General features: G+C 63.8%; 242 protein-coding genes, 2 tRNA genes and 1 other RNA gene (1 of these 245 only partly in view). 107 read left to right on the top strand and 138 right to left on the bottom strand.

What is annotated here, in order from left to right; genetic code table 11:
- The 4 genes from EO094_RS09560 to EO094_RS09545 form a co-directional block, all read right to left on the bottom strand.
- Positions 1-10, bottom strand: the 5' end (the start) of a protein-coding gene (locus EO094_RS09560) for an efflux RND transporter periplasmic adaptor subunit (RefSeq protein WP_128292096.1). It extends 1,256 nt beyond the left edge of the window; only the first 10 of its 1,266 coding nucleotides appear in the window; it begins with the start codon at positions 8-10; its stop codon lies off the left edge, out of view.
- Between the two features lie 289 nt (positions 11-299).
- Positions 300-1,298, bottom strand: coding sequence for an Hsp33 family molecular chaperone (locus tag EO094_RS09555; RefSeq protein WP_128292095.1), 999 nt, complete (start codon positions 1,296-1,298; stop codon positions 300-302).
- Positions 1,295-2,215, bottom strand: a complete 921-nt coding sequence (gene argF, locus EO094_RS09550; RefSeq protein WP_128292094.1) for an ornithine carbamoyltransferase — start codon at positions 2,213-2,215, stop codon at positions 1,295-1,297. The genes EO094_RS09555 and argF overlap by 4 nt, the downstream gene beginning before the upstream one ends.
- A gap of 12 nt (positions 2,216-2,227) precedes the next feature.
- Entirely contained in the window at positions 2,228-3,430 is a 1,203-nt protein-coding gene (locus tag EO094_RS09545; protein ID WP_128292093.1) for an aspartate aminotransferase family protein, read from the bottom strand.
- Positions 3,431-3,788: 358 nt separating this feature from the next.
- On the opposite strand from EO094_RS09545, the gene EO094_RS09540 reads away from it, so the two are divergent.
- On the top strand, positions 3,789-4,301 hold the full coding sequence (locus tag EO094_RS09540) for a GcrA family cell cycle regulator (protein WP_128292092.1): 513 nt from the start codon (positions 3,789-3,791) through the stop codon (positions 4,299-4,301).
- Between the two features lie 114 nt (positions 4,302-4,415).
- Here the strand turns inward: EO094_RS09540 and EO094_RS09535 are convergent, their stop codons facing one another.
- Positions 4,416-5,753: an ATP-binding protein gene (locus EO094_RS09535; protein ID WP_246008452.1), complete on the bottom strand. Its 1,338-nt coding sequence runs from the start codon at positions 5,751-5,753 to the stop codon at positions 4,416-4,418.
- A gap of 79 nt (positions 5,754-5,832) precedes the next feature.
- Here EO094_RS09535 and ppk2 point away from each other — a divergent pair, with 79 nt between their 5' ends.
- On the top strand, positions 5,833-6,702 hold the full coding sequence (ppk2, locus tag EO094_RS09530) for a polyphosphate kinase 2 (RefSeq protein ID WP_128292091.1): 870 nt from the start codon (positions 5,833-5,835) through the stop codon (positions 6,700-6,702).
- Positions 6,703-6,739: 37 nt separating this feature from the next.
- Here ppk2 and EO094_RS09525 read toward each other — a convergent pair whose 3' ends face one another.
- Positions 6,740-7,924 (bottom strand): glycosyltransferase family 4 protein, encoded by a 1,185-nt coding sequence (locus tag EO094_RS09525; protein ID WP_164879614.1) that lies wholly within the window; start codon positions 7,922-7,924, stop codon positions 6,740-6,742.
- 153 nt (positions 7,925-8,077) lie between these two features.
- Here EO094_RS09525 and folK point away from each other — a divergent pair, with 153 nt between their 5' ends.
- On the top strand, positions 8,078-8,617 hold the full coding sequence (gene folK, locus EO094_RS09520) for a 2-amino-4-hydroxy-6-hydroxymethyldihydropteridine diphosphokinase (protein WP_128292089.1): 540 nt from the start codon (positions 8,078-8,080) through the stop codon (positions 8,615-8,617).
- 153 nt (positions 8,618-8,770) lie between these two features.
- On the opposite strand, the gene EO094_RS09515 is transcribed toward folK, so the two are convergent.
- From EO094_RS09515 to EO094_RS09505, 3 genes are read right to left on the bottom strand one after another with little or no spacing between them, the layout of a single operon-like run.
- Positions 8,771-10,228: an NAD-dependent succinate-semialdehyde dehydrogenase gene (locus EO094_RS09515; RefSeq protein WP_128292088.1), complete on the bottom strand. Its 1,458-nt coding sequence runs from the start codon at positions 10,226-10,228 to the stop codon at positions 8,771-8,773.
- A gap of 18 nt (positions 10,229-10,246) precedes the next feature.
- Positions 10,247-11,239, bottom strand: coding sequence for an Ldh family oxidoreductase (locus tag EO094_RS09510; RefSeq protein WP_128292087.1), 993 nt, complete (start codon positions 11,237-11,239; stop codon positions 10,247-10,249).
- A gap of 5 nt (positions 11,240-11,244) precedes the next feature.
- Entirely contained in the window at positions 11,245-12,180 is a 936-nt protein-coding gene (locus EO094_RS09505; RefSeq protein WP_128292086.1) for a hydroxyacid dehydrogenase, read from the bottom strand.
- 331 nt (positions 12,181-12,511) lie between these two features.
- On the opposite strand from EO094_RS09505, the gene hemN reads away from it, so the two are divergent.
- A complete protein-coding gene (hemN, locus tag EO094_RS09500) occupies positions 12,512-13,858 on the top strand; it encodes an oxygen-independent coproporphyrinogen III oxidase (protein ID WP_128292085.1) in 1,347 nt (448 codons plus the stop codon).
- Positions 13,859-14,179: 321 nt separating this feature from the next.
- On the opposite strand, the gene EO094_RS09495 is transcribed toward hemN, so the two are convergent.
- The 6 genes from EO094_RS09495 to EO094_RS09475 form a co-directional block, all read right to left on the bottom strand.
- Complete coding sequence (locus EO094_RS09495; protein ID WP_128292084.1) at positions 14,180-14,581, bottom strand: hypothetical protein; 402 nt, start codon at positions 14,579-14,581, stop codon at positions 14,180-14,182.
- Positions 14,582-14,586: 5 nt separating this feature from the next.
- On the bottom strand, positions 14,587-14,835 hold the full coding sequence (locus tag EO094_RS09490; RefSeq protein WP_128292083.1) for a hypothetical protein: 249 nt from the start codon (positions 14,833-14,835) through the stop codon (positions 14,587-14,589).
- Positions 14,836-14,916: 81 nt separating this feature from the next.
- On the bottom strand, positions 14,917-15,156 hold the full coding sequence (locus EO094_RS09485) for a hypothetical protein (protein WP_092808879.1): 240 nt from the start codon (positions 15,154-15,156) through the stop codon (positions 14,917-14,919).
- 3 nt (positions 15,157-15,159) lie between these two features.
- Positions 15,160-15,312: a hypothetical protein gene (locus tag EO094_RS18450; RefSeq protein ID WP_164879594.1), complete on the bottom strand. Its 153-nt coding sequence runs from the start codon at positions 15,310-15,312 to the stop codon at positions 15,160-15,162.
- 123 nt (positions 15,313-15,435) lie between these two features.
- On the bottom strand, positions 15,436-15,627 hold the full coding sequence (locus tag EO094_RS09480) for a hypothetical protein (protein ID WP_128292082.1): 192 nt from the start codon (positions 15,625-15,627) through the stop codon (positions 15,436-15,438).
- 61 nt (positions 15,628-15,688) lie between these two features.
- Entirely contained in the window at positions 15,689-15,898 is a 210-nt protein-coding gene (locus EO094_RS09475; protein WP_092808877.1) for a cold-shock protein, read from the bottom strand.
- A gap of 304 nt (positions 15,899-16,202) precedes the next feature.
- On the opposite strand from EO094_RS09475, the gene EO094_RS09470 reads away from it, so the two are divergent.
- Both EO094_RS09470 and EO094_RS09465 read left to right on the top strand, forming a co-directional pair.
- Positions 16,203-16,517: a hypothetical protein gene (locus EO094_RS09470; protein ID WP_128292081.1), complete on the top strand. Its 315-nt coding sequence runs from the start codon at positions 16,203-16,205 to the stop codon at positions 16,515-16,517.
- Positions 16,518-16,520: 3 nt separating this feature from the next.
- Positions 16,521-17,078, top strand: a complete 558-nt coding sequence (locus EO094_RS09465; protein ID WP_128292080.1) for a DUF421 domain-containing protein — start codon at positions 16,521-16,523, stop codon at positions 17,076-17,078.
- Here EO094_RS09465 and EO094_RS09460 read toward each other — a convergent pair.
- Positions 17,070-17,417: a winged helix-turn-helix transcriptional regulator gene (locus tag EO094_RS09460; RefSeq protein ID WP_425455867.1), complete on the bottom strand. Its 348-nt coding sequence runs from the start codon at positions 17,415-17,417 to the stop codon at positions 17,070-17,072. The genes EO094_RS09465 and EO094_RS09460 overlap by 9 nt on opposite strands.
- A gap of 115 nt (positions 17,418-17,532) precedes the next feature.
- Here EO094_RS09460 and EO094_RS09455 point away from each other — a divergent pair, with 115 nt between their 5' ends.
- From EO094_RS09455 to EO094_RS09440, 4 genes are all read left to right on the top strand, one after another.
- Complete coding sequence (locus EO094_RS09455) at positions 17,533-18,087, top strand: NADPH-dependent FMN reductase (protein WP_128292078.1); 555 nt, start codon at positions 17,533-17,535, stop codon at positions 18,085-18,087.
- A gap of 268 nt (positions 18,088-18,355) precedes the next feature.
- Entirely contained in the window at positions 18,356-19,519 is a 1,164-nt protein-coding gene (locus tag EO094_RS09450; RefSeq protein ID WP_128292077.1) for an MFS transporter, read from the top strand.
- A gap of 73 nt (positions 19,520-19,592) precedes the next feature.
- On the top strand, positions 19,593-20,558 hold the full coding sequence (locus tag EO094_RS09445) for a diacylglycerol/lipid kinase family protein (RefSeq protein WP_128292076.1): 966 nt from the start codon (positions 19,593-19,595) through the stop codon (positions 20,556-20,558).
- Entirely contained in the window at positions 20,555-21,439 is an 885-nt protein-coding gene (locus tag EO094_RS09440) for a metallophosphoesterase family protein (RefSeq protein WP_128292075.1), read from the top strand. The genes EO094_RS09445 and EO094_RS09440 overlap by 4 nt, the downstream gene beginning before the upstream one ends.
- On the opposite strand, the gene EO094_RS09435 is transcribed toward EO094_RS09440, so the two are convergent.
- Complete coding sequence (locus EO094_RS09435; RefSeq protein ID WP_128292074.1) at positions 21,418-21,972, bottom strand: AAA family ATPase; 555 nt, start codon at positions 21,970-21,972, stop codon at positions 21,418-21,420. The genes EO094_RS09440 and EO094_RS09435 overlap by 22 nt on opposite strands.
- Before the next feature lie 477 nt (positions 21,973-22,449).
- On the opposite strand from EO094_RS09435, the gene EO094_RS09430 reads away from it, so the two are divergent.
- The 9 genes from EO094_RS09430 to EO094_RS09390 all read left to right on the top strand — a co-directional run bounded on the left by EO094_RS09430 (position 22,450) and on the right by EO094_RS09390 (position 30,554).
- Positions 22,450-23,151: a GntR family transcriptional regulator gene (locus tag EO094_RS09430; RefSeq protein ID WP_128292073.1), complete on the top strand. Its 702-nt coding sequence runs from the start codon at positions 22,450-22,452 to the stop codon at positions 23,149-23,151.
- Between the two features lie 266 nt (positions 23,152-23,417).
- Positions 23,418-24,326, top strand: a complete 909-nt coding sequence (locus tag EO094_RS09425; protein WP_128293224.1) for an NAD(P)-dependent oxidoreductase — start codon at positions 23,418-23,420, stop codon at positions 24,324-24,326.
- A 228-nt stretch (positions 24,327-24,554) separates the two neighbouring features.
- Positions 24,555-25,553 (top strand): DctP family TRAP transporter solute-binding subunit, encoded by a 999-nt coding sequence (locus EO094_RS09420; protein ID WP_128292072.1) that lies wholly within the window; start codon positions 24,555-24,557, stop codon positions 25,551-25,553.
- 153 nt (positions 25,554-25,706) lie between these two features.
- A complete protein-coding gene (locus tag EO094_RS09415) occupies positions 25,707-26,402 on the top strand; it encodes a TRAP transporter small permease (RefSeq protein WP_128292071.1) in 696 nt (231 codons plus the stop codon).
- A 3-nt stretch (positions 26,403-26,405) separates the two neighbouring features.
- Complete coding sequence (locus tag EO094_RS09410; RefSeq protein ID WP_128292070.1) at positions 26,406-27,821, top strand: TRAP transporter large permease; 1,416 nt, start codon at positions 26,406-26,408, stop codon at positions 27,819-27,821.
- 87 nt (positions 27,822-27,908) lie between these two features.
- Positions 27,909-28,304: a (R)-mandelonitrile lyase gene (locus EO094_RS09405; protein WP_092808865.1), complete on the top strand. Its 396-nt coding sequence runs from the start codon at positions 27,909-27,911 to the stop codon at positions 28,302-28,304.
- Positions 28,305-28,415: 111 nt separating this feature from the next.
- Positions 28,416-28,814 (top strand): hypothetical protein, encoded by a 399-nt coding sequence (locus tag EO094_RS09400; RefSeq protein ID WP_128292069.1) that lies wholly within the window; start codon positions 28,416-28,418, stop codon positions 28,812-28,814.
- A complete protein-coding gene (locus tag EO094_RS09395; RefSeq protein WP_128292068.1) occupies positions 28,807-29,649 on the top strand; it encodes an alpha/beta fold hydrolase in 843 nt (280 codons plus the stop codon). The genes EO094_RS09400 and EO094_RS09395 overlap by 8 nt, the downstream gene beginning before the upstream one ends.
- Before the next feature lie 95 nt (positions 29,650-29,744).
- Positions 29,745-30,554 (top strand): N-acyl homoserine lactonase family protein, encoded by an 810-nt coding sequence (locus EO094_RS09390; RefSeq protein WP_128292067.1) that lies wholly within the window; start codon positions 29,745-29,747, stop codon positions 30,552-30,554.
- Positions 30,555-30,629: 75 nt separating this feature from the next.
- Here EO094_RS09390 and EO094_RS09385 read toward each other — a convergent pair whose 3' ends face one another.
- The 5 genes from EO094_RS09385 to EO094_RS09365 are packed head-to-tail and all read right to left on the bottom strand — an operon-like array spanning position 30,630 to position 35,281.
- Positions 30,630-31,355 (bottom strand): ABC transporter ATP-binding protein, encoded by a 726-nt coding sequence (locus EO094_RS09385; protein ID WP_128292066.1) that lies wholly within the window; start codon positions 31,353-31,355, stop codon positions 30,630-30,632.
- Positions 31,356-31,365: 10 nt separating this feature from the next.
- Positions 31,366-32,088 (bottom strand): ABC transporter ATP-binding protein, encoded by a 723-nt coding sequence (locus tag EO094_RS09380; RefSeq protein WP_128292065.1) that lies wholly within the window; start codon positions 32,086-32,088, stop codon positions 31,366-31,368.
- Positions 32,085-33,056 (bottom strand): branched-chain amino acid ABC transporter permease, encoded by a 972-nt coding sequence (locus EO094_RS09375; protein WP_128292064.1) that lies wholly within the window; start codon positions 33,054-33,056, stop codon positions 32,085-32,087. Before EO094_RS09375 ends, EO094_RS09380 begins: the two co-directional genes overlap by 4 nt.
- Positions 33,053-33,913: a branched-chain amino acid ABC transporter permease gene (locus EO094_RS09370; RefSeq protein ID WP_128292063.1), complete on the bottom strand. Its 861-nt coding sequence runs from the start codon at positions 33,911-33,913 to the stop codon at positions 33,053-33,055. The genes EO094_RS09375 and EO094_RS09370 overlap by 4 nt, the downstream gene beginning before the upstream one ends.
- 42 nt (positions 33,914-33,955) lie before the next feature.
- Entirely contained in the window at positions 33,956-35,281 is a 1,326-nt protein-coding gene (locus tag EO094_RS09365) for an ABC transporter substrate-binding protein (protein WP_128292062.1), read from the bottom strand.
- A gap of 153 nt (positions 35,282-35,434) precedes the next feature.
- Between EO094_RS09365 and EO094_RS09360 the strand changes: the two genes are divergently transcribed.
- Positions 35,435-36,901 carry an aldehyde dehydrogenase gene (locus EO094_RS09360; protein WP_128292061.1) on the top strand — a complete coding sequence of 489 codons (1,467 nt, stop codon included), beginning with the start codon at positions 35,435-35,437 and terminating at the stop codon, positions 36,899-36,901.
- A gap of 371 nt (positions 36,902-37,272) precedes the next feature.
- Positions 37,273-37,653, top strand: coding sequence for a carboxymuconolactone decarboxylase family protein (locus tag EO094_RS09355; RefSeq protein ID WP_128292060.1), 381 nt, complete (start codon positions 37,273-37,275; stop codon positions 37,651-37,653).
- Positions 37,654-37,789: 136 nt separating this feature from the next.
- Here the strand turns inward: EO094_RS09355 and EO094_RS09350 are convergent, their stop codons facing one another.
- The gene (locus EO094_RS09350; RefSeq protein WP_128292059.1) at positions 37,790-38,827 is read right to left on the bottom strand and encodes an aldo/keto reductase; all 1,038 of its coding nucleotides are present in this window, start codon (positions 38,825-38,827) and stop codon (positions 37,790-37,792) included.
- Between the two features lie 11 nt (positions 38,828-38,838).
- A complete protein-coding gene (locus EO094_RS09345; RefSeq protein WP_128292058.1) occupies positions 38,839-40,020 on the bottom strand; it encodes an MFS transporter in 1,182 nt (393 codons plus the stop codon).
- A gap of 105 nt (positions 40,021-40,125) precedes the next feature.
- Here EO094_RS09345 and EO094_RS09340 point away from each other — a divergent pair, with 105 nt between their 5' ends.
- Both EO094_RS09340 and EO094_RS09335 read left to right on the top strand, forming a co-directional pair.
- The gene (locus tag EO094_RS09340; RefSeq protein WP_128292057.1) at positions 40,126-41,031 is read left to right on the top strand and encodes a LysR family transcriptional regulator; all 906 of its coding nucleotides are present in this window, start codon (positions 40,126-40,128) and stop codon (positions 41,029-41,031) included.
- Positions 41,032-41,053: 22 nt separating this feature from the next.
- Positions 41,054-41,191, top strand: a complete 138-nt coding sequence (locus EO094_RS09335) for a hypothetical protein (protein ID WP_205649881.1) — start codon at positions 41,054-41,056, stop codon at positions 41,189-41,191.
- Positions 41,192-41,283: 92 nt separating this feature from the next.
- Here EO094_RS09335 and EO094_RS09330 read toward each other — a convergent pair whose 3' ends face one another.
- On the bottom strand, positions 41,284-42,030 hold the full coding sequence (locus tag EO094_RS09330) for an SDR family oxidoreductase (RefSeq protein WP_128292056.1): 747 nt from the start codon (positions 42,028-42,030) through the stop codon (positions 41,284-41,286).
- A 106-nt stretch (positions 42,031-42,136) separates the two neighbouring features.
- Positions 42,137-42,532, bottom strand: coding sequence for a (R)-mandelonitrile lyase (locus tag EO094_RS09325; RefSeq protein ID WP_128292055.1), 396 nt, complete (start codon positions 42,530-42,532; stop codon positions 42,137-42,139).
- Positions 42,533-42,657: 125 nt separating this feature from the next.
- On the opposite strand from EO094_RS09325, the gene EO094_RS09320 reads away from it, so the two are divergent.
- A complete protein-coding gene (locus tag EO094_RS09320; RefSeq protein ID WP_128292054.1) occupies positions 42,658-43,554 on the top strand; it encodes a LysR family transcriptional regulator in 897 nt (298 codons plus the stop codon).
- Positions 43,555-43,730: 176 nt separating this feature from the next.
- On the opposite strand, the gene EO094_RS09315 is transcribed toward EO094_RS09320, so the two are convergent.
- Complete coding sequence (locus EO094_RS09315; protein ID WP_128292053.1) at positions 43,731-44,735, bottom strand: MBL fold metallo-hydrolase; 1,005 nt, start codon at positions 44,733-44,735, stop codon at positions 43,731-43,733.
- An 87-nt stretch (positions 44,736-44,822) separates the two neighbouring features.
- Between EO094_RS09315 and EO094_RS09310 the strand changes: the two genes are divergently transcribed.
- Positions 44,823-45,167: a winged helix-turn-helix transcriptional regulator gene (locus EO094_RS09310; protein WP_128292052.1), complete on the top strand. Its 345-nt coding sequence runs from the start codon at positions 44,823-44,825 to the stop codon at positions 45,165-45,167.
- A 328-nt stretch (positions 45,168-45,495) separates the two neighbouring features.
- Here the strand turns inward: EO094_RS09310 and EO094_RS09305 are convergent, their stop codons facing one another.
- From EO094_RS09305 to EO094_RS09235, 15 genes are all read right to left on the bottom strand, one after another.
- Positions 45,496-46,053 carry a hypothetical protein gene (locus tag EO094_RS09305; protein WP_128292051.1) on the bottom strand — a complete coding sequence of 186 codons (558 nt, stop codon included), beginning with the start codon at positions 46,051-46,053 and terminating at the stop codon, positions 45,496-45,498.
- Between the two features lie 54 nt (positions 46,054-46,107).
- On the bottom strand, positions 46,108-46,890 hold the full coding sequence (locus EO094_RS09300; protein WP_128292050.1) for a deazapurine DNA modification protein DpdA family protein: 783 nt from the start codon (positions 46,888-46,890) through the stop codon (positions 46,108-46,110).
- Between the two features lie 12 nt (positions 46,891-46,902).
- Positions 46,903-47,361, bottom strand: a complete 459-nt coding sequence (locus EO094_RS09295) for a hypothetical protein (protein ID WP_128292049.1) — start codon at positions 47,359-47,361, stop codon at positions 46,903-46,905.
- Positions 47,362-47,647: 286 nt separating this feature from the next.
- A complete protein-coding gene (locus tag EO094_RS09290; RefSeq protein ID WP_128292048.1) occupies positions 47,648-48,043 on the bottom strand; it encodes a hypothetical protein in 396 nt (131 codons plus the stop codon).
- Complete coding sequence (locus tag EO094_RS09285; protein ID WP_128292047.1) at positions 48,021-48,326, bottom strand: hypothetical protein; 306 nt, start codon at positions 48,324-48,326, stop codon at positions 48,021-48,023. The genes EO094_RS09290 and EO094_RS09285 overlap by 23 nt, the downstream gene beginning before the upstream one ends.
- Entirely contained in the window at positions 48,323-48,682 is a 360-nt protein-coding gene (locus tag EO094_RS09280) for a hypothetical protein (protein ID WP_128292046.1), read from the bottom strand. The genes EO094_RS09285 and EO094_RS09280 overlap by 4 nt, the downstream gene beginning before the upstream one ends.
- Before the next feature lie 15 nt (positions 48,683-48,697).
- Positions 48,698-48,931: a hypothetical protein gene (locus EO094_RS09275; RefSeq protein WP_128292045.1), complete on the bottom strand. Its 234-nt coding sequence runs from the start codon at positions 48,929-48,931 to the stop codon at positions 48,698-48,700.
- The gene (locus tag EO094_RS09270; protein WP_246008450.1) at positions 48,928-49,875 is read right to left on the bottom strand and encodes a DNA adenine methylase; all 948 of its coding nucleotides are present in this window, start codon (positions 49,873-49,875) and stop codon (positions 48,928-48,930) included. The genes EO094_RS09275 and EO094_RS09270 overlap by 4 nt, the downstream gene beginning before the upstream one ends.
- 178 nt (positions 49,876-50,053) lie before the next feature.
- Positions 50,054-50,971, bottom strand: a complete 918-nt coding sequence (locus EO094_RS09265; RefSeq protein WP_128292043.1) for a phage Gp37/Gp68 family protein — start codon at positions 50,969-50,971, stop codon at positions 50,054-50,056.
- Positions 50,971-51,372, bottom strand: a complete 402-nt coding sequence (locus EO094_RS18445) for a hypothetical protein (protein WP_164879613.1) — start codon at positions 51,370-51,372, stop codon at positions 50,971-50,973. The genes EO094_RS09265 and EO094_RS18445 overlap by 1 nt, the downstream gene beginning before the upstream one ends.
- On the bottom strand, positions 51,369-51,653 hold the full coding sequence (locus EO094_RS09255; RefSeq protein ID WP_128292041.1) for a DUF2312 domain-containing protein: 285 nt from the start codon (positions 51,651-51,653) through the stop codon (positions 51,369-51,371). The genes EO094_RS18445 and EO094_RS09255 overlap by 4 nt, the downstream gene beginning before the upstream one ends.
- Positions 51,653-52,090 carry a hypothetical protein gene (locus tag EO094_RS09250; protein ID WP_128292040.1) on the bottom strand — a complete coding sequence of 146 codons (438 nt, stop codon included), beginning with the start codon at positions 52,088-52,090 and terminating at the stop codon, positions 51,653-51,655. The genes EO094_RS09255 and EO094_RS09250 overlap by 1 nt, the downstream gene beginning before the upstream one ends.
- Before the next feature lie 320 nt (positions 52,091-52,410).
- Positions 52,411-52,752: a hypothetical protein gene (locus EO094_RS09245; protein ID WP_128292039.1), complete on the bottom strand. Its 342-nt coding sequence runs from the start codon at positions 52,750-52,752 to the stop codon at positions 52,411-52,413.
- Complete coding sequence (locus tag EO094_RS09240; RefSeq protein ID WP_128292038.1) at positions 52,749-52,988, bottom strand: hypothetical protein; 240 nt, start codon at positions 52,986-52,988, stop codon at positions 52,749-52,751. The genes EO094_RS09245 and EO094_RS09240 overlap by 4 nt, the downstream gene beginning before the upstream one ends.
- Entirely contained in the window at positions 52,985-53,371 is a 387-nt protein-coding gene (locus tag EO094_RS09235; RefSeq protein WP_128292037.1) for a hypothetical protein, read from the bottom strand. The genes EO094_RS09240 and EO094_RS09235 overlap by 4 nt, the downstream gene beginning before the upstream one ends.
- Positions 53,372-53,561: 190 nt before the next feature.
- Here EO094_RS09235 and EO094_RS09230 point away from each other — a divergent pair, with 190 nt between their 5' ends.
- Complete coding sequence (locus EO094_RS09230; RefSeq protein WP_128292036.1) at positions 53,562-54,413, top strand: WYL domain-containing protein; 852 nt, start codon at positions 53,562-53,564, stop codon at positions 54,411-54,413.
- A 69-nt stretch (positions 54,414-54,482) separates the two neighbouring features.
- Here the strand turns inward: EO094_RS09230 and EO094_RS09225 are convergent, their stop codons facing one another.
- Positions 54,483-55,136: a LexA family transcriptional regulator gene (locus EO094_RS09225; protein ID WP_128292035.1), complete on the bottom strand. Its 654-nt coding sequence runs from the start codon at positions 55,134-55,136 to the stop codon at positions 54,483-54,485.
- Positions 55,137-55,177: 41 nt separating this feature from the next.
- Here EO094_RS09225 and EO094_RS09220 point away from each other — a divergent pair, with 41 nt between their 5' ends.
- The 7 genes from EO094_RS09220 (at position 55,178) to EO094_RS18435 (ending at position 59,770) form a co-directional block, all read left to right on the top strand.
- On the top strand, positions 55,178-55,456 hold the full coding sequence (locus EO094_RS09220) for a carph-isopro domain-containing protein (RefSeq protein ID WP_128292034.1): 279 nt from the start codon (positions 55,178-55,180) through the stop codon (positions 55,454-55,456).
- A gap of 192 nt (positions 55,457-55,648) precedes the next feature.
- Positions 55,649-56,140 carry a phage regulatory CII family protein gene (locus EO094_RS09215; RefSeq protein WP_128292033.1) on the top strand — a complete coding sequence of 164 codons (492 nt, stop codon included), beginning with the start codon at positions 55,649-55,651 and terminating at the stop codon, positions 56,138-56,140.
- Between the two features lie 35 nt (positions 56,141-56,175).
- Positions 56,176-56,742, top strand: a complete 567-nt coding sequence (locus tag EO094_RS09210) for a hypothetical protein (RefSeq protein ID WP_128292032.1) — start codon at positions 56,176-56,178, stop codon at positions 56,740-56,742.
- A complete protein-coding gene (locus tag EO094_RS09205) occupies positions 56,739-57,146 on the top strand; it encodes a hypothetical protein (protein WP_128292031.1) in 408 nt (135 codons plus the stop codon). The genes EO094_RS09210 and EO094_RS09205 overlap by 4 nt, the downstream gene beginning before the upstream one ends.
- The gene (locus EO094_RS18440; RefSeq protein ID WP_164879612.1) at positions 57,143-57,910 is read left to right on the top strand and encodes a TRM11 family methyltransferase; all 768 of its coding nucleotides are present in this window, start codon (positions 57,143-57,145) and stop codon (positions 57,908-57,910) included. Before EO094_RS09205 ends, EO094_RS18440 begins: the two co-directional genes overlap by 4 nt.
- Entirely contained in the window at positions 57,907-59,100 is a 1,194-nt protein-coding gene (locus EO094_RS09200; RefSeq protein WP_164879611.1) for a helix-turn-helix domain-containing protein, read from the top strand. The genes EO094_RS18440 and EO094_RS09200 overlap by 4 nt, the downstream gene beginning before the upstream one ends.
- Positions 59,087-59,770 (top strand): hypothetical protein, encoded by a 684-nt coding sequence (locus EO094_RS18435; RefSeq protein ID WP_164879610.1) that lies wholly within the window; start codon positions 59,087-59,089, stop codon positions 59,768-59,770. Before EO094_RS09200 ends, EO094_RS18435 begins: the two co-directional genes overlap by 14 nt.
- A 320-nt stretch (positions 59,771-60,090) precedes the next feature.
- Here EO094_RS18435 and EO094_RS09195 read toward each other — a convergent pair whose 3' ends face one another.
- The 3 genes from EO094_RS09195 to EO094_RS09185 all read right to left on the bottom strand — a co-directional run bounded on the left by EO094_RS09195 (position 60,091) and on the right by EO094_RS09185 (position 62,029).
- Complete coding sequence (locus tag EO094_RS09195; protein ID WP_128292029.1) at positions 60,091-60,477, bottom strand: hypothetical protein; 387 nt, start codon at positions 60,475-60,477, stop codon at positions 60,091-60,093.
- A gap of 35 nt (positions 60,478-60,512) precedes the next feature.
- Positions 60,513-61,331 carry a DNA adenine methylase gene (locus EO094_RS09190; protein ID WP_128292028.1) on the bottom strand — a complete coding sequence of 273 codons (819 nt, stop codon included), beginning with the start codon at positions 61,329-61,331 and terminating at the stop codon, positions 60,513-60,515.
- 167 nt (positions 61,332-61,498) lie between these two features.
- Positions 61,499-62,029: a host-nuclease inhibitor Gam family protein gene (locus tag EO094_RS09185; RefSeq protein WP_128292027.1), complete on the bottom strand. Its 531-nt coding sequence runs from the start codon at positions 62,027-62,029 to the stop codon at positions 61,499-61,501.
- 32 nt (positions 62,030-62,061) lie between these two features.
- Between EO094_RS09185 and EO094_RS09180 the strand changes: the two genes are divergently transcribed.
- Positions 62,062-62,601, top strand: a complete 540-nt coding sequence (locus EO094_RS09180; RefSeq protein ID WP_128292026.1) for a thermonuclease family protein — start codon at positions 62,062-62,064, stop codon at positions 62,599-62,601.
- Here the strand turns inward: EO094_RS09180 and EO094_RS18430 are convergent.
- The 6 genes from EO094_RS18430 to EO094_RS09155 all read right to left on the bottom strand — a co-directional run bounded on the left by EO094_RS18430 (position 62,598) and on the right by EO094_RS09155 (position 64,628).
- A complete protein-coding gene (locus EO094_RS18430; RefSeq protein WP_164879609.1) occupies positions 62,598-62,771 on the bottom strand; it encodes a hypothetical protein in 174 nt (57 codons plus the stop codon). The two genes, EO094_RS09180 and EO094_RS18430, sit on opposite strands and share 4 nt — an antisense overlap.
- Before the next feature lie 121 nt (positions 62,772-62,892).
- Positions 62,893-63,348, bottom strand: a complete 456-nt coding sequence (locus tag EO094_RS09175; protein ID WP_128292025.1) for a hypothetical protein — start codon at positions 63,346-63,348, stop codon at positions 62,893-62,895.
- Positions 63,349-63,355: 7 nt separating this feature from the next.
- Complete coding sequence (locus EO094_RS09170; protein ID WP_128292024.1) at positions 63,356-63,610, bottom strand: hypothetical protein; 255 nt, start codon at positions 63,608-63,610, stop codon at positions 63,356-63,358.
- A complete protein-coding gene (locus EO094_RS09165) occupies positions 63,564-63,938 on the bottom strand; it encodes a hypothetical protein (protein ID WP_128292023.1) in 375 nt (124 codons plus the stop codon). Before EO094_RS09165 ends, EO094_RS09170 begins: the two co-directional genes overlap by 47 nt.
- Positions 63,935-64,417, bottom strand: coding sequence for a lysozyme (locus EO094_RS09160; RefSeq protein ID WP_205649931.1), 483 nt, complete (start codon positions 64,415-64,417; stop codon positions 63,935-63,937). The genes EO094_RS09165 and EO094_RS09160 overlap by 4 nt, the downstream gene beginning before the upstream one ends.
- Complete coding sequence (locus EO094_RS09155; protein ID WP_128292021.1) at positions 64,407-64,628, bottom strand: DUF7940 domain-containing protein; 222 nt, start codon at positions 64,626-64,628, stop codon at positions 64,407-64,409. The genes EO094_RS09160 and EO094_RS09155 overlap by 11 nt, the downstream gene beginning before the upstream one ends.
- Positions 64,629-64,868: 240 nt before the next feature.
- Between EO094_RS09155 and EO094_RS09150 the strand changes: the two genes are divergently transcribed.
- Positions 64,869-65,099 (top strand): hypothetical protein, encoded by a 231-nt coding sequence (locus tag EO094_RS09150; RefSeq protein ID WP_128292020.1) that lies wholly within the window; start codon positions 64,869-64,871, stop codon positions 65,097-65,099.
- Between the two features lie 11 nt (positions 65,100-65,110).
- Here EO094_RS09150 and EO094_RS09145 read toward each other — a convergent pair whose 3' ends face one another.
- The 14 genes from EO094_RS09145 to EO094_RS09085 are packed head-to-tail and all read right to left on the bottom strand — an operon-like array spanning position 65,111 to position 77,634.
- Positions 65,111-65,830: a hypothetical protein gene (locus EO094_RS09145; RefSeq protein ID WP_128292019.1), complete on the bottom strand. Its 720-nt coding sequence runs from the start codon at positions 65,828-65,830 to the stop codon at positions 65,111-65,113.
- Entirely contained in the window at positions 65,830-66,402 is a 573-nt protein-coding gene (locus tag EO094_RS09140; RefSeq protein WP_164879608.1) for a DUF4376 domain-containing protein, read from the bottom strand. The genes EO094_RS09145 and EO094_RS09140 overlap by 1 nt, the downstream gene beginning before the upstream one ends.
- Before the next feature lie 17 nt (positions 66,403-66,419).
- Complete coding sequence (locus EO094_RS18705; protein WP_128292017.1) at positions 66,420-68,324, bottom strand: NHL repeat-containing protein; 1,905 nt, start codon at positions 68,322-68,324, stop codon at positions 66,420-66,422.
- A 52-nt stretch (positions 68,325-68,376) separates the two neighbouring features.
- Positions 68,377-68,766 carry a hypothetical protein gene (locus tag EO094_RS09130; protein ID WP_128292016.1) on the bottom strand — a complete coding sequence of 130 codons (390 nt, stop codon included), beginning with the start codon at positions 68,764-68,766 and terminating at the stop codon, positions 68,377-68,379.
- A 4-nt stretch (positions 68,767-68,770) separates the two neighbouring features.
- A complete protein-coding gene (locus tag EO094_RS09125) occupies positions 68,771-69,391 on the bottom strand; it encodes a hypothetical protein (RefSeq protein ID WP_128292015.1) in 621 nt (206 codons plus the stop codon).
- 5 nt (positions 69,392-69,396) lie between these two features.
- On the bottom strand, positions 69,397-70,269 hold the full coding sequence (locus EO094_RS18425; protein ID WP_164879593.1) for a glycine-rich domain-containing protein: 873 nt from the start codon (positions 70,267-70,269) through the stop codon (positions 69,397-69,399).
- Positions 70,270-70,302: 33 nt separating this feature from the next.
- Complete coding sequence (locus tag EO094_RS09120) at positions 70,303-71,058, bottom strand: putative phage tail protein (RefSeq protein ID WP_164879607.1); 756 nt, start codon at positions 71,056-71,058, stop codon at positions 70,303-70,305.
- Positions 71,055-72,131: a baseplate J/gp47 family protein gene (locus EO094_RS09115; protein WP_128292013.1), complete on the bottom strand. Its 1,077-nt coding sequence runs from the start codon at positions 72,129-72,131 to the stop codon at positions 71,055-71,057. Before EO094_RS09115 ends, EO094_RS09120 begins: the two co-directional genes overlap by 4 nt.
- Entirely contained in the window at positions 72,103-72,654 is a 552-nt protein-coding gene (locus tag EO094_RS09110; RefSeq protein WP_246008449.1) for a phage GP46 family protein, read from the bottom strand. The genes EO094_RS09115 and EO094_RS09110 overlap by 29 nt, the downstream gene beginning before the upstream one ends.
- Before the next feature lie 18 nt (positions 72,655-72,672).
- Complete coding sequence (locus EO094_RS09105; RefSeq protein WP_128292012.1) at positions 72,673-73,155, bottom strand: phage baseplate assembly protein domain-containing protein; 483 nt, start codon at positions 73,153-73,155, stop codon at positions 72,673-72,675.
- On the bottom strand, positions 73,152-74,249 hold the full coding sequence (locus EO094_RS09100; RefSeq protein WP_128292011.1) for a phage baseplate assembly protein: 1,098 nt from the start codon (positions 74,247-74,249) through the stop codon (positions 73,152-73,154). The genes EO094_RS09105 and EO094_RS09100 overlap by 4 nt, the downstream gene beginning before the upstream one ends.
- 7 nt (positions 74,250-74,256) lie before the next feature.
- The gene (locus EO094_RS09095; protein ID WP_128292010.1) at positions 74,257-74,919 is read right to left on the bottom strand and encodes a hypothetical protein; all 663 of its coding nucleotides are present in this window, start codon (positions 74,917-74,919) and stop codon (positions 74,257-74,259) included.
- Between the two features lies 1 nt (position 74,920).
- Positions 74,921-75,391, bottom strand: a complete 471-nt coding sequence (locus EO094_RS09090) for a DNA circularization N-terminal domain-containing protein (protein ID WP_128292009.1) — start codon at positions 75,389-75,391, stop codon at positions 74,921-74,923.
- Positions 75,388-77,634, bottom strand: coding sequence for a phage tail tape measure protein (locus EO094_RS09085; protein WP_128292008.1), 2,247 nt, complete (start codon positions 77,632-77,634; stop codon positions 75,388-75,390). The genes EO094_RS09090 and EO094_RS09085 overlap by 4 nt, the downstream gene beginning before the upstream one ends.
- 36 nt (positions 77,635-77,670) lie before the next feature.
- On the opposite strand from EO094_RS09085, the gene EO094_RS09080 reads away from it, so the two are divergent.
- Positions 77,671-77,880 (top strand): hypothetical protein, encoded by a 210-nt coding sequence (locus EO094_RS09080; RefSeq protein WP_128292007.1) that lies wholly within the window; start codon positions 77,671-77,673, stop codon positions 77,878-77,880.
- A gap of 64 nt (positions 77,881-77,944) precedes the next feature.
- On the opposite strand, the gene EO094_RS09075 is transcribed toward EO094_RS09080, so the two are convergent.
- The 23 genes from EO094_RS09075 to EO094_RS08975 form a co-directional block, all read right to left on the bottom strand.
- Complete coding sequence (locus EO094_RS09075; RefSeq protein ID WP_128292006.1) at positions 77,945-78,304, bottom strand: phage tail assembly protein; 360 nt, start codon at positions 78,302-78,304, stop codon at positions 77,945-77,947.
- Positions 78,304-78,669, bottom strand: coding sequence for a phage tail tube protein (locus EO094_RS09070; RefSeq protein ID WP_128292005.1), 366 nt, complete (start codon positions 78,667-78,669; stop codon positions 78,304-78,306). The genes EO094_RS09075 and EO094_RS09070 overlap by 1 nt, the downstream gene beginning before the upstream one ends.
- A 29-nt stretch (positions 78,670-78,698) precedes the next feature.
- On the bottom strand, positions 78,699-80,219 hold the full coding sequence (locus EO094_RS09065; RefSeq protein ID WP_128292004.1) for a phage tail sheath subtilisin-like domain-containing protein: 1,521 nt from the start codon (positions 80,217-80,219) through the stop codon (positions 78,699-78,701).
- Positions 80,220-80,222: 3 nt separating this feature from the next.
- The gene (locus tag EO094_RS09060) at positions 80,223-80,507 is read right to left on the bottom strand and encodes a hypothetical protein (protein WP_128292003.1); all 285 of its coding nucleotides are present in this window, start codon (positions 80,505-80,507) and stop codon (positions 80,223-80,225) included.
- Positions 80,507-81,259, bottom strand: a complete 753-nt coding sequence (locus EO094_RS09055; protein ID WP_128292002.1) for a hypothetical protein — start codon at positions 81,257-81,259, stop codon at positions 80,507-80,509. The genes EO094_RS09060 and EO094_RS09055 overlap by 1 nt, the downstream gene beginning before the upstream one ends.
- A complete protein-coding gene (locus EO094_RS09050; protein WP_128292001.1) occupies positions 81,259-81,633 on the bottom strand; it encodes a head-tail joining protein in 375 nt (124 codons plus the stop codon). Before EO094_RS09050 ends, EO094_RS09055 begins: the two co-directional genes overlap by 1 nt.
- Positions 81,633-81,971: a DUF2190 family protein gene (locus tag EO094_RS09045; protein WP_128292000.1), complete on the bottom strand. Its 339-nt coding sequence runs from the start codon at positions 81,969-81,971 to the stop codon at positions 81,633-81,635. Before EO094_RS09045 ends, EO094_RS09050 begins: the two co-directional genes overlap by 1 nt.
- Before the next feature lie 72 nt (positions 81,972-82,043).
- Positions 82,044-83,789 (bottom strand): prohead protease/major capsid protein fusion protein, encoded by a 1,746-nt coding sequence (locus tag EO094_RS09040; RefSeq protein ID WP_128291999.1) that lies wholly within the window; start codon positions 83,787-83,789, stop codon positions 82,044-82,046.
- Positions 83,790-83,864: 75 nt separating this feature from the next.
- Entirely contained in the window at positions 83,865-84,488 is a 624-nt protein-coding gene (locus tag EO094_RS09035) for an HK97 family phage prohead protease (RefSeq protein WP_128291998.1), read from the bottom strand.
- On the bottom strand, positions 84,478-86,136 hold the full coding sequence (locus tag EO094_RS09030) for a phage portal protein (protein ID WP_128291997.1): 1,659 nt from the start codon (positions 86,134-86,136) through the stop codon (positions 84,478-84,480). The genes EO094_RS09035 and EO094_RS09030 overlap by 11 nt, the downstream gene beginning before the upstream one ends.
- A 1-nt stretch (position 86,137) precedes the next feature.
- Positions 86,138-86,335, bottom strand: coding sequence for a phage head-tail joining protein (locus EO094_RS09025; protein ID WP_128291996.1), 198 nt, complete (start codon positions 86,333-86,335; stop codon positions 86,138-86,140).
- A complete protein-coding gene (locus tag EO094_RS09020) occupies positions 86,332-88,284 on the bottom strand; it encodes a terminase gpA endonuclease subunit (RefSeq protein WP_425455891.1) in 1,953 nt (650 codons plus the stop codon). The genes EO094_RS09025 and EO094_RS09020 overlap by 4 nt, the downstream gene beginning before the upstream one ends.
- Positions 88,232-88,690: a hypothetical protein gene (locus EO094_RS18700; RefSeq protein ID WP_246008448.1), complete on the bottom strand. Its 459-nt coding sequence runs from the start codon at positions 88,688-88,690 to the stop codon at positions 88,232-88,234. Before EO094_RS18700 ends, EO094_RS09020 begins: the two co-directional genes overlap by 53 nt.
- Positions 88,691-88,972: 282 nt before the next feature.
- On the bottom strand, positions 88,973-89,542 hold the full coding sequence (locus EO094_RS09015) for a hypothetical protein (RefSeq protein ID WP_128291994.1): 570 nt from the start codon (positions 89,540-89,542) through the stop codon (positions 88,973-88,975).
- A 1-nt stretch (position 89,543) separates the two neighbouring features.
- Positions 89,544-89,846, bottom strand: a complete 303-nt coding sequence (locus EO094_RS09010) for a hypothetical protein (RefSeq protein ID WP_128291993.1) — start codon at positions 89,844-89,846, stop codon at positions 89,544-89,546.
- Positions 89,847-90,361: 515 nt separating this feature from the next.
- Complete coding sequence (locus tag EO094_RS09005) at positions 90,362-91,174, bottom strand: hypothetical protein (protein ID WP_128291992.1); 813 nt, start codon at positions 91,172-91,174, stop codon at positions 90,362-90,364.
- A gap of 165 nt (positions 91,175-91,339) precedes the next feature.
- A complete protein-coding gene (locus tag EO094_RS18865; protein ID WP_281275246.1) occupies positions 91,340-91,468 on the bottom strand; it encodes a hypothetical protein in 129 nt (42 codons plus the stop codon).
- Between the two features lie 80 nt (positions 91,469-91,548).
- Positions 91,549-91,809: a hypothetical protein gene (locus EO094_RS09000; protein ID WP_128291991.1), complete on the bottom strand. Its 261-nt coding sequence runs from the start codon at positions 91,807-91,809 to the stop codon at positions 91,549-91,551.
- On the bottom strand, positions 91,806-93,161 hold the full coding sequence (locus tag EO094_RS08995; RefSeq protein WP_128291990.1) for a DUF6538 domain-containing protein: 1,356 nt from the start codon (positions 93,159-93,161) through the stop codon (positions 91,806-91,808). Before EO094_RS08995 ends, EO094_RS09000 begins: the two co-directional genes overlap by 4 nt.
- 136 nt (positions 93,162-93,297) lie before the next feature.
- Positions 93,298-93,374: transfer RNA gene (locus EO094_RS08990), tRNA-Arg, on the bottom strand.
- A gap of 102 nt (positions 93,375-93,476) precedes the next feature.
- Positions 93,477-94,934 carry a sensor histidine kinase gene (locus EO094_RS08985; protein WP_128291989.1) on the bottom strand — a complete coding sequence of 486 codons (1,458 nt, stop codon included), beginning with the start codon at positions 94,932-94,934 and terminating at the stop codon, positions 93,477-93,479.
- A 102-nt stretch (positions 94,935-95,036) separates the two neighbouring features.
- Positions 95,037-96,461 carry a dihydrolipoyl dehydrogenase family protein gene (locus tag EO094_RS08980; RefSeq protein WP_128291988.1) on the bottom strand — a complete coding sequence of 475 codons (1,425 nt, stop codon included), beginning with the start codon at positions 96,459-96,461 and terminating at the stop codon, positions 95,037-95,039.
- Positions 96,462-96,470: 9 nt separating this feature from the next.
- Complete coding sequence (locus EO094_RS08975) at positions 96,471-97,208, bottom strand: TVP38/TMEM64 family protein (RefSeq protein ID WP_128291987.1); 738 nt, start codon at positions 97,206-97,208, stop codon at positions 96,471-96,473.
- Positions 97,209-97,629: 421 nt separating this feature from the next.
- Between EO094_RS08975 and rpmH the strand changes: the two genes are divergently transcribed.
- From rpmH to EO094_RS08920, 11 genes are all read left to right on the top strand, one after another.
- Positions 97,630-97,764 (top strand): 50S ribosomal protein L34, encoded by a 135-nt coding sequence (gene rpmH, locus EO094_RS08970; protein WP_092811498.1) that lies wholly within the window; start codon positions 97,630-97,632, stop codon positions 97,762-97,764.
- 11 nt (positions 97,765-97,775) lie between these two features.
- On the top strand, positions 97,776-98,204 hold the full coding sequence (rnpA, locus tag EO094_RS08965; protein WP_128291986.1) for a ribonuclease P protein component: 429 nt from the start codon (positions 97,776-97,778) through the stop codon (positions 98,202-98,204).
- Positions 98,188-100,023 carry a membrane protein insertase YidC gene (yidC, locus tag EO094_RS08960; RefSeq protein WP_128291985.1) on the top strand — a complete coding sequence of 612 codons (1,836 nt, stop codon included), beginning with the start codon at positions 98,188-98,190 and terminating at the stop codon, positions 100,021-100,023. Before rnpA ends, yidC begins: the two co-directional genes overlap by 17 nt.
- 53 nt (positions 100,024-100,076) lie before the next feature.
- Positions 100,077-100,787 carry a ribosome biogenesis GTP-binding protein YihA/YsxC gene (gene yihA / locus EO094_RS08955; protein WP_128291984.1) on the top strand — a complete coding sequence of 237 codons (711 nt, stop codon included), beginning with the start codon at positions 100,077-100,079 and terminating at the stop codon, positions 100,785-100,787.
- Between the two features lie 85 nt (positions 100,788-100,872).
- Positions 100,873-101,793 carry an acetylglutamate kinase gene (argB, locus tag EO094_RS08950; protein ID WP_128291983.1) on the top strand — a complete coding sequence of 307 codons (921 nt, stop codon included), beginning with the start codon at positions 100,873-100,875 and terminating at the stop codon, positions 101,791-101,793.
- Positions 101,794-101,946: 153 nt separating this feature from the next.
- A complete protein-coding gene (locus tag EO094_RS08945) occupies positions 101,947-102,690 on the top strand; it encodes a pyrimidine 5'-nucleotidase (protein WP_128291982.1) in 744 nt (247 codons plus the stop codon).
- Positions 102,691-102,789: 99 nt separating this feature from the next.
- Positions 102,790-102,885, top strand: an RNA gene (gene ffs, locus EO094_RS08940) — signal recognition particle sRNA small type.
- A gap of 120 nt (positions 102,886-103,005) precedes the next feature.
- Complete coding sequence (locus EO094_RS08935) at positions 103,006-104,757, top strand: DNA polymerase III subunit gamma/tau (protein ID WP_128291981.1); 1,752 nt, start codon at positions 103,006-103,008, stop codon at positions 104,755-104,757.
- Positions 104,758-104,761: 4 nt separating this feature from the next.
- Positions 104,762-105,085, top strand: a complete 324-nt coding sequence (locus tag EO094_RS08930; RefSeq protein WP_128293219.1) for a YbaB/EbfC family nucleoid-associated protein — start codon at positions 104,762-104,764, stop codon at positions 105,083-105,085.
- Positions 105,086-105,103: 18 nt separating this feature from the next.
- Positions 105,104-105,709, top strand: coding sequence for a recombination mediator RecR (gene recR / locus EO094_RS08925; RefSeq protein WP_128291980.1), 606 nt, complete (start codon positions 105,104-105,106; stop codon positions 105,707-105,709).
- Between the two features lie 33 nt (positions 105,710-105,742).
- Positions 105,743-106,813 carry a D-alanine--D-alanine ligase family protein gene (locus EO094_RS08920; RefSeq protein ID WP_128291979.1) on the top strand — a complete coding sequence of 357 codons (1,071 nt, stop codon included), beginning with the start codon at positions 105,743-105,745 and terminating at the stop codon, positions 106,811-106,813.
- 112 nt (positions 106,814-106,925) lie between these two features.
- Here EO094_RS08920 and EO094_RS08915 read toward each other — a convergent pair whose 3' ends face one another.
- Together EO094_RS08915 and EO094_RS08905 are read right to left on the bottom strand one after the other, a co-directional pair.
- Positions 106,926-107,492: a hypothetical protein gene (locus EO094_RS08915; RefSeq protein ID WP_128291978.1), complete on the bottom strand. Its 567-nt coding sequence runs from the start codon at positions 107,490-107,492 to the stop codon at positions 106,926-106,928.
- 401 nt (positions 107,493-107,893) lie between these two features.
- Positions 107,894-109,066, bottom strand: a complete 1,173-nt coding sequence (locus EO094_RS08905; RefSeq protein WP_128291977.1) for a DNA recombination protein RmuC — start codon at positions 109,064-109,066, stop codon at positions 107,894-107,896.
- Positions 109,067-109,152: 86 nt separating this feature from the next.
- Here EO094_RS08905 and def point away from each other — a divergent pair, with 86 nt between their 5' ends.
- From def to truA, 3 genes are read left to right on the top strand one after another with little or no spacing between them, the layout of a single operon-like run.
- Entirely contained in the window at positions 109,153-109,686 is a 534-nt protein-coding gene (def, locus tag EO094_RS08900; RefSeq protein ID WP_128291976.1) for a peptide deformylase, read from the top strand.
- 30 nt (positions 109,687-109,716) lie between these two features.
- The gene (fmt, locus tag EO094_RS08895) at positions 109,717-110,646 is read left to right on the top strand and encodes a methionyl-tRNA formyltransferase (RefSeq protein WP_128291975.1); all 930 of its coding nucleotides are present in this window, start codon (positions 109,717-109,719) and stop codon (positions 110,644-110,646) included.
- A gap of 37 nt (positions 110,647-110,683) precedes the next feature.
- Positions 110,684-111,436 carry a tRNA pseudouridine(38-40) synthase TruA gene (gene truA / locus EO094_RS08890; protein ID WP_128291974.1) on the top strand — a complete coding sequence of 251 codons (753 nt, stop codon included), beginning with the start codon at positions 110,684-110,686 and terminating at the stop codon, positions 111,434-111,436.
- A gap of 10 nt (positions 111,437-111,446) precedes the next feature.
- Here truA and EO094_RS08885 read toward each other — a convergent pair whose 3' ends face one another.
- Genes EO094_RS08885 through dapD form a run of 5 tightly spaced genes read right to left on the bottom strand, consistent with a single transcriptional unit; the run spans position 111,447 to position 114,789 of the window.
- A complete protein-coding gene (locus EO094_RS08885; protein WP_128291973.1) occupies positions 111,447-111,989 on the bottom strand; it encodes a hypothetical protein in 543 nt (180 codons plus the stop codon).
- Between the two features lie 44 nt (positions 111,990-112,033).
- Positions 112,034-113,200 (bottom strand): succinyl-diaminopimelate desuccinylase, encoded by a 1,167-nt coding sequence (gene dapE, locus EO094_RS08880; protein ID WP_128291972.1) that lies wholly within the window; start codon positions 113,198-113,200, stop codon positions 112,034-112,036.
- Positions 113,197-113,535 (bottom strand): DUF805 domain-containing protein, encoded by a 339-nt coding sequence (locus EO094_RS08875; RefSeq protein ID WP_128291971.1) that lies wholly within the window; start codon positions 113,533-113,535, stop codon positions 113,197-113,199. The genes dapE and EO094_RS08875 overlap by 4 nt, the downstream gene beginning before the upstream one ends.
- 12 nt (positions 113,536-113,547) lie before the next feature.
- Positions 113,548-113,913: a DUF805 domain-containing protein gene (locus EO094_RS08870; RefSeq protein WP_128291970.1), complete on the bottom strand. Its 366-nt coding sequence runs from the start codon at positions 113,911-113,913 to the stop codon at positions 113,548-113,550.
- Positions 113,914-113,940: 27 nt separating this feature from the next.
- Positions 113,941-114,789: a 2,3,4,5-tetrahydropyridine-2,6-dicarboxylate N-succinyltransferase gene (gene dapD / locus EO094_RS08865; protein ID WP_128291969.1), complete on the bottom strand. Its 849-nt coding sequence runs from the start codon at positions 114,787-114,789 to the stop codon at positions 113,941-113,943.
- A 162-nt stretch (positions 114,790-114,951) separates the two neighbouring features.
- On the opposite strand from dapD, the gene EO094_RS08860 reads away from it, so the two are divergent.
- Together EO094_RS08860 and nudC are read left to right on the top strand one after the other, a co-directional pair.
- Complete coding sequence (locus EO094_RS08860) at positions 114,952-115,371, top strand: HIT domain-containing protein (RefSeq protein ID WP_128291968.1); 420 nt, start codon at positions 114,952-114,954, stop codon at positions 115,369-115,371.
- Between the two features lie 7 nt (positions 115,372-115,378).
- Entirely contained in the window at positions 115,379-116,335 is a 957-nt protein-coding gene (gene nudC, locus EO094_RS08855; RefSeq protein WP_128291967.1) for an NAD(+) diphosphatase, read from the top strand.
- Positions 116,336-116,375: 40 nt separating this feature from the next.
- On the opposite strand, the gene EO094_RS08850 is transcribed toward nudC, so the two are convergent.
- Both EO094_RS08850 and EO094_RS08845 read right to left on the bottom strand, forming a co-directional pair.
- Entirely contained in the window at positions 116,376-117,266 is an 891-nt protein-coding gene (locus EO094_RS08850) for a prephenate dehydratase (protein WP_128293213.1), read from the bottom strand.
- A 2-nt stretch (positions 117,267-117,268) separates the two neighbouring features.
- Positions 117,269-118,006, bottom strand: a complete 738-nt coding sequence (locus EO094_RS08845) for a 3-deoxy-manno-octulosonate cytidylyltransferase (RefSeq protein WP_128291966.1) — start codon at positions 118,004-118,006, stop codon at positions 117,269-117,271.
- 159 nt (positions 118,007-118,165) lie between these two features.
- Between EO094_RS08845 and EO094_RS08840 the strand changes: the two genes are divergently transcribed.
- The 9 genes from EO094_RS08840 (at position 118,166) to EO094_RS08800 (ending at position 129,092) form a co-directional block, all read left to right on the top strand.
- Positions 118,166-119,686 carry a c-type cytochrome gene (locus EO094_RS08840; protein WP_128291965.1) on the top strand — a complete coding sequence of 507 codons (1,521 nt, stop codon included), beginning with the start codon at positions 118,166-118,168 and terminating at the stop codon, positions 119,684-119,686.
- A 170-nt stretch (positions 119,687-119,856) separates the two neighbouring features.
- Positions 119,857-121,752, top strand: a complete 1,896-nt coding sequence (locus EO094_RS08835) for an extracellular solute-binding protein (protein WP_128291964.1) — start codon at positions 119,857-119,859, stop codon at positions 121,750-121,752.
- Positions 121,749-123,635, top strand: a complete 1,887-nt coding sequence (locus EO094_RS08830) for an extracellular solute-binding protein (RefSeq protein ID WP_205649880.1) — start codon at positions 121,749-121,751, stop codon at positions 123,633-123,635. Before EO094_RS08835 ends, EO094_RS08830 begins: the two co-directional genes overlap by 4 nt.
- Positions 123,636-123,664: 29 nt before the next feature.
- On the top strand, positions 123,665-124,798 hold the full coding sequence (locus EO094_RS08825; protein WP_128291963.1) for a microcin C ABC transporter permease YejB: 1,134 nt from the start codon (positions 123,665-123,667) through the stop codon (positions 124,796-124,798).
- 144 nt (positions 124,799-124,942) lie between these two features.
- On the top strand, positions 124,943-126,058 hold the full coding sequence (locus tag EO094_RS08820) for an ABC transporter permease (RefSeq protein WP_128293208.1): 1,116 nt from the start codon (positions 124,943-124,945) through the stop codon (positions 126,056-126,058).
- A gap of 10 nt (positions 126,059-126,068) precedes the next feature.
- Complete coding sequence (locus tag EO094_RS08815) at positions 126,069-126,311, top strand: hypothetical protein (RefSeq protein ID WP_128291962.1); 243 nt, start codon at positions 126,069-126,071, stop codon at positions 126,309-126,311.
- Positions 126,311-126,505, top strand: a complete 195-nt coding sequence (locus EO094_RS08810) for a hypothetical protein (RefSeq protein WP_128291961.1) — start codon at positions 126,311-126,313, stop codon at positions 126,503-126,505. The genes EO094_RS08815 and EO094_RS08810 overlap by 1 nt, the downstream gene beginning before the upstream one ends.
- Positions 126,502-128,130 carry an ABC transporter ATP-binding protein gene (locus EO094_RS08805; RefSeq protein WP_128291960.1) on the top strand — a complete coding sequence of 543 codons (1,629 nt, stop codon included), beginning with the start codon at positions 126,502-126,504 and terminating at the stop codon, positions 128,128-128,130. Before EO094_RS08810 ends, EO094_RS08805 begins: the two co-directional genes overlap by 4 nt.
- Positions 128,127-129,092 carry a 2-hydroxyacid dehydrogenase gene (locus EO094_RS08800; protein WP_128291959.1) on the top strand — a complete coding sequence of 322 codons (966 nt, stop codon included), beginning with the start codon at positions 128,127-128,129 and terminating at the stop codon, positions 129,090-129,092. The genes EO094_RS08805 and EO094_RS08800 overlap by 4 nt, the downstream gene beginning before the upstream one ends.
- Here EO094_RS08800 and EO094_RS08795 read toward each other — a convergent pair.
- From EO094_RS08795 to EO094_RS08780, 4 genes are read right to left on the bottom strand one after another with little or no spacing between them, the layout of a single operon-like run.
- Positions 129,059-129,940, bottom strand: coding sequence for an FkbM family methyltransferase (locus EO094_RS08795; RefSeq protein WP_128291958.1), 882 nt, complete (start codon positions 129,938-129,940; stop codon positions 129,059-129,061). The genes EO094_RS08800 and EO094_RS08795 overlap by 34 nt on opposite strands.
- A gap of 45 nt (positions 129,941-129,985) precedes the next feature.
- Positions 129,986-130,855, bottom strand: coding sequence for a C40 family peptidase (locus EO094_RS08790; RefSeq protein ID WP_128291957.1), 870 nt, complete (start codon positions 130,853-130,855; stop codon positions 129,986-129,988).
- A complete protein-coding gene (locus tag EO094_RS08785; RefSeq protein ID WP_128291956.1) occupies positions 130,852-131,199 on the bottom strand; it encodes a MarR family transcriptional regulator in 348 nt (115 codons plus the stop codon). The genes EO094_RS08790 and EO094_RS08785 overlap by 4 nt, the downstream gene beginning before the upstream one ends.
- A gap of 21 nt (positions 131,200-131,220) precedes the next feature.
- Positions 131,221-132,576: a leucyl aminopeptidase family protein gene (locus EO094_RS08780; protein WP_128293205.1), complete on the bottom strand. Its 1,356-nt coding sequence runs from the start codon at positions 132,574-132,576 to the stop codon at positions 131,221-131,223.
- 205 nt (positions 132,577-132,781) lie between these two features.
- On the opposite strand from EO094_RS08780, the gene EO094_RS08775 reads away from it, so the two are divergent.
- Positions 132,782-133,591, top strand: coding sequence for a tetratricopeptide repeat protein (locus EO094_RS08775; protein WP_128291955.1), 810 nt, complete (start codon positions 132,782-132,784; stop codon positions 133,589-133,591).
- A gap of 85 nt (positions 133,592-133,676) precedes the next feature.
- On the opposite strand, the gene EO094_RS08770 is transcribed toward EO094_RS08775, so the two are convergent.
- The 9 genes from EO094_RS08770 to EO094_RS08730 form a co-directional block, all read right to left on the bottom strand.
- Positions 133,677-134,642 carry a type II secretion system F family protein gene (locus tag EO094_RS08770; protein WP_128291954.1) on the bottom strand — a complete coding sequence of 322 codons (966 nt, stop codon included), beginning with the start codon at positions 134,640-134,642 and terminating at the stop codon, positions 133,677-133,679.
- A 9-nt stretch (positions 134,643-134,651) separates the two neighbouring features.
- Entirely contained in the window at positions 134,652-135,650 is a 999-nt protein-coding gene (locus tag EO094_RS08765; RefSeq protein WP_425455863.1) for a type II secretion system F family protein, read from the bottom strand.
- A 40-nt stretch (positions 135,651-135,690) separates the two neighbouring features.
- A complete protein-coding gene (locus EO094_RS08760) occupies positions 135,691-137,166 on the bottom strand; it encodes a TadA family conjugal transfer-associated ATPase (protein WP_128291953.1) in 1,476 nt (491 codons plus the stop codon).
- A 15-nt stretch (positions 137,167-137,181) separates the two neighbouring features.
- On the bottom strand, positions 137,182-138,483 hold the full coding sequence (locus tag EO094_RS08755; RefSeq protein WP_128291952.1) for a CpaE/TadZ family protein: 1,302 nt from the start codon (positions 138,481-138,483) through the stop codon (positions 137,182-137,184).
- Between the two features lie 7 nt (positions 138,484-138,490).
- Positions 138,491-139,195, bottom strand: coding sequence for a CpaD family pilus assembly protein (locus EO094_RS08750; RefSeq protein WP_128291951.1), 705 nt, complete (start codon positions 139,193-139,195; stop codon positions 138,491-138,493).
- Between the two features lie 21 nt (positions 139,196-139,216).
- Positions 139,217-140,728 (bottom strand): type II and III secretion system protein family protein, encoded by a 1,512-nt coding sequence (locus EO094_RS08745; protein WP_164879606.1) that lies wholly within the window; start codon positions 140,726-140,728, stop codon positions 139,217-139,219.
- Positions 140,729-140,760: 32 nt separating this feature from the next.
- Positions 140,761-141,540, bottom strand: coding sequence for a Flp pilus assembly protein CpaB (gene cpaB / locus EO094_RS08740; protein ID WP_128291949.1), 780 nt, complete (start codon positions 141,538-141,540; stop codon positions 140,761-140,763).
- Between the two features lie 175 nt (positions 141,541-141,715).
- A complete protein-coding gene (locus EO094_RS08735) occupies positions 141,716-142,231 on the bottom strand; it encodes an A24 family peptidase (protein ID WP_128291948.1) in 516 nt (171 codons plus the stop codon).
- A 109-nt stretch (positions 142,232-142,340) separates the two neighbouring features.
- Positions 142,341-142,517: a Flp family type IVb pilin gene (locus EO094_RS08730; protein WP_128291947.1), complete on the bottom strand. Its 177-nt coding sequence runs from the start codon at positions 142,515-142,517 to the stop codon at positions 142,341-142,343.
- 377 nt (positions 142,518-142,894) lie between these two features.
- On the opposite strand from EO094_RS08730, the gene EO094_RS08725 reads away from it, so the two are divergent.
- The 4 genes from EO094_RS08725 (at position 142,895) to EO094_RS08710 (ending at position 146,422) form a co-directional block, all read left to right on the top strand.
- A complete protein-coding gene (locus EO094_RS08725; protein ID WP_128291946.1) occupies positions 142,895-143,374 on the top strand; it encodes a pilus assembly protein N-terminal domain-containing protein in 480 nt (159 codons plus the stop codon).
- Positions 143,375-143,589: 215 nt separating this feature from the next.
- A complete protein-coding gene (gene mscL / locus EO094_RS08720; RefSeq protein ID WP_128291945.1) occupies positions 143,590-144,042 on the top strand; it encodes a large conductance mechanosensitive channel protein MscL in 453 nt (150 codons plus the stop codon).
- 50 nt (positions 144,043-144,092) lie between these two features.
- Entirely contained in the window at positions 144,093-145,295 is a 1,203-nt protein-coding gene (locus EO094_RS08715; RefSeq protein ID WP_128291944.1) for a pyridoxal phosphate-dependent aminotransferase, read from the top strand.
- On the top strand, positions 145,292-146,422 hold the full coding sequence (locus tag EO094_RS08710) for an AbrB family transcriptional regulator (protein ID WP_164879605.1): 1,131 nt from the start codon (positions 145,292-145,294) through the stop codon (positions 146,420-146,422). The genes EO094_RS08715 and EO094_RS08710 overlap by 4 nt, the downstream gene beginning before the upstream one ends.
- A 156-nt stretch (positions 146,423-146,578) precedes the next feature.
- On the opposite strand, the gene hemA is transcribed toward EO094_RS08710, so the two are convergent.
- Together hemA and aptA are read right to left on the bottom strand one after the other, a co-directional pair.
- Complete coding sequence (gene hemA, locus EO094_RS08705; RefSeq protein ID WP_128291942.1) at positions 146,579-147,850, bottom strand: 5-aminolevulinate synthase; 1,272 nt, start codon at positions 147,848-147,850, stop codon at positions 146,579-146,581.
- Between the two features lie 205 nt (positions 147,851-148,055).
- Entirely contained in the window at positions 148,056-149,393 is a 1,338-nt protein-coding gene (aptA, locus tag EO094_RS08700; protein WP_128291941.1) for an omega-aminotransferase AptA, read from the bottom strand.
- 287 nt (positions 149,394-149,680) lie between these two features.
- On the opposite strand from aptA, the gene EO094_RS08695 reads away from it, so the two are divergent.
- The 19 genes from EO094_RS08695 to EO094_RS08605 all read left to right on the top strand — a co-directional run bounded on the left by EO094_RS08695 (position 149,681) and on the right by EO094_RS08605 (position 174,274).
- A complete protein-coding gene (locus tag EO094_RS08695; protein ID WP_128291940.1) occupies positions 149,681-149,824 on the top strand; it encodes a DUF3096 domain-containing protein in 144 nt (47 codons plus the stop codon).
- A gap of 230 nt (positions 149,825-150,054) precedes the next feature.
- Positions 150,055-150,933: a glucose-1-phosphate thymidylyltransferase RfbA gene (gene rfbA, locus EO094_RS08690; RefSeq protein ID WP_128291939.1), complete on the top strand. Its 879-nt coding sequence runs from the start codon at positions 150,055-150,057 to the stop codon at positions 150,931-150,933.
- Complete coding sequence (rfbC, locus tag EO094_RS08685; protein ID WP_164879604.1) at positions 150,930-151,484, top strand: dTDP-4-dehydrorhamnose 3,5-epimerase; 555 nt, start codon at positions 150,930-150,932, stop codon at positions 151,482-151,484. Before rfbA ends, rfbC begins: the two co-directional genes overlap by 4 nt.
- A 19-nt stretch (positions 151,485-151,503) precedes the next feature.
- Positions 151,504-152,580, top strand: a complete 1,077-nt coding sequence (rfbB, locus tag EO094_RS08680) for a dTDP-glucose 4,6-dehydratase (RefSeq protein ID WP_128291938.1) — start codon at positions 151,504-151,506, stop codon at positions 152,578-152,580.
- Positions 152,577-153,479 (top strand): dTDP-4-dehydrorhamnose reductase, encoded by a 903-nt coding sequence (gene rfbD, locus EO094_RS08675; RefSeq protein WP_128291937.1) that lies wholly within the window; start codon positions 152,577-152,579, stop codon positions 153,477-153,479. Before rfbB ends, rfbD begins: the two co-directional genes overlap by 4 nt.
- Before the next feature lie 68 nt (positions 153,480-153,547).
- Positions 153,548-155,767, top strand: coding sequence for a glycosyltransferase family 2 protein (locus tag EO094_RS08670; protein WP_205649879.1), 2,220 nt, complete (start codon positions 153,548-153,550; stop codon positions 155,765-155,767).
- 8 nt (positions 155,768-155,775) lie between these two features.
- Positions 155,776-156,615, top strand: a complete 840-nt coding sequence (locus tag EO094_RS08665) for a hypothetical protein (RefSeq protein ID WP_128291936.1) — start codon at positions 155,776-155,778, stop codon at positions 156,613-156,615.
- A gap of 162 nt (positions 156,616-156,777) precedes the next feature.
- A complete protein-coding gene (locus tag EO094_RS08660) occupies positions 156,778-157,491 on the top strand; it encodes a sulfotransferase (protein ID WP_164879603.1) in 714 nt (237 codons plus the stop codon).
- A gap of 122 nt (positions 157,492-157,613) precedes the next feature.
- Positions 157,614-158,693, top strand: coding sequence for a M23 family metallopeptidase (locus EO094_RS08655; protein ID WP_205649878.1), 1,080 nt, complete (start codon positions 157,614-157,616; stop codon positions 158,691-158,693).
- Between the two features lie 297 nt (positions 158,694-158,990).
- Positions 158,991-159,677: an FkbM family methyltransferase gene (locus tag EO094_RS08650; protein WP_164879602.1), complete on the top strand. Its 687-nt coding sequence runs from the start codon at positions 158,991-158,993 to the stop codon at positions 159,675-159,677.
- Positions 159,678-159,824: 147 nt separating this feature from the next.
- Positions 159,825-161,051: a glycosyltransferase family 4 protein gene (locus EO094_RS08645; protein WP_128291933.1), complete on the top strand. Its 1,227-nt coding sequence runs from the start codon at positions 159,825-159,827 to the stop codon at positions 161,049-161,051.
- Between the two features lie 101 nt (positions 161,052-161,152).
- Positions 161,153-164,119, top strand: a complete 2,967-nt coding sequence (locus EO094_RS08640; RefSeq protein ID WP_128291932.1) for a rhamnosyltransferase WsaF family glycosyltransferase — start codon at positions 161,153-161,155, stop codon at positions 164,117-164,119.
- A 1-nt stretch (position 164,120) separates the two neighbouring features.
- Positions 164,121-166,280: a DUF6212 domain-containing protein gene (locus EO094_RS08635; RefSeq protein ID WP_128291931.1), complete on the top strand. Its 2,160-nt coding sequence runs from the start codon at positions 164,121-164,123 to the stop codon at positions 166,278-166,280.
- Complete coding sequence (locus tag EO094_RS08630) at positions 166,280-168,340, top strand: glycosyltransferase family A protein (RefSeq protein ID WP_128291930.1); 2,061 nt, start codon at positions 166,280-166,282, stop codon at positions 168,338-168,340. The genes EO094_RS08635 and EO094_RS08630 overlap by 1 nt, the downstream gene beginning before the upstream one ends.
- Before the next feature lie 40 nt (positions 168,341-168,380).
- Entirely contained in the window at positions 168,381-169,052 is a 672-nt protein-coding gene (locus EO094_RS08625; RefSeq protein WP_164879601.1) for a sulfotransferase, read from the top strand.
- Positions 169,053-169,077: 25 nt separating this feature from the next.
- Positions 169,078-170,121 carry a hypothetical protein gene (locus EO094_RS08620; protein WP_128291928.1) on the top strand — a complete coding sequence of 348 codons (1,044 nt, stop codon included), beginning with the start codon at positions 169,078-169,080 and terminating at the stop codon, positions 170,119-170,121.
- Complete coding sequence (locus EO094_RS08615; RefSeq protein ID WP_164879600.1) at positions 170,114-171,352, top strand: glycosyltransferase family 61 protein; 1,239 nt, start codon at positions 170,114-170,116, stop codon at positions 171,350-171,352. Before EO094_RS08620 ends, EO094_RS08615 begins: the two co-directional genes overlap by 8 nt.
- Positions 171,353-172,116: 764 nt before the next feature.
- On the top strand, positions 172,117-173,445 hold the full coding sequence (locus tag EO094_RS08610) for a calcium-binding protein (protein WP_128291926.1): 1,329 nt from the start codon (positions 172,117-172,119) through the stop codon (positions 173,443-173,445).
- A 13-nt stretch (positions 173,446-173,458) separates the two neighbouring features.
- A complete protein-coding gene (locus tag EO094_RS08605; RefSeq protein ID WP_128291925.1) occupies positions 173,459-174,274 on the top strand; it encodes a CmcI family methyltransferase in 816 nt (271 codons plus the stop codon).
- Positions 174,275-174,306: 32 nt separating this feature from the next.
- On the opposite strand, the gene EO094_RS08600 is transcribed toward EO094_RS08605, so the two are convergent.
- The 4 genes from EO094_RS08600 to EO094_RS08585 form a co-directional block, all read right to left on the bottom strand.
- Positions 174,307-175,065 (bottom strand): class I SAM-dependent methyltransferase, encoded by a 759-nt coding sequence (locus tag EO094_RS08600; protein ID WP_128291924.1) that lies wholly within the window; start codon positions 175,063-175,065, stop codon positions 174,307-174,309.
- A 15-nt stretch (positions 175,066-175,080) separates the two neighbouring features.
- Positions 175,081-176,733: a glycosyltransferase family protein gene (locus EO094_RS08595; RefSeq protein ID WP_128291923.1), complete on the bottom strand. Its 1,653-nt coding sequence runs from the start codon at positions 176,731-176,733 to the stop codon at positions 175,081-175,083.
- 63 nt (positions 176,734-176,796) lie between these two features.
- Complete coding sequence (locus EO094_RS08590; RefSeq protein WP_128291922.1) at positions 176,797-178,182, bottom strand: HlyD family type I secretion periplasmic adaptor subunit; 1,386 nt, start codon at positions 178,180-178,182, stop codon at positions 176,797-176,799.
- Complete coding sequence (locus EO094_RS08585) at positions 178,179-179,951, bottom strand: type I secretion system permease/ATPase (RefSeq protein WP_128291921.1); 1,773 nt, start codon at positions 179,949-179,951, stop codon at positions 178,179-178,181. Before EO094_RS08585 ends, EO094_RS08590 begins: the two co-directional genes overlap by 4 nt.
- Before the next feature lie 330 nt (positions 179,952-180,281).
- Here EO094_RS08585 and EO094_RS08580 point away from each other — a divergent pair, with 330 nt between their 5' ends.
- The 5 genes from EO094_RS08580 to EO094_RS08560 all read left to right on the top strand — a co-directional run bounded on the left by EO094_RS08580 (position 180,282) and on the right by EO094_RS08560 (position 185,407).
- Complete coding sequence (locus EO094_RS08580; protein ID WP_164879598.1) at positions 180,282-181,433, top strand: class I SAM-dependent methyltransferase; 1,152 nt, start codon at positions 180,282-180,284, stop codon at positions 181,431-181,433.
- Position 181,434: 1 nt separating this feature from the next.
- Entirely contained in the window at positions 181,435-182,532 is a 1,098-nt protein-coding gene (locus tag EO094_RS08575; protein ID WP_128291919.1) for an acyltransferase family protein, read from the top strand.
- Between the two features lie 336 nt (positions 182,533-182,868).
- Positions 182,869-183,816, top strand: a complete 948-nt coding sequence (locus EO094_RS08570; RefSeq protein WP_246008445.1) for a glycosyltransferase — start codon at positions 182,869-182,871, stop codon at positions 183,814-183,816.
- Between the two features lie 98 nt (positions 183,817-183,914).
- Positions 183,915-184,697 carry an ABC transporter permease gene (locus tag EO094_RS08565; RefSeq protein ID WP_128291918.1) on the top strand — a complete coding sequence of 261 codons (783 nt, stop codon included), beginning with the start codon at positions 183,915-183,917 and terminating at the stop codon, positions 184,695-184,697.
- Positions 184,697-185,407 carry an ABC transporter ATP-binding protein gene (locus EO094_RS08560; RefSeq protein ID WP_128291917.1) on the top strand — a complete coding sequence of 237 codons (711 nt, stop codon included), beginning with the start codon at positions 184,697-184,699 and terminating at the stop codon, positions 185,405-185,407. The genes EO094_RS08565 and EO094_RS08560 overlap by 1 nt, the downstream gene beginning before the upstream one ends.
- A gap of 181 nt (positions 185,408-185,588) precedes the next feature.
- On the opposite strand, the gene EO094_RS08555 is transcribed toward EO094_RS08560, so the two are convergent.
- Together EO094_RS08555 and EO094_RS08550 are read right to left on the bottom strand one after the other, a co-directional pair.
- Positions 185,589-185,915, bottom strand: a complete 327-nt coding sequence (locus EO094_RS08555) for a DUF2231 domain-containing protein (protein ID WP_281275254.1) — start codon at positions 185,913-185,915, stop codon at positions 185,589-185,591.
- Between the two features lie 49 nt (positions 185,916-185,964).
- Positions 185,965-186,054: transfer RNA gene (locus tag EO094_RS08550), tRNA-Ser, on the bottom strand.
- Between the two features lie 296 nt (positions 186,055-186,350).
- On the opposite strand from EO094_RS08550, the gene EO094_RS08545 reads away from it, so the two are divergent.
- Both EO094_RS08545 and msrA read left to right on the top strand, forming a co-directional pair.
- Complete coding sequence (locus EO094_RS08545) at positions 186,351-186,674, top strand: hypothetical protein (RefSeq protein ID WP_128291915.1); 324 nt, start codon at positions 186,351-186,353, stop codon at positions 186,672-186,674.
- 62 nt (positions 186,675-186,736) lie between these two features.
- Positions 186,737-187,402 carry a peptide-methionine (S)-S-oxide reductase MsrA gene (msrA, locus tag EO094_RS08540; protein ID WP_128291914.1) on the top strand — a complete coding sequence of 222 codons (666 nt, stop codon included), beginning with the start codon at positions 186,737-186,739 and terminating at the stop codon, positions 187,400-187,402.
- A 71-nt stretch (positions 187,403-187,473) separates the two neighbouring features.
- On the opposite strand, the gene mepA is transcribed toward msrA, so the two are convergent.
- Positions 187,474-188,511 carry a penicillin-insensitive murein endopeptidase gene (gene mepA / locus EO094_RS08535; protein WP_128291913.1) on the bottom strand — a complete coding sequence of 346 codons (1,038 nt, stop codon included), beginning with the start codon at positions 188,509-188,511 and terminating at the stop codon, positions 187,474-187,476.
- 114 nt (positions 188,512-188,625) lie between these two features.
- Here mepA and EO094_RS08530 point away from each other — a divergent pair, with 114 nt between their 5' ends.
- Entirely contained in the window at positions 188,626-189,564 is a 939-nt protein-coding gene (locus EO094_RS08530; RefSeq protein WP_128291912.1) for a glycosyltransferase family 2 protein, read from the top strand.
- A 30-nt stretch (positions 189,565-189,594) separates the two neighbouring features.
- On the opposite strand, the gene EO094_RS08525 is transcribed toward EO094_RS08530, so the two are convergent.
- Together EO094_RS08525 and EO094_RS08520 are read right to left on the bottom strand one after the other, a co-directional pair.
- On the bottom strand, positions 189,595-190,839 hold the full coding sequence (locus tag EO094_RS08525; protein ID WP_128291911.1) for an extensin family protein: 1,245 nt from the start codon (positions 190,837-190,839) through the stop codon (positions 189,595-189,597).
- Positions 190,832-191,755 carry a L,D-transpeptidase family protein gene (locus tag EO094_RS08520; protein WP_128291910.1) on the bottom strand — a complete coding sequence of 308 codons (924 nt, stop codon included), beginning with the start codon at positions 191,753-191,755 and terminating at the stop codon, positions 190,832-190,834. Before EO094_RS08520 ends, EO094_RS08525 begins: the two co-directional genes overlap by 8 nt.
- Before the next feature lie 361 nt (positions 191,756-192,116).
- Here EO094_RS08520 and EO094_RS08515 point away from each other — a divergent pair, with 361 nt between their 5' ends.
- Together EO094_RS08515 and EO094_RS08510 are read left to right on the top strand one after the other, a co-directional pair.
- On the top strand, positions 192,117-192,341 hold the full coding sequence (locus EO094_RS08515) for a hypothetical protein (protein WP_128291909.1): 225 nt from the start codon (positions 192,117-192,119) through the stop codon (positions 192,339-192,341).
- A 21-nt stretch (positions 192,342-192,362) separates the two neighbouring features.
- Complete coding sequence (locus tag EO094_RS08510; protein WP_128291908.1) at positions 192,363-192,539, top strand: DUF1328 domain-containing protein; 177 nt, start codon at positions 192,363-192,365, stop codon at positions 192,537-192,539.
- A gap of 134 nt (positions 192,540-192,673) precedes the next feature.
- Here EO094_RS08510 and EO094_RS08505 read toward each other — a convergent pair whose 3' ends face one another.
- Positions 192,674-193,534, bottom strand: coding sequence for an SDR family oxidoreductase (locus tag EO094_RS08505; RefSeq protein ID WP_128291907.1), 861 nt, complete (start codon positions 193,532-193,534; stop codon positions 192,674-192,676).
- 151 nt (positions 193,535-193,685) lie between these two features.
- On the opposite strand from EO094_RS08505, the gene EO094_RS08500 reads away from it, so the two are divergent.
- Positions 193,686-194,309, top strand: a complete 624-nt coding sequence (locus EO094_RS08500; protein WP_128291906.1) for a LysE family translocator — start codon at positions 193,686-193,688, stop codon at positions 194,307-194,309.
- 14 nt (positions 194,310-194,323) lie between these two features.
- Here EO094_RS08500 and lepA read toward each other — a convergent pair whose 3' ends face one another.
- The gene (gene lepA / locus EO094_RS08495; RefSeq protein ID WP_128291905.1) at positions 194,324-196,144 is read right to left on the bottom strand and encodes a translation elongation factor 4; all 1,821 of its coding nucleotides are present in this window, start codon (positions 196,142-196,144) and stop codon (positions 194,324-194,326) included.
- Between the two features lie 149 nt (positions 196,145-196,293).
- Between lepA and EO094_RS08490 the strand changes: the two genes are divergently transcribed.
- Genes EO094_RS08490 through EO094_RS08475 form a run of 4 tightly spaced genes read left to right on the top strand, consistent with a single transcriptional unit; the run spans position 196,294 to position 201,349 of the window.
- Entirely contained in the window at positions 196,294-197,523 is a 1,230-nt protein-coding gene (locus tag EO094_RS08490) for a glycosyltransferase family 87 protein (RefSeq protein WP_128291904.1), read from the top strand.
- A gap of 4 nt (positions 197,524-197,527) precedes the next feature.
- Positions 197,528-198,796, top strand: a complete 1,269-nt coding sequence (locus EO094_RS08485; protein WP_128291903.1) for a glycosyltransferase family 87 protein — start codon at positions 197,528-197,530, stop codon at positions 198,794-198,796.
- Positions 198,793-200,085, top strand: a complete 1,293-nt coding sequence (locus tag EO094_RS08480; protein ID WP_128291902.1) for a glycosyltransferase family 87 protein — start codon at positions 198,793-198,795, stop codon at positions 200,083-200,085. Before EO094_RS08485 ends, EO094_RS08480 begins: the two co-directional genes overlap by 4 nt.
- A gap of 7 nt (positions 200,086-200,092) precedes the next feature.
- On the top strand, positions 200,093-201,349 hold the full coding sequence (locus EO094_RS08475) for a glycosyltransferase family 87 protein (RefSeq protein ID WP_164879596.1): 1,257 nt from the start codon (positions 200,093-200,095) through the stop codon (positions 201,347-201,349).
- A gap of 113 nt (positions 201,350-201,462) precedes the next feature.
- Here the strand turns inward: EO094_RS08475 and EO094_RS08470 are convergent, their stop codons facing one another.
- Entirely contained in the window at positions 201,463-202,149 is a 687-nt protein-coding gene (locus EO094_RS08470) for an OmpW/AlkL family protein (RefSeq protein ID WP_128291900.1), read from the bottom strand.
- A 158-nt stretch (positions 202,150-202,307) separates the two neighbouring features.
- Entirely contained in the window at positions 202,308-202,460 is a 153-nt protein-coding gene (locus tag EO094_RS08465) for a YqaE/Pmp3 family membrane protein (protein WP_234630363.1), read from the bottom strand.
- A gap of 146 nt (positions 202,461-202,606) precedes the next feature.
- On the opposite strand from EO094_RS08465, the gene EO094_RS08460 reads away from it, so the two are divergent.
- Both EO094_RS08460 and EO094_RS08455 read left to right on the top strand, forming a co-directional pair.
- Positions 202,607-204,010, top strand: coding sequence for a deoxyribodipyrimidine photo-lyase (locus EO094_RS08460; protein WP_128291898.1), 1,404 nt, complete (start codon positions 202,607-202,609; stop codon positions 204,008-204,010).
- A gap of 94 nt (positions 204,011-204,104) precedes the next feature.
- The gene (locus EO094_RS08455) at positions 204,105-204,605 is read left to right on the top strand and encodes an MmcB family DNA repair protein (RefSeq protein ID WP_128291897.1); all 501 of its coding nucleotides are present in this window, start codon (positions 204,105-204,107) and stop codon (positions 204,603-204,605) included.
- A gap of 67 nt (positions 204,606-204,672) precedes the next feature.
- Here the strand turns inward: EO094_RS08455 and EO094_RS08450 are convergent, their stop codons facing one another.
- Both EO094_RS08450 and EO094_RS08445 read right to left on the bottom strand, forming a co-directional pair.
- On the bottom strand, positions 204,673-205,230 hold the full coding sequence (locus tag EO094_RS08450) for an ActR/PrrA/RegA family redox response regulator transcription factor (protein ID WP_092811690.1): 558 nt from the start codon (positions 205,228-205,230) through the stop codon (positions 204,673-204,675).
- Between the two features lie 87 nt (positions 205,231-205,317).
- Positions 205,318-206,637 (bottom strand): ActS/PrrB/RegB family redox-sensitive histidine kinase, encoded by a 1,320-nt coding sequence (locus EO094_RS08445; RefSeq protein ID WP_128293189.1) that lies wholly within the window; start codon positions 206,635-206,637, stop codon positions 205,318-205,320.
- 370 nt (positions 206,638-207,007) lie between these two features.
- Between EO094_RS08445 and dapB the strand changes: the two genes are divergently transcribed.
- From dapB to EO094_RS08430, 3 genes are read left to right on the top strand one after another with little or no spacing between them, the layout of a single operon-like run.
- The gene (dapB, locus tag EO094_RS08440) at positions 207,008-207,808 is read left to right on the top strand and encodes a 4-hydroxy-tetrahydrodipicolinate reductase (RefSeq protein ID WP_128293187.1); all 801 of its coding nucleotides are present in this window, start codon (positions 207,008-207,010) and stop codon (positions 207,806-207,808) included.
- A 29-nt stretch (positions 207,809-207,837) separates the two neighbouring features.
- The gene (locus EO094_RS08435) at positions 207,838-208,470 is read left to right on the top strand and encodes a 2,3-bisphosphoglycerate-dependent phosphoglycerate mutase (protein WP_128291896.1); all 633 of its coding nucleotides are present in this window, start codon (positions 207,838-207,840) and stop codon (positions 208,468-208,470) included.
- Positions 208,467-209,066, top strand: coding sequence for a hemerythrin domain-containing protein (locus tag EO094_RS08430; RefSeq protein ID WP_246008443.1), 600 nt, complete (start codon positions 208,467-208,469; stop codon positions 209,064-209,066). Before EO094_RS08435 ends, EO094_RS08430 begins: the two co-directional genes overlap by 4 nt.
- A 496-nt stretch (positions 209,067-209,562) precedes the next feature.
- On the opposite strand, the gene EO094_RS08425 is transcribed toward EO094_RS08430, so the two are convergent.
- Positions 209,563-210,432 (bottom strand): aldo/keto reductase family oxidoreductase, encoded by an 870-nt coding sequence (locus tag EO094_RS08425; RefSeq protein ID WP_128291895.1) that lies wholly within the window; start codon positions 210,430-210,432, stop codon positions 209,563-209,565.
- 106 nt (positions 210,433-210,538) lie between these two features.
- The gene (gene mbfA / locus EO094_RS08420) at positions 210,539-211,516 is read right to left on the bottom strand and encodes an iron exporter MbfA (RefSeq protein ID WP_128291894.1); all 978 of its coding nucleotides are present in this window, start codon (positions 211,514-211,516) and stop codon (positions 210,539-210,541) included.
- Positions 211,517-211,632: 116 nt separating this feature from the next.
- Here mbfA and EO094_RS08415 point away from each other — a divergent pair, with 116 nt between their 5' ends.
- The gene (locus tag EO094_RS08415; protein ID WP_128291893.1) at positions 211,633-212,475 is read left to right on the top strand and encodes a C40 family peptidase; all 843 of its coding nucleotides are present in this window, start codon (positions 211,633-211,635) and stop codon (positions 212,473-212,475) included.
- Positions 212,476-212,525: 50 nt separating this feature from the next.
- Here the strand turns inward: EO094_RS08415 and rpoN are convergent, their stop codons facing one another.
- The 5 genes from rpoN to EO094_RS08390 all read right to left on the bottom strand — a co-directional run bounded on the left by rpoN (position 212,526) and on the right by EO094_RS08390 (position 217,086).
- A complete protein-coding gene (gene rpoN, locus EO094_RS08410; protein ID WP_128291892.1) occupies positions 212,526-214,028 on the bottom strand; it encodes an RNA polymerase factor sigma-54 in 1,503 nt (500 codons plus the stop codon).
- A 121-nt stretch (positions 214,029-214,149) separates the two neighbouring features.
- Positions 214,150-214,914, bottom strand: a complete 765-nt coding sequence (lptB, locus tag EO094_RS08405) for an LPS export ABC transporter ATP-binding protein (protein WP_128293181.1) — start codon at positions 214,912-214,914, stop codon at positions 214,150-214,152.
- Between the two features lie 163 nt (positions 214,915-215,077).
- On the bottom strand, positions 215,078-215,695 hold the full coding sequence (locus EO094_RS08400; RefSeq protein WP_128291891.1) for an LptA/OstA family protein: 618 nt from the start codon (positions 215,693-215,695) through the stop codon (positions 215,078-215,080).
- A gap of 11 nt (positions 215,696-215,706) precedes the next feature.
- Complete coding sequence (gene lptC, locus EO094_RS08395; protein ID WP_128291890.1) at positions 215,707-216,396, bottom strand: LPS export ABC transporter periplasmic protein LptC; 690 nt, start codon at positions 216,394-216,396, stop codon at positions 215,707-215,709.
- Between the two features lie 75 nt (positions 216,397-216,471).
- Entirely contained in the window at positions 216,472-217,086 is a 615-nt protein-coding gene (locus EO094_RS08390; protein ID WP_128291889.1) for a ribonuclease D, read from the bottom strand.
- A gap of 361 nt (positions 217,087-217,447) precedes the next feature.
- On the opposite strand from EO094_RS08390, the gene EO094_RS08385 reads away from it, so the two are divergent.
- Complete coding sequence (locus EO094_RS08385) at positions 217,448-217,909, top strand: GFA family protein (protein ID WP_128291888.1); 462 nt, start codon at positions 217,448-217,450, stop codon at positions 217,907-217,909.
- Between the two features lie 43 nt (positions 217,910-217,952).
- On the opposite strand, the gene EO094_RS08380 is transcribed toward EO094_RS08385, so the two are convergent.
- From EO094_RS08380 to EO094_RS08370, 3 genes are all read right to left on the bottom strand, one after another.
- Complete coding sequence (locus EO094_RS08380) at positions 217,953-218,561, bottom strand: DsbA family protein (RefSeq protein ID WP_128291887.1); 609 nt, start codon at positions 218,559-218,561, stop codon at positions 217,953-217,955.
- A 1-nt stretch (position 218,562) separates the two neighbouring features.
- Complete coding sequence (locus EO094_RS08375; RefSeq protein ID WP_128291886.1) at positions 218,563-219,312, bottom strand: L,D-transpeptidase; 750 nt, start codon at positions 219,310-219,312, stop codon at positions 218,563-218,565.
- 233 nt (positions 219,313-219,545) lie between these two features.
- Entirely contained in the window at positions 219,546-222,038 is a 2,493-nt protein-coding gene (locus EO094_RS08370) for a plasma-membrane proton-efflux P-type ATPase (RefSeq protein ID WP_128291885.1), read from the bottom strand.
- Positions 222,039-222,093: the final 55 nt, after the last annotated feature.

The following is a 222,093-nucleotide window of genomic DNA, read 5'->3' as shown; positions in this document are numbered from 1 at the left end:
AAACGAGCACGGTCTGAACGAGCCCACGCCAGAGAGGATGCGCGGTGTTGTGCCGTGTCTTTGAAGATTGCGAGCTCTTCTCCTCAGCCGGCCGGGCGGCGGGCTGCAGCTCGCCTTCTCCTGCGCCTTGTCGCGGCGCAGGAGAATCGACCAGCAGGAGCGGCGTCTTGGCCTTGTCGGTCAGAGCAACATCCTTTGCGATTCAACGGCATCAGATAGCCCGAAACCTTAGAGGTTCCAGGTGAACACCAGCTGAATGGTAAGGCATGCGGCGACGTGGCCGACAACTTAACGATCGGTCAGGCTTTGCCGGAATTCAGCTCTTCGGGCGTGAATCGATACTCTTTGCCGCAGAACTCGCAGCGGACCTCTACTGCGCCTTCGACTGCCGCCTCTTCCAGCTCATCGGCGGGAAGCTGCTCCAACACCTGCTCGATGCGTTCGCGCGAACAGGTGCAGTGATCGCGCAGAACAGTCGGCTCGAAGACGCGCACGCCACGTTCATGAAAGAGGCGAACGAGAAGACGTTCGGCCGGAACGGCCGGGTCGATCAGTTCGAGATCCTCCACCGTATCGACGAGCGCCACGGCTTCCAGCCAGGCGTCGTCCTCCAGCGGCAGATCGGCCATATCGGCATCGTCCGGCGTATCGCCCGGATGGAGATCGCGGACTTTGATGCGCTCGCTCGATTCCGGCAAGAACTGCGCGATCAACCCACCGGCGCGCCAGGCCTGCTGGGCCTCGCCGGCACTGCCGCGATCAACGATTTCGGCGACGGCCAGACGCACGCGCGTCGGGATCTGCTCCGACTGACGGAAATAGGAATGCGCTGCGTCTTCCAGGCTCTCGTTCTCCAGCGGGACATAACCCTGGTAGCGACGCCCGGTCTTGCCCTGCTCGATCGTCATGGCGAGCGTGCCGCGGCCGAGGAGATCACCGCTCGCAGCGCGGCCGGAAACCGTCACCGCCTCCACGCGCTCGCGGTTGCAGGTGGCCGTGGCGCGGATCTCGCCCGGGGTGCGGATATCGACGACGAGCATCGAGACCGGACCGTCCGTTTCCGTTTGCAGGATGAAACGGCCCGTATCCTTCAAAGAGGTGGCAAGCAGCGAGGCGAGCGCCACGGCCTCGCCGAGAAGAACCTTGACGGGCCTCGGCAGATCGTGGCGCGCGAGAATGGCATCGATCGCCGGTCCGAGCGTGACGACGCGGCCACGCACGTCCAGCGGATCGACTTGAAAGGGCAGAGCGCGGTCGTCCGCGCGGGATTCAGTCTGTGTGACAGTCGTCTTGTTCACGAAGGCTCCGAAAGACACCAGGAAAGGATCGCCTTTTGCGCATGCAAGCGGTTTTCCGCTTCATCGAAGACGACCGATTGGGGGCCGTCGATCACGCTGGCAGTCACTTCCTCGCCGCGATGTGCGGGCAGGCAATGCATAAATATGGCGTCTTTCTTGGCATATTCCATCATGCGGTCGTTCACCTGGTACGGCTTCAAGAGATTGTGACGCCGCCCCCCTTCGTCGTCGCCCATCGAAACCCAGGTGTCGGTGATCAGGCAGTCGGCCTCGGCTGCGGCCTCTTCCGGCGCATCGAGAAAACGCACCTTCGCACCATGCTCCTGCGCCCAGTCGCGGATCGCCTGGTCGGGGCCGAGCTCGGCCGGGCTTGCAACATCGAGGCTGAAGCCGAAGCGCTCGGCCGCATGGACCCAGGAATTCATGACGTTGTTGGCATCGCCCAGCCAGGCGAATTTGCGGCCTTCGAGGGCGCCCCTGTGCTCTTCGAAGGTCATCAGGTCAGCCATCAACTGGCACGGATGCGAGCGGCGCGTCAGCCCATTGATAACGGGAACCGTGGCATGCTCGGCAAGGGCTGCGACCATGTCATGGTCGAGTGTGCGGATCATGATCGCATCGACATAACGCGACAGCACCTTGGCGGTATCGCTCACGCTCTCGCCGCGGCCAAGCTGCATCTCCTTGCCGGACAGGAGCATGGCGTCGCCGCCGAGCTGGCGCATGGCGACGTCGAAGGAAATGCGGGTGCGCGTCGAGGGCTGCTCGAAGATCATCGCGAGGATGCGGCCTTCGAGCGGCCGCTCGGCCACGGGACCGGAGCGGCGGGCAGCCTTCAGCTGCTTGCCGTCGTCAAGGATCAGCCGCAGCGTGTCGGACGGAATGTCGGCAAGGTCGAGGAAGTGACGCAGGCTCATGTTTTATTCTCCCTACGCGGCAGCGGACTTGCCGGCGGCGCGCAGCGCAGCTTCGATACGGTTCACGCCTTCATCCATCTCCGCCTCCGAGATGATCAGCGCCGGCAGGACACGCACCACATTGTGGCCCGCACCCACGGTGAGGACGCCATGCTTGCGCAGGCGGGCAACCATTTCCGCAGGTGCGCCCGCACAGACGAGGCCCAGCATCAGCCCCTCGCCGCGCACATCTTTCAGCTGATCGGGATAGGCATCGACGAGGCGCGCAAGCTTCTGTTTTAGGAGGAGCCCCTTGCGGGAAACCTCCGTCAGGAAGCCATCTTCGAAAACGAGATCGAGAACCGCATTGCCGACGGCCATGGCGAGAGGGTTGCCGCCATAGGTGGAGCCATGCGAGCCGACGGCCATCGCTTCCGACGCCTCGCGTGTCGCCAGGCAGGCGCCGAGCGGGAAGCCGCCGCCGATCGCCTTGGCGATCGCCATGACGTCCGGCGTCACGCCGGCCCATTCATGCGCAAAGAGGCGGCCCGTCCGGCCCATGCCGCACTGGATCTCGTCCAGCACCATCAACAGGCCGTGCTCGTCGCAAAGCTCACGGATGAAGCGCAGAAATTCGTGCGGTACCGGGCGGATGCCACCCTCGCCCTGGATCGGCTCGATGAGAATGCCGGCCGTTTCCGGGCCGATCGCCGCTTTCAGTGCGTCACGGTCGGCAAAGGCGACCTGGTCGAAACCTTCGACGTTGGGCGCGAAACCTTCCAGATATTTCGCCTGACCGCCAGCGGCGATCGTGGCGAGCGTGCGGCCATGGAAGGCGCCCTCGAAGGTGATGATGCGGTTCTTCTGCGGCTGGCCCTTGGCGTGGTGGTAGCGCCTCACCGTCTTGATGGCACATTCCATCGCCTCGCCGCCGGAATTCGTAAAGAAGACGCGATCGGCAAAACTCGCCTCGCAGAGACGACGACCGAGTTCCACCTGCCCCGGAATCTCGAAAATGTTGGAGACGTGCCAGAGCTTTTCCGCCTGCCGCTTCAGAGCCTCGACCAGATAGGGATGCGCATGACCGAATGCGTTGACGGCGATGCCGCCCATCAGGTCGAGATATCGCTCTCCCGACGTCGTCTCCAGCCAGACACCCTCGCCGCGCTCGAAGGCGAGCTCAGCGCGGGCATAGGTCGCATACAAAGGAGAAGACAGAGGAGAGGCGGCCGACATGGGCGTGGTCCGATCCGATATGTGAGATTTTGTTGTTGAAATGCGAAAAGCCGCCCTACGGCGGCTGCGCTTCGTTTATCATGAGGCCGGCGAACCGCGCAATGCGCGGCTTTTGAGCATACCTGTGTGGCATTGCGGACTCACTTTTGCCGTATCCAGGGGAAAAACATCAAATCGCCGGCGGGACTCTTGTCGAAGAGTCGACCGATCGGGTAGTTTCGAAATCGTTAAACACGACATCTCGTGTGGTGGACCGGATCCCCTACCAGTTATTGCGTTGGCGCAGGTTTTTTTGCCCCTGCGACGCAGACGGATTCCGCCAATGACACAAACGCGGCAGCAAGGAGCCAAGACGCCCATGTCCTGGACCGATGAACGAGTCGATCTTCTCAAAAAGCTCTGGCAGGAAGGCCTCAGCGCCAGTCAGATTGCCGGAGAGCTCGGCGGCGTCACGCGCAATGCCGTCATCGGCAAGATTCACAGGCTCGGGCTTTCCGGACGCGGCCAGCCGACATCCACGATCAAGCGGGCGCGTCGACCGCGCAATTCCGCTCCCGTCCGGCAACAGCACCGGACCGTGACCGTCGGCGCCACGGCCCTTCAGGCCGAGGTAGAGGTAGAAATGGAAGTCGAGCAGGAAACGGAACTGCAGCCCGTGCACGCTCTCGTCATGCCGATCTCACGGCGCCTGACGATCGAGAAATTGACCGAGCGCACCTGCAAATGGCCGATCGGCGATCCGGGCGACGAGGATTTCCATTTTTGCGGGTGCGATTCCCTGGAGAGCTCGCCCTATTGCGAATACCATGCGGGCGTTGCCTATCAGACATCCGATCCGCGCCGCCGCATGAAGCGGGCCGCGAACGGCTGAGTTCAGCTTTCTCCCGAAGACTGGCGTAACAGACTGCGGAGCTTCGGCTCCGCTTTCTTTTTGTGCGAATGTGTCAGGAAGATCGCGGGATCAGCACGGCCGGCCCGTCTGCGATCAAACAGCCGTCGCTGGCGTCTGCGCCTCATCCGCCACGGCGCGATCCGCCGGCGCATCAGCAGCCGGCAGGCGCACGGTGAAGGTCGCACCGGCGCCCTGCTCGCTGTCGATATCGAGGCGGCCACGATGGCGCGTCAGGATATGCTTGACGATGGCCAGGCCGAGGCCTGTTCCCTGCTTCTCGCGGCTTGAGGCGACATCGACGCGGTAGAACCTCTCCGTGAGCCGCGGCAGATGCTCCGGCGCAATCCCCGGCCCCCAATCGCGCACGCTTGCCAGCACGACCGCTCCACCGTCCAGGTTCTGCCGCGCCAATTTCACGTCGAGACGTTTGCCGGCCCCTCCGTATTTGAGGCCGTTCTCGGCCAGGTTCTCCAACACCTGATGGAGCTCGTCGGCATCGCCCAGGACGAAGACAGGCTCGTCCGGAACATCGAGCGTCACCTCCACCTCCAGATGCTCGGCAAGCGGACGCAGACCGTCGACGACGCGGCGTGCGATCTGTGCAAGATCGATGTGCTCGCGCGGTTGTTGATGCACCCGCATCTCAAGCCGCGACAGGGAGAGAAGATCATCGAGAAGCCGGCGCATGCGCTCCGCCTGTTCGCGCATGATGGCCAGAAAGCGGTCCTGAGCTTTGGGATCGCTGCGGGCAGGTCCCTGGAGCGTGTCGATGAAGCCCGAGAGGGACGCAAGCGGCGTGCGCAGCTCGTGGCTCGCATTGGCGACGAAATCCGCGCGCATTCTGGCCGTCGCCAGGCGCTCGGTGACATCCTCAAAAAGCAGAAGAATGAAAGGCGCTGCGGCAGCGGCATGCAAGACCGGCTGGACGGTCACCACATAGACGGTCTCCGCCCCGCTGCGCTCGCGGTACTCGAACCTGCTCGTCACCATACCCTGGGCCGCGGCCAGCGCATCTCGAAGACGCGGCGTCCGAATGCTCATGGAAAGCGGGTCGCCGGGACGAGCCTGCGGGAACGCAGCGGTTGCTGCCTCGTTGGAGAAGCGCGTGATACCGCGCTGATCGAGCAGGAAAGCGGGATGCGGCAGCGATGAGACGACGGCCTTCATCCCTGTGTCGGGCCACAGGATGCGGCTGTGGGCGGCCGCAGACGACAACCGCTCAGAGCGCATGCGAGCAGGGGCTGTGGCCGTGACGACGAGGACGAAAACAAATCCCAGAACGGACCACAGGACCGGCACGGAGAAATTGACGGTCACGAAGGCCAGCACAAGCGCCGTCGCCAGAAGCGGCAAACGCGCCGCGGCGAGGCGCGCAAGCGGGCGGGCAGGATTCACCGACAGGTTGTTTTCCGTGTTCGTCTCCTCAATCACTTTTGCCGCTCTCGTAAAGCCATTCAGCGTTCTGTAGACTCGCTGCGTGACAAGTCTGAGTCAGAGAATCAACCTGCACATGAACAATCAGGACTTTTCCACCTTCAACCTCGATGCACCCGAACTGCCGGCCTGGGTGCATGAGAACGCGCTGACCTCTGGTAACTTTCCTTATTCCAAGAAGCTCAAGCGCACAAAGTACGAAAACGAACTGCGCGATCTGCAGCGCGAGCTCGTGCAGGTTCTTGCCTGGGCCCAAAACGAGAACCAGCGCATCGTGCTGTTGTTCGAAGGGCGCGACGCGGCCGGCAAAGGCGGTTCGATCAAGGTCGTGCGGGAAAATCTCAACCCCCGCCACGCCCGCATCGTGGCGCTCGCCAAGCCGACGGAGCGCGAGCACGGGCAATGGTATTTCCAGCGCTATGTGGAAGAGCTTCCGAGCAATGGCGAAATGGTACTCTTCGACCGTTCCTGGTACAATCGTGGCGTCGTCGAACCCGTCATGGGTTTTTGCAGCGAGACCGAGGCTGCTGTGTTCCTGCGGGAGGCCCCGGATTTCGAGCGTATGCTGGTGCGCGACGGCGTGCACCTCTTCAAGTTCTGGCTCAATATTGGTCGCGAGATGCAGCTGAAGCGGTTCCACGACCGCCGGCACGACCCGCTGAAATCCTGGAAGATCTCGCCGGTCGACAAGGAAGCGATCAAACGCTGGCCGGCCTTCTCTGCCGCCCGCGACCGGATGCTTGCCGCGACGCATTCGCAGGAAGCCCCGTGGTACGTGGTGCGGGCCAACGACAAGAGGCGTGCGCGGCTCAATCTCATCCGCACCGTTCTTCTCTCGCTGCCCTATGACGGGAAAAATCGCGAGCGCATCGGTGAGCTGGACGAGGCGATCGTCTCACAGGGACCGGAATTTCTGAGCGAGGTCGAAGCGTCGCCAACGGGCTGAGCCGAAAAACGGCGGGCTGAGCCGAAAAGCAACGGGCTCAGGCGGCGTTCAAGGTCGCATCCATAGAGGGCCCGCCGCGGCGCCTTGAAAGCGCCTCGTGGTAGAGGGCCTCATTCTCCTCTGCCATGCCGGAGAGGGAAAAGCGCTCGTGCACAAAGGCCCGCCTTGCGGCCGCCTCCTCGACAAGACGCTGAGGGTTTTCAAGCGCGGCTGTGAGCGCGGAGGCGAGCGCTCTCACGTTGCCGGGCTCGATCAGACGATCCTCCTCGCCTGAGAAAATCTCCGGGATACCGCCGACGCGCGTGGCGATCATCGGCGTGCCGGCGGCGGCGGCCTCCAACACCACGTAGGGCAGAGATTCCGCCAAAGACGGCACGACGATCATGTGTGCCTGCGCCAAAGCCTGGCGGGCCGGCATCGGGGCATGGAAGCGCACATCGAGATCCTTTTCCGCAGCAAAGGCCCGATAGGTCTCGACCTGCTCACGGACGCCGCTGCCAACGACACAGAGGCTCGGCCGGTGCCCTTTTTCCGCCATACGCGCAAGCGCCCCGAGCAGAACGTCCACGCCCTTGAGTGGCCTTAGCTCACCGAGCAATAGAAAATCCGTCGGAGCCCCGACTTTCTCTACCGGCCAAAACTCGTCCGGCCGCAGACCGTTGTAGATGACCCGGGCAGGACAGCGCGGCTCGCCCACCTTTTCGCGATAAGTCTCAGCCTCGAAAGCGGACACGTGCACGAGGGCGTCCGTCACACGCTCCAGTGAACGCTCCACCCGAAAATAGAGGCGGCCTGTCACCGCCTGTTTGTCGAAGTGCAGACTGCCGCCATGGAGTGTGTAGAAATTCGCCACAGCGCGACGCTTGCGCCGTTCGCTGACTGCGGCCAACCGACTGAAGATGCCACCCTTGGCGCCATGGCCATGGATGATATCAGGCGCGAGCGTAGCGGCGTGGGCCCTTACACGCAGCAAAGCTCCGAGATCCTGCGGCCGGATCGGCCGGCTCATGGGCGTGCGGACGAGACCCAGGGGAAGATAGTCTGCAAGCTCTGTCAGCCGGTCGGCTTCGAATGCCCCGCCCGTCGTGGAATCGCAGATTATACCGACCTGGTGGCCGCGTGCGGCCTGCATTTGGACGAGATCGCAGACATGGCGAAAAACGCCGCCGACAGGCGCACGCAGCACATGCAAGATCCTGAGGGGGTCACCTGCATTCTGCATTTTGTCCTCCCGGCCCAAACAAACATTATCGGGCAGCATGGATAAGAGGTCGTTAATATCTAAGGCGCGGGGCTTGCTTCGATCCGGCAGGCATCTCTACCTGTGCTGATGGAACGATTCGCGTACGTATCACCTCGACCACGAGGTTTTCGCATGATTCACCGCAGCCTCGCCTGCGGCGCCGTCAAGGCCGTGCTGGGGCTCGGAGCCAATCTCGGCGATCCGGCGGACACTTTTCGCAAAGCCGCGAAGGCCATCGCCAATGTGGACGGGGTCACCGTGACCGCCGCCGCTCCGCTTTATGTGAGCCGGCCATGGGGAAAAACCGACCAGCCCGATTTCACCAATTCGGCGCTTCTGATCGAAACGCAGCTGAGCCCACGGCGCCTGCTCGCGGCTCTTCTCGAGGTTGAGAAGGAGCTTGGCCGCATTCGTACAGAACCTTGGGGGCCGCGCGTCATCGATATCGACATTCTGGTCTACGGCGAAGAGCTCCTCGCCGAGCCAGAGCTGTCGATCCCGCATCCGCACCTGACGGAACGAAGCTTTGCCCTCAAGCCGCTTGTCGATCTTTGGCCGACGGCGAAGATCGGCGAGCGTCCGGCAAGCGAGATTCTCGCACGGCTCGATCTGTCGGACCTCACGCCGGCAGGCGCCGGCAACTGGCATCGCGAGCCCCTGCGGCGGAATTGATGCGGCACGACTGATGCGGCGCACCTGACCGGCCCCCGCGCCTGTCGCGCTTCAGCTGCGCGAAACAAAGGCTGCACGAAACAAGGGCCGCACGAAAAAGGCCTCCCCCTCGGATGAGGGAGAGGCCGATCAAACTCAGCTGCGCCTCGGAGATTAGAGCCCGAGACCGCCGATGCAGACGTATTTGATCTCCAAATAATCGTCGATGCCGTATTTGGAGCCTTCGCGTCCGAGGCCGGATTCCTTGACGCCGCCGAAGGGAGCGACCTCCGTCGTGATGACGCCCTCGTTGACGCCGACGAGGCCATAATCGAGCCCTTCTGAGACGCGGAACGCACGGCCGAGATCCTGCGTGTAGAAATAGCAGGCGAGACCGTATTCCGTGTCATTGGCAAGCGCGACCGCCTCTTCCTCCGTCTCGAATTTGAAGAGCGGCGAAACCGGACCGAAGATCTCTTCCTTAGAGAAGCGCATGTCGGGCTTCGCATCGGCGATCACGGTCGGCTCGAAGAACGTCCCGCCGAGTTCGTGGCGCTTGCCGCCGGCAATGACCTTGCCGCCCTTGTCGACGGCATCGCCGATCAGCTCTTCGACCTTGGCGACCGCATTGTCGTCGATGAGCGGGCCCTGCTGCGTCCCCTCTTCGAGGCCGGAGCCGACTTTCAGGCCCTTGGCGGCTTCGGCGAACTTCTCGGCGAAACGGTCGTAAATGCCGGCCTGGACGTAGAAGCGGTTGGTGCAGACGCAGGTCTGGCCGGAATTCCTGAATTTCGCGGCAATGCCACCAGCGACCGCGCGGTCGATATCGGCATCATCGAAAACCAGGAACGGCGCGTTGCCGCCGAGCTCCATCGAAACCTTCTTCACGGTGTCCGCCGACTGGCGGATCAGAACCTTGCCGACATCCGTCGAACCGGTGAAGGTGACTTTTCGAACCTTCGGGCTTTCCATGAGCGCCGCACCGATATCCTTGGCGGACCCGGTGACGACATTGACCACGCCTTTCGGAATGCCGACCTCTTCGCAGAGCGCACCCCAGGCAAGGCCCGAATAAGGCGTCTGCGTCGCCGGCTTGACGACGGCGGTGCAGCCTGCAGCGATCGCCGGACCGATCTTGCGCGACAGCATCGAGGACGGGAAGTTCCACGGCGTGATGGCGCCGATGACGCCAACCGGCTGCTTCGTCACCATGATGCGGCGGTCTTTCCACGGGGACGGAATGAGATCCCCGTAGACGCGGCGCGCCTCTTCGGCGAACCACAGGACATAGGCCGCACTCATGCCGACCTCGCCTCGCGATTCCGTCAAGGGCTTGCCCTGCTCCAGAGTGAGGAGCTCAGCGAGCGCATCCTGATTGTCCATGATGGCGTCGTGCAGGGCGCGCAACAGCTTGGCGCGCTCGTCGGCGCTCGTCGTCTTGAAGCTCTCGAAGGCCTCAGCAGCGGCCTCGATGGCGCGCTCGGTCTCGGCCTTGCCGCATTTCGGGATGGTTCCGATCGTCTCGCCGGTCGCCGGATTGGTGACGTCGATCGTCTCGCCGGAATCGGCTCCAACCCATTCGCCGCCGATCAGATTGGCTTCACGTTTCCAGTAATGCGTCTTCTGCAGCATGCCTCACTCCCATTCCTGTCATTCGATGCCGGCGATCGCCCGAACCGCGGCGATCACCGCGTCATCCATTTCAATTCCCTTCTCTTCCGCCTCCGCCCGGAGCGCCTGGCGCCGCGCACCCGGCACACGGGCGGGAGGATCGGCCTCGATCATCGCGGCCAGGTCGCCGAAGCGGCCGATGGCGTCGGCGCCGAAGGCCGTGGGATCGATGGCGATGATGAGCTGACCGGTGTTCGGAGGGCCACCCTCGGCGTCGAAGAAGGAACTCGCCTCGCTCGCATAACTGGCGCCGTTGAGACCGGCGGCAAGCATTTCCACCATAAGAGCAAGCGCCGTCCCCTTGGCCCCGCCGAGCGGCGCCATCGTGCCGGCAAGCGCCTCGACCGGATCGGTGGTCGGCTTGCCCGCCTCATCGAAGGCCCAGCCCTCCGGGATTTCCTCGCCCCTTTGCTTGGCCGCCATCACCTTGCCGCGTGCCACCTGCGACAGCGACAAGTCGACGACCACCGGAGCGGCATCCTTGCGGGGGGCCGCAAAAGCGATCGGATTGGTGCCGTAAAGACGGCTGCGCCCGCCCCAGGGAGCCATGGCGCCCGGCGCGTTGGCGAACATGAGAGCCACGAGCCCCGCTTCGGCGAAGGCTTCGACCGTCACGCCCATGGCGCCGCAATGGCTGGAGCGCTTGATCCCTGCCATCGCCAGCCCCTGGAGGCGCGCAAGCGGCGGCAGTTCGGCGAGAGCCAGATCAAGCGCGGGATAGGCAAAGCCGTGCGCCGCATCGATGGAAAGCGTGGCGGGTCGGACGACTTCGGTCGTCGGCACCGCAAAGCCGTCGATCTTGCCGGCGCGCGCTTGCGCGGAATAGGCCTCGACGCGGCGAAGGCCGTGGCTCGTCTGGCCGCAGGCTTCGGCGGCGACGAGCGCGCGGGCGACGGAGGCGGCGTTTTCCGGGCTGACCCGCGAGGCGGTCAAGGCGGCCTCCACGAGATGCCGCAATTCGCCAAGTCGCATATGGGTCACTTGCGGCCCTCGAGGTGATTGATGACCGCATCGGCGATGACCCGCCCGACACGCAGGTTCGATTCTGCGGTAAGGCCCGCGATATGCGGCGTCAAAACCACATTCGGCAGATCCGCAAAGACGGCTCCCGCTTCGGCCGTCAACGGCTCGGTTTCGAAGACGTCGAGCGCGGCACCGCCCAACCGGCCCTCCTTCAGGGCCGCGACAAGCGCCGTCTCATCGACGATGCCGCCACGTGCGGCGTTGATCAGGATCGCGCCGGGCTTCATGCGGGCGAGCGCAGCCGCATCGATCAGATAGCGCGTCTCGTCCGTCAGCGGGACATGCAGGCTGACGACGTCGGCTTCGGCAAGAAGCGTCGACAGGTCGGTGCGCGGCGCCTCGTTCCACGCCGCGTCGGAGGCTGGGATATGCGGGTCGGTGGCGATGACGTCGAGGCCGAGCACCTCGGCACGACGCGCCGTTTCACGGCCACTCGCGCCGAAACCAACCAGACCGATCACCTTGCCGCTCGCTTCGCGACCGTGCATCAGCTCTCCACGCGGCCATTGCCCGGCGGCGACGGCAGGCGTGGAGAGATAGGCGCCGCGCAGAAGCAGAAGCGCAGTCGAGATCACATATTCGGCAACGGACAGAGCGTTCGCGGCAGCGGCCGGATAAACGGCGATGCCGCGCCGGGCGCAGCATTGCGTATCGATGTTGTCGACGCCGACGCCGAGCCTGCCGACGCATTCGAGCGCATCGGCCCCCTCGATCAGATCCGCCCGCACCTCGGTGCGGTTTCGGACGATCAAGGCTCGCGCTTCTGTGAGCGCCGCCTTCAGTGCATCGGGCTTTTCGGCAAGATCGGGGGCGTAAAGAGTGGAGAAGCGAGCGGACAGGCGCGCAACGGCTGCCTCATCCATAAACTCGGAAATGACGATGTCGGACATTTTTCCTGAAACGACCGGGCCTTCGGGAGGAAACGGCAAGCCCATGGCAGAGGCGAGCGGCGGTGATAATCACCACCGCCGCAGGGATAGATGACGAAGCGGCACCTTGTCCACGAATCTTGTCGAGAGGGCCGCTTCGCCGGGCATGCGCAGGCCTCGCGGCGCACCGAGAAAGGGGAGGCGCAAGGCGGCGTTCGCGGGGCTTCTCGGTTTGCCAAGCCGTTCAGATTGCAAGAGGACATGCCGGCGTGCGCGTCAAACCTTGCGGCGGCCGATTTCCTCTTTGACATTGATCAAGGACGCCTTCGACGAAAGCACTAGAAATACCCAAATGGTTCCTGATCTCGTCCGCAAATACGCGGCGCCTGTGCCGCGTTACACCAGTTATCCGACGGCGCCCCACTTCAACGAAGAAGTGGACGGCAAGGTCGCGAAAGCCTGGCTGAAAGAGCTCAAGCCCAATACCAGGGCCTCGCTCTACTTCCACATCCCGTTCTGCGATACGCTGTGCTGGTTCTGCGGCTGCACCACCAGGCACGTGCTGCGCTACGATCCGGTGCTGCCGTATCTCAAGACGCTGAAGGACGAGCTGAAGCTCGTGGCCGAGCTTGCGCCGGACATCAACGTCGAGGGCGTGCATTGGGGCGGCGGCTCGCCGACCTTGCTGAAGCCGGACGACATCATCGAGCTCGCCTCGGCGATCCGCGAGGCCTTCCCGTCCGCGGCAGATGCGGAATTCGCGATCGAGATCGATCCGCGCGAATTCGACGATGCGCGTGTGGAAGCGCTCGCAAAAGCCGGCTTCACCCGCGCCTCGATCGGCGTGCAGGACTTTGACACGAAGGTGCAGGCCTCCATCAACCGTATGCAGAGCTTCGAGGAGACGGAATCGGCCGTCAATCGACTGCGTGCCGCCGGCATCCGCTCCATCAACGTCGATCTCGTCTACGGCCTGCCGTATCAGAGCCGGGACAAGCTCGTACACACGGTCGAACAGATCCTGACCCTCCGGCCGGACCGCGTGGCTCTCTTCGGCTACGCGCATGTGCCATCGGTCATCCCACGCCAGAAGATGATCCCGACGGACGAGCTGCCTGACGTTCTGGAGCGCTTTGCGCAGGCCAATCGTGCAGCGACGCTCTTCACCGGCGCCGGGTATCAGCGCATCGGCTTCGACCATTTCGCCGTGCCGGAAGATTCTCTTGCCGTGGCGGCTTGGGAAGGTCGTCTCCACCGCAATTTCCAGGGCTATACGACGGACGAGGCCGACGCACTCATCGGTTTCGGCGCATCGTCCATCAGCAAGCTCCCGCAGGGCTATCTGCAGAACGAGAAGACGACCCGTCGCTACGCGGCCGAGATCGAAAAGGGTGAGCTTGCGACCGTTCGTGGTTTCGAGCTTTCTCAGGCCGACAGGGTTCGGGCCTTCGTGATCGAGCGGCTGTTGTGCGACTTCGCCTTCTCGGCCGGGACCTTGAAAGCGCATTTCGGTGCGCTGGCCGATCCCGTCATCAACGATGCGCGCTATTTCGCGGAATCGGACCCCGATGGGCTCTTCTCACGCGTCGGCGATCGCTTCGTCGTCACCGATCGGGGCAGGCCCTTCGTGCGCAGCGTTGCTGCTTCTTTCGACGCTTATCTCGGGACGCGTGCGGCCACGCATTCGACTGCCGTTTAGAGCCGACCTGGCACGGGCAGAGCCGCCGATGGCGGCTCCTGTTCCGGTGCCGTCGCTGGCAGTCGCGGCCGCTCGGGGGCGTGTTTCGGGGTGAGCGTCGAAAGAGCCTCATCCATCAGCCATAGATACGATGCGGGGTGCGATTCGAGCCGGCCGCATGATGGATGGCCTGAGTGAGCCGGACCAGATCGCAAAACCTGGGCATCGCAAAGCAATCACGCGCCCGCATGACACAAGCTCAGCGCGAGCGGCATGCCCTCGTGAGAGCGGCGATCAGCGTGACATCGATATGATAGCCGGCGAGACGTCGGCGTCGGTCAGCTAAAGCTCTGCGACCTCGTCGGCCTCGTCAGGCTCCTCGACGTCGTCGTCCATATCGGCGACAGGTGCCGGCACAGCCTTTTTCGCCTTCGACTTCTTCTTTGACGCCTTGACCTCATCGACCTCAGGGGGCGTGCCGGCGGCCTTGAGTGCGGCACTCTTCGTCGCTCGCGTCTTTGTGGTCTTTCGAGCACCTTTTTTGGGCGCGTTTTCCGCCGCGTCTTTCGCCAATCCGGCGTCGTCGGCCTCTTTGGCGAGGCGCTGAGCCCGCAGCCGCTCGGTCTTCTGGCGCGCTGCGTTCAGTTCGGCGTCGATCACAGCTTTCGCTGCGGCAGTGGTCGCATCGGCCTTGTCGCGGCGCAGCTTGACGCTGTCACCTTTGCCTTGTGTTTTTGTAGACATCGGCATCACCCTTGATTTGTGGGCGGCGTGGACTCGGCATCGTCGGCGTCAGATGGATTCGCGCCAGACGAGGAGAGTTCCGCCCCGGCCTCGTCGATGATGCGTTCGATGCGTGCGAGTTGGTCGTCGGTAAGCATGGTATGGGTTCCACGCTGATCGAGCCGCGCCTTCTGGCTTTCGAGAAATTCTCGCTGTGGGACGCTGACATTGTCGCTTGAAAGCGCATGCGCCATCCGAGCCTTGAGCTCGGCCACGTCCTTCACGCTCCTCGCCATAGCGTTCCCCTTTGCGGGCTTCCCCTGCGTCGACGGTTTCGTCGGCGTTCCCATTTTAGATTATCGCTTGGGCCTGAAGGAGCTGCCCTGTGTCGCACCCTCAGCGAGCGGGCGGAGCAGCATCATATGGCGGGTCGACAAGACGACATCCGGCAGCGTACCGGGTGCACCGAGTCTGACTTCTTTGGTAGCGAGAAAGTCGGTCTTCTCGAGCACCAGCCGCATCTCCTCGACAGATGCGATATCGTGCTCGATGAGGAGCTTGTCGCCGCTCGACATCGTGACTTCGAAGCGCGCCACAGATTATTTCTTCTGGCCGAGCTTGAGAGGCGTCCCACCGGAGCCCGAGGAGCCGAGCTCTGCCGTCTCCATATATTTCGGGGTGTGCTTGGCGCCCTTGTCTTTGTTCTTCGGCTTCTTGGCTTCCTTAGAACCGCGCACCTGCCCTTTTGCCATGAAATTCATCCTCTCCGAACCGGGTTGCACATCGTGCGCCGTTCAGGCTTTGAGCGGGAGCGGCAGACGCGGAAAGCCGGCCTTGGTTCGAAAGGACCGTCTCCGGGCCTGAGACATGCGCCATTAAAGGCGCGACAACTGACTTTCCTGGACGACGCGCTGCTGCGAACTCACCGTGCTTTGCACGCGGTACTGGCAATCGCCATGTTCCTCGGGCAGCAGAGCCAGGATTTTGTACACGCCGGCGACACCCGGGCCGACGGTCTTTTGCGACAGGCGGACCGTCTGGCCCACCTTGAATGAATGGCTTGTCATATTCCCTCCGCCGTACGGCATGGGAAGAGAAGGCGCAGGCGAGCCTGCGCCTTCTGAAAAATCAGGCGTGCTGCAGGTTCGTTGCAGCTTCCTTGCCGGAGCGGCGATCCGCCTCAACGTCGAAGGAGACGCGCTGGCCTTCAACGAGGCCGCGCATGCCGGCACGCTCGAGAGCCGTGGCATGGACGAACACGTCCTTGCCGCCGTCCTCCGGCTGGATGAAGCCATAACCCTTCTGGGAATTGTAGAATTTTACGGTACCAACCGCCATGGAATGTTCCTTTCGCAGAACGCGTATGGGTACACGCGACGCGATATGCGCACGTGTGTGAAAGTCGAGTTTTGGAGGAAGTCTGAACCCGCGCCCGGCGAAACGGGACTTAACGGCCAAAATGTCCGGCCAAAGATCGATGGTTGTTCTTGTAGACTGCAATTGCGGCATTAACAAGAAAAACTCCGCCCCAAACCCGACAAGCTCCGGAACTCTCGAAAATGCCGGTTGTTGGTAAGTGAGACTGCATGGCCACGGCACCGCCGCCCCTGCAGCGCAACAGCCCGTTTCAAGAGGAGGCCCCATGGCCCGTCTCATCGCCGCCGGTGCAGCCACCGCCCTGATCGCCCTCACCGCTGCGGCCCCGGCCGCAGCCCAGGAGCGCTTCCCCGCCTGCCAGTCGCAGCAGAGCCTGCAACAGATTATCGGCAGCAACGGGGAATTGATGCCGTCCGACTGCCGCAATCTCACCATCACGCGCCTCAAGAGCGACAGCGGCTCGCTCTGTCTCATCGACTTTTCCAATGCCGGAGGCGGCGTCGTGCAGGCCTTACGCGATGCGGCGATGCCGGAGAAATGGTGGGTGCGCTGCGATCAGCTCAGCGATACGGGAGGCTGATCGATGTTCTTCGACAGCTGGGGCGACCTCTTTCGGATCCTTATCATCGGCATCCTGGCCTATGGCGGGCTCGTCCTCCTGCTGCGAGCGACCGGCAAGCGCACGCTGTCGAAGATGAACGCCTTCGATTTCATCGTCACGGTGGCTCTTGGCTCGATACTGGCCACCGTGCTTCTGTCGAGCGAGGTTTCGTTGAGCGAAGGTCTGTTCGCCTTCGCCCTCCTGTGCCTCCTGCAATATGCGGTGGCTTACGCCTCGGTGCGATCGGGACGGTTTCAGTCGCTCGTCAAGGCTGACCCCTCGCTCGTCTTCTTTCGCGGCCGCTTCCTCCACGCCATGCTCAAGAAGGAGCGCGTCACGGAAGAAGAGGTCTACGCAGCCGTGCGCGCGGCGGGGTTAGCGGACCTCGACGCCGTCGCGGCCGTGGTCCTGGAAACGGACGGTTCGATCAGCGTCGTTCCGGCAGCAAACGAGCCGGAGGGCGAACCGGCCAAGGCTTCCACGCTGCGGCATGTTCAAGGCCGGCAGGAAGCTCGCGCCGAGGCAGGTCTGTCAGCCTGAGCGGCCGGTCCGTTCCGGACATGCATCATCGAAGCGGCGACGGGCCTCCTCGACATGCGCCTGGTTTTGCCGCGCCCATGCCGCCAATGCCGTCACCGGCACGAGGAGATCGCGGCCGAGCTCGGTGAGCTCGTATTCGACCTTCGGCGGCACAGTCCCGTAATCGCGGCGCAGCACGAAACCATCGCGCTCCAAAGCCCGCAAAGTGGCCGTTAGCATTTTCTGGGAGATGCCGCCGATCTCGCGCTTCAACTCCCCGAAGCGCAGAGGAGCATCGCCCAGCAAGGTGATGACGAGCACCGACCATTTGTCGCCGATGCGCGACAGGATCTCGCTCACAGGCCTGCAATCGGACGGGAGGTGACAGATCTGCGGTTTCAAAAAAGTGCCTTCTTGTGGCCCCCGGCGGGGCTGCCCTATCTGACGGTCACCAATGGTAACCAGGAAAGGCCTTATGCGAAAGATAGCAGTTCTCGTAGGCAGCCTACGGCGCGCCTCCATCAACCGGACCCTCGCTCATGCGCTTGAGAAGCTCGGCAAGGATGAGTTCACCTTCATCTATCCGGACCTCAACCTGCCGCTCTACAACGACGACCTGTGGGAGAATCCGCCGGCTTCCGTGCTGGCACTGAAGCGCGATCTTGCCGACGCCGACGGCATTATCTTCGCCACGCCGGAATTCAACCGGTCGATCCCGGCTGTCCTCAAGAATGCCATCGACTGGGGGTCCCGCCCCTACGGCGAAAGCTCTTGGACCGGCAAGCCGATCTCCGTCATCGGCGCGTCTCCCGGCCGGATCGGAACCGCCGCCGCACAAGTCGGTCTGCGCAGCGTCCTCGTCACCCAGAACGCCTTTGTCATGGGCCAGCCGGAGGTTTACCTCGCCTTCCCGGAAGGGCTGATCGACGGGGATCTCACCGTCACCGACGAGACCACCCGCAACTTCCTCAAGGAGTATCTTACCCGCTTCGGCGAGTGGATCGACAAAATGCCGAAGCTCGACAAGTAGCTTCCGGTTCAAGCTTCAGAGTTCGCCTCAGACCTTTGTTTGAGGCGCATGGACCTTTTCCATTCAAGGACGGGACGCCCGTCCTTGTCTCTCCTCAGCATACGTCCCCAAGACGTCCCGAGCGAGCCGAGACCCGTGCGTTCCGAAGGCGGGCACGAACGCGCCGGCGACGGATGGCGGAAACCGCATTCAGACGTTATCTCGTGATGCGCGGCCGGCGGCATCTACCCGCTCCGTTTGGCCGGCGCGTGGCCAAGGGGCGTTTCATATGTCGGTCGGCAGAGCGTCAGAGGCGGTCTTCGTGCTCGACCGGGCTGCCGTTGCTGCGGTGATCCTCGGCGTGACCGCCTTTTCGGTCTCCCAGGGCCTCACCTATCCCCTCATTTCGCTTATCATGGCCCATCAGGGCGTGACCGATAGCGTCATCGGGCTCAACGCCGGCGTCTTCAGCCTCGGCCTTGCCGTCTCCACCCTCGCCATCGGGCCTTTGACGGCAAGGCTCGCCGGCGACAAGATCATCATCGTGGGCCTTGCCGGCTGTTCCCTCTGCCTTTTCGTCTTCGGCATCACGGATTCGCTTGTCGTCTGGTTCCTCGCCCGCTTCGTGCTCGGGATCTGCGTCAATCTCGTCTTCATGCTGAGCGAAGCCTGGCTCAATGCTGCCTGCCCGGATCATCTGAGAGGGCGGATTTCGGGACTTTACGGCGCAGGCATGTGCGCGGGATTTGCCGCCGGCCCCCTCGCCATTCCGTTTTTCGGCAGCGACAGCAGCTTTCCCTTCGCCATCCTTGCCGTCTATCTCGCCATCGTCGCGTTCGCGACCGCCGTTCTGAGCCGGCGCGCCCGCACACGACCACAACCTTCGCCCCCCGGCGCGCTGGTCACATTCGTACGTTCCGCCCCTGCGCTCGTCGTCATGGTGTTTGCTTTCGGCTTTGCCGACATCGCCGCGATCTCCGTCATGCCGGTCTATTTCGTGAAGACGGGACATTCGGAAGCGTTTGCGGCGATCGCGGTGACCATGGTGGCGCTGCCGACCGCGCTCGCGCAGCCCGTCGTCGGCCTGCTCCTCGACCGCCTGCCCCGCCACGGGGTCGCGATCGCCTGTGGCCTCGTTGCCGGCGCCACCTTCCTCATCATCCCGTTTCTGCAATCGGAGCCCGCGATCCTCGCCGTCTTTGCCCTGATGGGGGCCGCGGAATTCGCCCTTTACACCTGCGCGCTCACGCTTCTCGGAGCGCGCTATACGGGCGGTCTTCTCGTCGCCGGCAGTGCCGTCTTCGGCCTCTCCTACGCGATCGGCAGCGCGGGAGGGTCCACCGCCACGGCCTCGGCAATGGACATTTTCTCGCCGGCTGGGGCACCGATCACCGCGGGGCTCGTTCTGTTCGTCCTCGTTGCCCTGATGTTGCGCTTGCAGGCCGCCCGATGAACCGTTCGCCTTCTGGTGCATTCACGCAAGAGACGCCGGATCAACCGGCCGCAACCAAGGCAAGCCGCGTTTCATGCACCCGTTTCGCATCTATGTCGTCTTCAACGCCAATTCCGGGACCCCGGCCGGATTGACGCCGGCCTCACTCGGCGAGCGTTTCGCTGCCGCCGGCTTCGACGCCACCATCGACAGCGATACGGACCGCCCGCTGCAGGAACGCGCCCAAGAGGCGGCATCTTCACAGGCCGATATTGTCGTCGCCGCCGGGGGTGACGGCACCGTCACGGCCGTCGCCTCGGCACTTCGAGGACGCGACAAGGCCCTTGCCATCCTGCCGCTCGGCACCGCGAATCTTCTTGCCCGCGACCTTGCCGTACCGCTCGACGTCGAGGAGGCGATCGCAACGCTGCGCGACATGCAGCCGAGGACGATCGATATCGGCGAGGTGAACGGGCGGGTGTTTCTGCACAAGGTCGTCATCGGCTTCGCACCTGCTGTGGCAGCCGGCCGCGAGCATCTGCGCGACAATCCGGGTTTTGGAACGCGGCTCAGCTTCCTGCGCTTTTTCTGGCGCCGCCTCACCCACCCCCAGGACCTGCGCGTCACGTTGCAGAGGGACGGCGCCGACAACACGGAAACCTTGCGTGTCCGCTCCATCGCCGTTGCCAACAATGCCTATGACGAAGAGCTTGGCCGCTTCTTTTCCCGCCGCAGGCTCGATCGGGGGCTTCTAACGATCTACGCACTGCGCCATCTCGGCCTCCTTGATCTTCTCCGGCTCGTGGCCGGCATGGCGGTCGGGCGCTGGCGCGATGACGAGGCGCTCATCATCCATGAGGCGCATGAGGTGCGGCTGTCGACGCAGCGTCGGCTGGTGCAGGCGATGATCGACGGGGAGGTCGAAAAAATCCGCCCGCCTCTCGACTTTCGCATTCACCCCCAGGCCCTCACCGTACTCGCCCCGGTCGCGCAGCCGGGCGAAACGGCAGAAGATTATGCGATCGCCTCAGCACCTTTTCAGGAGCGGGCGTCGGCATGAGAATCGCACATCTTTCCGATCTCCATTTCGGGCATCATGACCCTCGGCTGGCCACCTCGCTCCAGGAAGATCTCCTCGCCTCGCAGCCCGATCTCGTCGTGGTCAGCGGCGACTTTACCCAGCGCGGGGAGGCCGACGAGTTTGCCGAAGCCGGCGCCTTTCTCAACGCCCTGCCGATGCCGACCTTCTGCGTTCCGGGAAATCACGACGTGCCGGCCGTCAATCTCATCGACCGCTTCCTGACGCCCTACCGGCTCTACAAGAAACACATATCCCGGGATCTGGAGCCGTTCGTGGAGATGGACGGCGTTGCCATTGCCGGCCTCAAGACTTCGCGGCGCATGCGCCTCGGCCTCAATTGGGCGCACGGCTCTTTGAGCCATGACCAGCTCGATGCGCTTGGCTCCCGCTTCGAGGCTGCAGACCCCTCCGCCCTGCGTGTCGTGGTCGCCCACCATCCTCTGCTTCTGCCCGATCCACCGATCGACATGCGGCGGGTGAAGCGGGCCGACCTCGCGCTTGAGACCTTCGCAGAACTCGGCGTGCGGCTCGTACTCTCAGGTCATTTCCATATGGCCTATGTCCGCAAGCATGGCGGCCCCGCGGAGGAAAAAGAGGGCGAGCCGATCGGCGGACGCGAGGCCGCACATGCGCCTATCCTGGTGGCCCAGGCCGCGACCTCGATCTCGACACGGTTGCGCGGTGAGCCGAACGCCTACAATTCCATCACCATCGAAGACGGATCGATCGACATCGCGGTTAGAGCTTGGGACGGCGAAACCTGGCACCAAAGGCCCGCCGATATCTTGCACAAAGACACTCCTGAGGCAGAATCGGAGATGCCGGAAGCGAAGCAGCTTCAATCCGCAGCGATCCGCTGAAGGATCGCGCCAACAAGGTTTGTGCGCCCGTCGTCGTGGTCAGCAACGGCGATGACCTCGTCGTCGGCATGGGCGCGGACCAGATCTTCGACGCGCGCATCGATTCTCAGCGCCTCTTCACCGCTCTCAAGCCGGCCGAAGGTCTCGTACTCCGCCTGCGGGCGGGCGATCAGAACGTCGAGGCGGCGGACGTTCTTGTGGCACCAGATGCAAAGCTCGTGGAAGGCCGTGGGATAATGGGGCGCAGCATAGACGCTCGCCAAAAGCACGCATCCATCGACCACAATCACATCGACCTTGCCGAGAAGCTCTTCGACGGGGGCCCATTGCTCGCCGAGAATGGTGATCTTGTTGGCGATCGCATGCGGTCGGCCTTGCCAGATGCGCCTCTTGGTCACCTCGGTCACGAGCTCGCAGGCGATATGACGCCGCTTCAGGTCGGAAAAGAGCCCCGCGGCGAATGTCGATTTGCCGACGCCCGGACCTCCCAGGATATTAACCACGAGGGTTTCGCGCGAAGCGGAGGCGTTCATTGCTCGACCTTTCACGACGGAGCGCTTCGTTCAATCAAGAGCCGACGCAACGCCATATGCGGCCGCCCCGGCTTGCAGCGCAGAGGCAGGATGCGAGGCTCGAATACTGAGATGGACGGCCTGCAAAACTCTGTCGCTTTGACCTGATCTCGGCGCATCCGATAGCCGATGGCGCCTCCTGGCGCATCCCCCTGGCGGCAGAGATCGGCCCATTGATCAGTCTATTGAAACGCACTGACCGCGGGCGTCGGCCGGATCACAGATGAAAGGCGCGACTTTCGAGCGCGGCCCCCCTGGGATGGCATAAAGATGCATATGCGCGAGCCCCTAAAGATTGTAGGACCGTCATGCGATCATTACGAATGCTAGACACGTCTGCGTTGCTGAACAATAATCCTGACGTCTGCGGGATCCGAGCGGGTCGGTGAGCGGGCGGCGGAAGCGACCAGTCCGGCAAGGGGAAAAGCAGTGCCCGGAATGAATGAAACGAAGGTGAGGGACGAGGAATTCCGCGTTCCGCGCCCGGCGGCAACTTTGCGCCACAGCGTTACGGAAAGCATCCGTCAGGCCATTGCAGCCGGGCGGTTTCGCCCGGGCGAGCGCATGCCGGAGCGCGATTTGTGCGAGATGACGGGCGTCAGCCGAACGCTCGTGCGCGAAGCCCTCCGCCAGCTCGAATCGGAAGGCCTCATCGAGGTGATCGCCCATAAGGGACCGGTGGTCTCACGGATCACAGCGGCGCAGGCGATCGGCGTTTATCAGGTGCGCGAAGTGCTGGAAGGCCTGGCGGCGGAGCTCTTTGCCGAGCACGCGACGGATAACGACCGCGAGGCGCTGAAAGCCGCGTTCGAGGAGGTCAAGAAGGCCGATATCGCCGCGACACGCATCGCGCTGAAGAACAAGTTCTACGATTGTCTGGTCACAGGCACCGGCAACGAAGCCTTGGGCAAGACGCTCTATATGCTCAACGCGCGCACCATGCTGTTGCGGGCGCAATCGCTGCAGGCCCCCAATCGCTGGCAGCAGAGTCTGAGCGAGCTGCAGAGCCTCCTCGACGCGCTCGACCGCCGCGACGCTGCTGGAGCGAAGTCGATCGCCACGGACCATGTGCGGCGTGCCGCGGCAGCGGCCATGCATACGTTTTCCATGGATACGCGCGACAAGAAGCGGCGCGCCTGAAGGCCCGCTTTTCGCGCCAGACAAGGCCCACCCGCCCCTCATCTTCGGCACCGCCTGCGACCCGGGGCTTCATGTTCTGCGTGCCTCAATCAGGACACGCAGGACGCGCGATCAACCACTAATAATATTGTATTACGGTATTAAGACCGATAAGGTGCCTCCGCTTGCGGGTTCCTGCGACGGCGTCGGATGAGGCCGCTGCAGGCAAAATCCTGCCATCGCAACGAATAATCGGCAGGCTGTCGAGCCGCCAATCGTGGAGGAATATCTTGAGCGACAAAATCGGCTTCATCGGTCTTGGAAATATGGGCGTCCCGATGGCCGGGCGCCTGCTGGACGCCGGCAACCCGCTCGTCGTTTATGATGCACGCGAAAGTGCAATCGCACCCTTTGTGGAGCGCGGCGCCAAGGCGGCAAATTCGGCGGCCGATCTCGCCTCTCAGGTCGACACTGTCTTCCTGTCGCTTCCGACGCCGCCGATCGTGGAGGCCGTCGCCTTCGGCGAGAAGGGGCTCGCGGAAGGAAACCAGGTGAAGCGGATCGTGGATCTGTCCACGACGGGTCCGCAAATGGCGGAAACGCTGGCGAAAAAGATGCAGGACAAGGGCGTGACCTGGCTCGATTCCCCGGTGAGCGGCGGCGTCGGCGGCGCCAAAGCTGGCACTCTCGCCGTCATGTTCTCCGGGCCGAAAGCCGACTATGACAACCTCCTGCCGCAGCTCAAGGCGATCGGCAAGCCGTTCTATGTGAGCGACAAGCCGGGCCTCGCCCAGACAATGAAGCTCGTCAACAATCTCTTGTCGGCGGCCGCCATGGCGCTGAGCTCCGAAGCCGTGGCGATGGGCGCCAAGGCCGGCCTCTCCCCGGATGTGATGATCGACGTCATCAATGCCGGCAGCGGTCGCAACACTGCGACCATGCAGAAATTCCCCCAGTCGATCCTGCCGGGCACCTTCGATTACGGCTTCTCCTCCGGGCTCATGTTCAAGGACGTCAAGCTCTTCAACGAGGTCGCCAAGTCGATGGGCCTCAGCCTGCCCGGCTGCGAAACGGTCTTTGATATCTGGCAGGAGGCCGTCGACAAGCTCGGCGCGGATTCCGATTTCACCAAGGTGGTGACGCTGACGGAGAAAGCCGCCGGCGTCAGCCTGCGCAGCGACGGCGCCACCGGCTGAATTCCGGGAAGGCGCGGCGGCCGCACAGAGCAGCGTAGCGCTTTTCTATCTGCATAAAGTACAGCTCTGCGACGGCAGCACGCGCGGAAAGCGCGGGCTGTCGCCTGCAAAATTGTTCTGAAATATTCTGATCATACAATCATATTGACTTGGCCCAAGGCCTATGATCAGCTCACTTCAGCTTCCGCCACTGAACGAGCGGGAAGAGTGATCACCAGGGAGGACACGATGAAAACCACCATTCTCACAGCTCTCGCAATGAGCCTTCTGGCCAGCACGGCCATGGCTCAATCGGAGTGCCAGTCCGGCGAAACGCTCATCAAATACAGCCATGTGAGCGCCCCGACCGGCAATCCGAAGGGCGAGATGGCCACCGCGCTCGCCAAGCGCGTCAACGAAGAGATGGACGGGCAGCTTTGCATCCAGGTCTATCCGAGCTCGCAGCTCTACAATGACGATGAAGTCATGGAAGCGCTGGCGATCGGCGACATCCAGCTCGCCTCCCCGGACATCGGCAAGCTCGGCGCCTATACGGCCAAACTCGACGTCTTCAACCTGCCGTTCCTGTTTGAGGACACCGACGCGGTTTCGCGCTTCACCCATAGCGAGACCGGCGACGAACTCCTGAAGTCCATGACGGACAACGGCTTCGTCGGCCTCGCCTATGTCTATAACGGTCTGCGGGCCTTTTCGGCGAACCGGCCCCTGATCGAGCCGTCCGACCTCAACGGGCTCAAGATCCGCGCGACCACCTCGGACGTGTCGATAGCCATGATCAAGGCCCTCGGTGCCAACCCGCAGCCCCTCGCCTGGAGTGAGGCTTTCGGCGCCTTGCAGACCGGCGTCGTCGACGGGCAGGAAAACACCTGGTCGAACATCTACACCGGCAAGCTCTACGAGGTGCAGGACGGGGTGACGGAGACCAACCACCAGTTCCTCACCTACATTCTCGTCACCTCGGACGACTTCCTCGGCAGCCTGGATGACGATGTGCGCGAGAAGTTCCTCGGTATCGTCGGCGAGGTCAGCGACGAGTACAACGAGAAGGCCACGGCCATCAACGAAGAGAGCAAAAAGCGCATCCAGGAAGCGGGCGTCACCGTCCGCACGCTCTCTCCTGAACAGCGGCAGAAATGGGTCGATGCCGTGAAACCCGTCTGGGAAGAGTTCGAAGACGGGATCGGCAAGGATGTGATCGAGGCCGCAGTCGCGTCCAACAAATCCTGAACGCAGGCTCTGCCGGGCCCACAAGCGCGGTGACGGCTGACATGCCGTCGCCGAACACGCCGCCCGTGCGCCCGGCCGGACCGCTCGCCATTGAGATTCCCTTCGCCGCTTTCGGCGAAGGGCCGCGAGGATCCAACCCCTGAAGGATGGAAGATGAGCAGTTTCGGCCGACGCGTCGACCGCTTCGAGCGCAGCGTCATCGCGATCTTGATGGCCGCGATGACGATCACGTCCTTTACCCAGGTCATCGCCCGCTACGTGTTCAATACGGGCTGGCTCGGCGCGCTCGATTTCGCGCGCATCCTGTTCGCCTGGCTCATTCTCTTCGGCATGGCGTACGGCGCGAAGATCGGCTCGCATCTGGCGGTCGACACGCTGGTCCGGGCCTTGCCCAGGCACCTCTTCAAAGCGTTTGCGATCTTCGGCGCACTTTGCGGCATCGTCTACGCCGCAATCTTCTTCTGGGCCGACTGGCTTCAATTCGTCGGCATCGACGCCAAGGGCGGCGCCTTTCCTTACTGGCTGCGCACCTTTGAAACCGGCATCGGCCTCACCGAGATCCGCTATCCGGAATGGGCGCAGGAGATGTTCGACCTGCCCGCCCGGGTACATCGCTGGATCGCCTATCTCATCCTGCCCCTCGGCCTCTTCCTGTTCGGCTTCCGCTGCCTGCAGGCGCTGATCGAGATCGTCCAGGGCAAGCGGGAGATGATCACCACAGCCATCGAGACGACCGAGCTCATGGATCAGCATTCAGATCCCGACCACGAGAGCTATGCCGCCGCGCAGGAGCACGCCTCAGAGGCGCCGCACTGGTACGACGACAACAACTCCAAAGACCGGAGGTAAATGATGGTCTCCGGCTTCCTGTTCATCACGGTTCTGGCGCTTCTCTTCGCCGGCGTCCCTGTCGCGCTCGCCCTCGGCCTGTCGAGCGTTCTGACGATCGTTCTCTTCTCCGGAGATTCCATGTCGTCGGTGGCGCTCAAGCTCTTTACGGCCTCGCAGAGCTACACGCTGCTCGCCATCCCGTTCTTCATTCTCGCCTCGTCCTTCATGTCGACCGGTGGCGTCGCGCGCCGCATCATCCGCTTCGCGGTCTCCGCGGTCGGCCATCTCCGCGGCGGCCTCGCGATCGCCTCGGTGATGTCGTGCATGCTGTTTGCCGCGCTTTCCGGCTCTTCGCCCGCGACCGTGGTTGCGATCGGCTCGATCGCCATCGCGAGCATGCGCGAGGTCGGCTACTCGAAGGAATTCGCCGCAGGCATCATCTGCAATGCCGGCACGCTCGGCATTCTCATTCCGCCATCGATCGTCATGGTGGTCTACTGCGCTGCCACAGACGTTTCCGTCAGCCGCATGTTCCTCGCAGGCATCCTGCCGGGCACTGTCGCCGGGCTGATGCTGATGGTCGGGGTCTATCTCAATGCGCGCTTCCGCGGCATGCCGAAACTGCCGTTCGCGGGCTTTACGGCCGTACGCGACGCCTTTCTCGACGCGTCCTGGGGCCTCTTCCTCGTTATCGTCATCCTCGGCGGCATCTATGGCGGCATCTTCACGCCGACCGAGGCCGCGGCCGTCGCGGCGGTCTATTCCTTCCTCGTCGCAATCTTCATCTATCGCGATATGGGGCCGCTTCGCGGCGTGCCGTGGCGCCAGGACGGGGAATCGATCATCGGCGCCGTGCAGCGCAACGCCCTCCTCACGGTCACGCGCTTCGTGCCCGCCTGCTTCCATCGCGACACCGAGCATGTGCTGGTGGAGGCCGGCAAGGCGACGATCATGCTCATGTTCATCGTCGTCAACGCGATGCTCTTCGCTCATGTGCTGACGGTGGAACGGGTGCCGCAGACGATCACCGAATGGATGATCGGAGCCGGGTTCAACTGGTTCACCTTCCTGCTGGCGCTCAACATCCTGCTGCTCATCGGCGGCCAGTTCATGGAGCCCTCGGGCCTCCTCCTGATCGTCGTGCCGGTGGTGTTCCCGGTGGCGATGGAGCTCGGCGTCGATCCGATCCATCTCGGCATCATGATCGTCGTCAACATGGAGATCGGGCTGATCAGCCCGCCGATCGGGCTCAATCTCTTCGTCACGGCGAGCGTCGCCCGAATGAGCGTCGTGCAGGTGACGAAGGCTGCGGCCCCCTTCATCGGCATCATGCTCATCTTCCTCGTGATCGCGACCTACGTGCCGGGGCTTTCGACCATTCTGCCGTACTCGCTGATGGGCCCGGAGCCGAAGAGCTTCACGCATGGCCTCAAATGAGGCGTGCCGCCCCACCGCTCAACGAACGACCCGCCAAGGCGGGAGACCAGGCCGGACGAAACGGCCGACATCAAGGAGAGGAGAAATATGGAGATCAGACGTCTTGGAACTCTGCCGACCCGCAAGGCACCGGCAAAATCCTTCACGGGCAATGTCTGGCAGGACCCGATCATCGAGGCGCCTGAGCCGGCGCTTTTGAAGTCGAACGTGGTCATGTTCGAGCCGGGGTCCCGCACGGCCTGGCACACGCATCCGATGGGGCAGACGCTTTACGTCACCGCGGGCACCGGCCGCATCCAGAAATGGGACGGGCCGATCCAGGAGATCCGGGCCGGCGACGTCATCTGGATCCCGCCCGGCGAGAAGCATTGGCATGGTGCGGGTCCCAACACGATGATGACCCACATCTCCATGCAGGAAGGCCATGACGGCGTCGTCGTCGAATGGCTGGAGCACGTCACCGACGAGCAATACGGCGCGTAAAGGCAAGCGGCGCGGCTCAGAAGAGTTCGCGCCGCCTTCTTATGCGCGAGGCTCCGACCTGGCGAGCCAGAGGCCCTGCCCCGGCCCGCCTTCGACGACAAGGATACCGAAATGGCTGAATTTCCTGACCCGGATTGGATGGCCGCCTTTGCCGACAGGGTCGCCTCAGACCGAGAGCTTGCCATCATCGGCGGCAAGTTCGACGTCGATATGGGCATCACCTTTGGCGAGCGCCGCTACGTCTTGCGGGTGCGCCAGGGCAAGATCGAAAAAATCCTGCCGGCCCCCGGCTTCGACGTCCCCACGCAATTTGAGATCCGCGCCCCGATGGAGCTGTGGCAACGCTTTTTGAGCGAGACGCCGCCGCCGCTCTACCACGACATCTTCGCCATGATCATGCGCGTGCCGGAATTCGTTCTCGAAGGCGACACGCTCGTGGCGATGCAGAACGCGCGTGCCCTGCACCGCATGATGGGCCTGATGCAGAAGGTGGGGAAAGAGCATGCCTGAATTCGAACCGATCGTCGGCCGCTACCTCAATGTGGCGATCCAAGGCCGCAACCACCGCATCTATGTGGAAGAAGCCGGTGAGGGCATCCCCCTCCTCTGCCTGCATACCGCCGGGGCCGACAGCCGCCAGTTCCGCCATCTCCTCAACGACGAAGAGGTGACGCGCCGGTTTCGGGTCGTTTGCTTCGACATGCCCCGGCATGGCCGCTCCGACCCGCCGGACGAATGGTGGCTGGAATCCTACGAGCTCAAGACGGAAGAGTATCTCGCGACCATCGAAGCCCTATGGAAGGGTCTCCAGCTCGACCGTCCCGTGGTCATGGGTTGCTCCATGGGCGGGGCCATCGTGCTCAGGGTCGCTAGCGACTTCCAGGACGAGATCCGTGGCATCATCGGGCTCGAAAGCGCCGCGCACGCGCCCGGCCGCTACAACGAATTCCTGCTGCATCCGGCCGTGCATGGCGGCGAACTCGTCGCCACCTACACGTTCGGCCTCAACGCGCCGCAAAGCCCCGAAGAGGGCAAGCGCGACAATTGGTGGTACTACGCGCAGTCCGGCCCCGGCGTCTATCGCGGCGACGTCATGTTCTACAGCTTCGATTTCGATGCCCGCGAACATGTGAAGACGATCGACACCGCCAAGTGCAAGGTGAGCCTTCTCACCGGCAGCTACGATTATTCGTGCACGCCGGCGATGACGGAGAAAGTGGCCGCCGCCATTCCCGGCTGCCGCTACACCGAGATGGAAGGCATGGGCCACTTCCCGATGATCGAGAACTATGCCCTCTTCCGTCAGTATCTTCTGCCGGAACTTGAGGTGATGGAGGCCGACTGACCGCCCTCACCCCGCCAAACGCGGTCACCCATGCACAGGAACCGGCCCGCGCCCCACCGAACAACAAGAGCGCGGCCGGTCGGAAGGGAGGAAAGATGACACCTGAACCTTATGAGGTCTACGCGGTCCGCTATGCGCACAATCCGGCCGCGACCGCCGCGCACAATTTCGTCGGCGGCGATCCGCATGACGTGCCGATGCCGCTCGACTATTTCGTCTGGGCGATCAAGGGCAACGGCCGCACCTTCATCGTCGATACCGGCTTCGATGCGGCGATGGCGGAAAAGCGCAAGCGGCAGTTCCTTCGCTCGCCCGGCGAGGGCCTGAAGACGATCGGCATCGATCCGGACGGGATCGAAGACGTCATCATCTCGCATATGCACTACGACCATTGCGGCAATTACGATCTCTTCCCGAATGCGCACTACCATCTGCAGGACGCAGAGATGGCGTATTCGACCGGCCGCTGCATGTGCCACGGCGCGCTCAAGCTCCCCTTCGAGGAAGAGGATGTGGTGGCGATGGTGCGCAAGGTCTTTGCCGGCCGCGTCAAGTTCCACGACGGCGCTTCGGAGATCGCACCCGGCATCAGCGTCCATCATGTCGGCGGCCATTCCAAAGGGCTGCAGGTGGTCCGGGTCTGGACGCGGCGCGGCTGGCTCGTCGTCGCCTCCGATGCCAGCCATTTCTATGCCAATATGAACGAGGGCCGCGCCTTTCCGGTGCTGCACAGCCTTGCTGCGACGCTTGAGGGCTATGACCGGCTCTGGGAGCTCGCGAGCGATCGCTCGAACGTCATTCCAGGGCACGACCCGATCATTCTCGACCGCTACCCAGCCCCGAGTTCGGGCCTTGAAGGCGTCGTCGTGCGCCTCGACGCCGACCCGAAAGAGCCGGCAGGGTAAGAGATCCTCCCCTCTTCCCGAACGGCAAACGGGCGCCCGCGGGCGCCCGTTTTTTGTCGGATACGGTGAGCGCGTTCAGAGCCCGAGATAGGCCTCACGCACCTTCGGATCGTCGTGCAGCGCCTTGGCGGATTCGGCCAGAACGATCTCGCCGGATTCCAGCACATAGCCGCGCGAGGCGACCGAGAGGGCGAGCGAGGTGTTCTGCTCCACGAGCAGGATCGAGGTCCCCGCTTCGTGGATCTTGACGAGGGCATCGTGAACTTCGTCGACGACGATCGGCGCGAGACCATGGCTCGGCTCGTCGAGGATGAGAAGGCGCAGATTGAGCATCATGGCGCGGCCAAGGACGACCATCTGCTGCTCGCCGCCCGACAGCGTTCCGGCCCATTGCCGCCGCCGCTCCTTGAGGCGCGGAAAGAGGGTGAAGGCCTTTTCCAGGCGCTCCTTGTAAACGGGGTCCTGGCGCAGCGTGTAAGCTCCGAGCAGGAGGTTTTCCTCCACCGTCATGTCCGGAAAGACATGCCGCCCCTCGGGCACATGGGCGATGCCGAGCTTCGGGATCTCATGCGCTTTCAGCGACATCAGATCCGTGCCGTCGAAGGTGATGCGCCCACGCGACTTCGGCACGAGCCGCGAAATGGTGCGCAGAAGCGTGCTCTTGCCAGCCGTATTGGCACCGATGACGCAGACGAACTCGCCGGCATGCACGTCGAGGCTGACGCCGTGCAGAACATCTGAACCGTCATATCCCGCATGCACATCTTCGATCGACAGGAGAGTGGGTGTCGTGTCGCTCATTTTGCCGACCTCATTCATATTCCTGTCCGAGATAGGCCCGCACGACCTCCGGATGTCTCGCAATCTCTTCGGGCGAACCTTCGGCGATCTTCTTGCCGAAGTTCAAAACGACGATGCGCTCGCACAGCGTCATGATGGCGTGCATGTGATGCTCGACGACGACGACGGCGAGACCGTCGCGGCTCAAGGAACGGATGAGATCCATGATCTCCTCCATCTCCACGCGGTTGAGCGCCGCCATCACCTCGTCGAGGAGAAGCCCCTTCGGCTTCGTCGCCAGAGCGCGCGCCACTTCCACCCGGGCACGTTCGGGAAAGGAAAGGTCGGCCGCCTTCTTGCCCGCGATCTCGGCAAGGCCCACCCGTGCGAGGCAGGTTTTTGCGAGCTCACGCGCATCATGGACATTGGCCCGAAGAAGGCCGCCAATCAGGACATTGTCGAGCACCGTCGCCTCCATGAAGAGGGCGACATTCTGAAAGGTCTTCGTGAGACCGCGCGCAGCCACCTTGTGCGGCTTCAGACCGGTGATGTCCTCGCCTTCGAGCCGGACGATGCCGTCCGTCGGCTTGTGGAGACCGACGAGCGTGCTGAAGAGCGTCGATTTTCCGGCGCCGTTTGGACCGATCAGACCGACGATCTCGCCGGGAGCGACATCGAAGGACACGCTGTCGAGGGCCGCCAGGCCCCCGAAATGCTTGCTGATGCCATCGACTTCGAGGATCGCCTGTCTCATGACGACTTCCTCCGGCGAAGGCGAGAGACGCCGTTGGTGATCAGAGCGAGGATGCCGCGCGGTTCGATCAGGATGATGGCGATCAGCATCACGCCGAAAGCGAGCTGCGACAGGCCGGCGCCGCGCGAGGAGAGGAGCACATTCGCCATTTCCTCCATCGGCACGATCAGGAAGGCGCCGATGATCGGCCCCACCACCGTTCCGGCACCGCCCAGAATGGCGATGATCGCCGCACGCACCGAGATCGGGATGATGCCGAACACCGCCTCCGGATCAAAGAAATAGGTGAACTGGGCATAGAGCGTGCCGAGGGTCGCCGTGAGCGCGGCGGAAATGACGGCCGCTGTGATCTTCACCTGCGTGGTGTTGACGCCGACCACTTCGGCGGCCTCCGGATTCTCCTTCAAAGCGCGCAGCCGGTAGCCGAGGCTGCTGTGGCGCACCCAAAGGAAGACGCCTGAGATGACGACGAGCGCGCCCAGCATGATGTAGTAATAGGGCATCGTGCTTTTGAACTGCAGAAGCCAGAAGCTGTCCGGAGAGAACGGCACGGAAAGACCGACAGGCCCGCCCGTCACCGATGTCCAGGAGCCCGCAATCACGCGCAGCACTTCGCTGAAGGCGAGCGTCGCCAGCGCGAAATAATGCCCACGCAGCTTCATCGTCGGGAAGCTCAGGAGATAGGCTGCAACCGCGGCGATCGCCGCGCCCGCCAGCATGCCGATCCACGGCGACAGGCCGAAATTGATCAGAAGGATCGTCGAGGTGTAGGCCCCGAGCCCGAAGAAGGCGGCGTGGCCGAGCGAGATCTGATTGGCGAGACCGCCAACGATGTTCCAGGCCTGACCGAGCGCCGCAAAGAGAAGGGCGAGCGTCAGGACGCGGATCGCATAACCGGTCGGATCGAGAAACGTCGGGACAATGGCGGCGGCCACGAGGACCACCGCACCGGCAATCCACCATTTCATCGTGCCGCTCCAATAAGTCCAGTCGGCCGCACCGCCAACACCGTCAGGAAGACGATGAACAGGACGAGGTTTTGCAGCTGGATCGGGAAGAACAGGGTGGAGACGGACTGGATCACGCCGACAGCGAAACCGCCGACGACCGCACCCGCCACGCTGCCGAGCCCGCCGAGCACCACGACCGTGAACATGAGCACGACGAACTGGTGGCCGACGGTTGGATGCACGGTGAAGTAAGGCAGGATCACCGCGCCCCCAAAGGCCGTCATGCCGACGCCGAGGCCGAAGGCGATCTGGCGCATGCGATCGGCGTTGATGCCCATCAGGTTCGCCGCCATCGGATCCTGAGCGGTCGCACGCATCGCCCGCCCGTACCAGGTCTTGTTGGTGAAGAGCCAGAGAGCCGCCGCCGACAGAAGCGCCATCAGGAAGGCCGCGAGATAGGGAACGCCGATAAACAGCGGCCCAAGCCGCAAGGTCGAGGTCTGATAGCTCGTCGTCACCGAATGGAAATCAGAGCCGAAGACGATCAGCGTCAGGTTCTCAATGACGATGAGCAGGCCGACCGTGACGAAGATCTGCGCCACCGGCGGGGCGTTCAGAACCCGTTGGATGAGCGTCATCTGGACGACGACACCGAGCCCGAAGATCACCACGAAGGATAAAAACGAGCCGATCAGAGGATCGAGCCCGAGAAACTTCCAGGCGAAATACGCGACGAACATGCCAAGGGTCAGAAACTCCGCCTGCGCGAAGTTGACGATGCCCATGACGCCGAAGACCAGGGTCAGCCCGATGGAGATGACGGCGTAAACGCCGCCGATCATCAGCCCATCGAGCACGGCTTGGATGAAGGCCATGCAGCTCTCTAGCGAAATGTTGAACGTTTGCGGTGGCGCCGGCTATTTGCCGGCCCACACAGCCTCTTTCGTGGCGACATCGTCCGGCCAGACCGTCACCAGATCCTCACCACGCCATTGCACGATGATCGGCTTGGCGAGGGTGTTGAGACCGGTTTCGTCGAAATCGACCCCACCGCCAGGGATGATGCCGGCCCATCCGCCTTCGAAGCGATTGTTGCGCAAGGCCTCGCGGAGCGCATCGGAATCGGTGTCGCCCGAGATCTCAAGAGCCTTCGCAAGCACGTCGAGGCAGACGGCGTGCTCGATCGCTTCGTGCACCATGAAGTAGCCAAAGCGCTCCTTGAACGGGTCCGTCAGTTCGGGGGCGAGATCGTAATTGCTCGGCGCCACCGAGAAGACGTTTTCGGCATATTCGCCGAGTGCCGCCCGGAAGTCCGGGATGACATAGCCGCCGGCCCCGCCGATCACCGGCATGTCGATGCCCTGCTGGCGCATCGTGCGGATGATCTGCACACCGTCATTCAGATAGGAACAGGGGAAGACCGCGTCGGCATTCGTGCCGCGCAGCTGGTTGATCAGCGGCGTGACGTCGGTGATGCCGAGAGGATAAGCCTCATCCATCACCACCTCGATGCCGAGCTCGGCCGCGGTCTCGCGGAGGCCGCCGGCCTGCGACGTACCGAAGGCCGTGTCCTCATACATGATGGCGATCGACTTCAACGGCTTGCCGGCCTTTTCAGCCACCCCCGCCGGACCGCGCAACTGCGCCGCGCCCATCGTCGTCGCCTTGGAGATCATCTGGAAGACGTTCTTGAAGCCGCGGCCCGTGATCATGTCGGAGAACGACATGGTGAGAAGCGGCACGTCGCGCCTTTCCGTCGCTTCCGACAGAGCGAGCGACAACGACGAGGCATAGGCGCCGAGGATCGCCACGACATTCTGCTGCGCGATCAGGCGCTGACCGACGGTCGCCGCATTGGTTGGCGTCGACGTCGAATCCGCGATGATGAGATTGATCTTGGCGCCGCCGAGAGCCTTGATGCCGCCATTGTCGTTGATCTGGTCGGCAGCGAGCTGGATGCCGTTGCGCGAATTGACGCCGAACTGCGCATTGGCGCCCGACAGCGGCACCACCACGCCGACATTAACGTCGGAACCCTGGGCACGGGCGATCTTCGAAAGATAGGGCGTCGCGAGCGTCGCCGCGCCTGCGGCGAGGAAATGCCGCCGGTTGAGAGCCAAACGCGAAAGCCCCTTCGGCGTGCTGGCCGGGCTCTTGGTCTCGCCCTTCTTCGAAACGGAGTTCTCCTGCGATGCCGACCTTGCGTCGGCAAAGTCGGTCGGTCCCTTGCCTTTCCGGTGCATATTTTCCTCCCACTCTATGATTGTCTTATTGAATGAAGTGTTGCGGCATCAAACGCGCTCGTCAAGTGAAAACTGCTCATACAATCATACGTGGACGTCGAGATCGGTTTCTGCCAATTTCGCCCCAACGATCACACGACATGGGAGGTCAGGATGCAGCGCTACGGGCATTTCATCGGCGGGAGCTTTGTCGATCCCGCCGAAGGCGAATGGTTTGAGACGAAGAACCCCTATACGGGTGACGCCTGGGCGGAGATCGCTCGCGGTAGGAAATCCGACATTGAAAAGGCCGTTGCCGCGGCCGAGGCCGGCTTCGATGAATGGAGCGCGTTGACCCCGTCCGCACGCGGCAAAGCGCTTTACCGCCTCGCCGAGCACATTGAGGCGGATGCGGAGCGGCTGGCGGAAATCGAGGTCCGCGACAACGGCAAGCTCTATGCGGAGATGTTCTCGCAGACGAAATATCTCGCCGAATGGTACCGCTATTACGGCGGGCTCGCCGACAAGATCGAAGGCGCCGTCATCCCGACCGACAAGGGCGGGATTTTCAATTTCACCCGCTACGAGCCGCTCGGCGTCGTCGGCATGATCACGCCGTGGAACTCACCGCTCCTGCTGCTCGCGTGGAAGCTCGCGGCCTCACTTGCCGCCGGCAATGCGGCGGTGATCAAGCCGTCGGAATTCACCTCCGCCTCGACGCTCGAATTCATGACGCTCTTTGAAAAGGCCGGTTTCCCGGCAGGCGTCGTCAACACGGTCACGGGCTTTGGCCTTGAAGCGGGCGCGCCGCTCGTGGAGCATCCGCGCGTCTCGAAAATCGCCTTCACCGGGTCCGATATCGGTGGGCAGAAGGTCTATGAGACGGCCGCGAAACAGATCAAACACGTCTCGCTCGAACTCGGCGGCAAATCGCCCAACGTCGTTTTCGAGGATGCGGAGATCGACGCCGCGGTGATGGGGGCGATTTCCGGCATTTTCGCCGCCACGGGCCAGACCTGCATCGCGGGTTCGAGGCTTCTTTTGCAGCGCTCGATCCACGATCGCTTCGTGGAGCGGCTCCTTGAGGTGGCCCGCGAGGCGAAGATTGGCGACCCGATGCTGGCAGACACCAATGTCGGCCCGGTCACGACCCCCGCGCAATATCGCAAGGTGCTGGACTATATCGAAATCGCTCGAGCCGAAGGGGCAAAATGCGTCCTTGGCGGCAAACCGGTCGAGGGTCAGCCGGGCGGGCAGTTCGTCGAGCCGACGGTCTTCACCGGCGTCAGCAACGAGATGCGCATCGCCCAGGAAGAGGTGTTCGGCCCAGTCCTCGCTGTTATCCCCTTCGAGGATGAAGACGATGCGGTGCGGATCGCCAATGCTGTCGATTTCGGGCTCGCAGCCGGCGTGTGGACGAAGGATATGGGCCGGGCCCTGCGCATGTCGGAGCGGCTGCGCGCCGGCACCGTCTGGGTCAACACCTATCGCGCCATCAGCTACACCTCACCCTTCGGCGGCTTCAAACGCAGCGGTATCGGCCGCGAAAGCGGCATCGAAGCCATCAAGGAATATCTCCAGGTGAAGTCGGTGTGGATCGCGACCGAAACCTCCGTCGCCAATCCCTTCATTATCCGCTGAGGCCGAAAAACGGCCCGTTTGAATGCGGATCGATTTTCCGCGATTGACCCCATCAGTTATGATTGTATGATCATCATAATAAGAAGATGGACGCAGGCGCTCCGTGCGAGCGCCTGCGTCACCTCAAAGGGAGGAAAGATGGACCGTTCGGCGGCAGCCGCGCTGAAAGATGCGCAGCCCGGCTTGAGCCCGCGCGGCAGTGCCGCAAAGGCGCGAACCTTTCGGCCAGCGCGAGCCGGCGGAGCTGCCCGGCCGCATCCCTCCCGCACATTAAAACCTGCCTTCACCCGCGGCTTGTGACGTCGCGGACGCTGGGGCGGGCTCACCACAGCCAAATCTGAAGAGAGCTCAGGAAAGAAGGGACCTTAAAGATGGATCAGAAGATGTTCGAGAAGGGGCTCGCCAAGCGCAAGGGAACGCTCGGTGCGGAATATGTGGAGCGCAACCTCGCCGCGGCCGACGAGTTCAGCCTGCCCTTTCAGGAGGCCATGACCGCCTGGTGCTGGGGCTTCGGCTGGGGCGATGAGGCCATCCCGCCGAAAACCCGCAGCCTCATGAATCTCGCCATGCTTGGCGCCCTCGGTCGCTGGCACGAATGGGAAACGCATTGCCGTGGCGCGCTGACGAACGGCGTCTCCAAGGAAGAGATCCGCGCCGCCGTCCATGTCGTGGCGATCTATGCCGGCGTGCCGTGCGGGGTGGAGTGCTTCCGCATCGCCCGCCGCGTCCTGGAAGAAGCCGGCGAACTCTAAGCCCAACATTGCGGGCCGAACCTGCCGTCAATAATCGGATCGGGCGCGCCCACACCCGCCGCTACAAGCGGCCCAGACGACGATCAACGAGGCGATCCGTGACAGGGGCCGCCTCGTTTCGCGTTTTGTGGAGGTGTCAGCCCACGATCGGCGGGTCGAGGCGCGCAAAACCCTCCTGCCGGCGATAGGGGAAATGCGGATAGGGCGCGGTCACGGCGCTCGCCTCGTCCAGCGTCGCGATCTGCTCCTCCGTCAGGCTCCAGCCGAAGGCAGCGAGATTCTGGCGAAGCTGTTCTTCGTTGCGTGCCCCGATGATGACAGAGGAAACGGTCGGGCGCTGCAGCAGCCAGTTGAGCGCGATCTGCGGGACCGTTCGGCCGGTCTCCTCGGCGATGGCGTCGAGGGCATCGACGACACGGTAGAGGTGTTCCTCCTCGACTGGCGGTCCGAAGCTGGCGGTTTCATGCAGGCGACTTCCCTCGGGCAGCGGCGCTCCACGGCGGACCTTGCCGGTGAGCCGGCCCCAGCCGAGCGGGCTCCAGACCATCGCTCCGAGCCCCTGATCGAGGCCGAGCGGCATCAGATCCCATTCGTAATCGCGCCCAACCAGGGAGTAATATACCTGGTTGGCGACATAGCGGGGCCAGCCATGGCGGTCGGCGACGGCGAGCGATTTCATGATCTGCCAGCCGGCGAAGTTGGAGACGCCGACATAGCGGACTTTGCCGGCGCGAACGAGCGTATCGAGCGTCGACAGAACTTCCTCGACCGGGGTGCCGGCATCGAAGGCGTGAAGCTGCAGGAGATCGAGATAATCGGTCTTCAAGCGCCGCAGCGCATCCTCCACGGCCCGGATCAGCCGAAAGCGCGAGGATCCCGCATCATTTGGCCCCTCGCCCATGGGAAGGCCGGTCTTCGTCGAGATCAGCACCGCATCGCGCCGGCCCTTCAGCGCCTCGCCGAGCACGGTTTCCGACGCACCGTCGGAATAGACATCGGCCGTATCGAACAGGTTGACGCCCGCCTCCAGGCAGATGTCCACGAGGCGGCGGGCTTCGCCCGCATCCGAGGTGCCCCAATTGCCGAAAAGCGGGCCGGTGCCGCCGAAGGTGCCTGCGCCGAAGCTGAGAACCGGCACCATGAGGCCGGATTTCCCGAGGGGTCGATATTCCATGCGATTGATCCTTATTGAACGGGATTGCAGGAAGGCGTCAGAGCCGTGCTCTTGCTCGCCCTGACGGCGGTCAGCGCCGCAGCGATGGCGAGAAGAGGAAACAGCGCGGCCGTCATCGGCACCAGGCCAAGGCCCGGGCCGTGTTCGATGACCATGCCGCCCGCCCAGGCACCGATCGCGTTGCCGAGATTGAAGGCCCCGATATTGAAGCTCGAGGCGAGGCTCTGGCCGGCGCCTTCGGCCTTCGACAGCACCCACATCTGCAAGGGCGCGACCGTGGCAAAACCCGCCGCACCGAGGAGACCGGTGAAGACGATCGACGCAATCCGGCTGTCGAGGGCGAAGGTCATCGCCGCCAGAACGACAGCAAGGGCCGCCAGCGTGGCAATCATGGCGCGGACCAGGTTGCTGTCGGCCAGCCGGCCGCCGAACAGGTTGCCGACGACCAGACCGCCGCCGAAGACCAACAGGATCGGCGAAACCGCGGCCTCATGGAAATCGCCGATCTGCGTCAAGAGCGGCGCGATATAGGTGAAGACGGCGAAGACGCCGGCATAGCCGAGAACGGTCGTCAGCAGACCGAGCAGCACGGGACGGCGGGCGATGGCGCGCAGATCGGAGCGCCAGTTGGAGATTTCCGGTCGCGCTCGGTCCTGCGGCACCAGGGCCGCAAGCACGACAAGCGCGACCAGCCCCACAAGCGTCACCGCCCAGAAGGTCGCGCGCCAGCCATAATGCTGGCCGAGCCAGGTGCCGAAAGGGACACCGAGGACGGTTGCGACAGTCAGCCCCGTGAACATGATCGAAATGGCGGAAGCGCGCTTCTCCTCGGCCACCAGCCCGGTCGCGACCACGGCACCGACGCCGAAGAACGTGCCGTGCGTCAGCGCGGTCAATACGCGCGCGGCCATCAGCCATGCATAAGTCGGGGCGAGCGCGCAGGCGGCGTTGCCCAGAACGAAAATGACCATCAACCCGACGAGCACATGCTTGCGCGGCCAGCGCCCGGAAAGCGCAGTCAGGACCGGCGCGCCGATGGTCACGCCGAGGGCGTAGCCGGATATCAACAGACCGCTGGTCGCAATCGTGACATCGAGCTCTCGGCCAATCTCCAGCAGAAGGCCCATGATGACGAATTCTGTGACGCCGATGCCGAAGGCTCCGACCGTCAGGGCGTAGAGCGCCAGCGGCATGAGGCAGTCTCCATCTTCATCTGCAACGTTTTCCCGCAAGGTAGAGATTCACGGGCGGATGAAATAGAATGCGCCCTGGCACATAACTTATGAGATGAATTCATCATGGGACGGCTGGACGTCAATCGGTCCGGGGAGATGGAAATGTTCGTCCGCGTGGTCGAGCAAGGCGGCTTCTCGCCCGCTGCGCGCGCCGCAAGGATGACCCCTTCGGCGGTGAGCAAGCTCATGAGCCGCCTGGAAACCCGGCTCGGCACAAGATTGCTCAACCGTTCGACGCGCCAGCTCCAACTCACGCCGGAAGGCTGTGCATTCTACGAACGGGCGACACGCATCCTCGCCGATCTGGAGGATGCCGAGAGGGCGGCTGGTCTCGGCGAGCAGGCGGTCGGCCGGGTGCGTGTCAATACCAGCGCCTCCTACGCCAATCACATCCTCGCGCCGCTCCTGCCGGCGTTCCTTCAGCACTATCCGGGGGTGACGCTCGACATCGTCCAGACCGATGCGGTCATCGATCTGCTGGCCGAGCGCACCGATGTCGCAATCCGGGCCGGACCGATGAAAAGCTCCAGCCTCGTCGCGCGCAAGCTCGGCGAGACGCCGCTCACCATCGTCGCCGCACCCTCCTATCTGGAACGCTGCGGAGAGCCGCATTCGATCGCCGATCTCGACGCGCACACTTGCATCGACTTCGGCTATGCGCGCGCCGTCGATGGATGGTCATTGCGGGAGAACGGCAAAACCGTCGTGGTGCCGGCGACGGGCCGCGTGCAGGCCAGCGACGGCGAGGGCCTGCGCCGGCTCGCGCTGGCGGGCGTCGGCCTCGCGCGCCTCGCCGCATTCACCGTGCGCGAAGATATAAGCGCCGGCCGCCTCGTGCCGGTCCTTGCCCATCTCGATGCGGGCGAGAAGGAAGCCTTCCACGCAGTCTATCTCGGCCAGGGCGGCCCGCTGCCATCGCGCGTGCGGGCGCTGCTCGACTTCCTGGCGGAACACGGCAGGGTGACCTGAGTGGCGGCGACAAAGTCGCGAGATGGCCGTCACACGCAATGTCTGCGCGTTGCGGCAGACGGGAGCAAGGCACGCCGTGGCGATCTATGCCGGCGTGCCGTGCGGGGTGGAATGCTTCCGCATCGCCCGCCGCGTCCTGGAAGAAGCCGGCGAACTCTGAGAAGTCGTGGCCCGATCCTCGCTTTGAAATGGGAGGATCGGGCGCGCTTGCGGGCCTTTGACGCGAGCGATCGCACAAGGGCCATTTTTGTCTCAGACCGGCTGGCTCGTCGGCCGGAACAAAATCTCGTTCACATCGACTTCGGCCGGCTGGCTGACCGCAAAGGCGACCATGCGGGCGAAAGACAGCGCCGGAACCGCAATTTCAGCGACGTGCTCGCGGACACCCTTGGCGATGTCCTCTTCGCTGATATGGTCGAGAAGCTCGGTCGTGACCGCCCCCGGCGAGATCACCGTCGTACGGATGTCGTAGGGCTTCACCTCTTGCCGCAGCCCCTCCGAAATGGCGCGCACAGCGTATTTCGTGCCGCAATAGACGGCCGCACCGGGCGCAACCTTGTGTCCGTAAACGGATGACACGTTGATGATGTGCCCGCTCTTCTGCCGCTTCATGTGAGGGAGCGCGGCAGCGATCCCGTAGAGCACGCCTTTCACATTGACGTCGACCATACGGTCCCATTCGTCGATCTTCAGACGTTCAAGCGGTGCCAGCGGCATCAAACCGGCATTGTTCAACATGACGTCGATACGGCCGAACGTCTCGACAGCCTTGTCGACGAGCGCCGCCACCTGATCGCGGCGGGTGACATCCGTGGTCACGGCGAGAGCCTTCTGGCCTTGATCCGTCAGTTCCTTGGCAATTGCGTCGATGCGCTCCGCTCGGCGCGCGCCGAGAACCACCGTCGCACCCTGCTCGGCGAGATGCCGCGCCGTCGCTTCGCCGAGACCGCTGCTGGCGCCGGTGATGACGATGACCTTGCCCTTGATGTTGTCACTCATTGGAAAACTCCTTGTTTGTTGGATCCACAGCCGAGGCGCGGAACGCTCTGACCACCTTCCGAACGCCACAGCTTCGGCGATGGAGCAGCCGGCGGTTCTCGCCTGCTCATTTGCGGTATTCCTCGTCCGTTACATGCTCCAGCCAATCGACCGGAGAGCCGTTCAGCTTCTCCTGAATGGCGATATGCGTCATGGCGCTCGTGGGCGTCGCGCCATGCCAATGCTTCTCGCCGGGCTCAAACCAGACGACATCGCCCGGCCGGATCTCCTCAATCGGCCCACCCTGGCGCTGAACCCATCCGCAGCCCGCGGTGACGATCAGCGTCTGGCCCAAAGGATGCGTGTGCCAGGCCGTTCGCGCCCCAGGCTCGAAGGTGACGCTCGCTCCGGCGACCCGCGCCGGGTCGGGCGGGCTCATCAGAGGATCGATGCGAACCGAGCCGGTGAAATAGTCTTCCGGCCCAGGGGCAGAGGGCTGGGAGCCGCTGCGTTTGATATCCATTCTGGCCTCCTTCTCGCCTGAGAATGCGTGGACACCTCCATCGGCGCCTTGGCCCCAGATATAATCACTCCCATTTGTCCAATTAGGCCATATTATCTGAAAACACTTATTAGCCGGCCTAATCTATGCCCTCCGAAAACCTCAACGATCTCGCTGCCTTTCTCGCCGTTGCCCGGGCACGCAGCTTCACCAAGGCGGCGGCAAATCTCGGCGTCTCGCAATCTGCTCTCAGTCAGACGATCCGCAATCTGGAAAGCCGGCTCGGGCTGCGCCTGCTCTCGCGCACCACGCGCAGCGTGCAGACGACGGAAGCCGGCGAGCGCCTGGAGCTCGTGCTCGGAGCACGTCTCGACGAGATCGACGCGGAATTGGCCGCCTTGAGCGAATTGCGCGAGAAACCCGCCGGCACGATCCGCATCACCGCCGACGAACATGCCGCAACGATGGTGCTGTGGCCGGCGCTTGAACGCTTCCTGCCGGACTATCCCGACATCAAGGTGGAGATCGTCATCGATTTCGGCCTGACCGACATCGTCGCCGAGCGCTACGATGCCGGGGTGCGCAGCATCGAAATGGTGGCGAAGGACATGATCGCCGTCCCCATCGGCCCCGACATGCGGATGGCCGTTGTGGCAAGCCCCAGCTATTTCGAGGCGAGGCCCCACCCGCAAACGCCACAGGATCTCACCGCGCACAATTGCATCAATCTGCGGCTGCCGACCCATGGCGGGCTGTACGCCTGGGAGTTTGAAAAGAACGGGCGAGAGCTGCGTGTACGCGTCGACGGGCAGCTTGTCTTCAACAGCGTTGCGATGCTCCTGAAGGCCGCGCTCGCAGGGCTCGGACTGGCCTATGTGCCCGAGGCGGAGGCCCGGCCACATCTCGACGACGGGCGCCTCGTCCGCGTGCTTACGGATTGGTGCGAGCCGTTCTCGGGCTACCATCTCTACTACCCGAGCCGGCGCCAGCAATCTCCCGCCTTCGCCCTTCTCGTCGACGCGCTGCGCTACAAAAAGAGGTGAACGCCGCGGGCACAACAAAAAGCCTGCACGAGGCTCCACGCGCGCAGCCGCGCCTGCAGGGCCAAAATATGCGCACCGGGCGAAAGCAGAGCTATGTCTGCGCCATAGGCCTCCTTCATGCCGAAGCCGATGACCCGGCGACCTGGATCCCGCTGAGGTGGATCACGGGAAGCGGATCACTTGGCCGCCTTGGTGATCCTCCCCTGGTAGGGCTGCGCCGTCCATTGATAGCCGCTGCCGTTTTGCGTCACATGGCCAAGGCCCGGAAAAGTGACATGCTCGGCGGCGATCAGTTCGTGCGTCTCAGCCAGCTCGGCAAGCGTGCGTTCGCGCGTCGCCCGAGCCTGCGCCGGATCGGCGTCGAAATCCGCAGTGACGTCGGGACGCGCAAACTGCACTTCGGCGGCGTGGATGATGTCTCCCACCACCAGAACATGCTGCCCCTGGCTGGCGATCCGGTAAAAGCTGTGTCCCGGTGTGTGGCCCGGCGCAGGAATGGCGGTGATTTCGGGAAACAGCGCCGTCTCGCCGGTGAAGAAATGCAGCCTGCCGGCCGCCTCGTAAGGCGCCAAAGCCGCGCGCCCCTCGGCGAACATCTTCTTGTGGCTTTCGCCCGCCCGCGCGCGCTCGTCATCGCTCATCCAATAGTCATATTCGGCTTGCGAAAGGTAGATATCGGCATTCGGGAAGACGCGCTCGCCCGCGACCGTCAGGCCTCCCGAATGATCGCCATGAACATGGGTGAGCAGAACGGCGTCGATCGTTTCGGCGGGATAGCCGGCCTGTTGCAGAACCGTGGGCAGGCGTCCACAGCACGCACCGAACAGCGCGCCGGCGCCCGCATCGATCAATATCCGCCTCGAGCCCGTATCGATCAGAAACGCGTTGATCGACGTGTCGCGTCGCGTCGTCTCGCCCACCTTCTCGAAGGTCGCCTGGATTTCCTCAGGCGACATCCCCTTCAGGATTTCATCCCACGGTATTGCCGCGGTGCCATCGGACAGGACGGTGATGGTGAGTTCGCCCAGTTTGAACCTGTAATAGCCCGGCGCCTGCTGCTGTGCCGGGGACGTGACGGCAATCTCCACGTCGGACCCGGCGCCTTGCGGCGCGGCCAGGGCCAAAGGCAGAGAGCCAGCGGCCGCAAGAGCGAGGCCGGTGACGATCGATAAAAAGCGCATCGAAATTGCTCCAAGAGTGGGTTGAAGCACGACAACTAAGAAGGTACACCTGAACTAGGAAGTACCTACCTATTGGTAAGTTTTAAAATGTCTGATTTTCGAAATCTCGAATGCGACGTCATGAACCCGGATTGTCCGGCACGTGCAGTGCTTTCCCTGCTTGCAGAGAAATGGTCGCTGTTGACGTTGCATGCGCTGAGCGAAGGGACGATGCGAACGAGCGCCTTGCGGCGCAGGATCGGCGGCATCTCCGAAAAGATGCTGATCCAGACGCTCAAACGGCTCGAAGGTGCGGGTCTGGTGACCCGGTTCGCCTACCCTGAAGTCCCTCCGCGCGTCGAATACTCGCTCACCGAACGGGGAAGATCGCTCAGCCCTCTTATCATCGCTTTCGACGAATGGATCGAAGACCATTCCTTGGAAATGGTCTGACAGGGGACATGGCCCGACAGCCTCACTCGCCCGCCGACATGCGCTCGTTTTCGGAAAGCCTGCATCGCCGGCCCGGCGCAAACGAAGAAAACCCAGCAAGCGGGCTCAAGAGCCACTCGACAGAATGCGAGAGCGAAAATTCTGATTTTTAGGGGAAATGGCGCACCGGAGAGGATTCGAACCGCGCGGCAAGGAGGGCTCATTTCGCCGATTTCCGGGGGCTTTCAGGGCGCCTCGCAATCGCACGTAGGGCCATTTGTAGGGCGCATTGTAATGCAAAACGGGCGCTGATCTGATGGGGTGATGCTGCGCCCGGCGGGCCGTCTGGTCAAGTCAAACAGTCCGAAGAGGGTGGGGATTCGCTCAGGGATATCTTCACGAGCCAATCAATCACGCCCCTCGGCGGATAATCCGGATGGCCCCAGCCGCGGCACCTTATGCCGTAGATGAGCTGCAGGAGGCGCCCCTCCTCATAGCGGGCCTGCGATAATGCGGTTCGCCCCAGCAGGAGATGCAGATCGCAGTCCCAGCCAATGCGTTTGAGGGCGGAGGCGGGCGTCTCGGCAAGGATGCGCTCCACGATCTTTTCGTGGTCGAAGGGGCGTCCGTGCTGCATGTCGAGGAAGCCGAGCCGAAACGCGGGATGCGTGACGATCGCGTGATTCGTGGAGAACTTCGAAGTGGCCTCGCCACGGGTCGGGGAGTTCCGTCCTTCTGAACGCCCCACGTCGCTCGGGCCAGGCTCAGCGGGTTGCGGGCGGGCCGGACACGCCCAATCGTCGCAATAGAAGTCCGGCATCTCCCGGCCTCTCTCAGTCCTGGCCGTCCGCATGAGGCGCCGCGATAGCTTCACGGCCCAGCCTGGCAGATTGAGGCGGTTGGGCATCGCGGCTCCTTGATCGGAGCGCACAATGTCGGAAACGGATTAGCTTGTGGAGTCTCATGCCGCCGCCAGCGGCAAGGACATTTGCCACGGTTCCGGAGTGCGGGCCGTCGTCTGCGAAATCTTCATGGCGAACCCTCTAGCCTCCTGCCAGCAGTTTGCGTTGCCACCGCGACGGCGAGCTGCGAACGACCACGCCATGCTGTCGGCCGTCGCCAGCAGCGTGCGAACGCCTGGGTGCATAAGAGCAATCTGCTTCACCCCGAAGCCGTGAAGACGAAGGTCGGGACGTACCGCCGCTATTGCCTCAAGCACCTCGACAATGCGCTCCGGAGAGCCGTTGCGCTTGCATACCGACCCGACACCGACCCACATTCCCGGCTTCAATCGATCGCCGTACATGCGCACATGCCGGACATAATCCTCCGGCGTGTACCCTTGAAGCACGGGCATGACCGGGAAGGGGCAGGTCCCACCAAACAGCCGATCCAGTTCGGCGGCCAGGGCATCGTACCGCTCGATTGTGAGCCGCTGGTGATCGGCGATGGTCAGCCCGGTCTTAGCGAGCATGAACGCTTCGCACATGTAGTCCTGTGCAACGGCAGCGGCGATCTGAATGATACCCGCTGTATGCAACCGATGAAGCTCCAGGGCATAGATGGACACGCTGTGCCGATACTCGCCGTGAAGGTGGAGCTCGGTGAACGCACCGCTGTCCACCAAGACCCGACTGCAGGCTACTGGCTTCTTACGCCCTCGCAGACGGTTGATGCTGATGCAACAGAGATCGAAGTGCTGTGCGTCGGCGGGCTGATGAAGGCCGACAAAGAACAAAAACAATGTCGGCCTCTCTCAGTCCTGGCCGTCCGCATGAGGCGCCGGCAACAGCCCGCGTTCTTCGACGAGCTCGATCAATGTCTTGCCCTCGTGGCTCAGCATGTGCGGCATGAACACGGCCGAGAACGACAGAACCCCGCATTCGACGGCCGTCACCTGTCCCTTGATCCAGTCGCGGAGGATCGAGTTGACCGCGACCAGCCCCTGATTAAGCGCGTCGGCCTCGTATTGCGCGCGGCTGTTGCGCCGGCGCGGCGTCCATGGGTTGGCAGCGAGATACATCGCCGCCCAGCCCCTGGCGGAGGCGCGCAGCTGCACGTTGCGGCCGCGATGGGTGAAGGCGAGCACCACCTCTTTCGCCTCGTAATCGTCCATGAAGCCGACCGACGAGCAGCCGAAGCGCTGCAGGATCTTGGAGATTTCGGCGCGCGCCGCGGCGCCGCTCGTGGCGCTCGCATAGGGAACGGCGGTCATGATCTCTCACCCATGGCCCGGCTCATCATGCATCTCGCTCTGCGGCGCTTGCAGATAGCACCAGTTGTTCAGTACGAACCGATACATGTCGCCGGAAAGCTCCTGCAGAGCTTCTCGCGCCTGCTGAGGCGCCTCCACCGTTTGCCCAACGCCGGCGGCCAGACTGTCAGCAAGAGCTGCGATTGCCGATAGGCGCGGCTCTCCGGCCAGGAGCGTCTGTATCGCCGCATATATCCGAAGGCGATCGGGATCGTCCGCGCCGCAAGTTCTGTCCTGACCGCTCCCCTCAGCCATCGGCCTCGCCCTTCGCCTTGTTGCGCTGACATGCGGCATCCAGTCCGGCATGTGTGAGGACCTCACGGAGCGGGACGAAATCCATGCGGTACCCGTCCGGGTAATGCTTCCGAAACATCTCGTGCCGATCGGGACGCGAGCCGCACACGACTCCGAGATCGTGCGGCATGTAGCCTTCGGCAGAACAGATGTGGCCGCCCAGCACTTGCCCATCTTCCGCGAGCAAGACGCCGCTGTACCAGCCGGGACGGCCCCCGTTGTTGAAGCCGTAGATGACCGGCAATTCGTCATCGGGCTTCTGGTGCGGATTGAAGACGGCATATTCCTTGTCGCCCCACACCGACAGATGCTCGGCGAGATAGGCTTTAGCCGCAGCTTCGGTCGTCATGATTGTTCGCCTCCCAGGCATTGATGATCTCGTGACAGCGGGTCGCGGCGCGGGCGAGCCAGCGGGGATCTCCGGCGTGGCGGCCGTCCTTTGCGGTGACGCGCGTCAGATGCACGGCGCGGATTGCCATCGCCGCGGCGAGCGCGGCCTCCGAGGCCGCTGCCAGGGCGTCGGCATGGACGACATAGACGAGGTTGTTCACCGCCCGCTCGGCGCGCGCGGCCTGCATGTCGGCCGCCAGAGCGCGGAGGGTTTTGAGGTCGGTTTCGCGGGGCCGTGTCATCGGCGCACCGCGTTGTCGTCCGGCTTTCGCCCTCTCTGCAAAGACGTGGCGAGACGGCCGAACTTGACCTGCCTCATTTCATAATGAGACTGCAGCCCGCGCAGCGCCCGCGCCAGCGTCAGGTCTCCGTTACGCTCTTCCCAGTCGCTGCGAGCGCCATAATCGGACGACGCGGCGTCATACCAGACGCGGCCGTCCTTTTCGGTCCGCACGACACGGAGAGTAGAGAGGCGGTTGAACCCGCTCGACTGAATGCCCGTCGCCGCCATGCGCGCCGGGCTGCCGCCCTTGTGCACCGTCCAACGATATCCCGGCATGATCGCCATCAGCTCTTTGCGAAAATCGGCGGTCTTCATCTCGGTTCCCCTCCCTCACCCGGCCGCAGCTTGGGCCCGTGTCGCGGCGATGGCGCGCACGCGGTCGAGCGCGTCTTCGCGCTTTTCCAGAGCGGCACATTCGCGGTCGAGCCTGTCGAAAATCGGCAACAACTCCTCGCCATGCCGCAACACCAGCGACGCGGCGAGCGCGCGCGCCCGCGTCAGCTCGGCAAGACCGCCCCTTGCCTGGGGGGCCCGCCGCCGCGTGGCGAGGAGGTCGCGGGTCATGCCTCGCCCCCGGCAAACAGGGGCCCATGGCCGAGTGCATCCTGGCACGCCGGGTTGAGCCACAGGCACTCGGTCCGCTCGCGCGCGCCATCGGCATAGGCCTTGCGTTCTACGCGCAGCCAGCCGGGCAAGAGGTCGTCGTAGAGCGGGCTTGGATAGCCGGAGAGCACGACCATACCGGCGAGGCCGCGCAGCGCCTCCAGCAGCGCGGCATGATCGTCTCGCGTCATTTCGTGGCGGTAAAGCGCACGCATGCCTCCACCCCCTCGCGAGATCCCGCGCACTTCCGGCAGATAAGGCGGATCGATGTAGTGCAACGTCGTCGGCGCATCGTGCTGCGCCATTACCTCCGACGCCGGACGGTTCTCGATGACGACACATCTCAAACGGTCGATGAAGGCAGGAAGTGCCCCCGGGAATTGCTCCCAATCGGCGGAATGAGCCTTCTGCGGATGGCTTCCTCTGGCGCGCGCACTGCTTGAATTGAACCACCCGCCGGATGGCATGCCGACATAGTTCGACCAGTCCTTCGCCGGTGTCGTGCCGTCGCGACGGCTGTCTGCCCGAAAGCCGGTTGACCCAGCCCCCCTTTCCCAGCTCGCATGGGCGTTCGATCCGAAGCCCATGAACGACCGGATGATCAGCCGCCGCGATTGCTCCACGGGATCGTCGCTCGGTTCATACGCGGCCCGAAACTCCGTTCGGGCGAAGGGTGTCAGCTGCAGCAAGTCGATCAGCCTCTCAGCGAGATCGGGATTGCGCAGAACACGAAACAGGGTCACCACCTCATCGTCGAGGTCGTTGTAGATCTCGGCATAGACGCGCGGCTTTCTGAGGAGCACGGAACCAGCTCCGCCGAACGGTTCGACATAGACGCGGTGCGCCGGGAAATGGGAGATGATCCACGGCGCGAGGCGCCACTTGCCGCCGTGCCACCGGAGCACGGGCCGCGTCGGGGCCTCATGGGTCGCGCACGCCGCGGTCACCTTTCGCCGCCGCATGTCGGGCAGACGAAATGCCCGGCCCTCTCCAGCCAGCCGAAGAGTCCGGCATAGCGCCGCCTGGCGGCCGCACCGATGCCGCAGAAAGCGAGTTTTCGTGGGCAGTCGTGGCAGGTGAGGATCATGCTGCTGCCCTCGCGAGCACGTCCGGAACGGCCGAATGCTCGACACCATCCAGGAGCCGACCGGCCCGCGCCTTGCCGATGCGCACAGCCTCGTGTTCTTGGTCGTATTCGCAGTGATCGAAGGCTCCAATGCCAGGCCCCGACCCGCCCGGCAGATGCCGCAGGTCCGGCACGCCGATCCACTCGCCATGCTGTTTGAAGAAAAACGGCACGCGGTGCTCGGCGCATTGATCGCGCAGGTCGCGCGCCCAATCGGGATGCATCGGCCGGGCGTTCGGGCCGCTCTCGCCGCCGCAGATGACCCAGTCGATGGCCTGAACCCATCCGATGTCGTCGTTGACGAAGCCCGTCAGCGCGTTGAACGTCTCGCCGTGCGGGTTTTCGATCGCGGTGAGATCGAAGCCCTCAAGAAGGGGCTCGGCCGACATGAAGCGCACGCGCGAATGCACCTGTGCCAGCTCCCAAAGATTGCGGCCGGCGCGCTTGCGGTCCTCGACCGTCGTGCCGGGCCAGACATTCTCGGGCCAGGAATGGAGCCAATCGAGCGGCACCATGCGCAGAATGTTCTGCGGGCGCTTCGTCAGCAGCAGCCACAGAAGGTGCGGCGTCGCCTCGATCAGATCGAAGAAATCGCGGCGCCATTCATTCGGCACCTGGTTGTCGAAGGGGTCGCAGAGCGACGGAAACACGCTTTTCCGCGTGCCGGCCTTTTCGGCCTCGCGGTTCCACTTCAAGGGGCGCTTCCAATAATCCGTGCTCGTGCGCCGGCGCTCGCCGGCCCAAAGCTCCGGCGAGCCGGTGCGTTTCGCCCAAGACGCGGCATAGCAATGGTCGCAGGCCGGCGCGATCTTCGTGCAGCCGAGCCACGGGCTCCACGTCGCGTCGCACCATTCGATCTTGGTGTCCGCGCTCATCACAGCACCCACACATTGCGTTCGTTCGGATCGTGCAGCACGCACATGCGGAGGAGCTCAGCCTTCGTCCATCCGCCGTCGCTCGCCGCGCCGTCAGGCAGCGCCTCGACCTCTTCCCGCAGCTCGCCCCAGGTGGGCGCGTGCTCTTCGCACCAGTAAAGACCGGGCTCGGAGGCGTAATGGCCGCGGTCGCCGTCAAAGAGCGGTACCGCGCATGTCTCGCAATAGCCGAGGACCTCGGTGACGCCAGCCGCCTCCAGCATCTCGTCGCGCGCGTTGGCGATCACTTTGATCGCCTCGTCGAACGGTTTCCGCGCATTCTCGATTTTCGCGATCGCCATTTCGAGCGACGCCACCCGCTCACCGAGCGCGATGCGCTCTTCCTTCGTCATGCTGTTCATGCCTGGTCCCCCGCATCCGGCGCCATGCCGAGGGCGTGCATGTAGAGGTCGAGGATCGCCTCCTGTTCCTGCCGCTCGGCACTGTCCTGCTTGCGCAGCTTCACGACCTGGCGCATGACGGCCGTGTCGAAGCCGTTCGATTTCGCCTCAAGGTAGACGTCGCGAATGTCGTCGGCGCGCTCCTTCTTCTCTTCCTCCAGCCGCTCGATGCGCTCGATCAGCGAGCGCAGCTGATCGGCCGCGACACCGCCGGTGCCGCGCGTGTCGGTTGTTTCAGCCATCACGCATCTCCCTTTTTGCGCAGATCGATCGCCTCGCCGCACGGCTTGACGAAATGGCGCGCTTTGTTCGAGATGTCCGCCGTTATGACGTCGACGATTTCGCGCATCAGCGGGCCGGATCGACTCGCGCCGGCGCAGTAAGAGGCAGCGATCTCGATGATCTGCAGGGCGGTCACGGACGCAAATGAGTTCGAGACTTCGGCAAAGCCGGCGGGTCCCTTTGGGAGCGCATCGCGCGCCATCCAATCCAGCCACGCCTGGCGATAACCGCGCTCATAAAGAGAGCCCGCGAGACGTAGCTCCGGATTGTCAGACGCCATGAGGTCATCTCCGGTCTGCTTCGCTCTCGCTGCAAGCGCCTGCTCGCCGACCCCGATTAAAATGCCATCTGCGAGCTTGCGAACGACATCGTTCGGCATGGGTGTCTCGTCAGCCATCGCGGCCTCCTCGTTTTGGGTGCTGGCGGTGATGCGTCAGCGCGCCGCCTGGGCTTGGGATCTGAAACGGCGCGGCCGGGGCGCGGGCACCATGCCCGGCCGGCCCTGGGGAGCAGGTTGGGGGTTGACCGGAAGGCCCGGCCGCGCCGTCGTCCGCAGAGATCGCGCCGCCGCGGCGCTCCTCGTCTGCAGGGCGAGAAGGTGCCGGCCTCGCACCGGCTCGGGCGCTTGAGCGCGCCTCGCTCACCCGCCGGACAATCTGTCGGCGGGGCCCATGCCCGGGGATGGGGGCTTCGGCGGGCAGGGAAAAAGAGAGAAAGCTAGACATTGCCCTCTCCATCAAAAGGGATGTCGTCATCGTCGACCCCGCGATCGTCGACCTCGCGCCGTTCTTCGATCCTGTATGCGACCGGACGCACCGGACGCGGATCGCCGGAGGCCTTCGCATAGTCGCGCGCGATCTCTTCGGAGACGGGACGCAGCGCATAGAGAGAGGTGCAGCCGTAGAATTCGGTGACGTCCTCAGCGCCCTCCACCGGGATGTCGATGCGCAGAAGCTTGCCGCCAAACGCCTCGACCTCGCGCACATAGCCGACGCGACGTCGATGCCCCATCAGCTCCAAGGCCGCCCATCCTTCATAGGCTGTGTCTTGCGCGCTCATGACCGCATCTCCGCCTCTAGCGCGTCGATCTCGGCGAGGAGGTTGTCGATCTCGGGGAGCGTGGCGACCGCGTGCAGGCGGGCGACATGGTCGTCGGCGTCGGCGCAGATGCGGCGGGTCAGACCGGCGAGGCGGCGGGTGCAGGCGGCCAGCCGCTCATGCGGACGCTGCAGCACCACGGCGCGCGCGACCTCCGCACAACCGATGTCCGGAATGATGGTCGGAACGTATGTCATGACCGCCCCTGCCCCGACTGAACCGCCGCGATGACGAAGGCGACCAGAAGCGCGCCGACGGCGGCAAAGCCCGCGACGAAAGCGGTGACGGCGAGCTTTTCGCCCAAGGCCGGATCAAGCGCCGGATCGGCCATCGCCGCGATCGATGCAGCGGCGAGCGTCAGGATCGCGGCGAGCGCCAGCGTCAGGGCGACATGGCCGCGCCGGCGCCGGCGCCGCTCGGCGGGCGACGGCCCGAACAGGCCGAAGGCATCCTGCGGCACACGCGGCGCATTGATGTCGCCGCTGAAATAGACCGGGAGCGGCCGATCGGCATCGCCGGACGCGCTGTAGATCTTCGCCGGGCGATAGGCGTTCTGGGAATTGTCGAGCGGGTTGCGCATCGAAGCCTCCGTCGAGATGACTGAGGCGAACGTTACGCGTTTTGCGTAATCACGTCAACGCATTTTGCGTAATTGCGCAAAGAGCGTTTTTCCTGCGACGAATCAGCGGGCCGCGTCGCGCTGTGCGCGCACGCCCTGCCGCGTTAGCATCCCGGGTTGACGTTCGACCGTTTGTGCAACGGGTTCGCGCATGACATGGCTGATCATCATCATGGCGATCGCGGGTGCGATCTGGCTCGCCCGGCGATGGGCCGCGAGCAACGACGACGACGCGCATCGACAGCAAAGCCGAGGGGCATCCGCGGGCGATTCCCGCACATGGGTTTCAGGCGCGTCCGGTTCCGCCCCTTCCCGGTCATCGCCCCGGCCGCCTCTGGGCCCGCCGGAGGCGCCGCCCGGCCCGAACAAGGCGCATGCCGTCTCGGGTCTCGTTTTCGGCATCACCTACCAGAACCGCGACGACGAGCGGTCGCGCCGCGTCATCGAGGTCAAGGACGTCTACGATTCCGGCCGGTCCGATTCCGGCCAGGCGCTTTATGTCGACGCCTATTGCTTCTCGGCCGAGGCGGAGCGCACCTTTCGCGCCGACAGGATTCTGCGCATGATCGACCATCGCTCCGGCGAGGAGATCGCCGATCCCAAAGCCTATTTTGCGCGCTTCGTCGATCCGCCGTCGGAGGTGAAGCGTTCGCATCAGGCGGTGATGAACCGGGCACGGCCCGGCCTTCGCGCGCTCATCTGGATCGCCCGCGCCGACCGGGAGCTCGCCCCCGCCGAGGTCGATCTCCTTCTCGATTACATCGCGGCGCGCAACGCCTATGGGCGCGAGCCCGGCGAATGGGACCGCGATCTCGCGCGGCTCTGGATCGTGAACGACCGGCCGACCTTGAACGAGGCGGCGGGCGGCATGTCGCGCATCGGCGGGTCCGGCGGCCAGGTGGCGCTCTTCGAGAAATTTTCCGAAGCGATGGTGGATCTTGCCGGCGAGGATCGCCGCCTTGAGGATCAGCGCCGCGACAGGCTGATGAAGCTTCTTCGATGAGGGTTTACGAAATCAGCCTCTCAGGTCACGAAACCAGGCTCGGCGGTTTACGAAATCCGGGGTTGGGGTTTACGAGATCAGCCGCATCTTGACGGGCGCGACCCAGGCGAGCGCCACGTTCTCGATGTCCTCGAAAGCCGGGTTGTAGGAGCGCAGCCGATAGGTGCCGGGCTTGTCGCCCGGGCGCAGGATCTTGAGATATCCCTCGCCGTCGACCGTCATGACGACGCAGTCGCGGTTGAGGGCGCGCTCGATATCGGCACCCTCCACGCGCGAGCAGACGAGCACGTCGCCGTTGCGATAGGCCGGCGCCATCGAGGAGCCGCGCACCCGGACGGCGACGGGATCGAAATCGGCGAAGTCGAGATCGATCGTCTCCAGCGAGGCGCCCTTCTCGTGATCGTCGATCGGCACGACGCGCTCGCCGCCACCGACATAGCCGACGAGCGGCACGCGCAGATGGTTGCGCGCCGGCGCCATCTCACCCGTCAACAGCCAGGCGGCCGACACGCGAAAGGCGCGCGCATAGCGCTCCGCGGTCGCGGATGAAAAGCCGCGGTCGCCGTTCTCGTGGCCGAGATAGGTGGAGATCGCCCAGCCGAACGCGCGGGCCGCGTCGCTGCCCGTGGCATAGCCCGCATCCTGCCGCGCCTGGCGCAGGCGGTCGCTTTTTCCCGAGGGTCCGGATGACATGCGCGACATATCGCATTTTGCGTCATGCATGATGCGTTGCCTTTGTTACGCAAAACGCGTAATGTGGAGCCATGAAGGACATCGCATCGATCGCGGATCTGTTCGACGCCCTGGGTGGCTCCACCCGGGTCGCCGGGCTTTTCGACCCGCCCGTGCCGGTTTCGACCGCTGCCGAGTGGAAGCGCCGGCGTTCCATTCCCGTCATCCGCTGGCCGACCTTGATTGCGGCCGCCCATGCAGCGGGACTTTCCGAGGTCGGCACCGATCTCCTGGTCGCGCTCCATGCCGGCGAGGTCGACCTTTCCGCCCCGACCGACCGGGCAATCCGGATCGCGCCGGAACAGGCGTGACGACGATGCTTGCCGTCTCTTTCCTGGCCCCCTCTCGCCATCCTCCCCGCGCCTCCCAGCCGGACGTGCTCCCGGCCGACTGCCGGGGCGCCGTCTCTCGCGCGGCGCCCCGGCTCTTTTCTTTTTCACCACGCAGGACGCGTCCGGTCACGGAACCGGCGCCCTCCAATCTTTCCGCATCGTGAGACTGAGATGAGTTCAGACCGCACACGTCTTACGACAGAAGCCGAGCGCGCCCGGCTCAAGGCGGCCACCGGCCGCGCGCTGCGCGAGGCGGGCGGCGCGGAATGCGTGCAGCATGCGACCCGCGTGCAGCATCCGGCCTTGTCGAAATACGCTTCGGCCGGTGACGAGTTTTCCGGCCGCTTCATGCCGCTCGACATTGCGCTGGAGGTCGACCGCGCCTCCGGCAAGCCGGTGATCCTGGCAACGCTCGCCGCGCTCCAAGGCTATGAGCTCCGCCCGTTTGGCGAGAGCGAGGATGCGCCGCGAGCGGACTGGTCGGCGCTCCTCGCCGGCGTCACCCGCGAAACCGCGGAGGCGAGCGTGGCGCTTCTGGAAGCCCTCGCCGACGGCAAGATCGACACACGCGAACGCAAGCACTGCCTCATCGAGGTGGAGGAAGCGAGCCACGCGCTCCTGCGCCTGCAGAAGCGGCTGGCGGATAGCGGGGACAGCCGGTGATGGGGGGAGAGCCGATGATGGGGGGAGAGCCGGGGATGGACGACATGGATCGCCTCAGCTGGAGAGAGATGCGGCCTGACCAGAAGGCGCGTGCGGTGGAAGCGGCGATCGCGGAGGGTGCCGGCAGCGCCAACGAGATCGCCGAGGCGCTCGGCGTGCCGTCGCGCAACGCCATCATCGGCGTGTGCAAGCGGGCAAAGATCGACCTTCCGGGGGTGCAAGGCGGCCTCGGACGGCCGCGCGGGCGGAAGCCGCCCGCTGCCCCGGCCACTGCCCCGGCCGCGCCCTTGCCCGGCCCCGTATCCCCGAGAGGCAAAGCGTCCGACGATGTGTCCGGCCATATGTCCGACCGCGCCCCGCATGTGTCCGACGGGGTCCCCGAACCTCTCGGCGGAATCGGGGTGCTCTTCCTCGAGCGCACGCCCCGCCAATGCGCCGCGCTTCTCGACGCAGCGCCGATCGAACAGCGCCGTTGTTGCGGCGCGCCCGTGGAAAAGGAAGACGGGCCGCATTTCTGCGCCGCCCATCGCGCCCGGTTCTACGAGCGCCGCAGCGCGGCCCCAGCAGCGGAGAGGCCGGCGGCGGGCGAGGAAGCCGCATGAGCTGGTGTTCCAGAGAGGCCGAGGCGTGGGCTCTGAGGGATCCGGACGAGAAAGCCGAAGCCGTCCGGACGGCGATCGCGGCGGGCGCACGCACGGGGCGCGAGATCGCCGAGGCAGTCGGCGCGCCGAGCCGTTCAGCTGTGCTCGCCATTTGCCGGCGGCACGGGATATCCACGCTATGGCAGCGCCAGGAACCCGGAACGGCAGCGGCGCTGCGCTTCCGCTCCGATCTCGCCAGGCTCTTCGCGCTCGACCGGCATGTCCTCGTCGAGGCCGATGTCATCGACGCGGAGGAGGAGGCCTGGGATCGCTTTCGCGAGGATCCGGTGCGCGCCGCGCTCACCCTGCCGGACGATCGGCTCTTCCGTCTCCATCGCCTGCTCGCGGAGGGGCGCAAAACATGAGAGCGAAAAGCGCCTATCGCCGCTCGGAACACGACCGCTATTTCACGCCTTTCTGGGTGACGGGGGCGCTGCTCTCCGCTCTGCCGGCGGGGTTTCTGCCCTCGCCTCAGATCATGCCGCAGCCGGTCGCAATCGCCGATCCCTTTGCCGGCGGCGGCCATATCCTGGCGGCGCTGGGCATGGCCCAGCATCGCCACCTCGTCGGCTCCGACATCGCGCCGCTTGCATCGTCAGACCTCCACTGCGTCGCGCCTGTCGCCGTCGAGCGCCGGGATTTTTTTCAGGCGCCGCTCGCCGATGCGGCACGCCGGAACATCGGCGCGATCGTCACCAATCCGCCCTATGGGCCGGGCGGGCGCCTCGCGCTCGCCGCAGTCGAGCGGGCGCTCGCCATGCTGGCGTTTCGCGGCGGCTCGCTCGCCATGCTGCTGCAGGTCGATTTCGACAGCGGCGCCACGCGGACGCACCTCTTTCGCGACTGCCCGAACTATCTTGGAAAGGTTGCGCTTCTCAACCGCATTCGTTGGGTGAACCTGCCGCAGCTCAAAGACGGGCCGAGCCAGAACCATGCCTGGTTTTTGTGGTCGAGCACGTCCGAGTCGCTGCCCCGAGGGGCGGCATGGCGCAGCAAGGCCGATGGCAATGCGTTTTTTGCGCGCCACGGTTATCTTTTCAGCGACGCGGCGCCGACGCCGAACCTCGACCTGGGAAAGCTGTTTGTCTTTGGCCCCTCGGGGGGTCTTTCGGACGAGGCGGCCGCATGACGGGCCCCAAAACATCAGGGCCAAGGCTCGCCATCCTGCCGCGCGGCGTCGCCCGCGACCGGCGGCTGACGCCGAGCGCCAAGGACGCGTTGTTGCTCATTGCCGAGGCGGCCTCGACCAAGACGGGCTGGTGTTCGCGCAAACAGAAGACGATGGCGGACGAGCTCTCGGTGTCGCGCAAGACGCTGCAGGCAGCGCTCTATCTCCTCGAACAGACCGGCTGGATCGAGATCCGCTCCGGCAAAGGCGCCGGCCAGGCCTGCCGCTACCGCATTCGCCGCGAGGCGCCCGGAATCCCGGTCGAGTTCTCGGCCCAGCAATACGATCTGTTCGCGTCGGGTGCCGTCCTGACCGAGAGGCGGGATGCCGTTCCCGCTCATGGGGATGCCGTTCCCCTGGCGGATGCCGTTCCGCCGCAGGTCTGGTCAGATGCCGCTCTGCCAGACCGTCGACGACATGGCCCGGAAATGGATGCCGTTTCCGCCGGGCCGTCTCGTCTCAAGGGAGTGCCGTCTCCCGAAAGCGAGGCTCTTGCCTCCCCGTCTCAATCATCTGGAGACAGGGGGGTGCCACCTCCAGGGAGGCAGGGGTGCCACCCTCAGGGTGGCAGGGGGTGCCACCCTCAGGGTGGCACCATACGCGTGCGCACGCGACGCGCGCCCCCAACAACGGAGATCTCCCTTTCGGGAGATTCTGCTGCTGCTTTGCGCGTGCCCGAAAAAACGAACTGGCCCGAAAAAGCGAGCGGAGCCGAAAACACCAGGGGAGACATTCCGGTCTCGCCGGGGGAGCTTCTCGCCCGTCTTCGCGAGGCGGCCGGTCCGGCCCTGATGGCGGGGCCGCATCTCGCCGACCCGGCCGAACCGCTCCGCTGGCTTGCCGCCGGGTGCTCGCTTGAGGCCGACATTCTGCCGGCGATCCGGGCCGTGGCGCTCCGGCGACCGCCCGGCTCGGTGCGCACCTGGTCGTATTTTGCCGCCGCCGTGACGGAGGCGCGCGAGCGCCGGACGGTGCAGGTGCCTGCGGCGGACGGGCACGGAAACATCAGGTTTTTCAGGAGGAAAGAGGATGGCGACGAGGGAATATCAGCAGATCGTGCGCCCCGTCGAAACCGGGGAGAAAGCCGCGCCGAGGCGATCGCCGCCGCCGTTGCTCTCGCCGCGTGTCGACGGTCGCATGGTGGAGGGTAAGTGGCGGGCGGGATGCGGACTGACGCGCGAGGAGCGCATCGGGCTCGGTCGCCATATGTCGGTCCTGGAGCGGTCGCTGCGGCCGGCCACACCGCGCGAGCTCGGCGAGGAGCTGATCAACCCGATCCTGCAATTGATGCCCGTGTCCGCCGAGACGGCGGCCTTTCGGGCCGAGGCCTATTTCGAGGCGCTCGACGGCGTGCCGCTCTTTGCCGCCGTCGCGGCGCGGCAGGCGTTCTTCCAGGACCGTTCGGGGCTCTCCACCGATTACGCCCCCACCCCGCCGCAGCTCGCCCGGCTCGTCCGGCGCATGGCCGAACCCTTTGCCTGCGAGCGCGCCGTCATCGACCGGCTCCTGCGCGCCACCGAAGAGCCCCCGCCGCCGGATGAGGCGGAGATGGCGAAGCGAAAGGCGCACGCCGACGAAAAGCTCCTCCGCTGGCGCCGCGCGATCGAGACGCCGGCGGTAGCGTCGGAGGCGGATGTCGTTGTTCAAGCGCGACGGGAGGCGGAGCTTCGCCAGCGCGTGGCCCGGCAAGAGGAGCAGCTTCGCGCTGCGCTCGATCTGCCGGAGGATGCGGACCCGCTGGACGCTTTCGACCGAAGCAAGGCTGAAGACAGCGGCAATGCGGCCGACATGGAAGCCGCGGAAGCGAGGCTTGTGCCATGAGCATGCGCCCGATCAGTGAAGCGCCCCGAGACGGAACAGAGATCCTTGTTCTCACGGGAGAGATTGAGGATCCGCGATGGGCTCATCTGTCGAGCCGGCGTTTCGTTGCCCGCAATATGGGGAGGACGCGGAATATTGGCCTTGAGCTTGGTTGGGCGCTGTATCCCGGGCAAGCGATCGGGGATGAGTGGCTTGCCGGATGGTGGCCACTTCCGCCCCTCACCGATGAAACAGCGAAGGCCAGAGCGCTTTGCGGGTGATCCTCTCCGCTGTCCCCTGCCCCGCCTGGGCAGTCCGCCGGCGCGATAATGCTTCTTCTGTTATTTGGGGATCGCACCGTTGGGGACGACAGCGTCGGGATGAATCACCCCCGGGGACATTTCGAGCGGTCCCGGAAGTTTCCTCGGATCGACGAGATCAAGCCAATCTGGTCCAATAGCTTGACCGGTCGTCAGTGCATTGCGGACCTCCGGCGAAAGAGCCACTCTGGAGTATTGCGCGATTACGTCAACGGCCCATTTGCGGGCAGGCGCGATATTCTCTTTCGGCTCTTGGGCTAGGATGCCAACGGCGATCTCCACCATTTTAACATCGAGTTCCCGGTCGCGGGTTAGATAGCTCGGAACTGCTACAATGAGGCCGCCAATAATAGCCGAGACAGCAGAGATAGCCGCCTGCCCAACGATACCCGCGGAACGATCCGTCACCTGCCCCTCCTGTACTGCAAGCGGGCAGCATACCATCATTGGCTGCCGTCTCCGCCCCCCGAGATAATCAGCTCCCCGGCTCTGACGTCATTCGATGAGCCCTGCAAGGAATATGTGACATCGACCTCCTCGAAATCGAAAGCACTGAATAGCTGCCGGATCTCGGGCACGTCGTTGATGGAGAGGATGAAGCGACCTTGCAGCGCCGAAAGACGCGCGGCCAGGCGGGCAAAGTCGGAGCGCGAAAAGAGCCCCTCGCCGTAATAGTGCTCGGTGCCCCAATAGGGCGGATCGAGATAGAAGAGCGCGTCCGGCCTGTCCCACCGATCGAGAAAGACCTCCCACGACAGGCAGTCGATCCAGACACCCTGCAGGCGGCGGTGCGCAGCTTCAAGGATCGGCTTGAGCGCTTCTGGGCGGAACCGGGCCGGATCGCGTCGAACACGCCCGAAATTCTGCCCGACAACCTTGCCGCCGAAAGCGAGACGCTGAAGGAAAAGAAAGCGCGCGGCGCGCTGCAGATCCGTCAGATATTCCGGGTCCTGGCCGATGAGCCGCTTGAACTCGTCGACGCTGGCGAGTTGCCAGCCGAGGAGATCCATAAGCGCCGCCGGGTGATTCTGTAGGACGCGGAAGAGATTGCTAACGTCTCGGTCGAGATCGTTCAGCACTTCAACTTTCGGCGCCAGCCGTCGCTTAAAAAAAACGCCGGCCATGCCGGCAAAAACTTCCGCATAAAGTGAGTGGGGAGTTGCCTCGATTTGCGCGGCAATTCGGCGGGAAAGCTGCCTTTTGCCGCCCACATAAGGAGCAACGGCCCGCGCCTGGGGCACGGGCCGGAGGGTTTCGACCATTGCAAAGATGTCCTGGATGACAGACGCTCGGCGCGCTGCGCGCAGCGGCGGGGCGACGTTATCCGATGGTCACGTCGTGCGGGGTTTCGCAGCTACCAACTGGCCCCGCGGCCGGGTTACCAGCCCGGCCCCCGCCACTGTATCACCTGGCGGGGGAGTGTGTCAGGTCAGGCTGCGAGATCCTTGCGCTCGGCAAGCTCCGCGCCGGTCGGCGTCACGGAAAACGTCTCTTTCGCCTCCTCGATCGACAGGCCCTTGATGCGTTTGAGCGGCGAGGCCTTATCGTCGGTGAGTGAGGTTTTCACCGCGCTTCTGTCGATCGCGATTTTCGTCTTGGTAAATCCCTGCAGCTTTTTGAGCTTGTCGAGGATCTTGTCTTCGAGCGCCGGGTCGATGACGAGCTTTGCCTGGCCCTTGCGCCAGGCGACCTTGCCCGTCTTGAACTCCGCCGTCTTGGACTTGCCGTTTTCGGTGAGACGTTTCCGCTCCTTGGCGCAATAAGCCTCTACTGCGACGACGAGCCCGGCCTCCTCCTCCTGCAGCGGGCTCGCCGTCTCCTCCGCCGCGGCTGCCGCCTTGGCCACCGCCTTTGCCTTCTCCGTTTCGATGCGAGCAAGGTCGGCCCGGATCGTACCAATGCGCGCGATCGCCTCCGCGCAGGCAGCATCATTCTTGATCGGCATGGACTTTGCCGGCATGTCTTACTCCTGGTCTGGGTAGGGGGATCGAAATGATCGAGGAGGCAACTGCGCAGGGGCGGACCCGTGCGGCGCGGCTCAAATGGGCCGTATTTTTGGCCTTTGGCGCGGCGTTTCTTGCCTTCTATTATTGGACAAATCTTATCGCGCCGGGGATCGTGCTCTGGCGCACAATCCTCTCCGATGTGGCGATTTCATCGGCAGCAGCAGGGGAGATGCTGCCGATCTGCACTGGCGGAAACCGAGCGGCTCGTAAGGTGACCTGCGTTGTGGATGGCGACACCGGGTGGGAAGCCGGCGTCAAATGGCGCGCGATCGATGTTGATACGCCTGAGATCGGCCATGCCGCATGCATCCGCGAGAGACAGCTCGGCGAACGGGCACGTGATCGCCTCCGCGAACTTATGAGCGACGGTTACACAATTGAGTGGGTACACGAACGCGGCAATTTCGGCAGAGAGTTGGCGACCGTCCGTCTGTCAGACGGTCGCGATGCGGGGCAGGTGCTGATTGAGGAAGGCCTGTCTCAGCGATGGCCCAACGAAGGCAACGTCTGGTGCGGCACCGATTAGTCGCCCCGCGCTTCGATCGTCAGCGCCTCGAAGCGAGCCATCTCGATGAGGTGTGCAAGAAAGTTCCAGCCGTACAAGCGCGATAGCTTCGACAATTCGAACAGCATTTCCGCGAGGGGCCCAGCCATCTCTGGCGACGGTATATGTTCGTCTTTGATAAATATGATCATTTTATCTCCCAACGCTATATATACAAAAATAGAATGCCCTTCTTACGTTACGCGCAAGTTAAAGGTGGAATTATAGAATACACATAGGATTAACTTATAAAAACAATAGACTTGTCTGACTCTAAACTCTCTTAGCCGCCGCTGACGGGGCACTCTTCCGCGCCCGAGGCGACTGGATTGCGGCCATCAGCGCATCAAAACGTTGCGTCATTTCCTGACGCTGCGCATCCATGCGGGTCGTCATTTCTTTGCTCTGCGCCTTGCCGTCGCTGCGAAGCTCCTGCAACTGGCTGTCGAGGCGCGCGATATGGCCTTCGAGATCCACCCGGCGCACATAGCTCTCGGCGAGCTCGTCGCGCACGCGGTTGATCCTTTCATCAAGTCGGTTGTCACCCTCGCGAATGCGTTCGCCGAGCTTTTCGTGACCGTCCTCGACCTTCCCCGACAGGAGACGTTCCGTCGTTTGCATCTTTTCCGACTGTTGGCGGTCGCGCATGACGGCGCCGCCGACGATGGTGGCGAGGGTACCGAGAAACGCCACGCCGAGGCCGATCAGCCACATCATCTCGTCCGACATCACGCCCTCAGCGGCCGGGGCTCGTGAGGGCCGCATCGCGCCGCACATAAAAATCGACGACGGCTTGCTTGGTGAGGCCGCAGCCCGTCAGCGCAAACCGGTCTCTTGCCCAGAGCTTTTCGACCTCCGCCTGGGTCAGACCGCGACCCGGCAGGGTCACCGGATCGGCGCAGTGCGAGGCGAGCTCCGCCGGCGCCGGCTCCAGGATCGGCGCCTCAGCGACCGGCAGGATTTTGGAGCCGCCGCACGCTGTCAGGCCCAAGACAGTCGCGCAGAGCATTGGGATCGCTATCAGCCGCATTTTCGAGCTCCTTCATAAAGACGTCCTGCTGGGCGAGCTGGTAGCGCAGCTCCGCGATGGTCTCGTCCGCGGCCCGGCGGGCCTCCGCATTCGCCTGCTGCTGCCGGATCGTCTCTTCGGCCGAGGCCTTTTCGGTGTCGGCGACGAGGCGGTCGTATTTCGCCTGCCATGTCGCCTCGGCGCGGGCATAGCCGTAATGGTCGCCCACGGCATAGGTGCCGCCATAGGAGGCGAGGACGGCGAGGACCGCCGCGACGATCGCTAAAGGGTTGGCGAGGAGCGCGGTCATTTGAGGCCCTTGAGGCAGAGCTCGCGCTCCGCTTTGCGCCGGTTGACCAGCCCGCGGATGACCCGCCCGCCGGCCTTGTTCCACATGAGCAGCGCATCGCATGCGCCGCGAAGATCGCCGGCGTTCCAGCGCCGCGCCATGGAGGAGCGGCAGAAGGCGCGCTGGCCGATATTGTAGGCGGCCGACAGGAACGCGACGTAGCTCTCGTCGGGAATCGCATCCGGATCGCGCAGGCACGAGCGCATGCCCGCTTCGAATTCCACGAGACCGTCGCCGAGCATGGTGGCGCATTCCGCGTCGGTCGCGGTATCGCCCATCTTCACGCCTCGGGTTTCCCCGAAACAGATCGTCGGCACGCCCACGATGTCGCGATAGGCGACGTTGCGCTTGCCCTCCCAGCCGCCGACGAAGCCGACGGCGAGAATGCCGAGCGCCGTGACCGTGCCGAAGATGCCTTTCTTGAGCCTGCTACTGGACACCGGAGACACTCCTTTGCGCGATGAGCCGGGCCGCAAAGGCGCCGCCCGTGGTGAGGAGAGAGAGAAGGGCGAAGAGGCCCGGCGGAATCGGCAGGAGGTCGTCCGCATAAGGCAGCGCGACTTCCAGGCCGGAGAGAAGCGCCGCCAGCGCGATGAGCCGCAAACTCCAGGCATGGCGAAGCACCCTCCGCCAGTTCCAGACGAGGTTCATGTCGTACTCCAATATTCGAAAAGGTCGCCCGTCCCGGCTGCCCACAGTGCGCGGGCCGCCGGCAGCCCCACCGGGAAGGGCGTTTCAACCTTCAGGCTCTGGGATCTACCCCGGCGCTTCTAGTCGGTGCTTTGGGTTCAGCAGTTCGCCCGCCGCCTATCCCGCGGCATCCAGGCGTCTCGACTCGTGCGGGCATGCTGCGCATTCTTCTCGCAAGGCGCGCATATGCGGGAGGATATCATGCGCTTGGTTGCAGCCCTTTTGATCGCGACCATGGCCACGACGGCCCAAGCCGCACCGGTGCTGGATCTCGCTGCCTTACTCAAACAGGCCCCGGTCCCTGCCGAGATGACGTCGATCCCGGTCCAGCCGACCGCGTGCTGCAAGCACTGCAGCAAGGGCAAGCCTTGCGGCGACAGCTGCATCGCCCGCAACAAGGAATGCCATAAAGGCCCTGGCTGCGCCTGTTGAAGGCGCAGATATCAGAAGGCTTCAGCATAGCGAAACAGATGCTCCGCCCGCGTGTCCCAGATCGTCTTGAGCTCCGCGTGCGTCAGCATCCGCGCCCAAAGGCTCGCGTGAGCAGTCGCCCACGACTGGCTTTGCAAAAACTCGCTGCTAGCTGCTGTAGGGAAACAATAAAAATTAGAAGAGCCTAAAGCCGGTGATCGGTAATCTATATCTGAGCCCTGGAACTGGTGCACGTGAAGTCCCTCCCCAGCCGAACCCGTAACTGCCAACATGTGCATTGCCGCCTTCGCGGCTGGCATCGTTAGATAATCATACCGAGATTTTCGCGCAATCAATGTGTAAAATCGAGCCCCGGCAAAATAATATCTAGTATCTCCCGAGCCGCCATCAATTACATTTCCGAAATAGTAATCTGACGAGCCGACAGCTTTCATTACGAAAATACAGCTGAAAGCTCTTTTGTCCGCTTGCGCGGCAAGAGCCGATTGAAGGGCGGCTGATGTGGTCCGCGCGCTTGCCGAGTGCATTCGTATATTGCCGTCGGCGATCCAGCTCCCCCTTGTATCTAGATCAGCGCCGCCAAACTGGTCGGCGATAACTCGCTCAGTATCTCCACTGAAATCGTCGAAGTCGTACCAATGCAGGAGACCCGCTTCACCGATATCCGCGAGCGCAGCCCTCGATCTCCGCCGTCCGCCCATCAGCGTCAGCGCGGATCCATTGAGCGCCATCAGCTCGCCTCAAACGCGGCGCGGACCTGCGCCTTGTTGGTGATCATGCCTGCGTCGATTTCCGCGGCGACGAGTCCTTCTAGGTCGAAGCAGGCTTGGATATGCGCCAGCGCTGCGACAACGGCGGCCCGCATGTCGGCATTGCTGACCGCCCGCGATGTCAGATCTGCGAACTTGAACGTCGCGCTATCCTGCCTCAAGCCATCGCGAATGGCTGCATAGGTCGAGTCGAGCGCTTGGCGATCATCGCCTCGCGCTGTCGAGAGCGGCACCGTCTCGCCGGCTATCACCACCTCGATCCCAGCAACCTCGCGCTCCCAGCGCAACCGCGCCACCTCGGCTTTCAATTCCTCGACGGTCAGCGCCCTTTTCCCTCGCGCCCGCACGACGCGATCCTCTTCAACCGTGAGGACCTCTTCGGTCGCCACCTCCGTGTCAGGGTTCACCGGCGCATCATCGCGCTCTTCCGGCAGCCAGCGCCAGCCGGGACGCGTCGCAGGCAGGTTGTCCGGGTCTTGCCGCCTACGATCGACGATCGCGTCCTCGGGAGACACCAGCGCATGCATGATCATGGTCATGGTCGTCACCCTCAGCTGTCCGTCGCCGCGGACGTCGGATACTTGATCTCGGGCCCGAGCAGATGCACCAACACGCCGAGATCGTCGGCGGCATTGGCGACGGCGCGATCAATCTTGATCGTCAACTGATCGCCCGGCTGTGCGCCCGGCAGCGGGACATCGACTTCTGCCGTGCACCACAATCGGCCAGCCGAGCCGGAGCACGCACCCGACGAGATGACAGCCGAGCCGACAGCCCCGAGCGCGTCGCCGTCTCCAGCGGCCCCAGCGGAAACGGAGAGAGCGATGCTTTTTCGGACATCCAGACGGTAGATCGTGTTGTCAGATTGTCCGGCGAGGACAAGCCTCCCTTGTGGATCGAATGTCATGCCACCTGGTGATGTCGTCGGCAGATTGAATTCGTCGTCGACGGTCGCTGAAATTCCACGGTGCTTGCGCAGCTTGAGTGCAGTCGCATCGCAAGTCCATAGGTTGCCATCAGGGTCTATGGCGATGCCGACCACCATCCCGCCGGACGGTGCGGCAAAACTGAACCCCGTTGGCTCCAACGAAAAAGGATCAATGGCGTAGATTGTATCAGTGCTGGAATCGCAGAGGTAAAGATTACCCCCGACAGGGTCTTCCACGATGTCGCGAGGACCGCTTCCAGGCACCCCATTACTGCCATATAAATCCCCGCTAATACCGACATGTTTGTAAATCCGCGGGATCGAATAATCGAGACTGATCAGATCGGTGCCGCCCCAAGCGATGAGCCCAGATGGACCCGATCCCGGCGACGCGAACGATGTGACCGCGGCCCCACCGAACCCGTCGCGGACGAAGATCGTGTCAGCGGAACTGTCAGAGATGATGAACTGTCCGAGATTATTGAAGGCGACGCCATACGGAGAGGCCACGCCGCTCGGCACGTCGGTATCATAGGTCGGCGGCGTGAAACCCTCATGCGTGAACACTCCCCGGCACTTCAGCGTGCCCCCGGGCGCGAACGACTTCGGCAGCACGAACGTGAGATAAGCCGTCTGCTGCGTGGCGGGATCGAACGTCAGCGTGTCGTACGACACGCCGTTGACCGTGATCTCGCCCGGCTCCGCCCCGTTGGTGGGCGCGGGCTTGAGCAAGCCCGGCGAGGCAAAAACCGTCTGGTCGCCGGTGACGAGGTCGAGCACGTCGGCTTCGGACAAGGCGCCTTCGATCGCCGTGTCGATGTCATCGAGCGCCGTCTGCAAACCGGCGATTTGGTTGATCGTGTGGGTGTGGGAGGTCGACGCGAAATCGCCGAGATATTCCCAGTTCGTCGGATCCGACATCGGGTCGGCGGTCGGCGGATCGGGCAGCAAGCCGCCCTGCACGGCGCGCCAGCGCTTGTTCCCGAACGCATAGGTGTGGTCGGTCTCGGCCGTGGCGCCGGTCGTCCAGGCGACGTCCCAGCCGGTCTCGCCCACCTCGCCCTGCGGCCCCTGCGGCCCGGTCTCGCCCTGCGGCCCCTGATCGCCCTGGATGCCCTTGAGGGTGAGGCCAGGCGTCGGCCAGGCGCCCGAAGCCTTGGGGCCGAAGAGGACGTAAGACGTGGTATTGAGGTAATAATCGCCGTCATTTCCGTCGCCCGAGGCGGGATCGGCAACTCCCGACAGGATGCGCTGGCCGAGCGCTGAGGTGGCCGAGAGCGTGACCCAGTCGATGTCGCCGACGCGGCGCACCTGCAGCGTCGCGTCCTCGACACGCCATTCGAGCGTCGGCGTCTCGCCCTGGTCGCCCTTAACCCCTTTCGGGAGAAACAGACGCCAGTCGGATTCCGACGAGCCCGGCTCGATGCCGGTGTTGCCGCGGAGAGCAAACCATTGCTCGTCAGCATGGAGCACGACGGCACGCCAGGCATAGGTCGTGCGCCGCTCCCACTTGCCTTTGAAGTCCATGCCGGCTGGGCCGGGAAGTCCGCGCGGCTGAACGGCGATCGCGGCGGAAGATTTAGGATGCATCGCGCGTCACTCCCGTGCCGACAGTGATTTTGCCTCGGAGCCAGATGCGCGCCGTCTCATTGACGGCGGCGCGCCAGACGAGGAGGTCATAGGTATAAATTCCGGAGAGCCGGCGCACGGCCGCGACCGGCGCCAGGATGTTGAGAACGCCGTTTGCCGGATCGGTCTCGTCGACGTAGAGCTCGCCCGTCGCGGTCGACAGCTCCAGATCGAGCGTGGCGCTTTCGGGCCGGCGGCGGAGCTGCAACGAGAACGCCAGATCCGTCAAATCGTAGGGCGTCTCGTCGTCGGCGTTGAGGAATTCCAGCGAGCAGATCCAGGCCTCGTTGGCATAGGCCTCGAAATCGAGTTCCGGCGGGTCGCCGGTGATCAGAGCCATCGCGTCACGTCACGATCAGGTCGATGGCGGTTTCGGCGGAATTGTATTCCGCTTCGAGCAGTCCCCAGAGCCGGTCCTTGGCGGCAGGCTCGCTTTCGCCGATATCGCGCGCGAAATCATCGACGATGAGATCGACGTTGGCGCGGAAGCCTTTGAGCCGCCCGATCGCCTTCTGATACTCGTCGTTTTTGGTGATGATCGAATTGCACACCTCGGTCGGCGTCTTGCCGCGCGCCGTCGCCTCGTTCTCGATCAGGGCTTTCTGTGCCGCGCCGATATCGTCGAGCTCCGGCAGATCGGCGAGATAGGCCTCCGCCGCGAGGCGCGATTGCGCAAACGCCGCGATCTCGTTCGCCGGATAATCGGAATAGAAGATGCTCATCAGCCCTTCGGCCGAATCCTTTTTCCACTCGTTGGCCGCGCCAAGTTTCATCTGGTCGACATTGTCGTATTCGTCGTACCAGCGGCGTTCGCGGTAACCTCCCAGCCCGTCCTGCACATAGCCGGTCGACACTTCGTCGAAGACGCTTTGCGACACTTCCTCGGCATTGATGCCTGGCGCGAGCTGCGGCAGCGACGTGAATTTCTGCGTAACCTCACCGTTGACGATGATGAACCACGGCATGGTGCCTACTCCGTTGCGTCGCGATAGAAGAGGAGAACGAGGCCATCCTGGCCGGTGAAGCCGAAGCCATTGTTGGAGGCGCCCGGCCCGCCCTGGCCCGGCCGCACGTCAAGGCCGGTTTCGTCCTCGTTGGTTAGGAAGTTTCCGTCGCCGACACCGCCGAGCGTTCCAGAGGCACGCCACAGGCCGAAGGACGCGCCGCCATTGCCGGAGAAATAGGCGTTGTTGGCAGAGAGATAGCCGGGTTCGCCCCACCCACCGAACTGGTTGAACTGACCGCCGAAGCCCTTGCCGCCCTTGCCGACCGGGCGCCCGACGCCGGAGGAAGAGCCAGAGCCGCCCGTGCCGCCGGTTGCCGACATGAAGGCACCGATCGAGGAGAGGCCGCCGGCCTGACCGGCGCCCGTGCGGTAACCGCCTTTGCCGCCCTGGCCGACGATGATCGAAACGCCGGAGCCCGGCGTCGGCGTGAAATAGCCCGCCGCAAAGCCGCCGCCGCCGCCGCCCGCACCGCCCGCGCCTTTGCCGGTCGCGCCGCCGCCGCCGCCGCCGGCACCCCAGCATATGCCGAAAGCCAGATTGACGCCGCTGGACGGCACCCAGACAGACGTCCCTGTCCGATAGACCCGCATGCGGTTGAAGCCGCCGACGCCGGCATTGCCGCCGGCGAGACCCGCGATGATCTGGATCGCCTGAAGGAGCTGCGACAGATCCGAACCGTTCGGCTCGATATCGGCCGCGGTGATGACGTTGAGGATCTCGCGCATCGGGTGCTCGATCGCCTCGGCCGGCACCTGCGAACCCTGGATGCCGGCGCCGGCATTGCCGGTCACATAGGACGCGTCCTCCACCGCGCCGACGGGCGGTTTGTATTCCATGCTGGCCTCTTGCTGTGAGAGTGGTCCGGCCGGTTAATCGGCCACGAGCGCGTAAGCGAAGACGGGCCGCGTCCAGGCGGGCGCGACGGCATTGACCCGGCACTCGACCTCGCTCGCCCGTCCGAAATCCGTCAGCCGGTCGATGCCGAGCTCCGACGTGCCGCAGGCAAAATGCGTGATGAAGGGCGTGTCGAGATGGATCACCCATTCATAGGGCATCGCCGCATTGCCGAGCCGGTGGTCGCTGCCGAGACGCGATTCCCCGCAGCGAAACGGCGCCGGCTCTTCGATGACGACTTCGCTATGCCCCATCGACACGACGAGGCAGGTGAAATCCGCCGGCGTCACATAGTTTTGTCCGCGCACCGTGAGGCGCAGCGTTTCAAGGCGCGCCGAGACGGCCGGGTCGAACGGGGCGCAGGGGCCGGGCAGCGCATATTCCGCCTCCCAATCTTCGAGGCTGTCGACGATCGAGACCGAGGTCGATTCCTGCGAGATGCCGAAGAGGCGCGCATAGAAATCGGCAAACGGCGCCGAGACGGCCCGCCAGAACCGCGCCATGCGGCTCGTCGTGTCGGGCGCGACACCGTCCGGGCTCCGCCACGCCGCGCCCGCTGGCTGTGCGGCGAGCGCCACGGAGAGAAGATCGTCGGCGGACGGGGCCGAAAGCACGTCGGCATTGTCGGGCGGTGCGCTGCCGAGCGGGTCGGGATTGCACGTCACTTCGATAACGGCACTGCCGTCGCTTGCCGAGAAATCCGATCCGGCCGGAACGAAATAGGTGCTCACGAGAAATACCGGATGGTGCCGAGGACTGGCATCTCGCCGCCGAGATAGACGACGTCGTTTAACGGCGCGCGCAGCCGGTGGCGGTCCTCGCCGAGCGCGATCGAGATCGCCTCGGCGATCCATGAAACCGACATGACGAACGCGTCACCTGCAACGCCGGGCCGGGCGCGGGCCGCGAACATGGCGGCGAGCTGTGCCTCGACCGCGGCGCGATTGGCCTCCGTGTCCGGAACGAGCGTCAAATCGATGTCGATCGGGCGCATGACGGGCGCTGCAGCGATCGCCGCGGCCCGGATCATCCGCCGCTCGTCGAGCGCCGCCTGCACCGCGGCGACGTCTGAGGCGGTCGGGATCCCGTTTGCCCGCCCCTCCATCAAGAACCAGACACCGATCGTGCCGGGCCCGCCCGCAAAACTCTGCGCCCAGGCCTTTGAGACGCCCGGCACCGCCCGGGCGAATTGTTCGTAATCGCTTTCCGCGCCGCCTTGTGGCACGCGCCGTTTGCGGTCGAGGATGCGCGCGCGCAGGCTTTCGTCGCTCTCGCGGTCCGCCCCGCCACCGATCCCGTCCGCCCCGACGCTGCCGGTGGTGGCAACGCCGCTGTAGAGCGCCGGATCGACGAGTGAGACGCTTTCGTCCGCCTCGCGGTTGCCGGCGAGCCCGGCTTGTTCGGCCCGCACCGTGACGACGAGGGCGCCGGCGACACTCGCCGTCGCCGCCTCGGTCGCGACATAGCTCTGCGCGCCCGACAGGAATCGCATGCCGGCCGGATAGATCGTCTCCGGCGTCGCCGTGATTTCGATCTCGCCCGCCGCGCGCGTCGCGGGCTTGCGCGTCAATCCGAGCTCGTAGGCGTGCCGGTCGAGATGCGTGCCATCCGCAGTCGAGGCAAAGATCTGGCGATAGATCCAAGTCGCCCGCAGATGCGCCTCGTAGAGGGCGATGGCGATCACCTTGCCGATCACGTAGAGCGTGTTCGGCCAGATCGTCGCATCCGTGTCGGGCAGCTCCTGGCGGAACGCGCCGCGGATGCGCTGCGACAGGCTATTGAGCGAGGGGGTGGATGTCGCCACGTGTCACCTGGTCCCACAGCACGCCATAGCGCGCCGCATAGAGTTGCGTTCCGTCGCGGCCGTAGAGCGCGACGTTAAGATCGAGCCGGCGGTCTGCCGGGCGCGCCGTGGCATCGACGTCGATGCGCGCCACGGCCCGCTGCTCGATCAGGACTTGCAGCGCCTCGCGGGCATAATCTTCGGCAAGCCGCGGCGTCTCCACCTCGTCGACGCTGCGCCGCCGCAAAAGCCAGAGCTTGGAGCCGAGCGGACGCTCGAAAGCGTCGAGATCGATATCGAAGCCGTCGCCAACCCAGCCGCGATTGTCGTCGCCGTCGCGGAGTTCTGACGGATCGGCGCGGCGATCGGTCTGCAGGAGCATGAGGATTGCGGTCGCAAGCTGCGCCCGGGCGCGGAGCCCGCCGCGGTTCTTGGTCTCGTCCGGTCCGGCCGGTGCGAAATCGCCCATCTCTCCGTCCCAGACGATGTCCGGCGACAGGAGCGCTTCCGGCTCCTCCGTGAGCGGCACGATGCGGATGGTCATGTGATGCTCATTTGACGGTCATTTGACATAGACGCGCGTCGCGAGATTGCCGGTGTCGACATCGCCGTCGCTGTCGACCGTGCCCTCCGCCGAGGCCGGCCGGCTCGCATCCTCTCCGCCGAGGCGGCATTCGCCGTCGAGGATGATGGTCGTCGCCTTGATGTGCACGCTGTCGCCGCCGACGATGCGGATGTTGTTCTTGACGATCGACACGGCCTGGCCGTGCGCGTTGTAAATGACGGTCTCGCCGGCCTCCATGCGGGGGCGCAGACCTGGATGTTCCCCGCCGACGGCGAGCGGCTGCGCATGCGCCCCGCCGAGCGCCAAGAACGCGCCGACGGCGCCCTGCGGCGGACGCGAGGCGAGCCCGTGCTGCTGCATCCACAGGATATCGCGCGGCGCCTCGCCGGCGCGGCCGCGGCCGGAGAGGAGGAGAAGCCCGTCGCTCTCCCGGTCGCTGTCGATTTCGAGCCGCGTCAGATACGGCCTGAACTGGCTCATTCGGCCGTCACCTCCGCCTCAGGGTCCGGCGTCTGCCAGACCGCGTCGCTGTCGCCGCCGGTGTCGTCGCCGCCGAAGGCGCGCGGATCGACGAGTTGCAGGATCGCCCGCGTCGCCGCGGCATCCTCCGACAGGCCCGGCCCCTGGCGCAGCGTGACCTGGCTGATCGCCATATCCTGCCGCAAGAGGATCAGCGGATCGTCGAGATAGACGAGCCAGTTCGGCGACCAGATGCGGCCCGCCTGGTCGCGCCATCCGGCGACCTCGACGCTGGCCGTCCGCGACCGTCCCGCGGCGCGACGCACCTGGTTGTCGGCGCGTTTCTTGAGGCGCGCATAGCTCGGCTCGCCCTCGTGCAGAATGATCTGCGGGCGCGACCGCCCGACCGTCCCGTCATGCGCCGTCGCCTCGGCGCGAAGTTCGGTCGCCCCGTGCCGTCGCGATCCCTGCCCGCGGACGACGACCTTGTCATGGCGGCCATTGCCGGTGAGCTTGCTCTCGGCACGCACGATATTGCCGCCCTGCCCGATCGCGAGAGCGCCGGCATGCCGGCCCTCGGGCCGGTCGGCGAGCACCATCTGCCCGTCCGCATTGTCGTGCAGCAGATAGCCGCGCGAGCGCGCCAGCTCTTCGAGCTCCCGAAACGGCGAGCGTGACGGCACGACCTGGTGCCACGGCTCTTTCGGAGGCTTCGAGCCGGCGAGAATCCATTCCACCCCGGTCGGGTCGATCTCGGCCGCGATCTCCAGCATGTCGGCGTTTTCCACGCGTCCGCTTTCGTGCAGCACGGAGCTCTCGACGCTGTCGATCGTCTTCGAGCCGATCGTCACGCGGATCTTCTCGTTTTGATCGCCATGGTTCGGATCGACGTCGCGCACATAGCCGGTGATCACCGTCTCGCCGCTCGCCTTGACCAGCGCCGGCATGTCCGGGCGGATCCTGAAACGACCGATACCGGCGAGGCCCGGATGCGCACAGGTGAGATTTGCCGTGCGCACGGCCTGTTCGGCGCCGAAGACGAGATCGATCTCGCTCCACAACCCGTAGACCTCGCCGCCGACCTCCACGGTGACGGTCTCCAGCGGGTCGCTCATGCTGCCCTCATTCCGGCGCCACGGCCTCCAGCGACACGGGCATGAAGGCGGGCGTCGTCACCCGGTTGCGCTCGACGAGCTCGGCGGCGCGGGCCGGGTCCTGATAGAGACGCCAGGCAAGCACCGTCGACGGCAGCGACAATCCGGTCTCGACGCGCACCAGCGGCGCCCGATCTGCCGCGATGCGCGACAGGTTGCGCACGCTCTGACCGACGAGGTCGGAGAGATGCGCAAAGGCGGCCTCGCCGAGGAGCGTGCCGGACGTTTCGATCACCGGCTCGGCAAGTGCGCCGATCGTCGTGCGCGCTGCGGCGGCATCCTGGCGGGCGGTATAATCGCGGCGGAGCGCCACGAGGCAGAGCGTCGACAAGATCGTGGCATCAGCGATGATGCGCACCGGACCGGCCTCGCCCGTATTGTCGAGGTCGGCGACGCAGGCCCGAAAGAGCTCCGCCGGCTCGCCGTAGAGCCCGACATGCCGCGCGAATGCGGTGAGCCCCGCCACGAAATCGGCCGGCGCGGAATCGGCGAGCGCCGCTGCGGCACTCGCCGCTTCGGAGAGCCGCAGAGCCGTATCCTCGCGCGCCGCCGGCATGACGGAGGCGGCACGCAGGGCCTCGACCCGCGCCACGCTGGCGAGGGCGGCGGTGATGATCTCGGCCGCATTCATATCAGTCGAGCACTTCCGCCAGGGCCGCGCCGAGGATCTCCGCCCCGGTCACGATGGCCGCGGCGATCGGCGACGGCCCGGTGACCGCCGGGAAAGACACGCCCGCGCCCGCCTCGATGAACTGCACCCGGAATCCGATATAGCCGTTGCGGTCGAGATCGCGCCGCCGTTCGAACTGGATGCAGCGCGCCAGGCGCGCCGGTTCCATCGGCAGGACGAGAAGCGCCGCCCCGGAGGTGTTGAGCGCGGCGGCAAGCGCCGTCGCCTCGATGTCGGCGAGGTCGGAGGCGACATAGGCGTCGATCGGCCAGACGGTTTCGCGCTTGCCCATGTCCTCGGTGACCGGCGTCTCGCCATAGGCGATGTTGGTCACCGCGACGCGGCGGCCGCCGGCGACGATGTCGCGCTCGACCCAGAACGGCACGCCGCGAAACGAGGCGCGCCGAAAGGCTTTCGACCAGTCGCGGCTCATTCTTCGGCCATCCCGGCTTCGGCCGGCATCGACCGTCCGACATCGCCGCGGAGCCCGGACCGCCGCCCGGAGGCGAGCGCCTGATTGACGCGCCGTCCGGTTTGCGCCGCCTCCGCTTCGAGGCGTTTAAGGCTCGCGAGCGCCGGATCGATATTGACGTCGACGGAGGGTTTGACCGTGGCGAGGTCCTCCATCTCTTCACGGATCGCCTGGATGCGGGCGAGACCGGCGGAAGGATCGATGTCGAAGATCGCCTTCGCCTCTTTCATCTCGTCCTGGAGCTCGGCCATGCGCTCATAGGCGCGCATGGTTTCCTCGAGCGAGGCCTCAGGCGGCAGAGCCGGCGCGGATGGCAGCTGAGGCACCTCGATCGCGCTCGACCGTGCCCGCGGCAGCGAGGGCGGCGCGATGCCCGGCGCGGCAGGTGTCGCCCCGCCGGTGGCGCCGAGCGCCGCCATGCTGGCATCCTCCGCCTCGCGTGCAAGACGCGCCAGGCGCGTATGTTGCGCAATGGCGGCCCGATCGCCGCGGCGCCGCTGGACATTCTCGACGCCTGCCCCACGGCCGGCCTCGGCGCGGTCGATCTCCTGGAGCCGCGCGTCGATCTCCTGCAGGCGCCTGAGGTTCTCTTTGCGCTTTTCCTGAATATCCTTCGGGATCTGGTCGAATTCCTGGTCGAAGAGACGCAGCGCCTCTTCGGCGCTGACATCGTCGGCCGGGTTGATCGCCTGCGCACCGCGGCCGAGAGCGCGCAATCCGCGCTGCGTCATCGTCGCAAAGCCCGTATTCGCGCCGGAAACATTGAGCCACAACTTGACACGCTCCAGATTGAGCATGGCCCGCTCGACGCGCTCCAGGACGGTGGCGAGCGCGGCCCCCGCCTCGGCGGCGGCGTTGAACGTGTCCGTTAGCTCCCATTTGCCGTCACCGCCGCCGGCGATGCGATCGAGCTGATCGCCGATCTCGCCAAGCATGGTCGAAAAGTCTTCGTAGCCGGCGCCCTTGGCAAAGCCGTCGATCGCCTCCGCCATGTGCTCGAACGGCGTACCGTTCTCGTCCATGTACTTGAAAAGATCGAGCATCCGGTCGGCGCCCGCCTTGAGCGCCGGAAACGCCATGTCGCCGGCGCGCCGGCTCAGCTCGTCCAGCTGTTTCCAGACCATGCCCCATTTGACGCGGTTGAGCTCCATGCGTCGTTCGAAGACCCGGTCGATCCCGCCCATATAGGCGGATTCATTCTGCAGCATCCGGAGATTGCGACGGTATTCGTCGAGGTTCGACGAGAGCGTCTGTATCTCCATGAAATAGCCGCGGCCGACGATGCGCGTCAGGGCCTCGGCGCGCTGGAAGCGGTCGAGCTCGGAGAGCGAATCCAGGAATTTGAGCAGCGCCCCCTGGGCATCGTCCTTGACGAGCTTATGAAACTCCTTCGTGTCGCCGACGAGTTTCTGCATCCAAATGATGCCGTCCTTGTTCATGACGTCCGGAGCCAGAAGGCGAGACGTCAGGTTCTGCATGGACGTGGCGGCCGCGGACGTGTCGAGCTTGAGGTTCTTCATGGTCGCGGCGAGTGCTGCGACCTGCCCTTCCGAAAGTCCCCAGTTCTTGATGAGCCCGCTCGACTGGTCGATGAACTGCACGAGATCGCGCTCGTCGGCGATGCCCGCATCCGCCAGATAGTTGATCTGGTCTGTCAGCTTCTCGACCGCGCCCCCGGTAAGGCCGAGCGCCGTTCGCCATCCGGCAAAGACGTTGCCGACCTCCTCTTCGGACATTTCGAAGGCGTCGGCGACCTTGACCGAGAGTTTTGTGAACTCCCGCAGATCTTCGAGCGGCAGACCAGCGGCGGCGCCGCGCTCGTACGCGGCTGCGATATCCTCGATCGCCGAGGGGAGCTCGTCATTGAGATCGAGGATTTCCTGCTTGATGCGCGCCATTTGCGCGGCGCTCGCGCCCGACTTCTTCTCGATGCCGAAGAGCGCCTCTTCGAGACTGTTTGCACCACGCACGGCCGCCGTCATCCCGGCAGCGATCGCGGCCGGTCCGGCAACACCGGCGAGAAGGCGCGCCGTGCCGCCGACGAGCATGGCCTGGCCGCGCATGAACGCGCCGTTGCGGCGGTTGAACGCCTCCGCCCGGCGGTCCATCTGCTCCATCTTGCCGCCGACCGAAGCCAGCATGCGTCCGGCTCCGGCGTCCTGGCCCATGAGACGCAGCGTCGCTTGGAGGATGCGGTTCGACATGCCAGGATGATCTTTCGACGAGGGAGGGAGACGTCAGTGGGGACGAAGCATGCTCAACGTTACTGCCCGCAATGCAGCCGGACGGTGCTCGCGCAAAAACAGACGCCGACGCACATCCTGCATTTGTTGCTGTCGATCGTGACCGGCGGGCTGTGGCTGGTCGTCTGGTTCGTGCTCGCCGCCGTCGCCAGTGAGCGCTCTTATCGATGCCCGATCTGCGGCGGCACCACCCGCCAAGCGCCTTAGCGCTTCTTTCGCTTTTCGAGCCCGGATGCGAGCTTCTCGATGCGCTTGTCGAGCGCGTCGAAGGTCAGCTTTTCGACGTCTTGCGGCCGCCAGTGGAGGTCGAGGAAGAGGAAGTCGAGTTGCGCGTCGACGACCTCGCTTCTGTAAAAAAACCGAGCACCGCGTCTTTGACGGCGATCGCGTCTTTGAGGTCGAGAACGTCGAGATACTGCCCGCCGGGCGCCGTGCACAGCTTGTCCATATATTGGCGGACGACGCCGAGATCGGTCGCGAGCATGCGCGTGCCGCGGACGCCGCCGGAGAGAACCCATTCCTGCGGCTCGCCGATCGCAAAATATTCGCCGCAGGTCGGCGGGCGCAGCGTGACCTCGTCGAAGACTTGGCCGGACGCCTCGTAGCTCTTGGAGAGTTTGATCGTCGCCATCAGATCTTCCGATAGCTCTGATGCGCGCCGGAGAGGCCGGAGACCTCACCAGTCTTGCGGTTGATCGAGGGCTCGCCGACGAAGAAACCGGGACCGAAGAGGTGCGACACGCCGGTGTAATCCTCGCGGGCGGTCACTTCGAAATCGCCAAGGCGCATCAGCTCTTCCCAGTCGAGGTCGGCCGCGTCTTCGAAAGTGCCTTCCCAGCCGTGCGGCATCAGCGTGGCGGACTGGCTCACCGAGCCGTCCTGGTTGGTGATCGCCTCCGCCGAGAATCCCGCGGGCTTCACGGTGAAGTCGCCGCGCATGGTGAGCTTCCTCCCACCCGCAAACGAAAAGATTATTTCGCCGCCAAATCGCGCCATATCGGATCTCCTTTATGTGACGGGCCGGATCAGGTCGCGGCCTGCCGGTATTGTTTGAAGAGGCGGGCATTCGCCGCGATGATGTCGAGCGGACCGACCGCGGCGATCGGCGCCAGCATGTTGACGCGGTTGGGGTTGTCGTTGTCGCGTGACAGGACCAAGCGGCGGGCGAACTCGGCCGCATTGGCCTGCACGCCCTGACGCTCCAGCTCGTCGGCCGTGTGCACCATAGTGGCGCGGATGTCCTCGATCGTGACCAGCGCGCCGAGACCACCGGGATTGGAATCGGCAATCGCCTTGTTGCCGTGCTCGTAGGACAGGGCCGCGCGATAGGCTTTCAGCATGTAGATGAGCTGCGCCATGATCTGAATGTCCCGAAAGACGGTGTCGGCCTGCCCGAGCGGATTCGTCCGATAGGTCGTGATCAGCTTGTCGATCGCGACGTCGCCGGACGCGTTCACCGACCAGGTCGAGACGCCCGATTTCAAAAACGTGTTGCGCTGCGTGTAGCCGGGCCAGTAGGCGCGGTTGCGCGGCGCGCGCACGCCCTCCACGACGAGACCCGTCTGGTTGCGGCCGGCATTGCCCGTCGCCCCGTCGCAGAGCCACGGCACGACGCGGCCGAGAAGGCCCGCCGCCCAGGCCCAGACCGGAGACGGATTGGAGCCGCCCTCGATCACCGGAATGACCGTCAGATGGCGGTCGTTGAGGCCGAGGCCGAGCGTCGTCAGATCGCCGGTGGAATCGACCACGGCCGTGACGATGTGGCCGTAGATCTGCCGGAGATAGGACCACCGCCCAGACACGTCGGACATCAACGTCTCGTAGCGGCCGAGATTGGTTTCATCGGCGAAGGGCGTCGAGATGAAGTCGAACGGGTCGTCGCCGAGAGCGGCGAGCGCCGTCGTCAGGTCCGGAGAGCCGGTCGCTGTCGTCGTCTGCGTGATCGTCGTCGCGCCGCCGAAGGCGTTGCCGGTGACGCCGCTCGGCACATGCAAATCGACCGAGTTCATCACGAGGCCGGCATGCCGCGCCGTAAGGGTCACCACCTCGTCGGTCGAGGCTGCCGTCACGGCAAGAGAGGCACCCGTCAGCGCGTTGTAATAGCCGTTGACGGCCGCGGCGAGCGCGGTCGCGACTTCGGTCGCCGTATCGCCGGCCGCGATCGAAACGGAAATGATCTCGCCCTGGATCTCGATCACGCCGACGCCGCCCGCGGCGGGCACGCTGTCGATCGAGACCGTCCATGCGGCCGTGGTGCCGGTCGCGGCAACGGCCATGCCCCAGATTTCCTGGGCCGGCGCATTGGCGCGTGCAATGCGGTAGGCATCCGCAAGCACCGACCCGGCGCCGGCAAGAGAATCCGCCTCGTACTGCGAATTGAGCGGCACGGGCGTGTTGACCGCCAGCGACGCGCCGGAATTGGCGTGGCCGATGACGAGCATGCGGGCGTTCGATTCGAACTGTCCGCCACTCGTTACTTCGAAAAAGAACCCGGGCGCGACCAGGCCGGCTCCCGGGATGTTGTCGAAGACGATACCGTCAGCCATTGATCACTCCTTCCGTCGCCGGGGTTTTGCGCCCTGCGGTTTATCGGTCGTTTCGGGTTCGGGTTGAGAGCCCGGCGTGGCGCTCTCGGGGCTGTCGGCGCCGGGCTCGCTGGCGCCGTCCGCGATGGGCTCGCTGGCGACCAGGTCGCCGCCCCGCTTGAGCTGCGCATAAAACGGGTCGTCCAGATCGACGCGGCGGCCCTTGGCCGGGAACAGGCGAAAGTCGCGGTCCGGCATCGGGATTTTGAGGCCTTGTCGCGCCAGCACCATGTGCTGATGATTTGCCATCAGGGATCTCCTGTGAGGTCGACCCGCCCCCTGAGCGGCGCGTCGTCGAATGTGTCGGGGCGCTCGGCGCCGAGGCCGAAACGAATCTCTTGAAGTTGCGGCGGCGTCTCCTGCCCCGGCCAGGCCGCGGCGATCTGGTCGCAGACGTCGCGCGCATAGCTGCCGTCCGGCAGTCCGGCCGCAAAGCCGGCGAGCGGCTCCGGCAGCTCGCCCGGCGCGTCGCTCCACTCGTCGTCGTCGATCTCGCAGGCCATCACCATCGTGAGGCGGGCGAGACGCACGGCGAGCTCCGGCAACCGAAACGGCACCGTGCGGGTGCGCGAGACCGCTTTGCAGATCCGGCGGAACGGATATCCGGCCTGAGAGACGAGGAGCACGTAGCGGATCTGCGAGGCCAGAAACTCCAGCTGCACCGCCGCCGCCGCATCCGTCGCCGGGTTTCCGACGCCGGGTTCGCCGTCGAAACTGTCGATAACCGCGAGCTCCAGCTCGAAGGTCAGATCGACGGACAGAAACTCATTGTGGGACGCGGAGCCGTCGCCGCGGCGAACGCCCTCGGTCTCTTCGGCATAGACGCCGATCGTCAGCGCTGGCGGCGCGTCGGGCGCCAGCGCGTCGACCGGCACGGAGCGCGTGTCGTAGACGTGGCTCCCGGCGATCGTCGGGAAGCCGCTTCCGGCCGCGATGGCTGCGGTCGGCGCCAGCGCCTCGATCGCGGCGAGGCGCAGAGCCGTCACGCTGAGGGCCGTCATCAGGCGGCCTTTGCCAGGATCAGCGTGACCCAGCCGAGCCCGTCGCGTTTCGGCCAGGTGACCGAATAGGTTCGGCCGTCTTTGGCGCGGGTGACACGGTCGCCCTGCCGCGGCTCATAAGGGAGCTGCGACAACTCCACAGAGACGCCGGCCTCTGCACTCGCATGCGCAAAACGCTGCGTCGATCGCGGGTCGTAGGATTCGGAGCTGTCGAGCATCTCCGGCTTTTCGACCCAGATGCCGCGGAATGATTGCGCGACGCGCGTCTCGTCTGGCGTCGGAGGGCCGTTCGGCCGCCGCGTCATCGGCGAGAGCGTGAACGCCTCGCCGAAGGCGGCATCGGCGGGCCGAACCAGCGCCCCGAAATCGAGCATTACGAGGTGAAGGCGCCGTTGAGCCGCACCATGCCGTCGGCGGACGGATTGGCCGCGGCCTCGGTAGAGGCCCCGATCAGCTTGTTGCCGCTCGCCGCCGAGGTGACCTTCTTGGTCGTGTTGTCCCAATAAATGAGGAGACCGATCGTCCAGGCCTGGGCATTCGTCTTGTCGAGCATGTGGACACCATCCAGCATGATCTCGACGGGATCGCCCTCAGCCGCATCATAGGCGGCGACGCCGAAGATCGAGCCGACGAGGACGCCCGCACCGGATTTCGCGCCGCCGGCCGGCGCAGGCACGGTAATGGTGTTACCCGGCTTCACGAAGTCTTTCATGTTCTGTCTCCTGAAATCCGCAGAAAGAAAAAGGGCGGCTCGAAGCCGCCCCTGGGATCATGGCCGCAGGCGTTACTCGCCCGGGTTCTTGTAGAAGCCGCGATAATCCATCGCGCCGGCGCCGAAATCGAGCCGCGCTTTGAACTCGACGCCATCGACGTCGAAGCCCATGCGGGTCTCGGTATAAACGCCCTCCTGGCCGTCCAGATAGGCATATTCCAGCGTGTCGACGCCGGAGCGACCGGGATCGGCCGCGAGATACCACGCCGCGGTGCTCGTCTCGTCGAGGAGCGGTTCGGCGAGGACGTCCAGGGTCGATTTGAACGGGTTCACGTCCGCATCGGCCGTCGGGACGACGATCGGCGAAACGAACTGCATCGCCTTGGTTTCGAGCGCCGCCGGCACGACGAGGAGGTTCGGCTGGATCGGGATCAGGTAGCCCTTCTCGCCGCGCTTGCCGCCCGGCGCCCGCGTCCGCTGCAAGCGCATCGCCGTGCGAGCCGCCCCGACCGTATCGACGGAGAAGATGGCGCCGCTGGAGGCGAGGTTGCCGTGATCGGCGTGGAACAGGGACTTGTTGTCACCCATCGTCACGTTGCTCGTGATGAGAGCCCAGACGATTTCGTTTTCGAGCGCAGAGGCTGCGATGCCCCAGGACGAGGGGATGCGATCGAAGGCGGAAAGGTCGTCGTCGACGAGCACGCGGCGCGTCACGCCGATGATGCGACCGAACGTGTCGAGAGCGTAGGATTCCTTGCCCTCGCCGATCGTGCCGCGCTCGAACTCCCCATGCTCGCCGACCTTGAGCAGCCGCGGATTGGCGCCGATATCGGCCCGGATGATCGGGCGAAAATCGGTTGCCGTGGCACGGCGGGCGATGCGCTGATAGGTGCGCGGCGCCGTCTCATAGGCGCGCCGGAGGGTGCGGTTGATCTGGTTGCCCAGGATGATCGGGAAATCCGAGGTCGAATGCAGTCCCGAGGAGCGGGCGAGCATGTTGTCGCCCGGAGAGAGCGCGATCTCGGCGATTTCCATACGCGTCAGTCCGCGGGTTCGCCCACCGGCCCGAGACACGCATTCCCGCGCCATGTCGATGAGCGTCATGCCGCGATATTCGCGGGCGCCCTCTTCGAGCTGGGTCGAAGGGTCGAGGCGGTGCTCAAGGGCATTGCCCATGAGCCGGACCATGGTTTCGCGCTCGTCCTGGCCGCCCGGTTCAGTGCGGGCCGGAGGGGTGCGCGGCGCCTCGCGACGCGAACGCTCCGCCAGCCTGCCCTGCAGGGCGGCGCGGACCTCGTTGATGTCCTGGCCGCTGTCGATGAACCGGTCCGCGTCGCGGTCTTCAAAACCGAAGTCCCGAACGGCGCTGCGAATGTCACTGATCCGGCGGCGTTCGGCCCGCACGAGATCATCGGAGGTCTCGCCGGATCCCGACCGCGTGTCGCTGTCGGGATCGTCGGGGGCTTCGCGCTCCGCCGTCTCGATCGTGCTCCGCGTCTCGGCGATCTGATCGAGCAGTGCCTGGTGTTCGCCCTCGATCCGGCGCGCAGCCTCGTCGTCGGTGTCGTCGTCGATTTCGGCAATCTTGTCCTTGGCGCGCTTTTCGAGATCGGCGAGCTTCCGACGCAGCGCCGGCAGCGGCAAGGGCGCAGCCGTCATCAGGCTGCCGAGGAAGCCCTGCCATTCAGGCGAATGCCAGTCGCTCATGAAAAACGCCGTGATGACATCATGTGCCGCGGGGGCCGCCATCGCCACCACAGCAAAGAACGAGGCGGTCAGCACGGTAAGGGCCGCCACCTTGACCGGGGAAACCTTCATGGTTTGCTCCTGTGATTTACCGGGGCAGATGACCGTCCCCCTGCGGCCCCGGCGGAGCGCAGGCGGCATTTGAAATCAGGTGAGACCGGCAGACCGCGCCCGCATGCGCATGCGCGTCGCGACGCCCGACAGACCGGATCCGGCGCGGACGATGGCGCAGTCGAAGAGGCGCTCGTCCTCCGCCTTGCGCGTCTGCGCTTTCGCGTCGAACGGGATCGGCACCATGGAGATTTCCATGGGCTCCCAATCGACGATGCGATGAAGGTCGGGCCCGTTCGCCTTCTCTTCGATCTCGCGGCGGTGGATCTGGTATCCCACCGACACATTGCGGACGATGCCGCCCTTGATGTCTTCCCAGATCGGGGTGACGTCGTCCCGCATCGAGAACCGCAGCGTCGCGATGCCCTTCTTGCCTTCGATCCAGGCCCGCTCGACCACGCCGATCTGCTCGGAGAGGTCGAAGGCGAAATGCGTGTTGAGGACCGGCGCACCGTTGTTCAGCCGATCGAGCCGAACCGCCTCTTTCGAGACGACGAGCTCTTCTTCGAAGTCGTCGGAAAAGAAACGACGGCGCAGCCCGCGGGCCCCCGTCGTCCAGACGACATCGACGGTGCGGGCTTCCTCGTCGACGCTCTTCGGCTGGACGAGCGCCGCGCGCGTCTCGATTGGCAGCATCTTGTGTTCTGCCTTACGTGTCATCGCCCGGTTCCTTGCTGCTCTGGTGCGCGTCAGCGGCGCGAATGAGGTCGATCAGCCGGCCCTCGCCGAGCGCACCGCCGAGGCGTCGGATCAGAGCCATTTCGCCGATCGCTGAGACGGCGCGGTCGAAATCCATGCCGTCCGCCATCAGCTGGCGCAGCATGTCGACCTCGCTGCCGTTCTGACCGTTTGCCGGAGTGTTTCCGTTCTGTCCGGCCTCGGCGCCGCGGTTCTTCCATCCGAAGTCGAGACCCATCGCGTTGATGCGCGGATTCCAGGTTTCGATCTCGTCGGCCTGGGTCGCCGGATCGTAGCCGCGCTCGCCGACGAACTGCGCCCATGTCGAGCCGCCGAGCCGGAGCTCCAGCTCGGCCGCGAGCCCATCCTTGAGCGGATCGACCCAGGGACGGCGCGGCATGGCATAATCGACCTGCGGCACCTCGCGCGGTCCCTGGCCGAGACGGGCATAGGCTTGATGCACACGGCGCCAGGCGGGGGCGAGCGCCATCGGCACGAGCATGTCCCACTGCCAATGGTCCAAGATCTGCCAGAACTGCAGCTTTGCTTCGCGCAAGCTGGAATAATTGGCGTCGGACACGTCGCCGGTGCCGAGGGCGTACGGCACGCCGACGCCGACGCAGACCGCGCGGTACTGGTTCTTCAAATAGTCGGCGAGCCCGGCCGTCGCGTTGGGCGTGCCGAACGTCACGTCCTCGCCAAGACCCAAGCGATGAATAAGTCCGGGCGACATCCGCTCAATATGGCGGCCGGTTCCGGCTTCCGCCTCGACCTGGCCGATTGCGTTGCTGGCGTCCGGGTCGCGACGCACGAACGCCGTAAAGCAGCTCTGAATCTTGAGGCGGATCAGCTCCGCCTCTTCGGCTTCGGCCGCGTCCCGCATGCGCAGCGCCACCGGCGCCAGCCATGGGATGCCGCGCACCTGGCCAGGTCGCAGCACATCATAGATGTGGTCGACACGGTCGGCCGTGACCCGCCGGCTCTGCCATGGCGTTCCGGTTGGAATGACCGGCTCGCCCGGATGCCGGTCGAACAGCCAGTACGCCACGCGCCGGCCGCTGGCATCGAACTCGACGCCCTGGATGATCGAGCCGCCGCTGGCAAGAGCCTCGTTCTTGCCCGTATCGAGATGGTCGGGCTCCAACACATGCACTTCGAGCGGCGCCTCGACGTTGTCGGTGTCGTGCCAGACGTGCAAGACTTCGCCGCTCTCGGCGACCGTGCGCGCCGAAAGATGCGAAAGCGCATACCAGTTGAGCCCATGCACCGGATCAGCCGTGCTGACAAAGCGCTCCCAATTGCGCCGGACCTGTGCCGAGGCGCGCTTGCTGAGCCCGACCGGCTGACAGGTAATCTGCGTCCCGACCATATGCGCGGCGAGAGCCCGCACAATCTGCGCAGCGTGCGCGTTGTTGCGGACGAGTTCGCGTGAGCGGGCGCGGACGCGATCGAGACCGAGCGCCGTCTCGGCATTGGCCGAGGCATTGGTCGCGCGCCAGGAATCGGTGCGACGACCGACCTTTGCCGCATCGAAGGCGCGTTGCGCCTCCTGGAGCTGCGTCCGGTAGTACATGCGCTTCAGGGCCGTCCCGGGAGAGACGGCCGCGAGCGCCTTGTCGAAGAGGCTCACGCTAGTCGGGCCAGTAGCTGGCGTAAGTGGTGCGAGGCGCCGCGGCTTTGCCGTCACGCTCCGCCTCTAGGTCTTTGAGGATGCTGCGCACCTCGGCGAGCGAGCGGTATTGCACCTCGCGGTCGGCATAGCGCACGCGCGAGGCGCCGCTCGCCAGCGCCTCCTTGAGCGCCGCGATTTTCTCCTCGATCGTCGTCACCAGTAATCCTTCAACCTGTCGCCGAAATAATCGTCGGAGCCCTCGCTGCGCTGGGGCTCGGCTGGCGCGGGCGCTCTCATGCTCGCAACCGCAGCTTCTGTCAGGCGGTGCACGCCGAGCATGTAGCCGGCGGCCGCGTTCATCGCCTCGCAATCGAGGTAGTGGTTTTCGGCCGAGCGCCGGACCCAGCTCGCCTGGCCGCTTGGCTTTTTGAGCCGCGCCTCGGACACGATCTGCCGGCAGTAATCGTCGGTCGTCTCGGCGTGGAGATGCCAGGCGCCGGGCTGATCCTGCGGCCAGCGCACGCGCTCGTGCACCCATGATTTCCAGTGATCGGGGTCGAGCCGGATCAGCGCCAGTCCGTATTTCGAGACCTTGCCGCCTTTGGTCACCTCCGGCTGCGAGACGATCAACGGCTTGATCTGCGAATGCGACGAGCCCTTCGTCGGGTAGCAGATGCGCCGGAACTGCGCACAGAACTCGTAGACCCGATTGACCGGGATCTGCCACGGCTTGCCGGGGCGAAACCCGGAATCGACGAAGGCGCGGCGCACCGGCAGCCCGCCGAACGTCGTCTGCAGCAGCGCGCCGGCCTCCGCCCAGACCGGCAGGGCCATGGTCGTTCCGGCGAGCTCGCCGTCGTCGCCGATCTCGCCCCAGAGCTCACCGTGGTCGATCAGCCAGGATTCCGCCTTGGCACCCCACCCGCGCACGACATAGACGAGGCGGTTTTGTTGGACGTCGATCGTCACGACGACATAGGCGACGCCCTGCGGCACCTCGAGCTGCCGGTAGGCGGCGCGAAGGGCCGAAACCTCTTTCCACTCCGGCACGTCTCCGCCGCCTGGCGCAAAGAGCTCGCCGAAGCCGGCATTGACCGCCGTCTGGACCTCGTCCGGATCGCCCGTCAGCGTGGCGGTCAGAAAATCCTCGGCCCGCTTGCCCCAGATCACGAAGGGTGAGGCGAGGCCGCTCGTCCAGGCCGAAAGCGTCGACGTGTCCGGGGGATCGCCGACGACGATTCCGCGCTCGTCGAAGTGCTGGCCCGGCGCGACGAAATCGCCGCGGGCGTTCATGCTTTCCTTCTCACGATCCTCGATGACGCATCCGTTCACCGGGCATTCGAGATAAGCCGTCCGCCTGGCCTCCGCCGGCGTCGCACCCTTCGGCCATTTGAGATACCGAAAGCGCGGAATGAAGAACTCGCCGCAATGCGGGCAGGGCCACGCCCAGTGGTGCCGCGTGCCCTCCTGCCACATTCGCCAGATCGCGCTTTCCAGATCCTCCGGCGGCGCGGGCTTCCAAAATTGCAGCCCGCTCTCTTCGTCGGTTTCGACATCGACGGCGCCGATCGACGGCGTCGACGAGGCCGAAAGCACGAATTCCGCGTACGTGAAGCCGCGCGCCTCCAGGAGGCGGATCGGGTTGCCCTGGCCCTTGACGTTGCCGAGGAGCTCGTCGACCTCGTCGGCAATGCCGAGCGCGGCCGGATCGGATTTGAGCGCCGTGGACGAACCGCCATGTGCAAGGCGGATCGGCACGCCGCCGACGATCTTCTTCGTTTTCCGAAGCTTCTTGCCGCGTGCCAGCTTGGCAGCGAGCGTCTTGCTCTCGTCGAGCAGGGCTTGGAGCCGAGGCTCGAACTGCGTCTCGTTGAACTCTTTCGACGGGCCGAGATAGATGATCGGCACCGGGGCGTTGTCGAGGCGCTCGCCGATGACGTCCAACTTGCCGTCGGTCTTGCCCATCTGGGCACCCATGACCTCGACGATGCGGGTGTAACGGCCCTCCGCGATCGCCCGGTTGGGCATCAGCACATAAGGCGTGATCGAGGCGTCGCGCGGGCCCGGCCGTCCGGTATGTGCCGCATAGACCCTGTTGTCGGCCGCCCAGGCGTCAGGCGTCGTCCTCGGTCTCGGCGTCAGGATCGTCGCCGCCCGTGCGAAGATGACGCGCCGCTTTGGTGAGCCTCTCAGCAGCTCGCGCCAGGACGCCGTCGATTTCCGTCTTGACCTTGGCGCGCTCTTCGAGGTCGCGCGTGAGACGGGCCGGGATGCCATCAAGATCCGCTTTCAACATCCCGAGTACATCGTCGGTGGCGGCGATCGCCTCTTCCGTCGGGATGACCGCCCGTTTTTCCTTGGCGAGTGCGAGCTCCTCGCGCTCGATCCTGATTTCCCGGAGGCGCCGCTCGCCGTCCTTGTCGGTCGAGCGCCTGGCGCTCTCCTCCAAAAACTTGAGATAGCCCTTGACGCTTGCCGTCAGCGGATAGCGGCCGCGGCCCGATTTCGTGATCCAGCCCTCGCCGGCGAGCTGCTGCAGCCGCCGCGGCGTGAGGCCGAGGAGCTCGGCCATCTGCGGCGCCGAAATCTCCGCCGCCAAAGGATCGGCCGCCGCCGGTTTTTTCCCCGCCAGCGCGACCTCCCAAAGCGAAACGAAATGGCAAAACCGCGAACCGAAAAACGCTCAAATCTCGGGGTCCCCCGGGCCCGCGCCGGCGCCCCCCTAGGAAGGACCCGCGGCCGCCGGGCGCCCCCGAGCCCCCGGCTGTTGCCGGCCCGCCGCAGTGTGGCGCGTCGGCCACAGCCCTCACGCCAGGCCTCGCTGCGCCGCACCCATCGCCAGCCGCGGCGCGCCTCAGTGGCCGACTTGCGCCAGCAGCCGATCGACCTCGTGGAGGAGGCGGGGGGCAAACATCTCCTTCACGATCGCCTCAAGCACGTCGAGGTATTCCTCCGGCGACGTGAGGATGTCGTTCACGGGGTTCGGCCCGAACTGCTCGCGGATCTGCTCTTTGTTCTTCTTGCGCATGCGGGTGCCAGGCACACGCCGGAAGACGCCACGATGGCCGCTATCCATGCCCGCCCTGAAGGCATGCCGATAAAGGCCACGCTTCACGACGATGACACCGCGCTTCGATTGCCTGGCACCGAGCTTCTCAAGCGGTATCCAGCCCGACTTCAGAATGAGATCCTGCGTGTGCCCGCCAGCATTGAACGACGCGGACAGCCTCGTCCGCTCGCGCACATGCTTCTGAGCAATGTTGATGCGCTCGGCATCGCGCCGGACCACGCGCGTTTTCGCCATGCTGTTCAGCCGTCGCATGGCGCGCGACATGGCCTTCGCCCTGATCTCACCGGGCAAATTCTGCAGAGCCCGGCCCATTTCGAGCACGTCGGACGTGTCGATGTAGGAGAACGCGGTCATCTCAGCGCCCGCGCCCCCACTGCCCGGCCGTCGCCTGCCGCACCCGCATGTCGCGGGCGAGGCCCATCAGGTCCTTGCAGATCTCGTCACGCTCTTCGTGGAAGCGCTCCAGGTCGTTGCGGCCGATCGGCAGACGGCGGATGCGGTCGACGATCTCGTCGAGCCGTCCGGCCCGCTCGCCGGCGATCTCCGCATCCGAGCGGCTTTCCCGCGCCACCTGGCGCTTGCCGATCGCCCGGCTCTCCACGCGCACTTCGCGCCCGCGCCCATCCTCGATGGTGCGCCGCGTCGTGCCGATTGCCATGAAGTGAACGCCTCGCTGGGCCGGAAAGCGAGGGGCGGCGCAAAACTCTGCGCCGCCCGTCGCCTTGCTGCTTGGACCGGATCGACCGGGTTATCGGGCGCGGACCCGATTCGTGATGTCTGAAAGTGAGGCGCGGAAACGTAGGAACATATTCCCGCGCATTTTTCGAGGGGATTTCGCAGCTACGAACGCTTTCGGAAGTGCACAAAGCCGATCGGGCGCTCGTCGTTCACGCGATAAAGCTCTTCGCCTCGCGGTCCAAGGAGGCCGGTCTTGACGGCCTCAGGCGCCGGTTCGTGAACAGTCGTGCTCGTTCGCCTCGCGCCCCAGTCCTCATAGCTGTCTTCGTCGATGCGAAGGCTTTTTCTTGGCGAGGCGATAATGCGGCCCGAGACGTAGCGCATTCTCAGCAACCTATGAAAAAGCCGCCTGCCCGACTTCTCGTCGGCGGCGGCTCGCGAATCCCAATGGAACGGTTCGGATGGTTGTCAACTTCCAGGCGCAATGTCAAGCCCTCACGTGACCAGGCTCGCCAACACCCGCCGCGGCCTCTCCGACGCGTCCTCACCCGTTTCCCAGGGCCTTTCCGGCGCCGCCGGGCCCGTCACCTCGTGCGCCGTCAGCCGCCCGGCGCATTCGCCGGCGAGCCAGGTGAGCGCGGCGTGCCATTGCGCATAATCGGCGCGGCGGTCGATGACCGTGGAGACCGGCGGTTCGAATTCGAATTTGCGATAGGCGTCGCGCCGCGGGCGTCGCGTCTTCGGGTCGCGCCCCGGCTCCTCGATCGTCACGGAGCGAACAATCGTCCGCCCGTCCACCGTCTTCTCTTTCAGGCGCCGCGTCACCTGCACGAACCAGGCGTCCTGACCGTTCCGGGCTCTCACCGCCCGCCGTTCCGGCGTCTCGCCCGGACCGACGCGCCAGTCCGGCCGGCCGAGCCCCTTGGCGTAGCGCAGCACGAGCGCCATGCGCTGGATCCGGTAGCCTGAAAGCGCCCGCTCGGCTTCCGCCTGCACGTCGTCCGGCAGATCGGAGACGAGCTCCGCCGGCGGCACGTGCCATTCGGCCGAGAGCCTGTCGAGCTCGCGCACCAGCTCGTCGAGTATGACCGCGTCTTCGTGCGGGTTGCCATAGATGCAGGCGGCAAAGAGGCTGTCGCCGCGGCTTTCCTGCACCCGCGTGCCGAGCGCGATCATCTGGCTCAAAGAGCCGGACCGCGGCGGGCCGAGGCCGAGCGGGTCGGCCTTGGGCATCTCCTCACGGTACGTCCAAGAGAGGAGATCTTCGATGTCGACGGGCGTGAGCCCGCGATTGTCCAGTTTTGCCAAGCGCGGCCCCCGATGTCGAAAGACGGGAAAGCCGGCCGATTTGTCCGCAGCACCAGCCTTTTAGCAGGGGTTTTGAGCGCGGGGAAGAAAAGGGGAACGGGCGGCGGTGCACCTATATGGTGATTTTCGGCGCCTCCTCGGAGGGCGAGAAAATCACCATAGCTCTCACTCCTCCGGCTTCGCCGCTTTCATCGCTGCCTCGCCGAAAGCGCGGCCGAGCTCTTCACGAATGAGCGCGCGCACCGCCTCGGCCGTCTCGCCCGCCTGGCTGTCGCCGGAGGCGGCGAGAGCCATGCGCAGCCGCCGCAGCCCTGGCGACGGGTGGCGGTCCTCCGCGCGGCCTTTCGCGTTGCGAGGTGTTCTGGCGCCCAATTCTATCGCCTCATATTTGAGAGTGCCTGGGACTGTCTGTTTCCGAGAGAGTTTGCGTTTGCATCCCCGACGACAACCACGAGGATCGTACCCGTTTCGATGTCGTGAACAACGTCTGTCACCTCGTAGCTCGAAATGAGGCCGCCACTCTCGATGACGACGTGCTCGCCGATCCGCGGAAGCGCTTCCACCGCGCCGCAGCCTATCATGCGATGGATGGCCGGTTCTTTGCTGTCGTAAATGAGTTCAATATCGATGCTCAAAACAGCCTCCCCTGCGACGGATCGGGCGGCTCCGGATGGGCGGTGATGGCAAGCCGCAGGAGCCATTCACGTTTATGCGCCAAAGTCGGGCCCTCGCCATAGAGGGGCCGGGCGAATTTGTGGCCCATCAAGTCTGCCTGCATGCGGTCGGGCATGTCGGCTGCGACGAGGCGATCCTGAAACGTGTGGCGGATCGAATAGAGCGAGTGCTTCTCGGTCGGCAGCAGGCCGCGCGACCGCAACATCTTGTTGACGTCGCTAGAAAGGCCGGCGCTCTTGTCTTTGTAGCGCGGAAACCCGTCGGGGTGCCGCCGCAACGCGACGAGAGAGATGCCGACGAGGGGAATTTCCCGCTTGGAATAGGGGGTCTTGAGGTCGCGGTCGACGGCCCGGACGAGCACATGCGGCACCTCCGCGTCGAGCTGGATGTCGTCCCGGCCGAGGCCGCAGATCTCGATCGGCCGCATGCCGGTCTCGACCATGACGAGGAGGATGTCGCGCGCCTCTTCGTTGAGCCCGCCGAGATGGCGGGGCTCGGTCACCATCATGACGAGATGGTCGATCGGGAACGGCGCCCGCGGCTGCTCCTCTCCCTCCTTGAGACGCAGGCGCGCGAAGGGCCGGCCAATGCCGAGCTCATAGGTCTCGTCGAGCGTTCCCAGGATCTGCGACAGGTGGCCGATGTCCTTGTTGGCGCTGTTGGGGGCGAGCCCCTCTTCGACGATGCGCTCGACCCACCAGGCCCGGAGCGCCACGGCGTCGGCGCGGGCGATGGACGAGACAGCCTTGTCGCCGACGAGGGCGATCAAATTGCCGAACGCCTTCATCCGGGGCGCCCGCCAGCGGCGCATCTGGTCTGGCGATTTCCGGTGGAGTTCCGAGCGTGCCAGCGTCTCGTATTCCTGCAGCGCCGCCGACAATGTCAGCTCCGGCATTTTGGCCGTGCCGAGAAGCGCCGCGACGGCCGCCCTCTCCCCCGATGAGGGCGCGTCGTCGCCGGCCTCGGCGATATCCGGATAGAGCGCCTCCAGACGCTCCAGACGCGCGAGAAGCTCCGACAGCTCGCCCGCGGCGATTTCGCCGGTCGGCTGATATTCGAAGCCCTCCAGCCTGGCGCGCTCGATCGCCCCGAGATAGCGCTCGCGCGCATCCTCCGCCCCGCCCTTCTTGAGGGCGACCCACAGCTTTTCCTGTTCGCGGTTGACGAGATGGACGAGCTTCTCGGCACGCCGCAGGTCACGCGTGCCGAGCGCCTCCTCCGCAAAAGCGCGGGAATCGACATCGGCGAAGGCCTTCGGCACGCGCCGGTAGTACGAATAGAGGCCGTTGCGGAGTTTCAGCCAGCGCGGCATGCGTGCCCGCCCCGTGAGACAGAATGTAAGGCACTTTGTAGCGCAATAGAGAGGGGGCGCGGAAGAGGGGAAAGGCCGGTTTTCTGCGGCTTCTCAACGCCGTCAAGGGCTTAGCGCGCGCGATCGAGAGGGGAAATGGCGCACCGGAGAGGATTCGAACCCCTGACCCCCAGATTCGTAGTCTGGTGCTCTATCCAGCTGAGCTACCGGTGCTTGCCGCGGTCGTCGCAGGCCCATCGGCTGCGGCGCGGAGCGACACACCTAATCGCTCAGAAGACGGATTGCAAGCACCTCTCGCCGCCTCTTTCACGGCTTTTATGCTTTGCGGCGATCGCGCATATCAGCCAATCGCGCCGGCCGGTCGGGGATCTCGATCTGGAAGATGGTTCCGGCCCCAGCCCGCTCCAAAAGCTCTATTTCTCCGCCATGGGCAGCTACGATCTCCTGCGCGATCGCAAGACCGAGCCCGACACCGCCCGGCCGCGTGGAGCCCTGGAAGGGTTTGAAAAGCGCCTCGCGCGCCCGCTTCGGAAGACCCGGCCCCGTGTCACAAACACGCAGGTGCGCAACCGCGCCCGTGCGTTCCCCTTCGACCCAAAGGCGGCGGATGACGGATGCGTTTTCATCCGAGACGAGCGCCTCCTGCGCATTGCGGCAGAGGTTGAGCATAACGCGGAAGAACTGGTCGGGATCGGCGTCGATCTCCAGGTCGCCCGGGACCCGGTTTTCGAAAACGACGGTACCGTCCGGCGTCAGGCTCAGGATTTCCGCCACCTCCTCCACCAGCCGCCGGGCGGAGACGAGCCGGCGCACGGGCTCCGCCTCTTCGGCCCGGCCATAGGCGAGAACCGAGCGGGTGTAGCCGATCGCCCGATCGATCGTGCCCACGAGCTTCGGCGCGATGCGGCGCACGAGCGGGTCCTGCGCCTCGCCGAGATGGTCTGAGAAGAGCTGGGCGGAGGCCAGGATGTTTCTCAGGTCGTGATTGATCTTGGAGACTGCGAGCCCGAGATTGGCGAGATGCCGGCGCTGATGCAACATGTCGCGTAAGGCCGCCTGCATTTCGGCGAAACGCTCCTCCGCCCGGCCGATCTCGTCATGGCGCCCGGTCGGCGTGACCTCGCAGCGCACATCCTCCGGATCGGCGGAAAAGTCCTGCATGCTGGCGGCGAGTTTCTGGATGGGCCGAACGATCATCCGCCTCAGCGCCAGATAGACGAAGGAGGCGGTGATGACGGAAATCGCCATGGAGAGGAGCAGGATATTGCGTGAGTAACGCAGCATGGCCTGGCGCAGACCATCCTCGCGCAACACGATTTCGAACATCGCCATGCCGGCCGGAGGTTCGCCCGAAACGCGGATGAGCCGGTCCCCGCCCCCCGAAAAGAGCGTGCCGAACGCCGCCGCAATCGCCTCCGCAGGACCGAGTTCGCGCAGATCCTGATGGACTGCCACTTCTTCCGGCATGTTGCCGGCCGCGATCAGGATATGCTGGCCGTTCTCCATCATCGCGATCGCTTCCATGCCGATCGCCTGCAAGAGACGCTTCTGCAGATCTTCCGGGAAAGGAGTGGCACCGGGGCTTGAGGCCGCAAGGGCCGCGATCGACGCCGCCTCGAGCTTCTCGTCGAGCCACATATTGCGGAAATTGGCGATGGAAGGCACGTAGATCAGCACTTCCGCGACCATGACGAAGGTGATCGTCAGCACGAGAAGCTTGCCCGACAGCCCCCGAACCGGCCACAACTCGGCAAGCCACGACTTTCTCGTCATGTTCTCTGAGGGCTTTTCCTCAAGCGCCACCAAACACTCCTCAGAGGCCTCGCGATCCTCGCGCGCGCCACATCACAAAAGGCCGCATTCACGCCCTGCCCTTCAGCCGAAGCGGCGCAGAAAACGTGCGAGCGCCTTCGCCTTATTCGGGACCGGGAGATAGAAGCTCGTCGCCGCGCGCTTTCCCACCTCCGAAACAGTCGGATAAGGCAGGAGCATGCCCATCATATCGCGCACATTGAGACGTTTCGAGAGTGCCAGCGCATAGGGGGCAATCATCTCGCCCGCATTGCGGGCCACGATGTCGACCCCGAGAAGACGACCCTGGCGCGTCGTGACGAGGCGGATCAGCCCCTCCGTTTGCCGTTCCGCCCGGGCGCGATCGTTCTCAGCGACGGGCCAGCGCAAAACCCGCACATGGCCATGGCGCCGCTCCGCCTCCTCAAGCGTCAAGCCGGCATGAGCGAGTTCCGGATCGGTGTAGGTGACCCAAGGCAGAAGGTCGCGCTGCGGCCGCGCGCCAATCCGAAACAGCAGCGGACGCAGCAGGAGCCCTGCCTCATAGCCGGCCCAATGGGTGAAATTCGGTCCGCCCGTCACGTCGCCGACGGCATAGACGCGGCGATTGCGGGTGCGCAGATTCGCGCCCACCTTGATGCCCGTCTCGTCGAAATCGATCCCGGCCTTGTCGAGATCGAGCCTGCCGACATTCGGCCGGCGGCCCGTTGCGACCAGGATCTGCGTCCCGTCGACGGCCTCTTCGCTGCCGTCGGACTTTTTAATATGCACGCGCACGCCGTATCGTCCGCGTCGGGCTACGCGCGAAATCTCCGTCTCTTCATGAATGGTGACGCCTTCGGCGACGAGACGGCGGCGAACGTGATCGGCAAGCTCAGGATCGTCGTGGGAGAGGACGCGTCCCCTCTCCAGGAGACTGACCTCCGAGCCGAGGCGGCGAAACGCCTGCGCCATCTCCATACCCACCGGTCCGCCACCGATGACAATGAGATGGGTCGGCAGCTTCGTCAGATCGAAGAGGGTTTCGTTGGTGAGATAATCGAGACCGTCGAGCCCTTCGATGTCGGGCACCTGCGGCGACGAGCCTGTGGCGATGACGAAGCGACGTGCGCTGATGCGTGTCTCGCCGGCAATAATCGTGCGCCGATCCAGGAAAGACGCCCTTTCGCGAATGACGCGCACGCCGAGACCGGTGAAACGCTCCTGCGAATCGTTGGGTGCGATCGCCGCGAGGACAGAGCGAATATGAGCGTGAACGGTCGCGAAATCGACGTCGGCGGCCCCAGCATTGACGCCGAAAGCCGGCGCCTCGCGCAGATGTGCCACGTGCCGCGCCGCCGCAATCAGGGCCTTCGAAGGAACGCAGCCATAGTTCAGGCAGTCGCCGCCCATCCTGCCGTTCTCGACCAGAACTGTCGGAACGTCGAAAGCCGATGCGGCCGCCGCGAGCGTCAGGCCGGCGGAGCCTGCGCCGATCACGCAAATGTCGGTCTTGATCTCTTCTGTCACGTCAAACGGTCACGTCTTTTTTCCGACATTTCGGGCTCTCCAGCGCTTCAACATGATGGGAAGAAGAGCGGCAAGGGCAAGGACGACAAAACCGAGAAGAAGCTGCGTCGAAACGACCGGCCCTTCTTCGTCGAGAGCCGTGCCCACGCCCTCGCCGAAATAGGAATACGCGAAGGTGCCCGGAAGAATGCCGAGGAAGGTCGCAAGCGCATAGGGGCCGAGGCGCATGTCGAAAAGCGCCGGGGCCAGATTGATCACCCAGAACGGAAAGATGGGCGCGAGGCGCAAAAACAGAAGATAATGAAAAGCGTCTTCCTGGAAGCCCGCCCGCAGGCGTTTCAGGCGCGGGCCGGCACGGCGGGCGAGGACCGTGCCGAACGAGGTGCGGGCAATGAGAAAGATGATGCAAGCGCCGATCGTGGCGCCCACGGCCGACAGGGCGCCGCCCAGCGCCCAGCCAAAGAGCAATCCGCCCGAGATCGTGACGATGCTCGCCCCCGGAAAGGAGACGGCGACGAGGGTGATATAGACAATGACATAGAGAAGCCCGGCAAGCGCGAGCCGATCGTCAACGAAGCCTTTGAGGGCTTCGCTCTCTTCTTGAAGAGCATTGAGAGAGAGAAACTCCTGAAAGCCCCCCGCATAGAGCAGGAGGAGAAGGAGCACGACAATCCCGACCGGAAGGAAACGCAGCCATAGCGCCCGCGGCGCTTCGCTGGAGGGATGCTCTTCTATGGCGTCCCCCATCGGGCCTTCGGTTTCGCCCCGTCCATCCGCTCTTCGTTCCCTGACTTTCGTCCCGACATTATTCTCGGCCATTCGCCTGCGATCCTTCGGCGCTGCCTCGCCACATGTTCCTCAGCCGCTCGATACGATATTTGATGTCGCGCGCGAGAACGTCCTCTCAGCCCCAGGTAAGGCATTCAGACCGGGAGAAGGTGAGCTTCACTCGGAATTGAACATCACGCGCTCATTCTCTTATGCGCACATGACCTTTGGAACGCGCGTTGACTTCGGCCAGGCATTGCCACTATATCGCGCACGCGAAAAGCACCGTGCCGCAATGGCGCACGGTCCGAATTCCGAACATCGAAGCAGCATTTCGGTCATAGGTGCCGGCTGACTTCCGTTCACCAGCTTGAGGGCTGCCGCAGGCGGCAGAACGATTATGAAACGGACTTTTCAACCGAGCCGCCTCGTGCGCAAGCGTCGCCATGGCTTCCGTGCTCGCATGGCCACCAAGAACGGCCGCAAGGTTCTCGCCCGCAGACGTGCGAAGGGACGCAAGCGCCTGTCTGCGTAAGCTTCGGCGCCATGCAGCGCCTCAAAAAACGAAGGGACTTCCTGGCAGCTCGCAAGGGCTTTCGCCGGGCGGGTCCCTATTTCGTTCTGGAAAGCCGTGATCGCGGCGATTCAGATGAGGGGCGCATCGGCTTTACGGTTTCCAAACGCGTGGCCCGCCAGGCGGTGGTGCGCAACCGTATCCGCAGGCGCCTGAAAGAGGCGGCACGGGAGGCTGTCAGCGAACGACAGCAGACCGGGCGCGACCTCGTCGTCATCGCACGCTTGCCGGCACTTCGAGCCGATTTCGCCGATTTGGTCGGCGCACTCTCCACGGCGCTCACCGCTTCGAGCGAGACGGCTCACAACGATCATTCGAGCCGTTCGCGCAGAAAGCGCCGCGGCCCCCATAAAATTCCGCCCGAGCGCGGAGGACGGGACGCTGATGGACAACAACCGTAACGTCATTATCGCCATCGCCCTGTCGCTGGCGATCCTGCTCGGCTGGCAGTATTTCGTCGCCGGACCGCGCATCGAAGCGCAGCGCCAGCAACAGCAGGAAGAGGTGCAGAAGGCGACGGACCAGGACACGTCTGTTGCCGGCACGCCAGGCGCGACCGCGCCCGCAGGTGCCCCCGCGGGTGCCGATGCCCCGGCTGGCGCGGCGCCGCAAATTCCACCTTCCGCGAGCGAGGCGGCGCCTGCAACGGGCGGCACGGCCGAGCCCGCCGCCGATGCGCCCCGGCTTGCCGTCGATACACCGGCACTTCAAGGCTCCATCAGCCTCGTCGGCGGACGCATCGACGAACTCGATCTGAAGCGCTACCACGCGACGCCCGACCCGAAGAGCCCGATGATCGAGCTCTTCTCGCCGATCGGCAGCGCCGACCCCTATTATGCCGATTTTGGCTGGGTTGCCTCTGCGGGCGGGCCGGCGGTTCCGGACGCCAATACGGTCTGGCAGGCCGACGCGGATACGCTGACACCGGAAAAGCCCGTCACCCTTACCTGGGACAACGGCCAGGGTCTCGTCTTCAAGCGCCAGATCGCCGTCGACGACAATTACATGTTCACGGTGTCGCAAAGCGTGGAGAATTCCTCCGGCGCGCCCGTGACGCTTTATCCTTATGGCCTGATCAGCCGGCACGGCACGCCGGGCGGTCGCAGCTTCTACATCCTGCATGAAGGCCCGATCGGCGTCTTCGGCGACGAAGGCCTCAAGGAAGTCAAATACAAGGATCTCGAGGACGAGGCCGTCACGCCCGCGAAGACGAATGACGGGTGGCTCGGCATCACCGACAAATACTGGGCATCCGCCCTCATTCCGCGCGGTGAATCACCGTTCCAGGGCCGCTTCCTGCGGACCGAGGACGGAGCTGTGCCGACCTATCAGGCGGATTTTCTTGGCGATGCGGTTACCGTCCAGCCTGGCGCTTCGGCCAATCATGAGACGCTGCTCTTCGCCGGCGCCAAGGTCGTCACGCTCCTGAAGCAGTACGAGCAGAGCTTCGACATCGACCGGCTCGACCTTCTGATCGACTGGGGCTGGTTCTACTTCCTGACGAAGCCGATGTTCTTCGTCATCGACTTCCTGTTCCACTTCCTCGGCAATTTCGGCCTGGCCATCCTCGCGGTCACGGTCATCGTCAAAGCCATCTTCTTCCCGCTGGCGAACAAGTCGTACGCCTCCATGTCGAAGATGAAGAAAATGCAGCCGCAGATCAAAAAGCTGCAGGAGCGCTACAAAGACGACAAGCCGGCGATGCAGAAGGAGATGATGGAGCTCTACAGGCGGGAGAAGATCAATCCGCTTGCCGGCTGCTGGCCGGTGCTCATTCAGATCCCGGTGTTCTTCTCGCTCTACAAGGTGCTCTTCGTCACCATCGAGATGCGGCATGCGCCGTTCTTCGGCTGGATCCACGATTTGTCGGCGCCGGATCCGACGAACATCTTCAACCTGTTCGGGCTGCTGCCGTTCGAAGCGAGCTTCCTGCATCTCGGCGTGTGGCCGCTCATCATGGGTCTCACGATGTTCGTGCAGATGCGCATGAACCCGCAACCGCCCGACAAGACGCAGGCGATGATCTTCAACTGGATGCCGTTGATCTTCATGTTCATGCTGGCGTCGTTCCCGGCCGGCCTCGTCATCTACTGGGCCTGGAACAACTTCCTGTCGGTGCTGCAGCAGGGCATCATCATGCGGCGCAACGGCGTGAAGATCGAGCTGTGGGACAATATGAAGGGCCTCTTCGGCCGCAAGTCCGACACGCCCGCCGAATAGGCTAAAGCGGCCGGCAAGGTGCCGGCCGCTCCCCGAACAGGTGAGATCAAGCCATGCCGCATGAGCCGCCTGAGGGCCAAAGTGACAGCGAGCGGAACAGCCGACAGGCCAATCCCTGGGGCTCTCCCTGGCGTTATGTCGCCTCCGCGCCCAACCTCGCGGCGCTTCCTCCAGAAGGCCCCGTCGAGATCGCTTTCGCCGGCCGCTCGAATGTCGGCAAGTCGAGCCTGATCAATGCGCTGACGTGCCAGAAGGACCTTGCCCGCACCTCCAAGACGCCGGGGCGCACGCAGGCGCTCAATTTCTTCGTCCCGGACCGTCCTGGCGACAGTGGCGAAGAACCTCTCATCGCCCTCGTCGACATGCCCGGCTACGGCTTTGCCAAGGCGCCGAAGGACAAGGTCGAGGACTGGACGAAGCTCATCCACGACTACCTGAAGGGGCGGGCGACGCTCCGGCGCGTCTTCCTTCTCGTCGACGCTCGCCACGGGCTCAAAGCCGCCGATCTCACCGTGATGAAGGAACTCGATACGGCGGCCGTCACCTACCAAATCGTTCTGACGAAGGCCGACAAGCCGAAACCGGGCGAACTGAAACGCCTGATCGAGGCGACCGCCGAAGCGATCCGCAAGCGCCCCGCCGCTTTTCCGGAAATCCTCGCCACATCGAGCTTCAAGGATAGCGGCCTTGAATCCGTCCGCACGGCCGCCGCCGCGCTCATTGATTGGCAAGGCGAGCGAGACTTGCTAGACACCGCGCCCTGAAGCGCCGGTTGCCGACGCCCTCCAGATCCTCTTCCTCGGCCACGCGTTATAGACGCCTTCCGGCCCTTGATCTTCGGAGCCATCGATGAGCGAAGCCACCAAGAGCGAAGCATACGATCAGGCGAGACTTCTTTCCGAGGCCCTGCCCTATATGCAGCGCTACGAGGGGCGAACGGTGGTCGTAAAATATGGCGGGCATGCCATGGGCGATCAGCATCTCGCCACGGCCTTCGCCCGCGATATCGCTCTCTTGAAGCAATCCGGGGTCAACCCGATCGTCGTGCATGGCGGCGGGCCGCAAATCGGCGGCATGCTTGAAAAGATGGGCATCGTCTCGGAATTCAAAGGCGGCCTGCGGGTGACCGACCGCAAAACCGTCGAAGTGGTCGAGATGGTGCTGGCCGGGTCGATCAACAAAGAGATCGTCGCGCTCATCAACGCGCAGGGCGAATGGGCGATCGGGCTTTGCGGCAAGGACGGCAATATGGTCTTCGCCGAAAAGCTGAAGCGCACCGTCGTCGACCCCGATTCCAATATCGAGAAGGTTGTCGATCTCGGCTTCGTCGGCGAGCCGGTGGAAGTCGACCGGACGCTGCTCGACCTTCTTGCGCGTTCTGAGATGATCCCGGTCATTGCCCCGGTGGCGCCTGGCCGCGACGGCGAGACCTACAACATCAATGCCGACACCTTTGCCGGCGCCATCGCCGGCGCGCTCGAAGCCAAGCGGCTCCTCTTCCTCACCGACGTCTCCGGCGTGCTCGACAAATCGGGAAAGCTGATCGACGAGCTCACCGTCGCCGAAGCGCGCGCCCTCATCGCCGACGGCACCATCAGCGGCGGCATGATCCCGAAGGTGGAAACCTGCATCGAGGCGGTGGAGCGGGGCGTCGAAAGCGTCGTGATCGTCGACGGCAAGGCGCCGCATTCGGTACTTCTGGAACTCTTCACGGTGCATGGTGCGGGAACACGCATCCGTCCCGATGGAGCCCCGGAACGCACCGCCTGAGAGCGCGGGGGGCGGGCGCAGGGGACAAATAGAGCGACGGGAGAGTTTGCCGCCCCACGCCTGCGGCCGCATTGCGATCACGCATATCGCGGACATCTCAGCCTCACCAAAGCAAGTCGTGCACATGTTTACGAAATCGCGTAAGCAGACCGCATGAACGCACTTGCAGCAGAAGACATCGCACCCCACGCCCGTGAAGATCTCAGTGTCTTTGCGGAGGTGGAGGCATGGATATTCGACCTCGACAACACCCTCTATCCGCGTGATTCGAACCTGTTCGCACAGATCGACGAGCGCATCCGCAGCTATGTCGGCAATCTCTTGAATGTCGACGAGGCCGAAGCCCACCGCATTCAGAAAGAATTTTACGAGCGGCATGGCACATCGCTGCGCGGGCTGATGCTGGAGCACGACGTCGACGTCGACAGCTTCCTGGAGTTCGTGCACGACATCGACCGCTCGGCGCTCGCCCCGGCCCCCGAACTCGCCGCCGCGATCGCTCGCCTGCCCGGCCGCAAATTCATCTTCACCAACGGCTCACGCGCGCATGCGGAGCAGACGGCGACGCAGCTCGGCCTCTCCGATCATTTCGAAGACATCTTCGACATCGTCGCCGCCGACCTCCTGCCGAAGCCGCGCGAAGAGACCTATCGGCGCTTCATCGAGCGTTTCGATATCGCCCCCGCCAAAGCGGCCATGTTCGAAGACCTGTCGCGCAACCTCGTCGTGCCGAAAAATTTCGGCATGCGCACCGTCCTCGTCGTGCCGTCTGGCACGCGCGAAGTCTTCCACGCCGAATGGGAGATGGAGGGTCATGACGGGGCGGAGCATGTCGATTTCGTCACCGACAACCTCGCGGCCTTCGTCTCGGAGATCGTCACGGCGCGCGGCGTTTAGCGGCCGCGCCTCCTGTCTTCCGCCTCGGACAAAGCGCCCCATCGCGCAAGTCGTGCGCTCCCCTTGCAGGCGCGGCGCAAAATCGTCATATAGGCGCCGGGAGGCTGGCGACGGGCGCGTCTTTCGCCAATCGGGTCAGGTCCGGAAGGAAGCAGCCCCAACGAATTCGGCGCGGGTCGTCGTCCAGTCTCCTTCTTCCAATCAGGCCGCCACGCAAGGCGGCCTTTTCGTTGGCGCGGCAAAAAGGGAACATCGTTTGGAGCGCTTATTGCGTTCGGCATTCAACCCAAGCCGATCATGCTCTAAAAGAAGCCGATGAGCGCTGCGCCCGGCTACCAGGTTCTCGCCCGCAAATACCGCCCCTCCGGCTTCGATGATCTGATCGGCCAGGAGGCGATGGTGCGCACCCTGAAAAACGCTTTCAGGGCCGGGCGCATCCCGCATGCCTGGATGCTGACGGGTGTCAGAGGCATCGGCAAAACCACGACGGCGCGGATTCTCGCCCGCGGGCTCAACTACCAGCCCAAAGAGGGCGACGGCGCCCCGACGGTGGAGTTTTCCGAAGAGGGCGTGCATTGCCGCGCCATCATGGAAGGGCGCCATCCGGACGTCATGGAGATGGATGCCGCCTCCCATACCGGCATCGACGACATCCGCGACATCATCGATTCGGCCCGCTACGCACCCACCTCGGCGCGTTACAAGGTCTACATCATCGACGAGGTCCACATGCTGTCGAAAGCGGCCTTCAACGGGCTGCTGAAGACGCTCGAAGAGCCGCCGCCGCATGTGAAGTTCATCTTTGCCACGACCGAAATTCGCAAAGTGCCGGTGACGGTGCTGTCACGCTGCCAGCGCTTCGACCTGAAGCGCGTCGATGCCGCCGAACTCATCACGCATCTCAATTCCATCGCCGGCAAGGAAGGCTTCGAGGTCGAGGCCGAGGCGCTCCGCATGGTGGCACGCGCAGCCGAAGGCTCTGTGCGCGATGCGCTTTCCATCCTCGACCAGGCGGTCGCCCATGGCGCCGGCCGGGTCGGCGCGGAGACGGTGCACGACATGCTGGGGCTGGCGGATCGTGCCCGCATCGTCGACCTCTTCGAAGAGGTGATGAAGGGCGACACTGCCTCGGCGCTCGCCGAATTGCGGCTGCAGCACGAGCGCGGCGCCGACCCGGTGACCGTCCTCACCGATCTTGCGGAATTCTGCCATTACGTGACCGTCTCCAAGCTCGCGCCGGGGACGGCCCCTTCGAGCGCAATTTCCGAGACGGAGCGGGTGCGGGGGGAAGCGCTCGCGGGAACACTCGCGGTCTCGATCCTCTCGCGCGCCTGGCAGATCCTCCTGAAAGGCATCCAGGAAGCACAGCTTGCGGCGCATCCCGAACAGGCCGCCGACATGGTGATCGTGCGCCTCTGCCATGCCGCCAATCTGCCGACCCCGGAAGAGGCGCTCAAAGCGCTCGCCGACGAGCAGGACAGATCCGGCAGTGGTGCCGGGCGCCCCGATGGCGGCGGCGCCGCACCACCTCCCCCGCCGCAGGCGCGGCTCGTGCAGTCCGGCAATGGCGGGGCGCGATCCCACCCGGAGCCGCGTCACCAGCCGGCCGCGGCACCCCGCGCGGCGCAAAGCCAGGCCGGACCGCGGCTGCAGAGTTTCGCTGACATCGTTGCCGAAGGCCGCGCCCGGCGCGATATCCGCCTCGTCAACGCGCTCGAACGTTTCGTGCGGCCGGTCAAGGTCGAGGACGGGCGGGTGGAGATCGCGCTCGACGAGGGCGCCCTTGCGGATCTGCCGCAACGGCTTTCGGCTGCCCTTTCGGAATGGACCGGCCAGCGCTGGGTCGTCATCGTCAGCCAGACAAGCGGCGCGCAAACCCTGCGCGAAGTGAAGCAGGCTGAAGATGCACGGCTGATGGCAGAGGCGGAAGCCGATCCGATCGTGCAGAAGGTTCTGGAACGCTTTCCGGGTGCAGAGATCGTCGCCGTACGCTCGCGCCCCGAAGACGACGACACTGATGACGACGAGGCGGGTGAGACGCCCGACCCATCAAGAGAGGATGACTGACACCATGCGCGATCTCATGGGCATGATGAAGCAAGCCAAAGAGCTTCAGGGAAAGATGCAGGAGCTGCAGGAGGAGGTGGCCGCGATGGAGGTCGCCGGCTCTTCCGGCGGCGGGCTCGTCTCCGTCGTGGTCGACGGCAAGGGCACGCTCAAATCCATCAAAATCGACCCCTCGCTCATGAAAGAGGAGGAGACGGAGATCCTGGAAGATCTCGTCGTCGCTGCCGTGGCCGACGCGCGCGGCAAGGCCGACCAGGCGACGCAGGAAAAAATGTCGGAGCTCACCTCCGGTCTGCCTCTGCCCCCGGGCATGAAGCTGCCGTTCTAGGATTCCGCGCGAGACATCATGGCCGCTTCCACTGTCGGGCCCGAGATCGAGAAACTGATCCAGGCCCTCTCGCGCCTCCCGGGGCTCGGGCCGCGTTCGGCCCGGCGCGCCGCGCTTGCGCTCATCAAAAAGAAAGAGACGCTGCTCGTGCCGCTCGCCAATGCGGCACGCGAGGCGGCGGAGGCCGCCAAGGTGTGCTCCGTTTGCGGCAATATCGACAGCCGTGACCCCTGTTCGGTCTGTTCCGATCCGTCGCGCGATCCTTCCACCATCGTGGTGGTGGAAGACGTCGGCGACCTTTGGGCGCTGGAACGCGCCGCCGCCACCAAGGCGCGCTACCATGTGCTCGGCGGCGTGCTCGCCCCGCTCGACGGGATCGGCCCGGACGATCTTGCCATCGACAGCCTTCTCGGCCGTGCGGCAGCGCCCGAAGTCACGGAGATCATCCTCGCCGTCAACGCCACGGTCGAGGGCCAGACGACGGCGCATTACCTCACCGACGAGCTCGCCTCCTGTCACGTCAAGGTCACGCGGCTCGCCCATGGCGTGCCGGTCGGCGGCGAGCTCGATTATCTCGACGACGGCACGCTCGCAGCCGCCATGCGGGCAAGGACGGCGTTTTAACCCACTTTTCGGAAACCTCCTGCAGGAGCCACCATGACGCCTCCGTCCTCACGCACGCGTATCGCCGTCCTTTTCGGCGGCCGGTCGGCGGAACACGATGTTTCGATCATGTCGGCGACCAACGTCATGCGGGCACTCGACCCCGAGACTTACGATCTCGTACCGATCTTCATCACGCGTGACGGACGCTGGCTTGAAAGCCGTTTCGAAGACGGCCGCCCGACGACGCCCGAGACGGGGACAGAACTCGCCCTTCTGCCTGGCGGCAAGGGACGCATGCTTGCGCTGCCGCCTGAAGGACAGGTCGGAGAGATCGCTCCGGTCGACATCCTTTTTCCCGTCCTGCACGGCCTCTTCGGTGAGGACGGCTCGGTTCAAGGTCTGGCGGAGACGGCGGGCGTTGCCTTCGTCGGCTGTGGGATCCTTGGCTCGGCAACCGCGATCGACAAAGACATCGCCAAACGCCTCCTCACGCAGGCCGGCCTGCCCGTCGCGCGTGCGGTCACGATCGCATTGGGTGAGGCGCCCTCTTTCGCCGAGATCGAAGGCGCGATCGGACTTCCCCTCTTCGTCAAGCCGGCACGGCAGGGCTCGTCGGTCGGGGTGAGCAAAGTGACAAGCGAAGCAGGGTTTGCTGCCGCCCTCGCGGAAGGCTTTCGGCACGACACGAGGCTTCTCGCCGAGGAATTCATCGCCGGCCGCGAGATCGAATGCGCCGTCCTCGAAGACCCGAAAGGCGCGCTTTTCGTCTCGCGTCCGGGCGAGATCGTGCCGGCAGAACGCCACGGCTTCTACAGCTACGACGCCAAATATATCGACGAGACCGGTGCGGCGTTGAAAGTCCCTGCGGATTTGCCGCCGCATCTCGAAGCCGAAATCCGCACCCTTGCCGCAAAGGCCTTCCGGGCGCTCGGCTGCGACGGCATGGCCCGGGTCGACTTCTTCGTGACCGCGGAGGGTCGCATCCTCGTCAACGAGCTCAACACCATCCCGGGCTTCACCGATATCAGCATGTATTCCAAGGCGATGGCGGCAAGCGGCATCGGCTACGCTGCGGTCATCGACCGGCTTGTGGAACACGGCCTCGCACGGGCCGCAGGCTGAAGAGCAGGGCTAAACAGCCGATTGTTGACCGGCGAGTTGGCTCAACACGGTTTTCCAGCAGTAACGACCAGGAAGACGTGCCGTAATAAGTTGCCGTCCGGCGCGTTGGCCTTCAAGCAGCCAAGCTCGAACGACGGCGCTCGTCCTTCGCGAGGCAAATCAATGAATATTTGAGTGACCGGTCGCCGGCTTCCCCGACACTCCCCAGAGCCCGGTTTGCCAGGCTGATGAGACGCGCTTCGACCGAAGCCTCAGGGGCTGCAAGCTTCTGACATCGGTGCAACCATGCGGCGACCTCTCCCCAATCCCAAAGCGGATTGTCGCCGGAGACACGGGCATACGGGGACGGAAAGGCCGGAAGGTTCCCGAGCCGTGCGCCCTTGGCATAGTTGGAGACAGCAGCTCGAGTGAGATTGGTGCGGCGGGCGATGTCGGACGCACTCACAAGCGGATCCGGCTCAATCCGCTCGATGCGCCCCCCCGCGGCTTCGACGCTCTCCACGGCGGAGACGAGCGCCTGGACGAAGTTCTTCCCCTCGCGGGCGAAGTCGAGAATGGTGCGTCCTCTTGAAAAAGAAACCGTTGCGTCGTCGCAACCCGCAGCGAAGAGCCGCTCCTCGAAATCATTGTCTTGGGGAGACAATCCGGACGCGACGAGCGTGAAGCCATGCTCAGCCATCACAATCGCTCTCCTCATCGCGTTCCACCGCCTGATGCGGGCAACGAAGGACCGCGCGCCTGATCCCCTCGGCGTGGTTTTGCGGTTTCCTCGGTGTGGACCAAACTGACACGATGCATCCCTCCCGGTCGGCGAACGCACAAAACAGCCGTCCCCAGCAATGACCCTGGCGTTTCTCGAGCCGCCACCCACGGGTTTCCGCAAAGCGAACCGCAGCCTCGATCTCTTTGTTTGGATGGCGAGATCGCGGAATAGTGTTCCCCCTTAAGATGGGTCGTCCGTTGACATGTGTCAACAGAGTCTGTGCTCACGCCCTCGCAAGAAGATGACGCCTGCAGCCTCTCACAGATACACTCAGGGTTGTCGCAGGGGCCAACCGCTACTCTGTCGTGGGCGACGACCTACCCCTCGCCGCCGGCCGCGACCTTTTCCTCCTCCGCTTCCTCGCCGAAGCCCAAGCCCTCGATCCGGGCACCGCGCTTTTGCAGTTTGTCGTTCGAAATCAGGATCTGTTCGATGTCGCGGCTCGTCTGGCCGAAATGCGTGGCGAGTTTCCTGACACGCTCGTCGAGGCGTCCGAGATCCTCCATCAAGGACATCACCTCTTCCTGGATGACATGCGCCTGCTCGCGCAGCCGCGCATCGCGCAGGACGGCCTGCATCACCTGGATCGACAGCATCAGAAGCGATGGCGAGACGATGACGACGCGCGCCCGGTAGGCGCGCTGCACAACCTCTTCGAAGCGTTCGTGGATCTCCGCGAAGACCGTCTCGGAGGGCACGAACATGAAGGCCGTGTCCTGCGTCTCGCCGGGAGTGAGATACCGCTCCTGAATGTCGCGGATATGCTTCAGGAGATCCGTGCGGAACTGCGCCTGGGCCGCCTTCTTCGTCTCCGCCGTCTCCGCATCCTTGAGGGCATTGTAGCCTTCAAGCGGGAACTTGGCGTCGACGACGAGCGGCGGCACGCCGTTCGGCATGAAGACGAGGCAATCCGGCCGCGCGCCGGATTTCAGCGTCGCCTGGAACTGGTAGGCGCCCTTCGGCAGGCCGTCGGCGACGATCGCTTCCATGCGCGCCTGACCGAAGGCGCCGCGCGTCTGCTTGTTGCCGAGGATGTTCGACAGGGTCGTCACCTGACCGGCAAGCTCGGTGATATTCCTCTGCGCCCGGTCGAGCACGGCAAGCCGCTCATGCAGCTGGCGCAGATTTTCGCCGGTGTTCTGCGCAGCCTCGCCGACGGAGCGGTTGAGACGGTGGCCGATCCCATCGAGACGTTCCGAGAGATGCCGGTTGAGCTCCGACTGGCGGCTGCCGAAAATCTCCGCCATCGACTGCATGCGCCCCGACATTTCCGCCTGGGTCTTCAGGAGCGCCGAGAGCTCGCCGCGCATCTCCGCCGCCTGCGCGCTCGCCTCGGCAGCCAGACGACGGTTCTTCGCGCCGGCCCGCAGAGCGAGGATGAGCACGACGAAAAGCACGAGCCCGCCGAAGCCGGCCGCCGACAGCACAAGCGGGTCGGCGTCGGAAAGTCGGCCAAGCGCATCGGCAAAGACGGGCGACCATGAGTCCATTTCATGAACATAGCTGATTCGCCGCGTACACTCGGCCGTCACGCGACATTGACCGCAGGCCCCGGAAACCCTAAGTCGCGAGGGCCATGGCTAAACTCGACATCGTCACACTTCCCGATCCCGTCCTGCGCAAGCTCAGCGACCCCGTCGAGGGCATGAGCGAGCCGATCCAGAAGCTTCTCGACGACATGCTGGAGACGATGTACGAGGCGCCCGGAATCGGCCTTGCGGCCATCCAGGTCGGCGTGCCGAAGCGGGTCATCACCATCGATGTCAGCCGCGAAGAGGACAAGCGGGAGCCTCTGTTTCTCGTCAATCCGCAGATCGTTTGGCGTTCCGACGATCCGAACGTGCACGAGGAAGGCTGTCTGTCGATCCCGGAGTATTTCGCCGATGTGGAACGCCCCGCCCGGGTGAAGGTGACGTATCGCGACTATGACGGCAAGGAACAGGAGCTCGAAGCCGACGGTCTTCTCGCCACCTGCATCCAGCATGAGGTCGACCATCTGAACGGCGTCCTCTTTATCGATTATCTCTCCAAGCTGAAGCGCGACATGGTCATCCGCCGTTTCACCAAGGCGGCGCGCGAGAAAGAACGCAGCGCCAGTTCGGCCATGTAGCCGTCCCCGGAAGGGGCAAAGGGACAGGCGATGACACTCAAAGTGGTTTTCATGGGCACGCCGGATTTCGCCGTGCCGACCTTCCTCGAACTCGTCGGCCAGGGCCACGAGATCGCAGCCGTCTACACGCAACCGCCGCGCCCCGCCGGCCGCGGCATGGCTGAGCGCAAAAGCCCGGTGCATCTTCATGCCGAGCGCTTCGGCATTCCGGTGCGCACGCCGAAGAGCCTCAAGAACGAGGAGGCGCAGGCGGAATTTGCGGCACTTCAGGCCGACGTCGCCGTCGTCGTCGCCTATGGGCTCATTCTGCCGAAGCCGATCCTGGACGCACCGAGTGAAGGCTGTCTCAATCTCCACGGCTCGCTTCTGCCGCGCTGGCGCGGGGCGGCCCCGATCCAGCGCGCCGTCATGGCGGGCGATCCGGAAACCGGCGTCATGGTCATGCGCATGGACGAAGGTCTCGATACTGGCCCGGTCTGCCTTGCCGAAAAGACGCCGATCGGTCCCGACGAGACGACGGGGCAGCTGCACGACCGGCTCGCGCGTCTTGGCGCCGATTTGATGGTGCGGGCGCTTGGCGCGTTGGAACGGGGGGCGCTGACGGCCACCCCTCAGGCCGGAGAGGGCGTCACCTACGCCTCCAAGATCGACAAGAGTGAAGCGAAGATCGACTGGTCGCAGCCCGCCGGTGAGGTGCACAACCTCATCCGCGCCCTCTCGCCCTTCCCCGGCGCCTGGTTTGAGATCGAGGCGGGCGGCAAGCGCGAACGCGTGAAAGTGCTGCGCTCGGAAAAAACCGAAGGCTCGGGCCAACCGGGCGAGCTTCTCGACAGAATGACGATCGCCTGCGGCGAAGGCGCCATCCGTCTCGTCGAGGTGCAGCGCGCTGGCAAGCAGGCGATGGAGGCCGAGGCGGCACTGCGTGGCCTGCCGGCCGATTTCCGCATCCTCGTCGCGTGAGACAGCACGCCCTGGCGCCCTTCGGCAGAGTGTCGTTATGCCCCGCTACCGCCTCCTGATCGAATATGACGGCGGCCCTTTCGTCGGCTGGCAACGGCAGACGACGGGCCCTTCCGTGCAGGCGGCGATCGAAGATGCGATCCTTGCCTTCACGGGCGAAGAGATCCGGATCCGGGGCGCCGGCCGCACCGATACGGGCGTGCATGCGCTCGGCCAGGTGGCGCATTGCGACCTGCAAAAAGACTGGCCGGACGACACGGTGCGTGACGCCCTCAACGCGCATCTGCGACCCGCGCCGGTCGCGATCCTCGCGGCAAGGCAAGTACCTGACGATTTCGATGCGCGGTTCTCGGCGGAAAAGCGGCATTATCTCTACCGCATCGTCAACCGGCGCCCGCCGCTCGCTCTGGAGCGCGGTCGGGCCTGGCAGGTGCCGGTGCCGCTTGATGCCGATGCCATGCACGAGGCGGCGCAGACGCTCGTCGGGCGGCATGATTTCACCACCTTCCGGGCGGCCGAATGCCAGGCGAAGAGCCCGGTCAAAACCCTCGACCGGATCAGCGTGCGGCGTGAACTCGATATGGTCGTGGTCGAGACCTCCGCGCGCTCTTTCCTGCACAGCCAGGTGCGTTCCTTCGTCGGCACGCTGAAACTCGTCGGCGAGGGCAAATGGCGGGCGCGCGACGTCGCCGGGGCGCTTGCCGCATGCGACCGCCGCCGCTGCGGCCCGCTGGCACCGCCCGACGGGCTTTATCTGGCGAAAGTCGATTATCCAGAAGACGACGCCTGAGCGACGCCGGCTACATCACCCCGACGAAAATGCGGTCGAGGCTCACCTCGATCAAAATCCCGATCAAGAGCTGAAGCAGAACGACGGGCACGGCCATCATCACCGGCACGGCGAGAGCGGTGCGGACCACCAGATAGGAAAAGCGCAAGGCAACCACGAAGAGCGCCAGCAGCAGGAAAGAAAGAACCGGCAGCGGCACAAAGCCCGTCGCGTGGAGCGCATGCGGCAACGCGAACATGCCGGCGATCACCACCGCACTCCAATTGCGCGCCACGATGAAGGGCACATAATGCGTGGCAACCCCGAGCGGGCGGGCAACGAGCGCGAAGAAAATCGGAAATGCGACCCAATCGAGGGCGAGGCCGAAGAGCCGCAGGGAGACGAAGCTGCCGGCCAAAACCGTCACGGCGTGATCGGTCGCCGTCAGTGCGATTCTTTCGGAGGAGATCGCAATGAGCGTGAACGGGATGATGAGGATCACCGCGCCGAACGAGCGCCAGAACCCCTCCAATGTCAGATCGAGTTCCTGCAGCCCTTCGGCACGGCCGTTCATCACCTTCCATGCGCCGGTGACTTGTTGGATGCAGTAAGAGAAGATCATTGCGTGCGGGCGAAGATGCTATCCAGGAAGGCTTCGTAGATGCGCGTCAGCTCTTCGAGATCGGCAGCCGGCACCCTCTCGTCGGTCTGATGCATGGTGGCGCCGACGAGACCCAGCTCCACGACCGGGCAATAATCCTTGATGAAGCGCGCATCCGATGTTCCGCCGCCCGTCGACAGGCGCGGACGGGAACCGACGATGGCGGAAACGGCCCCGCTTAAACTGCCGATCAGAGCCTCGTCCCGGGCGAGAAAGGAATCGCTCGGCGGCTGCCCCTCTTCCAGGCTCCATTGGATCTCGCCTTTGGCCGCCTCACTCAACCGTCTCTCGATCTCGGAGCGCAGGCTCGTTCGCGTCCAGCAATCGTTGAAGCGGCTGTTGAAGCGCGCCCGCGCCTCTCCGGGAATGACGTTCCAGGCGCTGTTGCCGGTCGCGACATCGACGACCTCGAGCGTCGAAGGTTCGAAATGCGCGCTGCCTTCATCGAGAGGCATCGCCGTCAGCCCCTCGAGCAGTGTCATCAAGCGCATCACCGCATTCGCAGCGAGATGCGGATAGGCGGCGTGGCCCTGCCGCCCATGCGCAACGATGGTCGCCGAAAAGCTGCCGCGCCGGCCGATCTTGACCTGATCTCCGACCCAGTCTGCAGATGTCGGCTCGCCGACGAGCGCGCCGGAGAAATCGAACCCTCGACCTTTCGCCCAGTCGAGTAGCTTGGCTGTGCCGTTGATGCCGGGCCCTTCTTCATCGCCCGTGATGAGGAACGAAAAACGGCCGGAAAAATCGCTGCGGCGCGCCTTGAAGCGCGAGAAGGCGGCGACCATCGCCGCGATCGCGCCCTTCATATCGACGGCGCCGCGCCCGTAGACGAGGTTCTCATCGAGCGTTCCGGAAAAGGGTGGATGCCGCCAGGCGGCTTCGTCTCCGGGTGGCACCACATCGACATGACCGGCGAAGGTGAGATGGTAATCACCTTCACCGATGACGGCGAAGAGGTTCTCCACGTCCGGTGTACCGACCTCGGAGAAGACGGGCCGATCGACAGCGAAACCGAGCGGCTTCAGCGCCGCCTCGAGGACGTCGAGCGCCGGCGCCGCTTCGGGCGTCACCGAAGGTGCGCGGATCAAATCGCGGGCGAGCTGGACGGGGTCGATCACGGTCACGGGATGAGACGCGTTTCCGGGGGCGGGCCCCAGCTGTTGGCGCCCTGATCTCCCTCCAGGAGGCCGAGATCGACGATGGCCCAGATCGGTCCGATGACCGGGATTAGAATAATGAGCGCCCACCAGCCGGAGCGGCCGCGATCGTGAAAACGTTTTACGTGACAGGCGATGCCGGCCAAAAACAGAAAGACGGAAATCAGAAAGGCGATCAGCCCGTCATTGCCGAAAAGCAGCGTCGCGATGAGAGAAATGATGAAGAGGCCGATGACCCCGATCCACCAATCCTTGCGCGCGATACGTCCCTCGAAGCTCGTATAGAGATATTTCCAGTCCATGCTCGGCCTCACTCACCTCGGCGGCAGGTTCGGCGCCTCGCCAAACCTGTTCTTTCCGCCGGTGCCCCGCACGACACCAAAGGCGATGGTAGCGAAAATCGACAGAACGGGAACGAGTAGGATCGCCGCAAAGGCGCCCGTCGCGTTGAAATCGTGCAGCCGCTTTACGCCGATGGCGATGGAGCAGACCATTCCGACAATGAGAGCGAAGCTGGCGAGCGTCGGATTGTGGAAGGTCACATCCCCCGTCTGCGGGTGGACATCCGGCTGCAGCAGGAAGGCCAGCACCGCCACCACGCCGAAATTGGCGAGCCAGTAGACTTCGCGGCCGATGCGGCCATCAAAGCGGAAAAAAACCCAAAGCAGGCTGCGCGCCATCTTGCCTCCAAATGCTGGCGGGACGCGTCAGCTGCGCAAGAGCTCGTTGATCGAAGTCTTGGCGCGGGTGCGCTCGTCGACACGCTTGACGATGACGGCGCAATAAAGCTGCGGCCCCCAGTTTTCACCCGGCAGGTTCTTGCTGGGCATCGTGCCCGGCACGACCACAGAATATGGGGGCACTTCGCCGATAAACACCTCACCGGTGTTGCGATCGACGATTTTTGTCGAGGCGCCGAGATAGACCCCCATCGACAAGACCGAGCCCTGGCGCACGATCACACCTTCGGCGACTTCGGCACGCGCACCGATGAAGCAATCATCCTCGATGACGACCGGCCCGGCCTGCAAGGGCTCCAGCACACCGCCGATACCCGCACCGCCCGAAAGATGCACGTTCTTGCCGATCTGCGCGCAGGAACCGACTGTCGCCCAGGTGTCGATCATCGCCCCCTCGCCGACATAGGCGCCGAGATTGACGAAGGACGGCATCAAGACCGCGCCCGGCGCGATGAAGGCGGAGCGGCGCACCACGCAATGCGGCACTGCCCGAAATCCCGCGCTCTCGAAATCCGAAGCGCCCCAGCCGGCAAACTTCGACGGCACCTTGTCCCACCACACGGCTCCGCCCGGACCGCCATCGATCACCGACATCGGCGTCAGGCGGAAAGAAAGCAGCACCGCCTTCTTCAGCCATTGATTGACGTGCCAGTTGCCATCAGGTCCCGGCGCGGCCACACGCTCTTCACCGCTGTCGAGAAGGTCGAGCGCCGTATCGACGGCATCGCGCACGGGTCCTTGCGTCTCCGGGCTGAGCTCGCCGCGCTTTTCGAAGGCCTCGTCGATGGTCGCCGCGAGTTCGGTGTGATCGGCCATTTTCGTCGTCTTCCCCTGCCGGTGAGTTTCTGCCGGTCTTGCCCATATCAATCCTGCGGTGGCGTAAGCCGGGGCGGGCGCCGCGTCAATTGCCACAGATCCTCCCTTCGCGCCGGCCCTGGCAGGTGTTAGAGCCTCACACAGGCTCTAGGTCACGAGGTCATGTCCGGATTTTCTCTTCATCCCCGGCTCGCCGCCGATACGTTTCCGCTCACCGAATTCCCTCTCTGCCATGTTCGGTTGATGAACGACGCCACCTATCCATGGCTCATCCTGGTGCCGGCGCGACCGGAGCTCGCCGAGATCATCGATCTCGATGTCGCGCAGCAAAGCGTTCTGATCAGTGAGATCGACGCGGCGGCGCGGTCCCTCCGGCAGGTGACTGGCAGCGACAAGCTCAATGTCGCCGCCCTCGGCAACGAGGTCCGCCAACTTCACATCCACGTCATCGCCCGTTTCGTCGGCGACCCGGCCTGGCCGAAGCCCGTCTGGGGCGCGGTCCCTGCAAGGCCTTATGAAATCAAGGCGAAAGACACACTCATCCGCCGCCTGGAAGACGCTTTTGCCGCCGCTTCGGCCTGAACTCGTCATGTCCTCAAGCTTCCTAGATCGCCCTTTCCTCGAGGCGAGCGCCGCAAACGGCTTCGCGGGAAACAATTTCGACCGGCAGAGCGAGCATCGCGCGGAACATGCAGTCGAGATCGCGCTCGGTTCACCCGATGCGCGGATCCATCTCTTTTGCGAAGACCGTGCTCTCGTGAAGATCTCTCCGGAGCCGCAAGCCGCCTTTTCGGTGAACGAGGCCGAGGCCATCGGCTTCAATCCCGCCACCCTCATTCTTCTCGGATTTCTCGGCGCAGAGCCGCGGCTTGCCGCCATGGCGATCCCGCAGGCAGAGTGGCAGGAGCCGCTGCGGGCAATCGATCTTCGCTCCCTCGCGGTCCAGGGCCTTCTGTCGGCGGAAGATCTCGGCGGGCTCGCGCAGGCGCGGTCACTGCTTGCCTGGCATCAGAACCATCGTTTCTGCGCGAGATGCGGGAGCGAGACGGAGATGCGGGCAGGCGGCGTGAAGCGGCACTGCCCGTCGTGTGAGAGAGAGCATTTTCCGCGCACCGATCCGGTCGTCATCATGCTGGTCATCGACCCGGCGCAAAACCATGACGCCTGCCTTCTCGGCCGCCAGTATCGCTTTCAGCCCGGCATGTATTCCGCGCTTGCCGGCTTTTTGGAACCCGGGGAGACGATCGAAGCGGCGGTCAGGCGCGAGATCGCCGAGGAGGCGGGGATCCGGACGGGGCGTGTGCGCTACCATTCCAGCCAGCCCTGGCCTTTCGTCTCCTCGCTGATGATCGGCTGCCATGCGGAGGCCGCCTCCAACGCGATCACGCGCGATGAAAGCGAGCTTGAAGATTGCCGCTGGTTCGCCCGCGCTGAGGTCCACCGGATGCTCACCGGCACGCATCCGGATGGGCTGACAGCGCCGCCCAAAATGGCAATCGCGCACCGCCTCATCGCGGACTGGGCCGATTGGGCGGAGGGGAAATAGCGAGCGCCTCGCGGCCCTCGCCTTGCGTCATCCTATCGCTTTACGCCCCGCGGGAGGGTCTGAGTGCGCGGTTCGCTTCCGGCTCCGCCTGATGGGCGCGAAACGGATCGGCCGGATAGACACCCACGATCCGGAACTCGGCGGAGAAGAATTGCAGCTCTTCGAGAGCGAGCGCCACCATCGGATCGTCCGGGTGGCCTTCGACATCGGCGTAGAACTGCGTGGCGAAAAAGGTGCCGCCGAGCTGATAGCTCTCGAGCTTCGTCATGTTCACGCCATTGGTCGCAAAGCCGCCCAGCGCCTTGTAGAGCGCGGCCGGAACGTTGCGGACGCGGAAGATGAAGGTGGTGACGGCCGGCCCCGCCTCGATCGCCGGCTGCTGCGGCTCGCGCGACAGGATGATGAAGCGTGTGGTGTTGTGCGCCTCATCCTCGATATCCTCGGCCAGAATGTCGAGGCCGTAGACTTCGGCTGCAAGCCGTGTCGCGATCGCCGCGCGGCTCTTGTCGCCGAGGTCCGCCACCTGATGGGCTGAACCCGCGGTGTCGGCGGCCACTTCAGCCTTCAACCCATTGGCGCGCAGGAATTTGCGGCACTGGCCGAGCGCCATGACATGGCTTTGCACCGTCTTCACATCCTCAAGGCGCGCACCTTTGAGGCCGAGAAGCTGGTGGCGGATCGGCAGGAAATATTCGCCGATGATGGAGAGCGTCGAGGACGGCAGGAGATGGTGGATATCCGCGACGCGGCCAGCGACGGAATTCTCGATCGGGATCATGCCGAGATCGGCCTCCCCCGTCTCGATCGCCTGAAAGCAATCCTCGAAGGTCGCGAGCGGCACCGCTTCGGCCGCCGGAAACACATCCTGGCAGGCGATGTGGGAGTTGGCGCCGGGTTCTCCCTGGAAGACGACGCGTCTCGCCTCGGCCATGTTCATTCCGCTTCTCCTGCAAGGATGGCGCGTGCGCGCTCCAGATCCGCCATCGTGTCGACGCCGAGCGGGACGGTTTCGACGATCATGGCGTCGATGCGCATGCCGTTTTCGAGTGCCCGCAGCTGCTCAAGCTTTTCGCGACGTTCCAAAATGCCGGGCGGCAATGCGACGAAACGTTGCAGAGCGGCGCGCCGATAGACATAAAGTCCGATGTGATGAAACAGCGGTCCCTCCCCATACGGCGCCGTCGCGCGGGTGAAATAAAGCGCCCGCAGCCGGTCTGGCGCGACCGGCGTGCCGACGACTTTGACGACATTGGGGTTCGTCCGCTCCCCTTCCTCCGAAATCTCCGCGGTGAGCGTGGTGATCGCCACCTCCGGATCTTCAAGGGGGCGGAGAGCCGCGGCGAGCGTGGCGGGATCGAAGGTCGGCAGATCGCCCTGCATATTGACGACGACATCGTGCCGGCCTTCCGGATCGAATGTCGCGAGCGCTTCGGCGATGCGGTCGGAGCCCGAAGGATGGTCAGCCCGCGTCATGATGGCGATCGCGCCGGCCGCTTCGGCGGCCTCGCCGATGCGCTTCTCGTCGGTCGCCACGACGACCGGACCAAGCCCGGACTCGCGGCCGCGGTCCACGACATGGGCGATCATCGGACGGCCGGCGATATCGGCGAGGGGTTTTTCTGGCAGCCGCGTGGCGGCAAGCCGTGCCGGGATAACGATGAGCGGATTCATCGAAAATTCATCGAGATACACTGGAAAGGAACTTCGGCGGCGGGCTTATACGCCTGCGATGGAACCGTCAAACCGAGAGCTTCAGCGCTCTCAACCTTGCCTCCCGGGTGTGGTGCGCCCTATTTGCAGCCCGGCCAATAAAGCGGAGTAGAGATTTCAATGCATTCGCCCGCCTGGAACACCTACGCAATGGCGATCCTGGGGACGCTGCTGGTCGCCTTCGGCCTGTCTGTTCTCGGAGATATGCTGTTTGAATCGCCCGAGCTGGACGAGCCCGGCTACGTCATCGCAACTGCCGAAGAGGACAGCGGCAGCGACGCCGCCGCCGAGCCCGCGGGCCCGGAACCTCTGCCGGTTCGCCTTGCCAATGCCGACACGGATGCCGGACAGCGCACCGCCAAGCAATGCGTGGCTTGCCACAACTTCCAGAAGGGCGAAGGCAACAAGATCGGTCCGCTGCTCTGGAACGTCGTCGGACGTCCCGTCGCGTCGGAGGAAGGCTTCAGCTACACCGACGCCATGCAGGAATTCGCCAAGACCGAAGGCGAATGGACGTTTGAGCATCTCGACAATTACCTGACCGACCCGAAGGGTGTGGTGCCGGGAACGGCGATGAATTTCGCCGGCATCAAGGACGACCAGGACCGCGCCAACGTCATCGCGTATCTGCACACGCTCTCCGACGATCCTCTGCCTTTGCCCGAGCCGGAAGCCGCGCCGGCCGAAGGCGGCGATGAAGCCGCCGCGTCTGAAGGCGAAGCTGGAGGAGCGCAGGCCGAGGCAACGCCGGAAGAGACGCCGGCGCCTGCGACCGCAACAGGTGGCGGGACGGCAGCTCCCGAAGGCGAAGTGACGGAAGAAACCGCCCAATCGGCAACCGAACAGGGCGCGTCGGACGTGCCGGGCGGCGATGCCGGCCAAGAGCAGGCTCAAGGTGAGCAGGCCCAGGGTGAGCAATCAGGCCAGCAGGCAGCACCGCAGCCGGAGAACGCGCAACAGGCACCCGACCAGGCACAGCCGGCAAGCCCCGCAACGCCCGGGCCTTCGACGGCTCAGGGCCTCGCTTCGGGAACCACCGACGCCCAGCAGCCGCCGACGGGCAACCAGCCGGCCGCCGCAACGGCGGAAGGCGCGCAGACGGCCAAGGGCGCCGGCGAACAGGCCGCCGAGACCTCGCGCCATCAGGAAAGCCGCGATCTCGATGAGAACGCCGCTCAGCAGCAGGGGCAGGTGCAGCAACAGGCTCAGAACCAGCAGCCGGCCGAGGGTCAGCAGCAGGCCCAGGCGCCTGCCGGGAATCAGGAGCCGCCGAGCCCGACGGTCGCCATGATCGCCGATGCCTCGCCGGAGGCTGGCGAGAAGGTCGCCGCGCAGTGCCGCGCCTGCCATACCTTCGACAAGGGCGGCGCCAACCGGATCGGCCCGAACCTCTGGGAGATCGTCAACCGTCAGGCCGCGACGCATGAAGGCTTCAAGTACACCGATGCGATGAAGAAGCATGCGCAAGAGATCGGGACGTGGACCTACAACCACCTCGACACCTACCTCGCCGATCCGCGCGGCGTGGTGCCGGGAACGAAGATGATCTTCGCCGGCGTGAAGAAGGACGAGGACCGCGCAGCGCTTCTCGCCTATCTGCGCACGCTCTCGGACAATCCAGCGCCGTTGCCCGGGCAATGAGCCCTTGCAGCCGGACAAAATGACCCTGTTGACGCCGCGGCTTTGCCGCGGCGTTCTTTTGTCTGACGAAACAACGGGTTAAATTTTCGTCAGGTCGCGTCTCAGCGGGTGAAACGCGATCCTTCGGCGTTTATCATGATGTTTCGACACAGCGAGAACCGGCCTCTTTCATGACAGCACGCTTCATCCAGCTTCCCCTCGTCTGCCTGCTCGCGTTCGGCGGCTTTGTGAACGCCCAGGCGCAGGATGCGGACCAGCCGAGCGACGAGAAGACCTGGCGCCATGCGACGTCGCTGATCCATGAGCCGAAATACGGGCCGGATTTCGCCCATTACGATTACGTCAATGTCGATGCACCGAAGGGCGGTACGCTCAACCAGGTGGCGGTCGGCACCTTCGATAGCCTCAATCCCTTCATCATCCGCGGCACCGTCGCGGCGGGTCTCGGTCTCATCGTCAATGCGCGCGGCGGCATCGGCTACGACAGCCTGATGGAGCCGTCCGAGGAAGAACCGAGCACCAGCTACGCCCTCATCGCCGAGGCGATGAGCTATCCGGACGATTATTCCTCGGCGACCTTCCGACTCAATCCAAAGGCGCGCTGGCATGACGGCGAGCCGATCACGGCCGAAGACGTGGTCTGGTCCTTCAATACACTCAAAGAGATCAACCCGCAGTACAATCAGTACTACCACAACGTCGTCAAAGCCGAGATCACTGGCGAGCGCGAGGTCACGTTCACCTTCGACCAGAAAGGCAATCGCGAGCTCCCCAACATCATGGGCGATCTTGTCATCGTACCGAAACATTGGTGGACGGGCACCGACAAGGACGGCAAGAAACGCGATATCACGCAGCCGACCTTGGAGCCGCCGCTCTCCTCGGGACCCTACCGGATCAAATCCTTCATCCCCGGCCGCAGCGTGGTGTGGGAGCGCGTGCCGGATTATTGGGGTAAGGACCATCCGCTGCGGGTCGGCCGCTACAATTTCGATGAGATCCGCTACGAGTATTTCCGCGATGCCAATGCGGTCTGGGAAGCTTTCACCAAGGGTGGCATCTACGACTTCCGAGCGGAAAACCGCGCCCAGCGCTGGGCTCAGGGCTACGATTTTCCCGCCGCGCAGCGCGGCGATGTCAAGAAGGAAGAGTTTCAGACGACATCGGGCGAGCCGATGCAGGCCTATGTGCTCAATACCCGCCGCGACAAGTTCTCCGACCGGCGCGTGCGCCACGCCCTGACGCTCGCCTTCGATTTCGAAAGCCTCAACAAAAACCTCTTCTTCAACCTCTACACCCGCACCGACAGTTATTTCGAAGGCACAGAGCTCGAAGAGACCGGGCTGCCGGAAGGCAAGGAGCTCGAATATCTGGAAAAGGTGCGCGACAAGGTTCCGCCCGAGGTCTTCACCGAAGAGTTCAAACTTCCCGTCTTCGACAGCCGTGAGGCGATGCGCGACCATCTGCGCGAGGCCGTTAAGCTGCTGCGTGAGGCCGGCTGGGAGCAGCGCGATGGCGGTCTCTTCAACAAGGAGACGGGCGAGCGCTTCACCATCCAGTTTCTCGGCAACGATCCGAACGACGAGAAGATATTGTCGCCTTACGCCAACACGCTGCGCCGGCTCGGCATCGACACGTCGATCCGCATCGTCGATGCGGCCCAATACCAGGCGCTGACCGACGATTTCGATTACGACGTCATCGTGGGGTCGTTTCCCCAGTCGCAATCACCCGGCAACGAACAACGCGAGTTCTGGGGCTCCTATGCCGCCGATCAGCGCGGCAGCCGCAATGCGGCCGGGATCAAGAACGAGGCGGTCGACGAGCTCGTCAACGACATCATCTACGCGCCAGATCGCAAGAGCCTCGTCGCGGCGACCCGCGCCCTCGACCGCGTGCTCCTGTGGAACTACTACATGGTGCCGCAGTGGAATCTGCCGAAAATCTGGCTTGCCTACTGGAACAAGTTCGGCATCCCGGACAAGCAGCCCTCTTACGCGGGCGTCGACGTCTACTCCTGGTGGATCGACCCTGAAAAAGAAAAGAAATTGAGGATGGCAGAGTGATTTCGTTCACCCGCCGCGGCGCTCTTCTGGGTGCTGCATCGCTTGCAATCGCGCCGAAGCTGATCGGAACGCCAGGGCTCATTGGGTCGGCCCATGCCGCGACGCCCGCTGGCCCCCGACACGGAATGTCGCTCTTCGGCGACCTCAAATACGGCGCCGATTTTGCGCATCTGGACTATGTCAATCCCGATGCACCACGCGGCGGCCGACTCGTCATGGTGCCGAGCCAAGCCTACTACAATCAGAGCTTCCTCACCTTCAACACGCTCTCATCGTTCGTCATCCGCGGCGACGCGCCGCCACTGATGGAATTCACCTTCGACAGCCTTATGAAATGGGCCTCCGACGAACCGGACGCCTGTTACGGGCTCGTGGCGGAAAGCGTCGAGGTCTCCGACGACGGTCTCACTCTGCATTTCCGTCTTCGTCCGGAAGCCCGTTTCAACGATGGCACGCCGCTCGTCGCCGACGACGTCGTCTATTCGATGAATATCCTGAAGGAGAAGGGCCATCCGGACTTGCTTCTGCCGTTGAAGGAAATGGTGTCCGTCGAGGCGGACGGCGAGCACGATGTCGTCGTCACACTGTCGGGCAAGCATTCTCCCGAACTGAAGCTCGTCATCGCGCAGCTGCCGATCTTCTCGCGCGCCTGGTACCAAGGTCGCGAATTCGATGCGTCGACACTCGACGCGCCTCTCGGTTCCGGCCCCTATGAGGTGGGAGAGCTGCAGCAGGGCCGCTTCATCGAGTATCGGCGGGTGGAAGATTACTGGGCCAAGGATCTCCCCATCAATCGCGGCTTTCATAATTTCGACGTGATGCGGCTCGAATTTTTCCGCGACCGACAGGCAGGATTCGAAGCCTTCAAGAAGGGCGCCGTGACCTTCCGTGAGGAGTTCTCCTCCAAGAGCTGGGCGACCGAGTACGACTTTCCGGCCGTCGTGAGCGGCAAGGTGGCGACGGAATTGATGCCCGACGAAAGGCTTCCCGACTTCCAGGCCTGGTATTTCAACACCCGCCGCGGGAAATTCGCCGACCCGGCCACGCGCCAGGCGATCGGCCTCGCCTTCGATTTCGAATGGCTCAACACCAACCTCTTCTACGATTCCTATCGCCGCACGGCGTCGTGGTTTGAAAAATCCGTCTATGCCGCCGAAGGCGAGCCTTCGGAGGCGGAACTTGCGCTCCTTGAACCTTTCCGGGACGAATTGCCGGAGGAGGTCTTCGGGCCCGCGGTGGTGCCGCCGACCTCGGATGGTTCAGGCGTCGATCGCGACAATCTCCGCAAGGCGGACGAGCTTCTTCGGCAGGCCGGCTGGAGCCGCAACGGCGGTCAGCTCATCAACAATCAGGGCGACGTCCTATCTGTCGAATTCCTCATTCAGAACGACCCGGTGTCTGAACGCGTTCTCGGCAAATTCGTCGATTCACTCCGCCGCCTCGGCGTCGACGCCTCGATCCGTCCGGTCGATTCGGCGCAGTACCAGGCGCGCGCCTCGGAGTTCAATTTCGACGTTCTCGGGCTGCGGTTGCGCTCCACGCCCACGCCCCTGGAATCGCTGCGCGCATCCTATGGCAGCGCCTCGGCGGATCTGCCGGGCTCGCGCAATTATGCGGGCATTCACCTCAAAGCGGTCGATGCCCTCATCGATCAGGCGCTCGCCGCCAACGACCGCGACACCCACCGCAACATCCTGCGGGCGCTCGACCGGATCTTGCGCGCCCATTATTTTGTCGTGCCGCAATGGTACCAGGATGCGCATCGCGTGGCGCGCTGGGACATGTTCTCTCGCCCCGAGACAAAGCCGGACTACAATTTTCCTTTCGAGACCACCTGGTGGTACGACGAGGAGAAGGCCAAGCGAATCGGCGTGGCCGGCTGAGCTGAGACCGACGAGCCGACGGAGACGGATTGGCAGCCTATATCCTGAGACGCCTCTTGCTGATGATCCCGACCATCCTCGGGATCATGGCAATCAGCTTCGTCGTCGTGCAGTTTGCGCCGGGCGGGCCCGTGGAGCGGGTGATCGCGCAGATCCAGGGCACCGACGTCTCGGCGACGGCACGCATCGGCGGCTCCAGCGGCGGCGACTTCTCCTCCGCCGGCAACACCAATCAAAGCGGCTCGGATGCCGCCATCACCTCGAAATACCGCGGCGCACAGGGGCTCGATCCGGAGTTCATCCGCCAGCTCGAAAAGCAATTCGGCTTCGACAAACCGCCCCTCACTCGCTTCGGGCTGATGTTGTGGAACTATGCCCGCTTCGATTTCGGCGAGAGCTATTTCCGCGACATCTCCGTCATCGACCTCATCAAGGAAAAGCTGCCCGTCTCCATCTCTCTCGGGCTTTGGATGACGCTTTTGTCTTACGTCATCTCCATCCCGCTCGGGATCCGCAAGGCCGTCAGCGACGGCTCGGTGTTCGATGTGTGGACTTCGGCCGTCGTCATCATCGCCTATGCGGTGCCGGGCTTCCTCTTCGCGATCTTCCTGATCGTGTTCTTTGCCGGTGGTTCCTTCTTCGACTGGTTCCCGCTGCGCGGCCTTTGGTCTGAGCAATATGCGCGCATGGGCTTCTGGGAATGGATCACCGATCCGGACGCGCTCGTCGACTATTTCTGGCACCTGGCGCTGCCGCTCATCTCGATGGCGCTTGCGGCCTTCGCTACGACGACGCTCCTCACCAAGAATTCTTTCCTCGACGAGATCCGCAAGCAATATGTGGTGACGGCACGGGCGAAAGGCCTGACGGAACGCCAGGTGCTCTATGGCCATGTCTTCCGCAACGCCATGCTCATCGTCATTTCGGGCTTTCCGGCGGCCTTTGTCTCGGCGTTTTTTGCCGGCTCGCTCCTGATCGAAACGATCTTCTCGCTCGACGGGCTCGGGCTCCTTTCCTTCGAGAGCGTCATCAACCGCGATTATCCAGTCGTCTTCGCCACGCTCTATATCTTTTCGCTGATGGGCCTCATCGTGCAGCTCGTCTCCGACCTCACCTATACCTGGATCGATCCTCGGATCGATTTTGAGAGCCGGGAGGTCTGAGCGATGGAGGTCGAGACCGATCCGAAGAAGAAGACTGAGGGGCCGACCACGCCCGCCCCGCCGCATGCGCCGGATCCCGGCACGCCGGAAGCGCCCGCGCCTCTGCCCGGACAAGAGGCTGCACCCGGACGCCGGCTCTTCACCATGTCGCCGATCAACAAGCGGCGGTGGGAGAATTTCAAGAAGAACCGCCGTGGCTTCTGGTCCTTGTGGCTCTTTCTTCTCCTCTTCGGCCTGTCGCTGATCGCCGAAGTGCTCGTCAACGACAAGCCGATCGTGCTCTCCTACAAGGGAGAGCTCTATTACCCGATCCTCGTCGATTATCCGGAAGAGACCTTTGGCGGCTTCCTGGCGACGACGGATTACCGGGACCCGTTCATCTCCGACGAGATCAACGCCAATGGCTGGATGATCTGGCCGCCGATCCATTATTCCTATCGCACGGTCAATCGGGATTTCCCGACGGAGGAACTGCGGGAAGCACTTGGGCGGCCGATCGGCTTTCCGGCGCCGCCGACCTGGCGGATCGCGGGTTCCGTCTGTCCGGGCGACACGGAGCAGCTGGAACGGTTCTGCGACAAGTCGAACTGGAACTGGCTCGGCACCGACGACCAGGGCCGCGATGTCGTCGCCCGCCTCGTCTACGGCTTTCGCATATCCGTGCTCTTCGGGCTTGTGCTCACCGTATTTTCATCGATCGTCGGCGTCGCGGCCGGTGCCGTGCAGGGCTATTTCGGCGGCCGCGTCGATCTCTTCTTCCAGCGCTTCATCGAGATCTGGACGGCGATCCCGGCGCTTTATCTCCTCCTCATCATATCCTCGATCCTGCCGCCGGGATTCTGGGTGCTCCTCGGCATCCTCCTGCTCTTTTCCTGGGTGGCGCTCGTCGGCGTCGTCAGGGCGGAGTTCCTCAGGGCGCGCAATTTCGAATATGTGAAGGCGGCGCGCGCGCTCGGAGTGTCGAACCTGACGATCATGTTCCGCCACCTGTTACCGAACGCCATGGTGGCGACCTTGACCTTCATGCCGTTCATCCTGAACGGCTCGATCACGACGCTCACCTCGCTCGACTTCCTGGGCTTCGGCATGCCGCCCGGTTCGCCATCGCTCGGCGAACTCCTCGCTCAGGGCAAGGCCAATCTGCAGGCGCCCTGGCTCGGCATTACCGGCTTCATCGTCATCTCGCTGATGCTCTCGCTCTTGATTTTCATCGGCGAGGCGGTGCGCGACGCCTTCGACCCGCGCAAGACTTTTGCGTAGGGTGAGCGCCATGGACGAAAGAAAGCGCCATATCGTGGAAGATTATCCGGCCGAGCGACTGCCGCCGGAGCTTCGCGGAGACATCGATCCGAGCCATCATGCGCGCGTGATCGTGGAGGATACGGGAAGCCGATCGAGGGCGCCGCAGCGTACGGGCGGACTCTACCGCTTGTTCGGCGCCGCGGCTGAAAAGAACACCTCCGTAGAGGAAGCCGTGGCTCGAATCCGCGCTCTTCGGGATGAGTGGGATTGATGAGTGCTTCCCCTAGATGGCGTACATATCTCGACACGAACTTCTTCATCCGGCTCGCCGAGGGCCGCGATGAACGGCTCCTTCGCGTTCTAGACCTCAACGTCTTCGTCTCCTCCGACAAGCGACTGAAGATGCCCGAGACAATGAAACGTATCGGCCTCGACGAGGTCGCTATCGAGGAAGTCTGGCCATGACCTCCCCCCTCCTTTCGGTCCGTGACCTGTCGGTGGACTTCACACAGGGCGGGCGCACGACGCATGCGGTGCGCCATGTCTCCTTCGACATCGCGGAGAAAGAGACCGTAGCGCTCGTGGGTGAATCGGGCTCCGGCAAGTCGGTGACGGCGCTTTCCGTCTTGCGGCTTCTCACCTATCCGCCGGCGAGCCATCCCTCCGGCGAGATCTTCTTCCGCGACCGCGAGCTTCTGAAAGCCGGCGATCGCACCCTTCGGGAAGTGCGCGGCAACAAGATCTCCATGGTCTTCCAGGAGCCGATGTCGTCGCTCAACCCGCTGCACACGGTGGAGCGGCAGGTCGGCGAGGTGCTCGACGTGCACCGCGGTATGAGCGGCAAGGCGGCGCGGGAAAGGGTTCTGGAGCTTCTCCACCAGGTCGGCATCCGCGAGCCGGAAAGCCGGCTCAGATCCTACCCGCATCAGCTCTCAGGCGGCCAGCGGCAGCGCGTGATGATCGCCATGGCGCTCGCCAACGAGCCCGATCTCCTGATCGCCGATGAGCCGACGACGGCACTCGACGTCACCGTGCAAGCGCAGATCCTGGAGCTTCTCGCCCGCCTGAAGTACGAGCAGAACATGGCGCTCCTCTTCATCACCCACGATCTCGGCATCGTACGCAAGGTGGCGGACCGGGTCTGCGTCATGACGGATGGCGAGATCGTCGAGCGCGGGCCAACGGAAGAGATCTTCACCAACCCTCAGCACAGCTATACGCGCCATCTTCTCTCCGCCGAACCCAAGGGCTCCGCGCCCGCCACCGATCGTGACGCACCGTTCGTCATGGAAGCCGACAACCTCAAGGTCTGGTTTCCGATCAAGCGCGGCTTCCTGCGTCGCACCGTCGGCCATATCAAGGCCGTCGACGGCATCGACGTCAAAGTGCGCGAAGGCGAGACGCTCGGCGTCGTCGGCGAATCCGGCTCCGGCAAGACGACGCTCGGCCTCGCCCTTCTCAGGCTGATTTCCTCCAACGGCCGCATCGCCTTTCTCGGGCGCGACATCCAGGCGGCACGGTTCAAGGACACCCGTGCGCTTCGCGCCGATATGCAGATCGTCTTCCAGGATCCTTATGGCTCGCTGTCGCCGCGCATGATCATTCGCGACATCGTCGGCGAAGGTCTCGCCGTGCACGAACCCGATCTGAAGGCATCGGAGCGCGACCGCCGCGTTGTCAAAGCGCTCGCCGAAGTGGGTATCGATCCGGAGACGCGGTTTCGCTATCCGCATGAATTCTCCGGAGGCCAGCGCCAGCGCATCGCGATTGCCCGCGCCATGGTGCTCGAGCCGAAATTTGTCATGCTCGACGAGCCGACCTCGGCTCTCGACATGAGCGTCCAGGCACAGGTCGTCGACCTCCTGCGCGATCTGCAGAAGCGCCACGACCTCACCTATCTCTTCATCTCGCACGACCTCAAAGTGGTGCGCGCGCTCGCCAACGAAATCATCGTCATGCGCGACGGCAAGGTGGTGGAAGCCGGGCCTGCCGCGCAGATCTTCGACCATCCGCAGACCGATTACACAAAAGCGCTGATGGCCGCCGCCTTCGATCTGGAAGTCGCCTACCGGGGAGCCATCAGCACGTGACCACTCTTCTTCTTTCCCTCGCCGATTGGGATCCCCGTCGCTGGCTTGAAAACCTGAAGGCCGCACTTCCCGAAGACGAGGTCGTCGCAACAACGCCAGAGGGCGGCTTTGCCGGCAATCCCGCAACTCTCGAGCGGGTGGAGTATCTTCTCACCTGGAAGCCCCGCCCCGAGCTTTTCGACAGCCTGCCCAATCTCAAGGCCATTCTTTCAGTTGGCGCCGGCGTCGATCATCTCGTCGGTCTGCCCAACCTTCCGAATGTGCCGATCGCACGCATCGTCGATCCCGACCTCACCACGCGGATGACAGAATACGTCGTCTGGCAGGTGCTGCATCACGTGCGCCTCGGGCCCGATTATGCAGCGCTGCAAAAGGAAAAGCGCTGGCGACCGCTCTACCAGCCGCCGGCCGGCAAGGTGACGGTCGGGATCATGGGGCTCGGCGTGCTCGGCACGGCGTCGGCGAAGATGCTCATGCAGCTCGGCTTCCGCGTGGTCGGATGGAGCCGACGCCCGAAGATCGTCGCGGGCGTCACCGCCTTTGCCGGTGAGGGTGAGCGCGATGCCTTTCTGGCGGAAACCGATATCCTCGTCTGCCTCCTGCCCGACACGCCACAGACGCGCGGGATCATCGACGGAGGGCTCATCTCAAGACTGCGCAAGGATGGCCCGCTCGGCGGCCCGGTCCTCATCAATGCCGGGCGCGGACAGTCTCAAAACGAGGCGGATATTCTGTCAGCCTTGCGCGATGGCACGCTGCGCGGCGCGAGCCTCGACGTTTTCCGCACGGAGCCCCTGCCAGCCGACAGCCCGATGTGGAGCGCGCCCAATCTCGTGATCACGCCGCATATGGCGTCGATCTCAGATCCGCATGGCCTGTCGCCGCTGATCGCGCGACAGGTGCGCCGCGGCAAAGCCGGCGAGCCGCTTCAGTATGTGGTGGACCGGGACGCCGGGTACTGAGGCACGACCGGCGTGAAGGCCATATTGGCGGCGACGATGGTGTTTTCGTCGGTGTGCTCGAGCATCTGAAATCCCATCACCTCCAAGGCACGCTCGACCTTGTCCCAGGCACCGGCGCGTCCATGCGCCGGGTTCATGTCGATGGCGAGGAGCCGCGTCCGCTTCAGGGTGCGCATGGCTCCAGCAAGGATCTCAGGCTCCACGCCTTCCGCATCAATTTTCATGAAGTCGATCGCAGGCAAGGCCGCAACGGCCGGCAGAGCATCGAGAGGCCAGGCTTCGACGGAGGCGAAGGCGCGCTTCTGCTCCGGGCGGCGGATGAGCGAGCTCGACGCGCCATCTGGGGCGAGATGCAGCTTCAGAGCTTCCCGTCCTTTCCACATCGCACAGGAGACGAGGCGGACATTGTCGAGCCCCCTGACGTTTTGCGCGAGGCAGGCATAAGCGCGCGGATCCGGCTCGATCGCGATGACCGTCGCACCCGCATCGGCACACAGGATCGTCAACTCACCGACATTGGCACCGATATCGATGACGACATCGCTTTCTCGCGGAAAGTACAGCGTGCCGACGGCATATTTTTCGCCCGTCAGATGCAGCCGCGCTCCGATGCCGCTGCGGTAGCGGGGGACGCGGTTGAGGCTCGGTAAAGCGAGGCGGCGCAGGCCGTCATCAATAATAACGCGTTCGGCATCAGGTATGATTTCGACGGGCCGTCCGCGGCCGTGCCGATGAGCCTGGAAGCTCAAATGCCACTGGTAGTACCGGCGCAGCAACGTCTGCGGGCACACCGAAAGAATGGCATTGCCGAATTGCCGGGTAGGCAGATGCATGGAGGAATACGCCACGGAGGTCGCCAATTCTTTGCCGACGAAGGGACACGTTTGGTAGCCTCATTGCAAGCGTCGAATTGCGGTGATCTTGAGACCTTTGGCGGTAAAACGCGATCGTGCCGCAACCAGCGGCTCGCTCGCTGAACACATGTGGAAAGCGTTGGCGTGGAGAAGGGTTTCGCCGTCGCGCATCAGGCCGACATGGCCCTCCCAGAAGATGAGATCGCCGCGGCGAAGCGGCGGCAGATCATCGCCAATTTCGAGCGCTTCGCCGATCTCGGCCGCCTGCATATCGGCATCCCTCGGCGCCTGCCTCCCGGCCGTGTGAAGTGCGACCTGGACGAGGCCCGAGCAGTCGATACCCGCATCCGTCTTGCCGCCCCAGAGATAGGGGACGCCCAGAAAACTCTCTGCCACAGCGGTCCAGTCGGGCTCACGCGGGGCCTCCACGGTCGACAGATGCTGCATGACGACGGCACCGGCCGGTTCGATGAGACCGTAACGGGCGTTCTTGTCCTGCGCCTCCCCCGTCACCGCCACTTCGGCGCCGAGAGGCAACGTCATGAGCGGCGGCAGTTTGATATCGGGGCCCGGAAACAGAAACGTGCTTCGCGCGGCAACACGATGGGTGGGCACCGTCACGTCTGCCCGCAGAGACGCGGTCGGCAGCCAGCCGACGTAGCCGTCGCCTTCGAGCTGGCCCCAGGCCCAGCCCTCCCCTGTCTCTTCGAAGACGCGGACGATTTCGCCGCAAAGCGCTTGCGTCTCGAGCGCGCCCATCGGGTTCGGCTCGCGTCTCACCGGCGCCGTTCCATCCACAACCTGATAGAGACTGCCCTCGACGAAACGCGGCGCCTCCACGCGTCCCTTGAGGCGCACATCCGCGAGATCTCGGCGGAAGGTGTTGCGGCGTGGATCGAGCTTCGTCATCGTGTCACATCCTCGGTCTTGGCAACGACGAGGTCGGCGAAGCGCTCCAGAAAGAGCGCGCCGTCTACCGTTCGCTGCACCAGAACATTGCGCATGTCTTTGGGATCGCGCTTGCGCGTCAGAAGTCCGTGCCGCCCGAGCGTGTCGAGAGCACGCGTGATGACGGCCTTGGTGACGCCGAGTTTCGCGGCAAGCCCGCGGACCGTATGCGGCGGCGCCTCCAAATAGACGATCAAGAGGACCGTCATCTGGCGCGCCGTCAGATCCGGCTCTTCGGCACGCACCAGCGACAGCGTCACCTCGTGCCACAGACGCAGAGCCTGGCTCGACCGCAGGATCGTCATGAGAGGCCGAATTCGGGCACGTCAGCCCCGGCCGTAACGCTCGGCACAATAGGCGAAGAGCGCCCGGATCCCTTGCGCCTCGCCACCCTTGGGACCGAGCGCCCGCGCTTTCGGTGCCCAGCCGAAAATGTCGAAGTGCAGATAGGACGGGCTTTCGGTCACGAAACGCGACAGAAACAGCGCGGCCGTGGTCGCCCCGGCGAAGCTGTTGCTCGAAATATGGTTCACATCGGCGATTTCGGAGGAGAGCCACGCATCGTAGGGCTTCCACAAGGGCAGCCGCCAAACGGGATCGTGCTCGGCCTTGGAGGCGGCCTGAACGCCCTCCACGACGGCCTCGTCGTCGGTGAAGAAGGGAGCGATATCGGGTCCGACGGCGACACGCGCGGCGCCTGTCAGGGTCGCCATCGAGACGATGAGCTCCGGCTTTTCCTCGTCGGCCAAAGCCAGGGCATCGGCCAGAACCAGCCGTCCCTCCGCATCGGTGTTGCCGATCTCGACCGTCAGGCCCTTACGGCTCGGGAAGACATCGCCAGGGCGGAAGGCGCGACCGGAAATGGAGTTCTCGACGGCCGGGATGAGAACGCGCAAGCGTACCTTGAGACCGGCGAGCATGATCATTCGGGCAAGCCCCAAGACATTAGCCGCTCCGCCCATGTCCTTCTTCATCAGAAGCATCGAGGACGGCGGCTTGATGTCGAGGCCGCCGGTGTCGAAGACGACGCCCTTGCCGACGAGCGTCAGCTTGGGATCGGCCTCATCACCCCATTTCATATCGATCAGGCAGGGCGCGCGGTCGCTGCCATGACCGACGGCATGAATGAGCGGATAGTTGCGCGCCAGCTCGTCGCCTTCGGTCAGAGTAAAATCGGCGCCCGTCTCTTCAGCCAGTTGCCGCGCCGCCGATGCAAGCTCAGACGGGCCGAAGTCGTTCGCCGGCGTGTTGATGAGATCACGCGTGAGGCTGACGCTCTCCGCCGTCTGCCGCAGCGCTTCGATATCGAAATCATCCGGTAGCACGAGGCGCGGCCGTTCCATGTCCGCGTCGCAGTGATAGCGGGTGAAGCGGTAGCCGCCGAGCGCAAAGCCGAGGGCGGCAAGACGCAATTCGCCCAGCGCACCTTCGAGACGGTAATGTCCGTCCGGAAGCTTTTGCGCGAGCTTGCCGGTAAGAAACGGATTTCTCGCAAGGCCACCACGCCCGGCTCCGAAGAGCACGCGTTCGAGCCCCCCATCGGCTCCTGGAAGAAGCGCGATGTCGCCGCTATGGGCGCAAAAGCCGCTGACCTCCGCGAACTTGCGGTGCTGATCGCTGAGACCGGCGAGGGCTTCGTCAAGCCCCGCTTCCTCGATGACCGTGACGGGCGTCACGCCCATTTCGGCGCCGACTTCGCCGGCCCTGACGAAAACTGGATGATTGCTCAAGATATCCTCCGATCGGCCCACCCCTAGGCGCGAGCGTCTGCCATTGCAACGAGGACGATCCTTCAAGACACACGACCTGCCGCATTTAGCGTTAACGAATGCTTAGCCAGTGAGGCCTACATCTTGGCGCATAACGTGCCAGAACGGGACAGCCTCCATGCGGATGCGGCCAAGTCAGAAATCAGGTGCGGCGCTTCTTCGAACCGCTGCCATTCTTTCGCTCGTGGCCTTTGCGGCGGGCTGTCAGAGCCGGCAGGCCGACGCGCCACGCACCACCGGCTCGATCGGCGCGACACAAACCCTCGAGGTTTCAAATCTCAGCCATGACCAGGCGTTGCGCGCCGTCCAGGCCTGGGGTGCGCGGTACAGCAACGACGAAAAGGACAGAGTCGCGGCACTCAATTATGCGGCGGCGCTGCGGGCGGCCGGCCAGCCGTCTCAGGCCGTGGCCGTTTTGCGCAAAGCCATCATCTTCCATCCGAAAGACCGGCAGGTGCTCGCCGCTTTCGGCAAGGCGCTTGCCGAGAACGGCGAATTCCAGGAAGCGCTGGCGACAGTGCAGCGGGCTCAGCATCGCGACAACCCAGATTGGCGCCTGCTTGCGACCGAAGGGGGCATTCTCGATTCCGTCGGCCAGAACGAACAGGCCCGTCAGGCCTACCGGCAGGCGCTCGTGCTCGCCCCCGGCGAGCCGCAGATCCTCAACAATCTCGGCATGTCGTACACGCTAACCGGCGAGCTCGACGAGGCCGAGAAGGTCCTCAGGCAGGCGGTCGCCAATCCGAGCGCCTCGGCGAAAGTGCGTCAGAATCTGGCACTCGTCCTTGGGCTGCAAGGGAATTTCCGCGAGGCCGAGGCGGTCGCCTCGCAAGATCTCTCACCCGAAGAGGCGAAGGCGAACATCGCCTATCTCCGGGCGATGCTGGCCCAGAAAGACACCTGGAAGGACATCAAGCAGGCGGGCTGAGCGGCATCGCTGCAAGGCGAGAGACCCTGCGTTTTCGGGCCAACCCGCCGCATCGGGCCTCGCGTGGGCAGAATGCCGCCGCGCCTCAATTCATCGACATGACCTGAATCGCCGCCGGTGTGATGATCACGGCGAACAGCACCGGCAGGAAGAACAGGATCATCGGAACGGTGAGTTTCGGTGGCAACGAAGCCGCCTTCTTTTCCGCCTCTGCCATGCGCATGTCTCGGTTTTCCTGAGCCAGAACGCGCAGCGAATGGCCGAGCGGCGTACCGTATTTTTCCGCCTGAACGAGGCTCGTTACGACCGCGCGCACACCTTCCACACCGGTGCGCTTGCCGAGGTTCTCGTAGGCCTTGCGCCGATCCTGGAGATAGGAGAGCTCCGCCGTCGTCAGCGACAGCTCCTCCGCCAGTTCCACCGATTGATGGCCGATCTCCTCCGACACCTTTCGGAAGGCCGATTCGATGCCCATGCCCGATTCGACGCAGATGAGCAGGAGGTCGAGTGCGTCCGGCCAGGCCTGCTTGATGGCCGTCTGGCGCTTCGTCGTCCGGTTCTTCACATAGAGCCCGGGCAGGTAATAGCCGAGATAGGCAGCTGCCACGACGATCACGAGCTTGATCATCGGCGGCTGGTCGATCGGATCGAGACCGAAGAGATAAAGCCCCGAAGCGATGAACATGCCGAGCGGCGCGAGAAGGCGAGCCGCGAGGAAGAAGAGAACCGGGTTCTGGCCGCGCAGGCCGGCCATTCTAAGCTTGTTGACGATATCCCCGTCTTCCGCCTGTTTCAGAAGGTTGAAACGGTCGACGAAGTTTTTGACCCAGCGCGTGGGCTCAGGCTTCAATGTCGCCTGCTTCTTGGCGGCCTCCATCTTAGCCCGCTCGCGCGCGCGGATGCGCTCGCGCTCGCTCGACACCTGCTTCATGCGCGCGGAGAGATTGTCGCCGGCAAGGTAGGGCCAGGCCAGAACAACGATCGCCGAGAACACCGAAAGCGCAGAGGCAAGGGCGATGAAAAGATCGGCGTTTTGCTGAATAAGGTTCATGGCTGCGCGCTAGAAATCGAAGTTGATCATTTTGCGCATCACGAGGATGCCCATCAGCATCCACATGGCAGACGCGGCAAGCACAATATGTCCGAGCGTTGTGGTAAATAGAAGAGAGATATAATCCGGGCTCGTCAGATAGACGATCGACCCCACAATGACCGGCAGACTGCCGATGATCATCGCCGAGGATTTGGCCTCAGAACTCATCGCCTTGATCTTTCCGGCCATCTTCTTGCGCTCGCGCAGGACCTTGGAGAGGTTCGACAGCGCCTCGGAGAGACTGCCACCGGTGCGTGATTGGATGGCAATGACGATGGCGAAGAAATTCGCTTCCTGCAGGGGGATGCGCTCGGGCAGCTTGGAGACGGCCTCATCGAGCGGCATGCCGAGTGTCTGATCCTCGATGATCTCGCGGAATTCGGTGGAGACAGGCGGCGAGGCTTCTGCGGCGATAATCTTCATGCAATCGATCAACGGCAGACCCGCCTTGACGCCGCGCACCACCACGTCGAGCGCGTTCGGAAATTCGGCCGTGAACTGCTTGAAGCGGCGCTTGCGCAGGAAATTCACATAGGCATAGGGCAGAAGAATGCCGAGGCCGACGCCGAACCCCACCGCCGGCACCAGGGGCAGGATGCCCGCAAGAACCAGGAGCAGGATCGCCAGAAGCGAGGTGACGGCACAAATCAGCGTGAAAGTCCTGGCCGACCAGGAAAGGCCGGCCTGGCGCATGCGCAACACCAGGGTCGGCTTACGGCTGCGCTTCGATTTCTGCTGTTCTTCGATCTCCCGCAGCGTCTCTTCCACACTCCGGCGCCGGCGGCCCTCTTCGCCACCTTTGCGCTCTGTGTTGAGCGGGCGAGCGGTGACCCCTTCGACGCGCTTCTGACTGCGCGAGCCGCCTCCGAGCGCCGACGAAAAGAGCGCGAAGATCACCCCCCCGACCGACAGGATTATGAGGCCGACGAGGGCGAGCTTGATCATCTCGGGCGACAGCACGGCCACCCCCTCTCAAGACACCGCCGATCATGGGCTCGGGCCTGCCTCATGCGCGCATCGGCTCGTCCGCCTCGGCGGCGTCGAGAGCGGCGGCAAGGCGCTGTTCTTCGTTGAAATAACGCGCCCTATCCCAGAAGGCGGGGCGGCCGATGCCGGTCGAGCGATGGCGGCCAAGGACACGACCGCCGGGATCCTCGCCGAGGATGTCGTAGACGAAGAGATCCTGCGTGATGATGACGTCGCCTTCCATCCCCAGCACCTCGGTGATGTGGGTGATGCGGCGCGAGCCGTCGCGCAGACGAGCCGCCTGGACGATGACGTCAATCGACGAGACCATCATTTCGCGGATGGTGCGCGAGGGCAGCGCATAGCCGCCCATGGTGATCATCGATTCAATACGGCTCAGGGCCTCACGCGGGGAGTTGGCATGCAGGGTGCCCATGGAGCCGTCATGGCCTGTGTTCATGGCCTGCAGGAGGTCGAAGGCTTCCGGTCCGCGCACCTCGCCGACGATGATGCGTTCCGGGCGCATACGCAGACAGTTCTTGACGAGATCACGCATCGTCACCTCGCCCTCGCCTTCGAGGTTCGGGGGGCGGGTCTCCAGACGCACGACATGCGGCTGCTGCAGTTGCAGTTCGGCCGCGTCCTCGCAGGTGACGATACGCTCGTCGTGATCGATATAGCGGGTCAGGCAGTTCAACAGCGTGGTCTTGCCCGAACCGGTGCCGCCGGACACCAGCACGTTGCAGCGAACCCGACCGATGATCTGCAGAATGGTCGCGCCTTCCGGCGTGATCGTGCCGAAGCGGACAAGCTGATCGAGGGTGAGCTTGTCCTTCTTGAACTTTCGGATGGTGAGGGCGGGCCCGTCGATCGACAAAGGCGGGGCGATGACGTTAACGCGCGATCCATCGGGCAGGCGCGCGTCGCAGATCGGGCTCGATTCGTCGACCCGGCGGCCGACCTGGCTGACGATGCGCTGGCAGATATTCAGAAGCTGCGCGTTGTCGCGGAAACGGATGTCCGTCTCCTCGACCTTGCCCAGAACTTCAATGAAGACCTGCTCGAAACCATTGACCATGATGTCAGCGATGTCGTCGCGCGCCAGCAGCGGCTCGAGCGGCCCATAGCCGAGAACATCGTTGCAGATATCTTCAAGCAGTTCCTCCTGCTCGGAGATCGACATCACCAGGTTCTTCACCGTGATGATGTCGTTGACGATATCGCGGATTTCCTCGCGCGCCTGCTCGGCATCCATCTTGGCGAGCTGCGACAGGTCGATCGTGTCGATCAGCGCGCCGAAGATCTGCGTCTTGACGCGGTAATATTCTTCCGACTTGCGCGGCCGCGCAGCGATCTTGGCGGGCTTCGCCGGCGCAGGCGGCGGTGTCAGGCTGGGAGCGGCCGGAGCCGCCGCCCTCACCGCACTCTCCGATACGGCAGGCTTCTTCGGCGCCTCGGAAGATGGCTTCGGTCGTTGCCCTTGCTCGAGCTCGGTGACGCTGCGCTTGCCGAACATACACTCTTCCTTGGGTTACGCGGCCCGCTTCGATTTGGGCTTCGACTTCAGCTTTTCGAGCAACGGCCCCAAGAGGAGGCTCGTTTTGCGTCCGTGCTTGGTCTCCTTACGGCCGGTGACAACCTGCGCCAGGTCCGTGAAGATCTCATTGATATTGGATTTCGCCGACGCTTCGGCGATCATCTGGCCGTTGTTGGCGGCCGTGCCAAAGAGAAGCGGATCGAAGGGGATCACGGCGCTCGTCGGCAATTGCAGCGCCGCGGCAAAATCATCTGCCTTGATTTCCGGCTGACGCGGCACGCCGACTTTGTTCAGGACGAGCCGTGGAGGCGCGTCGTTGGGCCTCGCCTGCTTGAGGAAATCGACGAGGTTTTTGGTGTTTCGCAGATTGGCGAGATCGGGCGTCGCGGTGATGACAATTTGATCGGCAGCCAGCAGCGTCTTGCGCGCCCAAGCGGTCCAAAGGTGCGGCAGGTCGAGCACGACCGTCGGCACGTTCGACTGCACGAGATCGAGGACGTGATCGAAGGCCTCCTCGTCGAAATCATAGGTCTTATCGAGCGTCGCGGGGGCAGCGAGCAAACTCAGATGCTCCTGGCACTTGGTCAGAAGGCGGTCGAGAAGAACCTCGTCGAGACGGTCGGAGCCGAAGACGGCATCCGCCATGCCTTGCGGCGGATCCTCGTTAAAATCGAGGCCTGCTGTCCCGAATGCGAGGTCGAGATCGGCAAGGATAACGTCGGAAGCGAAGACGGACGCCATCGTCGAGGCAAGATTGTGAGCGATCGTCGAAGACCCCACGCCGCCTTTGGCACCGATGAAGGCGAAGACCTGTCCGAGCTTCGCGCTCCCTTCGTCGCCATAAATATCGGCGATCGCACGGATCACGGCCATGACGTCGGTCGGCGCGACGAGATATTCGCTGACGCCGCGCCTGATCAGTTCACGATAGGTTGCCACATCGTTGGAATGGCCGATAACGAGAACCTTCGTGCCGGCGTCGCAGACTTCCGCCAGCTCATCGAGGCGCGCCAGAAGATCGTCTTTCTCCAGGCGGCTTTCGACAACGATCAGATTGGGGGTCGGCGCGGAGCGATAGAACTCGCAGGCTGCACCAAGACCGCCGGTATGCACCTTGCAATGCGCGCGCGCCATGCGCCGGTCGGAGCAGGCCATATCGAACGTCGCGGCGACTTCCGGCGTGTCGCAAAAGGCCTGGATGGTGACGCGCGGAACCGGCTTGATGTCGGCCTTATCCGTCGTCTCCGGCTCGGACACGTCCTCCGCAAAGGGGTCGTCGAAATCATTGCTGCTCATCGGGCCATCACTCTCCCAAGTCGCTGCTGATCAGGGTTACACCGGACTTGGTTTCGGAACCCGAAGCATAGTCCTGAAGCACCTTCGCGCGCCGTGTCGCATTCGCCGGAGACATCTGGCGCGGCTGCAGCAGATCAGCAGGATTGGCCACCATAGCGGCGAGATTGTGCTGCGAAGCACAGCCAAAGTTGTAGTATTCGCGATTGTCCGTCGTGGCGGTCACGTCGTCCGGCCAGACACCGCATTTCGGTGTCACCGCCTTGACCTTCAAATAGGACAGACGCACGGGGGCCGCGCGGCTCGCATTGCTGCGATAGGGCGCAACGCGCACGAGTTCCGGCTCGACACCCGCCTCCAAGACGGCTGCTCGGATGGCGCGCGAGGCCGCCGCGGCTGCGATGTCATTGCCGGAGCCGCTCGGCACCTGAACGGTCACCGACCCGATGCCTGTGTCACGATAGCCGAGAGCGTAATCGTAAATCGCATCTTTGATCTCAGGCGACAAATGCCCGCCGCGCATCCCGATCGGGATATCGAGCGTCTCAGCCTCCTCCGAAACCATAATGGGATGTCTCAGGCGATAATCCTGCCGCTCGAGTCCGGCTTGGTCAATATTTTGTGACTGGCAACCGGCCAGGAGCCAGGCAGAGAGGACGAGCGCGAACGCTGCTTTCGCTCCGCCCTTCCGGCGATGACATGCGTAGGATTGCATGAGGTCGTTCCCCTTATCCGATCAGTCGAACGAAAATCCGACCTGACCGGCGTAAACACCCGTCGGGCGGTCTCCCTGGGCGCCATAGCGCTTGACCAGACTGCCAAGAAAATAAGCCTCGGCATCATTGGCCATCGCCAGATTGTCGTCGGGGCGGGCGAGTTTCTGCGGCGCCACCGGTTTGACGACGTAGGGCGTGATGATGACGACGAGCTCCGTTTGGGAGCGCAGGAAATCCTTGGAGGAGAACAGAGCCCCGAGAATCGGCAAGTGCTGCAATCCCGGTAAGCCCGAGACCGCACGGCGGGTTTCATCCTGGATGAGACCTGCAATGGCGAAAGCGCCGCCAGAGGGGAGTTCAACCGTCGTCTCGGCTCGGCGCACTGTAATCCCGGGAATAGTGATACCGGCGGCCGTCGAAAAGGAGCCTTCGGTCGCGAGGTCGCTCACTTCGGTGCGCACTTTGAGGCTGATGCGGCCACCGTCGAGAACGACGGGCGTGAAAGCAAGGTTGACGCCGAACTGCTTGAACGCCACCGAAATATTGCCGTCGTCATCGACCGCAACCGGGACGGGAAACTCGCCGCCAACCAGAAAATTCGCCGTCTCGCCAGAGACAGCCGTCAGGTTGGGCTCCGCGAGGTTGCGCAACATGCTCGCCTCTTCAAGGGCCTTGATGCTCGCCGAGAGCCTGTTGCCGTTGTTGTTCCAGGCGAAGCCACCCGAGGCGGGATCGGTGTTGGTGTTGATTGGAAAATTGAACGGCGAAAGGCTGCTCACCCCACTGACAGCACCATTGCTGATGGCGCCGAAGCCGAGATTGCCATCCTGCAGAACGGCCTGAGTGTTGATGCCGAGCTGTTTGACGATCTCGCGATTCACCTCCGCGATCGTGACGCGCAGGTTGACCTGCTCCTGACCGGTGATCTTGAGAAGGTTGATGATGCCAGGACCGTCGTCGGAGGAGCCGCCGGGGCCCCCCGTATTGATGGTGATGGAGCCGGCGCTCATGCCGCCGCCACTCGACGACTGGATCAGGCTTCTGGCGATCTGTTCGGCCTTCTGAGATGCGCTGGACGACGGGACATAGCCCGTCAGAACGATCGAGCCATTGATCACTTCGGCATTGATCTGGGCGTCGGGAATGGCCGTGCGGAGAAGCCGATTCAGGGGCGTCAGGTCCGTTTCGACATAAAGATCGAGGCTGGCGATCTGCCGTCCGGCCGCATCGAAGAGAAAGACATTCGCCTGGCCGGTTTTGACGCCGATCAGATAAAGCCTGGTGGAGGTGCGCAACACCGCATCTGCGATCTCCGGGTTCGAGACGAGGACGTCCCCCGCCGCGCGGGGAAGCTCCACGACCATGGATTTGTTGACGCCGAGACGTAGGGGCTGATTCTGTGCGGCACCGGTCGCGCTCAGCGTGACGGTGCGAGGAAAATCGGAGGCGGCCTTGCTTATTCCGGCCAATGGCAAGGAAAGCGCAACGAAAGTCAGCACCGCCAGCGCCCATATACGCGCGTGCCCAACCATCTTCACTCTCCTTCTGGGGATGCGACAGGCATTCATTGGGTCTTCACCAGCTGCTCATCGCCGAAGCGGATCACCTTGACCGTGCTTGAGCGGTCGCGGTCGACGGCCGTGTCCGTGCTGTCGGCGTCCGCCATGCTCCGAAGGGCGAGCGACAAGGTTCCGCTGCCTTCCGCCGCCGTCACAACCTCGGCTTCGCGTGGAGTCACTTCCAGCGTCGCCGTCTTCCCGATGACGACCGGCTCGCCCTCACGCTCCTGCACGGTCTGATCGATGGCCAGAACGCGAATGTTTCTCAGGATCGTGCGGGTGACCTGACTGCGGGATTCACCGCCTTCGTCGGAGGACGTCAGAAGAATATCGACGCGGTCATTGGGAAGGACGAAACCGCCGGCCGCGCTTTCGGCCGACACGCGAACGGCAACGGCGCGCTGACCTTCCGGCAGGATCGCCGACATGAAACCCGAATCGGCGGTGGCGAGCTTGCCATCGCGGATCGGTTCTCCGTTCAAAAATTGATTGCGGACGACGACGCCAGAGAGCTTTTCGATTGCGTCCGGTCGCGCCGTCTTCTCGATGAAAGCAGGATTGATGCTGTCTTCGGGCCAGGGCTGCCAACGCATGTTCGAGCCGCTGAGCGTGGCGCCCTGCAGGAGATCGGCGGAGGCGACCAGGATGTCGCGCGTCGCGACCTGTGGAGCCGGCGTGGGAGCGGGCTCGTTCGAGGGCCCAGTGTCGAGGTTGAGCGCCAGATAGGCGGCGGCACCTCCGGCAAGGAGGGCAACGACCAAGACCATCAATCGGATTGGGGCCATCGCGTGGAGAACCTCGGCTGACGCAATTCACGCCTAAGGGCGCTCAAGCCGGAGTTTCTTCGGGAATGGTCAAGGTATGGTTAATGCGCCCGGCCATCTGTCCCTTTCTGGGACCCAACCAAAGATTGCGCCCCCTAGATCAAGCCTGATTCAGAAATTGAATTGGCCTTGATGATCATGTGAGCCGAGGTAGCCAGTCGGTCTGATGAAATAGAATCAAGGCTGCGGCAGCAAAAGCCACGCCATAGGGCACGCCGCTCTCTCCGTCGCGGAAACGGCTGAGACAGTCAGGCCAATAATTGGGGAAGGGGATGCGGCCCATTCGCAGTTGTAGAACGACGAGGGTCAGCACGCCTCCCAGCACGGAGGACAGGGCAAAATAGGGGAGAACATCGGCCCAGCCGAACCACAAGGCGGCTACACTGGCAAGCTTGGCATCACCGCCACCAATCCATCCGGCGGCAAAAAATGCGAAGGTCGCGCAAAAGGTGGCGAGCCCGACAGCGAGGCTCAGCCCCATTTCATGCAGCGTAAATCCTGCAAGCGGCGCAGCAATCAGCCACAAAATGAGGAGAAACAGGACCAGGATGTTGCGAATCTTGAACGTCAAAAGGTCCATGATTCCCGCATAGGTCATCAGCAGCGGGAATAGAAACAGAACGGCGTATTTCAGGAGAGCGATTGCGGACACGCCATTCTCCCGGATGTCATGGCCCCGACAATTCCTGATCGCTACGGTGCCAAAACGAGAAACGGAGGGCGGTAGCCCTCCGTTGCAGTCACGTTAGCTACCAAGGATTTTAGCCAGCAGTACCCTTAAGCCCGCTCGCCACCGAGCTGAACGTGCTCGTCAGGTTGGTGCCCAGTGTCGTCAGTACGGCGATGATCACGACCGAAACCAGCGCGGCGATCAGACCATACTCGATGGCCGTCGCACCGGACTCGTCCTTCACGAAGCGGTTCACAAGCTTCTTCATCTCTCTGCTCCTTCTGTCGTCACCCCGAACGCCCGCCGTTGCGGTCTTTGGTGCCCGGGAACTAGGGACAATGCCTAGCAACAATTGTTTGCGGCAATCTTAATTCAATCGTCCAGAGAGCCAGCGCGATGCTGCACGACGAAGCTTGCGCGAAGCATGCGCCGAGATCTCCTCAAGATACGGAATTGGGCTAGGCCCGCCAAAATTCTAGAGCTTTATATCGATAAATCATGCACTTACGAGACCTAACGTTTTCCAAACAAATTTGAACAACCTGTCGCGCGACGTGGAACAGCGAGGAGCGTTTGCACGAATTTATTTGCACTTCGTTCACCCTTCTTGCGTATTGTGCTGATGAATTTGGTAAGGACGATCTCATGCAAGGCGTGCGCACCAGGACGAATCGAGCCGCTGCCGCTCGCATCCTGGCAGGGCTGCTGCCCCTTCTCCTTCTCGTCGCCACGAGCCTTCCCGCGCGTGCGGATACGATCGCGCTCACCATCGATTTCGCCAAGGTGATGAAGCTCGAGAGACCGGTGTCGACGATCGTGATCGGCAATCCGGGGATCGCGGATGCGACGGTGGAGGATGAACAAACCCTTGTCCTCACGGGCAAGGCGGCCGGCACAACGAATCTGATCGCGCTTGATCAGGACGGACACGAAGTCGCGAACGCCACATTACAGGTGGTGTCGAACGACCGGCAGCTCACGACCATCTTCTACGGCTCGGAACGCCAGACCCTGTCCTGCTCCCCGATTTGCGAGAAGGTGATCTCGGTCGGCGACGCGGCGACGAATTTCGAGCAGGCGAGCAGCCAGATCCAACAGCGCCAGAGTTTCGCTCGCGGACGGTGAGGCTCGCCGCCCCTGCCTCAAGACCCTCGGGTGCCGAGGCGCGCGCCAGAACCAGCTCTCGCGGTGGGCCCTCAAGGCCCGCAAAGCAATCGCCTCGGCCGCCCTGCGGTATCGCTGACGCGATCGCTTCGCCCACGCCTTGCGCAACAGCCCTTGTCCGGTTGCAACGATCGGGCCTAGTGGGGAAAGCTCCCGGAACCTCGAAGGACGCGTAAATGCTGAAGGAATTCCGGGAGTTTGCCCTCAAAGGCAATGTCCTCGACATGGCGGTGGGCATCATCATCGGCGCGGCCTTCGGGGCGATCGTGTCGTCTCTCGTCGATGACATCCTGATGCCGCCGATCGGCCTTCTTCTGGGCGGCGTGGATTTCTCCCAATTCTTCGTCGTGCTGAAGGGTGACGGCACCTTCAACACCATCACGCAGGCGAAGCAGGCCGGCGCCGTCACGTGGAACATCGGTCTTTTCATCAATGCCCTCGTAAAATTCCTGATCGTCGCTTTTGCCGTCTTCCTGTTGGTCAAGGTCGTGAACCGGCTGATGCGCAAGCGGGAGGAAAAGCCGGCGGCGGCTCCCGAAGTGCCGGAAGACATCCGGCTGCTTCGCGAAATCCGCAATGCGCTGCAGGCGCGCGCTCCCGCAGCGAAAGACGGAAATCCCATCATTTGAGCTCATCAAGGCGCTAGACGGGCTCGGTGAACGGGCGCTACAAATTGCGGATGAGCGCCCTTCCCTCCGATCTCTCCGAACCCGGAACGCAACTTCTTTCCACGCTTCGCCAGGAGGCGCTCGCCGCGCCCGATTCCGGCATCGTGGAGGTGATGAATTACGGCCGCGAAAGGCCGGGTATGATCCCGCTGTGGGCTGGGGAAGGCGACCTTCCGACACCGGATTTCATCTGCGAGGCAGCAGCGCGCTCGCTCGCCGCTGGCGAGACCTTCTATACGTGGCAGCGCGGTATCCCGCCTCTGCGGGAAGCGCTCGCACGTTACCATCAGCGTCTTCACGGGCGAGATTTTTCAGCCGAGCGTTTCTTCGTGACGGGCTCCGGAATGCAGGCGATCCAGATCGCCATTGCCGCGGTTGCCGGAGCCGGTGACGAGGTGGTGATCCCGACACCCGCGTGGCCGAATTGCGCGGCGGCCACCGGCCTTGCCGGTGCGACGGCCGTACATGTGCCGATGCATTTCACCGACAATGCCGGCTGGCGTCTCGATATCGACGAGCTTCTTGCCGCCACGAACGAGAAAACGAAGGCGATCTTCCTCAATTCGCCCTCGAATCCGACCGGCTGGACCGCAACGCAGGAAGAATTGCAGGCGATTCTCGATTTTGCCCGCAAGCGCAAGCTCTGGATCATCGCCGACGAAGTCTATAACCGCTTCTTCTTCGCGGGTGATCGCGCACCGTCTTTTTACGACATCGCACGGGACGACGACCCGGTTCTTTTCGTCAATACGTTCTCCAAGAACTGGGCGATGACGGGGTGGCGCGTCGGCTGGATTGGGGCACCACCGGCGCTCGGCCGGGTGCTTGAGAACCTCATCCAATATTCGACTTCCGGTGTCGCCGTGTTCATGCAGCGCGCGGCGACCGTTGCCGTGGCAGAAGGCGAACCCTTCATTGTCGAGCAGGTGGAGCGCGCCCGCCAAAGCCGAAAGGTGATCTGCGAGGCGCTGCAAACCTCGCCGCGCACACGCTTCACCTGGCCCGACGGCGCCTTCTATCTCTTCTTCTCGATCAAAGGCGAAGAGGAGACGGGAAAGCTCGGTTTGCGTCTCGTTGACGAGGCAAATGTCGGCGTGGCGCCTGGCACCGCCTTCGGAGCGGCGGGCGAGGCTTTCATGCGGCTTTGCTTTGCGCGCAAGCCTGAGGACATGGCCGAAGCCGGGCGGCGGCTCGCAAGCTGGCTCGCGAGGTGAGTGGCGAGGCCGGCGGCTTTGTCCTTCCTTCTCGCGAAACCCTCGTTCGGGTCGCTGCCACGCTTGCCCTTTCGACGGCAGGTGGAGCTCTTTTTGCGCTGATCGGCCTACCCGCCGCGTGGATTTCCGGTGGCATGCTCTTCGTCGCCGCGTCCAGTCTCGGCGGCTTCCATACGGAGATCCCGAGCGGACTGCGCAATATCGTCTTCCTAGTACTCGGCGTGATTTCCGGAACGGGGGTGACGCCGGCAACGCTCAACGAGGTGTCGAGCTGGCCGGTCAGCTTTTTCGCTCTTGCGATCACTGTGATCCTGGTCACCGTCGGAAGCTACCTTCTCCTGGTGCGCATGTTCCGATGGGACCGCCACAGCGCGCTTTTCGCAGCTCTGCCGGGGGCGCTTTCCTTCGTGCTGGCAGCTGCCGAGATGACCTCTGCCGATCTTCGACGCGTCGCCATCGCTCAGAGCCTTCGGCTCATCATCCTGCTCGAGGCGCTGCCGCTTGCCGCCTTCCTGGCTGGCGTTCATCCGAGTGCGGTTAGCGCCCGCGGCGTCGCCTCCGTCGACTGGGGCGAGCTTTTTCTGCTCTTCGCCGCCGGGGCCGTTTGCGGATTTCTTCTCTACAAGCTGCGCATTCCGGGCGGGCAGATGCTCGGCGGCCTCCTCGCAGCGGCCGTGCTTTGCGTCTCCGGCGTGGTCGAGACGACGATCCCGGCTTTCATCTTGATCCCGAGCCTTGTTGGCATCGGCGCCATCGCCGGCTGCAGGCTGAGACCCGAAGACCGACCGCTTTTGCCGAAGATCTTGACGGCCGCAGGCGCTTCCTTCGCTATCGCCGTCGTCGTTTCCGCGATCGGCGCGGCGATCACGAGCATGATCCTCGACATTTCGCTGCTGCAGACCTTCATGGCCTTTGCGCCGGGCGCGCTCGAGGCGCTGACCATCCTCGCCTTCACCATGAATGTGGACCCGGCCTATGTGGCCGCCCATCACGTGGTGCGGTTCGCAGCCCTTGCGCTCGCAGTGCCTCTTCTTGCGCGCTGGCTGATGCGGCAGGAGGGGCACGCCGCCCCCGATCCCAAAGAACCCTGGGAACGCGGACGCAGCGAACGCGGGAAGAAGAAGTAGCCGCCGCGGAACTTCGGCGTACCGATCCGAAAAGAGGCGTGGCTTTAAGCCTGCAGCCATCCCAAACGAAAACGCGGGCCTCTCGGCCCGCGTTCTGATGCGACGTCTGGCGTCGCGCTATCTGTTGCAGTTGGAGGCCGCAGCCAGCCGCGGCACTCAGCCGCCCGAAGCCGCGAAGATCTGGGCGCGCGCCGGCGCCGTGTCTACCATGTCGGGTCGACTGAGCGGCAAATCGAGAGCCAGCCACGTCTCCACCAAGGCTTCGGCCAGTTGATCGATGAGCTGATCGTCGTGCATCGGGGTCGGCGTGATGCGGAGGCGCTCAGTCCCGCGCGGCACGGTCGGATAATTGATCGGCTGAATGTAGATGCGGTGCTTTTCCATCAGCCGGTCGCTGGCCGCCTTGCAGGCTTCCGGCTCGCCGACGAGAACGGGAACGATGTGCGTCTCGCTCGGCATGACCGGCAGGCCGGCCCTGCGCAGCACGTCCTTGGTGCGCGCAGCCTGGCGCTGCTGTCTGGCGCGTTCTTCCTGCGACGTCTTGAGATGGCGGATCGAGGCGCAGGCAGCCGCGGCGATCGCCGGCGGCAGAGCCGTCGTGAAGATGAAGCCCGGCGCGTAGGAGCGGACCGCATCCATGATCGCGGCGGGTCCGGTGACGTAACCGCCGAGCGTGCCGAAAGCCTTCGCCAGCGTGCCTTCGATGATATCGATACGGTCCATGACGCCGTCGCGCTCGCAAATGCCCGCGCCGCGCTCGCCGTACATGCCCACGGCATGCACTTCGTCGATATAGGTGAGCGCGCCATATTCGTCGGCGAGATCGGCGATCTTCTCGATCGGCGCGACGTCACCATCCATCGAATATACCGATTCAAAGACGATCAGCTTGGCGCGATCCTTGCCGGCAGCCTTCAGGAGCTCTTCCAGATGCGCAAGATCGTTGTGGCGCCAGATCTGTTTCTGCGTGCCGGCGTGCTTGACGCCTTCGATCATCGAGGCGTGATTGAGCTGGTCGGACAGGATGAGGCAGTCCGGCAGGAGCCGGGCGATCGTCGAGATCGCCGCCTCGTTGGAGACGAAGCCCGAGGTGAAGACGAGCGCCGATTCCTTGTGATGCAGATCGCAGAGCTCATTTTCGAGCTCGACCAGCGGCCGATTGGTGCCGGAAATGTTTCGCGTGCCACCCGCGCCTGCGCCCATCGTCAGTGCCGCATTGCGCATGGCCTCAACGACCTTGGGATGGTGCCCCATCGCCAGGTAATCGTTCGAACACCAGATGGCGACTTCCTCCGCCTGGCCGTCGCGTCGCCAGATGGCCCGCGGGAACCGCCCGACTTGCCGCTCCAGATCGGCGAAGACGCGGTAACGCCGCTCGTTGCGCAAGGCCGCGATGGCGGCTTCGAAATGAGAATGATAATCGAACATAGCGTTCCCCGGTCGATGCCGCTCGAACAATAATCAGCCCGAACCGTGCTTGGCTAGCGGCGCTTCGCCGCGTAACCGTCAAGCAGGCCTGACACTGACGATACGTCCATCAGATTGACACACCCGTGATCTGGATCAAAGAGCGGGCATTTTCCTGCGGCGAGTGGCCGCTTTTTTGGGCCACTCGCCTTTTTTAGCGGCAGCCCTAGAGCACACTCAGCGTCTGACGCAGAATGTCAACCATCTCATCGACATGGCTTTTTTCGGCAATCAGAGCGGGCGCGACGATGGCGGTATCGCCCGTGAACTTCACGTGCAGACCCTTCCAGAAAAGTTCTTTCTGCAGCCTGTTGCCGCGCACACCCGGCTTTCCGTCTTCCGGCCAGGCTTCCACGCCCGCCATCATTCCATAGCCACGGATGTCGCGAACGGCGGGAATGTTCTTCAGCGAGTAGATGGCGTCGAGGAAGTAGCCCGACAGATCGGCCGCCCGGTCAAACAACCCTTCGCGCTCGTAGATGTCCAGCGTCGCCAGCCCCGCGGCGCACGCCACCGGATGGGCGGAATAGGTGTAGCCGTGGAAGAACTCGATGGCGTTCTCCGGTGCGGAATTGGTGATCGTCTCATAGATCTCGTCACGCGCAGCGACGGCGCCCATTGGAATGGTGCCGTTGGTGATCGCCTTCGCCATCGTCATGATGTCGGGGGTGACGCCAAAGGCCTGAGCGGCAAAAGGCGCGCCGAGGCGGCCGAAACCGGTGATCACTTCGTCGAAGACCAGCAGAATGCCGTTCGCATCGCAGATCTCGCGCAGACGTTCCAGATAGCCCTTCGGCGGCACGAGGGTGCCGGTGGAACCTGCGACCGGCTCCACGAAAACCGCTGCGATGGTCGAAGCGCCGTACATGTCGCAAAAGCGCTGCAAATCGTCGGCGAGCTCGGCGCCTGTTTCCGCCTGTCCCCGCACGAAGGTGTTTTCAGAATCCCAGGTATGGCGCATCGCCACCACATTCGGGATCACGCCCGGAAAAGCCTCGCGGTTCTTCATCAGGCCCGAGAGCGACACACCGCCGATATTGACGCCGTGATAGGCCCGCTCGCGCGACACGAAGCGCAGACGCTGCCCCTCACCGCGGGCACGGTGATAGGCCATGACGATCTTCAGGGCCGTATCGATCGCCTCCGAACCGGAATTCACGAAGAAGATGTGATTGAACGGCTCAGGAAGGATCTGCGAGAGCTTGGCAGACAGGGCGAAAGAGCCCGGATGGCCGAGCTGGAAATGCGGCGAGTAATCGTTCTGCAGCATCTGAGCGTGGACCGCCTCGATGATCTCCTTGCGGCCATGGCCCGCCGCCACGTTGAACAGCGCCGACGACCCGTCGATGATTTTGCCGCCCTTGTGGTCCCACAGATACATGCCCTCGCTCTTCACAACGAGGCGCGGCTCGGCCTTGAAATCGCGGCTTGCCGTAAACGGCAGCCAATGGCTCTCCAGCGAATTGGTGGCGAATTTCTGCAAAGGCTCGGCCAGCATGTTCATCGAGGTACCTCCAAGATTTGGCAACCGCCGGACACGGATGTTCATGACCGGCCCACGACTCCTCCGTTCAGCGGACCATCAAGCTGAACGCTGTCTCAGATGCTTGTCATGGCGATTTGTCGAGAGATTGTCCATCGCGGCGATATTCGTTCGATATGCCCCGCATAAACTTCGCTCTTTCGCTCAAAGCGTGAGCAACGCTCTTCGGTCTTCTACGTTTTGCGACAGTCACGAGGGCGGACGGCCGACATCCCCGATCGCCCGCCCCTATCCAGGAGACCCCACCCATGGACATCGTCCTCATCCAGCCGGCCGTCGCTCTCATCGCCGGCATTCTTATTCTCGTCTTTCCGCAGATCCTGAATTACGTGATCGCCTTCTATCTGATCATCGTCGGACTCGTCGGGCTTTTCCCCCAGCTCGCCGGATGAGCCGAGCGATCGGGCAGCTGTCAGGACCGACCGGGTCCCAAAGGGGCATCGTCACCACACAATCCAAGTGCGGCCCCCTCGACCCGAAGATCGCGATCGCCTAAGAGCTCCCCTCCAGCGTCTTTCTTTGCCAGGGCGCCTCGGCGCGCCCTGAAGCAAGGCTGGCGTGCGCTTGCACGCGCGGCCGACCTATCCTAGACGCCTGTGGACTTTTCAGCTGAGGTATAGCCATGCGGGGGATCATTCTGGCGGGCGGCAGCGGCACGCGGCTTTATCCGCTCACCATTTCCGTCTCCAAGCAATTGCTGCCGATCTATGACAAGCCGATGATCTATTACCCGCTCGGCGTGCTCATGCTGGCGGGCATTCGCGACATCCTGATCATCACCACACCGCGCGATCTGCCGATGTTCCAGGAATGCCTGGGCGACGGCAGCGCTTTCGGCGTGTCCTTGTCTTATGCCGAACAGGCGCATCCGAACGGCCTTGCCGAAGCCTTCATCATCGGGCGCAATTTCGTCGGCAACGACCCTGCCGCCCTCATCCTCGGCGACAACATCTTTTATGGCGCCGGCCTTTCGGGCCTTCTCAAGAACGCGGCCAGCAAGGACACGGGCGCCACCGTCTTCGCCTATCACGTCGACGATCCGGAGCGGTACGGCGTCGTCTCCTTCGATCGCGAAACCGGCATGGCGCAGTCGATTGAAGAAAAGCCCACAAAGCCGAAATCCTCCTGGGCGGTGACCGGGCTTTATTTCTACGACAACGACGTCGTCGACATCGCAGCCGACGTGAAGCCATCCGCCCGTGGCGAACTCGAAATCACAGACGTCAACCGGGCCTATCTCGAACGAGGCGATCTCGAAGTCTCGCGGCTTGGACGCGGCTATGCCTGGCTCGACACCGGCACGCATGACAGCCTCCACGAAGCCGCCGCTTTCGTGCGCACCATCGAACACCGGCAGGGAACCATGGTGATGTGCCCGGAAGAGATCGCTTTCGAGCTCGGCTATCTCGATGCGGCGGCCGTCACCGCCCGGGCCGAAAAGCTCGGCAAAACCCATTACGCGCAATATTTGATGCGCCGCATTCAGGAGCGCAGCCAATGATCGAGGTCAGGCCTCTCGGCCTCGAAGGCGTCGTCGAAATCGTCCCGAAAAAGTTTGGCGACGATCGCGGCTTCTTTTCCGAGACCTACAATGCCGACCGCTTCGCCGAAGCGGGCATCCCGCTCACCTTCGTGCAGGACAACCACTCCTATTCGAAGGCGGTCGGGGTTCTGCGCGGGCTGCATTATCAACTGCCGCCACGGGCGCAAGACAAGCTGGTGCGCGTCACGCGCGGGCGCATCCTCGATGTCGCCGTCGACATCCGCCGTTCTTCGCCGACCTTCCGGCAATGGGTCAGCCTCGAAGTCTCCGCTGAGAAATGGAACCAGATCCTGATCCCGGCCGGCTTCGCGCATGGATTTCTGACGCTCGAGCCGGATACGGAGGTCCTCTACAAGGTGACCGACGTCTATTCGCCCGAGCACGACCGCTCGCTGCGCTTCGACGATCTGGAGATCGGCGTCGACTGGCCGCTATCTGGCGATGCGCTCACGCTGTCGGCGAAGGATCAGGGAGCGCCCCTCCTCGCCGAGGCGGATATCTTCGATTAATCGGGCCGGAGGCCAAGAGATGAGAATACTCGTGACGGGCGGGGCGGGCTTCATCGGCTCTGCGGTCTGCCGCCACCTCGTGCAGGAGGGCGTGGAGCGCGTCGTCAACGTCGACAAGCTCACCTATGCCGGCAACCGGCAGTCTCTGCGCGCGATCGAGAATGCGCCCAACCACGTTTTCGTTCAGGCCGATATCTGCGACGACACGGCGCTCCTCGACGTCATGAAGGCGGAGCGCATCGACGCCGTCATGCATCTCGCCGCCGAAAGCCATGTCGACCGTTCCATCGACGGCCCAGCAGCCTTCGTGGAAACCAATGTCGTCGGCACCTTCCGGCTTCTCAACGCGACGCTCGCCTATTGGCGAGAGCTTTCGTCAGAGGCACAGGAAAAATTCCGTTTCCATCACGTCTCGACCGACGAGGTCTTCGGCGACCTGCCTTTCGACAGCGGCATCTTCACCGAGGAGACGCCCTACGCGCCCTCTTCGCCCTATTCGGCCTCGAAGGCGGCGTCCGACCATTTCGTGCGCGCCTGGCACGAGACTTACGGGCTGCCGGTCGTCCTCTCCAACTGTTCCAACAATTACGGGCCCTATCACTTCCCGGAAAAGCTCATCCCGCTCGTCATCCTGAACGCGCTCGACGAGAAAGAGCTGCCGGTCTACGGCCAGGGCGCCAATGTGCGCGACTGGCTCTACGTGGAGGACCATGCGCGGGCGCTCGCCCTCGTCGTCGGCAAGGGCGAGATCGGCGAGAGCTACAATATCGGCGGACGCGCGGAACGCACCAACCTGTCGGTCGTCGAGACGATCTGCGATCTCCTCGATGAGCGGCGGCCGCGCGACGGCAACAAGAGCTACCGCGACCTCATCACATTCGTCACCGACCGTCCGGGTCACGACCGACGCTATGCGATCGATCCCTCAAAGATCGAGCGCGATCTCGGCTGGCGGGCCCAAGAGAGTTTCGAGACGGGTATCGCCCGCACCATCGACTGGTATCTCGAAAACGAATGGTGGTGGGGCCCGCTCCGCGCCGAGCGCTACAAGGGCGAACGTCTCGGCCATGCCCATCAGAAAGCGAAGGCCGGATGAGGATCGTCGTCACCGGCAAGGACGGGCAGGTCGCACGCGCCCTGATCGCAGCGGGCACCCGATCCGATGCGACCGAAATCATCGCCGTCGGCCGCCCCGAGCTCGATCTGGCGCGGCCTGAGACGATCGCGCCGGCAATCGCCGCCGCCCGGCCGGATGTCGTCGTCTCCGCCGCCGCCTATACCGCGGTCGACCAGGCCGAGGACGAGCCGGACCAGGCCTTTCTCATCAACGAGAAAGGTGCAGGCGAAGTGGCGCGAGCCGCACGCGAGCTCGGTGTTCCGATCATCCATCTGTCGACGGATTACGTCTTTTCGGGCGATGGCGCCGAGCCCTACGACGAGGCGATGGCGACGGGCCCGAAGGGCGTCTACGGCGCCAGCAAGCTTGCCGGCGAACAGGCGGTTGCCGCCGCCAATGCCAACCATCTCATCCTGCGTGTCGCCTGGGTCTACAGCCCCTACGGCAAGAACTTCGTCAAGACGATGCTGCGGCTTGCCGAAGGCCGCGATCAGCTTTCCGTCGTCGACGACCAGATCGGCAATCCGACCTCGGCCGAGGACATCGCCGACGCCGTTCTTGCAATCTCCCGGCACTGGCAGAAGGCCGGGGCCGCCCGCCCGAACGGGCTTTATCATTTCGTCGGCAGCGGCGAGACGAGCTGGTGCGGGTTCGCGCGAGAAATCTTCCGTGTGAGCGGAACGCTCTCAGGCCCGACGGCGGAGGTTGCGGCGATCACGACCGCGGAGTTTCCGACAAAGGCGGCGCGGCCCAAGAACTCCCGCCTCGACTGCCGCCGTTTCGCCACGGATTTCGGCCATGCGGCACCCCCCTGGCAGGAAAGCACCGCCCGTGTCGTGAACACCCTCTTGCGCGACCGAGATGGCTCGCCGAGCTGAGAGACGAGCAAAGCGCCCCGGCATGAGACCGGACCGGCGCAAGATGATCAAAGCGAGGAACCGAAAAAGTGCGCGCTGTTGACCTTCGACAGGATTGTGCGGCGTGCGAATATGTGAACGTTTCGGGCGCTGACGGCGCCTACACTGCGACCTCCGACGACCCGCAGATCCGCTTTCGGCCGGTCAGTCCGCTCGAGCCCGGCTGGTATCATTGCGCCTTTGAAATCTCGGGCAATTCCGTCGTCACACCGCAGATCGTCATCGACACGGGCAAGGGTTTTCTCGCCACTTATCGGGTAAGCCTCAAAAGCGAACGGTGGCGAAACCGCTTCTCAGCCGATTTCTATCTGCCCGAGCCGGCGAACGAGCTTTGCCTCTACCCCGCGGACGGCGCCGGCAAATTCGAGATCGGCCGCCTCCGCATCAAGCGCCGCAACCGGGCGGAAACGCTTCTCTTCTTTGCCAGCCACGCACTCCAGATTCTCTGGCGAGATCCGATGCGTCTTGTGCGCCGGTTTCGGCAATACTGGCATTATCTGCGCCGCCCGCATTTCGTGGGCGTGCGCACACCGTCGCGGCTGAGCCCCGGTGGCGGCAGCTATCCCGATTGGGTCAAGCGCTACGATTACCAGCCGGAGCGCGATCGCAAGAGGCTCGAGACGCAGATCAAGGCGCTCGAAAGGCGCCCCGTCATCAGCGTTTTGATGCCGGTCTACAACCCTCCGGCCGATCTTCTCGATGCCGCCATCCGTTCCGTCGAGGAACAGGTCTATCCGGAGTGGGAATTGTGCATCGCCGACGACGCGTCGTCGGATCCGGAGATCAGTCGCCGCCTCGAGGCATGGGCGGAGCACGATCCCCGCATCAAGGTCGTTCGACGAGAGATCAACGGGCACATCTCGGCCGCCACCAATTCCGCTTTCGTCGTCGCAACGGGCGACTGGATCGCCCTCCTCGATCACGACGATGTCCTGCGGGAGAATGCGCTCGGCGAGGTCGCCGTCGAAATCGGGCGCCATCCGGACGCTGAGATCGTCTATTCCGACGAGGACAAATTAGGCTCGGACGGGCTGCGCTACGAGCCCTATTTCAAGCCGGACTATTCGCGCGAGCTTCTACGCTCACAGAATTATTTCAACCATCTGACCGTGCATCGGGCGGAAAATATCCGTCGCGTCGGCGGATGGCGCGTGGGTTTCGAGGGCAGTCAGGATTACGACCTCAATCTGCGCATCGCCGAGATCGTCGCTCCCGCGAAAATCCGGCACATCCCCAAAGTGCTTTATCACTGGCGCGCGGTGGAGGGCTCAACCGCCATGGCCGGCGGGGAGAAGAACTATGCCTATCTTGCCGGCCAGCGCGCCCTTGAGGATCATGTCACACGCACCGGACTGCCGGCGAAGGTCGAACCGGCGCCAGGCGTGCCCTTCTACCGGCTGAAGCTCTCAGTGCCGGAGCCCCGCCCTCTCGTCAGCCTCATCATCCCGACGCGCGATCACGCAAAACTTCTGAGCGGCTGTATCGAATCGATCCTCACCAAGACCACCTACGACGCTTACGAGATCCTCATCGTCGACAACGGCTCCGTCGAACCTGAGACGCATCGCTATTTCGAGGAGCTGCGCGCGGATCCGAAAATCCGCGTCATCTCCTACGACAAGCCGTTCAACTACGCGGCAATCAACAATTTCGCCGCCGCCCAAGCGAACGGCGCCATTTTAGGCCTCGTCAACAACGACATCGAAGTAATCTCGCCCGATTGGCTCACGGAAATGGTGTCCTGGGCGGTTCAGCCGGATATCGGGTGCGTCGGCGCCAAACTCTACTATGCCGACGATACGATCCAGCATGCCGGCGTGATCCTCGGCATTGGCGGAGTTGCCGGCCATTCCCACAAATATTTCCCGCGCGAGGAGCCCGGCTATTTCGGGCGGCTCAAGATCCTGCAGAACGTTTCGGCGGTGACGGCGGCCTGCCTTATCGTGCGCAAAGAAGTCTATGAGGCTGTGGGCGGCCTCGACGAAGAGCATCTCGCCGTCGCCTTCAACGATGTCGATTTCTGCCTTGCCGTCCAAAAGCTCGGCTTTGCGAACGTCTTCACGCCCTATGCGGAGATGTACCACCTAGAAAGCATTTCGCGCGGCCATGAGGACAATTCCGAGAAACAGGCCCGATTTTTCGAAGAATCGCTCTACATGCAGAAAAAATGGCAACGCCTGTTGGCGCGCGACCCCTTCTATTCTCCCAATTTGAGCCGGGAGCACGAAGATTTCTCACTTCGCAGTTGATTGAGCCGATGCGCAAGCTCCAGGACCTGAAGAACGCTCTTCCGCTCTCACGCAGCACCGTGAAGGGCAGGACGAATAAAAAGATCGACAAGATCTTCTTCCTGCATATTCCCAAGACGGCAGGTTCAGCCTTCAACCTCGCCTTCCAAAAAGCCGTCCCCGACGGACGGCATTTCGAGCACATGGAGAGCCAGCGAGAACTCTTCTATTCCGTCGTAAGCGACGGCCAACCTTTCTACGCGTCCGGGCATTTCCCCTTTTCGAGAGTGCGCGACCTCGTGATGCGGCCCGACGTCTTCACCATCACGATCTTCCGCGAGCCGCTCAAGCAGCTCCTCTCTCATCTCAAATGGGTGAAGGCCTATGGACGGCCCGACGGTGAGGCCCGCCGTCATCTCATTCCGGAAAACATCGCCGAACTGTCGCTCGCCCTTTGGGAGACGGATCTCAACGACGTCGCAAGGCTCGAACCGATCCTTGCCTCGCCGACCGCCATCTCCCTCTTCGACAACACGCAGACCCGCTACATGACCCGCTCCATCGGCGGACGCATCGGTGAGGAGCAGGGCCGCTTTTCGATGGGACATCTGAAACATTTCGACTTCTTCTTCGCCCTCGACGACATGGCGACGGCACACAAAAAGCTCACCAGGAAAATCCCCGGGCTCGGGTCAATTCCGCGCACCAACGAGGCGATGCTGTCGGAGACAATCGATCTGCAGAACGGCGAAGTCCGGGATTTTTATGAGACCTTCGTACGTTTCGACCGGCAGCTTTACGACAATGCCCGGCGCCGCTCACGGCGTCGCTTTCTCGGCCTGGCCGAGGAAGAAGCGCAGAATGTATGAGGCCTGAGGGCTTGAACGAAGTTCGCGCAAAAACGCATTCTAGGCGGGCGGCGTCGGCAGGGCGTGTTTCAAAAGGTTCTCACCCGCTGGCAGCATCCTTCAAACACGGGGGCGCGCCGAGAGGCTCCGGCGCGTCGGTCCCGGAAAGATCAGGAGCCACGATTGCGATCGCTCGAAGACTATCTCCGGCAACCGAAGCTCGCGCGCTTTCCCTTCCTTTTCATCGTCACCTATGGCCGCTCCGGCTCGACCTTGCTGCAGGGATTGCTGAACGCGCTGCCGGGCTATCACATCCGTGGCGAGAACAACGCCGCCCTCGTCCCACTCTTCCGCACGCAAAGACGATTGCGGCACACGCGCTCTGAATGGGGAAACGAGGCGACCACGTCGGGGAGCCCGTGGTATGGCGCCGAGCTCATCGAGCCCGACATGTTCGTGGCCGGTTGCGCGGACGCCTTCTTTCGCTCCGTTCTGAGACCTTCAGTCGGCGCAAGATGCTGCGGTTTCAAGGAAATTCGCTACGATAGAAGGACGCTGAGCGACGGGGACTTTGTGCCCTACCTCCGGTTTCTCCGTCGAGCTTTCCCCGGTGCCGCCTTCGTTTTCAATTTCCGCAATGTCGAGGCTACGCTGAAGAGCGGCTGGTGGCCGGATTACGAGCCAGGCGATGCGGAGCGGGCGATCTCGGTCATGCGAACGCGCATGGGAGATTATGCCCGGGACCACCCCGAACATTCTTTCTCCTTCGACTATGACGCCGTCTGCCGCGATCATTCCTACTTCGCCGAATTGTGCGCCTTCCTCGGCGAGGAGTACGACCCAGAGCTTGTCGAGCGGGTCATGAGCACCAGCCACAGCATCGGCGGATCACGGTGACAGGCTTTCCCGCCTGGAACTCCTAAGATCGCGCTCGAAAGCGCGTCTTGCCGCTGCCTCAGTCACGAAGCGGTCGCATTTGCGACCTTTCTTCGGGCCGTCTCATCAGGAAAGGAACGCCCATGCGAGCGTGGCATGGCCATCTCTCCGTCGCCTCATCAAGCCGTGCGATGCCCGCTTTGACCGCAGTGGGGCGGCTTCGCGCTCCGGCGCTCGCACTCGTCCTTCTTGCGCCGCTCACCGCATCGGCGGCCGCCTTCGAACTCGAACTGCCTCTCGCCTGCACGCCTGGGACGGATTGTGTCATCCAGCATTACGTCGACCGCGACGGCACCTCGGGTGCGCATGATTATCATTGCGGCAGCCTCACCTATGACGGCCATAAGGGAACGGATTTTCGCATTCCGACGCTTGAGGCGATGCGCGAGGGGGTCAACGTGCTGGCAGCGGCCCCCGGCAAAGTGCTGCGCGTACGCGACAAGATGGATGATGTGTCCGTGCGCCGCATCGGGGTGGAGAACGTCAAAGGCTCCGAATGCGGCAATGGCCTCGTCATCGATCACGGCGACGGCTGGCAGACGCAGTATTGCCATATGCGCCTTGGCAGCATCGTGGTGCGGCCGGGCGAGCAGGTGGAAGCGGGCGCCGTTCTCGGGCAGGTGGGCCTGTCGGGACAGACGGAATTTCCGCATGTGCATCTTCAGCTGACCAAAGACGGGACGATCGTCGACCCGTTCAGCTACCAGCCGGATGTTGCCGCGATGGAAGGTAAGGCGACCTGCAAGAACGAAATCGCCGGCACCTCGCTTTGGGCCAAGGACCTCCAGGCTGACCTCGCCTATACGGCCGGCAGCATCCTCAATGTCGGCTTCAGCGACCGCGCAGACCTCAAGATGGTCGATATCGAAGGCGGCATGCTGCACGATCCCGATACGAGCGCGCCCGTCCTTGTCGCCTATGGCCGCGCCATCGGCCTTCTGAAAGACGACATACAGCACATGCGGATTACCGCGCCTGGAGGGCAGGTTCTGGTCGATCAGGCCGTCGACCCGCTCGAAGCCAACAAGGCCCAGGTCTTCGTCTTCGCCGGTCGCAAACGGCCGTCCCAGGGGTGGCCGGCCGGGCGCTACGAAGCCGTCTATAGTGTCGAGCGGGACGGGGAAACGATCATCGAGAAACCCTTCTCGGCAACGCTCGAATAGGGTTCTCAAAAAGAGGTCCCAGATGACAGTGCATCTGGGACCTACGGAGTCGGTCTCTATCTGGAGATGCCCCAGTATGACCGGATGCAGCCGGTTATGCCAGAGACAGTCTGCGTCTTTTGCAGACACGCGTCTGCAAAAAGCCAGTCAAATACGACACGCTGACATGGGTTGCACAGGAAAATGCACCCTGGGAAGACGTTCGGGGCGGCTTCGGCGACTGGTTGCCGCGGCGGGCGAGTGCGGATAAGCCGACCACCGACGCTTATTCTGCAGCGTGAGGACAAGGAGCGAGAGATGCAGCCGGCCACGAGCCCGGAAATCGTCGAATGCCGGGGTGTCCGCCTCGACCTGTCGCATCCCCTTTTCACCGAAAAGCTGCGACGGGCCGTCGAGCGCGGCTGGTATGAAGGCGCGGAGGCGCGGGCGAGCGAAATCATGGTGAGGCCGGGCGATCGCGTGGTCGAATTCGGCGGCGGCTGCGGCTTCATCTCGAGCTTCATGGCCCTTACCCATGCCGACATCACGATCGAGTGTGTGGAGGCCAATCCCGAGCTTCTGGCCCTGATCGAACACCATCACCGTTTGAACGGCGTCACCTGCGCGACCCTCCACCACGAGCTCGCCGCACGCGAGGACGGCACGGCGGACTTTTACGTGACCAGGGATTTCTGGGCCTCGTCGACACGGCCGGGAGCGGAGGCGCGTCGGGTGGAGGTCCCAGCACGTGCCATCTCCAAGCGTCTCGATGAGTGGGACCCGCAGGTCGTCGTCATGGATGTGGAAGGCGCCGAGCTGGAGCTTCTCGCAGACCCGTTGCCGTCCAAGCTGCGCGCGCTCGTCCTTGAACTTCACCCGGACATTTATGGTCTGCCGGGCGTCAAAGCCGTTATGGACGGGCTGTCGAAACAAGGCTTCGCTTACGTACCGGAAGCCAGCGAGCATGCCGTCACCGCCTGGGCACGGGTCGACGCTCTTGCCTAGCTTGAGACGAGCGGCTTTCCGGCGCCTTTCCAACCTGCATGTTGACAGCGCAGCCGCGCCCCCGCATTGCCTTCATGCAGGGTTCGAAAACCCCGTTTCCGGCACGACGCCTGACTTGCCAAGCACCTTTTCGGATTTTCCCGCCTCATGAAAATACTCTTCCTGCACAACAATTTTCCTGGCCAGTATCGACGTCTCATCAACTTCTTGAAGGATGACCCGCTGGTCGAGGACATGATCGCGGTTACGCTGGAGACGAACCAGCAGAAGTTTCCTCTGAAAAAGGTCCTGTACAAACCGCATCGCCCGGTGACAAAGGGCATTCATCCCGCGGTCGTTTCTTTCGAATCTGCCGTCATCAATGCGCAGAACGTGTTTCAGAAACTCGTCAGCGTGAAGCAATCCGGCTGGAAGCCCGACATCATCTGCGGCCATTCCGGCTGGGGCCCGACGATGTTCCTGCGCGAACTGTGGCCGGACACACGCATGCTCACCTATTACGAGTGGTGGTACAATTCGACGGGCGCTGATACCGACTTCCTGCGCCGCGAACCCGCCCCCTATGACGAGCGCGTGCGCATGCAGATGAAGAATGCGCCTTTCCTTGCCGATCTCTCGATCATGGATTGGGGGATTTGTCCGACGCGGTTTCAGCACAGCCAGTTTCCGGCCATGTTCCGCGACAAGATCGAGCTTCTGCACGACGGCGTCGATACGGATTTCATGTGTCCGGACCGCTCCGACACGCTCACGATCGGCGACAAGACGTTTCGGGCGGGCGACGAGATCGTCACCTATGCCACGCGAGGCATGGAGCCCTACCGCGGCTTTCCGCAGTTCATGGAGGCGGTCGCCAAGCTGCAAAAGCGGCGCCCCAACATGCAGACGATCGTCGTCGGCAGAGACCGCGTCGCCTACGGCTCCAAACGCTCCGACGGCAAGACCTACAAGGAACATGCCCTGGAGACGCTCGATCTCGATCTGAGCCGCATCCACTTTCTCGATTTGGTGCCGTTGGAGAAGCTGCGTACGGTCTTCCGCATCTCCTCCGTGCACGTCTATCTCACCGTGCCTTTCGTGCTGTCATGGTCGATGATCGAAGCGATGAGCACCGGCGTGCTGCTGCTTGGGTCGGACACCGCGCCCATCCGGGAAATGATCGAGGACGGCAAGAACGGGCTCCTCGTCGACTTCTTCGATTCCGACAAGATCGCCGCGCGGATGGAAGAGGCGCTCGCCGGCCAGCAGAAGCTCGTGCCGTTGCGCGCAGCCGCACGTCGCACGGTCCTGGAGCGCTATGCCATGAAGCATCTTCTGCCCTGCCACCGGCAGCTCATGGTCGATGTCGCCTCTGGCGCCAAGACCTGTCGCTGAGCCGGTCGTCCTTTCGATTTGGCGCGACCTGTGCCATCCATCCGAGCCACACAGCCACATTATGCCGGCCTGGCATTTCGTATTGCCCTGGGAGCGCGTTCGTGAACGCCACACTCAAGCGGACTTTGAAACGCTATCTGCTGCCCTTCACGGGATCGATGCGGCTCCTCAGGGCGCATCCGATCCTGATGAACGGGCAATGGTACCTTGAGAACAATCCCGATGTGGCGCGCGCCGAGATCGACCCGATCGAGCATTTTCATCGTATCGGCTGGAAAGAGGGGCGCAATCCGTCGGAGCATTTCGACGTCACCTATTATCTGACTGCCTACCCCGACATTCGGGCCGCGGAGATCAACCCTCTCATCCATTACCTTCAGGTCGGCTGCACCGAAGGCCGCAACCCCTCGCCCACCTTCGACGCTGCCGCCTATCTGCGTGACCACCCCGACCTCTCGCAAAAGAAGCTCACGGCCTACGAGCAGTTTCTCGTCGCCACCGGCCGTGCAGACGTCGAACGCGAGCCGATGACGATCCCGCGCGGCGCTTATGACGAGATTTCGGAAAGCGGGCTTCTGCACGAGACCTGGTATCGCGGGAAATATCCCGACGTCGTCGCCGTGCCCGATCCGCTTCGACATTACATCGACTGGGGCATCCGCGAAGGCCGCAGCCCCAATCCATATTTCGACCCGTCCTGGTACACGAAGGAGCACCGCTACGCGCTGCGCGGCCTGCCTCCGATACTGCACTATCTGCGCCATGGCTGGCAGAATGGCTGCGACCCGTCGGCGGCTTTCAGTCTCACGCATTACAGCGACCTCACCGGCTGGTCGCCACGCGACGGGGAGCCGATCGCGCGCTTCATGAAGGAGGGGCTGCCGCAGGCGCCCGCGCTCAGGCCGGTCGATCCCGCAAAGCCCGGGCATCGCATCAATCTCGGGCGACGGGACGCGCATTGCTGCAAGGGAAGCTTTCTGCGTTACCCGCTGGATCACCGGCCCGCCGAGACCGCCGATGCGCATGGCAGTTTCATACCGAACCGCCTCGTCCTGCATTGGGTGATCCCGGATTTCGGGACCGGCGGCGGCGGCCATATGACCATCTTCCGGATGGTGCGCGCCCTCGGTCTGCGCGGTCACCGCCAGACGGTCTGGATCCATAACCGCGATCCGAAAGAGCCGCTCGACGGGGCCTACGACGACGTCGTGCGCCATTATCAGACGATCGATGCCGACATCCGCCTCATCGACGAGGAGGGTTTCGTCGATGCTCAAGGCGATGTCGTCATCGCGACCGACTGGGCGTCGGTGTGGCCGGCCCGTTCGATGCAGCACGTGAAGCGCTGCTTCTACTTCGTGCAGGATTACGAGCCGTTCTTCTTTGCCCGCGGCGCCGAAGCGCTTTTGGCGGAAACCACCTATCGAAGTGACGTCGATTGCCTGTGCGCGAGCCCGTGGCTGTCACAAACGCTTGAGGAGAATTTCGGCCGCTGGACGCGCCATTTCCACCTCGCGGCCGATCGCGATGTTTATTATCCGGCAAGCCCGCGCTCGGCGCCTGCCGCCAACGCGGAAGCGCTTCCGCGGATCGCGCTTTACGCCCGCCGCTTCACCGCCAGGCGCGCTGTCGATCTCGGCCTTCTGGCGCTCGAGGTGCTGGCGCGGCGCGGACACGAATTCATCGTCGATTTCTTCGGTTCCGAAGAGCCGATCGAGACAGCGCCCTTCCCTTTCGTGCAGCATGGGACGCTGCCGCCGCAGGAGCTCAGCCGGCTCTACCGTTCCGCCACGATCGGCGTCGTCTTCTCGGCCACGAACTACTCGCTCGTTCCGCAGGAAATGATGGCCTGCGGCCTGCCGGTGGTCGAGCTCGATGTGGAAAGCACCAAGGCGATCTATCCCGAGGGCGTGGTGTCGCGCGCGGGCGCCAATCCCGACGCTCTCGCCGATGCCATCGAAGCGCTGCTCTTCGATGGCGAGCGCCGCGCCACACAGGCGCGCAAGGCCCTCAACTGGGTCTCCCAGTTCAGCTGGGAAGGCGCTGCCGACGTCATCGAAAAAGGCATCGTCGACCGGCTTCAGGAACTCGGGCACGCCCGGCTTGCGCCGGGGGTCCCGCGGGCCACACCGAAAGCCTCCGTCGTCATCCCGACCCTAAACGGCGGGCCGCTCCTCCTCGACGTCATCGAGCGGGTGAAGGCGCAGAAGCTGCACGAGCCGTTCGAGATCCTCGTCATCGACAGTGGCTCGAGCGACGGCACGATGGAGCGCATCGAGGCGGACGATTCGGTCATGCTGCACCGCATCGACAAATCGGAGTTCGGCCATGGCCGCACGCGCAATCTCGGCGTTGAGCTGACGAGCGGCGATTACATCGCCTTTCTCACCCAGGATGCGCTGCCGACGAACGAAGGCTGGCTCGCCAATCTCGTGATGATGCTCGACCATTATCCGGATGCCGCCGGCGCCTTCGGTCACCATCTCGCCTGGGAAGCCGCGAGCGCCTTTACCAAGCGCGACATCGACCAGCATTTCCGGCAATTCTTCGAAATGCCGCTCGCCGTCTCCAAGGATCTCGATCCCGCACGCTACGCGGCGGGCGACATCCAATGGCGGCAGCAGCTGCATTACTACAGCGACAACAATTCCTGCCTGCGGCGTTCCGTTTGGGAGAAGATCCCTTATCGCGACGTTCCCTTCGGCGAAGACCAGCTCTACGCCGAGGACATCGTCGCGGCCGGCTATCAGAAAGTCTTCGCACCGAATGCCATCGTCTATCATTCGCATGATTACGACGAAGCGGAGACCGAAGAGCGTTCGATGATCGAGGCGCGGTTCTTCTACGAGCATTTCGGCTACGTCCTCATGGAAGATGCCGCCACTCTCGAGAAGACGCTCGCCGCCCTCAATGCCGCCGACACCGCCTGGGGACGCACCCACGGGATCGGCGACGAGGAGATCGCCTATCGGCACAAGCTCAACAAAGCCCGCCTGAAGGGCTATCTCGCCGGGGGCCCAGAGGCTCAGGGCCATCTCGAGCGGTGGCGCAGAAAGAAGGTCGCCTGACGTGCCGGATCCGACCGCCTTTTCCAGCGGGATTTTCGTCGATCCCGACAGCGCCCAACAGATCTTCGGAGCGTCGAGCCAGGTGTTCGTCTCCGAAAGCCTTGCCGAACGTCTCGGAGACCTGTCGCATCTTCCGACTTCCGTCACGCTGTTTGATCAGGATGGCCGGCTCAGATCCTCAGGATCGCATCCGGGCGCGGCCGCCCATGTCCTCATCGACGCCATCCCGCACGGCGTCTTCCTGATTGCCTGCGGCGACGGCGAACAGGAGATCGCGGCAAAGCTCGTCGGCTTGTTCAAGCGGCACGACGCGCGGCCCGTCCCCTCTCTTGCCGTCATCGACGCGACCGAGACCGATGCGGCGCTCTTACGCTTCACCCATGCGCTCTTGCCGGCGATGAGCCATCGCCTCGCCATCCAGGAAGAGGTCCTCGGCCGGCGCGAGAGCGAGCTTGCCGAGATGCGCCAGCACGCCGAGTGGCAACAGCTGCAGCTTCGCCTCGGCCGCGAAATGGTCGAGGCGCTCGGCTATTCCACACGCATGCTCGCCTATGAGGTGCCGGACGGCGATCGCACGATCGGCCCTGGCGGCGACGTGGAGGCGACCTCGCTCGTCCAGCGTTTGCCGGTCGATCTCGCGGGCATCAATGCCGTCAGTCTTTATGTCGTCACGCCCAAGAAGACCTCCGGCCAGATCATCGTCACGCTCGGGCCCCCCGATCTGCGGCAGAGCCTCGCCCGGGCGGAGATTGCCTCTACGGATTTGAAGGCCGGCTGGAACGATATCGTTCTGGAAAAGGCCGTCGGTCCGATCCACGGCGATGGCGTCCTCACCGTCTCCTTCCTCCGAGACGCAAAGGTCGCCGCACCGCTCCTGTCGCTCACGGACGAGACGACCGACCGTTTCGGCCTGATCGATCCCGACAGCGCGGGTTCGCTCGCGCTCAAAGTCTGGAAGGGCCTTTCCACCGAAGCGTTTCCTGCAGCGAACCGTGCGGCTTTGCGGATCTCCCGTGCCCCGCTCGATACGGCGGGGCTCTCTCGTCGGCTGCATTATATCTTCGGCGCCGCCGAAGAGGCGATCCTTCGGCAAACCAGCAAGGGCGGCCCACTTTCGGCAACCGACAGCAATGGTCAGATCGGCCTGCGCACCCTTCCTGGAAAGATCGGCGGCTTCCGGCTTGCGGATGCCATCAAGCCCGGCACGCTCACCGTCTCCGTCGATCTCGCGCGCGCCGCCGACGATGTAGATGAAGAGATCGAAACCGCCATCCTCGCGATCCCGAGCCAGGACCTCCTTCTGCGCGATGCGGACGAGCTGCGTCAGGTCGTCGAAGCGATCTTCGCGCAGGATGCCGGCACGACAGCGAACCTGCCGGCCTCGCTCACCCGCCGCCTGCCGAAGGCGACGCGCACGACATTGCGGCTGACATTCACAGGCCCGACCGAGCGGCCGATGGACGTCGTCCTGGCACTCCGCAATTCCTCAGGCGTCGAGATCGCATTGAGCGCATCGCACATGGAGGTCGAAAAGATCGAGGCGCTGCGGAGCGAACTCGAACCGCCCTTTGCCCGGCGCATCCCCTTCGCGGAACTGAAAAGCCGGATGAGCTACATGTTCGGCGACAGCGAAGGTCGCCGCGCATCCGAAGGCCTCGGGTTTTCGGTTTTCGAGATCTCCGACGTCGAAAACTTCATGCAGACGCATCCTTTGCCGGACGGCCTTTCGGGGGCGCGCGGTGTCGGCATCCTGCCCGAAGGACTCGTTCGTGTCGGCGCGCGGGTGATGACGAGCCACCGTCTGGGACCCGATGCGGAATACGGGCTGTTACTTATCGAGCGCGGTGCGGGCGAGGAAGACCCCGCCGCCTTCGCCGGGGCGATGGAGCGCTTCGTCGAAGACGGCGACACCGCCCGGCCCGATTTCGTCATCGCAGCCGCGAAGGTGAACACGAAGCCCAATGAGCGGCACGATTTTGCCATCGAGCTTCAGACGCCGCTCGCACAGCCTGCCGACCTTCTATGCACCATCCGCAGTCTTTCCGGACATATCAGCTTTGCCTGGTGCCGCTGGTATGGGCTGGATCTCACGGTCGCCGGCAAGGGCGCGCATCGCCTTGAGCTCACCGGTGGCAAGGCAAAGCCTCGTTCGGAGAAGTGATGCGGGGCCCGCTCCTCACCGGCAATGACGGGCCGTCCAGCTTTCGGCGGATCGGCGTCGTCGTGCCGGTCTACGGCCATTCGCGCTTTGCCGTCGAAGCGGTGAAAAGCGCCTGCGAGCAGATGCTTGCGACACCCCATGTGGTGGCCGTCGTCGACGACGGCTGTCCGAATCCGGAAACCCAACATGCGCTGACGGCCTGTCGGGCGCGCTATCCGGGGCGGGTGATCAGCCTGCGCCAGAGAAATGGCGGCCTGTCGGCGGCCCGCAACACCGGCGTGCGCACGCTTCTGGGGCTCTTTCCGGATACCGACGCGATCTTCTTTCTCGATGCCGATAACAGGCTGGAGAATTACGCACTTGCCGCCTATGCGGCCGCCCTCGGCGCGGAGGACAGCGCCGGCTGGGCCTTTCCGGACGTGCACGCTTTCGGCCTGACGCCCATGGTCGACGGCGTCGATGTGCGCGAAACCACGCTCGCCGATTCCGCGCTCCGGCATCGCCGCGGCAATATCAGCGAGGCGGGCAGTCTGGTGCGGTCCGAGGTCTTTCGCGCCGGTGTCTTCTACGACGAGACGATGAAATTCGGCCTCGAAGACTGGGATTTCTGGCTGTCGGCCCGCGAAGCCGGCTTTCACGGCGTGCGTGTCACCGATCCGGGCTTTCTTTATCGCGTGCGTCCGGAAAGCATGGTCGCGCAGTCGCGCCGCCAGACCGACGAGATCATGGCGGGGATGCAGCGCAAGCATTCCGATCTCTTCGCCCGCTCGGCGATCCTTGCCGACGAGCACGAGGAAGCGCCGCGTTTCCTGATGGCCGACCTTGAGACCGGCGAGATCCGGGCGACATCGGACCCGCTTTTGCCCGGCCGCACATTGACGTTGCGGGAAGCAGCGACCCTCTTCGAAAAGCATCTCTCCGGCATTCACGAGCACGACGTTCCGCCGATTCTCGTTGCCCATTACGGGCGCGCCGCGGCCGACATGGAATGGCCGCAGCATCTGCGCAGCCTCTTCTTCGAAGCACTGGCAGAGCCCCTTTCCGGCCCGCACATCCTTTTCATTCGTGCCGCCGATCATGCGAGCCGCTTCATCGGCGACACGCGCCGCGCCCGCAAGGACATCGAAGCCGCCGAGGCTCTCATCGCGCTCATTCCGCTCAACGAATTGTCGCGGCTCGCCTTCGAGCGACCGAAGCGGCCGGGTCTCGCACTGGTCCGGGACGTGACACGGGTCGAACATTGGAGCCTGCCGACGCTCGAGCAGGTGCCGCCGTTTGAGAGCCATGTCGGGCGCAAGCGGCGGATTGCGCGGCTTTCGGCCCTTCTGAGGCCGTTCACACGCGTGTCGCAGGTGCGCCCCCTCCACCATGCGAGCCGGTTCTATCGCGGCCCGATCGTGAAGGATGTGCGTGAGTTGATGGCCGACGATCTCTGCGGCTACGCGCCCTTCAAGCCGTTCCCCTTCATCGCGAGAGGCCGGGAGCGCTGCCTCGTCGCCGTCGCGCCGGCAAGCCTTGCCGATGAGGCGCTGCAGGACGCGTTCGGCCGCTTCTGCGAGCGCCTGTCGCGGGCGGGCCTGCGCCTGTCGCTCGCGCTCGACGGACAGACGGCAAACCCGGCCTTCGCGCGCGCCGCACGGGCGGCCGATTTCGAAAACATCCTGCTCGATCCGGTGCCCGCGCCGCCGCCGTCCGATTTCGGCTTCATGGGAAGCGACATCCCGGTCCAGGATCCCTCCAAGCATGCGCGCCTGATGGCGCTGGCGCGCGGCCATGACGCCCTCATCACCTTCGGCATCACGGATTTTCTGCCCTTTGCCGGAGAGGCCAAGGGCGACAAGATCTTCACCATCCTCGCCCTCGACGACATCCTCGTCGAACGCGATGCCGTTCGGGATCGGGATCCCGTCACCGTCGCGGCCGCCTATGAACACGCCCATCACGTCATCGCCGCCGGCGCGAAGGCGCGCAAAGCGCTTGCCAATTGCGGCGTTCCGTCGAGCCGCCTCGTGCCCACGGAAGCGCTCGCCTTCACCATCAAGAGCCGGCTCGCCCGTTGATGCGCCGGCCGTCCCATTCGCTGAACCCGCGGAGACCCCTATGACTGCCAGGCCCGACTTCGAGAAATTCATCGTCATCGTCACCTATGGCCGCTCGGGCTCCACGCTGTTGCAGACGGCCCTGCAGACAATCCCCGGAGCGATGATCCGGGGGGAAAACAATAACCTTCTCTATCCGCTCTTCCGGGCGTGGAAGCGCGCCCACAACACACGCTATAATCAGGGACAGACGCCGATCCCCGCGCACGGGCCATGGTACGGCGCCGACGAAATCGTGCCGCGCCGCTTCGGCGAGGAACTCGCCGGCCTCTTCGTGCGCGAGATTCTGAAACCCACGTCGCAGACACGTGTCCTCGGCTTCAAGGAAATCCGCTTCCACGATGCGGAGCCCGGCGAGATGCCGGAGTTTCTCGATTTCATCCGCGAGTTCTTCCCGCCCTGCCGGCTCGTCTTCAACACGCGGCGCGCCGCCGATGTCGCGCGCTCCTCGTGGTGGAAAGATGTGGAAACCGAAAAGGTAATGGAGATGGTGGAGGATCTCGACCGGCAGTATGCGGATTACGTCGCCGCCCATTCCGATACGAGCTTCCTCGTGCGCTACGACGATTACGTCAAAGACCGGGCGAGCCTGCGCGCCCTTTTCGACTTCCTCGGCGAAGCCTATGACGAGGCGGCGATCGAGGCGGCCTTCGCCCGCCGTCTGCCGCATTGAGGCACGACCCGGAAAACCGCTCCTGATGCGCGAACTTCTTCTGCATATCGGCCACCCGAAGACCGGTTCATCGACGCTCCAGGCGTTTCTCGCCCGCAATGCGGAGGAGCTTGCGCGCCGGGGTCTCTTTGTCGCCGGCGGGGATCTCGGCTTCGATCCGCACAACAAAGTCTCCGGCAATCCGCTGCATTATTTCCGCGCCAATGCCGGGATCGCGCCCGAGGCTTTTGCGGACCATCTGCGCACCAGGATGGCGGCGATTACGGCGCCCGACGCCCGCTTCGTTCTCTCCACCGAGATCCTTTTCAATCCCGGCCATGCGGCGCTCTTCGTCCCGCTTCTCGGCGAGATCTCGGTGCGCGTCGCCTATTACATCCGCCGGCAGGACCGCGTGCTTCTCGCCGCCTGGCGGCAATGGGGGCTGAAGCGCGGGCTGTCTCTGCCGGAATTCATCGCCTACCGGATGAACTCCGGGCTTCCCGATTATGAAGCGACGATCACCGAATGGAGCGGGCTCGCCGGCGAAGACGCGCTCCACCTGCGCTTTCTCGATCCGCGATTTCTGACGCGCGGCGATCTCTTCGCCGATTTCGCGGAGTTCCTCAAAACGCCGGCCGAAGGCCTCGCCCCGGTCGCCAATGAGAATGTCAGCCCGGACGCACGGCTGCTGCGCTTTCTCTCCCGCCATTCTGGCCTCTTCGAGAGCCTCGACGACGACCGGCCGATCGACGTTTTGACGATGGGCCGTTCCGGCGACGGCGCGGAAAAGCTGAAGCTGCCAAAAAGCCTCTTCGATCTCGTGCGCCGCCGCTACGAAGTGCGCAACCAGGAGATCCTCGCCCGCTTCATGCCGGACAGGACGGGGCTCGCCGTCATCGACGAGGCGGATGCGCCGATCGAGGAGGCGGAAGCGTCCGCCGGGGCCGAGGCGCGCGACGCCGAACATGTGACGGCCCGGCTCGTCGATCTCGTCTCCCGCCAGGAGAGGACGTTGCAGGCCTTGCGGACACGCATCGAAAAGCTGGAGGCCGAGCGGACGCAGGATCCGGATGGCCGCACACGTGGCTGAGAATGCCGCAGCCATCTTGCGCGGCCTTGCCGGGCGCGAGGTCGCGCCGGTGCGGGCGCCCGATCTCTGGGCGCAGCCCGGCATCTGGTATCCGCTCTCGCCGCGGCTGCGGGCCAAGGCCGTTGCGGGCGCCGCACCGCTCGGCGATGAGGGGCCGCGGCTTGCCCTCGGTGCGCCACCCGAAACGGAGATCGAGCGCCAACCGCTTCAGGCGCGGCCGCGCTATGTCGTTGCGGGAAAGAACGTCCTTCTCGCCGGTCAGCGGGCGCTGATCGATCCGGGAGATCCGGACATCGCCGAGAGCGGCGCGGCGGAGCCCGTCCTCGTCAACGACGTTCTCCTTCTCCCCGCGCCCTTCTTCGATCAGTCTCGCCCGCTGTCGGCCTTTCCACGCGAATTCCGCATGACGCACGGGGTGAGCCGTGCCGGCGAAAGGCTCGGCATCTCGGCCGACGCCCACCTTGCGCCGCCGATCGAAACCCCGGTGGTCGCACTCGGCTCGACCGAATCGCGCAACTACGGCTCCTGGCTTTTCCGCATCCTGCCGAAGCTCCTGCTCCTCGATGAGATCCCCGAAGCGGCGGGGCGCGCGCTCCTCATGCCGATGGAGGCGGAGTGGATGCGCGAGATCGTGGCGGCCGCCGCGCCCGGACGGGACGTCATCGCGCAGGACGTCACGGCGATCACGCCGCTTGCCGATTGTCTCGCCCCTTCGCTTGCCGCCCCCGGCAACGTGTTTCCGTCCGCGCTGCGCCGGGCTCTCACGGGCTTTGCGGCGCGGCTGGCCGGCCCCGCATCCTCGGCGCGCGGCGCCGGGCGCCGGCTTTATATCTCGCGCCGAAGCTGGTCGAAGACGGCACCGCGGCGCATTCTTATGAACGAGGACGAGATCGTCACCCGCCTCGGCACCCTCGGCTTTGAGGAGATCCGGCCCGAGACCCTGCCGCTCGGCGCCCGCATCGCGGCCTTCCAGGAAGCCGAGGTCGTCATCGGCCCGTCGGGCTCCGGCCTCTTCAACTGCGTCTTCTGCCGGCCGGGCACGACGATCCTGGAGCTCGAGCCGCATGGCGGCTTCCGTCCCATGCATCAGAGCCTTTATCGCAGCCTCGGCCTCGCCCATGGCTTCCTGCGCGGTGAGATCGTGTCGCCGGGCCCGGCACCGGCCCATCCCAACTGGCGGATCGAGGCGGAGGCGGTCTTAAGAATCGCAGAGGCGTGCGCGGCGCGCTGAAAACACCGCCGACAAGGCACCCGAAACGGCGGAAAAGCCGCCTGCGCCTGCCGCTTGACATGATGCAGACGGGCAACACTTCCGCGCCAACGCACCGGCGAGATGTTGAGCCGCAGGCCGGCCTCAGGGATGGCGCAGCGGAAGGCCGCACGGGCCGCCGCCCTTCGGGAGAGCGGGGGCGCCGCGGTCCCGCCGGGCCATCGCTCCACAGGCTCTCAAGAGCCAGATCGCCGGATCGGCAGGTCCTGCGACGCCCCGCCGCCTTGCATCAGCGACAGACCGGCGAAAGACGTGTCGCATCTGCCACACGCCGAGAACCGCGCTCCACACGTTTGTTTTCCAAGGACTTAGGGAAGCGCAGAGACGTCATCCGCCCGTCGGGCGACACCAGCGGCGGCGAATGGGCGAAGGAAACCGCGGCGTACCACAACAGCTCTGCAAAGGCTGGCCCGAAACCTGCCGCGCCGCACGAGAGGCGCCCGCCGACAGGCAAAGGCGCGACCATTCTTTTCAGGTACTCTTAAGTTTCTTTAAAAGAAGCTTTCCCGAGCTGGCGTTTTCACTTAAGCCCTTTCTACGACGCGACAATTGCATTTTAGCAACCCCCGCGGAAATTTATCCGCCGTGGCTTTCGCAGGTTGACACCGATAGGGGCCTCCGCAATAAGCTGCGGTCCGCGTTACCCTCCGCCGCGGCGCAAACATGGCGTGGGGATGGGGATACAACACACGCGCGTGTTTTGAAGCTCTACTGGAGAGACACACATGGCTACACTTACTGGCACGTCTGGCGCCGATCAGATTAACGGCACCAGCGAACAGGATACGATCTACGGCCTGGCCGGCGCCGACACCCTCACCGATGGTGCCGAATCCGACATCATTTACGGTGGCGACGGCGGTGATTCCATCGTCGGCGCGAACGACGGTGTTGGTGATACCGTCATCGGCGGCGAAGGCGACGACCAGATCGACTTCACGGCTGACGCCGGCGGCTTCGGCGTGACGGGCGGAATCTCCGAGATCTACGGCGGCGAAGGCGCCGACACGCTGAACGCTAGCGGCTCGTCGCTCAGCTTCATTCTCGGCGGCGGCGACGGTGCAGACAGCATCCTCGGCGGCGACGGCGCCGACACCATTTATGGCGGTGCTGAAACCGATGTCATCACGGATGGCGACGGCGCTGACATCATCTACGCCGGCGCTGGCGATGAGACCATCGACACCAGCGGTGATACGGATGCCGACACGGTGTTTGGTGCCGACGGCGACGACAGCCTGACCGGTGGTGCAGAGGACCTGATCCTCGGCGGTGCTGGCGACGACGTGCTGGTCGGCGGTGAAGCCTTCGGTGGCGAAGGTGCCGATACGGTTACCGCAGCAGCAACCGGTGGTGAGATCGGCGGCGGTGACGGCGCAGACAGCCTTATCGGTGACGCAGGTGCCGATACGATCTACGGCGGCGAAGGCTCCGACGAGATCATCGGCGGCGGCGAAGCCGACGAGATCTACGGCGGCGCGGGCGTCGACACGATCACGCTCGACGGCGACGACACTGCCTTCGGTGGTGCCGATGCCGACTCGATCGTTGCTGGCGGCAGCGACAACGTCATTTATGGCGGCGCCGGCGGTGACTCGATCGGCGGCTCCGGCGGCTCGAACGAGATCGGCGGTAACGACGGTGACGACACCATCATTGGTGCTGATGCCGACACGATCTACGGCGGCTCCGGCGACGACGCGATCACACTGGAAGACTCTGTGGTTGCCTTCGGCGGTGAAGGCGCTGATACGATCAGTGGTGCGGCTGCCGAGTTCGGCGATGCCACGGTCACCGGCGGCGCCGGCGATGATGTCTTCGACTTCACCGCGGATTTCGGTTCCGGCTCTGGTTCGACCGACACGATCACCATCACCGACTTCGATGCGGATGGGAACGACGTCCTGCAGCTGGACTCCGGCGACACGGTGTCCGCAACCGCGGATGGCGATGACTATGTCCTCACCATCACTGATGGTGACGGCGACACGCTGACCGTAGTTCTCGAAGATACAAGCACGTTCAACCTTTCGGACGACATCAACTACGTCTGATCCCTCCGGGGTCATGTTGATCGGAAGGGGCGCTTCGGCGCCCCTTTTTTTATGCAGAACGCAGAGGAGACGAGCTCATGGGCTTTCGATCTCGCTCGAGCAAATCAATGTTTTTTTCTTCGGTTTCAAACGCGGCCGGTATTTCCCGACACGGCGGTTTCCGCCGCTGACGCCGGAGGAGCAGGCGACCACCGACCGCTTTCATCGGCTCTATTACCGGCGCCTTTTCTCCAAAGCGACCGCGCCGTCCGAGGTGAGCTGGCTCGGTCACCGGGTTCTGAAATGCCCGATGGACATGATCACCTATCAGGAGATCATCACCGAGACGCAGCCTGATCTCATCATCGAATGCGGGACGAAGTTCGGCGGCAGCGCCTTCTTCCTGGCGACCATCTGTCAGCTCGTCGGAAACGGCCGCATCGTGACCATCGACATCAACGCGCCGGACGATCCGCCCAAACACAATCTGATCACCTATCTCACGGGATCGAGCACCGATGCCGCGATCGTGGAGCAGGTGAAGAACATCATCCGGCCCGATATGCGCGTGATGGTCATCCTCGATTCAGACCACCGGGCCGCGCATGTCCGTCGGGAATTGGAGCTTTATGCGCCCCTGGTCAGCTCAGGCTGCTACCTGATCGTCGAGGACGGCAACGTCAACGGCCATCCCGTCTTTCCCGAGCACGGCCCCGGGCCGCAGGAAGCGATCAAGGACTTCCTCGCCACAGACGACCGTTTCGAGCTCGATACGCAGCGCGAACGGCATCTTTTGACGCTCAATCCCGGCGGCTTTCTGGGCCGGAAGGGCGAAGCGGCGTCCGCCTGACGGCTCGCCGGCGCTTTCAGTCTCGCGCCGGTTCAGGCCTGACGCGCTTGCGCCGGAGCCTTCTTCGCCGCCATCGCGAGTTTCAAGCGGTTCGTCACGGCCCCGCCCAGGAAGCCGAACGTACGGCGTACGGCGCTCGTCGCCTCCGGGTCGTGGCGGGCCGCGCAGAGCGCGGCCATCGCTTCGTTCCGCGGCTCGCCCTTGACGAGCACGCCGAGGCCAAAGCCATGCAAGAACTCGAACGCATGCGCCCCCTCGGCGATCTCCGCCCAATAGCGGTGCACGCCGAAATCGCCCCTGCGGACATTGGTGTCGTGAAAGAGGATGACGCCCCCCTCCTTCACCTTCGGCAGCCAGGTCTTGTGGTCGTGCGCGACGGCCTCGTAGGTGTGAAGCCCGTCGATATGCAGAAGATCGATGGCGCCGTCGTCGAAATGCGCGAGCGCCTCGTCGAAGCGGGCCCGGATCAAGGTCGCGAAGCTGCCGTAGCGATCCTCGTTGTAACGCGCCAGCTCGTTGTAGATGTTGTCGCCGTAATAGCCGGCGTGCTGGTCACCCTGCCAGGTGTCGACCGCGTGGCAGGCGGTTGCCGTGCCAAGCTGCTTGATCGCCTGATTGAAGGCACAGAACGAAATGCCGGTATGCGTGCCGAGTTCGACGAGGCGCTCCGGGCGCAGCTTGTCGATGAGCCAGAAGGCGAAGGGCGTGTGCTCCAGCCAGCCTGAGGCTCCGATCCGCTCAGGCACCTGAAAGACGGCCGGCGAATAAAGCCAGGAAAGATCTTCGGTCATAACGTCGTCCACCCTCTAGGCCGTCTCGGTTTGTGGTTCACCCCAGGCCGGCTCACCGCGCAGGCGCGCGACGCGCTCGGCCTCGAGCGCTTCGTGATTTTGCAACAGGCCTGCGTACCATGCAGCCTCGCCGCTCGCGTGGTAGGTGCGCAAGCGCCGTGACGCAACTTCGTCATAGGCCGCCCGGGCGATTTTTCCGCGCCGCTCGCGATCGTCGATCAGGGCCCGCAGATGCTCGCGGAGCTGTTTCGCCGATTTGTAGAGAAGCCCCGTCTCGCCATGGCGGACGACATCGCCATAAATCACCGGGCTCGCGACGACGGCGACGGAATAAGCACCGCACTCGATGAACTTCAGGTCGCTCTTGCAGCGGTTGAAGAGATTGTCTTCGAGCGGCAGCCAGGCGATATCCGCCTTCGACAGGAGCGACTTGTATTCCCTGAACGGCAGAACCGGCTGGTAACGCTTGTCCTCCGCCTTCACCGCCTCGTAAAACGCACGGTCGAAGACGACGTCGACGCGAAGCCTGTCCGGTCCATAGCGGGAGACGACCTCGTTGACGGCATCGATATAGGGGGCCCAATCCTCTTTGCGGTTGAGCGCGGCAAAGAGAAGCCTGACCGGCCCCTGCCGGGACTCGACGGGCCGAAACGGCGGCAGAGCCTCGATCTGGTTGGGCGAGACAAAGACGTTCGGATTCCACTCCCGGATGATCTTGGCGAGCGTTTCCGTCGAGGTTCTGACGGCATGCGCGGAGCGGAAGGTGAGGTGGCCGTTTTCCGCGATCACGGGCCAGCGCATCGGATGATCGTCGAACTCCACAACGAAGAGCTTGTGGGTTTCGAGAATCTGTCTGTAGACGGGAAGCGATTCCTCGCGCGTCAGGATCGGCCGCTGCCAGACGAAGACGTCGCGTGTCCCCTGGCTCGGGCGTTTGGGCGTGGGGCCGAGATCGTCGATCATGAACACGGGCAGCGTGCCAAGTGCTGCAAGCGGCGCCTGCATGCGGACGATTGCCATCGCGTCGGGCTTTGAAGCGAGCGTCTTGCCGGTGAAGCGGATAATCCTGTCCGGCACTCGGCGCGGGCGCGTCTGGGCGGTGAAATGCGATGCCGCGAGCCGCCGGAGCGCGGTCTCTCCATCGACCTTCAGCGCGGCGCAGAGCGGCCGCACGGCCTTTGCCGTCTCTTCGCTGAGCCCTGGTCCCGCCTGGATGGCGACGATGCGTGCAAGTGGCGCTCCGGCGCGTTTCGCCATCTCCTGCAGCTCTTCGGGATCGAAACCGGCTCTGGCGCCATCGTTCTTGCCGGCGAGGAAGGCCTGCAACCGCGGCCAGAAAAACCGGTTTGGCACGAGGAGCGCGCAGACACCCTCGTCGCGCACGCGCGGCGCCAGCGCCTTCAGCGCGGCTTCCGCCTCATCGGGCGTGTCGGCGGCAAGTGCGGCGGCATCATAGGGGCCCGTCTCACAGCTGGAAGCATCGCCCGGCATGTCCGCAGCGGGCGTGGCGCTGTCCGCGCGGTCGATCTCGATTTTTGGGTTGCGGGCCCGCAGCAGCACCTCGAGCCCCGGTACGGGCCGCCCGGCGAGGAGGACGCGGCGCGCCGTGATCGGCAGCTGCGCCGCAAGCCTGTCGGCCAGCATGCCCGGCGTCTCGCTCTCGCCCATTCTCTCCCCCCGGCCCCGCTCCGGTCGCCCGTCTTCGGGCTTCTTCTCGTGTCTGCGCGCAGCTCAGCCGACGAAGGCCTTGTCGCGCATGTCCTGATAGGGCTCGATCAGATATTCCAGGAAGGTCTTGTTTTCGAGCTCGAAATACACCTGTCCCACATTGCCCGGCATGACCTTGCCGTACTCTTTCAGGCTCTCCGGATCGACGGAGGCGCGCACCTTGTAGAAATAGCGGCCGGTCTTTTCGTCCTGCTCGCTGTCCGGCGAAATGTAGCTCACCTCGCCGTCGAGAATCTGGATCGCCTTGGAGCGCTCGCGCGAGGGGAAGCGGATCGAGACGTGCTGACCCTGGTGCACGGAATCGATGTAATGCGGGTCGACCATCGCCTCGATGCTCATCGGCACGCCTTCCGGCAAGATCTCGAAGATCGGATCACCCGGCTTGATCACCTGGTCCTGCGTGTTGACGGCGACATTCACGATCGTGCCGGAAACCGGCGCGCGCACTTCCGAACGCTTCGTCACATCGGAAAAATAGCGGATATTCGAGGAGAGCTCGAAGATGTTGGAGCGCAGATCCGTGATCTGCTGGGCGACCTCGTTTGCCCGCTGCGACAGAGCCCGGTTCAGCTGTTCCTGCGTCTCATTGATGGTGGAGCGCTTGTCGTCCATCTGAATGAGCGTCTGACGGACGTTGTCCTGGTCGGACGCGAGCTGGCGGTTGAGCGCAAAATTACGATCGCGCGTCGTCAGGCCCTTTTCAAGAAGATCGCTCGAAACGCGCACCTCTTCCTGCGTCGCCTCTACGCGATCGCGCCGCTCCGTCAGCATCTCTTTCAGATTGTCGAGGAGCTGCTGATTGTTGTCGATGCGCTGGTTGAGGATCGTTTTCAGCGACGTCATCTCCGCCGTCTTGGCTTCGAATTCCTCGCGCTGCGAACTCGCCGTGTCGGCGAGCTCCGGCTCTTCGGCGATGCGCCGCTCCAGATCCGGCGGCAGGACGATCTTGTCGTCGCCCCGCTGCTCGGCGAGATAGCGGGCAAGCTTCACCCGGGCGACGTCGCGCTGCATCTGCGCGGTCGCAAGCTTCGCCTCCGCGCTCGTCACATCGATGCGGGCCAGAAGGTCGCCCGCCTTCACCTGCTCGCCCTCTTTGACCAGCACCTCGTTGACGATGCCGCCTTCCAGATGCTCCACGATGCGGTTCTTGCCCTGCGCCACCAGGCGGCCATCGGCCATGAAGGCGCCGTCGATCGGGGCGGAGACAGCCCAATAGGTGCCAAGCCCGACGAAGCAGAACATGGCGATGATGGCGAGCCGGTAGGCGCGCGTCAGCTTCAACGGCACTTCGTGATGCCAGGCATGGTAGAAGGGCTCGTCGTCCTTGCGAGGCTTGCGGGCCGTTGGGGCCGGCTTGCCGTACATGCCGATCGCCTGCAATTCCTTCACGATGCGGACCCTCCCGCGCCGGCCGCGACCTGGCCGTCCGTCTTGTCGTTCGCCTCCTCGGCGCCTTTCGGCTGCTGGATCTGGCGCACGGGCCGCCGTTCCACGCTCGCCGGCTTCACCACCTTAGGCAGAACTTCCTGGCGCGGCCCGTAATTCTCGATCGTGCCGTTCTTCATCAAGAGCACGCGGTCGACGACCTGCAGCAGCACCGGGCGCTGCGTCACGAGGATGATGGTGGCCCCACGCGCCTTAGCGCGGCTCACCGCGCCCAGAAGAATGTGGTCACCCTCCTGGTCGAGATTGGAATTGGGCTCGTCGAGGAAGATGAGCCGCGGATTGCGGTAAAGCGCGCGGGCGAGCGCAATCAGCTGCTTCTGGCCGCCCGACGGCTGCATCCCGCCCGTGCCGATGCGCGTGTCGTAAGCGCGCGGGAAGCGCAGGATCATCTCGTGAATGCCCGCCTGCTGCGCCGCCTCGACGATGTCGGTGTCCGACGCGTCGGGGTCGAAACGGGCGATGTTCTCACCGATCGTGCCGGGGAAGAAATCGACCGCTTGCGGCACGTAGCCCATATATTCGCCGAGCTGGATGCGGTTCCAGTTGCGCATGTCGGCGCCGTCCAGACGCACATGGCCGGCATTCGGCATCAGCCCGCCGGCAAGCAGGCGCAGAAGCGTCGATTTGCCGGCGCCGCTCGGTCCGATGATGCCGATGGTCTCGCCGGCTTCGATGCCAAAGGAGATGCGCTTGATAATCGCCTCGTCGGAGCCGCGCACGCCGAAGACGAGCTTCTCGACCATGAAATTGCCCTTGGGCTCCGGCAGGGCCGTCCTTTCCGGCTCGACATAAAAGCCGATCAGCGCATCGCGGACGCGGTTATGAGCGGACCAGGCGTTCGTCAGCGCGCTCCACGAACCGACGAGGCCGTCGAGCGGCGCGAGGGCCCGCCCACCGAGCATCATGCAGGCGAAGACGACCACCGCCGCGACATCGCCCTCGAGCGCCAGAAAGGCGCCGACGCCGAGGATCGAGGCCTGCAGGCTGAAGCGCATGAAGCGGGAAAAGCCGCCGAAGAGCGCACCGACCGTCTGCAGATTGACGAAAGCGGTGAGGCCGCGCGCATTGAGGCTGCCCCAGCGCGCGATCGCCGTCTTCTGCAGGCCGAGGACGCGTACCGTTTCGGATTGTTCGATATGCGATTGCAGGATCCGGTTGGCGCCGCGCTGGGCGTCGTTCTGCACTTCGATGCCGCGCTTCATGGCGCGCTGCTGGAGGATGGCGACGACGACCATCACCACCATGCCGCAAGTGATCAAAATCCCGAGCGCAATGTCGACCATGAAGAGGACAGCGACGAAGATCGGGATGAACGGAGCCTCGGCCACCGCGGCCAGCGCGCGCGAGCCGATGAAGGTCTTCACCTGCCGCACATCCTGCATGAGCTCCATGCCGGAGGACGCATCGCGGCTGCCATCCAGGAAATGCGCGTAAACGACTGGCCCTGCGAGCATGGCTTCGTATCGCGCGGCCGCCCGCGCCAGGACCGCCATGCGCAACGCCTCGAAAATGCCGTAGGTCGCAAAAGCGATGAAGGCGAGGATCGAAAGCGCGATGAGCGTTTCCTCGCTGCGGCTCGGCAGCACCCGCTGAAACACCTGCATCATGTAAAACGGCAGCGCCAGCATCAGAACGGAGGTGATCCCGCTCATGATGAACACGCCAATAAAGGCGCGGCGGACACTGGAGGTCGCGTGGTCAAGTTCTGTCATTGCGCTGCCGAACACCCGTTGCGGAAGCCGTCAGCGGCTTTCCGCAAGATGGAAAGGAGACTCCCGAAACCAAACCCGCGTCCCGGGTCGTTCCTGGCCGCCGGAAAGCGGCCACCGTCGCATGCCAGACCGCCTCTATTCAAACCCATGCCTGCAATAGCATCTGGGATAGATTATCAGCTAGCACATGCTAACGAAGTCTCACAAGCACAGCGTTTCGGACGATATTGCGGCGAAACGATGAGAGATTCGTGCCAAACGCTGCCGACCTCAGTGACGAGGATCATCTCGCCTGGACAAGATCGTCACGCAACTCGTATAGGCGCCCCCATGATCCACCTCGACAGCCACCCAACTGCCGAGCTCTCCACGCCTTATGACGTGTTCGAGGGATGGGTTGCACATGCCTCCGAGGGACCTCTTGATCTCAGACTTGCCGGCGTGCCGCTTGGTGTCAGCAAGGTAGCGCGCCCCGATCTCGGGCAAGGCGGGATCGGCTTTCGGGCCTATGTCGATCTCACGCGGCTCGACGCGAAAGCTCTGAACGCGCCATTGCCCCTCATTGCGGAAGTGGATGGCAATCCGGCCGGCGCGCTTGAGGTCACGATCGCGCCCGATCTTGCCGACACCGTCGCAGCGGCGCGTTCTGCCAAACTTCGCAAGCGGGACTGGCTCGTCCACCATCTGCGGCACTGGCAGAGCCGTGAAGCCGGGGTGGAGAAAGACGAGGCTCTTGTCTTTCCGCAGGCTGGCTTTTCCACGCCGCTTCCACCCTTCGGCGCCGTCAATATGCTCGATCCCGCTTATGGCTTCTCCGGAAAGCTTGCCGACAAGGCCGACGGGGTTTCCGACCATCCCTATCCGAGCCTTCTCGAAACCCAGCTTGCCGCGGCGCGGGACGAAGACTTCATGGCGCTCGATTTCGGCGCCGGCTTCAAGCGGATCGAGCGGCCCGGCGTGATCTACATGGAGATCTTCGACTATCCGTCGACGGACCTCCTTACCGTCGGCCAGGCTCTTCCCTTCGCGGACAACACCTTCGATATGGTGCTGACACTCGCGGTGCTCGAGCATGTCGATGATCCCTTCACTTGCGCAAAGGAAATCGTGCGTGTGCTGAAGCCGGGCGGATTGCTGTTTTCCGGAATCCCCTTCATGCAGCCAGAACACGGCTATCCGGACCATTATTTCAACATGACGCGCTCAGGTCATCGCCGTCTCTACGGTGCGGAAATCGAGGTCATCGAGCACATCGTCGACGACCACCAGCACCCGTTCCGCTCGCTGCAATGGATCTTGCGCTCCTATATGCAGGGGCTGCCGGAGGACGCGCGCCCGGAATTTGCCGAGATGAGCGTGCGCGATATTCTGACGAGCCGCTACTGGAAGGCGCGCCAGCAGCCTTTCGTCAAAGATTTGAGCGAGACGGCCCAGTTCGAACTCGCCTCGGCCACGACCTTGATCGGCCGCAAGCGCGGCTGACATGTCCGACCGCCTGCGGACCGCCCGCGACGAGAGCCAGCCTTGGCCAGGTCCCGCCCCCGTTCCGGCGCATATCCCGGCGCTCGACGGTCTGCGGGGCATAGCGGCAGTCATCGTCATGCTCTCGCATGTGGCGAGCGCCACGGGCATCGCGCAGGACTATTTTCAGCGCGGCGGCGGTCAGATCGGTGTCATGATCTTCTTTGCGCTGTCGGGCTTTCTGATGGCGCATATCTATTTCGAAACGCCACCGCGGCCTTCTGCGCTCTACAAATATCTTGTGGCCCGCGTCGCCCGTGTCGTGCCGCTTTTCCTCGCCGTGGTCTTTCTCTCCTACGCGGTGACGCGGTGGAAGAGTGGCGAATATCCTTTCGTCTATTCCATCGACGGCGCCGATCTCATCGACCACCTGCTTCTGCGGCGCGGCGAAAATGTGCTTTGGACGATCCCGGTCGAGCTGCGGTTCTACGCGCTCTTCCCGCTCTTCTGGATCCTCTACCGCGTCTCGGGCAATCTCGCCCTCGTCGCCTGCCTGGCGATCGCACTCGCCTATTATCTCCTGCCGCCCTTCTCCATGCCGGTCATGCATCTCGGGCATTACTTCGTCATCGGCATGGCGACGAAGCTTCTGTCCCAACGCATCCATCTCGCGCCGAGGCTCAACGAAGCCGGCTTCGTCGCCTCCGCCGTGATGACCGCCTTTCTCTTCCCCATGCCATTCATCTGGCTGTTCGGGCATACGCCACGCATGTGGTGGGAGCCGCAGATTGCGTTGGCCGTCTTCTTCCTTCTCTTCTTCACCCTGCGCAGCAATCTCGCCGCAGATCTTCTCGGCACGCATTGGCTGCGCAAACTCGGTGACATCTCTTATTCGCTCTACCTCACCCACATGCTGGCGATCGGCAATCTGCGCTACATCCTCGACCCGCAGACCCATCCCGTCCTTTTCGCGGTTTCGGCCATCTCGCTTGCCATCCTCCAATCCTTCGTGATCTTCACCGTCTTCGAGAGACCGGCGCGCCGTCTCATCCGACGCCTTGCAGGACCGAGGCGCCGGCCTGCCATGCGCTCCGCGCCGAGCGCGCCGCGGAAGGGTTGACAGAGCGCGTGACGACGATGATGCCTTGGCCGCGACGGACCAAAGCCGCCCGTCGATCCCTGGATGCCTCAAAATCACCCTATTGCGCCGGACATGAGCCTCGTCGATTTTCAACCCAGGGTCAGCCGGCTTGCCAGTTCTGCCAGACGCTCCGCACACCTCCGCATCGCGACGCTGCATCGACGCCTCGGGAGACGTCGCGAAGGTCCCGTCTGTGAGACCGGGGCATGCCACCTTCCGGCATCGCGGTTCGACGCGATGAGCGCCATCGCAAAGCGGCACCGCACACGAATGCGAGCAGCGCCGGATTTTCACCAAAGCGGGGCAGCGTAGACGATGTCCTTGCCGCGAATGAAACCGGATGCGCCGCGGACCGCCGTCCTCCTGTCGGTCTACAACGGTGAGCGTTTCCTGCTGCCGCAAATCCAATCCCTGAAAAACCAGACCGTCGCACTCATTGACCTTTGGATCTCAGACGATGGTTCCTCCGATGGCTCCGACAAGATCCTGACAGAGACGGAACGGCAATGGGACAAGGGAGCCTGCCGTCGCCTGGCAGGGCCACGGAATGGCTTCGCGGCAAACTTCCGAGCGCTTCTTGCCAATCCCGATATCGAAGCCGATTACGTGGCCTTCTGCGACCAGGACGACCTGTGGGACGAGGACAAGCTCGCCGCTGCGCTCGCCTGGCTCGCGGGCGAGGACCCGAACACGCCGGCGCTCTACTGCACCCGCACGCGCCTCATCACCGAGGACGGCAGTCTCCTTGGCTATTCACCGCTGTTCCCGCGCACACCGAGCTTCCAGAACGCCATCCTGCAGAGCATTGCGGGCGGCAACACGATGGTCATGAACAGGGCCGCCCATGAGCTGATGCGGGAAGCGTCCCGCCGCAGCGACTTCGTGAGCCACGATTGGTGGTGCTATATGATGGTGACGGGAGCCGGCGGACGGGTGCATTACTCGCCAGAAGCGCGCATCGGCTACCGACAGCACGGCTGCAATCTCGTCGGCGCCAACTCCTCCTGGCCCGCTCGCTTGCGCCGGATCACCTTCCTCACCAAGGGCGGGTTTCAGGGATGGAACGCGCATAATCTCGCCGGTCTTCGGGCCTGCTGGGATCTCTTGACACCGGATGCGCGAAACGTCATCGAACGCATCGAACAAGCGCGCTCCGGCCCGTTGCCTCGAAGGCTTTCCGCGCTTTGGAAATCCGGCGCTTATCGACAGACCGTCTACGGAGATATCGGCCTTTATGTCGGCTGCATCATCAATCGCCTATGACGCTGCCATCCCGTCGCGCCGACGCGCGCCCGCGGTCGCCTCGGCCCAGGGCGTGCTCAGGCACTTCCGGCGGGACGGCGTTGCATGAGGCAACGGCAATGCTGAAATGGCTGTGGGCCGCATTCGCGGATCTGCGCGAAGGGATCGCCTTCCGCCGCGCCTGGATGGCACTCGCGGGCGAGGACATCACCGATCAGCACCGACGCACGGCGCTCGGTCCGATCTGGCTTCTCATCAACTACCTCGCCTTCGTCGGGACGTTTATCGCCATCTTCGGTTATGCGCGCGGCGCCGGCTTTTCGGCCTATGTCGCGCTCGGCTTCTTCGTCTGGATGTATCTGTCGGAAGTGATCAACCAGAGCATCTCGCTCTTCGTGCGTGAGGAGAACTTCATCAAGGGCACGCGCCTGCCCCTCTCCGTCTACGTGTTCCGACTGACCATGCAGTCGCTCATTCGCGCCGGCTACGCCCTCATCGGCCTTCTCGGCCTGCTCTTCATTCTCGGAACGCCGATCACGGTGGCCTGGATATGGTCGCTTATCGGTATTCTTCTGATCATCGCGATCACCCCGGCCGCGATCACGGTCCTTGCCGTGGCCGGGGCCTTCTTCCCCGACCTGCAGTTCGTCGTCGGCAACATCATCCGGCTCGGTCTCTTTCTCACGCCGATCTTCTGGTATCCGGCCGAAGGCGCCATCCGCGGGCATTTCTATTTCTGGAACCCGTTCACCTATTTCCTCGAGATCGTACGCGTTCCGATCACGGACGGCGTCCTGCCGCTGCATGCCTTCTATGTCTGCGGCCTGATCGGCGCCATTTCGTGGCTCCTGGCTCTCTGGAGCCTCGGCCGTTTCCGTCGGCAGATCATCTTCGTCCTGTGATGCCCTCCATTCATCTCGACAATGTCAGCCTCGTCTACCGCGTCCGGCACAAGCTGAGCTTTCGCCCGACCGACCGCAGGCTGAGCCCACCCGGCGGCGTCATCGGCGGCCGCGGCACGAAACGCTTCGTCACCGCGCTCGATGGCGTCAGCCTCGATCTCAAAGCTGGCGACCGGCTCGGCCTTGCCGGTCCGAACGGAGCCGGCAAGACGACGCTGCTCAAGGTCATCTACGGCGTCTATGAACCGAGTGGCGGCGTCGTGAAGATCGACGGGCGCGTCGATGCGCTCTTCAACATCACGCTCGGCTTTCGCGGCGAGGCGACCGGCCGGCGCAATGTCGAGCTCCGCGGCCTCATCAACGGCTGGAGCAAGGAAGAGATCGCCGAGCGCATGCCCGAGATCATCGAGTTCAGCGAGCTCGGCGAATTCATCGACATGCCGCTGAAAGCCTACAGCCAGGGCATGGCGGCGCGCCTCGCCTTTTCGGTCGCGACGAGCTTCGAGCCCGAAATCCTGGTCATGGACGAGTGGATCGGCGCAGGCGACAAGAGCTTTCAGGACAAGGCGGCGAGCCGCATGAACGCGCTTGCCGAAAAGGCCGGCATCATGATCCTCGCCAGCCACAATCCGACGCTGCTGAAGCGCACTTGCAACAAGATCCTGACGCTTGAAAAGGGCAAGATCAAATCCCTGGAGCCGACGGCGTGAAACGCGTTCTCCGGTCGTCCCGCAAAGCGCCCCTTCGGCGAATGGTGTAGCCGCGGCACTTTTTTGGAACTCTCACCAGGGTGACGAAATCCCCAGGCGATGCCGGCCTCGGGCCGCAATGACATCACGGTCTCGGATCCACTGGCTCCGGCCGGCCGCTCCGTGAGGGCGCGCATGAGGATCATTGCTCAGGAGGAGTCAGACGTATCCTCAGCCGGGCGGGTTCCCACCCGGTATAGACATAGACGAGATGCCCTCCGGCCCAGCCCGTCACCAACAAGCCGACAGCCATGACCAATGTCAGCGTCAGCCCCCAGAGCAGAACGCCTGCCGCCGGATCAGCTGCGCGCATGTTCCAATTGAAAATCACCAAGACCAAAGCCGCGGAATTTCCACCGGCGTGAAGCCATCCGACGAGGTTTTGCGCTGCCCTGATGCTCATCAGGTCGATGGCGCCGATCAAGGCTGCGGCGAGGCCGGACGCGGAAGCGGTATGCGGGTGGTACAGTCTGCGAACTTCATGTCGTCGCCATGCGGCGCAAATCGGCGCACGAAAATGGCGGAGGGAGAGGGATTCGAACCCTCGAGACGGTTGCCCGCCTACACGCGTTCCAGGCGTGCGCCTTCGACCACTCGGCCATCCCTCCGGCGAGGCTCCCCTTTAGCGATGCCGCGCCCTGAGGGCAAGGCGGAGAGCACGAATTCGTCGCTGTTGCGGTCAGCGTCGTTTCGGCCTTCTGCGACGGGCGCGCAATCTTGCGATCGGAACCGGCCGCGGCGGTCCCGCCAAGCCGTCCGGTCGGTGACCGGGCACGCAGACGAGGCCTGATGCGAAACGTCGAAGACCGAGCGTCGACGAAAAGCCGGAGCGCGATTGCACGCGAGCCGGCGCGGCCCTACCTAATGAGCCAGGAATGAAACCTCAAGTGCTGCGCAAGGCCAGATGATCCGCTTTCTTCTTCGTTTCCTGGCCATCTGGCTCGCTGCCGCAGGCCTCGTCATGGCCGTCATCGATGCGGCGAAATCGATTGCCGAATCACGCCTCGTTCTCACGCCCTTTGCCGAGACCTGGGCGAATTGGGCGGCCGCGAGCCTCGATGCCGCACATCATGCCGTTGCCGACAAGGTGCCGTGGCTCTGGGCGTTTCTCGAGAAGGTGGTGCTGACGGCACCGACCTTCGCCGTCTTGCTCGTCGTGGCCGCGCTCCTCTTCTGGCTCGGCCGGCCGCGGCGGCGTTTCACCTTCGCGCATGAGCGCGACCTTTAAACGGGGTGGTCTCCAGTCCCCGCCGAATTCACACAACGCGACCTCCAGAAAAGGATCCCCCCATGTTCCCCTTCGACCGGCTCGCCAAGAAGACTGATCTCCCGAAGCCCGAAGAGGCGCTGCCCGGCCGCGCCGAGGCTTTGCCCACGGCCGAGACGCATTTCGTCAATGGCCGCGCCCTCAAGGGGCCCTACCCGGAGGGTCTCAAGACGGCGATCTTCGGTCTCGGCTGCTTCTGGGGGGCGGAGCGCGTCTTCTGGCAGACAGACGGCGTCTATGTGACGGCGGTCGGCTACGCGAGCGGCGCCACGCCGAACCCGACCTACCGGGAAGTCTGCACCGGCCGCACCGGCCATAACGAGGTGGTGCTTGTCGTCTACGACCCGAATGTCATCAGCTATTCGAAGCTCCTCGCCCGCTTCTTCGAGGCGCATGATCCGACCCAGGGCATGCGCCAGGGCAACGATGTCGGCACACAATACCGCTCGGGCATCTACGTCTTCGACGAGGAGCAGAGGCAAAAGGCCGAAACGGCCAAGGCAACCTATGCAAAGGTTCTGAAAGAGAAAGGCTTCGGGCCGATCACCACGGAGATCGTCGATGCGCCCGCCTTTTATTTCGCCGAGGATTACCACCAACAGTATCTGGCGAAAAATCCTGGAGGCTATTGCGGCCTCGGCGGCACCGGCCTCTCCTGCCCCTCCGTGCCGGAGAATGCGGCCGCCTGACCAGACGAGATCGCGAATTCCGGCGTTCTGAGAACGGCGGAGCTCCTGCGAGTCCCCTCGTCGGAAGAGCTTCAGCGGATCACGGCCGGCCGCGCCTGCGGCAGGGTATGCGGCATCGACGGCGCGCCGGGCGCCCCGACATCGGGACGAAGCGCAACGGCCTTGGCCGCCACGTCGGCTGGAACATCGTCGCCATAGGCAGCAAGTGCCGTGATCGCGCCAGACTTGTCGCCCGCTGCCAGCACCTGGCGGCAGGCGTTGGGCAAATCGTCGAGCGTCGTTTCGCGCTTCTTCGCCGGCTTCTTGCTGGGCTTGGCCTGGCGATAGGGTTCCTTCGAGTACCACCAGGCGAGCGGTGCGCCGCAGCCGTCGTCCTTGCCCGTCGCGCGCTGTGGCTCGCAACCGGGCGAGCCTTCCGGGCAAAAGAGGCGCACGTGGATGTGCTCGTTATGGCCCCAATAGGGACGCACCTTGGCAAGCCATGAGCGATCGCCCGTCGCCGTCTCGCAGAGTTTCTTCTTGATGCCGGGCGCCACGAAGATGCGCTGGACATCGGGATAGGACGCAGCGCGTTTGATGAGCCTTGCATGCGCGCCCGTCCAGCGTCGCGGATCGACCTCGTGCGGCCCGACTTCCACGACGGGAATCGCCGACATCGTCTCGCGCTCCTTCGCCGAGAGACGGCGCTGCGGCATTGGCTGCAGCCAGATGTCGATGTCGAGACCGACCTGATGCGAGGCATGACCTGACACCATCGGGCCGCCGCGCGGCTGCGACATGTCACCGAGGAGAAGCCCCGTCCAGCCGTCCTTGGTGGCGGCCTCGCGCCCCAGCCACTCGATGAAATGAATCAGATTCGGATGACCCCAGATGCGATTGCGCGACAGGCGCATCGCCTGCCAATAGGGGCCGTCGACGGTGATCGCCTCGCCTCCCGCCAGACACCCCTTGGAATAAAACCCGACCGCCGCAGCGCGCCCTTCGGAGGGAAGCTTGGCGGCCCCGAAATAGCGCTTGGCCGGAATCTGGTCCGCCAGACCGGCGGCCGGCCAGCCCGTCAGGAACAAGGCGCTGAGGGCAAAAACCAGTCTTGGGACGAATCGTAGCATTGCGCAATGCTATCATGCCGATGCTCTGATCCGAAGTCGGCGCCTTACTCTCCTTTAACGCTTTAGAAGCTATCTTTGGCTTGCGTTTGCGCGGCATTAAGGGGAAGCGTCGAAATGAGCGAGTTCACCGCCTGCGAGGGCCTCGGCGTCGCCGTGCTTCTGCCGTGCCGCAATCAGGCGGCCACCATCGAGAACGTGGTGCGCGGCTTCCGTGAAGCCTTGCCCGATGCCCGCATCTATGTCTTCGACGAAAATTCCTCCGACGACACCGCCCGTCAGGCGCGAAAGGCTGGCGCACGCGTTCTGCGCGGGCCAAGCCATGCACCGAACCATGCGCCAAACCAGGCGGTGTGGCGCATGTTCGCCGATATCGACGCCGACATTTACCTGCTTGCTGCAGGCGACGGCTCCTGCGATCCGACCGATGCGAGCTCACTGATCAATGCGCTTTTGACGGAACGCGTCGATATGGTGGTCGGCACCTCGGCGACCCTCGGCGGTTGCGACGCCGACGATCTGCGCCACGGCGCCGGCAGCGTCTTCGACCTCTACCGGCGTTTCTTCGGCACAGGCCTTTCAGCGCGCAGCTCCATCTACCGCGCTCTCAGCCGCCGCTTCGTCAAAAGCTTCCCCCCGGTCTCCGAAGGGCTTTCCCCGCAGACCGAATTGTCGCTGCATGCCAGCGAACTCATGGTGCCGGTCGCGAGCCTGTCGCTCGATGGCGGTCAGAACACGAGTGAGCGCAAGCCGGCAGAGAATGTGCGGCACGCCATGGGCGAAGTCGCCACCTTCCTGCGTGTCATGCAGGTCGCGCGACCGCTCCCCCTCTTCGGCGTCGCGGGCCTTCTTCTCGGCCTCTTCGGGTTCCTCGCCGCGCTTCCGGCGCTCTTCGATGGAGATTCCGTGCAGGCGGGCGCAGTTCTTTCGGCGAGCGCCTTCGTGCTTGCCGGGATTTCCCTCTCCTGCGGGCTCATCCTGGAGAGCCTGCGCCGGTCGCGGCTCGAGCAGAAGCGCATCTTGTTTCTGAGCGTGCCGGCACTCCCCATTCAGTAGCCAGATCCGCCTTTCCTCCGTCGCCGCGGGTTATTGGCAGATGCGGTAGCCGTTGCTCCGCGCCTTCAGATCGAAATGGAAATGCGTGGCATGGGCGGCGTTGGCGCCGGGTCCAAGGACCGTGGTGAAATATTTGCAGGCGCCTTCGCGGATCCGCTTCTGAAAGCGGCTCGCGGCCGCATCCGCATTCTCCCGCTCCTTCACGGAAACCGGCGAACGGCTCTTGAAGGTGATGGCGCTGACATCGATCGCATTGGCGAGCGCATGCTCTGAGATCTTCGCGCCCGGGCGATTGTAGCGCGTGCGGCACACATAACCGGAGGCCTGGGTCACGCCGCGCAATTCAGCGCCGTCGAGAAGGTCTTTGGCTGCTGGCTTCACCACCTCCTTCAGCCAGGTGGCGAGGGCCTCCGTCGCCGCGCAATTGAGCGTGACGGGAGGCGAGATGGCGACGCCAGGCGCAAGTTCCTCGACCTCGATCGGGTGGGCGATCTCGCAGGCGCCGCCATCGGTGATCGCCGGCTCCTCGTCGAACTCCACACCGAGAGCTCTGAGGCGCCAGACACATTGACGAAATTCCTCAGCGGCAGCCGCCTTGGCCGCCTCGTCCTCTTCCGGCACCTTCGAGGCCTCTTCGGCAGCGTCCCCGCTGGACTCGTCCTCCGGCTCCGCAGGGTGTTCATCAGGGCCTTCAGACGGCGTCTCCGATGGGGGCTGAGCAATCAGCGGCTCCACCGGCTTCGGCGCATCTTCCGGGCGAGCCTCAGGAAGGGAGGGCGCATCGCTTCCGGCAGCCTCGCCCGCAGGCTCTTCCGACGTCTCATCCGCAGGCGCCTCATTTTCGCCGTCGGTGGCTGGTTCGGCCTGGGAGGCGTCCTCGTCCTTCGGTGGCCGGTCTGCCTGCGTGTCGTCCGGAGACGCCTCAGCCGGCGCCTCTTTAGGCTCGGTCGCCTCGTCTGTCTCCGGGGTCGCCGCTCTTTCGTCCGTCACGTCGGGCCCTGAGCCGGCCTTTTCCGGCGGGCGCACATCCGGCACGGGCGGGAGAGCGTCCGGATCTTCAACCGATCCTTGCGGCCGCGGATTGGGGGTCGGCGGGGCGTCGCCCGCCTCACGCACGGAAGAGGGAGCTGGCTCTGCGGCCGAGGGCGTCGCTTTCTTTTCCGCCGCCTCCGCCGGGCGGGGCTGGGGTTTCAGCGGAGGCGTTTCGGCCCCCGCTGTACCGACCCCGATCGCCAGCGCCAGCACAAAGCCCCAGGCGGGAAGATGGCTAGTCAAGAAATTCCACCGTCGTGCCCGGCTTCACCATATGGGCGAGCTCCGTGGCATCCCAGTTCGTCAGACGCACGCAGCCATGCGAAAAGGTCTTGTCGATCGCCTCGGGCGCGGGCGTGCCGTGAATGCCATAGGTCGGCTTCGACAGATCGATCCAGACCGACCCGACCGGCCCGTTGGGACCCGGCGGGATCGTCAAGACATCGCGATTGTCGCCCTGCTGGAAGTTGACGTCCGGCCGATAGGTGTAGGTCGGGTCCAAGGCGACACCTTCCACCTCGACCGTGCCGGTGGGCGAAGGCGTATCGGAACTGCCGATGGTGGCGGGATAGACGACGAGGAGCCGGCCCGCGGCATCGTAGCCGCGCAATGCCGCAAGCCCCTTATCGGCTTCGATCCGCACCACCTTGCCTTTGACATCGCCACCCGGCGCAGCAACGGCAATGGTCGTGCCCGCGACGGAGAAATTGGCCTCCGGGTTGAGCGCCTTCAGAAAATCCTCATCCATATGAAAGCGCTCGGCGAGCATTTCGGACGGACTCGTGAAGGAGAGCCGCTCCATCGCGGCCTTCTCGCGGTAATCGGACGGAATCGAAGGCGCGAAGGGACCCGCCACATCCTCCTGCGTGATGCGATATTGGGTGATGACGGGCGTCGTGTCGTTTTGCGCGATCTCGGCCCAGAGCGTCGCTGACAGCTGCCCGTCCGGAACCTCTTCGCGCGACAATTGAAAATTCTGCACGGCCTTCTGGACGTTGTCGCCCCAATAGCCGTCGATCACCCCCGGCGAAATTCCAGCCCGGTCGAGAAGCACTTGCAGCTTCACGATGAACGGATCGCGATGCTTGGAGACGAAGACATGATCGTCGGCGAAGCTCGCGGCATTGATCGTGTCAGGTGTGACCACGGGGGCCGCCATATCCTGCTCGCCGAGGGGAACCGCTTGGAGCGGCCCTGTCGTGGTGCCGGCCGGCGCGTCGCCCAAAGCGGGGTCATTCGCGGGAGGGGGCGGTTGGACGGCTGGGGGCGGAGCCACAGACGGCGGAGCAGGTTCGACGATAACCGGCGGCGCGGACGGCGCGGGAGCCACCGGCGGCGGGGGAGCTGCCGGTGGGGGAGGCGCAGGCTCGCCCGGAGCCGGGGCCGGACCGAGAAGCACCGAACCCGGGGAAACGCCGGGGGGGGCTTGAAGCACCTCCTGCGACACGGCCGGCGGGATGAGAAAGGAAACAGCGGCGACACCGAGAGAGACCCGGAGGGCAAAGCTGCAGGCAAAGCGGATGGACATCAAAAAGGATCGGAAAATTCTTGTTTCAGTTGAAGGACAAACGCCGATCCTCACGAAACGCTCCCATGCGACGGCCTTTGCGGCTCTGATGGTTGCGCCACCGTTTGCGGCCGGTCGTCGACACAGAAACCGATGGCAGGCCACCGAACACCGCACAGACCGGCGGGAACAAGGCGTCAACACGGCGGTTAATTCCGACAGGTGCAACGACACCTGAACCTACCGGAGAATTTCCACCATGCTGAAATGGGCCCTTATCTTTGCCGTGATCGCGGTCATCGCCGGCGCACTCGGCTTCAGCGGGATCGCTGCGGGCGCTGCTACGATCGCGCGCTTCCTGTTCTTCATCTTCCTGGTCGTCGCCGTCATCTTCTTCGTCCTGATGCTTCTGGGCGTCGGCGCTGTAGCGGTCTGAGGCGGGATTTTACGCGACGGGCCGCACTCAGCGCGAACTGTCGAGCGATCAGACATGACGAAGGGCCCTGCCGCAGCAGGGCCCTTTTTGTTGCCGGCGTCGATGGCCGGCAGGCAGCGGGCGGCAGACGGCGCCTAGCCGCCGATGATGTCGCCGCCGTTCGGGTGTAGCACCTGGCCGGTCATGTAGGAGGAATCGGCGCAGGCGAGGAAGAGCACCGCGGGCGCCACCTCGTTCGGCTGCCCGGCACGACCCATGGGCTGATTGGCGCCGAAATTCGCTACCTTGTCGGGCGGAAAGCTCGCCGGGATGAGCGGCGTCCAGATCGGCCCCGGCGCCACGCCGTTGACCCGAATGCCCTTGTCGGCAAGGTTTTTCGACAAGGAGCGGGTGAGCGCCAGGATGGCCCCCTTGGTCGAGGCATAATCCATCAGAACTGGCTGTCCGCGATAGGCGGTGATCGACGTCAGGTTGACGATCGCATCACCCTTCTTCAGATGCGGCAGAGCCGCCTGCGTGATGAAGAAGATGCCAAAAATGTTCGTGCGGAAGGTTCGCGTCAGCTGGGCTTCGGAGATCTCTTCAAGTTCTTCCGCCATATGCTGCTCGCCCGCGTCGTTGACGAGAATGTCGAGCCCGCCAAATTTCGACACCGTTTTCGCAACCACATCCTCACAGAAGCTCTTGTCGCCGATATCGCCGCGGAAGGCGATCGCCTCACTCCCCTCCTCTTCGATCATCCGGCGCGTCTTTTCGGCGTCTTCGTCCTCGTCGCGATAAAGGAAGGCGATTTTGGCGCCCTCGCGCGCAAAGAGGATCGAGGTTGCCCGCCCGATGCCCGAATCGCCGCCGGTGATGAGCGCGACCTTGTCCTTGAGCCGTCCGGAGCCCGGATAACGGGGCATGTAATCCGGCTCGGGCGTCATCTTGTGCTCATCGCCCGGTTGATGTTCCTGTGCCTGCGGCGGACGCTCAGTGTCGTGCCTGTCGTTCATGACTTTCTCCCTCTTTGTCGAGGGGAAGCGAAGCGGGCGGGTGCGGTTCCGCAGGTGAGGCGGGAACAGCTGAGACGGCTAGTTTCCGGCTCGTCGGGCATGCGAACTTCGGCTAGCCTTAGGGGCCCTGTCACAAAGGCCCTCGGACCCAATGCTCCTTGATCCGCTGACCCTCATGCTTTTCGCGAGTGCCCTCCTCGTCAATGCCGGCACGCCGGGGCCGAGCGTGACGGCCCTCGTGTCGCGTGTTCTGACCCGTGGGTGGCGCGATGCCCTGCCTTTTGCGGCAGCGATGTGGATCGGAGAGGCTCTGTGGCTCGCTGCGGCCGTCTTCGGCCTCGCAACGCTCGCGAGCAGCTTTTTATGGGCCTTCGCCGTCGTGAAATTCGCGGGCGCGGCCTATCTCGTCTATCTCGCTTTCAAAATGTGGAATGCGCCGACGCGTCCGGAAGCGGATGACACCGCGATGTCGCCGCGCGGCTCGGCTCTCAAGATGTTCCTTGCGGGCTTTGCGGTGACAATGGGCAATCCGAAGATCATGGTCTTCTATCTCGCCCTCTTGCCCAACCTTCTCGATCTCGAAAGCCTGAGCCTCGTCGGCTGGGGCGAGCTGTCGCTCACCCTTCTCCTCGTCCTCGCTGCGATCGACCTCAGCTATATCGCGCTTGCCGGCCAGGCACGGCGTTTCCTGCAGAAGCCCGCAGCCGCGCGTGTCATCAACCGGATCAGCGCCCTCTTCCTCGGCGGTGCGGCCGCGGCGATCGCGACCAGATAGACCGTCGAGTTGGCCTATTCGTCGCCCATCTTCAGAGCGGCGATGAAGGCCTCCTGCGGGATCTCCACCTTGCCGAACTGGCGCATCTTCTTCTTGCCCTCTTTCTGCTTGTCCAAAAGCTTGCGCTTTCTGGTCGCGTCGCCGCCATAGCATTTGGCGGTCACGTCCTTCCTGAGGGCTGCGATCGTCTCGCGCGCAATGACCTTGCCGCCGACGGCCGCCTGGACCGGGATCTTGAAGAGGTGCCGGGGGATCAGATCCTTCAGCTTTTCGCAGAGCGCCCGGCCGCGCCGATCGGCCTGGCTGCGGTGCACCAGCATCGAGAGCGCGTCCACCGGCTCGGCATTGACGAGGATCTGCATCTTCACGAGATCGCCCGGCTCGTAGCCGGTGATGTGATAATCGAAGCTCGCATAGCCCTTGGAGATCGATTTCAGCCGGTCGTAAAAATCGAAGACGACCTCGTTCAAGGGCAGATCGTATTCCAGCATGGCCCGCTGGCCGACATAGGTGAGCCCTTGCTGGATGCCGCGGCGGTCCTGGCAGAGTTTCAGCACCCCACCCAGATATTCGTCCGGCGTCAGGATGGTGGCGCGGATCCACGGCTCCTTGATTTCCTCGATCCTGACCGGATCGGGCATATCGGCCGGGTTGTGCAGCTCGATCTCTTCGCCGTCCGTCAGGCGGATCTGATAGACGACGGAGGGCGCCGTCGCGATCAGATCGAGATCGAATTCGCGCGCCAAACGCTCCTGGATGATTTCCAGATGCAGAAGCCCCAGAAAACCGCAGCGGAAGCCGAAACCGAGCGCGGCCGAGGTTTCCATCTCATAGGAAAACGACGCGTCGTTGAGGCGAAGCTTGCCCATCGCCGCGCGCAGATCCTCAAAGTCGTTGGCATCGACGGGGAAGAGACCGCAGAAGACGACGGGCACGGCCGGCCGGAAGCCCGGCAGCGCCTTTTCCGTCGGCCGCTTGTCCTCGGTGATCGTATCGCCGACGCGGGTGTCGGCCACGTCCTTGATGGAGGCCGTCAGAAAACCGATCTCGCCCGGCGGAAGTTCTGCGGTCTCCACCATCTTCGGCGTGAACATGCCGACCTGGTTGACCTCGTAGCGCGCGCCGGTGCCCATCATGCGCACCGTCTGGCCCTTCTTCAGCGTGCCGTCGATGACGCGTACCAGCACGACGACGCCGAGATAAGGATCGTACCAGGAATCGACGAGGAGCGCCTTCAACGGCGCATCGAGCAGACCTTGCGGTGCCGGCAGGCGATGCACGATCGCCTCCAGCACGTCCTCGATGCCGAGCCCGGTCTTCGCGGAGATCATCACCGCATCCGAGGCATCGAGGCCGATCACATCTTCGATCTGCTGCTTGACGCGCTCCGGCTCGGCCGCCGGCAGGTCGATCTTGTTCAAGACCGGAACGATCTCGTGATTGACCTCGATCGCCTGATAGACATTGGCAAGCGTCTGCGCCTCGACACCTTGCGAGGCATCAACGACGAGGAGCGACCCTTCGCAGGCATAGAGCGAACGGTTCACCTCGTAGGCGAAATCGACATGGCCGGGCGTATCGATCAGGTTGAGGTGATATTCCTCGCCGTTCTTCGCCGTGTAGCGCAGATGCACCGTCTGCGCCTTGATGGTGATGCCGCGCTCGCGCTCGATATCCATGGAATCGAGGAGCTGCTCCTTCATCTCACGGTCCGGCAAGGTGCCGGTCATCTGGATCAGGCGGTCGGCAAGCGTCGACTTGCCGTGGTCGATATGGGCGACGATCGCGAAATTGCGGATGTGGGAAAGATCAGCCATGGAGCGCGCATGTAGCATGGCCGCAGGCCGGCGCAAGCACGGATGATGCGGCATCGCCCTCCTGCCGCAGAAATTGCGCGGCGCGGACGGCGTCTTTCGTCGCAGGACGGGCTGGGAGCGCCCGATTTAACCGCGGATTTAAGCCTCGCTGCGTAGTCTTTCCGGCGATGCCGCAATTCACCATCCTCAACGACCGCCGCTTCTGGCTCTTCTTCGCCTTTTTGGTGAGCCAGTTCGGCTATCCGATTGGTGCGTTCAACGACTGGTGGACCCAAACCGGGGTCTTCGGCAACAACAACCATCCGGGCGGTGGGGACTTCATCAACTTCTGGATCGCCTCTCGCGCGGCCTTGGAAGGGCATGCGAGCGCGCTGTTCGACCCACAAAGCTACTCGACGCTGCTGACGGATCAGTTTGGAACGGATTACGGCTATCGCTGGCTTTATCCACCCCATTTTCTTCTTCTAATTCTGCCGCTAGGGCTTTTCCCGTACGGCCTTGCATTCGCACTTTTCATGGGCGCGACACTTCTCCTCTATCTCGCGATTGCACGACGGCTATGGGGAGGATGGGGAATCGTCGGTTGGCTACTCATAGCGCCCGTCACGGCACTTGGGTTGCTCAACGGGCAGACCTGCTTCCTCATTGGCGCGCTCTTCATTGGCGGTGTCTATCTGTGGGACGAGCGCCCCATCCTCGCCGGCATCTTCCTCGGGCTTCTCACAGTCAAACCCCAGTTCGGGGTGCTCATTCCGTTCGTGCTCCTGATCGAGCGTCGCTGGTGGGTGATCGGGACCGCGATGGCCACCGCGACATGCTTGATCGGTGCCTCTGTGATCGCTTTCGGCGTGGAACCCTGGAGGGAATTTTTCATCAGCCCTCTCAGCGCAAGCAACGATGTGCTTCTCGCCGATCGCACCGACTTGATGGGCATCCACCTGGCCCCCTTCGGCGCGGCGCGCTTCCTCGGTTTCTCGCCCGCCACCGCCAGCATCGTCCAGCTGGGCTTCTCCCTGTTCGCCGTGGGAGCTCTCAGCGCTACGCACCGTCTGCAGGCGCGGCCTGACACGAAGGTGGCGATGCTCATCGCAGCGACCTACCTCTTTATTCCGTATGTGCTCTTCTATGATCTAGCCGCCCCGACCTTTGCGGCCTTATCGCTATATTTCGGGCGCCAGCAACAGAATGCGCCGGGCGTAGCCTTCTCCATCCTCTTGGTCGGGGTGGGCACCCTTTCATTCATTAACGGAGCAACCACGCTCATCGGCATTCCGCTCGGTCCCGCGGTCTTCGCAATCCTATGCGCTGCACTGATTAGGCGCGCTTACCAGGAAGGCTGCGAGGCTGCGCAACCACTGCCCAGGGCGCCAGTCCCGCGGGGACGCGCCATTGCGTGAACCTATGCCCCGATTCACAATCCTCAACGATCGCCGCTTCTGGCTATTTTTTGCTTTTGCGCTGACGCTGTTGGGTTTTCCCCGCGGCATTCTGCTCGATTGGATCTATCGCACAGGCTCGCTTGCCGACCTCAATCACCCAGGCGGAGCAGACTTCGTCACCTTCTGGGTGGCCGCCAAGGCGACCCTCTCCGGCCATGCCGGAAATCTCTACGAGCCGTCGTTCTTTTCGCAGGCCATGGTCGATCAATTCGAGGAGGATTTCGACATGCGGTGGCTCTATTCGCCGCATTTCCTTCTCTTGATATTTCCGCTTGGCGCTTTGCCCTACTCGGTCGCCTACACGGCCTTTCAAGCGATCGGCCTCGTCGCTTTCGCCTCACTTGGGATATTGGCCCCACGACGGTGCGAAATGTCTTTGTGGCTCGTTTTCGCCCCCACAACCATCCTGTGCCTGCTCGTAGGGCAAACCGCACTTCTGGTCGGCGCGCTATTCATCGGTGCGATCTTCCTTTGGGGTCGCAAGCCAATCCTGGCTGGCGTTTTCCTCGGTGTTTTGACGATCAAACCACAGTTTGGTGTCCTCATCCCTCTCGTGCTTCTTATAGAGCGGCGATGGCTTGTGATCGCGAGCGCAACGATGACGACCTGCGCATTGGTAGCTTTGTCGGGTCTAATCTTCGGTTTTGGTTCGTGGCGAGACTTCATCTTGAATATCACGGGTCCGCAAGGCGACGTACTCCGGGCCAATGCAAAGACATTTCTCGAAATCCAGATGAGCGTTTACGGCGGAATGCGTCTTGCGGGCTTTGAGCCGTATACCGCCATGCTCACGCAGATCGGGGTTGGCTCGGCAGCAATAATTGCCCTGATCTCCACTCTGCGCTCATCGGCCAGGCGGTACACCAAGCTCGCAATGCTGGTCACGTCGACGTATCTGTGCGTTCCCTACATATTGTTTTACGATCTTGCGGCACCGACCTTCATCGCGATCTGGCTCTATCTCGGCCATGACCTTGAGAAGCGGGCGGGCTTTGCTCTCTCCATCCTCCTCGTGCTCATGGCGACCCTGTCTTTCGTCAACGGTGTGACGGTCGCGATGGGCTTCAGCGCCGGGCCGTGGGTGTTTGCCGCCCTTGCCACGGCGCTCTTTTTCCGCGCCCGCGAGGAAAGTGTCCACGCCCCAGAACGTCAGCGCAGTCACCGACCGGACAAGACGACGCCACGAGCCGGCGACCGGGCGGTCCTCGCCAATGGAAGCGCGGCGTCATGACGTTGAACCACTCGCAGCCACATGCGGGAACTCTCAGGCCGAAGATGGCGAGCATGCAATTCACCATCCTGAACGATCGCCGGTTTTGGCTGCTCTTTGCGTTCGGGATCACACTGCTCGGCTTTCCCTATGGCATCCTGACCGACTGGATCACCCGCAGCGGCGACGTCTATTCGACGAACCATCCTGGCGGCGGCGATTTCGTCGTCTTCTATGTCGCCTCAGAGCTGATCCTGCAGGGGCACATTCGCGACCTCTACGACCCAGCCAAATTCTCGCAGACGATCATCGATCGTTACGGCAGCGATTACGAAATGCGCTGGCTCTACCCGCCGCATTTCCTGTTCTTCATCGCACCGATCGCCAAGTTGCCCTATCTCGCGGCCTGGGCGGGCTTCATGGCAGCGAGTTTCGCCTTTCTGGCCGCAATCGGCCGCATCGTCTGGGGAAAGCGCGACATCGTCTTCTGGCTTCTCGTCGCCCCCTCGACATTTCTCGGTGTGCTTCTCGGCCAAATGAGTTTTCTTGTCGGCGGCCTTCTGATCGGCTCCATTTTTCTCTGGGATCGGAAGCCCATCCTCGCCGGCATTCTCCTCGGCCTTCTGACCATCAAGCCACAATACGGCGTCCTGATCCCGCTTGTTCTCCTTTTGGAACGGCGGTGGCGCGTCATCGGCGTCGCTTCGGCAACAGCCCTTGTCACGATCGGCGCGTCCCTTCTCGTCTTCGGCACCGCCCCCTGGCACGCCTTCCTGTTCGGCATGGACGGGGCCAATTCCGACATCTTGACGACGGCGAGCAAAAAATTCCTCGGGCTGCAAATGAGCGTCTTCGGCTCGTCGCGCCTCCTCGGGGCCGATCTTGCGACGGCAGCCTTGCTCCAGGGATTGAGCGCGCTCTTTGCCGTCGTGGCACTCGTCGCCACGACTCTGTCGGGCGCACGACGTGACACGAAGATTGCCATGCTCGTCACCGCAACCTATCTCGTCTCGCCCTATGTGCTTTTCTACGATCTCGTCGCCCCGACCTTCGTGGCGCTGTGGCTCTATTTCGGCAAAGGGCGTGAGGAGGCACCCGGCATTCTCTTCTCTGCCCTCCTCATCTTCGTCTCCTGCCTTTCCTTCGTGAACGGCGCCACCGTGGCGATCGGATTCGGCTGCGGGCCCATCGCCTTCTTCGCCCTGGCGGTCGCGCTTCTCCTGCGCGCGCGGGCGGAAACCGGGCGCGATGGCCGGGCGCATCGGGAGCCCCTCACAAAAAGCCCGGGTGATGAGGCAAAAGTCATATGAGGCGGGAATGAAAGTCGCGACGCCAAGCGACCCGGCATGTGCAGCCGAAGAGGGGTCCCGCTTCACGCTCCTCAACGATCGGCGTTTCTGGCTCGCTTTTGCCTTCCTCGTCACCCTTCTCGGCTTTCCGCGCGGCATGTTGACGGGGTGGATGACCCGCACGGGCGAGGTCTATTCCACAACACATCCAGGCGGCGGTGACTTCGTCGTCTTCTGGATCGCCTCTCGCATGCTTCTCGAGGGCCATCTCTCCGGCCTCTTCGATCCAGGCCAGTTTTCGCGTTACATCATCGACCTTTACGGCTCCGATTTCGGAGTTCGCTGGCTTTATCCGCCGCATTTTCTCTTCTGTCTCGCGCCGCTCGGGCTCTTTCCCTACCTCGTCGCCTATGGCCTCTTCATGGGCGGCAGCCTCGCAGCGTTCCTCTTCGTGGCGGCGCGTGTGTGGGGGGACAGGAGCATCGCCGTCTGGCTTTTGATTGCGCCCGTCACAGCTCTCGGAATCCTCATCGGCCAGACCTGCTTCATCGTCGGTGCGCTTTTTGTCGGCGCCATCTATCTCTGGGATGAAAGGCCAATCCTCGCCGGAATTCTCCTCGGCCTCCTGACCGTCAAACCGCAGTTCGGCGTTCTCATCCCGCTCGTGCTTCTCTTGGAGCGCCGCTTCCTCGTCATCGCGGTGGCCAGCACTACGGCGACGGCACTCATCGGCGCCTCGATCCTCGCCTTCGGGATCGAACCGTGGAGAGCCTTCCTCTTCGGTCTGCAGGATCCGACGCGCGCGATCCTACTGAGCGAGCGCGACGCCTTCCTGAGCGTGCAGATGACCGTCTACGGTGCTGCGCGATATTTCGGCCTCGATTTCGCAGCGGCCGCCGGCCTGCAAGGGATGAGCGCGCTCTTTGCGGTCTGCTCCCTCATCTACGTGACATTGTCGAGCGCCCCGCGCGGCGCCAAAGCAGCCATGCTCGTGACGGCAACCTATCTGACGCTGCCCTACGTGCTTTACTACGACCTCGCAGCCCCGACCTTCGTGGCGCTCTGGCTCTATTTCGGCCACGGCCGAAGCGCGCGGCCAGGGATCGCCGTCTCGGCCCTCCTGGTGGGGGTAGCCTCGATCTCCTTCATCAACGGCGCCGCCACCACTTTGTGGCACGTCAATGTGGCGCCGCTCCCTTTTCTAGCACTCGCGGTTTTCCTCATTTGGAGCGTTCGACGCGAAACGTCCCCAGGCTTTGGCCGATGTGAGAATGCGCGGCCCTGAAATCGAAACGCATGGTCGCGAGAGCACGGGTGCTTTGAGGCAAAAGAAAAGCGGCCCCGCAAGCGGGGCCGCTCAAATTGTTCAGCGCAATGGCGATCAGAACTTAGGCGCGATCAGAACTTGTAGGTAATACCGGCGCCGATCAGCCAGGGATCGAGATCGGCATCGCCGCTCACATAGGTGCCGTCCGCCAGGCTGCCGTCCCAGTCGGCCGACAGGAACAGCTTCTTCACATCGAGGTTCACGCCCCAATGTTCGTTGAACATGTAATCGGCACCGACCTGCAGCGCGAGGCCGAAGCTGTTGTCGATGTCGAAGGCGGCGAGATCGTCGTTCTCGGTGCCGTAGAAGAAGGTGTAGTTCACGCCAGCGCCGACATAGGGCTTGAAGGCACCGAAGTTCGTGAAGTGATACTGCAGCGTCAGGGTCGGCGGCAGGATCCAGGTGTCGCCCGCGTCGAGACCGCTGATCGGTCCGTCGCCTTCAACCTCGGCATAGGTTGTGCCAAGAATGAGTTCGGCCGCGATATTCGGCGTGAAGAAGTAGGTGATGTCGAGTTCGGGCGTGACCGAATTCGAATAGGACAGATCGGACCCCGGGATCTGGTCGACCGAGCCCGAATCATGCGGGACGACGGCCAATGCACGCAGACGAATCTGCCACGGGCTCCAGGCGACGGGCGCCGGCGCAGCGGTGGGCTCGTAGGTTTGGCTCGGCAGATCCGCGGCCCCAGCCACGCCTGCGATGGAGAGGAACGCGGCCGCCAGTGCCGCCCGTCCCAGAGTCTTTGTCCCGCGCATTCTCGTCCCCTGCGTTCGAAATAACAGGATCCTGATATGCGGGCCGCGCAGCCCCGTCCATTTGACACAGGTCAAAAAGCAGGCCTTCACCCGCAACATGTTAGAATTGTTGCAATTCCAACACAGCGGCGGGGACGGGGCAGAAATGGTGCGCGTCGTTAGCGACGCAGGATGATCCAGACGGCGTGGATGATGCCCGGCACATAGCCGAAAATCGTCAGAAGAATATTCAACCAGAAATGCAGACCGAGTCCAACCTGAAGAAACACGCCGAGCGGCGGCAGGATGATCGCCAGAAGAATGCGGACGATGTCGCCACTCGTTGCTGTCGAGCGGTCGACCGGATGACCGTGGTGGCGGTCGGCTTCATAAGACATGGAATTCTCCTTGTTCGCTGCCGCCTCAACTCTTGACACGGTGAAGTGTTCCGCATCCGCGCCGCAAGATCGCGCGAGGATTGCAACGAAAGCGCGCTAAGCTCGTCATCACCCCGACGAACGACGAACAGCCGGTGAATTCCATGACCGACAACGATCCCCGCCTCATGCCTTTGAACGGCAAGACCCCACAGGAGGGTCAGTTCGTTCTCTATTGGATGGACCGGGCGCAGCGCGTGCGCCTCAACCACGCGCTCTCTTTCGCCGCCGGGCAGGCGAACCGGCACGAATGCCCGCTCCTTGTCGTCATGCGCCTCGGGGGTGAGGAGCCGCAGATCACCCGCCGCCAGGCGAAGTTCATGGCAGAAGGCATTCAGGAACTCGCGGACGAGCTTTCCCACATGGGGGCCGGATTTGTCGTTCTGGCGGAGGCAGACGACAAGGTCTTTTGCGGGCTTCTCGAGCGTGCGGTCATTGCCATCACCGATGTCGGCCATCTCCGCCATCACCGTCAGCGCCGCACCTGGCTCGGCGACAACGCTTCCTGTCAGGCGATTGCCGTCGAAACCGATCTCGTCGTGCCGGTCGGTGCGGCGTCCGACAAGGCCGAGTATGCCGCACGCACCATCCGCCCGAAGATCAATCGGCAGCTTGAGCGTTTTCTCGTCGATCAGACAGATGAACGGCCGCAAAATAGCTTTTCCGGCATTGCGCTTCCGGCGGGCCTTGCCCCTCACGATTGCGAAGAGCTCGCCGCAGTCTGCGGTGAGCGCGGGCCTGAGCCGGTCGACTGGATCAGGGGCGGTCACAGCGAGGCAAAGCGGCGCCTTGCAAGTTTTCTCGCCAACGATCTTCCCCACTACGATGGCGAGCGCAGCGATCCCACGAAATGCCGCGTCTCGCATCTCTCGCCCTATCTGCGCTTTGGCCAGATCTCGCCGATCGAGATCGCGCTCAAGGCGCGAGCCGCAAAGGCGGAGGCCGCCGGATTTCTGGAAGAGCTCATCGTACGCCGGGAGCTCGCCGCCAATTGGTGCCATTACCGCGACGATTACGATCGCTACGAAGCCCTGCCCGACTGGGCACGGGCCACACTTGAACGCCATTCCGACGACAAGCGCAATCCCGGCTATACGGCCGCCGAGATCGAGGCGGGCGACACCTCAGACGAGGCCTTCAATGCCGCGATGCGGGAGATGAAGTCGACCGGCTATCTGCACAATCATCTCAGAATGTACTGGGCGAAACAGATCCTGCGCTGGGCCTCCAGCCCGCAATATGCGCTTGAAACCATCATCGCCTTGAACAACCGGTATTTTCTCGACGGCGGCGATCCGAACTCTTTCGCCAACAATCTCTGGGCGTTTGGGCTCCACGACCGGCCTTTCCAGGAAAACGCCGTCTACGGAACCGTGCGCCCGATGACGCAAAGCGGCCTACGCCGCAAATTCGATGTCGATGGGTATGTGAAGAACGCGCCCTGAGTCCCGGCTGTCTCTCCGCCCCGTCGTGCGCCATGGCCGGGGCTCATGTTCATCTTTTGTTTGCACGCGCGGTGGCGCTTGCTATCTTTGCCTCATGCCGCGCATCGCCATCCGCACCGTTCTCGTCGAGACCGACAGCCAGCCCACACTCATCGACGGCCGTCAGTCGGCGGCGGCGCTTGCCATCCGCCGCGGCACGTGTCGCCGGCTTCGAGCTGAAGGCTATGCGCTTTTGCCGGAAGTCTCGCTTTCGAGCGGACGCCGCGCGGATCTCGTGGCACTTGGCAGCAAGGGCGAAATCGTCATCGTGGAAATCAAGTCGTCGCTCGCCGATTTCATGGCCGATCACAAATGGCGTGACTACTTTGGCTATTGCGACCGGTTTTATTTCGCGACGTCCGCGGATGTCCCGCTCGACGTCTTTCCGCAAGACGCCGGCCTCATCCTCGCCGACGCCTTCGGCGCCGAAATCCTACGCGACAGCGGCGAGACGCGCCTCGCGGGCGCCCGGCGCAAGGAAATGCTGGTGCGGATCGCACGTGCAGGCGCCAACCGCCTGCACGATCTGGAGGATCCGGATGGCACGCGCGAGTGATCGCGCGCGTTCATTGAGGTCAGATGTTGTGTCCCCAAGGCCAGAGTTGCGGCCAGGGACGGACGGCTCAGCGCGGGGCGCGCTTTGCGAGAATGCGCTGCAGAGTGCGACGGTGCATGTTGAGGCGGCGTGCCGTCTCCGAGACATTGCGATCGCAGAGCTCGTAGACGCGCTGGATATGCTCCCAGCGGACGCGGTCGGCGGACATCGGGTTTTCCGGCGGATCCGCACGATCTTCCGGATTGCGGACGAGCGAGGCAAAGATGTCGTCGGCATCGGCCGGCTTCGACAGATAGTCGATCGCCCCCATCTTCACCGCCGTCACCGCGGTCGCGATATTGCCGTAACCGGTCAGGATCACGGCACGGGCGTCCGGCCGCTTCTCGCGCAACAGCTCGATCACATCGAGGCCGTTGCCATCCTCCAGACGCATGTCGACAACCGCAAAGGCTGGCGGCTTGCTCGCCACCTGCTGCTTGGCGTCACGCACGCAGTCGGCGGTAACGATATCAAAGCCACGCTTTTCCATGGCACGCGCAAGACGCTGCAAGAAGGCGCGGTCGTCATCCACGATCAGCAGGGAGGAATCGGCAAGGCCGAGTTCCGAAACGGTTTCACTGTTCATCCCAGAAACGCCTGATTTAACTCGTTGCTCCACTATCTGTGCTAATGCCTCAGCACAGGGTTTGCAAACCCGATCGTCAAATTGATGTTACACCTCATAGTGTAAATCTGACCCGTCATCGCTCGCCAATGCCGGCGACTGGCGACGCCAGCCGATCGTGACAATCGCGCCCGTCTCCGGGGCCGGCCGGTTTTTAAGCGACAGTCTGGCACCGCTCCGCTCAAGGAGCGTCTTGGCAATAAAGAAGCCGAGGCCCAGTCCGCCTCCGGAATTGTCCCGTTCCGTAGGGCTCGTCTTGAAGCGGGTCGAGACGTAGGGCTCTCCGAGACGCTCGATCATCTCCGAAGCGAAGCCCGGGCCGTCGTCGGAAATGGCGATGAGAACGAAGCGTTCGTCCCAGCTCGCGGAGACGCGAACCTCGCTCTTGGCAAAATCGAGAGCGTTTTCCAGAATGTTGCCAAGACCATAGAGAATACCAGGGTTGCGATGGAAGATGGGCTCCGGGCCCTTCCCATCGCTGTCCACCGTCAGCTTGATGCCGAAATCGCGATGCGGTGCCGTCGCCTCTTCGAGAAGGCGCGGCAGAGCGAGACGTCCAAGATGCTCCTCCGGCTCTGAGGAGAGTGAAGTGAGCTTGGACAGGATCTCGCGACAGCGCGCCGTTTGGGTAGCCAGGAGCTTCAGATCCTCCGAAGAGGGGTCTTCGGCATCGACCTCGCTCAGCATCTCCTTGACCACCAGAGTGATCGTCCCGAGCGGCGTGCCGAGCTCGTGGGCCGCGGCGGCCGCGAGCCCATCGAGCGCGGACAGATGCTGCTCGCGCTGCATGACGAGTTCCGTGGCCGCGAGCGCGTCGGCAAGCTGGCGCGCCTCCTCGGCGACGCGGAAGGCGAAGAAGCCCATAAAGACGAGTGAGCAGACGACCGCGGCCCACATACCGACGACGTAGAGAAGCGGCAGGTCGAGGCGCGGGCCGGACCAGGGAAGCGGCTCGTGGAAAAACACGAGATAAGTCGCACTAATGAAAGCCAGACCACCCAAGAACAAGGTCTTGTCCGGTGGCATCGTCGTCGCCGAGACCAACGCCGGAAAAATGATCAAGAAGGCGAAGGGATTTTCCATCCCTCCCGTCAAATACAAGAGCCCGGCAAGCTGTACGATGTCATAGGTGAGAAGCACCGTCGCCCAGTTTGGATGCAGGCGCCGCGTTGCCGGAAACGTCAGCCTGAGACCGATATTGACCCAGGCGGACAAAGCGATCAGCGCAAAGCAGGCGCCGAAGGGGACTGGAAATCCAAGGCCAAAACCGATCAGCACCACAGCGGCGGTTTGTCCGGCGATGGCAAGCCATCGCAGACGCGTCAGGGTGCTCAACCTGAGACGGCGGCTCGAAAAAGCCCGCTCCATTCCAACTTCGCGGGTCAGTTTGCTCGATGGGTCGCTGAAGGGCATGCGTCCTCTTAGCGAAACTGCACACGATTGGAATATGCAGCAGGCTAAATTTCGCCATTTTCGCGCTCTCCAGCAGCGTTACCGCGCCACAAAGCGTTACTGCCGCGCAAAGACTTCGTTGGCGCGAAAATATCTATCTCGGTTTTCTGCTTATTTGAGCGGTCGGATCGGTTTTCTCACGGACCGTTTCCTGAAGCAGGCCTTTCTCTCACGAGGTCCGTCCCGACCGAGACGGCTTTGAGTTTTGGCGGAACCGGCGAGGATGGTCTTGCGCCCCAGGCATGCTATAGGCGGCGCGACAGAACGGGAGAGGCCAGTGACACAGCTGAGAACCGTCGTGGCGGGTGCCAGCGGGCGCATGGGACGCGCTCTTGTCGCCGCCGTTGCCGCACATGACGATTTGCGCCTCGTGGGCGCGCTGGAGCGGGAAGGCTCCGAGGCAATCGGCCAGGACGCCGGACTGGTAGCCGGCATCAAGGAGACGGGCATCGCCATTTCCGACGATCCGCTTTCCGTCCTCGCGCAGTCTGACGTGCTGATCGATTTCACCGGCCGCTCAGCCAGCCTCGCCTTGAGCGAGCTCGCAGCCCAGGCGCGCATCGTCCATGTCATCGGCTCGACGGGCTTTCAGCCAGAGGACGAGCAGATCTTCCGCGCCGCCTCCCGCCATTGCCGCATCGTCAAATCCGGCAATATGAGCCTCGGCGTCAATCTCGTGGCCGGGCTCGTGCGCCGGGCTGCGGCGGCTCTCGGGCCGGAGTTCGATATCGAGATCGTCGAAATGCATCATCGCCACAAGGTTGATGCGCCGTCCGGCACGGCACTTCTCCTCGGGGAAGCCGCGGCGGAGGGGCGCGACGTCGATCTCGACACCGTCGCCGTGCGCGGGCGCGACGGGGAGACCGGGGAGCGGCCTGAAGGTGCCATCGGCTTTGCAAGTCTCAGGGGCGGCTCGGTCGTCGGCGATCATATGGTGGTGCTCGCCGGCGAGGGCGAACGCATCGAGATCGGCCACCGCGCCGAGACCCGCCTCATCTTCACCCGCGGGGCGCTGCGTGCCGCCTTGTGGGCCTTCGACAAGAAGCCCGGCCTCTACGACATGGCCGACGTTCTCGGGCTGCACTGAAACCATTTGCTTAATATGAGGGAGACAATATGGATCGCCTTCTCGTTCTCGTCCGCCACGGACAGTCGGAATGGAATCTCAAGAACCTCTTCACCGGCTGGAAAGACCCCGGCCTCACGGAGAAGGGAATCGAAGAAGCCCGCAAGGGCGGCCGGCTTCTCAAGGAAGCGGGCCTCAGCTTCGACCTCACCTATACGAGCGCGCTGACGCGGGCCCAGAAGACGCTCGATCTCATCCTGGGAGAGCTCGGCGTGCCGCTTACCGGCGAAGGCTCTCTGCCGCGCCAGCAGGATCTCGCTCTCAACGAGCGCGATTACGGCGATCTCTCCGGCCTCAACAAGGACGATGCGCGCCAGAAATGGGGCGAGGAGCAGGTGCATATCTGGCGCCGCTCGTACGACATCGCCCCTCCGGGAGGTGAAAGCCTGAAGGACACCGGCGCCCGCGTCTGGCCGTATTACATGACCCACATCCTGCCCGACGTGATGAACGGCAAGCGGGTCCTGGTTTCGGCTCACGGCAATTCGCTGCGGGCGCTCATCATGGTGCTCGACCGACTGTCGCCGGACGCCGTCACCAAACTCGAGCTCGCCACCGGCGTGCCGCTCGTCTACCGGCTCAACGCCGATACCACCGTCGCCGAAAAGGTCATCTTGCAGTGACCGATGCCCCGTCGATCGATCCGTCGCTCAGGCTCGGTTCGCGGGCCCATCTGCCGGACGATCTCCTCGCCCTCCTGCGGAAATATCCGCGGGAGGTGTGGCCGGAGCACGAGAATCTGGGCGAGCTCGCAAAATTCTGGCTCGGCCGCCACGACATGTTCCGCGAGCTCTGTGCCATCCTCGCCAAATCGGCAGAGGATCTCCGGGAGGGACGTATCGACCCGGCCGAATTCCGCGGCTTCTTCGCCCCGCGCATGCGTTTCTTTCTGCACCAGCTGAACGGGCATCACCAAATCGAGGACCACGCCTATTTCCCCGCCTTCATGGCGGCGGAGGCGAGCCTCACCCGTGGCTTCGAAATCCTGGAAAACGACCACGAGATCATTCATCGCGATCTCGTCCGGATGGGCGAAGCGGGACAGGCGCTCGTTGAAAGTCTGAGCCGGGACCGGGACGCGCAAATGCGCAGCGCCGAAACCATGAGCGGCGAACTGACCGGTTTTTTAACCGGCCTTCACCGACATCTCGCCGACGAAGAGGACATCATCGTCCCCCTCATCCTCGATCGCACGGAAGAAAAGCTCGGCGTGAAGTAGACCCGCCCCACATCTTCTGGCGATCGCCATGGCTATGGTGACGCTACGACTGTTCCCGCGCTTTTTGATCCGGCCACTCAGTTGCGGATGCGCTTGATGAGTGACCGAACTAAAAAGAAGCGCTGCGGGGCTGGTTGCGAGCCGCACATGCGGGGCCGGCGCCGCGCATGTAATGCTTTTCGGGCCGGTAGGCGGCGGAAAAGAAAGCGCGGGTGCTGTCACCCAGGCGGCGAACCCATTTTCTGAACAGCAGCATGGTCTTAACTCTCCCGTCCGACCGGACCTCAAGCGCGGGCGGAGCCTTTCGATATGGCTCAAGCGATAGCGCCGAATATCTGAACAGAAGATGACCTGGGGCTTGCGCCCGATGAATTCTTACCAATTCGATTAAACTGTTGTGCCGCGGCAACAGGTAGCAACGCCGCCAGGCGCCGTCCGAGCGGCGGATACTGGCGGCGAATACTAGCGGGGGTCTTGGCGGCTATGCGGCACCCATTCAGCCCGCCTCACCGATGTCCTCCAGCTCCTGGAGAACACCCTGCGGCAGATCGAGCTCGGCGGCTGCCAGGTTCTGCTCGAGATGATCGAGCGAGGAGGTGCCCGGAATGAGCAGGATATTGGGCGAACGCTGCAGGAGCCAGGCGAGAGCGACCTGCATCGGCGTTGCGCCGAGGCGTTCGGCCACCGCGCTCAGGGACGAGGATTGCAGCGGCGTGAACCCGCCGAGCGGGAAGAACGGCACATAGGGAATGCCGTCTTTCGCCAGTTCGTCGATCAGTTTGTCATCGGAACGGTGAGCGAGATTGTAGAGGTTCTGCACACAGACGATCTCCGCGATCTTGCGTGCCTCCGCGACCTGCGTCGGCGTGGCGTTGCTCAGTCCGATGTGACGGACGAGCCCCTCTTCCTGCATCTTTGCAAGAACCGTGAGCGCCGGCTCCACCGAACCCTCGGCCGGTCCCTCGGCAAACATCAGCCGGAGATTGACGACCTCGAGCCGTTCCAGCCCGAGATGTTCAAGGTTGTCGTGGACGGCCTGGCGCAGCTCCTCAGGCGAGAAGGCCGGCAGCCAATTGCCCTTGTCGTCGCGGCGCGCACCAATCTTCGTGACGATGACGAGATCTTCGGGATAGGGGTGAAGCGCCTCGCGGAGGATCTCATTCGTGACATGCGGTCCGTAAAAATCGCTGGTGTCGATGTGGTCGACCCCCGCCTTCACCGCCCGGCGCAGCACCGCAATCGCGGCATCGCGGTCCTTGGGCGGGCCGAAAACGCCGGGTCCAGCAAGCTGCATGGCGCCGTAACCGAGACGTTTGACCGTATGGCTGCCAAGCTTAAATGTGCCGGCCTTGTCGATATTGGGCATGAAACGAAATCCTCTCCGCAAGCGCATGTCGCGAGACATAGAGCCGTGGGCGACAAAGTGCAGTGCGGAAAGTGGCGATCTTAGCCGTTCGCCGGTGCGAATTGGCTCAGGCGTTGCCGATCAGAATACCCGCGGCAAAGACGAGCGAACCACCCAAGATCACCTGCAGGGCGGCGCGCCAGAAGGGCGTGTCCATCCAGCGCTGCTGAATCCAGGCGATCACCCACAATTCCGCAATCACGATCACAAAGGCGATGGTCGTCGCCGTCCAGAAATGCGGAATGAGGTAGGGGAGCGCATGACCGAGCCCGCCGATCGCCGTCATCACGCCCGAAGAAATGCCCCGCTTCAACGGAGATCCCCGGCCGGTCAACGCGCCGTCGTCGCTCGCCGCCTCGGTAAAGCCCATAGAGATGCCGGCGCCGATCGCAGCGGCAAGACCGACGAGAAAGGTCTGCGAGGTGTCGTGCGTGGCAAAAGCGGCGGCAAAGATCGGCGCGAGTGTCGACACCGAGCCGTCCATCAGCCCGGCAAGGCCCGGCTGCACATAGGTCAGGAGAAAGCGGCGATGGGCCGCCCGGTCTTCTTCCGAGCGCGCCTCGGCCGGCAGATACTCCGCCTCCAACCGCTCTGCGGTGGCGATGTGGTGGCCTTCGGCGACGGCAAGATCTCCGAGGAGCTTGCGGGTTTCCGCATGGGCCGTGCGCGCAGCCGCCTTCTGGTAGAAATTGCGCGCTTCCTCTTCCATCGCAGCCGCTTCGCTGCGGATCCGGTCGAGGCTCAAATTGGCGACGAGCCAGACCGGGCGCCTGCGCATGAAGCCCGCCACATGCTCGCGGCGGATGAGGGGGATCGTGTCCCCAAACGCAGCCCGGAAATGGTCGATGAGCAGGCGCCGGTGGCCGTCCTCTTCCTTGCCCATCGCAGCAAACATCGCCGCCGTCTGCGGAAATTCGTCTTTCAGACGCTCCGCGTAGGTGCTGTAGATCTGGCTGTCCTCCTCCTCGGCAGAGATGGCGAGGGCCAGTATCTCCTTCTCTCCCAGCTCGGAGAAGCGAAGGCGGCGCTGCATGTTGATCAGCATGGGGATCCTTTCGTCCGCTCCATGGCGCGCAATCGTCGCATGCGCAAGGGCGCCAGTCGCCGCAAGTTCAAGAGCCACTTGACCAAGCCGGTCCGGATACTCCTTCTTGGCAGGGCATGACGCAGCAAGCTGATACCTTTCTGGAGCGCACGGGGCACGTCCTCGCAGGCTGGCTGCGCACCGAAACGCGCGACTATGAACCGTACGCGGCTTTCGATGCGACGGCGTTGCGCAAAGTCCTGAAGCCCGGCGACATCATCCTCGTCGAGGGGCGGGAGTATATTTCCCAGGTCATAAAATACCTGACGACTTCGACCTGGTCGCATTCAGCCCTTTATGTCGGCGATATTCCCGGCAAAAAGGAAGCGGACGGCGAACCGCACTGCCTCATCGAGGTCGATGTCGGCGATGGCTGCATCTCCCTGCCCCTGTCGCGGTACGACACCTACAACATTCGCATCTGCCGGCCGGTCGGGCTCTCATCTGCCGATCGCGAGGAGGTGACGCGCTTCATGATCTCGAAGATCGGCCTCTCCTACGACATGAAGAACATCTTCGACCTGTTGCGCTATTTCTTTCCCCTGCCGCTGCCGGCGAGATGGCGTCGCCGGGCGATCGCCTTCGGATCGGGCGATCCGACGCGCGCAATCTGTTCCTCGCTGATCGCAGAGGCCTATCAGCGCGTGCATTATCCCATCCTGCCGATCATCCGCACGGAAGAGAGGCGCCGCTGGGGCATGGGCGCGAGGCGGCGCGAGATTTATTTCATCCGCCATCATTCGCTGTTTGCGCCACGCGATTTCGATCTCTCCCCCTATTTCGCCATCGTCAAGCCGACACTCGAAAGAGGCTTCAAATACAAGAAACTCATCTGGGGCGAGGGCGACCCGCCTCCGCAGGAACAAGAGGTGGTGACGGCGACGGAGAAGGCCGTCGAAGAGGCCACGGCGCAGGGCTAGAGCGCGTCATCCCGTGACGACAGCATTCTGCCATAGCGCCATCATCCCTTTCAGGACGCGAGTTTCTGGCGCTGCATGCGGCGGCGATTGACGGATGAGGGAATCCCCATCGCTTCGCGGTATTTGGCAACGGTGCGGCGAGCGATGACGATGCCCTCGTCTTTGAGGATTGCCACGATCTGGTCGTCGGAGAGGACGCGATCGCCCTCGCCCGCGACGAGGACGCGAATGCGCTGGCGCACCGCCTCGGCAGAATGGGAATCGCCGCCATCCGTCGCAGCAAGCGCGACGGAGAAGAAGGCCTTGAGCGGAAAGATGCCGCGCGGCGTCGCCATCGCCTTGTTGGCCACGGCGCGGCTCACCGTCGATTCGTGCATGCCGATCTCGTCGGCCACCATGCGCAACGTCAAAGGCTTCAGATAGGCCGCGCCGTCATGCAGAAAACGATCCTGCCAGCGTACGATTTCTGCCGATACGGCGAGCAGCGTGCGGGCGCGCTGATCGAGGCTCTTTTCGAGCCAAGTCGCCTTCTGCAGGCATTCGGAGAGAAACTTTTCCGTCGCCTGGTCGCGGCGGCGACTTTTGACTTCCGTATGGTAGCGGCGATCGATGAGAAGCCGCGGCAGAACCGCATCGTTGAGGTCGATCAGCCAGGCGCCCTCCGGCCCCGGCCTGACGACGATGTCCGGCACCAGAAGCGCCACGGGATCGCTCAGATAGCGCAGGCCCGGTTTCGGATCGAGCGCCCTCACCTCGGCGATCATCTCGATCATGTCTTCCATGTCGACGCCGCAGGCGTTGCACAAAGCGGCTCGGCTGCCCGAGGCGAGAAGCTCCAGATTGTCGATGAGCGCGGCCATGGCCGGGTCGCAACGGTCGAATTCAGCCAACTGGATCTTCAGGCATTCCTTGAGCGAACGGGCGAAGACGCCGGCCGGCTCGAATCCCTGGCAGCGGGATAGAACGCGCAGCACATCTTCCAAGGCCACGTCGAGGTTCGTCGCCAGGATTTCCGGCTCGGCGCGCAGATATCCCGCTTCGTCGATCTCTCCCAGAAGCGTGAGCGCGATCATGCGCTCCGTGGCGTCGGAGAAGGCTGCATCGATCTGCTGCTCAAGAACCGCAAGAAGCGTGGGCGTGGATGCCGCGTAGCTGTCTTCGTCGGGGAATTCAGATGCGTCGCCTCGGCCGGAGCGGCCGAAATCGCTCGACCCGGAAAGACTGCGATCATCGTCCGGGTAAAGATCTTCGCGGGCGACGTCGGCATCGCTGACGGACGCCGCCGCCGTCTCTGCAGTGAGCTCGCCGCCCGCATTCTCCACGGCGGACACCTCTTGCGTTTCCCCAGCGCCGCCGGATGTGCCATCTCCCGCATCGGCGCTCCCCTCACCGCTCTCGTCGCGCGAAAGCAGCGGGTTTTCCTCGATCTCGCGGTCGATGAAGTCTTCGAGCTCCGGCGCCGACATCTGCAGGAGCCGGATCGCCTGCATGAGCTGCGGCGTGATGACCAGTGACTGCGACTGTCTGAGCTGAAGTCTCGCCGACATGTTCATCGTTGACGCCCCACGCCTTGGGGCCAGACGCCAACACCCTGCCGATGACCTTCAATTGACCTTCAGAGGAGGCAGCTGGCCCGTTCCTTGCAGGGAAAGCTTAACCGGCTTTTGGAGCGTGTCAAAGCCGGAAGTGCTCGCCCAGGTAAACGCGTCGCACCTCTGGATTGGCCACGATCGCTTCGGGGCTTCCTTCCGTCAAAACCTCGCCGGAATGGATGATATAGGCGCGGTCGATGAGCCCCAGCGTCTCCCTCACATTGTGGTCGGTGATGAGGACGCCGATGCCGCGCGAGGTGAGATGGCGCACCAGCGACTGAATGTCGCCGACCGCGATCGGATCGATGCCGGCAAAGGGTTCATCGAGCAGCATGAAGGCCGGACGGCTCGCCAGCGCGCGCGCAATCTCGCAGCGTCGGCGCTCGCCGCCGGAGAGCGCGATCGAAGGCGATTTTCGCAGATGCCCGATATGGAATTCTTCGAGCAGCGAATCGAGCTCCTGCCGCCGCTTCTTGCGGTTGGGCTCCACCAGTTCGAGGATGGCGAGGATATTGTCTTCCACGCTGAGGCCACGGAAGATCGACGCCTCCTGCGGCAGATAGCCGATGCCCAGACGTGCGCGCCGATACATCGGCAGGCGCGTCACATCGTGACCCTCGAGTTCGATGCGGCCGCCTTCGGCCCGGATCAGGCCGGTGATCATATAAAAGACCGTCGTCTTGCCGGCACCGTTCGGCCCGAGGAGGCCGACGGCTTCTCCTTGGCGCACGGCAAGAGACACGTCCTTCACGACCGTGCGGCCCTTGAACGAGCGCATGAGCCCACTCGCAACGAGCCAGCCGCTGCGATCAACGGCTTCGGAGTCTCCGGTTTCCTCGCCGGCCATGCCGGTGTCGCTACCCAAATCGTCTGCTTCTGCGGGGGAGACAGCCTCGTCGTCAGGGCGAGAGGAATTGCGCGACAGGCCAAAGAGACCTCGTCGCGAGCCCCCCTCAGCCTCGGTTTCGGCGGGGGCGCCATTCGCGGCGCGGCGCATCAGCATTGCTCCGTTACTGTCCGCTTTGACCGGACGAACCCGGTGCGAGGATTGTCTGCACGCGCCCGCCCTGCATCTGCGCCTGCTTGGTCTTCAAATTGACGACGAGCTTTTCTCCGCGCAGCACGTTGTCGTCCTCCGTCAGGACGACATTGCCGTAGAGGGTGACAATATCGGTCGCCATTTCAAAGTCCGCCCGGTCGCCCGTTGCGGTGCGATTTTCGGAGGTGACGAGAACGCCACCTTCCGCCTCGATCCGGGTGATGGACGAGCCCGGCGTTGCAGAGGCGTTCGACGCGGCGTTGCCGCTGCTTCCGCCACTCTCCCCTTTGTTGCCCCCATTACCCGCGTTGGCGCCGCCATTGAGACTCTCGCTCGGATTGCCAGAGTAATGGACCGTCAGTTTGGCCGTCTCCAGCACGGTTTCGGCCTGACGCACTTTCACATTGCCGGTGTAGATCGCGACCTTGTCGTTGTCGCGTACCTCCAGACGATCAGCCTCCACCAAAATCGGATCGTTGGAGCTCGAGGAGAAACCGGAAAATGTTTCTCCGAAATCCTGCGCCTGCGCCGTCGCCGCCAAAGGCAGGACACACAACGCGGCGAGAAGCGTCATAAGCCGCAAAGACATCAGCAAAGACCTCAATTGGCAGCCGCCGCTTGGCCACGTTTCGGCGGCATGATGCGCGTGCGCACATCACCTTGGATAATGACGCGCTGACCGCCGTCGGTGGCGTCGATCGAGTTCCCGGTGGTTTCACTGTCGTGATAGGTGATCGAGACGGGGTTGTCGGATTTGAGCGTGCCGCTCTTCGTGTCGATCTGCGCACCAGTTAGCTTCATACCGTAACCGTCGGCGGAATCGACGACGATGTTGCCGCCCATCTGAAGATCGCCCTTGGCATTGTCGAAATCCGCCGTGACGGCGTCGATCGCCACCGGCCCGCGGCCGGGCGAATTGATGTGCGCGGTGATGTTTTCCAGCGTCACGGCGTCGGGCGAGGCGAATTTCTGGATGGCACGATCGGCTTCCAGACGGAATTCGCGATCGTTGCGATCGAAGCCTGTGAGCTTCGGATTGTCCATGATGATGGCGTTCTTGGCGATCGTCGTCTTGGCGATCGAGAGGTCGAACTGCTCGTCGCTTGAAAACTGCCCGACCAGCGCAAGGACTGCGATGCCTGCAACACCGCCAACCGGCAGAAGGACGCGCAGAAACCGTACGAAGGCCGAATGACGCTTCGCCTTGCGGAAAGCCTTGTCACGCGCAGAAGGCCGGGCACGCCCGAAAATCTGCGGCTGCGTTGTCGCGGTTGCTGTCGCAGCTGCCATCAATTCACCTTCTGGTGTCGGGGTCGCCACACTTCATGCCGTCCAACATGGTGATTTTTGGGCGGACGCCAACCTTTAGGCATGCGCGAAGATATCCGAATCCTCCCAGCCGAGCAAATCGAGCTCGGCGCGCACGGGCACGAATCGGAAGCAGGCTTCGGCGAGTTCCAGCCGGTGCTCGCGGGTCAGTCTTTCGACGAGAACCTCGCGCATGGCGTGGAGATGGAGAACGTCGGCGGCCGCATATTGTAGCTGCGCTTCACTCAGCGTGTCGGCCCCCCAATCGGAGCTCTGCTGCTGCTTCGACAATTCGAGACCGAGGAGCTCGCGCGCCAGATCCTTGAGACCATGGCGGTCGGTGTAAGTGCGCACAAGTTTGGAAGCGATCTTCGTGCACCAGATCGGGGTCGTGATCACGCCGAAGGCGTAGCGCAAGGCCGCCACATCGAAGCGGGCATAATGAAAGATCTTGGTGCGCTCCTGATCGGCCATCAGTGCCGTCAGGTTTGGCGCCTCGTCCTGCCCTTGCGCGATACGCACCACATCGGCGGTGCCGTCGCCCGGCGAAAGCTGCACGACACAGAGCCTGTCGCGGCCTGGCCGCAGCCCCATCGTCTCGGTGTCGATCGCGACGAATTCGCCGTAATTGGAAAGATCCGGCAGATCGCCTTCGTGAAAGCGGATGGTCATGTCTTAGCCTCTTCGTTGGCAAAGCTCCTGACATGATCTGCGGCCCCCGACAATGGGTGACGGGTGCATCGCCCGCCCAGGCGGCGCCTGGAACGCACGCCCCAAATAGCCCACTCCCTCTGCTCCACTCTCCGTTGCCGTTCCGCAGGCATCATGGTCCCGGCGGATTTTTCCCGCGCCTTGATGCTTTTCAGCGCGGCTCCTGCCATCGTCATCACGGACGATCTCAAATCAGCGAGGCAGGCCGATGCAGGAAGCCGATTGCAGGAAGGAAGGGGCTCACAGCCGTAGCGCTCTCCTGCACCACCGACTCTTGCTCTTGCCCTCCGCCCCTTCCAACAACCCTTGAAAGGCACCGTGCATGACTTCGACCGAATGGAAAACGCGCCAAGGCTCCTGCCGTTGCGGCAGGCTGCGCTTCGAAATCACGTCACCCCCGCTCGTCACGGCAGCGTGCCATTGCAAGGGATGCCAGCGGATGAGTGCGAGCGCTTTTTCCTTGAGCGTGGCGGTGCCCGGAGGCGGATTCCGACTTCTCTCTGGCGAGCCGGTCATCGGCGGCGCGCAGGACATGGAAGGGCTCATCCATTCGTTCTGCGGTCACTGCATGAGCTGGGTGTTCACGCGCTTTCCCGACGTGATGGGCGACGTCGTCAATGTTCGCAGCACGATGCTTGAGGATACGGCCGGCCTGGAACCGTTTATCGAAACCTGCACGGCCGAAAAGCTCGACTGGGTCACAACGCCGGCAAAGCACAGCTTCGCCCATTTCCCGTCGCCCGAGGAGTTTCCGGCGCTGATCGACGAGTTCAGCAGGCGCTGAGCATCTCTCCCACCGATCGTGAAAGATGCCGCTTGAAAAAGCCTCAGCCGCGGGCCTTGGCAAACGCCTCCAGCAGCGCCTTTTCGTCCATCACGCCCGGATAAAGCGTCGTCTCGGCGACGAAGGCCGGAGTACCGGGAAAGCCAAAAGCTTCGGCCTGATGCGAATTGCGCATGATGAGCGCGTCGATCTCGCCTTTGCGGTCACGGTAAGCACTGCGGAGCGCATCCACATCGAGCCCGGCTTTCTCAAGCGTCGTCTCGACCGCCTGGCGGGAGAGCGCTCCCTTCGTGTTCAAAAGCGCTTCCTGGGCATGGGCGTATCCGCCGCTCGGCACGGCCGCGAGAACGAGATGCGACGCGTAGACGGAGGCCTCGCCGAAGATCGGCCAGTCCTTCATGACGAGACGCACCTTGCCGTCCTTTTCGACCGCCCGCATCACCTCGTCATGGCTGCCTTTGCAGGCAGGGCATTGGTAGTCGAAATACTCGACCAGGGTCACATCGCCATCTGAATTGCCACGCACCGGGGCGGTCGGATCGGAGAGAACCTCCTCGACGGTCAGCCCCGTCTGCGCCCGCGCGAAGCCCGGAAGCAGGGCAAAGCTGGCCGCGCCCGCGGCCAGCGTCATGAAATGGCGGCGGTCCAGCATGTCAGCTCAGCCCTCCGGTCGAAGCGGCGCCCGCCAGAGGTCCGGCAGCCATCGGGCCATCCGGCACCGTGCCCTGACCGGATTGCGAACGATTCAGCACCACGACGCGCGACCCCGGGGGGACGCGGCTGGCGAGATCGATGATGTCCTGGTTGAACAGCCGGATACAGCCGGAGGAAACGGCCTTGCCGATCGACCAGGGCTCGTTCGTCCCGTGAATGCGGTAGAGCGTGTCGCGACCGTTCTTGTAGAGGTAAAGCGCCCGCGCCCCGAGCGGATTGGAAATGCCGCCGTCGAGACCGTCGGCAACCTTGCCGTATCTCTCAGGTTCGCGCTTGATCATCGCTTGTGTGGGCGTCCAGCGCGGCCATTCCGCCTTGCGGGCGATTTTCGCATTGCCGGCAAATTCCATTCCCGAACGGGCCACACCGACACCGTAGCGCATGGCTTTGCCGTTCTCCATCACGAGATAGAGGAAGCGCTCGTAAGGATCGACGACGATGGTGCCGGCCGGATAAGGTGAATTGTAATTAACGATCTGGCGCAGATAGCGCGGGTCGACTTTCGACACGTCGATGGCCGGGACGTTCCAGCCATCATCCTGCACCGGCCCATACATGCGAACATAACTCTGATCGACACGCGGCCCCTCAGGCTGAACGGGGCGCGTCGTCGTGCAAGCGGCCAACGCCAAAGCAAGCGCAGCAGCGGCCGGAAGCCGCACGGCCACCCCGCGGCTTTTCTCAAACATCCAGTGCGGCAATTCTTTCTCCTTCTTACGCCTTCGGCCGGCAGGGCCCCGCTTTCAAAAAACGGAGCAGGCCGTGGTGGCCGGCGGGCCGCGCGCCCCGCGCGGATGGCCATCGCTTCAAGGCGAAGATGTGACCAAACCGGCATTTGTCGAGAGAGATCACATTCTTATCACCGCAAGTAAGAGCGAGCGAGGCGGGTGTGCAACACTTGCCGCCCCCTTCATCGGCTCGTTCAGCGCCCGGCGACGCGACCTTCAGTCCGTGCCAGATGGCTCGTCTGATGTTCAGCCTTCATGTCGAGGGCCCGACGCAGGGCGATTGCGATCGCACTTTCGATCGGGAGCCAGGCGAGCGCATAGGCCCAGACGCCAAGCGCATAGGTCCAGCCGATCGGTGCAACGAAGATGCCGTAGACGGCCACCAGCGTTCCGAGAATCTGCGTCGCCTCCGTTGTCAGGAACAGCCTGAGGCTCGGAAACGGCCTCGACCAGAACCAGCGCTGGTTGCGCGTGACGTAGAGTGTCAGGTGGCCGGCAACGAGAAGCTTCAGGAAGATCACCGTCTGGATGACCTCGCGCGGCAGATGCATGACGGTGTCGACGTACCAGAAGAGCAGGAAGGTTTCGGCCACACCCAGAAGACCGAGGCAGCTCGCGATCGTGAGGACACGCGGCATGTTCCAGCGCACCGGCTTTTCAGCGACATTGGCGTTGTCGTAGGCGATCATCATGATCGGGAAGTCGTTGAGGACCGCCAGAAGCACGATCATGACGGCCGTCACCGGATAGAAATCGAAGATCAGGATCGACAGGCTCATGAACACAAGCACTCGGATCGTCTCGGCGATGCGGAAGGTGGCGTAGCTCGTCATGCGTTCGAAGATGCGCCGGGCCTCCTCGATCGCCGAGGCGATAACGCCGAGACCGGAGCTCGTCAGCACGACATCGGCGGCAGCACGCGCCGCGTCCGTCGCCCCGCTCACCGCGATGCCGGCGTCGGCCTGTTTCAAGGCCGGGGCATCGTTCACGCCATCGCCCGTCATCGCCACGATATGACCGCGATCCTGCAAGGCGCGCACGATCTTGAACTTGTGCTCGGGCAAGACGCGCGCGACGCCGTCGGCCTGTTCGATGCGCTCGCTGACTTCGCCATCACTGCCATCGGCGAAGACGGTGTCGGCGGAGCGAATGTTGCGGCGGAGCCCGAGTTTGCCCGCAATCTGGCGGGCGATCGCCTCGTGGTCGCCGGTGATCATCTTGACGGCAAGGCCCATCCGCCCGGTCTCGGCAATGGTCGCGGCCGCATCCTCACGCGGCGGATCGAAAATCGAGACAAGACCGAGAAACTGCCAGGCATCGCCCTCTCGGCGCGCCACGCCGAGGGCGCGGTAACCCTCTTCGGCGAGGCGGGCGACCTCCGCCTCGATGCGCGCCCGGCTCTCCGCAGGTGGTGCGGCGAGATCAAGGATGACCTGGGGCGCGCCTTTGGAGAAGGCGACTTTTCGATCGCCTAAGGTCGTCTCCACCATGGTGCGCTTCGACACCGGATCGAAGGGCGTGAAATCACCGATCACATAGCCCGCATCGGCAGGCGCGCCTTCGGCGGCAAGCACCGCCTTGTCGATCGGATCGGGGTCGTTGGCGTTGCTTGCGAGCTGCGCGGCGAGGACGACGTCGGCCGCCTCCACCCCCTGTTCGGGGAGGATGTCGGCGACGGTGAGCGCGTTCATCGTCAAGGTGCCGGTCTTGTCGACGCACAGGACATCGACGCCGGCCAATTCCTCGATCGCGACGAGGCGCGAGACAATCGCCTTCATACGGGCGAGCTTTTCCGCACCGACCGCCATCGTCACCGACAGGACCGTCGGCAGAGCGACCGGGATCGCCGCCACCGTCAGAATGAGCGAGAATTGCACGGTTTCCCAGAAGGGCGTGCCGCGGAAGACCGCGACGAGCACGATGACGGCGACAAGGGCGAGAGTCGTCAGAATGAGGAAATTGCCGATAGAAAGCACGGCGCGCTGAAAGTGCGAGCGCGTCTCGGCGGAGGCGACGAGCTGCGCCGTCTTGCCAAAATAAGTGTTCATGCCGGTCGCGGTCACGACGCCGGTCATCTCACCGAGTTTCACGACGGAGCCGGAATAGGCGGTGTCGCCCGCGGCCTTGTCGACGGGCAGCGATTCGCCCGTCAGAGCGGCCTCGTCGGCGCTCAGATAATCGCCGGCGACGAGCCGAATATCGGCGGGGGTGACATTGCCGATGCGCAAAAGCACGACATCGCCGGGCACCAGATCCTTAGCGGGCAGCGTCTGCCAGGTGCCGTCACGCAAGACGCGGGCGGTGAGTGCCAGGCTTTCCTTCAAAAGCTCGATAGCGTTGCCGGCCTTGCGCTCCTGCCAGAAATCCACGGCCGCGTTGACGAGAAGCATGGTGACGATGATCGCGAAATCGGCCCAGTCACCGAGCGCTGCGGAGAGGATCGCCGCCGCCTCGATCATCCACGGGATCGGCGCCCAGAAATAGCGCATCAGACGCTGGAGAGGGCTCGTTTTCTCTTCGCTGATGGCGTTTTCGCCGAACTTTGCCAGCCGCTCCTGGGCCGTCTCGCTCGTCAGGCCGGTTTTGAGATCGGTCTCCGGCAGGGGCGCCTCAGCCGGCGTCGCACCCTCCGGCAGTTCTTGCGGGGGCTGTTTTTGAGGGGGCTGTGGGGCCGTTTTATCGTTCATATCTTCGATCCTCCGCCAGATCACGACCGGGCAACAATGCAGCGCCCCCCCCCCC

This window comes from Afifella aestuarii (assembly GCF_004023665.1).
GTDB classification, from domain to species: Bacteria; Pseudomonadota; Alphaproteobacteria; order Rhizobiales; family Afifellaceae; genus Afifella; species Afifella aestuarii.
The sequence above is the reverse complement of the archived record's forward strand: the minus strand, read 5'-3'. Positions and strand labels throughout refer to the sequence as shown.

Bases quoted from the DNA above. Each gene is read 5' to 3' on its own strand.
- argF (WP_128292094.1), bottom strand. From the start codon at position 2,215: ATGAGCCTGCGTCACTTCCTCGACCTTGCCGACATTCCGTCCGACACG.
- EO094_RS09545 (WP_128292093.1), bottom strand. From the start codon at position 3,430: ATGTCGGCCGCCTCTCCTCTGTCTTCTCCTTTGTATGCGACCTATGCC.
- EO094_RS09540 (WP_128292092.1), top strand. From the start codon at position 3,789: ATGTCCTGGACCGATGAACGAGTCGATCTTCTCAAAAAGCTCTGGCAG.
- ppk2 (WP_128292091.1), top strand. From the start codon at position 5,833: ATGAACAATCAGGACTTTTCCACCTTCAACCTCGATGCACCCGAACTG.
- EO094_RS09525 (WP_164879614.1), bottom strand. From the start codon at position 7,924: ATGCAGAATGCAGGTGACCCCCTCAGGATCTTGCATGTGCTGCGTGCG.
- folK (WP_128292089.1), top strand. From the start codon at position 8,078: ATGATTCACCGCAGCCTCGCCTGCGGCGCCGTCAAGGCCGTGCTGGGG.
- EO094_RS09515 (WP_128292088.1), bottom strand. From the start codon at position 10,228: ATGCTGCAGAAGACGCATTACTGGAAACGTGAAGCCAATCTGATCGGC.
- EO094_RS09510 (WP_128292087.1), bottom strand. From the start codon at position 11,239: ATGCGACTTGGCGAATTGCGGCATCTCGTGGAGGCCGCCTTGACCGCC.
- EO094_RS09505 (WP_128292086.1), bottom strand. From the start codon at position 12,180: ATGTCCGACATCGTCATTTCCGAGTTTATGGATGAGGCAGCCGTTGCG.
- hemN (WP_128292085.1), top strand. From the start codon at position 12,512: ATGGTTCCTGATCTCGTCCGCAAATACGCGGCGCCTGTGCCGCGTTAC.
- EO094_RS09495 (WP_128292084.1), bottom strand. From the start codon at position 14,581: ATGTCTACAAAAACACAAGGCAAAGGTGACAGCGTCAAGCTGCGCCGC.
- EO094_RS18450 (WP_164879594.1), bottom strand. From the start codon at position 15,312: ATGGCAAAAGGGCAGGTGCGCGGTTCTAAGGAAGCCAAGAAGCCGAAG.
- EO094_RS09480 (WP_128292082.1), bottom strand. From the start codon at position 15,627: ATGACAAGCCATTCATTCAAGGTGGGCCAGACGGTCCGCCTGTCGCAA.
- EO094_RS09475 (WP_092808877.1), bottom strand. From the start codon at position 15,898: ATGGCGGTTGGTACCGTAAAATTCTACAATTCCCAGAAGGGTTATGGC.
- EO094_RS09470 (WP_128292081.1), top strand. From the start codon at position 16,203: ATGGCCCGTCTCATCGCCGCCGGTGCAGCCACCGCCCTGATCGCCCTC.
- EO094_RS09465 (WP_128292080.1), top strand. From the start codon at position 16,521: ATGTTCTTCGACAGCTGGGGCGACCTCTTTCGGATCCTTATCATCGGC.
- EO094_RS09455 (WP_128292078.1), top strand. From the start codon at position 17,533: ATGCGAAAGATAGCAGTTCTCGTAGGCAGCCTACGGCGCGCCTCCATC.
- EO094_RS09450 (WP_128292077.1), top strand. From the start codon at position 18,356: ATGTCGGTCGGCAGAGCGTCAGAGGCGGTCTTCGTGCTCGACCGGGCT.
- EO094_RS09445 (WP_128292076.1), top strand. From the start codon at position 19,593: ATGCACCCGTTTCGCATCTATGTCGTCTTCAACGCCAATTCCGGGACC.
- EO094_RS09440 (WP_128292075.1), top strand. From the start codon at position 20,555: ATGAGAATCGCACATCTTTCCGATCTCCATTTCGGGCATCATGACCCT.
- EO094_RS09435 (WP_128292074.1), bottom strand. From the start codon at position 21,972: ATGAACGCCTCCGCTTCGCGCGAAACCCTCGTGGTTAATATCCTGGGA.
- EO094_RS09430 (WP_128292073.1), top strand. From the start codon at position 22,450: ATGAATGAAACGAAGGTGAGGGACGAGGAATTCCGCGTTCCGCGCCCG.
- EO094_RS09420 (WP_128292072.1), top strand. From the start codon at position 24,555: ATGAAAACCACCATTCTCACAGCTCTCGCAATGAGCCTTCTGGCCAGC.
- EO094_RS09415 (WP_128292071.1), top strand. From the start codon at position 25,707: ATGAGCAGTTTCGGCCGACGCGTCGACCGCTTCGAGCGCAGCGTCATC.
- EO094_RS09410 (WP_128292070.1), top strand. From the start codon at position 26,406: ATGGTCTCCGGCTTCCTGTTCATCACGGTTCTGGCGCTTCTCTTCGCC.
- EO094_RS09405 (WP_092808865.1), top strand. From the start codon at position 27,909: ATGGAGATCAGACGTCTTGGAACTCTGCCGACCCGCAAGGCACCGGCA.
- EO094_RS09400 (WP_128292069.1), top strand. From the start codon at position 28,416: ATGGCTGAATTTCCTGACCCGGATTGGATGGCCGCCTTTGCCGACAGG.
- EO094_RS09395 (WP_128292068.1), top strand. From the start codon at position 28,807: ATGCCTGAATTCGAACCGATCGTCGGCCGCTACCTCAATGTGGCGATC.
- EO094_RS09390 (WP_128292067.1), top strand. From the start codon at position 29,745: ATGACACCTGAACCTTATGAGGTCTACGCGGTCCGCTATGCGCACAAT.
- EO094_RS09385 (WP_128292066.1), bottom strand. From the start codon at position 31,355: ATGAGCGACACGACACCCACTCTCCTGTCGATCGAAGATGTGCATGCG.
- EO094_RS09380 (WP_128292065.1), bottom strand. From the start codon at position 32,088: ATGAGACAGGCGATCCTCGAAGTCGATGGCATCAGCAAGCATTTCGGG.
- EO094_RS09375 (WP_128292064.1), bottom strand. From the start codon at position 33,056: ATGAAATGGTGGATTGCCGGTGCGGTGGTCCTCGTGGCCGCCGCCATT.
- EO094_RS09370 (WP_128292063.1), bottom strand. From the start codon at position 33,913: ATGGCCTTCATCCAAGCCGTGCTCGATGGGCTGATGATCGGCGGCGTT.
- EO094_RS09365 (WP_128292062.1), bottom strand. From the start codon at position 35,281: ATGCACCGGAAAGGCAAGGGACCGACCGACTTTGCCGACGCAAGGTCG.
- EO094_RS09360 (WP_128292061.1), top strand. From the start codon at position 35,435: ATGCAGCGCTACGGGCATTTCATCGGCGGGAGCTTTGTCGATCCCGCC.
- EO094_RS09355 (WP_128292060.1), top strand. From the start codon at position 37,273: ATGGATCAGAAGATGTTCGAGAAGGGGCTCGCCAAGCGCAAGGGAACG.
- EO094_RS09350 (WP_128292059.1), bottom strand. From the start codon at position 38,827: ATGGAATATCGACCCCTCGGGAAATCCGGCCTCATGGTGCCGGTTCTC.
- EO094_RS09345 (WP_128292058.1), bottom strand. From the start codon at position 40,020: ATGCCGCTGGCGCTCTACGCCCTGACGGTCGGAGCCTTCGGCATCGGC.
- EO094_RS09340 (WP_128292057.1), top strand. From the start codon at position 40,126: ATGGGACGGCTGGACGTCAATCGGTCCGGGGAGATGGAAATGTTCGTC.
- EO094_RS09335 (WP_205649881.1), top strand. From the start codon at position 41,054: ATGGCCGTCACACGCAATGTCTGCGCGTTGCGGCAGACGGGAGCAAGG.
- EO094_RS09330 (WP_128292056.1), bottom strand. From the start codon at position 42,030: ATGAGTGACAACATCAAGGGCAAGGTCATCGTCATCACCGGCGCCAGC.
- EO094_RS09325 (WP_128292055.1), bottom strand. From the start codon at position 42,532: ATGGATATCAAACGCAGCGGCTCCCAGCCCTCTGCCCCTGGGCCGGAA.
- EO094_RS09320 (WP_128292054.1), top strand. From the start codon at position 42,658: ATGCCCTCCGAAAACCTCAACGATCTCGCTGCCTTTCTCGCCGTTGCC.
- EO094_RS09315 (WP_128292053.1), bottom strand. From the start codon at position 44,735: ATGCGCTTTTTATCGATCGTCACCGGCCTCGCTCTTGCGGCCGCTGGC.
- EO094_RS09310 (WP_128292052.1), top strand. From the start codon at position 44,823: ATGTCTGATTTTCGAAATCTCGAATGCGACGTCATGAACCCGGATTGT.
- EO094_RS09305 (WP_128292051.1), bottom strand. From the start codon at position 46,053: ATGCCCAACCGCCTCAATCTGCCAGGCTGGGCCGTGAAGCTATCGCGG.
- EO094_RS09295 (WP_128292049.1), bottom strand. From the start codon at position 47,361: ATGACCGCCGTTCCCTATGCGAGCGCCACGAGCGGCGCCGCGGCGCGC.
- EO094_RS09290 (WP_128292048.1), bottom strand. From the start codon at position 48,043: ATGACGACCGAAGCTGCGGCTAAAGCCTATCTCGCCGAGCATCTGTCG.
- EO094_RS09285 (WP_128292047.1), bottom strand. From the start codon at position 48,326: ATGACACGGCCCCGCGAAACCGACCTCAAAACCCTCCGCGCTCTGGCG.
- EO094_RS09280 (WP_128292046.1), bottom strand. From the start codon at position 48,682: ATGAAGACCGCCGATTTTCGCAAAGAGCTGATGGCGATCATGCCGGGA.
- EO094_RS09275 (WP_128292045.1), bottom strand. From the start codon at position 48,931: ATGACCCGCGACCTCCTCGCCACGCGGCGGCGGGCCCCCCAGGCAAGG.
- EO094_RS09265 (WP_128292043.1), bottom strand. From the start codon at position 50,971: ATGAGCGCGGACACCAAGATCGAATGGTGCGACGCGACGTGGAGCCCG.
- EO094_RS18445 (WP_164879613.1), bottom strand. From the start codon at position 51,372: ATGAACAGCATGACGAAGGAAGAGCGCATCGCGCTCGGTGAGCGGGTG.
- EO094_RS09255 (WP_128292041.1), bottom strand. From the start codon at position 51,653: ATGGCTGAAACAACCGACACGCGCGGCACCGGCGGTGTCGCGGCCGAT.
- EO094_RS09250 (WP_128292040.1), bottom strand. From the start codon at position 52,090: ATGGCTGACGAGACACCCATGCCGAACGATGTCGTTCGCAAGCTCGCA.
- EO094_RS09245 (WP_128292039.1), bottom strand. From the start codon at position 52,752: ATGAGCGCGCAAGACACAGCCTATGAAGGATGGGCGGCCTTGGAGCTG.
- EO094_RS09240 (WP_128292038.1), bottom strand. From the start codon at position 52,988: ATGACATACGTTCCGACCATCATTCCGGACATCGGTTGTGCGGAGGTC.
- EO094_RS09235 (WP_128292037.1), bottom strand. From the start codon at position 53,371: ATGCGCAACCCGCTCGACAATTCCCAGAACGCCTATCGCCCGGCGAAG.
- EO094_RS09230 (WP_128292036.1), top strand. From the start codon at position 53,562: ATGACATGGCTGATCATCATCATGGCGATCGCGGGTGCGATCTGGCTC.
- EO094_RS09225 (WP_128292035.1), bottom strand. From the start codon at position 55,136: ATGCATGACGCAAAATGCGATATGTCGCGCATGTCATCCGGACCCTCG.
- EO094_RS09220 (WP_128292034.1), top strand. From the start codon at position 55,178: ATGAAGGACATCGCATCGATCGCGGATCTGTTCGACGCCCTGGGTGGC.
- EO094_RS09215 (WP_128292033.1), top strand. From the start codon at position 55,649: ATGAGTTCAGACCGCACACGTCTTACGACAGAAGCCGAGCGCGCCCGG.
- EO094_RS09210 (WP_128292032.1), top strand. From the start codon at position 56,176: ATGGACGACATGGATCGCCTCAGCTGGAGAGAGATGCGGCCTGACCAG.
- EO094_RS09205 (WP_128292031.1), top strand. From the start codon at position 56,739: ATGAGCTGGTGTTCCAGAGAGGCCGAGGCGTGGGCTCTGAGGGATCCG.
- EO094_RS18440 (WP_164879612.1), top strand. From the start codon at position 57,143: ATGAGAGCGAAAAGCGCCTATCGCCGCTCGGAACACGACCGCTATTTC.
- EO094_RS09200 (WP_164879611.1), top strand. From the start codon at position 57,907: ATGACGGGCCCCAAAACATCAGGGCCAAGGCTCGCCATCCTGCCGCGC.
- EO094_RS18435 (WP_164879610.1), top strand. From the start codon at position 59,087: ATGGTGGAGGGTAAGTGGCGGGCGGGATGCGGACTGACGCGCGAGGAG.
- EO094_RS09190 (WP_128292028.1), bottom strand. From the start codon at position 61,331: ATGGTCGAAACCCTCCGGCCCGTGCCCCAGGCGCGGGCCGTTGCTCCT.
- EO094_RS09185 (WP_128292027.1), bottom strand. From the start codon at position 62,029: ATGCCGGCAAAGTCCATGCCGATCAAGAATGATGCTGCCTGCGCGGAG.
- EO094_RS09180 (WP_128292026.1), top strand. From the start codon at position 62,062: ATGATCGAGGAGGCAACTGCGCAGGGGCGGACCCGTGCGGCGCGGCTC.
- EO094_RS18430 (WP_164879609.1), bottom strand. From the start codon at position 62,771: ATGATCATATTTATCAAAGACGAACATATACCGTCGCCAGAGATGGCT.
- EO094_RS09175 (WP_128292025.1), bottom strand. From the start codon at position 63,348: ATGTCGGACGAGATGATGTGGCTGATCGGCCTCGGCGTGGCGTTTCTC.
- EO094_RS09165 (WP_128292023.1), bottom strand. From the start codon at position 63,938: ATGACCGCGCTCCTCGCCAACCCTTTAGCGATCGTCGCGGCGGTCCTC.
- EO094_RS09155 (WP_128292021.1), bottom strand. From the start codon at position 64,628: ATGAACCTCGTCTGGAACTGGCGGAGGGTGCTTCGCCATGCCTGGAGT.
- EO094_RS09150 (WP_128292020.1), top strand. From the start codon at position 64,869: ATGCGCTTGGTTGCAGCCCTTTTGATCGCGACCATGGCCACGACGGCC.
- EO094_RS09145 (WP_128292019.1), bottom strand. From the start codon at position 65,830: ATGGCGCTCAATGGATCCGCGCTGACGCTGATGGGCGGACGGCGGAGA.
- EO094_RS09140 (WP_164879608.1), bottom strand. From the start codon at position 66,402: ATGATCATGCATGCGCTGGTGTCTCCCGAGGACGCGATCGTCGATCGT.
- EO094_RS18705 (WP_128292017.1), bottom strand. From the start codon at position 68,324: ATGGACTTCAAAGGCAAGTGGGAGCGGCGCACGACCTATGCCTGGCGT.
- EO094_RS09130 (WP_128292016.1), bottom strand. From the start codon at position 68,766: ATGGCTCTGATCACCGGCGACCCGCCGGAACTCGATTTCGAGGCCTAT.
- EO094_RS09125 (WP_128292015.1), bottom strand. From the start codon at position 69,391: ATGCCGTGGTTCATCATCGTCAACGGTGAGGTTACGCAGAAATTCACG.
- EO094_RS18425 (WP_164879593.1), bottom strand. From the start codon at position 70,269: ATGGAATACAAACCGCCCGTCGGCGCGGTGGAGGACGCGTCCTATGTG.
- EO094_RS09110 (WP_246008449.1), bottom strand. From the start codon at position 72,654: ATGACCATCCGCATCGTGCCGCTCACGGAGGAGCCGGAAGCGCTCCTG.
- EO094_RS09105 (WP_128292012.1), bottom strand. From the start codon at position 73,155: ATGAGCCAGTTCAGGCCGTATCTGACGCGGCTCGAAATCGACAGCGAC.
- EO094_RS09100 (WP_128292011.1), bottom strand. From the start codon at position 74,249: ATGAGCGACCCGCTGGAGACCGTCACCGTGGAGGTCGGCGGCGAGGTC.
- EO094_RS09095 (WP_128292010.1), bottom strand. From the start codon at position 74,919: ATGAATGCGGCCGAGATCATCACCGCCGCCCTCGCCAGCGTGGCGCGG.
- EO094_RS09090 (WP_128292009.1), bottom strand. From the start codon at position 75,391: ATGAGCCGCGACTGGTCGAAAGCCTTTCGGCGCGCCTCGTTTCGCGGC.
- EO094_RS09085 (WP_128292008.1), bottom strand. From the start codon at position 77,634: ATGTCGAACCGCATCCTCCAAGCGACGCTGCGTCTCATGGGCCAGGAC.
- EO094_RS09075 (WP_128292006.1), bottom strand. From the start codon at position 78,304: ATGGCGACGATCAAACTCTCCAAGAGCTACGAGGCGTCCGGCCAAGTC.
- EO094_RS09070 (WP_128292005.1), bottom strand. From the start codon at position 78,669: ATGGCGCGATTTGGCGGCGAAATAATCTTTTCGTTTGCGGGTGGGAGG.
- EO094_RS09065 (WP_128292004.1), bottom strand. From the start codon at position 80,219: ATGGCTGACGGTATCGTCTTCGACAACATCCCGGGAGCCGGCCTGGTC.
- EO094_RS09060 (WP_128292003.1), bottom strand. From the start codon at position 80,507: ATGGCAAATCATCAGCACATGGTGCTGGCGCGACAAGGCCTCAAAATC.
- EO094_RS09055 (WP_128292002.1), bottom strand. From the start codon at position 81,259: ATGACGGCCCTCAGCGTGACGGCTCTGCGCCTCGCCGCGATCGAGGCG.
- EO094_RS09050 (WP_128292001.1), bottom strand. From the start codon at position 81,633: ATGCTCGATTTCGGGGCGCTGGTTCGGCCCGCCGATGCCGCCTTCGGC.
- EO094_RS09045 (WP_128292000.1), bottom strand. From the start codon at position 81,971: ATGAAAGACTTCGTGAAGCCGGGTAACACCATTACCGTGCCTGCGCCG.
- EO094_RS09040 (WP_128291999.1), bottom strand. From the start codon at position 83,789: ATGAAGGTTTCCCCGGTCAAGGTGGCGGCCCTTACCGTGCTGACCGCC.
- EO094_RS09035 (WP_128291998.1), bottom strand. From the start codon at position 84,488: ATGACACGTAAGGCAGAACACAAGATGCTGCCAATCGAGACGCGCGCG.
- EO094_RS18700 (WP_246008448.1), bottom strand. From the start codon at position 88,690: ATGGCCGAGCTCCTCGGCCTCACGCCGCGGCGGCTGCAGCAGCTCGCC.
- EO094_RS09015 (WP_128291994.1), bottom strand. From the start codon at position 89,542: ATGACCGCGTTCTCCTACATCGACACGTCCGACGTGCTCGAAATGGGC.
- EO094_RS09010 (WP_128291993.1), bottom strand. From the start codon at position 89,846: ATGGCAATCGGCACGACGCGGCGCACCATCGAGGATGGGCGCGGGCGC.
- EO094_RS18865 (WP_281275246.1), bottom strand. From the start codon at position 91,468: ATGGCTCTCGCCGCCTCCGGCGACAGCCAGGCGGGCGAGACGGCCGAG.
- EO094_RS08995 (WP_128291990.1), bottom strand. From the start codon at position 93,161: ATGCCGCGCTGGCTGAAACTCCGCAACGGCCTCTATTCGTACTACCGG.
- EO094_RS08985 (WP_128291989.1), bottom strand. From the start codon at position 94,934: ATGACGAGAAAGTCGTGGCTTGCCGAGTTGTGGCCGGTTCGGGGGCTG.
- EO094_RS08975 (WP_128291987.1), bottom strand. From the start codon at position 97,208: ATGGGGGACGCCATAGAAGAGCATCCCTCCAGCGAAGCGCCGCGGGCG.
- rpmH (WP_092811498.1), top strand. From the start codon at position 97,630: ATGAAACGGACTTTTCAACCGAGCCGCCTCGTGCGCAAGCGTCGCCAT.
- rnpA (WP_128291986.1), top strand. From the start codon at position 97,776: ATGCAGCGCCTCAAAAAACGAAGGGACTTCCTGGCAGCTCGCAAGGGC.
- yidC (WP_128291985.1), top strand. From the start codon at position 98,188: ATGGACAACAACCGTAACGTCATTATCGCCATCGCCCTGTCGCTGGCG.
- yihA (WP_128291984.1), top strand. From the start codon at position 100,077: ATGCCGCATGAGCCGCCTGAGGGCCAAAGTGACAGCGAGCGGAACAGC.
- argB (WP_128291983.1), top strand. From the start codon at position 100,873: ATGAGCGAAGCCACCAAGAGCGAAGCATACGATCAGGCGAGACTTCTT.
- EO094_RS08945 (WP_128291982.1), top strand. From the start codon at position 101,947: ATGAACGCACTTGCAGCAGAAGACATCGCACCCCACGCCCGTGAAGAT.
- EO094_RS08935 (WP_128291981.1), top strand. From the start codon at position 103,006: ATGAGCGCTGCGCCCGGCTACCAGGTTCTCGCCCGCAAATACCGCCCC.
- EO094_RS08930 (WP_128293219.1), top strand. From the start codon at position 104,762: ATGCGCGATCTCATGGGCATGATGAAGCAAGCCAAAGAGCTTCAGGGA.
- recR (WP_128291980.1), top strand. From the start codon at position 105,104: ATGGCCGCTTCCACTGTCGGGCCCGAGATCGAGAAACTGATCCAGGCC.
- EO094_RS08920 (WP_128291979.1), top strand. From the start codon at position 105,743: ATGACGCCTCCGTCCTCACGCACGCGTATCGCCGTCCTTTTCGGCGGC.
- EO094_RS08915 (WP_128291978.1), bottom strand. From the start codon at position 107,492: ATGGCTGAGCATGGCTTCACGCTCGTCGCGTCCGGATTGTCTCCCCAA.
- EO094_RS08905 (WP_128291977.1), bottom strand. From the start codon at position 109,066: ATGGACTCATGGTCGCCCGTCTTTGCCGATGCGCTTGGCCGACTTTCC.
- def (WP_128291976.1), top strand. From the start codon at position 109,153: ATGGCTAAACTCGACATCGTCACACTTCCCGATCCCGTCCTGCGCAAG.
- fmt (WP_128291975.1), top strand. From the start codon at position 109,717: ATGACACTCAAAGTGGTTTTCATGGGCACGCCGGATTTCGCCGTGCCG.
- truA (WP_128291974.1), top strand. From the start codon at position 110,684: ATGCCCCGCTACCGCCTCCTGATCGAATATGACGGCGGCCCTTTCGTC.
- EO094_RS08885 (WP_128291973.1), bottom strand. From the start codon at position 111,989: ATGAACGGCCGTGCCGAAGGGCTGCAGGAACTCGATCTGACATTGGAG.
- EO094_RS08875 (WP_128291971.1), bottom strand. From the start codon at position 113,535: ATGGACTGGAAATATCTCTATACGAGCTTCGAGGGACGTATCGCGCGC.
- EO094_RS08870 (WP_128291970.1), bottom strand. From the start codon at position 113,913: ATGGCGCGCAGCCTGCTTTGGGTTTTTTTCCGCTTTGATGGCCGCATC.
- dapD (WP_128291969.1), bottom strand. From the start codon at position 114,789: ATGGCCGATCACACCGAACTCGCGGCGACCATCGACGAGGCCTTCGAA.
- EO094_RS08860 (WP_128291968.1), top strand. From the start codon at position 114,952: ATGTCCGGATTTTCTCTTCATCCCCGGCTCGCCGCCGATACGTTTCCG.
- nudC (WP_128291967.1), top strand. From the start codon at position 115,379: ATGTCCTCAAGCTTCCTAGATCGCCCTTTCCTCGAGGCGAGCGCCGCA.
- EO094_RS08850 (WP_128293213.1), bottom strand. From the start codon at position 117,266: ATGGCCGAGGCGAGACGCGTCGTCTTCCAGGGAGAACCCGGCGCCAAC.
- EO094_RS08845 (WP_128291966.1), bottom strand. From the start codon at position 118,006: ATGAATCCGCTCATCGTTATCCCGGCACGGCTTGCCGCCACGCGGCTG.
- EO094_RS08840 (WP_128291965.1), top strand. From the start codon at position 118,166: ATGCATTCGCCCGCCTGGAACACCTACGCAATGGCGATCCTGGGGACG.
- EO094_RS08835 (WP_128291964.1), top strand. From the start codon at position 119,857: ATGACAGCACGCTTCATCCAGCTTCCCCTCGTCTGCCTGCTCGCGTTC.
- EO094_RS08820 (WP_128293208.1), top strand. From the start codon at position 124,943: ATGTCGCCGATCAACAAGCGGCGGTGGGAGAATTTCAAGAAGAACCGC.
- EO094_RS08815 (WP_128291962.1), top strand. From the start codon at position 126,069: ATGGACGAAAGAAAGCGCCATATCGTGGAAGATTATCCGGCCGAGCGA.
- EO094_RS08810 (WP_128291961.1), top strand. From the start codon at position 126,311: ATGAGTGCTTCCCCTAGATGGCGTACATATCTCGACACGAACTTCTTC.
- EO094_RS08805 (WP_128291960.1), top strand. From the start codon at position 126,502: ATGACCTCCCCCCTCCTTTCGGTCCGTGACCTGTCGGTGGACTTCACA.
- EO094_RS08790 (WP_128291957.1), bottom strand. From the start codon at position 130,855: ATGACGAAGCTCGATCCACGCCGCAACACCTTCCGCCGAGATCTCGCG.
- EO094_RS08785 (WP_128291956.1), bottom strand. From the start codon at position 131,199: ATGACGATCCTGCGGTCGAGCCAGGCTCTGCGTCTGTGGCACGAGGTG.
- EO094_RS08780 (WP_128293205.1), bottom strand. From the start codon at position 132,576: ATGGGCGTGACGCCCGTCACGGTCATCGAGGAAGCGGGGCTTGACGAA.
- EO094_RS08775 (WP_128291955.1), top strand. From the start codon at position 132,782: ATGCGGATGCGGCCAAGTCAGAAATCAGGTGCGGCGCTTCTTCGAACC.
- EO094_RS08770 (WP_128291954.1), bottom strand. From the start codon at position 134,642: ATGAACCTTATTCAGCAAAACGCCGATCTTTTCATCGCCCTTGCCTCT.
- EO094_RS08760 (WP_128291953.1), bottom strand. From the start codon at position 137,166: ATGTTCGGCAAGCGCAGCGTCACCGAGCTCGAGCAAGGGCAACGACCG.
- EO094_RS08755 (WP_128291952.1), bottom strand. From the start codon at position 138,483: ATGAGCAGCAATGATTTCGACGACCCCTTTGCGGAGGACGTGTCCGAG.
- EO094_RS08750 (WP_128291951.1), bottom strand. From the start codon at position 139,195: ATGCAATCCTACGCATGTCATCGCCGGAAGGGCGGAGCGAAAGCAGCG.
- EO094_RS08745 (WP_164879606.1), bottom strand. From the start codon at position 140,728: ATGGTTGGGCACGCGCGTATATGGGCGCTGGCGGTGCTGACTTTCGTT.
- cpaB (WP_128291949.1), bottom strand. From the start codon at position 141,540: ATGGCCCCAATCCGATTGATGGTCTTGGTCGTTGCCCTCCTTGCCGGA.
- EO094_RS08730 (WP_128291947.1), bottom strand. From the start codon at position 142,517: ATGAAGAAGCTTGTGAACCGCTTCGTGAAGGACGAGTCCGGTGCGACG.
- EO094_RS08725 (WP_128291946.1), top strand. From the start codon at position 142,895: ATGCAAGGCGTGCGCACCAGGACGAATCGAGCCGCTGCCGCTCGCATC.
- mscL (WP_128291945.1), top strand. From the start codon at position 143,590: ATGCTGAAGGAATTCCGGGAGTTTGCCCTCAAAGGCAATGTCCTCGAC.
- EO094_RS08715 (WP_128291944.1), top strand. From the start codon at position 144,093: ATGAGCGCCCTTCCCTCCGATCTCTCCGAACCCGGAACGCAACTTCTT.
- hemA (WP_128291942.1), bottom strand. From the start codon at position 147,850: ATGTTCGATTATCATTCTCATTTCGAAGCCGCCATCGCGGCCTTGCGC.
- aptA (WP_128291941.1), bottom strand. From the start codon at position 149,393: ATGAACATGCTGGCCGAGCCTTTGCAGAAATTCGCCACCAATTCGCTG.
- EO094_RS08695 (WP_128291940.1), top strand. From the start codon at position 149,681: ATGGACATCGTCCTCATCCAGCCGGCCGTCGCTCTCATCGCCGGCATT.
- rfbA (WP_128291939.1), top strand. From the start codon at position 150,055: ATGCGGGGGATCATTCTGGCGGGCGGCAGCGGCACGCGGCTTTATCCG.
- rfbC (WP_164879604.1), top strand. From the start codon at position 150,930: ATGATCGAGGTCAGGCCTCTCGGCCTCGAAGGCGTCGTCGAAATCGTC.
- rfbB (WP_128291938.1), top strand. From the start codon at position 151,504: ATGAGAATACTCGTGACGGGCGGGGCGGGCTTCATCGGCTCTGCGGTC.
- rfbD (WP_128291937.1), top strand. From the start codon at position 152,577: ATGAGGATCGTCGTCACCGGCAAGGACGGGCAGGTCGCACGCGCCCTG.
- EO094_RS08665 (WP_128291936.1), top strand. From the start codon at position 155,776: ATGCGCAAGCTCCAGGACCTGAAGAACGCTCTTCCGCTCTCACGCAGC.
- EO094_RS08655 (WP_205649878.1), top strand. From the start codon at position 157,614: ATGCGAGCGTGGCATGGCCATCTCTCCGTCGCCTCATCAAGCCGTGCG.
- EO094_RS08650 (WP_164879602.1), top strand. From the start codon at position 158,991: ATGCAGCCGGCCACGAGCCCGGAAATCGTCGAATGCCGGGGTGTCCGC.
- EO094_RS08645 (WP_128291933.1), top strand. From the start codon at position 159,825: ATGAAAATACTCTTCCTGCACAACAATTTTCCTGGCCAGTATCGACGT.
- EO094_RS08630 (WP_128291930.1), top strand. From the start codon at position 166,280: ATGCGGGGCCCGCTCCTCACCGGCAATGACGGGCCGTCCAGCTTTCGG.
- EO094_RS08625 (WP_164879601.1), top strand. From the start codon at position 168,381: ATGACTGCCAGGCCCGACTTCGAGAAATTCATCGTCATCGTCACCTAT.
- EO094_RS08620 (WP_128291928.1), top strand. From the start codon at position 169,078: ATGCGCGAACTTCTTCTGCATATCGGCCACCCGAAGACCGGTTCATCG.
- EO094_RS08610 (WP_128291926.1), top strand. From the start codon at position 172,117: ATGGCTACACTTACTGGCACGTCTGGCGCCGATCAGATTAACGGCACC.
- EO094_RS08605 (WP_128291925.1), top strand. From the start codon at position 173,459: ATGTTGATCGGAAGGGGCGCTTCGGCGCCCCTTTTTTTATGCAGAACG.
- EO094_RS08600 (WP_128291924.1), bottom strand. From the start codon at position 175,065: ATGACCGAAGATCTTTCCTGGCTTTATTCGCCGGCCGTCTTTCAGGTG.
- EO094_RS08595 (WP_128291923.1), bottom strand. From the start codon at position 176,733: ATGGGCGAGAGCGAGACGCCGGGCATGCTGGCCGACAGGCTTGCGGCG.
- EO094_RS08585 (WP_128291921.1), bottom strand. From the start codon at position 179,951: ATGACAGAACTTGACCACGCGACCTCCAGTGTCCGCCGCGCCTTTATT.
- EO094_RS08580 (WP_164879598.1), top strand. From the start codon at position 180,282: ATGATCCACCTCGACAGCCACCCAACTGCCGAGCTCTCCACGCCTTAT.
- EO094_RS08575 (WP_128291919.1), top strand. From the start codon at position 181,435: ATGTCCGACCGCCTGCGGACCGCCCGCGACGAGAGCCAGCCTTGGCCA.
- EO094_RS08570 (WP_246008445.1), top strand. From the start codon at position 182,869: ATGTCCTTGCCGCGAATGAAACCGGATGCGCCGCGGACCGCCGTCCTC.
- EO094_RS08565 (WP_128291918.1), top strand. From the start codon at position 183,915: ATGCTGAAATGGCTGTGGGCCGCATTCGCGGATCTGCGCGAAGGGATC.
- EO094_RS08560 (WP_128291917.1), top strand. From the start codon at position 184,697: ATGCCCTCCATTCATCTCGACAATGTCAGCCTCGTCTACCGCGTCCGG.
- EO094_RS08545 (WP_128291915.1), top strand. From the start codon at position 186,351: ATGATCCGCTTTCTTCTTCGTTTCCTGGCCATCTGGCTCGCTGCCGCA.
- msrA (WP_128291914.1), top strand. From the start codon at position 186,737: ATGTTCCCCTTCGACCGGCTCGCCAAGAAGACTGATCTCCCGAAGCCC.
- mepA (WP_128291913.1), bottom strand. From the start codon at position 188,511: ATGCTACGATTCGTCCCAAGACTGGTTTTTGCCCTCAGCGCCTTGTTC.
- EO094_RS08530 (WP_128291912.1), top strand. From the start codon at position 188,626: ATGAGCGAGTTCACCGCCTGCGAGGGCCTCGGCGTCGCCGTGCTTCTG.
- EO094_RS08520 (WP_128291910.1), bottom strand. From the start codon at position 191,755: ATGGCGGCCCCCGTGGTCACACCTGACACGATCAATGCCGCGAGCTTC.
- EO094_RS08515 (WP_128291909.1), top strand. From the start codon at position 192,117: ATGGACATCAAAAAGGATCGGAAAATTCTTGTTTCAGTTGAAGGACAA.
- EO094_RS08510 (WP_128291908.1), top strand. From the start codon at position 192,363: ATGCTGAAATGGGCCCTTATCTTTGCCGTGATCGCGGTCATCGCCGGC.
- EO094_RS08505 (WP_128291907.1), bottom strand. From the start codon at position 193,534: ATGAACGACAGGCACGACACTGAGCGTCCGCCGCAGGCACAGGAACAT.
- EO094_RS08500 (WP_128291906.1), top strand. From the start codon at position 193,686: ATGCTCCTTGATCCGCTGACCCTCATGCTTTTCGCGAGTGCCCTCCTC.
- lepA (WP_128291905.1), bottom strand. From the start codon at position 196,144: ATGCTACATGCGCGCTCCATGGCTGATCTTTCCCACATCCGCAATTTC.
- EO094_RS08490 (WP_128291904.1), top strand. From the start codon at position 196,294: ATGCCGCAATTCACCATCCTCAACGACCGCCGCTTCTGGCTCTTCTTC.
- EO094_RS08485 (WP_128291903.1), top strand. From the start codon at position 197,528: ATGCCCCGATTCACAATCCTCAACGATCGCCGCTTCTGGCTATTTTTT.
- EO094_RS08480 (WP_128291902.1), top strand. From the start codon at position 198,793: ATGACGTTGAACCACTCGCAGCCACATGCGGGAACTCTCAGGCCGAAG.
- EO094_RS08475 (WP_164879596.1), top strand. From the start codon at position 200,093: ATGAAAGTCGCGACGCCAAGCGACCCGGCATGTGCAGCCGAAGAGGGG.
- EO094_RS08470 (WP_128291900.1), bottom strand. From the start codon at position 202,149: ATGCGCGGGACAAAGACTCTGGGACGGGCGGCACTGGCGGCCGCGTTC.
- EO094_RS08455 (WP_128291897.1), top strand. From the start codon at position 204,105: ATGCCGCGCATCGCCATCCGCACCGTTCTCGTCGAGACCGACAGCCAG.
- EO094_RS08450 (WP_092811690.1), bottom strand. From the start codon at position 205,230: ATGAACAGTGAAACCGTTTCGGAACTCGGCCTTGCCGATTCCTCCCTG.
- EO094_RS08445 (WP_128293189.1), bottom strand. From the start codon at position 206,637: ATGGAGCGGGCTTTTTCGAGCCGCCGTCTCAGGTTGAGCACCCTGACG.
- EO094_RS08435 (WP_128291896.1), top strand. From the start codon at position 207,838: ATGGATCGCCTTCTCGTTCTCGTCCGCCACGGACAGTCGGAATGGAAT.
- EO094_RS08425 (WP_128291895.1), bottom strand. From the start codon at position 210,432: ATGCCCAATATCGACAAGGCCGGCACATTTAAGCTTGGCAGCCATACG.
- mbfA (WP_128291894.1), bottom strand. From the start codon at position 211,516: ATGCTGATCAACATGCAGCGCCGCCTTCGCTTCTCCGAGCTGGGAGAG.
- EO094_RS08415 (WP_128291893.1), top strand. From the start codon at position 211,633: ATGACGCAGCAAGCTGATACCTTTCTGGAGCGCACGGGGCACGTCCTC.
- rpoN (WP_128291892.1), bottom strand. From the start codon at position 214,028: ATGAACATGTCGGCGAGACTTCAGCTCAGACAGTCGCAGTCACTGGTC.
- lptB (WP_128293181.1), bottom strand. From the start codon at position 214,914: ATGGCCGGCGAGGAAACCGGAGACTCCGAAGCCGTTGATCGCAGCGGC.
- EO094_RS08400 (WP_128291891.1), bottom strand. From the start codon at position 215,695: ATGTCTTTGCGGCTTATGACGCTTCTCGCCGCGTTGTGTGTCCTGCCT.
- lptC (WP_128291890.1), bottom strand. From the start codon at position 216,396: ATGGCAGCTGCGACAGCAACCGCGACAACGCAGCCGCAGATTTTCGGG.
- EO094_RS08390 (WP_128291889.1), bottom strand. From the start codon at position 217,086: ATGACCATCCGCTTTCACGAAGGCGATCTGCCGGATCTTTCCAATTAC.
- EO094_RS08385 (WP_128291888.1), top strand. From the start codon at position 217,448: ATGACTTCGACCGAATGGAAAACGCGCCAAGGCTCCTGCCGTTGCGGC.
- EO094_RS08380 (WP_128291887.1), bottom strand. From the start codon at position 218,561: ATGCTGGACCGCCGCCATTTCATGACGCTGGCCGCGGGCGCGGCCAGC.
- EO094_RS08375 (WP_128291886.1), bottom strand. From the start codon at position 219,312: ATGTTTGAGAAAAGCCGCGGGGTGGCCGTGCGGCTTCCGGCCGCTGCT.
- EO094_RS08370 (WP_128291885.1), bottom strand. From the start codon at position 222,038: ATGAACGATAAAACGGCCCCACAGCCCCCTCAAAAACAGCCCCCGCAA.